Source organism: Paenibacillus sp. MY03 (assembly GCF_002165585.1).
Taxonomy (GTDB): domain Bacteria; phylum Bacillota; class Bacilli; order Paenibacillales; family Paenibacillaceae; genus Pristimantibacillus; species Pristimantibacillus agaridevorans.
In genome coordinates, this window is the sequence record NZ_MXQD01000013.1 from 1 (window position 1) to 230686 (window position 230686).

General features: G+C 50.5%; 149 protein-coding genes and 1 pseudogene (1 of these 150 cut by a window edge). 23 read left to right on the plus strand and 127 right to left on the minus strand.

Translation table 11 applies throughout. The features are described from left to right. Positions 1-261: 261 nt before the first annotated feature. The 4 genes from B1748_RS15010 to B1748_RS15025 all read right to left on the minus strand — a co-directional run bounded on the left by B1748_RS15010 (position 262) and on the right by B1748_RS15025 (position 8327). Complete coding sequence (locus B1748_RS15010; RefSeq protein ID WP_087568744.1) at positions 262-4794, minus strand: OmpL47-type beta-barrel domain-containing protein; 4533 nt, start codon at positions 4792-4794, stop codon at positions 262-264. 65 nt (positions 4795-4859) lie between these two features. Next, positions 4860-5729, minus strand: coding sequence for a carbohydrate ABC transporter permease (locus B1748_RS15015; RefSeq protein ID WP_087568745.1), 870 nt, complete (start codon positions 5727-5729; stop codon positions 4860-4862). Between the two features lie 19 nt (positions 5730-5748). Continuing rightward, positions 5749-6648 (minus strand): ABC transporter permease, encoded by a 900-nt coding sequence (locus B1748_RS15020; RefSeq protein WP_087568746.1) that lies wholly within the window; start codon positions 6646-6648, stop codon positions 5749-5751. A 95-nt stretch (positions 6649-6743) separates the two neighbouring features. Further along, complete coding sequence (locus tag B1748_RS15025; protein ID WP_143810299.1) at positions 6744-8327, minus strand: extracellular solute-binding protein; 1584 nt, start codon at positions 8325-8327, stop codon at positions 6744-6746. A gap of 335 nt (positions 8328-8662) precedes the next feature. Here B1748_RS15025 and B1748_RS15030 point away from each other — a divergent pair, with 335 nt between their 5' ends. After that, positions 8663-10999, plus strand: a complete 2337-nt coding sequence (locus tag B1748_RS15030; RefSeq protein ID WP_087568748.1) for a helix-turn-helix domain-containing protein — start codon at positions 8663-8665, stop codon at positions 10997-10999. A 106-nt stretch (positions 11000-11105) separates the two neighbouring features. Then, positions 11106-11405 carry a hypothetical protein gene (locus tag B1748_RS15035; protein WP_087568749.1) on the plus strand — a complete coding sequence of 100 codons (300 nt, stop codon included), beginning with the start codon at positions 11106-11108 and terminating at the stop codon, positions 11403-11405. Between the two features lie 163 nt (positions 11406-11568). On the opposite strand, the gene B1748_RS15040 is transcribed toward B1748_RS15035, so the two are convergent. The 7 genes from B1748_RS15040 to B1748_RS36850 form a co-directional block, all read right to left on the minus strand. Beyond that, positions 11569-13833, minus strand: a complete 2265-nt coding sequence (locus B1748_RS15040) for a helix-turn-helix domain-containing protein (RefSeq protein ID WP_087568750.1) — start codon at positions 13831-13833, stop codon at positions 11569-11571. Between the two features lie 91 nt (positions 13834-13924). Further along, positions 13925-15433, minus strand: a complete 1509-nt coding sequence (locus tag B1748_RS15045) for an extracellular solute-binding protein (RefSeq protein WP_087568751.1) — start codon at positions 15431-15433, stop codon at positions 13925-13927. 36 nt (positions 15434-15469) lie between these two features. Further along, positions 15470-16351 (minus strand): carbohydrate ABC transporter permease, encoded by an 882-nt coding sequence (locus B1748_RS15050; RefSeq protein WP_087568752.1) that lies wholly within the window; start codon positions 16349-16351, stop codon positions 15470-15472. Between the two features lie 19 nt (positions 16352-16370). Further along, positions 16371-17312, minus strand: a complete 942-nt coding sequence (locus B1748_RS15055; protein ID WP_256975699.1) for an ABC transporter permease — start codon at positions 17310-17312, stop codon at positions 16371-16373. A gap of 796 nt (positions 17313-18108) precedes the next feature. Then, positions 18109-18423 (minus strand): hypothetical protein, encoded by a 315-nt coding sequence (locus tag B1748_RS15060; RefSeq protein WP_087568754.1) that lies wholly within the window; start codon positions 18421-18423, stop codon positions 18109-18111. Between the two features lie 13 nt (positions 18424-18436). Next, on the minus strand, positions 18437-19510 hold the full coding sequence (locus B1748_RS15065) for a hypothetical protein (protein ID WP_087568755.1): 1074 nt from the start codon (positions 19508-19510) through the stop codon (positions 18437-18439). Between the two features lie 162 nt (positions 19511-19672). Continuing rightward, positions 19673-19837: a hypothetical protein gene (locus tag B1748_RS36850; RefSeq protein ID WP_179215594.1), complete on the minus strand. Its 165-nt coding sequence runs from the start codon at positions 19835-19837 to the stop codon at positions 19673-19675. A gap of 137 nt (positions 19838-19974) precedes the next feature. Between B1748_RS36850 and B1748_RS15070 the strand changes: the two genes are divergently transcribed. From B1748_RS15070 to B1748_RS15090, 5 genes are all read left to right on the plus strand, one after another. Next, on the plus strand, positions 19975-20883 hold the full coding sequence (locus tag B1748_RS15070) for an aldo/keto reductase (protein WP_087568756.1): 909 nt from the start codon (positions 19975-19977) through the stop codon (positions 20881-20883). A gap of 139 nt (positions 20884-21022) precedes the next feature. Beyond that, positions 21023-21985, plus strand: coding sequence for an alginate lyase family protein (locus B1748_RS15075; RefSeq protein WP_087568757.1), 963 nt, complete (start codon positions 21023-21025; stop codon positions 21983-21985). A 119-nt stretch (positions 21986-22104) separates the two neighbouring features. After that, a complete protein-coding gene (locus B1748_RS15080) occupies positions 22105-23004 on the plus strand; it encodes an SDR family oxidoreductase (protein WP_087568758.1) in 900 nt (299 codons plus the stop codon). Between the two features lie 201 nt (positions 23005-23205). Next, the gene (locus B1748_RS15085; RefSeq protein ID WP_087568759.1) at positions 23206-24060 is read left to right on the plus strand and encodes an alpha/beta fold hydrolase; all 855 of its coding nucleotides are present in this window, start codon (positions 23206-23208) and stop codon (positions 24058-24060) included. A 163-nt stretch (positions 24061-24223) separates the two neighbouring features. After that, a complete protein-coding gene (locus B1748_RS15090) occupies positions 24224-24673 on the plus strand; it encodes a hypothetical protein (protein WP_143810300.1) in 450 nt (149 codons plus the stop codon). An 18-nt stretch (positions 24674-24691) separates the two neighbouring features. Here the strand turns inward: B1748_RS15090 and B1748_RS15095 are convergent, their stop codons facing one another. Then, positions 24692-25885, minus strand: coding sequence for a benzoate/H(+) symporter BenE family transporter (locus B1748_RS15095; protein WP_087568761.1), 1194 nt, complete (start codon positions 25883-25885; stop codon positions 24692-24694). A 144-nt stretch (positions 25886-26029) separates the two neighbouring features. Between B1748_RS15095 and pdxR the strand changes: the two genes are divergently transcribed. Continuing rightward, positions 26030-27463: a MocR-like pyridoxine biosynthesis transcription factor PdxR gene (pdxR, locus tag B1748_RS15100; RefSeq protein ID WP_087568762.1), complete on the plus strand. Its 1434-nt coding sequence runs from the start codon at positions 26030-26032 to the stop codon at positions 27461-27463. A 30-nt stretch (positions 27464-27493) separates the two neighbouring features. Here pdxR and B1748_RS36855 read toward each other — a convergent pair whose 3' ends face one another. The 8 genes from B1748_RS36855 to B1748_RS15130 form a co-directional block, all read right to left on the minus strand. Beyond that, positions 27494-27634, minus strand: a complete 141-nt coding sequence (locus B1748_RS36855) for a hypothetical protein (RefSeq protein WP_179215595.1) — start codon at positions 27632-27634, stop codon at positions 27494-27496. Then, on the minus strand, positions 27631-27774 hold the full coding sequence (locus B1748_RS36860) for a hypothetical protein (protein ID WP_179215596.1): 144 nt from the start codon (positions 27772-27774) through the stop codon (positions 27631-27633). The genes B1748_RS36855 and B1748_RS36860 overlap by 4 nt, the downstream gene beginning before the upstream one ends. A gap of 184 nt (positions 27775-27958) precedes the next feature. After that, positions 27959-28288 (minus strand): metal-sensitive transcriptional regulator, encoded by a 330-nt coding sequence (locus tag B1748_RS15105; RefSeq protein WP_179215608.1) that lies wholly within the window; start codon positions 28286-28288, stop codon positions 27959-27961. Positions 28289-28413: 125 nt separating this feature from the next. Next, a complete protein-coding gene (locus B1748_RS15110; RefSeq protein ID WP_087568764.1) occupies positions 28414-28659 on the minus strand; it encodes a glutaredoxin family protein in 246 nt (81 codons plus the stop codon). Positions 28660-28699: 40 nt separating this feature from the next. Beyond that, positions 28700-29326: an NAD(P)/FAD-dependent oxidoreductase gene (locus tag B1748_RS15115; protein ID WP_087568765.1), complete on the minus strand. Its 627-nt coding sequence runs from the start codon at positions 29324-29326 to the stop codon at positions 28700-28702. 18 nt (positions 29327-29344) lie between these two features. Next, the gene (locus B1748_RS15120) at positions 29345-30220 is read right to left on the minus strand and encodes a hypothetical protein (RefSeq protein WP_087568766.1); all 876 of its coding nucleotides are present in this window, start codon (positions 30218-30220) and stop codon (positions 29345-29347) included. Positions 30221-30250: 30 nt separating this feature from the next. Further along, positions 30251-32683 (minus strand): heavy metal translocating P-type ATPase, encoded by a 2433-nt coding sequence (locus tag B1748_RS15125; RefSeq protein WP_087568767.1) that lies wholly within the window; start codon positions 32681-32683, stop codon positions 30251-30253. Between the two features lie 26 nt (positions 32684-32709). Next, positions 32710-32910: a copper ion binding protein gene (locus tag B1748_RS15130; RefSeq protein WP_087568768.1), complete on the minus strand. Its 201-nt coding sequence runs from the start codon at positions 32908-32910 to the stop codon at positions 32710-32712. Positions 32911-33181: 271 nt separating this feature from the next. On the opposite strand from B1748_RS15130, the gene B1748_RS15135 reads away from it, so the two are divergent. Further along, positions 33182-34147 (plus strand): cation diffusion facilitator family transporter, encoded by a 966-nt coding sequence (locus B1748_RS15135; protein ID WP_087568769.1) that lies wholly within the window; start codon positions 33182-33184, stop codon positions 34145-34147. 36 nt (positions 34148-34183) lie between these two features. Here B1748_RS15135 and B1748_RS15140 read toward each other — a convergent pair whose 3' ends face one another. From B1748_RS15140 to B1748_RS15195, 13 genes are all read right to left on the minus strand, one after another. Further along, positions 34184-35104 (minus strand): F510_1955 family glycosylhydrolase, encoded by a 921-nt coding sequence (locus B1748_RS15140; protein ID WP_087568770.1) that lies wholly within the window; start codon positions 35102-35104, stop codon positions 34184-34186. 209 nt (positions 35105-35313) lie between these two features. Continuing rightward, positions 35314-39222, minus strand: coding sequence for a lamin tail domain-containing protein (locus B1748_RS15145; RefSeq protein WP_087568771.1), 3909 nt, complete (start codon positions 39220-39222; stop codon positions 35314-35316). 158 nt (positions 39223-39380) lie between these two features. Beyond that, positions 39381-43277 carry a WG repeat-containing protein gene (locus B1748_RS15150; protein ID WP_087568772.1) on the minus strand — a complete coding sequence of 1299 codons (3897 nt, stop codon included), beginning with the start codon at positions 43275-43277 and terminating at the stop codon, positions 39381-39383. 310 nt (positions 43278-43587) lie between these two features. Further along, positions 43588-44508, minus strand: a complete 921-nt coding sequence (locus B1748_RS15155; RefSeq protein WP_087568773.1) for a hypothetical protein — start codon at positions 44506-44508, stop codon at positions 43588-43590. An 87-nt stretch (positions 44509-44595) separates the two neighbouring features. Next, positions 44596-44928 (minus strand): DUF3024 domain-containing protein, encoded by a 333-nt coding sequence (locus B1748_RS15160; RefSeq protein WP_087568774.1) that lies wholly within the window; start codon positions 44926-44928, stop codon positions 44596-44598. Between the two features lie 346 nt (positions 44929-45274). Next, complete coding sequence (comI, locus tag B1748_RS37510) at positions 45275-45370, minus strand: competence inhibitor ComI (RefSeq protein WP_219930283.1); 96 nt, start codon at positions 45368-45370, stop codon at positions 45275-45277. A gap of 121 nt (positions 45371-45491) precedes the next feature. After that, positions 45492-45782 (minus strand): histidine phosphatase family protein, encoded by a 291-nt coding sequence (locus tag B1748_RS15165; RefSeq protein WP_256975685.1) that lies wholly within the window; start codon positions 45780-45782, stop codon positions 45492-45494. 178 nt (positions 45783-45960) lie between these two features. Continuing rightward, complete coding sequence (locus B1748_RS15170; protein WP_087568775.1) at positions 45961-46851, minus strand: GIY-YIG nuclease family protein; 891 nt, start codon at positions 46849-46851, stop codon at positions 45961-45963. A gap of 216 nt (positions 46852-47067) precedes the next feature. Continuing rightward, complete coding sequence (locus tag B1748_RS15175; RefSeq protein WP_087568776.1) at positions 47068-47490, minus strand: DMP19 family protein; 423 nt, start codon at positions 47488-47490, stop codon at positions 47068-47070. A gap of 319 nt (positions 47491-47809) precedes the next feature. Further along, entirely contained in the window at positions 47810-48268 is a 459-nt protein-coding gene (locus tag B1748_RS15180) for a CDI toxin immunity protein (protein WP_087568777.1), read from the minus strand. A gap of 221 nt (positions 48269-48489) precedes the next feature. Next, on the minus strand, positions 48490-49152 hold the full coding sequence (locus B1748_RS15185; protein WP_087568778.1) for an RES family NAD+ phosphorylase: 663 nt from the start codon (positions 49150-49152) through the stop codon (positions 48490-48492). 504 nt (positions 49153-49656) lie between these two features. After that, complete coding sequence (locus B1748_RS15190) at positions 49657-50532, minus strand: nicotianamine synthase family protein (RefSeq protein WP_087568779.1); 876 nt, start codon at positions 50530-50532, stop codon at positions 49657-49659. Between the two features lie 162 nt (positions 50533-50694). Continuing rightward, positions 50695-51597, minus strand: a complete 903-nt coding sequence (locus B1748_RS15195) for a helix-turn-helix domain-containing protein (protein ID WP_087568780.1) — start codon at positions 51595-51597, stop codon at positions 50695-50697. 138 nt (positions 51598-51735) lie between these two features. Here B1748_RS15195 and B1748_RS15200 point away from each other — a divergent pair, with 138 nt between their 5' ends. Together B1748_RS15200 and B1748_RS15205 are read left to right on the plus strand one after the other, a co-directional pair. Further along, positions 51736-52722, plus strand: coding sequence for a Gfo/Idh/MocA family protein (locus B1748_RS15200; protein WP_087568781.1), 987 nt, complete (start codon positions 51736-51738; stop codon positions 52720-52722). Then, complete coding sequence (locus tag B1748_RS15205) at positions 52719-53711, plus strand: Gfo/Idh/MocA family protein (RefSeq protein WP_087568782.1); 993 nt, start codon at positions 52719-52721, stop codon at positions 53709-53711. The genes B1748_RS15200 and B1748_RS15205 overlap by 4 nt, the downstream gene beginning before the upstream one ends. 83 nt (positions 53712-53794) lie before the next feature. On the opposite strand, the gene B1748_RS15210 is transcribed toward B1748_RS15205, so the two are convergent. The 6 genes from B1748_RS15210 to hepB all read right to left on the minus strand — a co-directional run bounded on the left by B1748_RS15210 (position 53795) and on the right by hepB (position 66985). After that, positions 53795-54079, minus strand: a complete 285-nt coding sequence (locus B1748_RS15210; protein ID WP_087568783.1) for a hypothetical protein — start codon at positions 54077-54079, stop codon at positions 53795-53797. A 213-nt stretch (positions 54080-54292) separates the two neighbouring features. Further along, the gene (locus B1748_RS15215; RefSeq protein WP_087568784.1) at positions 54293-55171 is read right to left on the minus strand and encodes a carbohydrate ABC transporter permease; all 879 of its coding nucleotides are present in this window, start codon (positions 55169-55171) and stop codon (positions 54293-54295) included. Continuing rightward, positions 55165-56076, minus strand: a complete 912-nt coding sequence (locus tag B1748_RS15220; RefSeq protein WP_087568785.1) for an ABC transporter permease — start codon at positions 56074-56076, stop codon at positions 55165-55167. The genes B1748_RS15215 and B1748_RS15220 overlap by 7 nt, the downstream gene beginning before the upstream one ends. Positions 56077-56147: 71 nt before the next feature. Next, positions 56148-57686, minus strand: a complete 1539-nt coding sequence (locus B1748_RS15225; RefSeq protein WP_087568786.1) for an extracellular solute-binding protein — start codon at positions 57684-57686, stop codon at positions 56148-56150. Positions 57687-57951: 265 nt separating this feature from the next. Then, the gene (locus B1748_RS15230) at positions 57952-60168 is read right to left on the minus strand and encodes an AraC family transcriptional regulator (RefSeq protein ID WP_087568787.1); all 2217 of its coding nucleotides are present in this window, start codon (positions 60166-60168) and stop codon (positions 57952-57954) included. Positions 60169-60532: 364 nt separating this feature from the next. Continuing rightward, on the minus strand, positions 60533-66985 hold the full coding sequence (gene hepB, locus B1748_RS15235; RefSeq protein ID WP_179215597.1) for a heparin/heparin-sulfate lyase HepB: 6453 nt from the start codon (positions 66983-66985) through the stop codon (positions 60533-60535). A gap of 455 nt (positions 66986-67440) precedes the next feature. Here hepB and B1748_RS15240 point away from each other — a divergent pair, with 455 nt between their 5' ends. Continuing rightward, complete coding sequence (locus B1748_RS15240) at positions 67441-67653, plus strand: Gfo/Idh/MocA family oxidoreductase (RefSeq protein ID WP_087568789.1); 213 nt, start codon at positions 67441-67443, stop codon at positions 67651-67653. Positions 67654-67821: 168 nt separating this feature from the next. Here the strand turns inward: B1748_RS15240 and B1748_RS15245 are convergent, their stop codons facing one another. The 3 genes from B1748_RS15245 to B1748_RS15255 form a co-directional block, all read right to left on the minus strand. Then, the gene (locus B1748_RS15245; RefSeq protein WP_087568790.1) at positions 67822-68835 is read right to left on the minus strand and encodes a M14 family zinc carboxypeptidase; all 1014 of its coding nucleotides are present in this window, start codon (positions 68833-68835) and stop codon (positions 67822-67824) included. Between the two features lie 82 nt (positions 68836-68917). Beyond that, entirely contained in the window at positions 68918-69919 is a 1002-nt protein-coding gene (locus B1748_RS15250) for a hydroxyacid dehydrogenase (RefSeq protein ID WP_087568791.1), read from the minus strand. Next, complete coding sequence (locus tag B1748_RS15255) at positions 69916-70776, minus strand: sugar phosphate isomerase/epimerase family protein (protein WP_087568792.1); 861 nt, start codon at positions 70774-70776, stop codon at positions 69916-69918. The genes B1748_RS15250 and B1748_RS15255 overlap by 4 nt, the downstream gene beginning before the upstream one ends. Positions 70777-70910: 134 nt before the next feature. On the opposite strand from B1748_RS15255, the gene B1748_RS15260 reads away from it, so the two are divergent. Continuing rightward, complete coding sequence (locus tag B1748_RS15260) at positions 70911-71864, plus strand: helix-turn-helix transcriptional regulator (RefSeq protein ID WP_087568793.1); 954 nt, start codon at positions 70911-70913, stop codon at positions 71862-71864. On the opposite strand, the pseudogene B1748_RS36425 reads toward B1748_RS15260, so the two are convergent. Beyond that, a pseudogene (locus B1748_RS36425) lies at positions 71828-72034 on the minus strand (hypothetical protein); the annotation flags it as partial. The gene B1748_RS15260 and the pseudogene B1748_RS36425 overlap by 37 nt on opposite strands. A gap of 9 nt (positions 72035-72043) precedes the next feature. Here B1748_RS36425 and B1748_RS15270 point away from each other — a divergent pair. Further along, complete coding sequence (locus tag B1748_RS15270) at positions 72044-72163, plus strand: IS3 family transposase (protein ID WP_087568794.1); 120 nt, start codon at positions 72044-72046, stop codon at positions 72161-72163. 103 nt (positions 72164-72266) lie between these two features. On the opposite strand, the gene B1748_RS15275 is transcribed toward B1748_RS15270, so the two are convergent. Further along, positions 72267-73310 (minus strand): glycoside hydrolase family 88/105 protein, encoded by a 1044-nt coding sequence (locus B1748_RS15275; RefSeq protein ID WP_087568795.1) that lies wholly within the window; start codon positions 73308-73310, stop codon positions 72267-72269. Between the two features lie 44 nt (positions 73311-73354). Further along, complete coding sequence (locus B1748_RS15280; RefSeq protein WP_087568796.1) at positions 73355-75406, minus strand: beta-galactosidase; 2052 nt, start codon at positions 75404-75406, stop codon at positions 73355-73357. A 119-nt stretch (positions 75407-75525) separates the two neighbouring features. On the opposite strand from B1748_RS15280, the gene B1748_RS15285 reads away from it, so the two are divergent. Together B1748_RS15285 and B1748_RS15290 are read left to right on the plus strand one after the other, a co-directional pair. Further along, positions 75526-76365: an AraC family transcriptional regulator gene (locus B1748_RS15285; protein WP_087568797.1), complete on the plus strand. Its 840-nt coding sequence runs from the start codon at positions 75526-75528 to the stop codon at positions 76363-76365. Positions 76366-76661: 296 nt separating this feature from the next. Beyond that, positions 76662-77285: a hypothetical protein gene (locus B1748_RS15290; RefSeq protein ID WP_087568798.1), complete on the plus strand. Its 624-nt coding sequence runs from the start codon at positions 76662-76664 to the stop codon at positions 77283-77285. A 1101-nt stretch (positions 77286-78386) separates the two neighbouring features. Here the strand turns inward: B1748_RS15290 and B1748_RS15295 are convergent. After that, positions 78387-81146 carry a glycoside hydrolase family 2 protein gene (locus B1748_RS15295; RefSeq protein WP_256975688.1) on the minus strand — a complete coding sequence of 920 codons (2760 nt, stop codon included), beginning with the start codon at positions 81144-81146 and terminating at the stop codon, positions 78387-78389. Between the two features lie 196 nt (positions 81147-81342). On the opposite strand from B1748_RS15295, the gene B1748_RS15300 reads away from it, so the two are divergent. Then, complete coding sequence (locus B1748_RS15300) at positions 81343-82281, plus strand: ArsR/SmtB family transcription factor (protein ID WP_087568800.1); 939 nt, start codon at positions 81343-81345, stop codon at positions 82279-82281. Between the two features lie 135 nt (positions 82282-82416). Here B1748_RS15300 and B1748_RS15305 read toward each other — a convergent pair whose 3' ends face one another. The 10 genes from B1748_RS15305 to B1748_RS15350 all read right to left on the minus strand — a co-directional run bounded on the left by B1748_RS15305 (position 82417) and on the right by B1748_RS15350 (position 99755). After that, positions 82417-82818 (minus strand): ribbon-helix-helix protein, CopG family, encoded by a 402-nt coding sequence (locus B1748_RS15305; protein ID WP_087568801.1) that lies wholly within the window; start codon positions 82816-82818, stop codon positions 82417-82419. A gap of 155 nt (positions 82819-82973) precedes the next feature. Beyond that, positions 82974-84386, minus strand: a complete 1413-nt coding sequence (gene melA, locus B1748_RS15310; protein WP_087568802.1) for an alpha-galactosidase — start codon at positions 84384-84386, stop codon at positions 82974-82976. Positions 84387-84850: 464 nt separating this feature from the next. Beyond that, entirely contained in the window at positions 84851-85849 is a 999-nt protein-coding gene (locus B1748_RS15315) for an S-layer homology domain-containing protein (RefSeq protein WP_179215598.1), read from the minus strand. Between the two features lie 71 nt (positions 85850-85920). After that, complete coding sequence (locus tag B1748_RS37815) at positions 85921-91887, minus strand: rhamnogalacturonan lyase family protein (RefSeq protein WP_087568804.1); 5967 nt, start codon at positions 91885-91887, stop codon at positions 85921-85923. A 196-nt stretch (positions 91888-92083) separates the two neighbouring features. Further along, on the minus strand, positions 92084-93733 hold the full coding sequence (locus B1748_RS15325) for an extracellular solute-binding protein (RefSeq protein WP_087568805.1): 1650 nt from the start codon (positions 93731-93733) through the stop codon (positions 92084-92086). 54 nt (positions 93734-93787) lie between these two features. After that, positions 93788-94687: a carbohydrate ABC transporter permease gene (locus tag B1748_RS15330; RefSeq protein WP_087568806.1), complete on the minus strand. Its 900-nt coding sequence runs from the start codon at positions 94685-94687 to the stop codon at positions 93788-93790. A gap of 30 nt (positions 94688-94717) precedes the next feature. After that, a complete protein-coding gene (locus tag B1748_RS15335; protein ID WP_087568807.1) occupies positions 94718-95686 on the minus strand; it encodes an ABC transporter permease in 969 nt (322 codons plus the stop codon). 252 nt (positions 95687-95938) lie between these two features. After that, positions 95939-98209: an AraC family transcriptional regulator gene (locus B1748_RS15340; protein ID WP_087568808.1), complete on the minus strand. Its 2271-nt coding sequence runs from the start codon at positions 98207-98209 to the stop codon at positions 95939-95941. A gap of 229 nt (positions 98210-98438) precedes the next feature. Further along, positions 98439-99020 (minus strand): P-loop nucleotide/nucleoside kinase family protein, encoded by a 582-nt coding sequence (locus tag B1748_RS15345; protein ID WP_087568809.1) that lies wholly within the window; start codon positions 99018-99020, stop codon positions 98439-98441. A gap of 12 nt (positions 99021-99032) precedes the next feature. Continuing rightward, on the minus strand, positions 99033-99755 hold the full coding sequence (locus B1748_RS15350) for a metallophosphoesterase (protein WP_087568810.1): 723 nt from the start codon (positions 99753-99755) through the stop codon (positions 99033-99035). Between the two features lie 211 nt (positions 99756-99966). On the opposite strand from B1748_RS15350, the gene B1748_RS15355 reads away from it, so the two are divergent. Next, complete coding sequence (locus B1748_RS15355; protein ID WP_179215599.1) at positions 99967-101847, plus strand: S-layer homology domain-containing protein; 1881 nt, start codon at positions 99967-99969, stop codon at positions 101845-101847. An 82-nt stretch (positions 101848-101929) separates the two neighbouring features. Here the strand turns inward: B1748_RS15355 and B1748_RS15360 are convergent, their stop codons facing one another. Then, positions 101930-103678 carry a glycoside hydrolase family 35 protein gene (locus tag B1748_RS15360; RefSeq protein ID WP_087568812.1) on the minus strand — a complete coding sequence of 583 codons (1749 nt, stop codon included), beginning with the start codon at positions 103676-103678 and terminating at the stop codon, positions 101930-101932. A 176-nt stretch (positions 103679-103854) separates the two neighbouring features. Between B1748_RS15360 and B1748_RS15365 the strand changes: the two genes are divergently transcribed. Beyond that, the gene (locus B1748_RS15365; protein ID WP_087568813.1) at positions 103855-104712 is read left to right on the plus strand and encodes an AraC family transcriptional regulator; all 858 of its coding nucleotides are present in this window, start codon (positions 103855-103857) and stop codon (positions 104710-104712) included. Between the two features lie 102 nt (positions 104713-104814). Here the strand turns inward: B1748_RS15365 and B1748_RS15370 are convergent, their stop codons facing one another. The 30 genes from B1748_RS15370 to B1748_RS15515 all read right to left on the minus strand — a co-directional run bounded on the left by B1748_RS15370 (position 104815) and on the right by B1748_RS15515 (position 159623). Beyond that, positions 104815-106893 carry a family 78 glycoside hydrolase catalytic domain gene (locus B1748_RS15370; RefSeq protein ID WP_087568814.1) on the minus strand — a complete coding sequence of 693 codons (2079 nt, stop codon included), beginning with the start codon at positions 106891-106893 and terminating at the stop codon, positions 104815-104817. 31 nt (positions 106894-106924) lie between these two features. Beyond that, positions 106925-110131 carry an alpha-L-rhamnosidase gene (locus B1748_RS15375; RefSeq protein WP_087568815.1) on the minus strand — a complete coding sequence of 1069 codons (3207 nt, stop codon included), beginning with the start codon at positions 110129-110131 and terminating at the stop codon, positions 106925-106927. A 16-nt stretch (positions 110132-110147) separates the two neighbouring features. Continuing rightward, entirely contained in the window at positions 110148-111143 is a 996-nt protein-coding gene (locus tag B1748_RS15380) for a sugar phosphate isomerase/epimerase family protein (RefSeq protein WP_087568816.1), read from the minus strand. A gap of 28 nt (positions 111144-111171) precedes the next feature. After that, positions 111172-114741 (minus strand): DUF5722 domain-containing protein, encoded by a 3570-nt coding sequence (locus B1748_RS15385; protein WP_087568817.1) that lies wholly within the window; start codon positions 114739-114741, stop codon positions 111172-111174. A gap of 29 nt (positions 114742-114770) precedes the next feature. Further along, positions 114771-115658: a carbohydrate ABC transporter permease gene (locus B1748_RS15390; protein WP_087568818.1), complete on the minus strand. Its 888-nt coding sequence runs from the start codon at positions 115656-115658 to the stop codon at positions 114771-114773. A gap of 16 nt (positions 115659-115674) precedes the next feature. Beyond that, positions 115675-116529, minus strand: a complete 855-nt coding sequence (locus B1748_RS15395) for an ABC transporter permease (protein WP_087568899.1) — start codon at positions 116527-116529, stop codon at positions 115675-115677. A gap of 118 nt (positions 116530-116647) precedes the next feature. After that, on the minus strand, positions 116648-118345 hold the full coding sequence (locus B1748_RS15400; RefSeq protein WP_179215600.1) for an extracellular solute-binding protein: 1698 nt from the start codon (positions 118343-118345) through the stop codon (positions 116648-116650). A 136-nt stretch (positions 118346-118481) separates the two neighbouring features. Beyond that, positions 118482-120119 carry a response regulator gene (locus B1748_RS15405; RefSeq protein ID WP_087568820.1) on the minus strand — a complete coding sequence of 546 codons (1638 nt, stop codon included), beginning with the start codon at positions 120117-120119 and terminating at the stop codon, positions 118482-118484. Beyond that, positions 120094-121866: a sensor histidine kinase gene (locus B1748_RS15410; RefSeq protein WP_087568821.1), complete on the minus strand. Its 1773-nt coding sequence runs from the start codon at positions 121864-121866 to the stop codon at positions 120094-120096. The genes B1748_RS15405 and B1748_RS15410 overlap by 26 nt, the downstream gene beginning before the upstream one ends. A gap of 247 nt (positions 121867-122113) precedes the next feature. After that, positions 122114-124204 (minus strand): MMPL family transporter, encoded by a 2091-nt coding sequence (locus B1748_RS15415; RefSeq protein WP_087568822.1) that lies wholly within the window; start codon positions 124202-124204, stop codon positions 122114-122116. A gap of 3 nt (positions 124205-124207) precedes the next feature. After that, complete coding sequence (locus B1748_RS15420) at positions 124208-124600, minus strand: hypothetical protein (RefSeq protein WP_087568823.1); 393 nt, start codon at positions 124598-124600, stop codon at positions 124208-124210. Positions 124601-124661: 61 nt separating this feature from the next. After that, positions 124662-126056 carry a sensor histidine kinase gene (locus B1748_RS15425; protein ID WP_087568824.1) on the minus strand — a complete coding sequence of 465 codons (1395 nt, stop codon included), beginning with the start codon at positions 126054-126056 and terminating at the stop codon, positions 124662-124664. Further along, complete coding sequence (locus B1748_RS15430; protein ID WP_087568825.1) at positions 126053-126721, minus strand: response regulator transcription factor; 669 nt, start codon at positions 126719-126721, stop codon at positions 126053-126055. The genes B1748_RS15425 and B1748_RS15430 overlap by 4 nt, the downstream gene beginning before the upstream one ends. 118 nt (positions 126722-126839) lie before the next feature. Continuing rightward, positions 126840-135095 carry an immunoglobulin-like domain-containing protein gene (locus B1748_RS15435; protein ID WP_179215601.1) on the minus strand — a complete coding sequence of 2752 codons (8256 nt, stop codon included), beginning with the start codon at positions 135093-135095 and terminating at the stop codon, positions 126840-126842. Positions 135096-135139: 44 nt separating this feature from the next. Further along, positions 135140-136480, minus strand: a complete 1341-nt coding sequence (locus B1748_RS15440) for an ABC transporter substrate-binding protein (RefSeq protein WP_087568827.1) — start codon at positions 136478-136480, stop codon at positions 135140-135142. A 184-nt stretch (positions 136481-136664) separates the two neighbouring features. Continuing rightward, a complete protein-coding gene (locus tag B1748_RS15445) occupies positions 136665-138191 on the minus strand; it encodes a response regulator (RefSeq protein ID WP_087568828.1) in 1527 nt (508 codons plus the stop codon). A 13-nt stretch (positions 138192-138204) separates the two neighbouring features. After that, positions 138205-139977 carry a cache domain-containing sensor histidine kinase gene (locus B1748_RS15450; RefSeq protein ID WP_087568829.1) on the minus strand — a complete coding sequence of 591 codons (1773 nt, stop codon included), beginning with the start codon at positions 139975-139977 and terminating at the stop codon, positions 138205-138207. A gap of 20 nt (positions 139978-139997) precedes the next feature. Beyond that, on the minus strand, positions 139998-140828 hold the full coding sequence (locus tag B1748_RS15455) for a carbohydrate ABC transporter permease (protein ID WP_087568830.1): 831 nt from the start codon (positions 140826-140828) through the stop codon (positions 139998-140000). Beyond that, positions 140829-141710, minus strand: a complete 882-nt coding sequence (locus B1748_RS15460; protein WP_256975702.1) for a carbohydrate ABC transporter permease — start codon at positions 141708-141710, stop codon at positions 140829-140831. A gap of 248 nt (positions 141711-141958) precedes the next feature. Next, positions 141959-147244 (minus strand): DUF4838 domain-containing protein, encoded by a 5286-nt coding sequence (locus tag B1748_RS15465; protein WP_087568832.1) that lies wholly within the window; start codon positions 147242-147244, stop codon positions 141959-141961. A 40-nt stretch (positions 147245-147284) separates the two neighbouring features. After that, positions 147285-149363 carry a hypothetical protein gene (locus tag B1748_RS15470; protein ID WP_087568833.1) on the minus strand — a complete coding sequence of 693 codons (2079 nt, stop codon included), beginning with the start codon at positions 149361-149363 and terminating at the stop codon, positions 147285-147287. 5 nt (positions 149364-149368) lie between these two features. Continuing rightward, positions 149369-150253 carry a carbohydrate ABC transporter permease gene (locus tag B1748_RS15475; RefSeq protein ID WP_087568834.1) on the minus strand — a complete coding sequence of 295 codons (885 nt, stop codon included), beginning with the start codon at positions 150251-150253 and terminating at the stop codon, positions 149369-149371. A 17-nt stretch (positions 150254-150270) separates the two neighbouring features. After that, positions 150271-151170, minus strand: coding sequence for an ABC transporter permease (locus B1748_RS15480; RefSeq protein ID WP_087568835.1), 900 nt, complete (start codon positions 151168-151170; stop codon positions 150271-150273). Continuing rightward, a complete protein-coding gene (locus B1748_RS15485) occupies positions 151167-151547 on the minus strand; it encodes a sensory rhodopsin transducer (protein WP_087568836.1) in 381 nt (126 codons plus the stop codon). Before B1748_RS15485 ends, B1748_RS15480 begins: the two co-directional genes overlap by 4 nt. Before the next feature lies 1 nt (position 151548). Beyond that, positions 151549-152754: a M24 family metallopeptidase gene (locus B1748_RS15490; protein ID WP_087568837.1), complete on the minus strand. Its 1206-nt coding sequence runs from the start codon at positions 152752-152754 to the stop codon at positions 151549-151551. A 54-nt stretch (positions 152755-152808) separates the two neighbouring features. Continuing rightward, entirely contained in the window at positions 152809-153846 is a 1038-nt protein-coding gene (locus B1748_RS15495) for a phosphotriesterase family protein (protein WP_256975703.1), read from the minus strand. Positions 153847-153938: 92 nt separating this feature from the next. Further along, positions 153939-155615, minus strand: coding sequence for an extracellular solute-binding protein (locus B1748_RS15500; protein WP_087568839.1), 1677 nt, complete (start codon positions 155613-155615; stop codon positions 153939-153941). Positions 155616-155677: 62 nt separating this feature from the next. Next, positions 155678-157066: a response regulator transcription factor gene (locus B1748_RS15505; RefSeq protein WP_087568840.1), complete on the minus strand. Its 1389-nt coding sequence runs from the start codon at positions 157064-157066 to the stop codon at positions 155678-155680. A gap of 1 nt (position 157067) precedes the next feature. Continuing rightward, entirely contained in the window at positions 157068-158822 is a 1755-nt protein-coding gene (locus tag B1748_RS15510) for a sensor histidine kinase (protein WP_087568841.1), read from the minus strand. Positions 158823-159038: 216 nt separating this feature from the next. Further along, entirely contained in the window at positions 159039-159623 is a 585-nt protein-coding gene (locus tag B1748_RS15515) for an SGNH/GDSL hydrolase family protein (protein WP_087568842.1), read from the minus strand. Positions 159624-160087: 464 nt separating this feature from the next. Here B1748_RS15515 and B1748_RS15520 point away from each other — a divergent pair, with 464 nt between their 5' ends. After that, positions 160088-160858 carry an IclR family transcriptional regulator gene (locus B1748_RS15520; protein ID WP_087568843.1) on the plus strand — a complete coding sequence of 257 codons (771 nt, stop codon included), beginning with the start codon at positions 160088-160090 and terminating at the stop codon, positions 160856-160858. Positions 160859-160934: 76 nt separating this feature from the next. Here the strand turns inward: B1748_RS15520 and B1748_RS15525 are convergent, their stop codons facing one another. From B1748_RS15525 to B1748_RS15560, 8 genes are read right to left on the minus strand one after another with little or no spacing between them, the layout of a single operon-like run. After that, on the minus strand, positions 160935-161915 hold the full coding sequence (locus B1748_RS15525; RefSeq protein WP_087568844.1) for a carbohydrate ABC transporter permease: 981 nt from the start codon (positions 161913-161915) through the stop codon (positions 160935-160937). A gap of 9 nt (positions 161916-161924) precedes the next feature. Then, a complete protein-coding gene (locus tag B1748_RS15530; RefSeq protein WP_087568845.1) occupies positions 161925-162809 on the minus strand; it encodes a carbohydrate ABC transporter permease in 885 nt (294 codons plus the stop codon). 1 nt (position 162810) lies between these two features. Continuing rightward, complete coding sequence (locus B1748_RS15535) at positions 162811-165060, minus strand: DUF5696 domain-containing protein (protein WP_087568846.1); 2250 nt, start codon at positions 165058-165060, stop codon at positions 162811-162813. Next, the gene (locus B1748_RS15540) at positions 165053-167110 is read right to left on the minus strand and encodes a YIP1 family protein (RefSeq protein WP_087568847.1); all 2058 of its coding nucleotides are present in this window, start codon (positions 167108-167110) and stop codon (positions 165053-165055) included. Before B1748_RS15540 ends, B1748_RS15535 begins: the two co-directional genes overlap by 8 nt. A 30-nt stretch (positions 167111-167140) precedes the next feature. After that, the gene (locus B1748_RS15545) at positions 167141-168007 is read right to left on the minus strand and encodes a carbohydrate ABC transporter permease (RefSeq protein ID WP_087568848.1); all 867 of its coding nucleotides are present in this window, start codon (positions 168005-168007) and stop codon (positions 167141-167143) included. After that, entirely contained in the window at positions 168008-168997 is a 990-nt protein-coding gene (locus B1748_RS15550; protein ID WP_087568849.1) for a carbohydrate ABC transporter permease, read from the minus strand. A 3-nt stretch (positions 168998-169000) separates the two neighbouring features. Beyond that, positions 169001-171994, minus strand: a complete 2994-nt coding sequence (locus tag B1748_RS15555) for an extracellular solute-binding protein (protein WP_087568850.1) — start codon at positions 171992-171994, stop codon at positions 169001-169003. Beyond that, positions 171991-173121, minus strand: a complete 1131-nt coding sequence (locus B1748_RS15560; protein WP_087568851.1) for an ABC transporter ATP-binding protein — start codon at positions 173119-173121, stop codon at positions 171991-171993. The genes B1748_RS15555 and B1748_RS15560 overlap by 4 nt, the downstream gene beginning before the upstream one ends. A gap of 434 nt (positions 173122-173555) precedes the next feature. Between B1748_RS15560 and B1748_RS15565 the strand changes: the two genes are divergently transcribed. Continuing rightward, positions 173556-174929, plus strand: coding sequence for an ABC transporter substrate-binding protein (locus B1748_RS15565; protein ID WP_179215604.1), 1374 nt, complete (start codon positions 173556-173558; stop codon positions 174927-174929). A gap of 94 nt (positions 174930-175023) precedes the next feature. Next, positions 175024-175410 carry a RidA family protein gene (locus B1748_RS15570; RefSeq protein ID WP_087568853.1) on the plus strand — a complete coding sequence of 129 codons (387 nt, stop codon included), beginning with the start codon at positions 175024-175026 and terminating at the stop codon, positions 175408-175410. Between the two features lie 74 nt (positions 175411-175484). Here the strand turns inward: B1748_RS15570 and B1748_RS15575 are convergent, their stop codons facing one another. From B1748_RS15575 to B1748_RS15635, 13 genes are all read right to left on the minus strand, one after another. Then, positions 175485-176249, minus strand: coding sequence for a creatininase family protein (locus B1748_RS15575; protein WP_087568854.1), 765 nt, complete (start codon positions 176247-176249; stop codon positions 175485-175487). Next, a complete protein-coding gene (locus tag B1748_RS15580) occupies positions 176246-176998 on the minus strand; it encodes an SDR family NAD(P)-dependent oxidoreductase (protein WP_179215605.1) in 753 nt (250 codons plus the stop codon). The genes B1748_RS15575 and B1748_RS15580 overlap by 4 nt, the downstream gene beginning before the upstream one ends. 19 nt (positions 176999-177017) lie before the next feature. Beyond that, positions 177018-179321, minus strand: a complete 2304-nt coding sequence (locus B1748_RS15585; protein ID WP_087568856.1) for an FAD-dependent oxidoreductase — start codon at positions 179319-179321, stop codon at positions 177018-177020. A 5-nt stretch (positions 179322-179326) separates the two neighbouring features. Next, positions 179327-180082, minus strand: a complete 756-nt coding sequence (locus B1748_RS15590) for a glycerophosphodiester phosphodiesterase (RefSeq protein WP_087568857.1) — start codon at positions 180080-180082, stop codon at positions 179327-179329. Beyond that, positions 180082-182331 (minus strand): hypothetical protein, encoded by a 2250-nt coding sequence (locus B1748_RS15595; RefSeq protein ID WP_087568858.1) that lies wholly within the window; start codon positions 182329-182331, stop codon positions 180082-180084. Before B1748_RS15595 ends, B1748_RS15590 begins: the two co-directional genes overlap by 1 nt. A gap of 27 nt (positions 182332-182358) precedes the next feature. After that, positions 182359-183480, minus strand: coding sequence for a hypothetical protein (locus B1748_RS15600; protein WP_256975692.1), 1122 nt, complete (start codon positions 183478-183480; stop codon positions 182359-182361). 221 nt (positions 183481-183701) lie between these two features. Further along, on the minus strand, positions 183702-185318 hold the full coding sequence (locus B1748_RS15605; RefSeq protein ID WP_087568860.1) for an Ig-like domain-containing protein: 1617 nt from the start codon (positions 185316-185318) through the stop codon (positions 183702-183704). Between the two features lie 15 nt (positions 185319-185333). Continuing rightward, positions 185334-187436 (minus strand): hypothetical protein, encoded by a 2103-nt coding sequence (locus tag B1748_RS15610; protein ID WP_087568861.1) that lies wholly within the window; start codon positions 187434-187436, stop codon positions 185334-185336. Between the two features lie 405 nt (positions 187437-187841). Further along, positions 187842-188885, minus strand: coding sequence for an efflux RND transporter periplasmic adaptor subunit (locus B1748_RS15615; RefSeq protein WP_087568862.1), 1044 nt, complete (start codon positions 188883-188885; stop codon positions 187842-187844). A 4-nt stretch (positions 188886-188889) separates the two neighbouring features. Then, positions 188890-191742: an ABC transporter permease gene (locus B1748_RS15620; RefSeq protein ID WP_256975693.1), complete on the minus strand. Its 2853-nt coding sequence runs from the start codon at positions 191740-191742 to the stop codon at positions 188890-188892. 32 nt (positions 191743-191774) lie between these two features. Then, positions 191775-192809: an efflux RND transporter periplasmic adaptor subunit gene (locus B1748_RS15625; protein WP_087568864.1), complete on the minus strand. Its 1035-nt coding sequence runs from the start codon at positions 192807-192809 to the stop codon at positions 191775-191777. 129 nt (positions 192810-192938) lie between these two features. After that, on the minus strand, positions 192939-194048 hold the full coding sequence (locus B1748_RS15630; protein ID WP_087568865.1) for a M14 family zinc carboxypeptidase: 1110 nt from the start codon (positions 194046-194048) through the stop codon (positions 192939-192941). Between the two features lie 341 nt (positions 194049-194389). After that, the gene (locus tag B1748_RS15635; RefSeq protein ID WP_087568866.1) at positions 194390-195496 is read right to left on the minus strand and encodes an aminotransferase class V-fold PLP-dependent enzyme; all 1107 of its coding nucleotides are present in this window, start codon (positions 195494-195496) and stop codon (positions 194390-194392) included. A gap of 348 nt (positions 195497-195844) precedes the next feature. Here B1748_RS15635 and cls point away from each other — a divergent pair, with 348 nt between their 5' ends. Beyond that, on the plus strand, positions 195845-197290 hold the full coding sequence (gene cls / locus B1748_RS15640) for a cardiolipin synthase (RefSeq protein WP_373271277.1): 1446 nt from the start codon (positions 195845-195847) through the stop codon (positions 197288-197290). A 22-nt stretch (positions 197291-197312) separates the two neighbouring features. On the opposite strand, the gene B1748_RS15645 is transcribed toward cls, so the two are convergent. The 19 genes from B1748_RS15645 to B1748_RS15735 all read right to left on the minus strand — a co-directional run. Further along, entirely contained in the window at positions 197313-199169 is a 1857-nt protein-coding gene (locus tag B1748_RS15645; protein WP_087568868.1) for a DUF2264 domain-containing protein, read from the minus strand. A gap of 13 nt (positions 199170-199182) precedes the next feature. Continuing rightward, positions 199183-200313: a glycoside hydrolase family 88 protein gene (locus B1748_RS15650; RefSeq protein ID WP_087568869.1), complete on the minus strand. Its 1131-nt coding sequence runs from the start codon at positions 200311-200313 to the stop codon at positions 199183-199185. A gap of 73 nt (positions 200314-200386) precedes the next feature. Beyond that, positions 200387-202057: a type 2 periplasmic-binding domain-containing protein gene (locus B1748_RS15655; RefSeq protein WP_087568870.1), complete on the minus strand. Its 1671-nt coding sequence runs from the start codon at positions 202055-202057 to the stop codon at positions 200387-200389. Between the two features lie 39 nt (positions 202058-202096). After that, the gene (locus B1748_RS15660) at positions 202097-202966 is read right to left on the minus strand and encodes a carbohydrate ABC transporter permease (protein WP_087568871.1); all 870 of its coding nucleotides are present in this window, start codon (positions 202964-202966) and stop codon (positions 202097-202099) included. A 12-nt stretch (positions 202967-202978) separates the two neighbouring features. Then, entirely contained in the window at positions 202979-203833 is an 855-nt protein-coding gene (locus B1748_RS15665) for an ABC transporter permease (RefSeq protein ID WP_256975704.1), read from the minus strand. Between the two features lie 258 nt (positions 203834-204091). Then, positions 204092-205603 (minus strand): response regulator, encoded by a 1512-nt coding sequence (locus B1748_RS15670; RefSeq protein WP_087568873.1) that lies wholly within the window; start codon positions 205601-205603, stop codon positions 204092-204094. Then, positions 205600-207417, minus strand: a complete 1818-nt coding sequence (locus B1748_RS15675; RefSeq protein ID WP_087568874.1) for a cache domain-containing sensor histidine kinase — start codon at positions 207415-207417, stop codon at positions 205600-205602. The genes B1748_RS15670 and B1748_RS15675 overlap by 4 nt, the downstream gene beginning before the upstream one ends. Positions 207418-207617: 200 nt before the next feature. Beyond that, positions 207618-209021 (minus strand): NAD-dependent malic enzyme, encoded by a 1404-nt coding sequence (locus B1748_RS15680; protein ID WP_087568875.1) that lies wholly within the window; start codon positions 209019-209021, stop codon positions 207618-207620. A gap of 25 nt (positions 209022-209046) precedes the next feature. Beyond that, positions 209047-212322, minus strand: a complete 3276-nt coding sequence (locus B1748_RS15685; RefSeq protein ID WP_087568876.1) for a polysaccharide lyase family 8 super-sandwich domain-containing protein — start codon at positions 212320-212322, stop codon at positions 209047-209049. 93 nt (positions 212323-212415) lie between these two features. Continuing rightward, complete coding sequence (locus B1748_RS15690) at positions 212416-214722, minus strand: helix-turn-helix domain-containing protein (RefSeq protein ID WP_087568877.1); 2307 nt, start codon at positions 214720-214722, stop codon at positions 212416-212418. A 25-nt stretch (positions 214723-214747) separates the two neighbouring features. Beyond that, positions 214748-216085 (minus strand): extracellular solute-binding protein, encoded by a 1338-nt coding sequence (locus B1748_RS15695; RefSeq protein ID WP_179215607.1) that lies wholly within the window; start codon positions 216083-216085, stop codon positions 214748-214750. A 316-nt stretch (positions 216086-216401) separates the two neighbouring features. After that, positions 216402-217295 carry a carbohydrate ABC transporter permease gene (locus B1748_RS15700; protein ID WP_256975694.1) on the minus strand — a complete coding sequence of 298 codons (894 nt, stop codon included), beginning with the start codon at positions 217293-217295 and terminating at the stop codon, positions 216402-216404. Positions 217296-217300: 5 nt separating this feature from the next. Beyond that, positions 217301-218236 (minus strand): ABC transporter permease, encoded by a 936-nt coding sequence (locus B1748_RS15705; RefSeq protein WP_256975695.1) that lies wholly within the window; start codon positions 218234-218236, stop codon positions 217301-217303. Between the two features lie 416 nt (positions 218237-218652). Beyond that, positions 218653-220266: an ABC transporter substrate-binding protein gene (locus B1748_RS15710; RefSeq protein WP_087568880.1), complete on the minus strand. Its 1614-nt coding sequence runs from the start codon at positions 220264-220266 to the stop codon at positions 218653-218655. A gap of 66 nt (positions 220267-220332) precedes the next feature. Continuing rightward, complete coding sequence (locus B1748_RS15715) at positions 220333-221214, minus strand: carbohydrate ABC transporter permease (RefSeq protein ID WP_087568881.1); 882 nt, start codon at positions 221212-221214, stop codon at positions 220333-220335. A 21-nt stretch (positions 221215-221235) separates the two neighbouring features. Then, positions 221236-222213, minus strand: coding sequence for an ABC transporter permease (locus B1748_RS15720; RefSeq protein ID WP_087568882.1), 978 nt, complete (start codon positions 222211-222213; stop codon positions 221236-221238). A gap of 248 nt (positions 222214-222461) precedes the next feature. Next, positions 222462-224786, minus strand: coding sequence for an AraC family transcriptional regulator (locus B1748_RS15725; protein WP_087568883.1), 2325 nt, complete (start codon positions 224784-224786; stop codon positions 222462-222464). 191 nt (positions 224787-224977) lie between these two features. Beyond that, the gene (locus tag B1748_RS15730) at positions 224978-228388 is read right to left on the minus strand and encodes an alginate lyase family protein (protein WP_087568884.1); all 3411 of its coding nucleotides are present in this window, start codon (positions 228386-228388) and stop codon (positions 224978-224980) included. Further along, positions 228385-230686 carry the 3' portion of a heparinase II/III domain-containing protein gene (locus B1748_RS15735; RefSeq protein WP_087568885.1) on the minus strand. The gene runs 887 nt beyond the window's last position, so only the last 2302 of its 3189 coding nucleotides appear in the window; its start codon lies off the right edge, out of view; the stop codon is at positions 228385-228387. The genes B1748_RS15730 and B1748_RS15735 overlap by 4 nt, the downstream gene beginning before the upstream one ends.

The following is a 230686-nucleotide window of genomic DNA, read 5'->3' on the forward strand; positions in this document are numbered from 1 at the left end:
CTAGGTAGGCTAGCTCTTTGCAAAATTTCTGGCTGTTACGTGCTCCATAGTCGTTTTTAACGATTATGGGATGTGTTTGTTGCAGTTTCGAGCTCCATAGGCGTTATTAACGCCTATGGTATGGATTTGTTGCTGGTACGTGCTCCATCGACGTTAATAACGACGATGGGATGTAGTTGTTGCAGTGGGTCGGTCAAGGATTGGTATCCTGACCGACCATTTTCGTATCTAACAGTGTGCATTAGTTGTCTCGCTATCAATTTAAATCTTTGGGGACAGCCCTTCCTGCTGAATTGCATGGGCATCCCGCAGCAGATACGCGGCTGCTTCCGGCGTAATGTGATTGCCGCTCTGGGCTTCGACTTGATTGATAAAAGCTTGCAGTTGCCCATGCTCCAGCTTCTTGGATAACGCATTCGCTATGCCGTGATTATCGACCCACCCCATGCTGCCGAACAAGGAGACTAGCAATCTCAGCTGCTCCAGGTCCGTAGTCGTCGAGAAGGTGATCGTGTTCTCTGCCGCGTTACCGGCAAAGTCGATTCCCGACACGACAAGCGTATGGCTCCCAAGCGGAAGCGTGTAGAGCGGAATTGATACGTTCTGCTGAAGCGGCTCGCCGTTCAGCGACGCAGACAGATTTTCTAACGCGGCGCCGGACGCCGCATCTTCCGCAGACCATGATATCGTAAGCGTACCCGCATTCCCGTATGACTGCCCGGTTACTCCCGTTACCGCAATAGACGGTGCCGTAGTATCTACTTTAAACGCTGCAGTTCCCGCTTCTTCAAGATTTCCCATCCTATCGATAGACCGATAGAGGACAGAATATACCCCGTCTTGATCGAAGGTCAACATGCCTTGATAGGGCTGCCAGGTCGTGCCGCCGTCCAGACTGTATTCCGTGGCCGCAACCCCTGCGCTTGCATCGGCAGCTTGAAGCGCAAGCGTCACCGGCGTCTTGTACCAACCGTCCGCCCCATCAGGCTGGGCCGGCGTCAATGCGGCCGATGTTTCCGGAGCGATCCGGTCGATCAACGTAAACGTTACGTCGTCGAACCACATTTCGTCGAAGCCGCCTACGTAGAAGCCTACCACTCCCGACGGGTGATGGTTCGGATCGCTGCCGCTCAGCTTCAGCTCGCCGTCGACATATACTCGTATGCTGGCTCCGTCAACAATCATACGAAGCTGATACGTCTTTCCTGGCTCCAGATCCTCATGCGGCACATCGCTGGTCCCAAGCACCTTCCAGGCGGGATCGTACAGTATCCATTGCGACGTGCCGTCCGCCAGCTTGCGATATCCTACTTTGCCGGACGTGCCGGAAGCGGAGCGATCATAAATATAAAATGTTCCATTCGATGGCGTCGAAGCCGGCATCTTAAGCTTGAAAGTCAAATCGTAGGATGTAAAAAGCTTCGGATGGAGCGCGTTCGCGCCTTTGACAATACGATACTTTTTGTTGCCATCCACCGTGACAACGCTTCGGTTGGGGTCAACCGGCCAGCCGTTCGCCCCGGAATCGAAATCCGTGAAGTGCAAAATGTCCGATACCATAACCAGAATGGATGCCGAAGCCGCCGGGTTGGCGACTGACGTCGCGATAATGGTCGTCTCCCCCTTTGCCAAAGCAGTTATCTTGCCATTTTCATCCACTGCCGCAATGGCCGGGTTCGACGATTGCCATGTCAGACCGCGTTCGGCCGCATCGGAAGGATCGAACACAACAGGCAGCGTCATCTCTTCGTCAACAACCATATTAAGGCTGCTTCGATCGAAAAGGATACCGGCCACGTCCGTCGTCGGAACCTTGAACTTGATATCATCGAACAACAGATAATCGAAGCCCCCCGCGTAGAAGCCCACTTGGCCGGAAGCATTGAAGGTCGCATCAGTCGCCTTGAGCTTTAGCGCGCCGTCCCGATAGACGCTGATTTCCCCGCCTTTGACGATAATCTTGATCTCGTAGACGGTGTTCGGCTGCAGGTCGGCGGTCGGAAGCACGTTCTGCTTTACTGTCCCCCATGCCCCGTTATATAGGATCCACGAGGATGTCCCGTCGGCGAACTTCCGGTAGCCGATCCGGCCGCCGCTGCCGCTTTTGTTTAGCCGGTCGAACACGTAGAAGGTGGCAAGCTCCGGAATGACCGGCGGCGTCTGGAGCTTGAAGGTCAGCTCGTAATTGCTGTAGTCGTTTTCATTTAACGCCGTCGCGCCTTTCAGCAGTTTATACATATGATTGCCGCCGTCCGTCTCCACGATGCTCCTGTTGGGATCGCTCGGCCAGCTGTTCCTGCCGTTCTCGAAAGTCGTGAAGTCCATAATGCCATCGCCGACTTCTACCGTAACGACAACGGTATCCAGCAGCAGCGGGTTGTCGGCCGAAGTTGCCGTCACGGTCGCGGTGCCCAGATTGACGCCCTTCAGCTTGCCGGCTGCATCCACCTTTACGATGGTCGGATCGCTGGATTCGTAGATCAGCCCGCTTTTGGTAGCGTTCCATGGAAGCACGGCTCCATATAACGAATGCGACTTGCCGATCCCGATCGTCACGCTGTCGTCGTACAGTACGACATCCTCGACCGGTATCTCGTCAGGCGACAGATACGTTCCGGCTTTGCCAACGATGCCCATCTCCCCGAATGGAATGTTCGGGAATCCCGGGAGCTGGCTGAACACGGCCGCGTCTGCCTTCAGATTCAGATCTCCACCGGCAAGATTGACGAAGCCCGGATCCTGCGTCGTCACCCAGTTGTTATCGTATTGGACGAGATTCAGGTTGTCGTGCGCGCCGTTCGCGTTCGTTAAGCTGCTCCTCGTCTTCGTCGGATTGTAGATGACGTTGCTCTGGAATGTATTCGTGTCGGGATAATAACGATTCTCCGTAAAGAAATCCGCAAGCTCGGGGTATTTGGCCAAATGCGGCATGTCGACGAAGTTGTTGTACCGGTCGAACAACGCGTGCCACGGCCCCATGTAGTTCTTCGGAATTTGTTTCTCCGGCGCGTCGCCGAGATACAAATCGGCATATTCGTAAGGCACTTTGGCGTCGATAAAGAGATTGTTGCGCGTCTTGATGTGGGCGCCGCCGTTGTTAAGAATAGCGGAGTTGCCCATCCGGTAAAAAATATTTTCCTCGATCGTAATGCCCATCGTAAAGTTATCCGGGTAGACGCCTTGCACGCCGGCTTTGCCCTCGCCGATGTGGTGGAAGTAATTCCGTCGAATGACGGACCCCCGCTCCTGCGGCGCGGCTCCCAGGTTCATATAGATCGCCCCGAGATCGGAAAACGTTTTGCACACGTCGAATATATTGTTGTATTCCACGGTATGGTCGTTGCCGAAGATGAGAATGCCCGGATGAGGAGCGTCGTGGATCTCGCTGTGGGAGACGCGGTTACCGGCGCCGGTCAGAATGACCGCGGGATTGTATGCTTTGTGGTAGTAAGCGAAGTCATGGATGTGGCTGTTTTCGACGACATTGTTGCCAGGCTCCAAGGTGAGTCGGTCGCCGCCGTTTAATATGACGCCCGTTCCGCCGACGTGGCGGATGTGCGTGTTCACGACGGCATGGTTTTTGCCTGTCGCTGTAGCGAAATCGTTGTACAGCCAACGGCTTTGCGTATTGATGCGGACGCCGCCTTCGGTAAAGTTGCGAATCTCGCAATGGATGATCCGGACGTTGCTGCCGCCCATAATGACCGCCGCGGAATCCCGGCCATTCTCCAATATGAGATCCTCGAAGTTGATGTACGATGCGTTAACCGTATTGATCATCGGCGTTTTGAGCATCGTTACCGTGAGCTCGGGCGAGGTCTTGGCCTGGAAAGCCGCCGTCGGCATAAAATACAAAATGCCAGTGCTTCGATCGATATAATATTCGCCGGGCATATCGATCTCTTCCAGCAGGTTTTGCGCGAAGTGGAAGTCCGGATACCAGTTCTTGAACAAACCGCTCATCTCGCCGTAAGCAAGCGTAATCGTTTTGTTTGTCGTGTCGATGGATGCAATTCGGTTGTACGACCACTCCCAGCTATAGCCGAAGATGCCGTCCAGCCAAATATCGTCCGCCCCTGTCCACAGATCCGGCCGCTCGTATGTATATTGGAACGTGCCGCCTCTCGTCTGGAGATCGGGGTCGCGGCGCATCGGTCCGGGATCGATGATATTGCCCATCTGCACCGTGCCGGCATTTGGCCATCTCGCCAGCGTCATGCCCTCCCCTTCTACGTACAGCTCCATTGGCGGCGTTAAACTCATGTCATTGGCCAGATAATAGCCGTGCCGGCTCATTAGGCCGTAGTCCGTAATGCCGTGCGCCGACAGATCCACCTGCAGCACCTTGCTCCTCGCTTCTGTACTGATGATGCGGCCCAACACCTCTTCGTTCGTTACCGGCGCGAACCAGCTCTTTTGCAAAGAACTGCCGCCGGTCAGGCGCACCGACTCCCCGGGGTAAGCTTTGTACGTAATCGGTTTGTCCGCAGTCCCCGAATCTGCTTGCTCAAGCAGAAACGTGCCCGTCCGATTGTAGCTCCCTCCGCGCAAATACACGGTCACGCCGCCTTCCGGCAGTCCAGAGCCTTGCTTCAATGCCCGAATCGCGTCCCTCGCCTTCTCCAGCGTGAGGAACGGCTCCGCCTCCGTCCCCGTATTGGAATCGCTTCCATCTGTCGATACATAAAAGGCGGCTCCCGTTGCTTCCAGCTCATTGGCCGTCGCAGCCACCATCGGGAAACAACTCGCCATAACAAGGATAGCCAGCAAAATCAGCATCGTTTTTCTTCTCATTTTTTCATTACGCCTCCCTATCAATCGTATCCGAGGGGAACCGCAGGGGCTCCCGCTCTCGGTTTCTAGCCTTTTACCGATCCGATCATCGTCCCCTTTTCGAAGTATTTCAACAGGAACGGATAAAGGACGAGCACCGGCAAGGAGCATACGATAACGGACGCCATCTTCAGACTTTCCGGAGCTGGTGGCGTCAGATTCGTTGCCGTGGTGAACGGATCCAGCTTGTTCTCGATCAGGATTTGCCTGACGACCTGCTGCAGCACGAACTTGGTCTGATCGGTGACATACAGCAAATTATCCATGAACGCGTTAATATGATGCACGAGCGACCATAGTCCGATCGTCACCATGACGGGAGCGGACAACGGCAGCACAATGCGGAACAGAATACGCATATCCCGCGCTCCGTCGATCTTCGCCGCCTCGATTAGCGCATCGGGTATGGAGCGGAAGAAGCTCAGCATGACGAGCACCTGGAAAGCGCTGGCCGCCGATGGCAGAACGTACACCCATAATGAATTCAAGAGATGCAATTCCTTCATTAACAAATAGTTAGGCACAATGCCGCCGTCGAAAATCATCGTGAAAAGAAGCAGCAGCACAAGCACGCGCTTCATCGGAAAGTCGGGACGGGACAGCGGATAAGCGGCGCAGATCGTAACGATCAGCGTCAGGAACGTGCCAAGCGCCATCCGGAACAACGTATTGCCGTAGCCGGACCAGATGAAGGGATAGTCCAGCAATTCCTTGTACGCCCGCCATTCGAAGTCGCGCGGATAGAAGTGAAAGCCGCTTCGCAGCGCTTCGCCCCGTCCGCTAAAGGATACCGCGATCACGTGAATAAAGGGATACACGACGACCAGCGCAAGCGCGGACAACGAGGCATAGATGAGAATGGGACCGATGCGGTCCTGCCATTTGGATGAAATCATGATGCTGCACCTCCCGCTTCTACCATAATCCGTTCTCCCCCTTGCTAAGCTTTCGAATAGTCAGATTTGCGCCGAGAATAAGCAGCAACCCAACCAGCGACTTGAACAAGCCGATCGCCGCCGTATAGCTGTACTGGAATTGCTGAAGTCCGACCCGATAGACATACGTGTCGATGACGTCGCCCGTATCGACCACAACCGGGTTCAGCAGGTTAATGATCTGCTCGAAGTTCGCGCTCAGAAAACCGCCGAGGCTTAAAATGAACATAATCGCGATTGTTGGCATAATGGACGGAATGTTGATCTTCCATATCCGCTGCCAGCGGTTCGCGCCGTCGATGACGGCTGACTCCTGCAGCTCGGGATTAATGCCCGCGAGCGCCGCGAAATAAATAATGGAGCCCCAGCCCAGATCCTTCAGGATGGCGGATACGACGACTATAGGGCGGAAATATTCCTTCTTGCCCATATAGAAGACGGGTTCTTGACCGAACCAGCCTGCGATCTCGGCAACGACGCCCGAGGTCGGCGACAAGAAATAAATGACGAGCCCCGACATAATGACCCACGAAACGAAGTGGGGCAAATACATCGTCGTCTGGATGAACCGCTGAAAGTAGCGCGATCTCACCTCGTTTAACATCAGCGCCAGCACGATCGGCGCCGGAAACGCAAAGAGAAGCAAATACAAATTGAGCAGAAGCGTGTTTTTGAGCAGACGATAGAAGTCGCTGTTCTGAAACAGCTCGGCGAAGTGATGAAACCCTACCCATGGGCTCCCCCATATGCCTTCCACAACGCGGAAATCCTTGAAAGCGATCAACACGCCGTAGAGCGGGCCGTACTTGAATACGAAAAAAAATGCGAAGGCGAACAGAAACAACGCGAACAGCTCGCCGTGTTTACGTATGGTTTTCATGCTCCACTTCCTTGATGGCCGGACCTTCGGCTCCGCAGAACTTACCTATAGAGGTTGTTTAAGCATGCTTTCGCTGCGGAGCCGTAAATCCAGGTTTATTTTTGGAATTGCGCCTTGTACATCTCGTTTGCTTCTTTGGTCAGTTCATCGCCGCCCCTCGCCTTCCACTCCGCCACGAACTTGTCAAAGTCCTCGAGCGGAATTTCGCCGCTGATGATTTGGGCGAAATACTTCTGCATAAGAGACGTAAGATCGGCCTTATATTTGCCATCCGACGGCAGCGCGGAGAAAAGCAGAGCATCCGTCAGATTCGGCGCGGAGGAGTACGTTTTGATCGCTTCGTTAAGCGCCGGGTTGGAATACTTCTCGCGATACGCCTGCGTCGTAATATTGCCCATCGAGAACAGGCGGACGCCGTCTTGGTCGCGCGCTTCCTGCTTTTCGAAGCCTGTCAGAAATTTGGTCGCTCCCGAGGTCGCGCCGGCTGTCGCGAAGTCCCAGTGAACGCCCTTTTCTCCGAGCGTCGTCATATTGATCGTTTCTTCGTCGCTGCTTTGGGCGCGAAGAATTTCGAACAGCTTCTCCAGCTTCTCCGGCTGCTCTTGCACCTTGTTGCCGAAGACGATGAAGTTGCTTTTTACGCCCCAATCCCAGGAGCCGTGTCCGCCAGGCCCGACGGGATTCTTGGCGAATACAAGCTCCGAGTCCGGATTCAGGGATTTCATCTCCGTCACCGTGCCGGATTCCGGCAACGCGCCTTTGGCAATCTGTTCTTCGATGACGCCGATTCGGCCGTTATAGAGCTTTTTGCGGTAAGAGTCCTGCGTATCGGTAATAAATTCAGGGTCGATGACGCCGTCCGCGAACCACTGGCGCAGCTTCGCGAGCGCTTCCTTTGTCTCGGGAGCAACGGAGCCGTTGATAATCTCTCCATTTTTCTCATGCCACATCGTCGGTTCTACGCCGAATGCGCCAAAGAGGGAATAGAAGCCGGATGACCAGGTGGATGTTGCCGTACCTGTCAGACCATACGTATCCTTCTTGTTGTTGCCGTCCGGATCGTCTTGCGCAAAAGCGTATACCGCTTTCTCGAATTCCTCGAGCGTCTCCGGCGTCTTTGTGATGCCGACTTTGTCCAGCCAATCTTTGCGCCATAACATCGCCAGATCATAAGGCTTGAGATCAATGAACATGGGAATTGCCCATAATTGCTCATCGAATGTTACCGTCTGGAACAGCTTGGCGTTTTTTTCGATATCCGCCGAATACTCCGGCATTTTCTCCTTTAGCATGGCAGGATCGATGCTCGACAGCACGCCTTGATTCTGGTAGGCCGACACGTTAGCGGGATCTCCCAACATAAAGATGTCAGGCACTTCTCCGGAAGCGATGCTGGCGTCGGTCACCTTGACCGGCTTGATCTTGACGTTATATTTCTCTTCCAGCCACTTCTCGACCTTCGTATTCTCAACTACGCCTGCCGCCTGGAAGTGGATGCCCCAGGTAATCTCGATCGGTTCCGCCGGTTTCTCAGTTTCGCTGGGGGTTGCGCTTGCATTAACGTTCGGGCTCTCGCTTGCTTTTGTATTCGTATTGTTTGAATTAGCGCTGCAGCCGGCAATCAAGCCCGCCGCCACGGTCGCCGCCAGAATGGCAGCGGTTGCTTTCTTATGTTTCATGAGCATGAAGATTCTCCCCTTCATATGTCGGTTGTGGACCCGCATCCTGCTTGTGGCACCCGGCCGGGTTATGGGAGCGGTTACAACAATTACGATAGACTTCTCCGGCCAAAGACACAATCCTCTCTTTCGATTCTTTTTATGTTTTTGGCTTTTTGGCGTCATTTCGCTCGATTATGTTATTCGATTTTTTATACGTTTTTCGCTATATGCCTTGCCCCGTCTCGCCTCTGTGATATAATCCCTCTATTAATGGTTGTCTGAACTCTAATATATAGTGTTCAAACCCTGAGATATTTGTAAGCGCAAACATATAGATAAGGGGGCCATACAAGATGCTTAAGAACGTGTCTCTCAGACATCATACGATGTTCGTCAAGCTGCTGCTGTCCTTGACCGCCATTGCGGTCGTCACTGTCGTGCTCATCTCCACGGTGACCTACCATATATCCGTCGACAACAACGTGCAGAATGCCATCTCCTACAACAGCTCCATCCTGTCGCAGCAGCAGCAGTTGATTCATAAGGAATTGACGGCCATCAAATACGCTGCGGCCGGGATGATCGCAACCCAATCCTATCTGTATCAGACAAAAACGAATAATCAACTGACGGTCGGATCGCTAATCGATCTGTCCAGCTTCGTCGTACAGCAGAAATCGATGAGTCCTTACGTAGATTCCGTTTATCTCTATTACGATCCGATCAGCTTGGTCCTTACTTCGCGTAACGAGATCAAAACATCGCCGATCGACACGTTCGCGGATCGTTCTTGGTTAGATGATTGGAAGCAGCCTACGGCGAACCGAACACTTTGGCTGACGGGCCGCGAAAACGGCTTTAATGCCGAAAGTCCCGCTTCCAGCTTGCTGCAGAAGATGCCGCTAATCGGCCCTGTAAACGGGGCGATCGTCGTCAATCTGAAGCTGGATCTGCTATTCGACGACTATTTGAGCCATTACCATAACAAAAAAGGCACGACGCTCGTCCTGGGACCGAACTCCGAGCTTTTGTATTCGGATGCGGATGGCGATACGGGGGAATCTCTGCTTCGCAGTATCGACCTGACTCAGTTAACAAAAGGCAGCGACTCCTATATCGACAAAGAATCGGACCGAATCGTCTCGTATACAACTTCGGAGCTGACCGGCTGGCGCTTTGTCGATATGACCGAGCGGTCGGCCCTGCTGCACGGCATGAATCGAATAAAAATCATCGTCTTTTTTGTCTCCATCGTCTACCTGACGGCCGCAATCGCCCTTTCCTACTACATGTCGCGACGTCTGTACCGTCCTCTGCAAAGCGTCATCTCCTATATTGGAAGCGCGGAGCCCGATTCGAAGCAGCTCGCGAGCTTCGGTCAGCAAAATCCTCGCGACGAAGCCGGCTTCATCCGCCATCGGTTCGACCAGATGGTTCGGAGCTGGGAGACGCTCATGACGGAGAAACGTCAAGTCGATACGCTGCTCGCGGACAATCGGACCGCAATAAAGGAGAAATATTTAAACGATTTGCTTCAAGGAGGAGGGGCGGACGAGGCTGCGGCACTGCTAGGGCTCCGGCTGGACTGGCGACGTTTCGCCGTATTGACGCTGGAGTTGGAAGAAACGCCTCATTTGAGCGGACCTGACGCCCACTTCCAGTTCCACCTGTTCCGTTATGGCATGATGGAAGAGCTTGCCGCAAGTATCGACGGCGAAATATTTGCAAGAGACGATAAGCGCACGGTCATTCTGCTGTCCGTTCCGTCTGACGGTGATACTTATCCGGTGGAACAAGCGAACAAACTAATGCGTTCGTTGCAAGAAAGCTTCGGCGTAACGGTATCCATCGGCGTTAGCCGAGTATACTCCGGCGAATCGGAGGCTCGAGTCGCTTACGAGGAAACATTGGAGGCGCTCCATCTTAAGATGTACATCGGCAAGGGCGAAGTATTGCCTTACAGTATTGTCGGGGATTGGAAGACGAAGGACGAAATCTACTATTATCCTTACGAGTTGGAGGCGAAGCTGCAGCAGTCGCTGCTTCAGACGGACAAAGCAGCCAGCTTCGAGGCGATTCGCCAGATTACCCGCACCGCGATCGACAAGAAGCTGAGCAAGGCGAACATTCAGCAATTATATTTTCAACTAAGCGGCGAACTTGTCAAGACGTTGATCCAAACCCGGGGCGATATGGCGGCCGTATTTGGAGAGCGGCCCGCTTATGCGGATGCGCTCGCCCGCGCGGAGACTCTCCCGGATATGGAAGCATGCCTGCTTGATATGTGTCAGCGCATTATCGACTATCATAAGGAGAAGCGCTCCCGCATGACGGACGTCACGCTTCAGCTTGCCACCAAATATATGGATGCCAATTATAACAATAATATATCCGTGGATACTGTGGCCGAACATGTGCAGCGAAGTTCCTCCTATCTCAGCCGCGTCTTTAAGGAAGCGACGGGGATGACCGTCGGGGATTATCTGATCCAGCTTCGAATCAAACGAGCTACTGAGCTATTGGAGAGCCAACAGCACTCCATCGAAGAGATTTGCGGAGAGATCGGATATGCCAATGTCAGCTATTTCAACAAAATATTCAAAACGCGAACGGGACTGACGCCCGGGCAATACCGCCAGCGACACTCGACGGACAAACGGCTTGCCGGCAGCAACGATGAGGCCAATTAAAGCGGATTTCATTCTCCTGTGATATGCGTCACAGCAATTTGTGTTATAGTGGTCTAGAGTAGATATATACCTAGATAACAGGACAGGATGGAAAGGATGGTTTCGCATGCGCGAATGTTTGTTTTACTTTAAGTTCATTCAGGATGGGCAAACCAAAGAATACCGTACCGTCGCGATGGTTCCCGACGGCAAGACGCCGGACATCTCCGACTTCATACACTCGTTCAAGCAGCTCGGCTATACGGTTGAACTGGAGAACGAACGTGAATTGATCTTCCATTCGCTGGGCGGCGACAAGCCGTATAAGTTGGACATAACGAAGATTGAGCTCAAAGGTCAAGAGCACGAGGACGTCGCGCACGACGGCGAGCTTCGAGCGATTTTGAATCACCTTATTAAGCATTGACGGTTTTTTGTTGCCGCAGTTTTACCCTTTTTATAAAGAAGACATCGATCCTCGAATATTAGGATCGATGTCTTCTTTCGTTTTACATAAACGCAATCGCCTCTGCAATTGATCGGTAGATTCGAATGCATGAGCTTATACTGCAATGGTGCGGAATCCAGCGCTAACCTTCCTCCCGGTATTGTCCCGGCGTCATCCCCGCATACTTCCGGAAGGATCGTATAAAGTTGGCCGAGTTGTTGTATTGCAGCCTCTCCGCAATTTCGGCGATCTTCATGTCGGATTCCTTCAGCCATTTCCGTGCCATGTCCATCCGGTGCTGGGCGAGATAGTCGCTGAAATTAATGCCTGTCTCCTGCCGGAACACGCGGCTAACGTAGTGCGGATGGTAGTTGATGCGCGAAGCGCATTCCTCCAGCGTCAGTACGGAATCATATTCCAACTTGATCATGTCGATGACGGCTTCGGAGATCATCTTGAATTGGTTGTCCCTTCGTTCGCCAAGCTCTTGCAGATAAGGAAAGACGAAGAGCGACCAAAACCATTGCTCCATCTCCCCCACGTTTCGCAGCTTGAACAACGACTGAATCAAGGAGGCTTCGTTCTCCGTGATTCGATCCGGCGGAATCGATAGCTCCTGTCCGAATTTCAGCAAATCGATAAGCAACCTGAGCAAGGAGAGCTGATAGTCTCTGTGCTGGGATTGCGGCTGGAAAAGCTCCTCCAGAAACATAATCAGCGCCGCCCGCGACTGTTCTTCGTTACCGGAACGTATGGCATCCAGCAGCGCCATCTCGCCCGCGCTCGGGAACAGATGCGGACTGCTCTTCTGCGGCTGCACGTCCTCGATAAACAAAATGGATTCTTCTCCGAGTCCTACCCTGTACTTTAAGGCAGCCATCGCATCGTGAAGGGCTTGCGGAGTTTCGCGAAAGCTTCCAAATGAGCGGCTAATGCCGATGCTCACCTTTATATCCAGATATTGAGAGATCGCCTTCTGAATTTCGTCGCACAGACTAAACACCCACTCCTTAAATGCCGCGCCCTCCTGCCGGGCTCCCAATAGCGTTACTTGATAATCGCCTTGCACAAGAGGTTCCAGCCTCTGTTCCGCCAGTACAAGCTCGCCGACGATATTGTTGATCGCGAACATCAGCAGATCGCGGTTGCCCTCTTCATATCTTGTATTCGTCAACGTATCGATATGAATCGCGAACACGCACATGGAAGGCCATGGCTTCTCGAGTCCGTACAGGCTTAATTTCTCCTCGAAGTCCGAAGCATGGATTGTACCGGAGAACAGCTTCTGCGCAAAAAATTCCTTCAACTGAGATTGCTGCCCTTTAAGCTCATTCAAAATCAAGGATTGATTGCGAATCAAATAATCTACCCGTTCTCCAATAACTTGCAATTCGCCGCTTTGCGATGCACTAACGTCTGGCGAAGGGAAACTTGTCAGCGCGGAATACAGATTGCGGATCGGCCCGTACATTCTTCGGGATCCAAACCAGGCCACGATCAGCGTAAGCAGTAGAATGCCCAAGCTTACGAGCAGCGTAATCCAGCCGATAATCGCGTTCTGCCGATTCGCCTCCTCATTCGAGGATACAGAAACGTAGCTCCAGCCATTGTACGATGATCTGCGGAAGGTAACCGTGACGGCTTCGCCGTTCCGCTTGTCGGGGTACTGTCCCGATAACGCTTCCGATTCGGCGAATGTTGCCAGGTAAGAACGGGTCGGCATGCCCTCTTCCTCCGGATCGTCTGCGCGATGCACGATGGATGCGCCTTCTCGATCCAGGATGAACGCAGCTCCGTGCTGGCTCGTCAAAAACATGTCCTTCATCGTGTCCGTAGATAGCACCACGCAGATGATCCCGGTGGGATTGACGGAATTAAAGGGATACTTTTTCACGAAATACACCGCATTACGCGTACCGCTTTGCGACTCGTCTGCAAGTCTGGTCCAGAAGGAACCCCCTTCGTATTGGGAGAAGGCCTCCAGTTGCGGCTTGAACTCCGGTACGCTGTATTCGCCAACTCCGTCGCTGGATACGATCCACTTCTTTTTCAAGCTGTACAGAAACACGTCTTGAATGCCCAACTCGTAAGTCTGTATGCGCGAGATGCCTTGATACAATTCATGCACCAACTCAAAATCCGCGTTCGTGATCTCGTTATCGAAGGCTCGGGTAACGACGGAAGATTGCAGCAATTGGGTCGCCGAATTATCGATCGTCTTAAGCGTCTGCTCCGCCCGCATCTGCATTTGCTGCAGCAGTTGCTTGTTGCCTTCGTTCACCTTGTCCTGCACGGTCTGCGAGGCATTGTAGTAAGCAAAAATGCCCAACGAGATGACAGGCAACGTGCCTATGAAGATGGTTAGCAGCAAAAGCCTCAGTAAGAATGATGATGACCGTAACTTCATAGTGCCTCCCGTCCGACGTTCCCTCAAAGTCCTTCAAGTGTACCTGATAACCGCACATATCGCCATGCTTTGGAGGGTAAAACGCTCATGATCACCCGTTCAGCTTCATGTATTGCTCATTTATCTCCTCAATGACCTTGGCGCCGCCGCTCTTCGACCATTGCTCTACGGAAGCGTTCCATTCGCTCTCGCCGAAGGAGCCCATAATAAATTTAACGGTGGCATCGGCAATGATTTTCGAGATTTCCTTGCCCTTTTCCACTTCCGTATCGGAGATAAACGGCGCGGCCGGGTTCGCCACGGCGATCGTGGCGTTATCCTGGAACAGCTTCGTGCTGAGCTGCTCCAGCTCGGAGCCGTAGTTAACGACTTGATCCTGCAAAATCATGAATTGGTTGCCGTCGGTAATTTCCGCTCTGCCCTTAGGATCCTCGATCGCCTTGTACGACTCGTTTTCGATCGTAAACTGCTTGCCTTCGATGCCGTATTTCATCATGTTCTGGATATCTCCTTCGGATACACGGTCGAAGTAAGATAAAATTTGCGCAAGCTCCCCTTCCGTCTTAACGCTCGTCTTCGGAATCATGTACATCCCCAGGTAACCTGCTCCGGCGCGCGTACGTTCTCCCTCCGGACCAGCGATTCGATTGATTAAATCAATTTCCGCGCCCGGTACGACCTTTTTAATATTATCTTCGATGCCCTTGCCGTCCAGCATATTGTCGATCCACAGACCCGCTTGCCCTTTATACATGACCGCCCGACCGTCTTGCACGATGGCGAAATCCTGGTTGATCAGCTTCTCGTCGTATAGCTTCTTGTAGAACTTCATCGTCTCCATATAAGCTTCCGTCATATGTGCAGGTACCAGCTTGCCGTCCCGGAGCTCCCATTCGTTAGGACCGCCCATGTAGGTTAAAATGTCCTTGAAGCCGGCGATATTGTTTCCTTGCATGCCTACCGCAAGACCGATCGTGTCGGCTTTGCCGTTTTTGTCCGGATCTTCGGTTGCAAAGGCTTTCAGAACGGTATACAGCTCATCTAAGCTCTTAGGAGCTTCTTTCCCCACATTCGCGAGCCAATCTTTGCGGATCATAAGGCCGAAACGAGCCAAATCCCTTTCGCGGAACAGTCCGTAAACTTTGCCGTCGATCGAAATATTGTTGAGTACGAGCTCCGACATTTTGCTTAAATTCGGGTAGTCCTTCAAATAAGGCCCCAATTCCCAAAACATGCCCGATCGCGCGGCATTGACAATAAAAGATGCCTTAGGCTCCAGCGCGACGAACGTTTTAGGCAATTCGCCTGAAGCGACGGTCGCGCTGAGTTTATCCGTGTACGTTGAGGACGGCACCCAGGAAACCGACAGCTTTGTGCCCGTCAGCTCCTCCAGCTTCTTAAGGACAGAGCTGTCGGCGGGCATCTGCTCCGCATTGTATGTCGGCAGCATCATGGATAGCTGAAACGGCCCTTCGCTAGCTTCTTGGCCGGAACCTCCCTGAGGCGCATTGCTTTCTTTCTCCGCGCAGGCAGTCGCCGTCAAAGCAACGACAGTTAGTAGCGCTCCCGCTTTAATCCAGTTTGTTTTTTTGAACTTCATGTGAAATCCTCCCTTTTCCATACGTTTATTATATCTTCAACCCTTGACCGAACCCAGTAGTACCCCTTTGGCGAAATGCTTTTGCAAAAACGGGTAAACAAGCAGGATCGGCAGAGTAGAGACAACGATGACGGCCATCTTGACAGCTTGATCCGGCGGAGCAACATAATCGGCCTCCATAGCAGAAGAGTCTCCGATGCCCCCGGAAGCCAAAATGACGATCTGCCTTAACAACACTTGAATCGGCCATTTTGTATTGTCGTTAATGTAGAGAACGGCATTAAAAAACGTATTCCAATGCCCTACCGCATAAAAAAGCGAAAACGTCGCAATAGCGGGCATCGACAGCGGCAGCACGATTCTCAGGAAAATGCCCAGATCGTTGCATCCGTCAATTTTGGCGGATTCCTCCAGACCGTCGGGCAACTGCTGAAAAAAGTTTCGAATGATGATCAAGTTAAAGGCGCTGATCGCGCCGGGAATCAAAAGCGACCAGTACGTGTCGATCATGCCCAGATCTCTGACAACGAGGAAGGTCGGAATCATCCCGCCGCTGAACAGCATCGTGAATACGACCATCATCAGGATCGGCTTGCGAAAATCCATGTCTTTGCGGGCTAACGGATAGGCCATTAAGCAAGTAAACAGGAGATTGATCAGCGTGCCTGTGACGGTAATGAACACGGTAACGAACAGACTTCTGACAAGAGTCTGGGTCGAAAAAATATATTTGTACGCATCCAGGCTGAATTCCGTAGGAAACAGAATAAAACCTCTGAGCAGCAGTTCCTTCTGCGTCGCAAACGATCCTGCAAGGACGTAAATGAACGGCAGCACGGTAATTAACGCAAAACCCAGCAATAGCGTGGCGTTAACTCCATCGAAAAGCCGACTTCCCCAGCTTTGTTTGAGCGGCATGGCATGTGTTCCTCCTTTTCTAGTAAATGCCTTCTTCTCCGAATTTTTTGGCAAGACGATTGGCAGCGACGACCAGGAACAAACCTACGATCGACTTGAACAGACCGACAGCGGTACTGTAGCTGTACTGACCTTGGCTGATTCCGACGGAATAAACATAGGTATCGAAAACTTCCCCCACTTCCCGGTTCATCGCATTTAGCATAAGGAAAATCTGCTCGAAGCCCGTATCGAGAAAATGTCCGAGACGGAGAATGAGCAAAATGACGATGGTGCTGCGAATGGCGGGAAGCGTAATATGCCACATCTGGCGGAGCCGGTTAGCTCCGTCCATGCGCGCCGCTTCATACAACTGTGGATCCACGCCGGACAGCGCGGCCAGAAAAATAATCGTGCCCCAGCCCGTTTCCTTCCACATGACCTCGGCTGTAACCATAAAACGGAACCAATCGTTGCTGATAAGGAAATTGATCTTCTCTCCTCCGAACCTGGCGATAAGCTCGTTGACGATTCCTCCTTCCGTCGTGAAGAACATATAGGCGATGCCGACGACGACGACCCAGGACATAAAGTGGGGTATGTACACGAGCGTCTGCACGGTCCGTTTCACGAATTCTTGCCTGAGTTCGTTGAGCATAAGCGCAATAATGATGGGCAGAGGAAAGAAAAAAAGGATGTTGTACGTCGCCAGTATTAACGTATTGCGGAATAACACTAGAAAGTTTGGATCGCCGAACAGACGCTCGAAGTGCTTAAAACCTACGAACGGACTGTCCCAGAAGCCCAGAAACGGTTGATAGTCTTTAAACGAAATGAAGATGCCGTACATGGGCCAATACTTGAATATAAGAAAATACAATAACCCGGGGAGAACCATCATATAGAGCCACCGGTTCCGCAGCAGCCTGCCCTTCGCGCCAGAAGCCCAGGATCTGCTCGCGGTGGGAGAATGCTGTTCCATTTTGATCTGCATGACTTGATCTTCCTTTCGTTCCCCTCTTGCTTTGATTCGGCGTCAGGGATGGATTCGCAAGTTCAGCATAAGCGGGGATTCATGTTGCAGTCGATAGTCCTGGATTGATCGATTGGGTCAGAAAGGCTGAATTGGCGCGGTTTCGCGGCCGATTGTCATCAATTGCGATCGTTGTCTTGAGTTGCGAAATGGGCTTCGTGAGCGACAAACGGGCTATTGAGTTGCAAAATGGAGGGCAGAGGGCGACAAACGAGCTATTGAGTTGCAAAATGGGGGCGAAGGGCGGCAAACGAGCTCTTGAGTTGCAATATGGGGTCGGAGAGCGGCTAATCGGCGATTGTCTAAACGTTCCGAGCGAGGGATGCAGACGAGAAATCGTCGTGAATTCAAGGGGAAGGGCGGATAGCAGCTGATTTGACCGCAAGTATTCGTCTGCGGGATATTATAGTGGTTTTTCTCCACTATAATTATCGCTTCAGACTTGCGTGCGGACTTTATGGAGGATTTCTCCACTATAATTATCGCTCCAGACTTGTGCGGGTGACTTTAAGGGGGATTTCTCCACTATAATTATCGCTTCAGACTTGCGTGGGGACTTTATGGAGGATTTCTCCACTATAATTATCGATTCAGACTTGTGCGGGGACTTTATGGGGGATTTCTCCACTATAATTATCGCTTCAGACTTGTGCGGGGACTTTACGGGGGATTTCTCCGCTATAAATTGAAACTGATGTGGCGAGGTCGGTATTATCGTACTTTTTATGCGGGAACCAAACGTTTATTACGAATTCAGTTGCTCGGATTGATACGATCTGCCGCAAATCGAACAATGCAAATCATAGATTCTTTTATATTTTTTCGCGTATGAAAAAGTATTCATGATGTCGGACCATCCTTCGCCTTTGTATTCCTCTTTTGCTCTTCTTTTTAATTTATTGTTGCATGACATGCAGTAATGTTTCTTTAAGAAGTAATCCTTCAACTGTTTAAAGGTCAGTTCGATTTCATAATGCCTGCTATTTCCGAATCGGGCCAGTAGCAGGCCGGCAATAATGATGATCGCCACCAGAATCAGAATGGGTAGGAGTTGTCCCAATATTTTACCTCCTTTAATCTGAAGTCTCCCCTGTATTCCTTGTAAAATGATCTAACTCGATTTGATGTTCTATTTTCATTTCAAGCCGATCCCTTAAGTGATAATATCGATTCAACAATTCATCTTCATCTTCTAAGTTATTTGAAATAAGTCCTATTACGGAGTCGTCATGACCGTCCTTGCTCCAGCCGAACAGATCCAAATAAATGTCAGCTGTCGTTTCATTATTGTTTATCGAAAAACGTATCGGTTGTTGCTGATGATGATTGGACAGCTTGCATGCCAATAATTCGGCTAAAACTTCTAAACGGTACCTGAGTTCAGCTCTCGAAAAAACTTCACTTTGATTCATTTTGACGTCTTGAATAAGTTCCCTGAACGTTAATTCAACATGTTGCATAGCAACATAAGACCACATGAGCGTCCCCGTTGCCGTTCCGTGCGCTTCCCAATTTGGATTCCACAAAATGCCTTTGATTGTGTCTTTCTGATCCGAGCCGAACAATGCAATGCCTAAAATAATTCCAGCATTACAGTCAATTGAAGCGCTTGTGTTGCCCCATTCGAATAAACTCCGAACAATGCTGCTGCTTGAAACTTTAAAACTCAATGCCGGCACGAACTCCTGAAACAGGTTTTTACTGTAGGAACTTTCGATTAGGTCTTTGATCTTGGTCTGCGTTTCGTGATCATTACAAGGCAAATGCAACAATCCCAAACAGGCGTACTTAGCTATATGCCAATTATCCGAATGCATATGCAAAACCAGAGACTCCGTAACGCTCTCGTATCCGAGGTATCCTAGAACATGCAAAATCTCGTTGGGCATGTCTTCTAATAATTCACCCTGATAAAAGCAGTCATCAAATATACGTTGTGCTAAACGCTGATCCCCATGCTTCATGATCGGTTGTAAAAGCAACACTCTATTGTAATCCAAGGGGTCCTCCATAAATAAATCGAAAAGGTTAACGGCATCCGCTAGTCCGCCATATTTACAAATTACGTTGGTGTATGCAGAAACAATACTCGAATCTGGATTCATCGTTTTAAATAAGTCGATGAGTGTTTGCGTGGCTGGGATCAAAATAAAATGCCTCCTTTTAAGCCCTTTAATAAATCACCTATCGCCGATCAAATAACAATCATTTCTAAAATGAATATATCACCCCATTCCTCCCATGCATACAAAAAAGCAGCAAAATAGAGGCGCTGGTGTCCGTAAGATTTCGGAATATGAACGAAACGATCAAATAACATCGTTGATGTCCGTAATGCACGGCACGGCAACGCACTCGCCATCGCTTTCCCGATCCCCATGGCCGCCCCCGTCACGATCGCTCTCTTCAATCCGCAGATCCGGCGAGTTGTACGTTAATGAAGAATCGGACGAACTTGTATACCGATATTGCATTGCCCCTTTCGTTCTACGATACTTAAAGAGGACTTCCCTTTCGCTCCGTTCTACATGGCGGAGCAAATCGAGGAGCTTATGACGATGTCGACCGAAGTATTTCATGTGAAAACAAACTCTCAAGGAGGACGATAACAATGAAACAGAATCGACTTGGGTCATCGGACCTGCTGGTTAGCGAGATCGGACTTGGCTGCATGTCTCTCGGAACGGACGAGAAGCAGGCAACGGCTATTATAGACGAGGCGGTCGAGCTCGGCATCAACTTCCTGGACACGGCCGACCTCTACGATTCCGGGAGAAACGAAGAGATTGTCGGAAAGGCGATCAAGAACCGCCGTTCGGAAGTCATTGTTGGAACAAAAGTCGGCAATCGCCGAGTTCCCGGCAAGGACGGCTGGACCTGGGATGCATCCAAAGCCTACATCCTCACGGCGGTCAAAGACAGTCTACGTAGGCTTGGCACAGACTATATCGATCTGTATCAGCTTCATGGCGGGACCATCGACGATCCCATCGGCGAAACGATCGAAGCGTTCGAGGAGCTGAAGCAAGCGGGCCTTATTCGCCATTATGGCATCTCATCCATACGACCTAACGTCATAAGAGAATATGCCTCGCGTTCCGGCATAGTCAGCTTGATGAGCCAGTACAGCCTGCTGGATCGCCGTCCGGAGGAAACGACACTGCCGCTGCTCGCGGACAGCGGAATCAGCTTGATCGCGCGCGGTCCGCTTGCAAGCGGCATTCTCACGGACAATGGCAGCACGAAGGCGGAGCGCGGATATCTGGACTATTCGCCGGAGGAATTGGCCGGGGTTCGCGAAACGCTGCTCGGACTGACCAACGAAGCAAGAACGCTGGGGCAAACCGCGATTCGTTATGCGCTCTCCGCTCCCTCTGTCGCTGTCGCACTGACAGGCGCCAGCAGCGTCCAACAGCTTCGCCTCAACGTCTCCGCGGCAGCCTGCCGACCATTAAACGATGCGGAGCTAAAGGCGCTGCGTTCGGCGACGAAGCCGAATACGTATCGCGATCATCGTTAATCGGAATACATCCGCTTCCATAACCGCAATGCAACGATAGTTTATCGCAACCGGAGATTAGCGCATCGAACTATAATAAAGTCGTTATGATTTACATAAAGACGATCCCTTGGGGGCTCTCCGAAAGGATGACATTGCGATGAAAGCTAATTCTACCGCGGCAGAAAGGCTGATCGAGCTTGCGAACGAAAGTCTATCCGTATCCAGCCACGCCGTTGCAATCTGGCATATTCCAGGCTTCTACTACGACAAGGAAGGCCATCAAGCCGCCAAGCGGCTCATGGAAGCGGATGCTCAAGCCGCCTTTGCGACGGCAACGGCTTACCGATTGACCGGAGAATCCGTATACGCGGACAAGGCAGCCGAGCTTATCGACGGCTGGTCATCCCTCAATGTAGGTTTTGCCGACAACGACGGCCCGCTCGTATCGGCTTATCTTGGCACCGGCCTCATCTTGGCAGCCCAGCGAATCCGACATTGCGAGGACTGGAGCGCAGAGAGCAGAGAACGTTTCATCCAATGGATAACAACCGTCTGTCTGCCCGCCTGGGATGGTATCCCCGGACGCAATAATTGGTGGAGCTGGAGCTTGTACGCCCAGCTATGCGCTTATCGTTTTATCAATGACATTGATGCTATACAGTCGGAAGCCATCCACCTCAAGGCGCATATCGACGATTCGCTGGACTTGTCGGGTTTTATCCCGGAGGAGACGGTACGAGGAACTAACGGCATGTGGTATCATTACTTCTCTCTTGCCCCGCTGACGGCGGCCGCCAAAATCGTGCTGGAAGAGACCGGCGAGGATTTATTCCGCTGGGTTTCCCCCTCTGGCAAAAGTCTAAAAAAAGCGCTCGATACCTTGCTTTATTACATAGACGGCCGCGCGGATGAGTGGCCTTTCGAGAAAGATCAGAATGTGCCTAAGCCGCTGTCAGCCCATACTTGGCCGCTTGACATGTACGAGGGCTTAACACATCTATACGGGGATCCCGCCTACGAGAGGTTCGTTGCTCCGCATCGCCCCGTCGCGAGCCACATCAATGCCAACAGCGGCTACTTTCAGTCCTACGCCTGGTGTTTCCCGGAGCTGGATAGATAAGCTTGAATTGTTGAGTCTCTAACAAACTTCACCTTCCATAGGATCTCTGCCGCTGTTATCACCAACCAGGCGCTTATCGAATATCCTGCTAATGCGATAACAGCATGAGGAGGAAGACCATGATTCCTGTATACCCGTACTACGGTATGGAGCAGAAGTGCAGTCAGCAGCCGATTACGTTCCCGCCGCAGCATCAGAACGTGCAGCCCGGCTTGGAATATCTGATGAACCCGATCCCGATCTCCGACAACCCCGAATATAAGGGAAGCGGAAAGCTCGCCGGGAAGGTCGCGATCATTACGGGAGGAGATAGCGGGATTGGACGTGCCGTCGCGATCGGTTTTGCCAAGGAAGGCGCAGACGTCGCAATTGTCTATCTTTATGAACGAGTGGATGCGGAAGCGACACAACGGATGTTGGAGCAATATGGACGCAGTTGCCTGCTGATCGAAGGGGATTTGCGCAATCCCGCTTTTTCGGCGGAAGCCGTGCAACAAACGTTGTCGCACTTTGGACGTCTTGATATTCTGGTATTGAATCAAGGGGTGCAGTTTCCCCAGACCTCTATTACTGATATTTCGAATGAACAGTTGGAGAATACTTACCGCACGAATATTTTTCCGCTTTTTTATATGACAAGAGCAGCCCTCCCTTATTTGAAACCAGGAAGCTCGATTATATCAACAGCTTCTGTAACCGCCTACGCTGGAGCGCCTTTGCTTGTCGATTATTCCTCGACCAAGGGAGCCATCGTCTCCTTCACCCGGTCGTTGTCGCTTCAATTGGCGGAAAAAGGGGTAAGGGTCAATGCCGTTGCGCCGGGACCGATCTGGACGCCGCTTATCGTATCCAGCTACTCCGCCGAATATGTAAAGACTTTCGGTTTGGATACGCCTATGAAACGCGCCGGACAGCCGTTCGAGCTTGCTCCGACGTATATCTATTTAGCCTCGGACGATTCGTCCTACGTGACGGGACAGGTGCTGCATGTCAATGGCGGCACCATGACCGAATCCTGACCGCAGCATGCGTTCATGGAAGTGCTTACCCAAACGTCAAGCCGATCCATTCGGCTTTGGCGTTTTTTTTCTTTATAGGCCTTCTCTTAGAAAGATACCTTCCCAGCTTTAAAAGTCGCCTCCTCTCTTGCCCGAATTTAATGCATCTGCTACACTTACCCTGCGATAACCGTTATCATCCCATGACTGGAGGATCCATACATGATGTCGCAGTCCCATTCTTACGGCACCAGCTCTTACGTTACGTTACCAGACGGCCGCAAGCTTCATTACATGAGCAAAGGAACAGGCTCCCCCACCGTCGTTTTCGAATCCGGTATGGGTTGCTCGCGCTCGCAATGGGGTCTCGTACAGCCCTTAATCGGCGAACAGACCCGAGCGGTCGTCTACGACCGGGCAGGCGCGGGAAGGAGCCAGCAAGATCGCGAGCCGAGAACATTAGCACGGCTGGCGGGCGATCTCGGCAGTTTGCTGGATCATCTCGGACCGGGCCCCTTCATACTCGTCGGCCACAGCTGGGGCGGCCCCGTCATTCGTACCGTTGCCTCAAGCGACCCTTCGCGTATCCGGGCGCTGGTTCTTGTCGATCCGTCCGACGAGAATTGCGGCATTTATTTCGCTCCGTCCACGGCAAAGTCGTTCGCAGTCATGAGGGCAATTTTGCCTTTTATGGCCCGCATCGGATTATACAAGCTGACCAACGGCAAGGTCGGCCAAGTGCAGCCTGCCGACGTCGTGGAGGATCATCTTCGCGAAGACTTTACGGTTCATGCCGCGCGCGCGTCCAACGCGGAATCGCTTACCTTTATCGACGATTTAGCACGAATGCGAACGGAACCGCCGACGCTCGGACCGCTGCCGGTCAGCGTGATCTCCGGAACCTTTATCGCCCGTGCCGAGCGCAAGATGAGGCCGGCCATTATTGCAGCCCATCAGCGTACCGTTCAGTCGCTGGATAATGGTCGCTGGGTTGAGGCTCCGCATTCCGGTCATATGATCAACTTCACCGATCCCGACATCATTGTCGACGAGATCAACCGGTATTTGCATGAATAGACGAAAACGATTAATGTTAGTCGCCATGATTCTTCTAGCTGTAGCGGCATACTATTTTTTTTACTCCAACCTTTTTAAAGGAACAAACACAGTCTCTCACGCCATAGCAAATCAGGGAATCATCGAAATTCATCCTTTTGCAGTCGCAGCTGAATCTGTCGGTTTGCATTCATTTGCCTCGGGCACGGTCTTCGTAGAAGCTGCCGATGATGGCAGCTGCATTATCCGAATTGTATCTCAGCTCGAGATCGATCCCGAGGACTGGGGCGGCGTTTCATTTAGCATGCCGGGTCATCTTACCGTCAAGCAATTGACCAGCAGCTACCCCGAGGATGGAACGCTTGATGAGATTGCCGGCTGGCCGGCAACCTGGATTTCCACAGATACCGAGCAGAAGTACAAAACGTTTGTCGAAATTGGCAGAGATCGCGGCCAATTCCCTTCCCGAGGCGGCAAAGGCTCCGTGCTGATCGAGATGGTATCGGTTCCCGATATGCCGATTCCCGATTCCTTCCCTATCGGCATCAGCATTGGCGGCTACAACAAAAATGGATACGACGTGATGGGCGCGGAATATATCACGATACCCATAACGTTTAAGGAGCGCGAATAAGGGATTCGCGCTCCTACGTCATTTCATATGGATATGTGCCCTGGTCCTCATTTTCTTTATCACCCACATCGCGGCCAACCCGCCAAGCAATGCCCATACCGGCGTAGCAATCCCCAAAACATGGACATGGAGCACGGCGATCACGAAGGTGATGAAGGCCGGAATCCGCAGCTCTTTGTCCACAAAAGCGTTCTTTACGCCTCTTATAAACAACCCCAGCAAAGAAAAGCCCGTCAAAATAACGACAAACGCTTCGGGCAAGACCCCGATGACATCAACAACCTTCCAAGCTGCGGCGCCGAATCCAACAACGATCAGACTAGAGACTAGCGCGGCCTTATACCGCTCGCCATGCGCTCCGGACTCCGGGCTGCTGCAGAGAGCGCTCATCAAGCCCCCTACATTCGCCGAGCTTCCGCCAAACATACCCGCGACGACGCTGGCGACTCCCGATCCTGTAATCATCCGATTGACCGGAGGTCGAAAATCATGGCTTCGAAGCGAGGTGCTGGCTACCGCTAGATCATTGGTCAAGATCAACAAGGCAAGCGGAATAGCAAGCGACAACAGTCCATCCCATGTAAAAACCGGCACGACGATAAAGGGAGCGATGTAGGTCGATGAAGGCAGGTCCGGCAGACCGTTTTGCAGCCATACTCCCACTCCCCCGAGCAGTAAGGCCCACAATGCGGGTGGCAGCGACTTGATCAACCGTGGACCAATAAAGTAGCCGGCTCCCGCTAACAAACCGGCAATCGGCAACTCCACGGTCGCCGGCACCATTGCAGCGACATACGTTAACAAAAGCCCGGCTAACAATGCATCAATTAATGACTTGGGCAGCAGCGACAAAAACTTTCCAAACCAGCCGGAGACACCTACAAGCATCAGGAGCAGTCCTGACATCACAAACGCGCCAGCCAGCTGCGGAAAGGACATGCCGACAGCCGCCGTTCCCAGGAAGGCAGTTGCCGTAATGGAATGCGCTCCGGCAAATGGTATTTTGTAACGCAAGGTTAACAAAATGTTCAAGAAACCGCCTGCAACGTAGGCCGAGGTGAACCAGGAAATAAGCTCGGCCTTGCCGAGTCCTGCCGCCCCAGCGGCTTGCACGATCATGATGGCGCCTCCTGTACATGCCAGCAGAGCGGACACGAAGCCGGTCAACAGCCATTGCGCCCTTGGCGCCGCTCCTCCTTCTATCCTTGCCATAATTAACACCGTCCGCGTTCACAAAATTATTCCAAGATTACGATTGCCGGTCCGATTAAAGGTGCCCGATCATGATATGATAATACTCAGACAGGTCCTACTACCGGATTATCCGGGCATAATAGATTCGAAGGAGGCTCTGATATGTGGAAGCCCGATCGAGATGACGCCCGCCCGCTCTACGTACAAATTGCCGATTATCTGGAGCAGCGAATCGCATACGGAGATTTCCCTCCAGGCAGCGTTCTTCCTTCCGAACGAAAGTTGGCGGTACAGCTTCAGGTCAACCGAAGCACCGTCATTGCAGCATTCGGGGAGCTTCGCGCGATGGGAATCGTCGAGAGCCACGTTGGGAGGGGCACGCGGGTCAGCATGATGAAATGGGGCGCTGCCCCGCGGCATACGCCTAACTGGAGCCGTTACGCCGAGGGTGGCCAATTTTTGCCGAGTCTACCTTTTATGAGACGGATTCGGGAAGCATTGGCCGAACGGCCGGGGCTGATCGATATGGCAAGCGGCGAGTTGGCCGGCGATCTTGCCCCGACCGAGGAGATCGCGGCTTTATTGAAGCAGCACGATTATACAGCCTATCTGGGCTACGACAACCCGCAAGGCTCGCTCCCGCTTCGGCAGGCCGTAGCACAATATTTGCTGCGGCATCGCGGCATTCGGACAACGGAATCTTCGATTCTGATTACGTCGGGTTCGCAGCAATCCCTATATCTCATCACACAATGTCTGTTGTCTCCGGGCGATGCCGTAGCGATAGAAGATCCGTCCTATTGTTATTCGCTGCCGTTGTTCCAATCGGCGGGGCTCCGGCTATTTCGACTGCCGGTGGACGGGGAGGGCGTCAATCCCGAAGATATACTGGAGTTATACCGGAAACATCGGATAAAGGCTGTATTTCTCAATCCCAATTACCAAAATCCTACAGGTGCGGTACTGAGCGACGAACGACGCAAGCGGGTATTGGAGCTGGCCGGCGAACTGGGTCTCCCCATTATCGAGGACGATCCGTTTAGCCTGACCACATACGGCGATACGCCTCCGAGTCCGCTTAAATCTATAGATCAGGCGGGCACCGTCCTTTATATTGGTTCCTTTTCCAAAATCGCCGCTTCCGGCTTGCGAGTCGGATGGATGGTCGCCCCCCATGCCATCGTCGAACGTCTGGCGGACGCGAGGCAGCAGATGGATTTCGGCCTAAGCATACTGCCTCAGCTGGTGGCGGGGCAGTTCTTGCACTCGGAGCATTTCTCCCCCCATCTGGACCGTCTTCGGACATCGCTTCAATTTAAAAGAGATCTGCTCATCGAAGCCATGGACAAAGAACTGCGCGGCCTGGTAGAATTCGAAGCCCCGAGCGGCGGCTTGCATCTCTGGTGCAGGCTGCTTCCCGAGGTTCCGGAAGGCAAGCTGCTGGAAGAGTCCATCGCCGCCGGAACCGTGTTCGTCCCCGGCAGCGTCTACGGTTCGGACAAGGGTTACGCGCGATTTACGTTCGCCAGACCGAAGGAAGAAGACATTGCTCCGGGCGTTGCCTGTTTCGCCCGGGCTCTACGAAGCTTGATCTAAAGGACATTGGATGTTCACCATGGGTTGCGATTATTGCAGCTCATCCTTTTTGTCAACTTCGATTTCATCCCATCTTCTGGAGTAGGCTTTATTCGTAACCCAAAAGGTCATCCAGGACAACACGATAATGATAATCGCCGAAACAATCCACACGCTTGTAGGAACATTCATGATTGCATCTCCTTTTTGCCGATCGCTGCCGCAACTTGCCGATCATCTTCTCGGATAATATGGACACCTGCGAAATATAGAACCAACGGTGCCCCCACGAATGCGGCACAGAGAATAATAAAGCTGCTCGTTACTAACATGGAACGATTCCCCCTTAGTTGAGTGAGTTTGATGTCTTGTGAATCTATCGTAAGCGGGATTGGCTGAGATGTAACCAGCCAATTGACAGTTAATTGGACCATCCAATGTAAAAAGCACCTTGCCAGTGGCAAGGTGCGATGATTCTCAGAAATGGGGAGGGCCACGATCGCCTCTCCCCATTTTTTATTTCATTAATTTGGCGACGGTGGTCAACAACTCATCCAATACGTCGCGATCGCCTTCTTCGATGCGCTCCACCACGCAGCTCTTTAGATGGTCTTCCAACAACTGCTTGCCGACTCCATTGAGGGCGGATTGAATCGAGGAGATTTGATGAAGGATATCATCACAATACACATCCCTTTCGATCATCCCTTTGACTCCGCGGACCTGCCCTTCGATCCGGTTGAGTCGGCTAATTAAATTTTGTTTCGTTTTATCGGAATGATGGCTTTTTCGCTCGGTAGACGATTGATGGCTGCACGAGGCATCCTCTTGTACATGGTGATCGATGTGTACCCCCTCCTTAATATTCTTACCTTATCATGCTCCCCCATCCAAAGTAAAGCTACCCTATGGCACTAAAGGGGAGTGGAATAACAAAGCAGCCCTTTTTGGTGGGCTGCTTTGGAACAGCATTACGATTTTTGCAGCAAGCCGCTTATTTCATTCAGGTTTTCCGCAAAGCCGACAAACACCTTGTCGCCAATAACGATTGTCGGCACGATCTGTTTCCCGGTAAGATTCCAAACTTCCTCCGGATATTTTGGGTCTTCTTCGCAGTTATAATCCGCATACGGAATATCGTTTTCCTTAAAATAACGTTTGGCAAAGTTGCAATCACTGCATGTCGGAATCGTATAGATTTTTACTGTTTCGTCCATCTGCGTTCCTCCTTAATGGGTGGCCTTCGACGGCGCCATATTACGTGGATGCCGTAATTTGTTGCAGCTGCTCCAACGTCACGCGATCCACAAACTTGCTGAATTTCTCTTTGCTTTTGGCATGTTCCTTATAGAAGTCAATGATCGCCATAACCGCAGGAATTAATCGTTCTTCTTTTAATCCGGAATGCAGCTTCTTGGCAAACGTGGTTTTTAGCCCTTTGGATTCGCCGCCCACGTATAGATCGAACGTATCTCGCATTTTAATCACGCTAATGTCTTTAATAAGCGGCTCGCTTGTCCCTAACGCACAGCCGGCATATCCGATTTTAAGCGGCATCGGTGTCGGAATGCCGGCAATCGCTCCGTTTAAGGTTTGGGCTACCGCCAGCCCGGCTTCTTCTGCGCCCTTGCAAAAATTGCAGGCGATCAGGCTTTTGGTGACAAAACCAGCCGGATTGACTTCCAGTCCGCTTTGCTCCAGTTCAGCCTTTATCTTATCGCGCTTCTCTACCGCCACATCCGCATACAACTGTTTAAAGGGCGTCATTTCCAGTTTGGCATCCGGTCCTAGCAGATCACCGATGATGCCGAGCTGTTTGGATGTAAACAGGCTGCCGCCAAGCTGCAGAGCGGGGCTGATTGCAATTTTTACGATCTCTCCCATTCCCATTCGCCCCTTGCTTTATTGAATTTCCACGACATAAGGGACCGTAAATACTTTGCCTTCATGCTGGAATTGTCCCCAAATTTTATACGTGCCGGGATTCGGAAAAGCCGTCATAAATTCCGCTTCCGGCCCGGATGCTTTTTCGTCAACAGGGTGTACATGAAGGTATTGCTCCGCATCCTCCGAAAGAATGACGACGTGTCCGACAGCGCCGAGGTATTGCTCCAGATTGCTGATGCCTTCTTTCGTTTTATCGTCCTTAACGGTAAACGACAGCTTGGCTTCAGCTTTTGCTTTTGTGCTGCCAAGAGCCAGTGTGACTTCTTTTCCATCAACAACTTTTACCAGCTCCGCATCCGCTGTGACGCTTTCCTGCGGTTTGGTTTCCCCGTCTACCTTCACCCACTCGCTGAGCGTTGTGCCGGATCCGCCCTTTGGAACAAAATCCGCAAAAACTTTGTATTCTCCTCCGTTCGGAAATGAGGTATCTACCGTAAACGTCCCCTTTCCGTCCCACTCGGGATGAATATGGTTGAAGTAAGAAAGATCCTTATTTACGATGATGATGTGCATCAGTTTTTCATGGTTCCATTCAAAATCCTGGACGGTCTGGTCGTTGCTGTCGGTCACCTGAACGTTCAGCTTTGTGTTCTCGGATGCTTTAGCCGTTCCTGATGCAAACGAAAAGGAAGCTTTATAGTTGTCTGCCGAATGTTCATCTGTATCGTGACCATCGTGTTCCCCAGAGTCGTTACTGTTTATGGCTGGGTTTGCGGCTCCGTTTTGATGGGAGCCGCCGTGCCCATCGGCACTCTCCTTTGGCGTACCGCAAGCGGTCAGCAATCCAATAGTCAACACTCCGGATAAAATGATCATCATTCTTTTTTTCATTTTAGGCTCTTCTCCATTCTGACTTCCTGATTAGTGGCGTACTTTCACACGCTGCAAGCGAAGCGCATTAAGGACAACCGATACCGAACTTAACGCCATTGCTGCGCCTGCCACCCACGGAGCCAGTAAGCCAATCGCGGCAATCGGGATGCCGAGCGTGTTATAGCCCAGCGCCCAGAACAGGTTTTGTTTGATATTGGCCATTGTCTTGCGGCTCAAATAGATCGCATCGGGAATGCTCGACAGATCGCCGCGCATCAGAGTCACATCCGCTGCTTCCATCGCCACATCCGTCCCGGTGCCAATGGCCATGCCGATGTCCGCTGTCGCCAGCGCTGGCGCATCATTGATGCCATCCCCAACCATTGCCACTTTTTTGCCTTGGGCCTGCAATTTCTTAACTTCCTCGGCCTTGCCTTCTGGAAGTACCTCGGCCCGGACTTGGTCAATGCCGACTTGAGCTGCAATCGCTTTGGCGGTCCGTTCGTTGTCGCCTGTAATCATGATGACCTCGATGCCCATTTGCTTAAGACGGCTCACCGCCGCTTTCGACGTTTCCTTGATCGTATCGGCTACCGCGACCATACCGGCATAACGATTGTCGATGGCAACCAGCATGGCGGTTTTGCCTGCTTCCTCCAGACGGGACATCGGCTCATAGGCAGCCTTAGCGTCCACATCGTATTTCTCCATTAAGCGGCGTGTGCCGACAAGCAGCTCCCGGCCATCTACCACAGCTTTGATGCCGTAGCCTGGAATAGCTTCGAACGATTCGGTTCCCGGCAGTTCGATTTGTTTGGCCACAATACCGGCCACTATCGCTTCTGCCAGCGGATGCTCCGAATTTTTTTCGGCCGCGCCGACAAGTCGAAGAAACTCCGCTTCGTTGTCTTGCGTGATCACATCGGTCAGCTCCGGCTTGCCTTTTGTAACGGTGCCGGTTTTGTCCAGAATGATCGCATTGATCTTATGCGTCTGCTCCAGATGTTCGCCGCCCTTAAACAGAATGCCCATCTCAGCCGAACGGCCGGAACCGGCCATAATCGAAGTCGGCGTTGCCAAACCGAGAGCACAAGGGCAAGCAATAACGAGAATCGCAATGGCAATTTCAAGTGCATGGGCAAAATCGCCTGGCGTAATGAAAAAGTACCATACCAGGAACATTACAATGGCAATCCCTACGACAATCGGAACAAATATGCCAGAGATGACATCGGCTACCCGCTGAATCTGCGCTTTGGAGCCTTGGGCTTCTTCTACGACTTTAATGATTTGCGCAAGAGCCGTTTCTTTGCCGACTTTGGTCGCTTTGATGCGCAGGATGCCATTTTTGTTGATGGTAGCCCCGATAACGGAATCGCCGGCCTTTTTTTCGACCGGCAAGCTTTCGCCTGTCAGCATGGATTCATCCACCGATGAAACGCCTTCCAGCACTTGACCGTCCACCGGCACTTTATCGCCGGGGCGAACCAGCACGACATCCCCTACGATAACGTCTTCCACCGGGATCGTTATTTCCTGGCCATCCCGAACGACCAAAGCCGTTTTGGCTTGCAACCCCATGAGCGACTTGATTGCTTCCGAAGTGCGTCCCTTTGCCAGCGACTCGAACAATTTACCCATAATAACCAGTGTAATCAGCACCGCGCTGGTTTCGTAATAAAGCGCAGGACCATGATGCATCTGATCCCCGGCGGCGAACCAGTCAATCGTGAGATACAGGCTGTAAAAATACGCGGCCGATGTTCCGAGTGCAATTAAAACATCCATGTTTGCGCTGCGATTTCGCAGCGCCTTATACGCGCCGACATAAAACTGCTTCCCGATATAAAACTGTACCGGTGTAGCCAACAAGAGCTGAACCCAAGGATTCATCAGGAAATCCGGCATGTAAATCCATGACGTAAAGGAGAAGTGACCTACCATCGTCCACAATAGCGGAAAAGAGAGAATGGCCGAGATGAGCAATTTCAGCTTCTGCTGGCGAATCTCGCGGACGCGATGGTCAGCCGCATTCCGGTTTTCCTGTTTGACGAGTGCTTTGTAGCCCAGCTTCTTAACTTTCTCCTGCATCTCTTCGATCGAGATTTCACCTGCCGAATATTCGACGCGGGCCGTTTCCATTGCAAAGTTTACGGTAGCGCTGGTTACGCCTGGCAGCTTGCCAAGCCCTTTTTCAATTTTGTTGGCGCATGCGGCGCAGGTCATGCCTTCCAGATTAAACTGGGCCACTTCCGTCACCGTTCCGTATCCGAGCTTCTTGATCGTATCCTCCAGGTTTTTTACGTCCACTTTATTCGGATCGTAGGTGACATTTGCTTTTTCCAGTGCAAAGTTGACATTTGCATTGGCCACGCCATCTAATTTATTAAGCCCTTTTTCAATCCTGTTGGCGCAGGCGGCGCAGGTCATGCCCGTTATTTGAAAGGACGACTGTTTCGCCTTCGTTGCTGTCGTTTCCACTATGTTTCACTCCTTTTTCGTTTAGCTCAGGCCACGTCATAGCCCTGTTCTTCAATAACTTCCTTGATCTGCTCCAGAGAAACCTTCTGCTCGTCGAATGACACATCGACCGACTCGCCCTTTAAATTCACTTTTCCGCTTGCGCCGATTTCTTTCAGCGCGCCTTCAATGGAGTTCACGCAATGCTGGCAGCTCATCCCTTGTACATTCAATGTTATGTTTTTCATATTTTCATCCGTCCCTTCAGATATTGATAGTGGTTATTTTCAAATAGGAAGTTGTCGCTTTCGTAAACTTAGTATACCCCCGTACCCTATAAACGTCAACTCTTTTTTTGTCTCTTTTACATTCCCCTTGATTGACGAGCTTATTCTTGGTAATAGCAATTTAACGTTTTTCAGTTAACATTTTTCTTGACATGTAATTTTTGATACACTTATAATAATACCAACACAACATATGAGCAAGTGTTCATATATTAATAATGGAGGGATTTTAATGGCGGGACATCACCACGATCATGGCCATGACCATGGGCAAACCAACAACAACAAAAAGATTTTATTGATTTCATTTATTATCATTACGGCGTATATGGTCATCGAAGCCGTAGGCGGATTTATGACCAACAGCTTGGCCTTGTTATCGGATGCGGGCCATATGCTTTCGGACTCTTTGGCATTGGCGATTGCCTTACTCGCCTTCAAATTCGGCGAAAAAGCGGTCAGTACGGGAAAAACATACGGATACAGACGTTTCGAAATACTGGCTGCCACGCTTAATGGACTGACTCTGATCGGCGTTTCCCTTTACATCTTTTATGAAGCGATCGAACGTTTTGCCAATCCGCCGGAAGTCGCTACGGTTGGCATGCTGATCATCAGTACCATCGGGTTGCTGATCAACATTCTGGTTGCCTGGATTATGATGCGCGGCGGTGATACGGAGCATAATTTGAACATGCGCGGCGCTTTCTTGCACGTTATCAGCGACATGCTGGGTTCGGTAGGCGCCATTGCGGCCGCTCTGCTCATGATGTTCTTCGGCTGGGGCTGGGCCGACCCGTTGGCCAGCGTCATCGTGGCCGTACTCGTACTCCGCAGCGGCTATATCGTGAGCAAGTCATCCTTGCATGTATTAATGGAAGGAACTCCGCGCAATATGAAGGTAGAAGACATCGCGCAAGCCATACGGGAGGTCGACGGCGTCAAAGGTGTACATGATTTGCATATTTGGTCGATTACAAGCAATATGCATGCTCTGACTGCTCATATTGTAGTGGATGGAAACAAGACAGTTTACGAAACGGAAGCCTTATTGCACAAAGTCGAACATATGCTGGAGCATAAAGACATTCGCCACGTAACCTTGCAAGTGGAATCGGAAAATCACACGCATAAGGACGACCTTTTATGCACCATTAAAGCAAGTCTTCCCGATGCTCACGCTCATCACAATCATTAATGCAAAGAGCAGTTGGATGTCGTCCAACTGCTCTTTTTAACGATCCAAAGCTTCACCTTGGTCGGCTATCTTTATCCATGTAACCCCTTGATCATTGGAGAGGTAAACATCTTTATTAACTGTCGTAAACACCAGCTCCCGTTCATCAACGGGATTGATGGCAATATAGGATGGCGCATCGTCGATTAATTCTGGAAGCGTTAATTGATTAAGCGTATTTTCAGCCCCCATCTTGAACATAACGCCTTTGTCTTGATAACCTCCGACGTACAATTGGCCTTCCAAACTATACGCGACGGCTGTCACTGGGATATCCGCTAATTTTTCAAAACGGTTGCCATAATCGGTAGACACATATAACGCCTTCTCCGTCCCCACTGCGACAACCGCATCCTCATACGGATGCGCGGACATGGCCACCACTTCCTCCGTTACGCCATTCATTTCACTTTGCTGCCAATTTTTCGTCTCATCCAGTGTATAATATAAACCGACCTTTTTCAGCCTTGCATTCGGTTCCGGGTTGAATGCATAAATCGTTTGGCCCATATACGAAGCGCTTAACAAATGGAAGTCAATCTGTCCGTATAAATCGAGATGCTCCAAGCTTTTCCCACTGTCTGCACTCTTAACGATACCAAGCGGATTTTTTAAATCCGAATCCAGGGACGGATGCCCGCTGCTGTAAAATCCGCCATCGACCATCGAGAAACCCATGTAATCATGTTTGTATCCGGAAATTTCACCCCATTTTCCCTGAGAAAACTTTCTCAATCCGTCATGAGCCGGAATATAAATGTGTTGTCCATCGGAAGAATAGCCTAAACCGTGAATGTGGGTCAGTATAACAGGATCGCTCTCCTTCCCTTGCATGGAACATCCAGTTAAAAAAATGGCAATAAGTACGACGAGGAACGACCGCTTGCGTTTAACAAACTTATCTCTCGATTGAAACATATGCCTTTTTCAAATCCTCTCTTGATTCAACTTTCGCCTAGCCCCTAATGAAATAAATATAACCCACACTTTTGAAGAATTTGTGTAGAGAGGCTAAATATCTTTGGGCGGCATGATTATCCACATCACTGCCAACCCACCAAAAAAAACTGGGCGCACCAAAAAAATCTCCCTTTGGTTTATTTCCAAAGGGAGATTTTCCATTTCATTTACTTCATATACTCTGTTACAAAATTTTTGAATATGGTGGCCACCGCCGCTCTGTCGGCAGTTGCCTTTGGTGCGAATATGTTTCCGCCAATTCCGCTTATAATGCCATAACTTTGAATGGTTGTCACTGCATCCTTCGCCCAATCGCTCACTGCGTTTGCATCCGCAAAGGCTGGCTTGTTTGTGGCTGTTAATTTAATGCCCTTGTACTCCATATAGTTATGAAGCATCACAGCCATTTGCTCGCGAGTAATAGGCGCACCTGGATTTAATTTCCCGCTCCCTACACCTGACACAATCTTTTTATCAGCTGCCCATGCGACTGCAGCGCCATACCAAGCATCCTTATCAACATCCACAAATACGGATGTATTGTAGCTTGCAAGGTCTACTTCCTCTATATTCGCAATAACCTTGGCGAACATCGCTCTTGTCATTTCTTTATTCGGCGCAAACTCATTCTCGCTTACCCCATTGAAGAACTGGCGAGCTGCTACAAAGTTTACTGCATCTGCATACCATTGTGTGCTTAAGACATCTGCAAACTCGACTTTATTGTAGCCAATAACATAGCTGGAGAAGTGGTTAACCGTCATCTTTACTGTACCAGCTTCAGCATCATATATTCCATGGACAAGTTCAAGCTTTCCGTTCTTGTCCAGATAGTATACGACAATGGCGTCCGGGTTCTCGCCTTGTTGTAAGGTGTACGGAACGGATACGCTCACTAAACCGCCATTGAAATCAGCTATCTCCACATCACCGCTTGTTACAGTAAAATCGAATACCGGTCTGTCCGCAATCCGCTCTTTTGTAACTGTGGACACTGAAAGTGTGCTCGAATCCACAACACTTGCTGATATCTTTACATCGGCCTTAGCCGCATCGGCAATTGTTTTTAGAGCTATATCGTCAATAGTGAAGGTTGCAATTGGCGATGAAATGACAAGTGCTTCTATTCTGGCTCCGGCCAATGCTCCAATAGATTTGTTTGGAATCATCAGTTCAACTGTTTTGGCATTTGCAACAGCTTCTACATTGATTTCAACAGTGGATGCTGTACCGTTCTCAGTTTCCGCGAATGCAATTGCATCCGCTAATGCTTGTTCTGTCAGAGCTGCTGTAGCTATGCTGCCTTCAGCAGTTTGCGTTAACTTGGAAGTAACGCTGATTCTGTTCTGTTCGACTGTTGGCGCGTCTGGCGTTGGTGTTACTGCTCCATTGTTGCCGCCACCTGGGCCGCCAGTACTTCCGTCACTTTCTTTATAATCAGATGCAATTGAACCTATAGATAAAGCACCCAATTTATCTCCGTCTTTAAATCGATACACCGGTCTTTGACCATCTTTGGTGTAACTTGCCTCTGCAATTGCAAATCCTTCATTATTGGCACTAATGTCGACACCGCTTGCAGGCATGATGTGAACAACCTCCGGATTGCTCTCTCCATTGAGTGTTATTTTTGCTGCACGGTTACCATATCCATCATCCGCAACGACCCACAATACATGTTCATAAGTATCGTAGTCAAGAGCCATTGCTCCGCCAATCTTTCCGTCCATATCAGCAATTTGAACAGAGCTTCCATCTTTATTCAAAACATATGCGTATACATGACCGTTATCTTCTAACGCCACAAAGAACACGCCGCTTGAAATGGCATCTGGATACTTCGTTGCATCAAAAACGGTATTCGTATTTTGGTCATAAAGCTTACCAGCAACATTTGCGTTTGATACCCATTCTACAGCTTCAATACCCATATTGGCAGAAACCTGTGGCAATGAAGCAGTTAAATCCCACTGCTGTAATGCAACCAAATCATTGTTTTCTTTACGTGGATCAACTTTCAAAATCATATTAAAGTTAATGCCTTTAACATGATTATCACGTTCAGAAGCAATATAAACAAAACCATCTTTATCTACTGTAATTCCTTCTGCATCCGGACCTGCTGCGCCTGCATTATCTGCATCCTTTTGGAATCGAACACGTTTGCCGTTTTCAAAACCTTTTACAAAACTCAACTTTCCATCTTTTGAAACGTCTAAAATCCAGAACTTACCTGTACCGTTATCAACGGCATATAATTGGCCATTAAAGAAATCCAACCCTGAAGAATCTTCTAAAAATGTAGGTTGAGTATCAAAAATGACAACTTCACCATGACCTGGCCATGCAATCATTTCAGGGATACCTTCAAATTTATTTGCTGCACCAGGCGTTGCTTCTTTTGTATTTCTATACTCTTGTCCAGTAACATCCGGATATAATCCCCAAGTAGGATTTGTATGATCTGCCCATGTTGTGCTGGCTATTAACCTTTCATTTTCAAACAAACGTACAGAATCATTTTTTCCAAGTCCAAAACCCAATGTTTCTTCCGCCAATACCAAAAATCCAGATGCCGGAATGGTTGTGCCTTCAGGGATAACATATTGATGCGTATCATCATTGTCTTTAATGACGATTCCCGAAATATCTAAAACTTCTCCTGTTGGATTAGCAAGTTCTACCCAATCAGGTCCCCCATTCGAGTCATTTGACTGCACTTCATTTAATGCAACAGGATTTGTTACAACATTTGCTTTTCCTTTAGTCGAAGTGGGAAACTCTATTAATTCTCCTGTTCCATCCGGAATACGCGCGTATACGCCATTTGCATGTAATGCCCACGAATATTCTGCAATGGACACACCATCTTTATTAAAAATAGTAACTTTATCAGCCTTTCCTAAACCAAATGTAAAATCCTTATTTTGATCAAAAACATAAAATCCGCCTGGATTAAGAACGGTTCCCTCTACTACGGGTGTTATATCTGCAGCATGTCCTACCGGATCATCATCATATAAATGCCAACCGGATAGATCTACGGCTGTTGTTCCTACATTATAAATTTCAACCCAATCCGTAGCATCACCGTCGGACTCTACTTCATTGATTACTATCTGGGGTTTATACCATTCGTTGTTTAGTCCCTTTGTTTCTTTCATTAATCCAAACGAACCAGTCCCGTCCGGATATCTTCCGTAAGACGCCAATGCATCGTTATTTTCATAACTAGCATGCACGGTCCATGAGTATTCGTCCAGTAAATTCCCTTCTTCGTCATATAAACGAATAGAATCTCCTGAACCGATACCAATTGCTGCTTGAAATTCACCTGCAACATAAGCACCTGACTGATCATCAAATACCTGACCAACCGTACTTGCCTCAACTACAAACAATCCGCCTGCTTGCAGATTTGTTCCTTCTGGAAATTTCCAGCGATGGTCATTAGAATTATCACGAATTTCATAGCCGGAAAGATCCATCTCTTCTGTTCCTATATTAATAAACTCTACCCAATCATCCGGCGCAGAATTAATCTCATTTATTAGTAATCTATGTTTAGGCAACTCTTCTTCTTCTACAATATTTAACTCGCCTTTGGTTGGTTTCAGATCAACAAATTTTCCCGTTCCGTCTGGCACCCTTGAATATGTGCCACCTGCATGACTTGAATAAGTATACGAATCCAACAACGTATTGTTATTATCATACAAAGAAACTGTATCTTCTTTTCCCAAAGACAGATTGTTTAACACAACATCATGTTCAATAACAAAAATTTCTCCAGCTTTTAATACAGTACCCTCTTCAATACGCCATTCCTTTTTTTCTTCCACACGCTCTAAATCTTTATCATCTGTAACAAACCATCCGCTGATATCTATATCTTCATTGCCAGTATTCATTATTTCTATCCAATCGATATCGGTCACTGTATCATTAGATTCGATTTCATTAATAAAAACTGTATTTTCTACTTCTAAAGCCTCTACATGCTGCATCGGAGAAATTACCATGGATCCAATAATAAACATGTTTAACATACTCATTACTTTTTTCCTGTTTTTCATTTTCACTGCTCCCTACTCTTTTTCTTTAATAATGAGTCATCATTGTAAAATTCAAATGTACTTTATGTCATTCGTTTGTTAATTTTGCGCGCAGACGAAAAAACAAGATGCAAGCTAATAGCATGCATCTTGTTTCATTGGTTGTTCTATTCACCTATTTATTTTTCCTTTACGGTTACCCATGGACGGATCGAAACGATTTCTTTTTGCTCCACATACGTTTTGTATTCGATTGTTTCATCGAAGTCGCCGCTGAACTGGATCAACCGAACATACGGACCTGTCGCTGTCAGCGATGTACTGGTGCCATCCGCTCCAGTAACGGTTCCCATGCTGCTTCTGTAGATTTGGTCCAAATTCGTATAGTCGAGCTCTCCCGCCTTTATCTTCCGGGGCTGGCTGGAATGGTTCGCAACGACCAGCTTTCCGCCAAAATGATAATTATAGTAGTCATCTTCGAAACGGACCATAGACGTTCCTGCTGTTATATAGATGGCACTGTATGGAGGCAAAGTAAACGCCTCAATATTCCTTACGCCGTAATAGTTTACGTTTTGCCCGTTTGAATCCAGGCTTTTGCGGAGAACGTACAACTCGAACATTTGATCATGAAAAGGATACTGCTTTTCCAGCTCCTTTGCCGCTTGGCTGGCCTTATCCTTCTGCAGAAGCTCCTCATATTGATCGGTAATGACAACGCCCTTCCGGCTGTAGAAGTTTTGCGTATAATACATATTCATCGCCTTATCCATAGGATGCATGGCATTTCCGGCGTTAAAGGCAATTCCGACGCCTAATCGCTCCCAAGGGCCGAGAATCGCTCTGCGGTGGCCTTCGGAATTCATCCAGCCCTCATGGGCATAGATGATGCTGCGTTGATCGGCGGCAATATTTTCACCCACGGTACCGTAGGCTATACCTGCGTCATCAAATCGACCATCCGGCTCCTGGCCCTGCGGACTGATATGTGCAAAATACTTCTGCTCCCTCATATCCTCACTATGTTTCTCCGCCACCCGGGCGGCTGCTTCGTCCCATTGCAAGACCGGCAGGCCGTACCGGGTACGTGTCGCATTGACGAGATCGAGCGATTGCAGCGCAAATGCCTTTTTGAGCGCCGCCGTCTCAGGGGCATACAATTCTTTCATTCCGTCCTCTACAGGCTTGGCGATAATTTGAAGCGAGGTCACCCTATAGTTGTTAAACTTGTCCATAAACAGCGTCACGTAGCTTTCGTCTTGCTCGTATATTTTGGCAAGATTCACGCTCAAACCATACTCTTCCTTATAAATGCTGCTAGTACCTGTGCCATACCGCTTCGCCACATCCTCCTGTCCGGAGCCGAGCTTGATTCCTCTTGCCGACGACCAGTTGTCCGACGTGGTGTAGAAGCCGACAATTCGGCCGGACTGGATGCCAACCTGCACATAATTGGCGTAATCCTGATTGTAAATATACCACTGGAATCCATATTCGCTGACGTCCTTCCGCGCAGGTTGCCCCAGCTTCGCCAACAGCGTCTGTTCAGTATCGCCAATATTGAGTCCCCGTACCTGGAATTCGGCCGCAGCCGCCTTGACGGCAATATCAGCTTTGGACAGCTTGAAGGCGCGTTCCTTCATATTCTGGATCAGCGTGATCGCCTCCGCGCGGGTAAGCGGGTCGTTGACGGCGAAACCCTCGACTGTTCGGGACGTTTTTCCGCCCGCAATGCTTAAATCCAGTACATACTGTACGGCATCTTTCGTCTGCTCAAAGGTGAAACTTTGTGTCCCGGCAAGCAGGCGGGCAACCTGTCCTCGATTAAAGCCCTTTGCGTCCGCTTCTTGCAGCAGAGGCCAGTTGTATTGGGCTGCCGCCTTAAAATACGGTGTATGCCAAGCGGCTCCGTTCTGTGCTGCTTCAATTTTAATATCCGGAAATGCGCCGAGCAGCATTTTAAGAAATTCCGGCTCGCTTACGCTCTTGTTGGGGCGGAAGGTTGCATCCGGGTAGCCGCTGACTATCTTTTGATCCACTGCCCATTGAATCGTCAGCTTCGCCCAATGTGTCTGAGTATCGGTAAATCCGGTACCCGTATTCGAAGGCGTGCTGCCGTTTCCGCCCGATTGTGACTCGCCATTGCCATCTGAACCCGGGGCCGGTGTAACAGCAGCGTTGCCTTTGACATAGGTTTGCTTATAGTCCATCGCCGCGAGCGGGCTCATCTGCATGCCCTTGGCGACAGCAATCGCTTGTATCTTAACGGATTTGCCTACGGCAAACGGCGCTGTGTATTGTTGGGTATCCGAATTGGACAAGTTGGACAGCGGGTCGCCGCCATTTAGCGTATAATAGATAACTGCATTCGCTGTGCCGCTCGACAAGGTTACAGTAGAAGGCTTCCCGGCTCCCTGGGATGCAACCCGGATGACGACGGGCTCAACCTGAGGCAAGGGATTACGCAGAAAACCCAGTTTTCGGGATGAGCTATCCTGTACAAGCGCCGTCCCTTCGAGGAAACGCCTGCTATCTAAATAAATCATCCCCGTCACTTCGTTCCCCTGCACGTCAACGTATCCCCGCTTCCCACCTTTGGATACTTCGGCAAACCCATTATAGAAATCGCCGGCATCATCATAAATCGGCGGGATTATTTCTTGGCCGCTAGCGTTTACAAAACCATACTTCCCGTTCTGCTCCACGCGCCCCATGCCTTCGTTGAACGACCAGACGTACGTATATTTCAGCGGTGTAACTTCCACGCCTTTTGCATTTACATATCCCCAGAGGCCGCCACTATAATCAAATACGGTCCCCGTCCCGCCGTTCGACACAGGCGAGAGTCCTTCCGTAAAGCCTCTGAAGCTATCGAACATATCGCCGCCGACATAATCATACCGTAACGGAACAACCTCTCGGCCGGCAGTATCAATAAACCCAAATTTCCCTCCGTGATAATAGCTTCCCGCACCGGTGCCCCCTTTGGAAACGCGTGCGTAGCCGCGGACGAATTCCTCTGCATAGTCATACTGCAAGGAAACTACCTCTTTGCCCGCTCCATTGACAAAGCCGAACTTCTTATTCGAAAGCACGACATAATCCTTATTCCCTTCATTCCCGAAATATTCGCCTTCCGAGGATTGGGGGATATAATCTTCGCCGTTTGCCACAAGAGCAAGTCCGTTTCTGAAGCTGGTACTCACTTCATCATACTTAAGCGGCACGACCTCTTTCCCTGTGCGGTCAATATAGCCAGATTTGCCGTTTAGCGTGACATAGGACAAGCCTTGATTGAAAAACCAGGCTTCATCGTATTTGGGAGCAATGACCATCGTCCCATATGTATCTATATAACCGTATTTTCCATCGACTGATACTTTGGCCAGCCCTTCCGAAAAATCGCTATACGAGGAAGTGCCCGATGGGCGAGCATACACCAGTTTACCCGATGTGTCGACAAACCCAATTTCCTTGTCCGTATATACCAGGCCGTAACCGTCCGAAAATACGTAGGCATGATTGAAAATCAGATCGGTCAGCTTCTTGCCTGCGGCATCGAGATAGCCGTATTTGCCGTCCTTTTTGACCAGGATGGCACCGTCACTGGGGGGATTGATTTCATCATAGATGGGCGGAGCAATAATCCCTTGCGGACCGACCAGCCCGGCCTTGCCATCCACCCACACATTATCGGACTTGCCCAGCACCCGAACGACGCCGTACCCGTTGCCGACCGCAATCGCATCATCGTAGATCAAGCCGGTTAATTCTTTGCCCTGGCGATTAATAATGCCGAATTTGGCGGCCGAACCGCTTTTCACGCCTACGACAGCCAGCCCATCCTTGAAATTATGGGCAAAATCATATTTGAATGCCGTAATCGGATTCCCTTCGCGATCGATATACCCTGATTTGCCATCCTTTTTGACTGATGCCAGTCCTTCCACAAAAGGCGAACCGGAGTCATACTGGGGGGAGATTTGATACGAGATCGCCTCTGCCTGAACGATGCCGGGCATAAGACCGCCAATCATCGCTGCCATTGTTAATGCCGCAATCCATTTCCGAATCAACACAAAGCCACCTGCTTTTCATTTTTTTCGCTACTGCAAAACTACCCAAAAACAAATGCCCGTAAAGCATGATGGCTGGTTAAGGGTCGCTCCAATAGCATATTGATTTTTTATCCTGCTGTGGAACTATTTTCTGATTCTATTCTATCAAATCCCAGTGATAGAATCACTATTTCATGATATTTCTATACTATTTTCGCGCAAAGTAGTGCTAATAGAGCATGTCAGAAGTCCATTTCCATTTTCACATGAACATTCGTGCCGTTTCCCACTAGAAAATATAAAAAGAAAATAGCCCTGCTTAGCAAGGCTACAGTAGAAGAAACCGATCAAGTCCGATGCCGCTTATCAAACATCGTTCCTTTTTGTTTCCGAGCATTTGATAGATCCAGTCAACAAAACCTCCATCACCAAACTCTATCTTTTCGCCATCTCTTTCCATATAAATCTTGAAATTGACTCCTTGGTAATACTTGTTATCCACATCGTCATAGTCAAATGAAAGCGGCGTATTGGGAAGCGTAGTTTGTATAACTTCAGTCATTCTGTTAAAAAAACCGTCGCCGTCCGTATAGCCGCCTCTTTTTCGCAGAACGATAGATAGTTTTGCGTTGTATTGTTCTTGGAATAACTCTTTATAAAAAATCAAATGCTTTTCCAACAGATCTTTTTCACAGGCATACGAACCACTATCTTTGCCCGAAGATACCATACAATAAAGGCCGAAATGAGCGAAAAAGCCTTTTCCGGAAAACGCCTGCGCCCGGACAACTCTTGCAGTTGCAGCGTAGTGCAAGGGGATAATATTGCTCTCAGTTCTGCTCTTTAATTTGTCAGCGATAATAATAGCTAGCATATTAGAGGGGTCAGACAGGGTTTCCGTCCCACGCAAAGCGCTTACTACATTGTATTGGTCTACGCATCCAAAAGCGCTGCAACTGCCAAGAGGCGCAGATGGTGAAAGCAGAACAGTTTTGATCTCCATGTTCTGTGCAGCGGTTAATAGCTGTGTTTCTAAAGCGTGAAATCTAGCTGGGTCAGCATCGCTTGGGATAGGGAAACGGTTGGATTGATACGACTTTAGGACATCCGCCGGGGTAATCTCATCCGTTTGTTTTTTAAACAGCTCTAAAAGCAGCGAGTTTAAGTCCGCCTTTGACAGAGAGAGGAGTTTATCTACTATTTCTGGGTCGCCTATTTGTTTCAAAATCCTGTTTAAGATTGTATTCATGGACACCACCCTCATTGCAATGTGTATTTTAAATGCCTCACCCGATGCGTGAATATGGTGCTGTCTGAAGTCATTACCCTCGTCGAATTAGCCCCAAAATAATCCTCTGTTATCTGTATCTACGATTTTCAATTGTTTTTCAAAATCTTCATCTGGGACGATGTCATCGACAAAATGCCACTTATTTTTACTATCTCTCCAATATACTTTCCATTTATTTTGATCTAATCGAAATTGTGCTACATCTAATTCCACCCATTCATCACTCATGAAAGCCGGTCGTTCTTCGATAAGAGTAATGTTATTTCCTCTGATTTTGTAATTAAGTCTGATTTGATTTCTAATGTGCTTTGGGATTTTCTGTTCTATATAATCTGTCATTAATTTTTCAAGTCTCTTTTTTGTGAATGAGTCTAACATGCATACACCTCACCGGTAAATTGATTTTGATCTTATTGCTTTGCAATAAATGAAGGTCGATAAGGATTCATTGAGGATAAATCACTTCTATGTAACCTTCAACTTCTGTATCATTTTTTATACTTCTTTTTGTTTCTAGCCAATCATTCATGAAAGGCTCGTTTTAGTCCATAATTTTATTACACCATAGCTTTTCCTGGTTCACTTCTTTTTCCAATTGTGTTATCATACCTATAAAGAAGCCGAGTGCGGCAAACACTCGGCGAACAATCGGCTTGGATGGGGTATCCCTTCTTAGTTGAATAGGATTAAAAACCCACCTGGGCGCTAACCTAAGGGTGGGTTTTTACTTTCTCTTGTTGTTAGAGTTGATGTATGTTAGTAGTGCAAGGATAAACGATCCAAACAGAAACATGATCGTTAGGGCATCCTTAACCTCCATGGCCTCACCTCCTTTCGAAGGGAAACCATGCCCACCCAAGATTCAATTGTCTTTCCCTATTGTACCATCATGTACCAATTTAGTGAAGAACGTTCGTTCGTTACTATTGATAACAAACTCGTTAAATTCGTCTAACGTCTGTGTATTTACGAACCTTCACTGCCTTAAGTGACCGGAGGGAACGGCCGCGGAGCGATAGTGACGAAGCGTTCAATTCTGTAGCTAATGGCTGAACTGTTTGTATTGCCCTTTCATGCGGGCTTGATATTATGTAGTCGATATCTTGGTTTATTAGAATGTTTTTAACCTCATTGGCATGTAGTATTCCATTCTCAGATAATCCTCTTGATTTTTCCATGCCAGCAATATATGGCGATTCTGCATGTCTTACGAAGTATATTATGGTCTCCACTTCTTTGAGTCACCTTCTTAGTAGCTTTGCACTGGTTTCAGCTAACGTTTCATATATTTACGACGCCTAGCGAATGCAGGGTGTGTCTCTTGGAAGCCGCTTCTGGGACCGAGGGGTGAATGCCCCGATGCGTGAATATGGTGGCTCTTACTTCTTTGAAAAACAAAAACATAAGACTTCATTGTCTATTTTCAAATTCATCTAAGCTTAATCCATTTTTCAGTTTCCATTCCTTCCTCCCATTCATTGAACTATTTCTGACAATAGCTGCTGCTGCAGAAGGAGATTTAAAATCAATATCTTTACATAATTTAAAATGGCTCTCACTTTCTGAGGATTCGAAAAAACCTTCTTCTTCGAGTTGCCTTCTTAACTTTGCATAATTGTGACTTGCGAAGCTACTAACATGATCTTTTCGAATGAATGAGCCTGTTAATAATCTGTATGTTCCTTCTGTAATCATAAGCTTTGCTTCTTTAACACTCTCGCCTTTAGCTCCAGGAACACTCAAATAAAAAACTTCCCTTTCCTTCCCAGTGTTATCCATGTTTTGACTATTCGTTTGAGTCTTAGTAAAATCAATAATTCCTAAGTTGTTGAGCACGAAGATAATGTTATCATTAAAATCACTCATGTCGTCGCATTCAGAAACAGGCATTTTCGAACCTGGTGGTGTGTTTCCATTGATTGTCTCAATAGTCGTCTTGTTTTTAAGAGCAACTTCATAAAGCTCTCTTTCAAGATATCTAACATGTGACTTTGTTAGATTAGTATCTTTACTGATAAATATTACAAAATCATTCCACCAATCTTTTTGCTTGAAATGTTCTGCTATTCGTTTATTTACTTCATCCGCTTCCCCAATGTAAACCTTCTTTTGATAAGAGTCTTCTATTTCAGAAATCAGTATGTAAATACCTGGGGTGGCCAGTTCTTCTATATTTTGAAGCATTTGAACATGTTTCCTCTGACCTATGTATGCTTTACCTGTCCAATTGCTAAGCTCGGCCGTTTTTAAACTCTTATACTTTTCTCCCATAATATAAAGCTTGATTGATTTTCCTCTCATCTTTTAATCTCCTTAGCCTTCAAAAGTGTTCTATAGTTTTTAATATCTTGAGAGTTTCATCTAACGTTTCGTCGATTCACGACGTCCGAAGAATGTCGGATGTGTCCGGCTGCTACAACTCCCCTTACAATATCATCTGTCCGAACCGAGGGCGAATGCCCGATGCGTGAATATGGTGTTATATGATGCCACATGACTTCAAAGCAAGCCTAAGAATTACCTATCTCTTTTAAATATTTCAGATCGATATAAATCCATATACTCAAATAAGAGTTTAAAAATATCCCGATCTTGATATAGATATAAATTAGTTTCTTCATTCAATATCTCTTCAAAATGCAAATCAAGTACTTTTAGGCTATTCAATATTTCATATTGACTACCACTATTTACATTTTCTCTAAGTACTTTTATTTCAATACCATTCGCTGTTAATATCTCTTTTATATTTTTCATTGTTATATAATCATCTATCGCATCGATTCGTTTTAAAGTCTCTATTGTTTCATCTAACATTAATCCTGTTGAGTTCTCTAAAAAACCTAATATTCCATTCATATTCAACTCAGTGTCATAATCTATTAGTAAAATAATATCTTGCAACCAAGTTGGTAAAAAACAAAAATTCGTTCTAACCATAACTCCATGTTTCCGAATAAAGATTTAAACAAACTTCGCTAACTATATCTTCCGAAAAGCCATTTTTTAAAGTTTGGGGAGAAATCAGATTACCAATTAAATTAACTAAATCCATGTTATCACCCTCAAATATATATGTCTTTCGTGGGGTTTCATATAATGTTTCGTTTAATCACGACGCCCGGCGAACGCCGGGTGTGTCCGGCTGCATCAGCTCCCCCTTTCAATATCAACTGCCGGACCGAGGGCGAATGCCCGATACGTGTATATGGTGTTATGGGATGTTGCCGACTCCCCTGAATTGCAATCAAATGTGTATTCATTCTTTCATATTATTTGTTCTTATTATTCCATCGTGAAATATTTCAATTACATATTCATTATTCCTATATAACCAAACGTCTGGTGAAACAGCCATCACAATATCAATATGTTCTAGCACGTTATTTATTTTTGCTTTTATTACAGGATCGGATCCATGACTCCATAATATAAAACAAGTTTCATCTGTTTTAGCATATTGAGTTTTGAGTGTTGATAAATCAATCTCTTCACATTCATATAAATTCCATTCTACTCGTCCATAAAATGTAAACTTATATTCGTTCTCAAATGTCTTGTATATTTCAGTTGATTTCTCTTTACTAAAAACAAAGATACCATCACCTAGCGTGACAATGCATTCATCAAACAATTTGCTTGTATCTTTCATTTGATTTTTCAACTTTTGTCTTTCAAGTAAGGTTTGGAGTTTCGTCTTTCTTTCATTTTTGTCCATGAGTTAGCCCTCACAAGATATATTCATTTCGTCAATTTCCCATAACGTTTCGTATATTCACGACGTCCGACGAAGTCGGATGTGTCCGGCTGAATCTGCTCCCCTGCCAATATCTCCTGCCGGACCGAGGGCTTCAGCCCGATGCGTGAATATGGTGTTATCGGATGTACTCGACTTCATTGAACCTGCTCAAAAATTCGCTCTTGTCTTAGCTATAAAACTTAATCAGTACTATAATCTATTGCTTTTACGGTAACTTCTTCAATCTTTCTAACTTGTAATTTAGTAGGATCAAAAAAGGCTAAATTAATCCCTCCAAAATGTAAAGCACTTCCATACCTTATTCCATCTAATCCTTTACTTTTAAACCATTCAGCCATATATTGTGTAGGTACATAATCTAATTCTTTAGTATCAGGTCTAACAGGTTTTGAAAACTCATCACTTATAACTTTACGATAACTATGTGCTGCTACAATTTCTTGTTGTGAAGGTAATAAGTCTACTACCTTTAATGAATCTAATGCAGTACATTCAGCTATTGTAATACTTGCATTTAGCCATGGTTGCACTTCTGCAATAACAGTTTTTTTAGTTTCTGCTACATAGAGATAAGAAATGCCTCTTGGATTTACCCTACCAAAAGAAGCTTTTCCATCAGGAGGAGCATCTAGATCCTTATCATTTTCAAAAGGACTTAATCCATTAACTCTTGCTCTATAAAATTTTTGACCTTTTCTCACTTCATGTGTTTTTGTTGCAAGGCTGGAAAGATAATGCTTGATAAAATCATGATCCTGATCAATCAGAAACCTATTTTTTTCAAATAATTTAGTGAACTGTTGATACTTATTGAGAGCATCAACATTGTTAGATACATACATTTTGCTTTTCTCCTTTTATTACATTTGTATTTTTGAGTATTTCCGATAACGTTTCGTATATTCACGACGTCTGACGAAGTCGGATGTGTCCGGCTGTTTCAACTTCCCTGCCAATGTCTTCTGTCCGGGCCGAGGGCCGAATGGCTCGAAGCGCGAATATGGTGTTATCAGAAGTGATTTACTTCTGTGAATGTGCATACATAAATGTTTTATTTCTTTAAAATCTCTTGCGCGGTAAGATGTAATTCTTCTAGTTCTTCGCCTTTTGTTCATATTTACGTATTAAGCAAATTCCACTGGATAAAATTCCAATACCTTCTAATTGACTATACCATGTCATTTGACCTAAGTATACAAGACCAGCGCCTTCCACCGAGTACTGTACGCGGTCAAAAGCACTTAGATCTCTTGCTAAACAGCCGAAGAAAACCACATTCACAAACACAAAAAAGAACCGCAAAACATCACGGTTCGAGCAATTCCCCTCTGTCTATTTCCATAAATCTAGTCTCTCCGGCCCAAAAACAAAGTCGAATTAATCACCTGCCTCCCGTCCGGGGAAGTTCTGCCTATAATATCCCAGCCTAAACGATAGAGCAGCGACTCGTCGATGGCTTCGTACATAATTTGACGAATGCCCTCTGCGGTGCGGACTGCCACTAGTGCCTGAGGAGTGGTACGGCTTATCTGCTCCAGCACCTCCCTCTTGTTGCGGACAAGGCTGGCCACGAAGATTCGATCATAGGCACTATAATCGAAGTCCGCTCCCTCCATCAGCTTGACGATTACCTTCGACTCCAAGCCCATTCGCTTAAGCAAGGTGCGAGATACCTCGAAGGCACCGCGATCCTTCTCCAGAGCGACAACTTCCGTTTTCCCGAACAAATGAAGCATGACGGGACTTAGAGGCAATGGGCCGCTTCCGACGAATACGATTGGCGCTTGCTCCGTTTTGCCATGCTTGTCCAGCAGCACACGCAAGAAGGATAGCTCTTCGCCTACCAGAGCGTTATAGACCATCCATATCGGCATCGCAGTAAGCTTGTCCAGTGGAGAAACGTCGCCATGTGCAAGCTGCCGGGCATCATTTAATTCCGCAAGGAATTCTGCTTCGGATAGCTTATCTTGCAGCTTTCGCTGGTTGCTTCTAATATAATCGTCGCCAAGCACTGCCGTAATCTCCTCAGGCAAGTAGCGGGAACGCAAGCGGCTCATGAGGCGGCCGATGATCTCAGACACTTTTGCATTGTCGGGAGACAAATCCTGTTCATGTTGGAGCCGTTCATTCGTTTCCTTGAAAAGTCGAACAAAGTCTTCAATCTTATTCTCCCTCAAGTTCGAGTCCGTGTTCATTATCGTTTCTGTTGCCTGTGCATCCATTCGCGCTGCCCCTCCTTCAATCCGCGACAAGTTCTCACTTTTTGAAGTATATTCGTCCAGGCAGCAATCTAGACGAGCAATTCGGGTTATGTTAGGAGCAACCGTCAAACCTTCCTACGCTGCGCCTAGTTCCCATTTCAGTCGCAGGCTCATGATCCATAGTCAGGTTGACCGCGTCCGAACGTTCCCCCGCATTCTGCTTTTAAATTGTTTGGGGGTACAGCCGTTAAAGCGCCGGAACATCTCGTAGAAATGCGCCATATTTTCAAGACCGACCGCTGCGGCAATATCCGTTGCCTTCCGGTCGCTCATCGCAAGCATGCGGGACGCTTTGGCGATTCGTTTTCGGTTCACGTATTCCGTAAAGGAAAGTCCCATTCTGTCCTTAAAAAATTTAGAAAAATAAACGTAGCTCATCCCTGCTATACGGCTAACCTCCGTCATGCTGATCCGCTCGCCCAGCTTCTCGTCAACGTGGGCGATGACGGGTCTAAGCACCTGAGCGTCCGTCTTGTCATGCGAAGTGAGAATGCCTTCATCGTCATGCCGAATCAACGCCAGCATTAACGCTTTGATTTGCATGCTAACCGCTATTTCGTAACCATGCCTTCGCTGCATCACCTCATCATGGATCTGCCTAATGGCATTCCCAACTTCGTTGCTAGCGGTCGAGTTGCGGCGGAACATCCCGTTCAGCGCGTCGAGCGGATGCAGCACTTCGATAAAGGAGCTGGAGAAATGCATGGTCGCGGGATCGAAATAAGGCTCGAAATCAACATGAAGCACGATATAGGAGACCTTCATGCCTACATGCGAGTAGCCGCGATGAAGCTGGTTGGAACCAACAACCATAACCTCGCCAGGCTCTAGACTAATCGATTCGTCAACCGTATGCATCTCGTGAACGCCTTCAAGAACCAATATGAATTCAACTTCCTTATGGTAATGCCAGAGTGGATTGACCGACTCTGCCTGCTTCAGCTCGCTTTTCTGTTGCGTAAATGTCCACACCTTTAAACAAAGCTGCGGATTTTGATAGTGAATCGGTTCCTTAAAGATCTCCATATCGTCGCCTCGCAATGTAAAAATAGATGATGATGTTGAATTTGGATATATATTAACTAAATTATCGCATATACGCCCCGCTTCAATCCAGCTATGATTAGGACAATCATCAATTTATAACAGAAGGGACGAAATGGGATGAAAGTAGCAGTATTGGGCAGCGGGGGCATGGGAGGCGTTCATGCCGATGTTTACACAAAGCTCGAAAATGTCCGCCTGACCGGCGTTTGCGACGTGCGAATTGAGCAGGCCGAAAAGTTGGCTGCTCGTACCGGAGCAACAGCTTACAGCTCCTTCGACCGGATGCTGGAGGAAGCCGATTTTGATGTAATCAGCATTGCGCTCCCTACCTATTTGCACAAAGAATTTGCGATCAAAGCGGCAAAAGCAAAAAAGCATATTATTTGCGAGAAGCCGATCGCGCTGACTGCCGAAGACGCCAAAGAGATGATCGCCGTGTGCGAAGATAACGGAGTGCGATTGTTTGTCGGGCATGTGGTCCGCTTCTTCCCGGACTATGCCAATATGAAAGCGGCGCTGGACAGCGGGAAGCTGGGTAGACCAGGCGTCGCGCATGCCAGCCGGATCGGAGGGCATCCCGGCGGCTGGTTCGCGGATGACTCCCGCAGCGGCGGCGTTATATTGGATCTCATGATTCATGATCTTGATTTCCTCCGGTCATGCTTTGGCGAAGTCAGCAGCGTATATGCGCTGAACGCCAAAAAGGATACATTGGATTACGCGCTCGTAACGCTGCATTTCGATAACGGTACTATCGCGAACGTTGAGTCGAATTGGGGATATCCAGGGCCATTCCATACGAAAGCGGAGATTGCGGGAAGCAAGGGCATCATTAGAGCCAATAGTTTAAAGAGCAGCTCTTTGCAGATCACGAAGCAAGGATCGTCCAACGATCCAGGCGCTTCCGTCGTCATTCCGGGCAGTCCGGGATTCCGCAGTCCTTACGAGCTGCAGCTGGAGCACTTCCTGTCCTGTATCAGTGACGGCGGCAACCCGATCGTAACGGCCGATGACGCTCTCAAAGCGCTTGAAGTGGCGCTCGCCGCCAAGGAGAGCATTCGGTCTGGCAAAGTCGTTTACATGCAAGGAGGACGCAACCAATGAATCCATTAAAAATCGGCATGATTAGTTTTGCGCACGGACATGCCTTCTCCTACCTAAACTCCCTGCTCTCCATACCGGAGGTGGAGATCATCGGCATCGCCGACCCTGAACGCGGAAGAGTTGCGGACGTTATAAGCAAGCACGGCATCGCTTATTACGACGATTATCGCAGCCTTTTGGAGCAATCGATGGACGCCGTCGTCATCTGCTCGGAGAATGTATTCCATGCGGGAATAACCATTGCCGCGGCAAATAAGGGCATTCACGTATTATGCGAGAAGCCTCTTGGTGTGGGCGCAGACGAGATGAACGCCATGATCGAAGCCTGCAACAATAATAACGTCCAATTAATGACCGCCTTTCCATGTCGATACCTGCCAGCCGTAATACAGGCTAAACAAGCGGTGGAACGCGGCGAAATCGGGGATATCGTCGCCATTAAGGGGACCAACCGCGGCACGGCACCAAGCGGCTGGTTCGTCGATCCGACATTATCCGGCGGCGGCGCTCTCCTCGATCATACGGTTCATGTCATGGACTTGATGTGCTGGATCACAGGCTCCGAACCCGAAGAAGTATACGCCTATGCAGCCACCCTGTTCGATGAAAAGTTAGGCGTCGACGATGCCGGCATGATTCACGTTAAATTCGAGAACGGAACGTTCGGCGTCGTGGATACCAGCTGGTCCAGGAGGGCTCCGTTCCCGACATGGGGCGATGTCACGATGGAAATAATCGGCACCAACGGCGTATTATCCGTAGACTCTCTCGGACAAGTAAACGAACTATATAGCCAGGAAGCCGGCACCGGCCAATGGAATTATTGGGGCGACAACATGGATCTTTATCTGGTGAAGGCGTTTGTTCAAGCCATTAAGCAAGGGGAACAAGTCCCGATCAGCGGCGAAGACGGAATGCGTTCGGCAGCGGTCGCTTTGGCCGGTTATCAATCGATCGAAACGGGCCAGCCAGTAAATCTTCGAGTCTAATCGACTTACGTACTAACAACATGGAGCCATGCACAAGTTGCATGGCTCCATGTTATTAGGAAACGGCATTCTCACTCCTATATTCATATCATCTGCCCCAATAATCCCTTGAGTTCTTCTTTTGCGAATACAAGAATCTTGCTTCCATTACAACATTCACGCGCCGGCTCCTGATCGACGCCGAACTCATACAAATACGCCGCCGTTTTGGCATAAATCAACACAATATGAACTTCATCACAAAGATTCGCGATAATACGCAGTTCGAAGTGACGAGAGACTTCCGGGTTCCAAAGGCTGATCGAGGCTTCATCGTTTCGGATCGAAAGGTCATTTGCATAGTTACCATTAAAAGGAATCTGCGCCACGATTTCAGGGGTCTTCTCCTTTTTGATATAAAGGCCGAATTATGACTGTAAAATTATTCATTATTTTACTTATATATAGAGCTTTCAACCAATTCAATTCTTTATGTTAGGTTGTTAGCATGGCTAGTGCCAAGTGATGGGTAAAAAAAGCGGTTCGTAATAATGAAAGTTGTAGACGGCATGCGGATCGTCGCTTAACGTATCAAGCTTCGATTAACCCTTCACCGATCCGATCATGACGCCCTGCACAAAATGTTTCTGGATAAACGGATAAACGAGCAGAATCGGAAGGGTTCCAACCAGGATGACCGCATATTTGAGCGACTCCAGCACGACGGTACGGCCTCCGACCGAGTTGCTGACGGTCATGTCGCCGACTTGGCCGATCATCACGATGTTGCGAATCATGACCTGCAGCGGGTGCAAGTCTTCGTTCCGCAAGTAGATGAGCGCCGAGAAGAAGTTGCTCCAGATTCCCACGGCGTAGAATAGCCCGATGGTAAGCAGGACCGGCTTCGACAGCGGAAGCACAATGCGCAACATGATCATCCAATCGGACAAGCCGTCAATCTTGCCGGATTCCTCCAGCTCCCGCGGGATCCCCTGGAAGAAGGTTCGCATAATGATCAAATAATAGGGAGAAACAAGACCTGGCAATACCATAGCCCATATGGTATCAAGCAGTCCATAGCTGCGGACGACCAAATAGGTAGGGATCAGACCGCCGGAAAATAGCATGGTGAAAACGATAAGCATCATAAACGTTTTGCCGAATACAAGATTGCGGCGCGAGAGCGGATACGCGCCTAGAATGCAGAAAAATAAGGAACAAGCCGTGCCTAACACAACATAAATCAGCGTATTCTTATAACCAACCAGAACCCGATTATCATTAAATACGGCGGCAAACGCATCGAAATTCAGCCCGTTAGGCCAGAGAGAGACTTTCCCCGCGATAACAGGCTCCGGATCGCTAAGAGCTACCGCTGCCATGTGCAGGAAAGGAAACAACATTGCGCAAATCAAAAGCGCCATAAACAGAACGTTCGCGTAATCAAAGAAAAGGGATGAAACACTCCTGTTTTTTACCATAAGCTGTTCTCCCCTAATCTTCTGCTAATTTTATTGCTCCCGTAGACGAGCAGGAAACCAATGATGCCCATAAATAAATCGATTGCTGTCGCATAGCTGAAGTTGCCTTGCAAGATGCCGACGCGGTACACATAGGTCGGAATAACATCCGACGTATCGTACGTCGCGGCATTGGACAGCAGGAATACTTTCTCGAAGCCGATTTCCAACATGCCTCCGATCTGAAGGATCAGCAAGATGACGATCGTAGCAGCAATTCCGGGCAACGTCACGTGCAGGGTCTGCTTCCATCTGCCAGCTCCGTCCATGCGGGCTGCTTCGTACAATTGCGGATCGATGGTCGTTATAGCCGCCAAATACAGGATGGAACCCCAGCCGACTTGCTGCCATATTTCCGAGAGGACGTAGATCGTACGGAACCACTCCGCCTCCTGCAGGAAGCTAATGGCCGGCAATCCGAACCATCCGATGATGCGGTTGACCATGCCCGTGCTTGGAGACAGCAGCAAGAGCAGCATGCTCGCAACAACAACATTAGACAAGAAATGCGGAAGGTAGCTGATCGTCTGTACCAATCGTTTGTATACCGCATGGCGGAGCTCGTTAAGCAGCAGAGCCAGAATGATCGGCGCGGGAAAGCCGAACAGAAGCTTGTATAACCCCAGCAGAAGGGTATTTTTAATAATGACAAGAGCGTCCCGGTTATTGAAGAACTGCTGATAATATTTGAGTCCGACCCATTCGCTTTCGCCTAACCCTTTGAACAAATTGTAGTCCATAAAGGAGATGACGATGCCGAACATGGGGACATACTTGAACATGATGAAATACAACAAGACTGGCGCGAACATAAGCACGAAAGCCCGGTCCCGCTTTAGTTGCTTAAGGATTGAAGGCGATTTCATTACGGCACCCCTTTCGGTAAGAAAAAAGACAGGGCCAGATAAACCGTTATCCAGCCCTATCCGAATTCAGGTTATTTCGTAATATTGTTCAAACGATCAAGCCCAACCTGGTACGTATCGATGATCTTCTGCGCGCCGATCTTGTTGAGCTCTTCGAGGAACGCATCCCATTGCGACAATGGAGTTTCACCGATAATGAACTTCGCGACGGATGATTCATAATATTTATTGAGTTGATCTTCCGTATCGGTAATCGAATTTCTCTCCTCGTCTGTCAGAACCGGCCTCACATTCATCGTAGGGAATTGATATTTCATGGCTTCCGTATACGAATATTGTTCATTTTCATTGCTGAGCGACAGCGACGCCTCGAAGTCTGCAACCCCGTAAGCGGCCGATGTCATAAGACCAAGCTCTTTCCGCAGATCGTTCGGTTCTTTGAATTGCGGCAAAAATTTACGTTTGCCGTCTTCGATCGTATACGACTCCCCTTCTTTGCCCCAACTGAGAATATCCTTTCCTTTATCGGAATAGATGAAGTCGATATAACGCAAAGCGGCATCCAGGTTTTTCGTTTTGGAGGATACGGCAATACCGTAGGTTTCGAAATCCGCTTTCGGAATGTATGCTTTCTCTCCAGCTCCCAGCGGAGGAGCCATAAATTTCAGATGGGCGCCATTCTGAAGTTGGCTGTTCATAATTTCGATTTGGACGATATATTGAATCGTCATGAACGTTTTGTCCGTAGCGACCTGCTGAGTCCATGCCTTATAATCCATCGATAACCAGTCTTGCGGAATCAGCTTCTCCTGGTAGAACTTGTTCAAATATTCGATCATGACCTTAAAGCCAGGGTCTGTTACGCCATACTTGATTTTTCCTGTGCCCGGATCTTCGTACATGTACGGATAGACGCCGAACTGAGGTCCGAAAGAATTCAAGGTGGAAACTCCATGACGGAACGAGAACGGATAGCTGTCGGGATACAGCTCCTTCAGCGTCTTGGCCGTTTCGTATAATTCATCCCATGTGGTCGGCGGCTGCAGGTTATGCTTCGCGAAGACGTCATCGCGATAGAACCAGACCATCAGATTGCTTGCGCCTGTTCCGTCGTTCAACACATGGTACATTTCTCCGCCGGGCGACGTCATGCGCTCCGCAACATCAGGCTTCGAGTCCAGAAACTTCTTGAGGTTAGGCAACTTGTCCATATGCTCGGATAGATCGAGAAACGCCCCTTGCATCCCGTATTTTTGCGCATCTTGCGGGAACACGGTGAACAAATCAGGCATATCCCCTGAGGCAATTGCCAGAGCCAGCGACTCCGGCCCCGTCCACGTCTCTTGCTCGATAGTAATGTTGGTTTCTTCCTTTACCCATTTCCAGACCGCCCAATCGGGCTTGGGAGGGTAGGTCTCTTTCAAATCGGTTAGCAGTCTGAGCGTAGCTTCCGGCGCGCTTGCCGGTTCCGTGCTCTCAGGCGAAGCCGCTGGCGCAGCGGTTCCCGGATCGTTTACATTTACATTTGCGCCTCCGTTGTTGGAACATCCCGCAAGCATGGAAGCAACGAGAATGGCACCAATTAAGCCTAGCTTTTTTTCTCTCTTCACTTTGAATACACCGTCCTTTTTTTATTGATCCTTAAGCTCCTCGCAAATCCGATGAATTCGGTTTCAAGTCATTCGCCTTGTTTCGGATTACCGCTATCATAAGGCCATGCCCGGCCATTCGGAAATAACCGGAACTGCATGCCCTGATACTCCTTTAAGGTTTTATTAAAAAAAGTTTATCTTCCGCAAAATCGCCCAACCTTCCGTTAGTCCAGAAACGTGATTACAGGCACGACGGGAAGAAAAAAAGTTCCTTAAAGGAACTTTATGAAGAGCTGGAATCCATTTTTTTTCGGTATTCGCTTGGCGTCATTCCCGTGTATTTCTTGAACATGCGATTGAACGACGTGATGTTCTGATAACCGACAGCCTTGGCGGCATTGTTTATTTTCATATCGTTTTCTGCAAGCAGCGTGGTCGCTTTGGCGATTCGGGTTTCATTAATATAGTCCACGATGTTTTTGCCGGTTTTCACTTTAAAGTAGGAGGATAAATAGCCGCTGCTCATCTTCAGTTTCGCGGCCAGCACATCGAGATAGATATCCTCCGCCAGATGTTCGTTGATATATTCGATGACGAAGGAGGTAACCGGATGCTTCTCATCCTTTTTTTCTTTGACCAACTCTGCAGCCTTCGTGACCCATCCCAGCAGCAGCTGCTCCAGATCGCTTTCGTCCATACAGCCTTCGATCTTCTCCTCCGACCGGTCGAGAATTTCCTCCAGCTTGCCAGCTTCCAAGTGCACGGGGAGCAGAGTAGCGCGAATCTTGCCCGCCATAAATTCGGCGAATCGATAGAGGGCGATAGCCGGCAGCTCCTTCCCCTGCCACTTCGCGAACTGTCGCTCCAGGAGCGCGGCGAGCTGCGGCAGATTACCCTCCCTCAAATTCGCTTCGAATTCTTTATCCTGATCGGGGGTGAAATAGGCTGCGGAAGACGCCGGCGCGCGCTCCGTAATGATTTGCGTTTCGTTGACCAGACGGCGTTCTACGATCAACTGCTGCCCTTCCTCGTAAGCCAATGTCAGCTGTTCAGACGAAGAGTAGATAGAGGTAACCGCGATCGTCACGATTCCGTGTTCCTTGTCATGATCGAATACTTCCTTCATCTTGCCGAGCAGCCGGAACAGCTCCGGCGTTCGCGGGTCGAATACCAAACTCAAGATTTGGTTCTTTTCGATCTGGAACGTCAGAGAGTCTGGAAGTGCCTGCGTTAATTGGCTGTCGATATACGTTTTAATATAATAGATCCACTTCTCGACCGAGATTTGATTGCCCAGCCTCCCCGGATGATACTGCACTTGGAACAGGAGGAATACGAACGGCTTGTTCGAGAACTCTAGACTCCCGCTATCGACGTCATGACTGCGAATCGCTTTGAGCCTATTCATGAAGCCGAGCTGCTTTCGCACCTGTTGAATACCTACAATTTCGTCGCTAATTATGTTGAACTCGTTGATGCTCGACCGAAATGGTTGGTTCTCGTTCATGGACCGAATCGATTCGACCACCTTGCGCAGCGGATTATTGATCCGCACGGCAAATACGAGAGCAATCAGGAGACTGAGGAGAATGACCGCAGCCATCATCGCCACCAGCGTCACGTTGAGACGGGTTTCGTAAGCGATCTGTTCGGCGGGAACCCGGTAAGCATATTGGTAACCCGTCGTTTTCCCCATTTTACTGAAATAAAATTTCCCGTTCTTCACAAATTCGTTGCCCACGTATCCTTTTAATTCCTCACTGGAGAGAAACGGCTCCTTGCCTTCGCTCTGATACAATGTTTCCCCTTGGTCTCCGTACACGATAAAATCGTCATGGATGCTTTGCTGGAAGGCGCCGTACATCGCGTCGGCGTCCAGGAAAACGATCATATACAAATTATTGTGCCACTCATTCTTGAACACAAGCGGCATAAGTCTACCGTTTTCCTTCGGATTCTCGCGATTGATATGGCTGAACATTGTCGCGGTCGGCAAGAGACGATTGGAGTAGCGTTCATCGAACTGTTGCCTCCAGAATTCGAGAGGGTACTCCGCACTCCTGTAGAACACGTCGAACATCAACTCCGCGCTCGTACTGGTGCCCTTCTCGATCACCAGTTCTTCATTCCTCAAATAAAGCACGATGTTATCGATAAAGAGATACGGATTGTTTGTATAGGTGGCGATTTCACGGATGATAACCGGAAAGCTGGAATAACTCGTACTGCTCTGCAGCTTCTGAACGTCCACGCTCAAAAAAAACTGGGACATTTGTTTTTTTACGAGATCCAAATGTTTTTCGTAGCTGTTCATGGTGTTCTCGAGCATGAGGGTATTATATTTGACGATGCCTTGTCTCACGTTCCGCTTTGACTCGGCAAGCGTGTACAAGGTGAAGGAACCCAGCAGAATTATAATGCATAGGAATCCGGCGATAAGTCTCAGGAAGAGGGAATTGGATCTGTGTCTGAAGAAAAAAAGCGATTGTAATGGTTTCATGCGCCCCCCACGTTTTCTCTGCCATATCTTTCTCTGTCTCTCTCATATCTTAACAAGTATAATCGCGATTAGGAAGAATCAGCTGGGCTGCCCGATTCATGAATCCGCTTTCACAATAGGATGTTTCACATCTACCATGGTAGTGGCGCCGATGCGCAATGTATATGGTCAAAACCGCCCCAGGCTCAACTTTTTTTCATTTTTATAAAAAAAGTATCATTATCCGCAAAAGAGACCAGCCGGCACGGCCAAAAACCCGGCGCAGTTGAGGGGCGCTAGGCTTAAGGCGTGCATCGTTAAAAAGAATTGTTTCAGCAATTCCCCGGCGAAAAGTTGGCGACATTCGCCGGGTCACGCACGATTGTTATTCGTTAATAAATTTCACATATTGCAAGAAACGTTTGATCAGAACGGCTGATTGTGCGCGAGTAGCCTGTTCGGCAGGAGCAAAGCTGTTCTCCGGCTTCCCTTGCAGCAAGCCCAAATCTACAGCTTGTCGTACGGATTCAAGCGCCCAAATGGAGATGGACGATTGGTCGTTAAAAGCCGTTTCCTTCGCTTGCTTCTTTCCTGAAGCTTCATCGCCGGCCTTCACTGCCCTCGCGATCATAACCGCCATTTGCTCCCTCGTGATAGAGGCATTAGGATCGAAGCGGCCATCCTCGTATCCTTCTGTTAAGCCTACCTGAGCTGCTGCTCCGATCGCCCCGGCATACCAATCGCTTGCGGATACATCCGAAAAGGAGGCTCCGGAGCTATCCTCCGTCAACCCGAGAGAACGTACGAGCATTGCCGTGAACTCGGCTCTTGTCACATGTTGCTCTGGCTCGTAAGCCTGCTCGGCTCGGCCTTGCAAGACTAATCTGGAGGCTAGCAGCTCAATATCAGCCTTTGCCCAATGTCCTTCCAAATCATCAAAGGTTTTATCGTGAGTTATGATGGCGTAAGTGCTGTTGCCTTTATGCTTCATGACCGCCGCCCACTTGCCATCCGCCTGCTGAAGAACCATCGGCACAAAGATCAGCCGGCCGGCCTCGTCAAGCATGACGGCCGTTGCGCCTTCAGGCTTGACGTCGTCGGCAAGAGTCAGACTTCTTTCCACATAATCGTTGAATTGCCGGATCGGAATCGACTTATCGCCAGCTACGGCTTGAATCGAAAAGGCAATGAAGTCCGATACGGGATTAGCGCCAAGGGTGTTTATGCTCTTCGCGGCCACTTCGGCCGCGGCGCCGCCGGCTTTGGCAATCGAGACCATGATTTTGACATCCTTGGCATCGACTCCTAGCGACTCCGCAAGTCCGTCCACATCAATTAACCCTATCGGCAAGTGATAGGATGCCGTTTCGGTTTTCATGATGATTATCGCATTTGGCACCGAATCGGAGCTTTCCTTCAGGACGGAAGCCGGCCATTCGATTCGGTTTACGGCTTCCGAGCCGCTAATGTCTACGATTATATTCTGTGCAGCCGTCTCTTTGCCGACCAGCTTGTGGAAGGCTTGTTTGACGGCTTCCGCTGACATCGTCACATGCTGGCCGCTTTGACCGTCTGCCGATGTCTCCTTTCGGACGACCGCTCCGCCTCCGGTAATTTCAATGCCTCGCTCCGTCTCAATCAGCATAGGTCCGCCCGATGGGTTCGGGATATACGACCCCGTATCCAATTGCAGGCCGGATCCTATCTTGAAGCTGATGGATTTGGCCGCTTCCACGTTACCCGCAAGATCCGAAGAACGGTAATGTAGCGTGTATTGTCCTTTCTTCTCGAAGACAACTTGAGTCGTGTACGGCAGCCAGGTCGCGCCGCCATCCAGGCTATATTCCGTCCGGTCCACGGCCACGTTATCGGCAGCGGTTAATGTAACGGTCACCTGATTATACTCGCCGTTCAGGCCGTCCGGTGCAACCGGCGACAGGGACGCGGTCGTCACCGGCGCGACAATATCGGCATCGCCCAGATAGGTAAGCGTATATGCTCCTGCAGCCCCCTCAAAGTAGAGCACGCCGCCCTCTTCGCCGACGGAACCGAATGTATCCGCGCCGCCCTCGGATATTTTCCAGGATCCCGCTTCCAGATCCGTAACCACGAATTGCAGGTTCGTATCGTCGCCGGGAACCGTCAGCGTCACAGCTCCGTCAAGACGATTGCCGTCTTTGCTGAACCATACCGCATTGCCTGCAACCTTCGCCCCGACCATCCGCTCCGAATCCAGCTTCTGCGTGACGAGCGGAGTCGTGCCAGTGTCCATGACCTGCATGACGTTCAGGAAATAATCGGTCTCCGCAGGAGCATCCGGCGAGATTTGCACGCGCCATGCTCCCGGTTCAGCCGTGGTTTCATTCGGCAGCCTGTTGACGAAGTTCGGAAAATTCGTGCCAAATACTTCGAATTCTCGCCCTGGTCCTCCTACCTTCTCAATTGTCGTATTGTCGGCCGCAGGCAGCAGCGTCTCATTGACCAGCTTGCCGTTATATCCGTCTTCACTGCGTTTAATCGTTGTTGTATTTCCGCTTACCGTAGGCTCCTCGATACTGTGCAGCAACCAATATTTCTTGAAGTTCGGATCGGCAGCCGCGACTTTGTCGTATACGATCATCGCCGCCGGGTGCTGCTCATTCTTCAGGTTCAGGAACACGAAGGAACGCATGGACTGCTTCACCTTCGATGTATAGGCAGTCGTCAGATCGCCTTTAATATAGCTGAAGTTAGGCTCTGTCGCATCCGGGCCGAACTGTTGTCCGACCACCCTGCCCATGTAAGTATCTTCTCCGACCAGCTCTTCCAGCGTAACGGCATCGAAGCCATTGTTTGACATGCGTTGGCCGCCGTCGTTGATGATCTGTCTGCCCATCCAGGTTTTGACTTCATTTGGGTCGTAGACCAGCATCGTGTTGCTGGAGATCGACTGTTTATGGTAATTGACGTCATGATCGCTGCCGTAACCTCCGTTACCGCCCTCGTAAATACCCGAATTTTGGGCTAACGATCCTTTGTAGTAGATGGCAAAGTGACCAAAATCACGGTGCTGATGATTGGCGAAAAAGTGGCCGCCGACCTTCATTTCGGCAATAACCGCCGGCGCCGTTCGACTGACCGTTTCGGTATCCCATCCTGTCCTTGCGATCATCGTCCCGATCGGGTAGCCGAAATATTTGGTAAGCGGCAAGCTGTTATCCGATTGCGTCGGCAGACTCATATCGACGAACAGAATCTCGTTGATCGGATCGATCATGCCCGGTTTGTATTGACGCAAAAACTCATTTTGGAGATACGGATCTGCATAATACGAAGCTCCAAGCAGCAGCGTGCTCGGGTACCCCAAATACGAATCGCGCATTGCATAGATTGGCAAATGCGAATCGCCTGAACGCAAGAGCTGACCGTTCGGGAAGCGTTCATAAAGCGAACGGTAAAGTCTCGCCCCGGCTAGCTGCTCATCATAGATAGGGCCTAACCCCATCCGCCTGAAAATCCACGCTGCCCACAGCTCCGAGCTTATCTTGTTGGGGCCGTAAGAGTCCCCTTGGGAATGCATCTCGGCCAAAGCGGCGAAGTTGCTGGCAGGTATCAGTTCCTTGAACATCCGCAGTGCCGCAGTATTATACATGTACGGCTTCTCGTCGTAGATGGCTACTCCGCCGGCCAGCAAATTTTTCAGCAGCTGATCGCCGGTGCCGTGGCTGACAACCGAACCTTGATTGATCGGGGGATACCCGATTTCCATTTGCCCTGCGATAAATTCCATTTTGTTAATTATCGTTGTTTGCTCAGCTTCGGTTAACAACGGGTAACACCAGTCGTATACCATAGCAGCGGCGTTGATCGTCGGTCCTATTAGCCCATACTGATCCGCCCTTGTGAATTGAATCGTGTTCAAATTATTCAAGAGCATATTGATCGCTCTGCGCCCTCGCTCGGGATCGCCTTCAAGCAAATAGATCATGGCGTTCGCTTCAATCGCTTGCCGGACAGCCAGCAAGTAGTTGGTCTTATCCGTCGTTCCCGGCGGCAACGGCTCCAATGCGCCTTCGGGCAATGTCAATCCCAGATTAAGTCTCTCCCAGGTTACGCCGTCTACGGAAACATCGATGTCGAAGTAAGACTTTCGGGTTTCCCCCGCCAGCCAAGCGATGCCGACGGAGCCGACAGGCTGTACGGAGCCGAGATCGTAACTGATCCACTCGCCGTCGCCTTCGGCCGACCACCTCGACGCCGGATCCAGACTGCCGTCCAACGTCCAAGTTCCGGATGAGCCGCTGCTTACGGATACATTTTGCACTGTCACTTTGTTCGAAGCACCGGATACGGAGTCATAAATTTCCGTTTCGACAATGGAATTCCACAAGCTGCCCGAGCTGCTGCCGTGACCGACGATTCTCACATGCCGGGTGTTCTGCAGCTCCGGCAAGCTGTACCTCTCGATCGCCGATGTCGTTCCGCTCGATTTGCCGCTGAAGGCTGCGCTTTCGCTCGTTGCCAGCACTTTATTCCATACGGCGTTCAGCGGTCCTCCCGGCGCAACCTTCGCCTTCAGCACCGGAATGTCGCCCGCTCTTACATATAAGCGGGGATGCTCGGCGGGAGGCTTCGGGATCGTCTCCAAAGTCGCCGTAACCGCTGCCGGCATTCGAATGTCTGCGCGTTTCAGGTCCGCATCGAACAAGGTGGCCGGATAATTGCTCGTTATATAGCTGCTGTGCGTAGCCCGGATCATATAACGGTCCGCCACCAGCGGTGCCGGGAACGTAAAGCTGCCGTCCGCCGCCGTAACCGTATTCCCCAGAGATACGCTGTAATTCGTATCCCCCTCCTCATACACGTTCAGCGTAACACCGGAAAGCTTGACGCCTGTCGCCGCGTCCGATGCCGTTCCGCTAATGCTGTATTTGTTAAAGGCCGTGTCGGCAGACAATTGAATATTCACATCCGAAGCATCGCTGTCCGTCAAAGTAACGGAAGCCGTCCCGCTTAGGTATCCGGCCTTGACAGCTCTGACTACATAGTCCCCGCTGGCCGGTGCGATTAAGCTATAGGTACCGTTCGCCGATGTTTGCGCGGTCGCCAGCGGTGTTGCAAAGGCAGAATCCGCAGCAGCGTATAAGCTTACCGGTACTAACCCGAGCGGCTCCCCCACCGTGTTTTCCACTATACCGTTAACAGCCAATACCTGCTTAATCGTCACATCGTCGATATGGAAGGAGCCCGAATTCGAACCAGTCGCGATTACAATCTGATCGATGCTCGTCATGCCTTCCGTCATGAGTGGCTTGCCCTGCATGGCAATCGTCTTGGGACCGATCCTTGTAATGCCCGGGACCAGTCCGGGAGCATGGGTAACTTCCAGCATATCGCTAGTTAAATAGGCATCGAAGCTGCCCGCATCCAGGTTAAGCTCCAGCCTCATCGTATACCAGACGTTCTCGGAGATGGCATATGACGAATTGGGAATGAACTGTCCGACAAAAGGATCCGGATTGTCCTTAATGCTGAAGCGGGTCGCACCGTTCGGCAACAGAAGGAATTGAACGGCCGGCTTCACTGCCGTATCGCTTCCCGCCTTGCCGTTCAACTTGAAATTGAGCACGGGAAAGGCATTCGTCGCATCCTTCTTCAGCATGTACTTTGTTTCCACGACAAGCTTGCCGCTTGTTTTGGGCGTGAACGTTTTCGTTACCGCAACGCCGTCATTGCCGGAGTTGGTGTCTTTCAGCTCCAGCGTCTTATTCCCGGTTCCTGCCGGGTCGCTGACCAGAGCGGTGCCTCCCGTCCCGGTAACTACATAGCCTGCGGGCGCTGCTCCCGTCTGCTCCGCATCGAATCCATCAAATATGGGAAACGCCTTGTTGGCCGGGTTTGCTTGCAATTGAATATCCACATTGACGGCATCATTCACCGTCAACGTAACAGAAGCCGTGCCGCTTAAGTATCCTTTTTTGACGGCCCTGACCACATAAACTCCGCTGGCCGGCGCTGCCAGGCTATAAGTACCATCCGCCAATGTTTGCGCGGTTGCCAGCGGTGTTGCGAAGGCTGTATCCGCAGCGGCATACAAGCTTACCGGAACTAAACCCCAAGCTTCTCCATCCGTATTATCCACTTTTCCTTTAACAGCCAATATCGGTTCGATCTTCACATCGTCGATGTGGAAGGAGCCCGAATTCGAACCTGTTGCGATTACAAGCTGATCGATGCTCGTAAGGCCTGTCGTCATGAGCGGCTTGCCGAGCATGGCAATCGTCTTCGGACCAACCCTTGTAGTCCCTCCCACTAACGTGGCAACATGGGTGGCTTCCAGCATATCGCTTGTTAAATAGGCATCGAAGCTGCCCGCGTCCAGATCCAGCTCCAGCCTCATCGTATACCAGGCGTTCTCGGAGATACCGTATGACGAATTGGGAATGAATTGACTGGTGAAATTAGGATTATCCGTAATCGTGAACCGGGTTGATCCGTTGGGTAACAGGAGGAAATTAACTACCGGCTTCGCCGTCGCTCCCGCCTTGCCATTCAGTTTGAAGTTGAGCACGGGAAACAGGTTTGTCGCATCTTTCTTCAGCATGTACTTCGTTTCTACAAGAAGCTTGCCGCCTGTTTTAGGCGCGAACGTTTTCGTTGCCGTTACGCCGTCATTGCCCGGGTCAATGTCCTTCAGCTCCATCGACTTGTTCCCGGTCCCAGCCGGGTCGCTGACAAAAGCGGTGCCTCCCGATCCGGTAATCACATAGCCAGCAGGAGCCGCTCCCGTCTGCTCCACATCGAACGCATCAGACACAGGCAGCTCCGAAACAGCGGCTTCAGCTCTTCGCGGAACCAAACCGAACAATAGGCTCCCTACCAGAACCAAACATAACATCAATGAAATCCGACTTCTGCCGCGTTTGCTTAAAAAAACATGCATGATTTTCACCCTTTCTTCAGGAGCGAAGCTCCCCTCTTTCTGATAACCGCCCAAATCGCTCGAATGCTCTTATGATTCGCAAAGTCGATTCACCTGTTTGGTCAAAGCTTCGCGCACGGTCCTGCTACCCCCTTTCATCAGAAGCTGTTTCAAAAAGGTATTCGCTTTTTAGCCAGGTTCTATGTATGCGTTTTCATTTTGTTGTTGCCGGCTATCGCCATCGTAATGCCGCTCACGGGCAGGAGTAAATCAACAGTACTTAACGATCTTCAACTAACTTCAGGTTTTCTGATAAAAATACCAGCTTTCGCAAAAACGACTATGCGGAAAAATGAGAAAAAGCGATACCCGGGGGATAATCCCTGGGACAAGTGAATGAACTATATAGCCAAGAGGCCGGCACCGGCCAGTGGAATTATTGGGGCGACAACATGGACCTTTATCTGGTGAAGGCATTCGTTCAAGCCATTAGGCAAGGAGAACAAGTCCCGAGCAGCGGAGAAGACGGAATGCGTTCGGCAGCCGTCGCTTTGGCTGGTTATCAGTCGATCGAAACGGGCCATCCCGTTAAACTTTTTAATTAGGTCCCCCTTCAAAGGCGCGACCACCGTTATGGGAGCATTGGGACGGGATCAAGAAGGACACGGCCTTCCGGAATGGACATGACGGTGGTTATGCCGCCGAATACGGTTTACGTACTAATTTCGAAAAAATGGGCCATGCGCACGGCGCATGGCTCCATATGTCCTTCGTTATTTCAAGCTGTAACGGAACATCTCCTCGAACAACACGAAGTGACTGTCCAATATCTCATCCGGCGTCAGCTTCACGCCAGGACCGTCCAGTCCCATGTTCGACTCGAAGGTCAAGCTCATTCCCCCGCAGACATGATGAATCGCGGATGTCAAATTAAATGAAGGAACAGGATAATGACCTTCGTCCTCTTGTACCAGATTCCGTTCCGCGAACGGAATTCCATTCTCCGCATAAGTCTTTGCCAGCATGCCGTTAAATTCCTGATGTTTGTTCGCGATGTACAGCGGCAAATAAGGGATCGTCGTGAAATGAACCTCGCTGTTGGCGCCGCCATGCAGCAGAACGGAGAAATCGATGGCCTCGCGATCCGCGAGCGCAAGCAACGCGCTTGTTTCCTTTGCCATGGGGGCAAAAAAATTGTCATGCATGATGTTCACGCCGTCATCGTTAAAGTAGGAGCCCAAAAACTCCGAAGCGTCTTTAATGGGATGAACCGCCTTGCATTCCGGCCACTTGCATAACGTGCCGTCCTTCCATGACCCTTGCATATAATAGACAAATTTCTCGTAGGGGACATCGATCAAAGTGTCGACAGGCAGCCTCGCTCGCCCGTCGGGATTCATGCACGGAACGAGAAGAAGACGGAATCGATGGGCATTCTCCATCAAATAATCATAACGTTTGCCCCGATAATCAGCCCCCGTTTCGAGAACGCGAATGAGGTTCATAACGGCCGCGATCCCTTCCAGCTCACCTCCATGGATGCCGCCGACGATCAACAGGACGGGCTTCGCATCCTTCTCCTTCCTGGCATAGAACGCCGGATTGCCGGCCCCGCACGCGGAGCTGTAATTCGCTTGTCTCTGAAAATCTTCTTTCATACCGTATTCGACGATCGGTATGTCTCTTCCGCCAGCCGATGTTGCGAGTGTACGGACAGCGCCCCGCATGACTTGGTCCATTCCTTCCTCGATATCCTGCAGCCTGCTTTTCCAAAATGGCGTTGCCACCTGCAACTCTCCCTTCGAATCTTCCTGGTTTCATCGTTTTCGTCCGGCCGCAACCTGCATTTCCTTAACTCACGACCATGGATTATCTCGGCGTCAGCCTGTGGTAATGCTCTAGCGAGACCTGACCCTGCAGCGTCTCTCCCGCCGCGAACCGTCCCAGCTCATCGACGATGAACTCGCAGAGCTCGCGCTTGAGCAATCCATGATAGCCGCCGATATGCGGCAGGCACAGTACGTTAGGCATGGTCAGAAACTCGTGGTCTGCCGGAAGCGGCTCCTGATCGTACACATCCAGCGCGGCCGAGATCCGGCCCGTCCGCAGTTCGGCCGCAAGAGCCTCCTCGCTCACGATCGGACCGCGCGCCGTGTTGACGAAGAGCCCGCCGTCACGCAGACGACGCAGTTGCTCCGCGCCGATCATCCCCTGCGTACGCGGCGTCCAGGTGTTGTGCAGCGAGACGATGTCGCTTCGTTCGAACAGTTCATTCAACCCGCAAAGCTCCACGCCAAGCGCTTCTGCTTCCGGAGTCGGGCAATAGCCGGAGTATAACAGAATTGTCGTACCGAAAGGTTTAAGCATCCGAATAACCTGCTTGGAAATCTCGCCATAACCAACCAAACCTATAACTCTTCGAGACACGCCGAGCACCGTTTCTCTATTGTTGACGCTCCACTGTCCTTGCTTAAGTCTTGCGGTGTAGCCTGCATGGTTCCAGGCCCCCGCGAACATCAGGGAAACCGTACACTCCGCAGTGGAGTGCGCCAGCACTTTATTGGCCGACGTTACCTTAATGGGGGTCGCGAACATATCCTCGCCAACAATGGATGCCACGCTGCCGGCTCCGTGACCGATGAACTTCAGCTTGTGGGCTCCGGCCAGAACCTCCGGCGTAAAATATGGCGAGCCCCACGAAGTGATGCACGCATCGTAGTCGCCAATCCGCTCGGCCAGTTGCTCGCTGGCAAACCTTTCATCCATCGGAACAAAATCCACCTTGGAAATACGTTTCAGCTTGTCCAGCACCCGATCTTGCCAGAACATCTCGCGGAGACCGGCATCGGCGATCGTCACTAAAGTTTTCATTCTGCAGCACCTCGATTCCCTTCCATTAGGAGAAATCTATTCATATAAGCCGTATAGCTCGGAAAAATAACCTCGGGCTCCATGCCGGGGACTTGCAGTTCGCTCCGCCATTTTGTCTCCCATTCCAGCGAATAATAGCCGGCATATCCGGCTTGCTCCAGCAGCCGAATGATGGACGAAAGCGGAATGCGTCCCTCGCCGACCTTCGTATACTTCCAATTCGTCATCATGGGGTCATCTTCGGGAATTCCGTCCTTGATATGAACATGAACGCACTGCGCTCCGAGCAGCGCGATCGTGTCGGCAGGTTTCTCCCCTTCTTCGAGAGGATGGATGACATCATAGATAACCTTGCAATTCCGCCGGCTTACATGATCCAGCAGCTTGCGCAGGCTTCGGCCCGTAGCGTATTCATTATGTGTTTCAATCCATACTTGAACGCCGTAGTCGGCCGAATAATCGCATGCTTGCTGAAGCCGGCTAACCAGATTCTCGTAAGGAATATCCGGAACCGCCTGGTCTCTCCGAGTGGTGAAATATCCCAGGAAAACGCGAACTCCCTGCGCTCCCAAATCACGAGCCAGCTCCACAACTTCCTTAAAATGACGGAATTGCTCCTCATCGCCGTCCCTGCCCGTGAAGCATACGCTGGAGCCGATATTGGTAATGGTCAGCCCCGCCGTCTTCACGGCTTGAAGAGCTTGCAGCCGTTCATGCGGCGCAAGCCCCGTATGGATGGACCAGGCTTCGCCTTCCCTGAGCTCCAGACCTTGAAATCCGAGCTCTTTCGCCACACCGACGATTTCTTCCATCGTCCAGCCCTCGCAAGGGATCGTACTGAAAGCCAGGCGTTGCATATTGCTCCCTCCTATTGCTGCTCGAATATGGAATGCTTATCTTCATTATGGCATTCGTGGTTCGAGGTCGCTTTCCTTTTTCCGCGAATTCTTTGAACAATTACGCGATTCCGTGTATCTTAGGGTAAGAGAGAATGACAGGATGGATTCCGTTCGGGGAGGAAACGATGCAAGAGGACCTGGATTATCCGATTTATGCGTATAAGGAAATGCTGGATGAACAATTTCCGTTCAAAATAGAACGACGCAACCGTGCAAATATGAATACAATTCTGCATGCGCATGAGCATTTGCAGCTCTGTTACATGATGTCCGGCAGCTGTCTGCACTTCGCGGCTGGTCGACACTTTGTGCTGACCAAGGGCGATCTCTTCTCGATCCCCCCTTATCAGGAGCATCGGCTGGACCCGAGGGATGACATGGACTTTGTGATGATCCAGGTCGATTTCATGCCTCATGCTGTCAATGAGAACCTGCGAGATATGACGGGGATGCAGACATTCGTAGACTTCGCTTATATTCGTCCGCTCATCTCGGAATCGGATCTTATGCCCAAGCTTTCGTTGCCTCCGGCTACCCAAACCATCGTGGAAAGCCTCCTGGACACGCTTCTGACCGAATGGGAGGAACGCGAGGAAGGTTACCGCTTGGCCATTAAGGCAGAGCTATTAAGACTGCTTGTCATTACCGGCAGGCAATACAAACGATATGTCGGGACTGAGGGACAGCAGGAGCGCCAGAAGGTTGTCCAGCACCGGGAAGCCTTCTATGAGGCCATCGCCTATATGCAAACTCATTACCATGAGGATCTTCACCTGGAGGATGTCGCCGCCAAAGCGTTAATGGCCCCTTCGTACTTCAGTTACATGCTGAAGCTGATTCGCGGCAAGTCTTATATCGAGCTGCTTTCGTCCATCCGCATGCAGGCTTCCCTGGTGCTGTTAACCGAGACCGGTCTGAGCATATCCGAAATCGCCATGCGAGTGGGCTATAACCATATCAGCCACTTCAATCGCACCTTCAAGAAGCATACAGGCATTACGCCGGGCGACTATCGCAAGTCGGGATCCGGCTCGTTGACGCCTTGACCGCGAAAGTTTCGTCGACCGCATCGTTTCCTGAAAAACATCCTTTTGGGAATGCCTCCGTCACTTAATCGCGTAAGCATCGATAATTTGGGGGATTGCAAGTGATATCGTGCATGATTTATCTTTTGCAATGAAACAGAAGAACGAACCATTTGAGGTATGGATCCTGCAACTTCTAAATGAGAGTGAGGAAACTAAAGAAGAATATCGACGATTACATTCGCTTTTACAATTACGAACGGTTACAGGCAAAACTAAACGGCCTCAGTCCCATGGAATTCAGGACGAAGGCCGCTTAACTAACTTTTATTTTTTGTACTTTCAACTTGACGGGGGTCAGTTCAGGACTATCCCCGCACCGCCATTTTTTGAACTATAACCCCTCAAATGTTCTATCGATTGTTAGTTCCTTTCCGACTCCCGCTTCACCTTCTCGATCGTCGAAGCCAGAAACGCGAGGGCGAGGCCTTGGCCCCAGCCCTGAGCCCACTTGCGGTCGATGCCGAGGTAGCCGGCAATGTCGTTCATGACGGCGGTGCCGCCGGATACATTGCGAACGCGGCCGTTGTCAGAGATGTTGTCGAGAACGCCTTCCAGCGCCTTCTGAACGTATTTGCCATGCAACGTATTGCCTTGAGTAATCATTGCCGCCGCAATTCCTGCCGTAGCCGATACTTCGCCGTAAGCTTCCGAATAGTCTAAAACGGTGCCCCAGAGACCGTCATCCTTCTGCAGCTTCTTGATTGCCGCCAGCTGATCGCGGAGCGCGCTCCAGATATGCATCATCGGAGGATAGAGATATGCCTCCGGCAATATTTTCGCCGCTCTGGACATCGTGTAGGCCGCCCATGCATTCGCCCGCGCCCAATAGATGCCGGACATATGGTCCTGCTTGATATTGTTGTACCCGTGATACCAGAGGGCATCGTTCTCGTCTTGCAAGTAGTTGATGTGCCAATAGAACTGGTGCAGCGCGTCGTCTACGAGATGTTTTTTGTCGAACATGATACCCGCGCGCAGCATAAAGTACGCCGCCATAAACAACGTGTCTGCCCAGCATTGCTCGGGAAAATCGTTGTTGGCCGATACCGTGTGCTGAAGAACCCGGTCGCCGAAACGAAGCGCCTTGTTCTCCAGGTAATCCAGCTTGCTGTTAATCAGCTCCAGGTATCGGTCGTCCTTCGTCTGCTCGTACAGCGTGAGCAGCATATGTCCGATCGCGCAAGAATTGACCGTCCAGACGGGAAGACCCGCTTCGATGTATTCGTCCACCCAAGCGATCATCCGGTCCAGATAAGCCTGGTCGCCCGTCACCTCGTAGAGACGGCTGACGCCATAGTAGGCAACGCCGCCCGGCCAATCCCAAGTGAGGTCCATATTAAACGTATACTCTGCAACCTTTGCGGCTACCTGCTTTAATTCGCTTTCTTTGGCGTTAATTCTCATCTCCGTCATCCCCCTCAAATAATAACATTGCCACATGACGTCCGTTATCCTTGAAGCTTTATGATCCAGACATCTCTTCCGCCAAGCTCGGCCGAGCCGCCCAGCTCGCGACCAGACAACAGCTCGACGCCGGAACGGTTGCCCAGATTCACTTGAGCCGCATCAGCGTTATGGTTCAGCACAAACAGATAGGACTGCCCGTCTTTGGAACGTACCGTCGTCTCCACGCCATCCGGCACGGACGGGATAGGCGGCGCTATACCGCGGTCTGTGCACAACTGGGTCAACCAATCCTGCAGGAACAAAGCCTCCGGGCTTGTTGCCATATACCAGGCTTCGCCCGCTCCGAACTTGTTGACCGTAAGCGCCGGCATGCCTGCATAGAAGTCATCGCCATAGACAGCCTTCACCTCCGCACCTTCGGAGTGAATGAGGTCGCAGATCAAAGCGCATTCGTATTCCTGCTTCAAGCCAGCAGCGCCGTCTGCTGGTATTATCCTGTTGCTCTGACTTGGCAGCAACGCGTCGATCTCTTCGGCCCAGATGCCCAGCAGCTTTCTCAATTCGCCCGGATAACCGCCCGTTTTCACCCGGTCGTTTTCATCGACAATGCCGCTAAAGAAGGTCGTGATTAACGTACCGCCATTCTGAGTAAATTGCTCCAGCTTGGCGGCAACGCCTTGCTTCACCATATACAGGACAGGAGCAATGACCAGATCGTATCCGCTTAGATCGGCTTCCACGCTGACGACATCCACTGCGATACCTGCGCGATACAGCGCATCGTAAAATTTATGCGCTTCATCTACATAACGCAGCGCGATCGTCGGACCGCTGGACATCTCGACCGCCCACCAGTTCTCCCAATCGAACAGAATGGCGACCTTCGCTTCCACGCGGGCATCCAGCAAAGTTTCGCCGAGCTCACCAAGCTCCGCGCCAAGCTGCGCGCATTCGCGGAATACGCGTGTATGCTCGTGGCCGACATGTTCGATGACGGCACCATGATACTTCTCGCAGGCGCCGATGGAGCGGCGAAGCTGGAAAAACAAAATCGTATCCGCGCCTCTCGCTACTGCTTGGTAGCTCCACAGACGCATGACGCCAGGACGCTTTAACGAGTTGTAAGGCTGCCAGTTCTGCTGGCTTGGCGTCTGCTCCATAAGCATAAAAGGCTGGCCGTCCTTCAGTCCGCGCATGAGATCATGCATCATGCCCGTGTAGCTGTGCGGCGTATCGAATCTTGGATAGTTGTCCCAAGACACCACGTCCATATGCTTCGCCCATTTGTGATAATCGAGTTTTTTGAACGCACCCATCAGGTTGGTCGTGACGGGGATATCCGGCGTATGTTTCTTGACGGCGTCGTACTCCAGCTTGTAGCAATCCAGCAGGCTGTCTGAATGGAAGCGAATATAGTCCAGCGAGATGCCTTGGAAATTCGTCTCCGTTCGTCCGTTAGCTCCCTGCCATTCCTCGCTGCGTCCGCTAGGCAAAACAATGTCTTCCCAGTCGTGGAAAGTATGACCCCAGAATCCGGTATTCCAAGCGCGATTTAATGCTTCTAGCGTGCCGTAGCGCGCCTTCGCCCATTCGCGGAACGCTGCTTCGCAGTTATCGCAATAACAATTGCCGGCGCCGCCGTATTCGTTGTTTATATGCCAAATCAGAAGTGCCGGATGATCCTTGTAGCGCTCCGCCAGCTTCTCCGCCATGCGGGCCGAATATTTGCGGAAGGTCGGACTGTTCGGGCAAGAGTTATGGCGGCCGCCGAACTTCCGCTTGTTGCCGTTAAAGTCGACTTGCAGCACATCCGGATATTTGCGCGCCATCCACGCTGGATGCGCGGCTGTGCTCGTTGCGAGGCAGACGCCTACTCCATTCGCATGGAGCTTGTCCATCATCTCGTCGAGCCAGCCGAAATCGTAAGTATCTTCATCGGGCTGATTTTTCGCCCAAGCGAATACGTTAAGTGTCGAAACATCTATGCCTGCAAGTTTGAACAGACGCAAGTCCTCGTCCCAAACTTCTTTTTCCCATTGATCGGGATTATAATCGCCGCCATACCAAATTTTCGGTTTTTTCGCGCTGATCATCTTGTCACTCCTCGAAATATATGATAAAACCGCAGTATACATCTCCATTGTAAAACTTTCATATTTATGATCCCATATAAAAAAATCGAATATTCATATAAGAATATGGAGGTTTGATCATGAAACGACGCATCGTTCCCGCATCTCCGGCGGAATTGCTGCCTCTGCAGATTGAATCTATTGGAGCAAGCCCCGAGCAAGAAGCCATTGACAGGCCGAACGGCTATCCTTATTTCCACTGGCTGCTGACGATTGAGGGAGAAGGAGAGCTTTCGGTGAACGGTCACACGTGGAAAATGACGCGGCGCACCGGCGTGCTGATGACTCCCGGAACGCCACATCGGTACGAAGCGAAAAACGGGGCCTGGCATTCGGGGTTCGTCACCTTTCATGGAAGCATGGCGGCAAGCTTCATTCAATCGTTCGGATGGAGCAGCGCGGAACGTTTTCAATGGGATGACGGCGACGACCGGATCTCGCAGTTTTTGGCGGATATGCTGGCCCTAGCCGAAACTGGGGGCGATCCCTCCGGCTTGCAGCTGTCTTCGGATTTGTACCGATTTCTCACGCTGCTCAAGACGGATGCGCGTACCGATAACCGTCCATCCATCACAAAGCGGCTGGAGCGAATCCAACTGCTGCTGGATTGGCTCGAGACGGAGTTCCCGGATCCCGGCATCGGATTGACGGAGATGGCAGCCATGCTGGATATCGGTGAGCGCCAGCTGAACGAAAAGTTCCGGGAGCTGTTCGGCCAGACGGCGTATGCTTATCTGATTCAATTGCGAATTCGTAAAGCGAAAGAATGGCTGCCCTCCCGAACAGACTGGACCATTCGCAGAATCGGGGAAGCCGTGGGCTTCCGCGATGCGAGCCACTTCGTGGCGACGTTTCGCAGGAAGGAAGGCATGACGCCGGAAACGTACCGCAGGCTGTATGGCACTTGGCCGGTGACGTGAGTAATGTAGGCTTTATTGGGCTCGTGGCGTGAGCAATGTAGGCTATACGAAACTTGGCCCGTGACGTGAGCAAAGTAGGCTCTACGAAACTCGGCTCGTGCCGTGAGCATTATAGGCTCTGCGAAATTTGAACGGTGACGTGAGTAAGATTAGTCTCCAACGCTGATTCAAAGCAGCCAACGAAGCTGCACCCCTTTGTTGGCCAGAAATAAAATCCGCCACCGCAACATTACCGGCTTCCACACGTTATTAGTATTGCGGGTGGAATTTTTTTCTATAGGAGGGAGACTGCTTCATTGAACAGACCTATTTATTCGCTCATGGCTGCAATCATCGTCCTTGTTAGTGTCACAGCCTGTACGGTACAAAATAACGTTCAAGAACAGGCCGTTGAAATGACTGATAATAGTGGAAATGAGAAAGACATCGTCAAGTTCGAGGTTGAAAAAGAGATTAATGACATGTCGGGTCAGGATATAAATCGCGAAAACATTTTAGGACAGACGGGCGTGTTAAAGGAAACGAACGAAAGTTCGCCAAAAGGGGCCCAATTTACCTATTTGTATACAGACGAAGCAGGCGAAGAAGAAATACTGCTTGAGCTTTACGCAAGATATATCGATGAGATTGATCTGGATGAGGATGGCATAACAGAGCTAGTCGTTCTTATGCCGGGGCCGCTCATGTCTGCAAGAATATACGATCTTGTAAATGGAAAGATATCGTATATTGATGTTAATGAGGTACTGGGGAGCAATTGGTCATCCAGCTTAAACGGCGTGGGTAATGTCAAACGCGAATATCTTAAAGATATACAAGCCGGTTTCGAAAATGAGGATGGAAGCTCAAGAATAGAGGTTTATTCATTCAAAGATTTGCAGCCTATTTATATCGCCCCTCTCTCCGATGTAAAAATGTAACGGTTGAGCAATCTTACAGACATCAGGAAGCTGTCGATTAACAGTGCATAGGTGAAACTGCTGGCAACTGTCCTTTAAGAAATGAACTGGAACTACTTCTACTTTTACGGAAATGAAAAGCGTTATTTCAGCAAAAAGCAAAGTTTCGCGATTCTAATGGAACTGACAGCCCTTATGATGGCCCAAAGTCCGCGTTTTGCCTAGATTTCTCACGAATAAAGTCGCAGGGTTCCGTTAGATTTTAAAATCACGCCAAACGATCAAAATAAGAGCTCTCACTTCCGTTTGCAGGGTGGCGATGTTCAATTGTAGCTCCATCTCCAGCTTTGCACACATTGGATCGACAGTCTCATCAGATAATCATGCAATATAGTGATTCGCAGATATCAATACAGTCGTGTATGTCCGCACCGAAAAACATTCCTCATCGCCCACCTATCTGCTTGCATTGACCGCTATCTCAGTCGTGTCCCTCCAACAAACATTGCATCGCATGTTTGGATCCTTATCTCCATTACTCTGTTGATTCGTTCAAGAGCTAACTATCGGCGCTCCTCCACTGATGAATATCCCCCTAACTCAGAAGATTCGTTCTAAAGCTAACTATCGGCGCTCCACCTTTGATCAATATCCCCTCTATTCAGGACAAGTTAATACGCAATCTATTCTGAATAGAGGTGGATACCGTTCAGAGGGAAGTGCGGACGATCGATTTAAATCGGGTACCAGCATAGTTAGAAGAATTTCCTGAGTAGATGGGATATCGTTCAAAGGGAAATGCGGACGCTCGCTTTAATTCGGGCACCTGCAAAGTTAGGGGACTTTCCCTGAGTAGGTGGGATACCGTTCAAAGGAAAGCTAGGATGACTACTTCAACTCGGGTATCAGCAACGTTTGGGAGTTTCCCTGAATAAAGGGGATACCGTTCAAAGGGAATTGAGGACGACGGCTTCAACTCGGGTACCAGCCTGGCTAAGGGATTTACCTGAGCAGAGGGGATATCGTTCCGAGGGATGCGTTTGGCCGGCCAAAGCCGCTCGGCCTAACAAAAACAAAACTGCCACAAGGCATAATAATAGCCTCGGGGCAGTCCTGCTGCGTTTAACGATAAGTAACCAGCATATCGATCGGATAACGACCGGCATTTCTGCCGTACAATGCAAGTCCGCCTTCCTTCGCCTCCAGCTCCAAAGTAAAGCTGCGGCTCCGGTTCAGCTTTGCAGCCAAAGCGCTCGGCACTTCTATTCTGCACAAATAACCATACGACCCTGCTTCATCCAGTTTGTTCGATTCCGACTGATAATGCCACGATAACACGCCTCTGCTGTCCGCAGGATCGTCAGGCAAGTAAATACTGTCTACTTTCACTCCGTCTATGATAACGTTGACCGTTGAGTCGTGCCTTACCGCATCCGTCATGTAATACGTATTGGGGTTGCGCTCCGTATTGGCATCCGCGCCAAGCATAAAGGACAGGTCGGGGCGTTTGTATTCTCCGCCTTCGATATTCCGTGCCAACAATCGCTTTGCACTGGCTTCGAACAGGATCTCCATGTGGCCGATGACGGACTGCTCGTTATGGTCAGGCAACTGAACGTTATAGACGAAACGTCCTGTCGGACCGCCATTTGCCTTCTGTCCTTGAATCGCATTCCATTGATAAGCCCAGTCGTGTTCTGTAAATGCAGGAACCGGCACGTTTACAACCCCGCCTTCTAAGCCGTACGATTGCCCGTCAGCGCTGCCGCTCCGAACGTCGAACGTCGTAAAGTTGCGCATAACAGTCTCACCGCTCGCGGTTTGAAGCCGGAAGGCAAGCACCGCAACCGCATCCTGCTTAGGAAGCGTGAGCTGCAACGATTGCAGTGGAGACACGCCGTAGCCGTTCCATTCCAGCAACATTTTTCCTTGATCCGCAACGACTCTGGTTCCCAATTGGTCGTACCAGAGCTCCCAATTCAACTGCAGCTCCTGTCCGAAATACCGATCGGAGTAACTGGAGCGAAGCAAAGGAACTGCGACGGTTGCTCCGGCATTGACGGTTTGGCAAGGCGGCGCATCGATGACGATGAAATCCGGGGCATGCAGGTCGGCGATCGTCATGCCGGGCACGAACCATTCGTAGCCGAATTTTTTGTCCGTTCCGTCCAGCCGGTAGTAGCCGTTGAATTCGTTGGTAACATCCCGGAATTCAGTAAATACAAAGCCGCAAAGTTTGTCGTGCCTGCGGAATTCATTCATCATATAACGATAATGCCAAGCCAGGTCGCTGTCACCCGCTCCTCCTTCGATCCCCCACACATTACCGCATTCGCTGTTCATTAATGGTGCGTCGGTCTGCACATTGCCGCCAATATAATTGAAAGGGGAGCCGGGGAATGTCTTGTCCACAACGTCCTGAAGATGTTCTCGCAATTCCTTGTAACCATTAATATAGAAGTGCCAAGTATTAATATCCGACTCCACATGGTCAAAAAGCGTCGCCGAATTGTCCTCGATAATGCGGGTTGGGTCAAGCTTTTTTGCCCATTGATAGATTTCCCGAACCCAGTTTTGCGTCTCCGGCAAGTAGTTGCTTGGATGCAACTGATCGCTGGACAGACCGACTTGATCGCTATTGGTCTTGAGCCCCCATGTTTCGTTAAACATAACCCAGGAGAAGATCGAAGGGTGATTGTAATCCCGCTCGATGACCTCCCTTGCTTCGCTTACATAGGACGCGCGAGCACTCTCGTCCGGATTCCCCCAGAAGCAAGGCATATCCTCCATCACGAGAATACCGAGCTTGTCGGCCCAGTACAGCTTGCGCGGCTCCTCCGGCTTAATATGAATGCGTACGAAATTAAGACCGAGACGCTTCATCATATAAATCTCGTTCTCCATCTCTTCGTCGGTAGGATACGTAAAATATCCCGTCGGGTGGTATGATTGATCCAATGTCCCGTTTAAGTAAATAGGTTTGCCGTTGAGCGTGATCCAGCGATATTGCCGCTCGCCGACAAGCGCCGTACCGATTTCCCGAATGCCGAAGTACGTGCTTACGATATCACGACCGCCGGAACCAGCCTCCAACACAATCTCGCCCTCGTACAGATTCGGTTCTTCCGGAGACCACAATCTTGGCTGATCGACGTTGAAGGAAGTCACAATCTCGTTTACGCCTTCGACCAATTGCATGGGGATGACATGCCGGACTTCGCCTTCGGCAAATGAAAACGATAACGTCGCAGGACCAGCTTGCCGGGCATGGACAGTTGCGGCCACCTCGATGGTTCCGTCAATCCCCGTTGCGAACCTGGCGTGATGAATAAAGTCCGACGGACGGGCCTCCAGCCAGACCGGCTGCCAGATTCCTCGAATTTCTCCGTAGCCCTGCTTCCCCCGCGCTTGATAATCGCGGTCGTTATCCTCCGCCCTTACGACGATTCGGTTTGCCGCATCCCGCTTCCAGACATCCGTTACATCGAATTCGAAGGTGCCGTATCCTCCTTCGTGCGAGCCGACCAACGACTCATTGATCCATACATCGCAGGAATAATCCACCGCGCCGAAACGAAGAAACACACGGTCGTTGGCATAGGCCGGCGACCAGCTTGCGTCTCGGCAATACCAGCCAATTCCCTTCTCCTGGCTGCCAATGCCGGAGAGCGGACTTGCCCACGAGAAAGGCACCGTGATCGTCGATGTATAGGGATCCGCAGACCAGCGATACCACTGCTCGGTCTTGCCGGCATTTTCCCGGTCGAATTGAAATTGCCAGGCTCCGTTCAAATTCAACCAGTCTCGGCGCTGCCAGTCGGGACGCGGATATTCCGGGCGAGGCATAGCTGCATTTTTCGTAGTTGCTAGTGACGTAGACAAACGGCACACAACCTTTCAATAGTTTTTGGAGGCGCTTTCGTCAATCATATTAGCATCAATATAGCATAATCACAATATACATTGCAATAATATAATACTTGCAAAAATCATGTGCAATCGTTTATTATCCATGTACAATCTTTTAGAAGAATCCGAGATCACTTTAGATAAACGGTTGTCGGGAGGGGAGATCGATATGGTAGATATAAGGCAAGAGGTTCTGCGGTATCCTGCCTCGAGGATTACGGATGTTGCGAAGGCATTATCCGGGGATTTGCGCGTTCGCATTCTCGAAGCCATAGGTTCCGATCAGATGAGCGTGACGCAACTGGCTCAAGCATTAGGCGTCGCTCAGCCGACCGTTTCCATTAATATTCAAATTCTGGAGCAAGCCGGGCTGATCGTTACCTCGCAAGGCTCCAACCGCGAAAAGTTATGCTCCGTCTCCGGCCGCTCGATTCTGCTTGAGCTTCCCGAGAAGCCAGGCGACGGTTTGCACAAGGCCGAAGAAATCCATATGCCGATCGGCATGTATTCCAGTTGCTCCGTGCAACCGACTTGCGGAATGGCCAATAAGGAAGGCACCCTTATCGGCTCGACGGATGATCCGCGCGTGTTTTACATGCCCGATCGGATAGAGGCTGCTTTGCTATGGTTTTCGGGAACCGGATTTGTCGAATACTACTTCCCCAATCCCATGCCTCCTGGCGTGGCGATTGACGAATTGAAGCTTAGCGCGGAGCTTTGCTCGGAGGCGCCGTCTTTCGCAATGGACTGCCGTTCCGATATCACCTTGTTGATTAACGGCAAAACAGTAGGAACATGGATTAGCCCCAGCGATTTCGGCGATCGTAAAGGCAAATTAACCTCTGATCGGTGGAGAAGCGGAACGGAATACGGCCGATTGACAGAATGGAGCGTGACCGGGAACGGCGGATTTGTTAACGGCGAAAGGTTGACGGATACGACGCTGGCTACGCTTGGCCTGCAATACAGCGAGCCCATTATCGTAAGGCTCGAGGTCAGCGACAACGCGGTGAACCAGCGCGGGATGAACCTCTTCGGCTCCACGTTCGGCGATCATCCCCAGGATATCGTGCTTTCATTCGTCCGATATACAGCTCCGTCGGAATAAAGCCTGGGCACAGTCCTATTAAGAGGTTTGCTTCCATGCAAAAAAGTCGCCAATTGGGCGACTTTTTTTATGACCTGCTGGCTTTTGGCAGATGGTTGGCTGGATTCGCAGACAAAACAGAAGTTTGAGGTCTTCTCAATCCTTCGGCTTGTCTCCGATCAACCCAAGCAAAAACATTTGAGAGAAGGCGTAACCCTTGTACATACGGGACACGCACGCCGGAATCGTTAGATCATGTTCGATGTAGACAGCTAGAATCCGCTGCGTAAATTTCCTTTGATCCGTTAAGGAAAGCTCCTGCAATTGTTTGGCGAACTCTTTGTCGACGTTCTCTCTCCCGCCCAGCGATTGTTGCAACCCATAACCCGCTCTGTACAGATCAGCCGCAAGCTCCTCGTCCGTCCGTCGATGTTCGGCAATGTAGTTCGAGATCCAGTCGCGTACAAGAGACGAAGTATCCTTGTTGTTTTCCTTGGCGATTTGTTGAAAGGTTTCTTTGAGATCCTTTGTTATGCGAATTTGCAGATTTGTATCCATGGAGCGTTCCCTCCTTTGTTTGTTATATTTATTGTAATAGAAATGTGATTACATTGTCAATACAACGTAATTACAAAAAAGCCAATCCTGAGGTCCGGTATTGGCTCTTGTTTTTGTATGTTATGATTTCTTGCACTATTTCGGCATAATGCCGGTTACTTTGCCAGCTCACCGAATCGCGAGAAAATCGCCAGCGCGGGATCGATGGGCACCTCCGCCCTTTCGACATTCTCCGGAATAGGAATCGTCGGAGTCGGGCGTGGGCGCCTGTTCCCGAATTGGGGCAGCCATTCGCTCTCCGCGTCCAGCATCTCCGTCACCATCTCGCGGATTTCCTTTAGCGTGAGCACGGAAGACGTAAGCGGATCCATCGCGATAGCCTGCACGACCGTCTCAGGATCTCCGCTCTTCGCTGCTAACACGGTTAGCCGCTGTACATTAATGTTCGTCAGGTTAAGCGCCGCGCATTGCGGAGGCAGCTCGCCGACGACCGTGCGGTGGATGCCGGTCCGGTCGGCGAAAACCGGACCTTCTGCACAGCAATCCTCCGGCAGGTTTGCGATCATGCCATTGTTGCGAAGGTTGCCGCTGAACTTAAACGGCTCGCCTGTCTCCAGCGCTTCGATAATATAAGCGCAATATTCGATGCTTCTTGGCGGTAGGTCCGTCGACTCTTCCGCGAGCATATCCGTCCGCTGGAATTTATCAGCCACGTAGGTGCTCCACTTATACGCCGCACCGGACTCGCCTCCAAACGCCGGCTCATCGCAATACAGCTCCAGCGCCTTCGCGCTATGGCGGAACCACGGCACGTACTCCGACAAATGACCCGTGGATTCCGTCATAAAGTAGCCGAAGTGACGGAACACCTCGCCGCGTACTTTCTCGTTGACGTAATACTCCGGCAGCTCGAACTTCTCTCGCAACAAGGGGTATAGATCTTTTCCCTTATGTTCGATTTTCAAAAACCAGCCCATATGATTGATGCCGCCTGTGGAGAAGTCGATCTCTTCCTTAGGAACGCCCGTATAACCTGCGATCAGGTCAAGCGTCGTCTGCACGCCGTGGCACAAGCCGACGTATTGGATATTTGTCTCTCCGAGCGCCCAGCAGATCATCGCCATGGGATTGACGTAATTGAGGAGAATCGCTTTCGGGCATAGCTCCTCCATGTCCTTTGCCACATCCAGCATGACGGGTATGCTGCGCAGCGCGCGGAATACGCCGCCAGGACCGAGCGTATCGCCTATACATTGATCGACGCCGTATTTCAGCGGGATTTTATAATCGAGCTCGAACGCTCCGAGGCCCCCGATCTGAAAGGAGCAGATAACGTAATTGGCGCCGGCCAACGCTTCCCTGCGGTCGGTCGTGATCGTTATCTTCGAACGAAGTCCGTTATCCGCGACGACGCGATCGAGATAATTTTTAACACGAGAAGTATTAGTCGTTGATGGAGCCATTAACACGAATTCCGTTTCCTCCAGCCCTTCCGTCGCCATGATATCCATGATTAGCGTTTTGCAGAAAACGACGCTTCCCGCCCCGATAATTGCAACTCTTCTCATCTTCCTATCTGCCTCCTTTGTAAATGTCTTGGATCAGTATAGCATGCCTTTAATAGAGTTGGGATGCAATTACTTCATCCTGCATGGGCCGAAAACGGCTCTCTTTCACTTACTCTTTCTTTATCTCGTGCTCCTTCTGCAAATTTGTGCATTTCTCCCCAATTACTTATCAAATGGGGCCCTCTGCCTAGGGAATTGTACGAAAATACACAAATTCTCGCTTCAAATCGTCATTCGGACCTCTCAGAGCCAAATGTACGATTGAATGGCTATTAACCTCATCTTAATTGTGTATTTTCGCCCAATTGTTGTACTTTTTGTAAAAAGCGTCGCACACCAGCATTAGCATCCGCAACATCAACATCAACATCGGGAGCGCCGTAAACAAGCCGTCGCGATCAGGATGCTAAAAAAAGGCTGCGCCTATGCACAGCCTCTTCCACGTGATTGTAGCGGAATCTTCTCTAGTTAAAAATAGCAAGAATCAAATGCGCCGATTCGGCGCGGGTCGCATTTTTGAGCGGCGCGAACCGGTTGTCACCGACGCCCTTGATCCATCCGCGTTCTGCCGCAACGGCGATGTAAGGTTGTGCCCAGACAGGAGCAGCGCCTGTATCGGCAAAGCTCGGACGCGCACCGTCCTCGGGCACGATGCCCTGGGATCTGACGATGATAGCCGCCATTTCGGCGCGTGAGATAAGCTTGCCGGCCTCGAAAGTGCCATCCCCATAGCCTTGGATCATTCCAGCTTCTACAGCAGCGGATATATATCCCCGCGCCCATACCGGAATTCCGTCTATATCCGCAAAAGCGAGCTCCGGCACATCCGGAATGTCGAGCTCCAAGGCTCGCGCAAGCATCGTAACGAACTCCGCGCGCGTTACTTGCTTCTGCGGGCGGAACGTACCGTCGCTGTAACCGGCTACCCAGCCCAGCTCGGTCGCTTGCAGAATGGACTTCTCCGCCCAGTGTCCGGCAATGTCCTTGAACTGCGCCCAAGCCGAGACCAGCCTTACCTTTGCTTCCAGCTCGGCCATCTCCAGCCCGGAATCAACAAGCTTAATGTCATGCAGAGTAAAGCTCGCTCCTTCTCCAGCTATCCGCTCGAACGTGAAGGTAGCCAGCGCAGCCTCGCCATCTGTTCCTTTTACCTTGCCCACCTTGGAATGCGCGAACAGAATGTTCCCGCCCTTGACGATGGGTTCTACTGTAAAGCCGGTTATCGGACTTGAAGCCCCGACGAAACGCACCAGCTTGGGGTCGTATTCGAGACTGAACTGGTAGGCGTACAGGTCCTTCAGTCTGCTTCCCGTTACTTCAACCGTCACCTTGGACTCCCGGCTGCTTGCCTTCATGCTTATTACGGGATCGTCAGCCGCTCCCGCCAACCCGGGAGACCAAAACGACAACAACATTAGCGCAGTTAAGAGGATAATCCCCGTTTTCGTCCATTTGTGCTTCATCGATGTCTCTTCCTTCCCATGTAGGAAGAGGAAGGGGCCTGCATCCCCTTCCCCACTTTCCTTTACATAAATTACTCTTCCGCACTCCATCCCGACAGAATCATCTGCGCCACGGCTGCCAGTACGCGAATGTTGATCTTGCCTTCGCCCAGCAGATCCGCCTTCTCGATCTCGCTCCAGTTGTCGTCTTCGGAGGTCACTCCGAAGTACTTGGCGATCATGGACAGATCGCGAATCGTAATTTGCGTCTGACCGTCCACCAGGCTGATAAACTTCGCTTGGAACTGCTGCACCGCGCCGTTAAGGGCGCCAGTCGCCGCATCGACTTGACCTTGCGTCGCCCACGCATTGCCGCGAACCGCAGAGGCCGCATCGATGGCTCCTTGAAGCAACGTTTTCGCGCCGACTTCGTATTGCCCGATTTTTGTGCCTTCCACCGCTTTCGAGAGATGATTCTGCGCAGCCGCGATTGCTGCGATCAAAGCCGATTTGTCAGAATCGATCGGAGGCTCCTGCCCAATGCTAAACGAGTGGTATGCCTCGGCGATATCAGCTACTCCGGCCGAGCCATTGCGGGACACCTCGAACTTCGTCACAGAGGTGCTGACATTGCCAGCCGCGAGGCCTGCCTTCACCTTCCCTCGAAGGTTGAACAACTCTCCGCCTTCCGAGACGGCATGCGATTCTCCGCCGCTCAGCAGAATGACGCGAATCAGTCCTTCTTCCGGTCGAACGGCCGTCGCAAGAATATGCACATGCTCGCGGCTTTGCGAGATGGCGCCATCTGCCAGGGCGAGCTCGCCATCTTCTCCTGCGATCGTCTCAAACGACACTTTCCCCGGATCGAATTGGACGATAACGTCCATGGCGGTGAAGCCTTCTTCCACTTCGGATACGCCGATCTTGAAATCAACCGATTGACCGGCATAAGCGCTGGATGGTCCCGTCAGATACGCCTTGGCCCAGACTTCGCCGGGCGGAACCTCGGTATCCTCCAATGTCACGAATGCGGAGAGCGGGATGTTTAGCTCCTTCACTAGCCCTGCAACCAGCTTGGATACGACAATGGCGCCGTTCATTTGCAAATGCGTGTTGTCTTCCTTGCCGTCTACCCACAAGAAAATTCCTTTAGTACCTTCCGGGCCAAGCTCCTGGAAGTGCTCCCAGCTGGCTTGGTTCAAATCAACCAGCAGCGTGCCGGTTTCTTGCGCAACCACTTTCATCGCCTGTACGTACTCGGGGAAGCTCTTGTTCAGCGTTTCGCCAGTGTAATCGCGCCTGTTTACAGGCGTGACCAATACCGGAATCGCGCCACGTTGCTCCGCGCCGTCGATATAGGTTTTCAGATACTCTTTGAACTGCTCCGGCGTGAGATAACGCTCCGGACGCGAAGGCGTCGAATCGTTATGGGACCACTGCATAAACAGATAATCTCCCTCGCGGATGTCCAGCAGCAGTTCATTGAGATGGCCGCCGACCAGAAACGTCTTGCTGCTTAGCCCGCCGATGGCCCGGTTGTCGATGGTTATTTTGCCGGAATCGAAGTAACCTCCCAGCGTCTCGCCCCATCCCGCCTGCGGACGGTAGCCTTCCGCGTAATTAGCCACGGTAGAGTCGCTTGCCAGATAGATGACAGGCTTGTCGCCGGTATCGTTGTCGGGCAGTCGTTCAATCTTCAAGGCGTTGATCTTTGGCGTGTTGCCCGAAAATTCGAAGTTGAATACGCCGTCGATAAGCGCGATGTCAAAGACGATTTCCCGATGCTCGCCTGCCGGTATCGTTGCGTCAGGCACTTTGCCCATCTGCTCAACCGTAATTCCTGCATGGGTGGACTCCGCCGTGTCGCCCATGGTCATGGTCACTCGGTAGTTGGCAGGCTCCATCTCCACAAGGAATGAAGTGCCGTTCAAGCGGACGAAATCTTCCGATAACGCATTGCCTGTATTTCGGTTCTCGTTTTGAGTCAGAGCCGTATCGGCAAAACCGTAGCCGTTGCCTTCCACATAGGCCCACTTGGCGTCGACTTGCGCGTAGCCTTCCGCCGCGGCACCCGGGCCAAAGTCGAACCGGTAATCGCTCACGGGCAACGCAGGCTGAGTCGTCAGAGATGCCTTGGCCACCGCCAGCATGTTAAAGACATGGTCGACTTGCGCTTGAGTCGCTTCCGTGCCGATAATGGTTTCGGCTGCTGCCAGCGCTTTGTTCAAGACCGATATAGAAGCTTCCGTGTAGGCGGACAGTTCCAGCGCCTTAACTTCCTCGTGCAGCGTTATTAGCGCGGTCTGATCTCCTGCCGCCGGAGGAAGCTTTATCCCTTCGATCCGGACATTGTCGATCTGAGTCGTCCAGCTTAAAGTGCCGCCGCCGCCTTTCCTCGTCCCCAGAAAACGCATCGCCCTTACGCTGTCCGTATAGGCGGTTCCGGCGCTCATCGCAATATCGCCAATCGTCTGTGTGCTGCCGTTCGCCAGGCTGGTCAGCGTCAGATCGATCGTTTTGTCTGCGAAGTTGATCTTGGCGTTTACGTTCACCCACTGGTTTTTCGCAATGGTCGTGAAGGCGCCGCCCTCCGGAATGGCGGTAGTGCCGGCTCCGTAATCCGCCGGGTACTGGCCGGCGAAATAACCGATCGTCGAGTTCGAACTGCTTGTTGTATACAGAGTGAGAATCATATTCTCATTGGCGTCCTGCAGCGTAAGATGTCCTTCCGAAGGGAAAGCCCCTACGTTGCCAGTGTGCCAGTCGAAATTCACGTCAACAATGTCGCCGCCGACGGCGTCGAACAAGCGGAACACTTTGGAGCGATGTCCCGATCCGGAGCCGACGACGTTAAGCACCTTGTTGCCGTTCTGCTCCACGACTGTGCCCGTCATCGTTCCTCCAATGCCGGTAGCGTTAACCATCGCGTATTGAATCGCGCCTGGATCGCCTTCGAAGTCCTCGCTGTAGACCTGGTTTTCGGGTTCGGGCTCCGGCTCGACAACATCCGGATCGATGACTAACGGCGCGAGTCCGCCGAGCTCCTGCTCCTTGACCGCTTTCGCCACCAGCCCCGCTATGACGGTCGCTCCGTAGCCACTAAAATGTGTATTATCGTTAACCCCGTTCGGATACTTCGGATATTGGCCCGGATAAGCATACAGGAACAGCTTCTCCGATGCCGCAAGTCCGATCTGGTTATAACGCGCTATGCTTAACGCGCTAAGATCAATGAGCGGAACTTGTTTCTCCGCCGCCACTTCCTTGGCCGCATTTACGTATTCCGGGAAGCTTACATTAAATTCCTGGGTCATCGTATTAAAGTCTCTGCGTCCTACAGGCGTAAGAAGGACAGGATTCGCCCCGCGCTGTTTCGCGCCATCGATATATCGGCCCAAGTATGTTTTATAATCCGCAGGAGAAGCGTACCGCTCCGGAATGCCGGCGCTGGCATCGTTGTGGCCGAAGGAGATAAAGAAGTAATCCCCCGGCTTGATCGCACGCAATATCGTATCCAATCGACCGTCCACCATAAAGGATTTGCTGCTTCTGCCGCCGATGGAGTGGTTGTCGACTACGACGCCGCTTGCGAAGTAGCGCCCGAATTGCTGCCCCCAGCCCTCTTGCGGAGCCTGCATCGCGCTATACGACTGCATCGTGGAGTCTCCGGCCATATAGACGGTAGTCGCGGCGCCAGCCGTCTTGGCCGGATACTGATCAATCGCAAGCTCCTGAACGTCGATCGCCGTTCCTGTAAAGTCGAAGTCCAGCTGGCCGTCTACTAGCGCGATGTCGAAGGAGTAGACCAGCGATTCGCCCGCGGCCACGCTCGTCGCCGCCAGCTTCTGCACGAATTCGGACTTCACGCCGACGTTTCCGGCGCGGTCCGCCGAGCCCAACTTAAGTGTCACCTTGTAATTCGCGTTCGGCAGGTCGACGATGAACTTGGCGTTCTCCGGCAAGGCCACGTGACCGGCTTCTACCCCGATCCCGCCGCTGCTGGCGAATCCGTATCCCGTGCCCGGAGCATAGGTTGTATCGCCCACGCCGATGGCATCCGGGCTGGTCGAAGCGCCGAAGTCAAAGTGCCGAATGCGCGTAAGCGCCTCGGGGCCTCCTGCGAGCGCCAGCTCCGCCTGCGGGAAGTCCGTCGTGCCGTACCCCAAATAGAAGCTGGTATGCGGAGGCTGGTTGTAGCCTACATTTTGCCAAGCCACACCTAAGCGGTAGACGGGATCCTGCATCAGCGCGGGGACCCGGTGACCCGTCGGAATCGTCGTCGTGTACAGTCTGTATTCCGTGCTGTCTCCGTTCGGCAGCAGCAGCTCCTCGCGCCAGTCGCCCAGAATATCGGCTTGCAGCGCGGGATTGCCCTTGGTATGGTTGTTCGTGAGCGCGCCAGTCGCCCGGAAGATCTCGTTCAACTTCTTGTTCTCGTAGTCCCACTTGTAGATGACGGGAATGCCCTTGGCGGCGCTGTTGTCCCATACGTGATCGAACAGCTCGCGCCCCAGGTCGCCGTCCCACCAGATCCCGAAGTTGACGCTCTTCGGCGTTTCGTTCGGCGCGTAGATCGCCTCGCCGGATGCCGAATAGCCGCTTGTCTCCGGCATAACTTGCCCGTCCGTAATGCCGGAGCCCCAAGATTCGTAGCCGGGATAAGTCGGGTCAATATCCGCAGACATGCCGCGTCCGGTGTCTTTGCCCGTGTACTGGCCCCACAAAATTTCGCCCGTGGCGGCATCCCTCATCTCGATGCCGTAAGGCGAGGAAGTATGCTCATGCACGCTCATAATTTGATAGCCGTCGCGGCCGGGATCCAGCTTGCCGGCATGCATGGCGTCGCCATGGCCAAGCCCCGTGCTGTATAATACCGTACCGTCGTCGTCAATGACCAATGCGCCATATATAATTTCGTCCTTGCCGTCGGAGTCTACATCCAGCACGCTGATGCCATGATTGCCTTGCCCCTCGTACTGGCTGCCCGCTACCTTGGAGTCGAAGGTCCACCGCTTCACCAGCTCGCCGCCGACATAATCATAAGCCGCCAGCACCGTCCGAGTGTAATAGCCGCGAGTCATGACGACGCTGGGCGTCGAACCGTCCAGATAGGCGATTGCAGCGAGGAACCGGTCCACGCGGTTGCCGTAGTTGTCGCCCCAATCGCTGACATTGCCTCTCGGCGGGTCGTAATCGACGGTGGAAACGGCTGCTCCGGTCTCACCATCGAACAGAGTGAGATATTCGGGACCGGACAGAATATATCCGCCTTCATTGCGATAATCCTTGGAGCCGTCGCCGATAATGGTTCCTTGGCCGTCCTTCGTGCCATCCGCCGTTTTTACGACGACCTCGGCTTTGCCATCCCCGTCGAGATCATAGACCATAAACGGCGAATAATGCGCGCCTGCCCGGATATTGGCGCCAAGGTCGATCCGCCACAGCCTGCTTCCGTCCAGCTTGACGGCGTCCATGTAGACGTTGCCCGTATAGCCGGCGTGGGAATTATCCTTCTGGTTCGTCGGATTCCATAAGTGAACGATTTCGTATTCGCCGTCGCCGTCCAGGTCGCCGACGGAGGCATCGCTGGCGATGTAGGAATAGCTGCCGCCGTCCTTCGTCCGCCCGTCGGCCGGCTTATCGAGATGGATCGGCAAATATTCGTTGTGCCATACCGGCACCGTCCCCGCCTGCATCTCTTCTTTGCCGCCGACGACGGTCGAAATTTGATAGCGGGAACTATCCGCGCCCGTGGCGTCCACGTAGTTCGTTACGTCGAGAATCGGGGACGCATTGACTTTGTTGCCGTTCTTGTAGACGTTAAAGGCGATGTCCTCCGGATCCGTAACCAGGTAACGCCAGCTCAGGAAGACGCCGCCGTCGACCAGCACGGCAACTAACCCTCGGTCCAAATAATCGCCCTGACGCGCCGGCGCGCCAGGGGCCGACGAAGCCTGTGTGGGAGCCGGCAGGGAGATCAGCGAGAAAACCATCATGCAGGACAGCAGCAAGGCTGTCAGCGACCTCGGAAGAGAGGCGCGTTTCATACCCTTTGACATGAACTCAACTCCTTATTGTTTGTCCGTTGCCTGCTTGCTCAATCTGCATCATCGAAAAATTGATACATTATGTATCCGTCATGATGTCGATATACCGGCTCCGGAGCGGAGCCGGTCGTTCTTCCGCGCATCTTGCCTAGCGTTCGGCCGGAGAGCCTTGCCCAAGGCAGGGCCCTTCGGCCGGCCAAGTCGGTTCTTACCGGAATTGACCGGCGTCGATCGCTTTCTGTTTTTCGTCCAGAATTTCCTGGTAGCCGGCTTCGAGGTAACGTTTCTTGGCCGCCTCGTATTTTGCGTCGAATTCGGCTTCCGGCGCGAGTACGATATTCAGGTACAGCTCTTGAAAGAGCGCGTTCAGATCGGCCTTGTATTCGTTTACCTTCTCCAGCACGACGGTGAACAAGGCATCAGGCGTCCGGTATTGAGCCGTCTCGTCGCGGTATCTGAGCAGATCCTCGGCCAGATATTCGTAGCCTACCGGCGCCCAGTTCCGCAGGTTCGCCTTGCGCGTCAGCTCCGGAGTCGCGTAAACCGGCGTTTCCGTCACCAGCGCCCAGTAGTCCTTGTTGTTATTCTGCGAAAGCACGGATTCGCCCTTGAAATCCGGCGTCTTCACCGGCAGGCCGTCCGCGTCGAGCGTGTAGTTCTGGCCTTCCACGCCATTCTGGAACACGAACAGGTTCTCCGGCTGGCTCATCCATTCGAGGTACATCCAGACGGCCGCCCGCTCCTCCGGCGTAGACAAGTAGTTGATGCCCATAATGAAACCGAACGGCCAGTATGCCCTGGCTTGCGGCACTCCGCCTTCCGGTATGCCCGCGAACGGCGGCACGACGGCGAATTCGGCGCCCGGATTGTTTTTTAACGTCGCTTCGAAAACGTCGGTATTGCTGGCGAGATAAAGCCCGTACGTGCCTGTTCTGCCTGCTACGAACTCGGACTTGATCTTGTTGTCGTCATCACGAAGATAAAATTCCTTGTCAATGAGGCCATTGTTGAATTGGTAGTTGAGATTGCGCAGCCATTCCTCGGAATCCTTCGTCGTCAAGTCCGCTGCGGCGAGGTCGGAGTAGAGCGCGCGGTATTTCGGATCAATCGGCCAGTCGCGGAAAGCATAGCTATAATTGTAGTTGTTGCGCGTGAGCGAGCCGCCAAGCACGCCGAGTCCCGCTTCCTTCCACTTCACGAGCATGTCGTTGTATTTCTCCAGCGATGTCAGATCCTCCACCTTCATGCCGACCTTTTCCACCCAGTCTTTGCGGATAAGGGAAACGAAGTTGTCCGTATCCGGACGGGCCGCGAAAAAGAACGTATTTTTGCCGTCGACGACGCCGTATTGCTGGATGGTCTCGCTCAAATTGCCCCAATAAGTAGGCGCATAGTTGGCGATCTCTTCCCAATCGAGCTCCTGCATGACGTCTTCGCCGTAATACGCAAGCGCCTGCGGCATATCGTAATGGAAAATGATATCAGGCGCCTTTTGAGCGGCCAGGAGCTGCTCGAAATCCGTTACTTCGTTGTTGCGCGTAATCGGCACGTACTTGACGTTAATGTTGTATTTGTCCCCGAATTCCTTCTGAACCCAGCGCGTGTAGTAATTGTCGGTAACGTTCCAGCCTTCGAAGGCCCGCTCGTAGACCGGAATTTCCAGATTAACCTTCTGCGGGAAGCCTTTCGAATAATCCGGGAAACCTTCGCTTGGCTGCTCCGTGCTGCCGCTTGTCGCGGTCGGAGCCGGACTGCTCGTCGCTGCGCCGCCTCCGTTGTTATTGTTGGAGCAGGCGGCCAGCAGCCCCGTGCTCATGATAACGGCCATGGACATGGCCAGCAATCTTTTTTTGCTCATCGTAATACCCCCATATTGTCGTATTCGCGAAGCTCGGGACGGCAGATTAACCTTTTAACCCTTGACGGACCCCAGCATGACGCCTTGCACAAAATATTTCTGGATAAACGGATACACGCATACAATCGGCAGCGTCGCGAACACCACGACGGACGCCTTAAGCACTTCCGGATTGCTGAGCTGCACGGTCGTCGCCTCCAATTGGAAGCTCTCGCTCGCTTGGATAACGAGATAATACAGCTTCAGCTGCAAGGGACGCAGATCGATATTGTACTTGATGTAGAACAAGGCATCCTGATAGGCGTTCCAGCGTCCCACCGCGTAGAAAAGGGACAAGGTCGCCAAAATCGGCTTGGAGAGCGGCAGCACGACGCTAAACAGAATACGGAAGTGTCCCGCGCCGTCGATTCTCGCCGATTCCTCCAGGCTGACGGGAATGTTGCTGGCGATGGAGCTCCTTAGAATCAAGAGATTAAAGGCGCTGAACGACAGCGGCAGCACCAGCGACCAGATGGTGTCCAGCATCCCCAGGCTGTTGATCAGCATGTAGTCGGGTATGATGCCCCCGCTAAACAGCAGGGTGAACACGCAAAGGAAGGTCAACACCGCGCGTCCCTTCAGCTGCGGACGGGACAGCGGGTAAGCCGCGCAAATCGTGACGATCATGCCGAGTATCGTAAACAAGACGGTCACGAGAACGCTTACATATAGCGAACGCAAAATGCTCGCATCCGCAAAAATTTTGCCGTATGCCTCCAGCGTAAAGCCTTGCGGAACGAGAAATACCTTCTGGGCGATGACATAGGCATCGTCGCTAAGCGACTTGGCAACAACGTGAACGAACGGCAGCAGGCAAGCCAGCGATGCCATCAGCACGAACAGGCGAATCAGCCATTCCCAGACGTCGATGCGATGGCGCCGGGATGCCGCGGCCGGTTTCCCCCTTGCTTTCATGCTTTTCCTCCTTTCTTGAACATCCTCTTCCTAGAACAGTCCGTCTTCGCCAAGCTTCTTGGCGATCCGGTCGGCGATGACGACGAGGATAAGTCCGATGACCGCCTGGAACAAGCCAAGCGCCGTCGCGCGGCTGAAGTCGCCGCCTTCGATGCCCCAGCGGTAGACCAACACCGGGATCGTTGTGGTGAACTCGGTCGTCGCTTTGTTCGCCAGACCGATTATTCTCTCGAACGAGCCGCCCATGACGTTGCCGAGACTCAGAATAAGAAGCGTGATGATCGTCATGCGGATGGATGGAATCGTCACGTTCCACATTTTGCGCAGCCGCCCCGCTCCGTCCATCGTTGCCGCTTCGTAAAGCTCGGGATTGACGCCGGTAATGGCCGCGAGATAAATAATCGTGCCCCAGCCCATGCTGTACCACACGCCGATCGCCAGATAACTGAACAGCCAGTTGGTATCCTTCTGCAAGAACGGAATCCGGTCCCCGCCCATCTGCTCGATCAGATTATTGATCATGCCGCTGCCTTCTCCGAGCAGCTGGTAGGCGATGGCGCCGATAATGACCCAGGACAGGAAGTGCGGCAGGTAGAGCAGCGTCTGGTTCACGCGCTTAAAAAGCGTGCCCCTAATCTCGTTGAGCAATAACGCAAGCACGATCGGCATCGTGAAGCTAAAGAGCAAATCCAGCACATTGAGCAGCAGGGTGTTGCGCACGGCCTTGAAAAACTCGGGCTTGGCAAACAGCTCCTGGAACACTTCGAGCCCGACCCACTCGCTTCCCCAAAATCCTTTTGCGATTTTGTACTCTTTAAATGCCAGCATCAGTCCCGACATCGGCGCATACTTGAAGAGAAGGACGAACGACAGCGGGATCAGCAATAACGCATAGAGCTGCCAATCCCGGCGAAGATAATAGAAAAGACCCCGTTTTGTGCCTGCGTACCGTATGGAAGCGGTTGTTGGTTCCACCTCCGCAGTTCCTCCAGCTTTCAAAGTTTCACCTCCTTTTGACCCGACTTATCCGCTCGCATTCCGACTGTGGTCCGCTTCGGGATTGCCCTAATCATAGCGCTTACATTTCGCGGCGGTAAATCATGAGGTTTGATTATCGCCCTTCACTTTTGATCTTTTCCTTGATTCTGCGAGCTTCTTGGGGTGCCTTATGATCAATTCTGATAGGCCATGAGCAAAAGTTAAGCTGCCTTCCCTGGCCATGACGGCTTAGGAGGCAGCTTCGGATGGGCTTTAGGAAGTCCGGCACTTCGAAGCCTTGTAGCCGCTCGGCGGCATTCCCTCGAACTTTCGGAAAAATCGGTTGAAGCTCTGCACGTTATAATAGCCGACCTCGGCGGCGATGCCCGCGATCGTAAGCCCGGGATCCAGCAGCAGCTCCTTCGCCTTCTCGATACGGAGCTGATTGAGGTAGTCGATCAGGCTCTGGCCCGTCATCTCGTAGACGATCTTGCGCATATAGGAATAGCTGATGCCGATCTCCTTCGCCATCTCCTGGAAGACGATATCCTCGCGATAGCGTTCCTGGAGATAGTTGATGATCCGCTCGCCATGCTGATTCGTTTCTCCCGGCGTGCGCGCCAGGTATTGCACGATTTCCCTGCAAAATTCGTAGACGTACTCTTCGAGCTCGTCAAGCGTGTCGATGGAGGCGAGCGCCGCGTAAATATTGCCTCTGCCCGCAAAAATTTTGGCCGTGCTGACGTTGTTTTCTCTCAAATGCTTGATCGTGACGCCCGTCAATTGATGATAGACGAAGAGAATATTATCGTAAGAGACGTATTCGGCGGAGCGAATCTCGTCGCCGATCCCTTTTAATTCCTTCGCGATGCTGTCAAGGTCTCCCTGGTCCAAATAATTGAGCATGCGCCTCTCGCTGTTGGAGGGGTAAATATACTTTTTATCGCGTCCGCTCTCCTCCTGCCAATACTGGATGCTTCCGCTTCCGACAAGCATGCGCTGCTTGATGGCCTCCGACGCTTCCGCGACGCGGTCCATCACTTCGCGACTCTCCTCCGCCGGACTGCTCACGCCGATCGTGACGGAATGATCCAGCAGCTCGGCCGCCTTGTCGCGGATCGCGGAGAGCGCGTCATTGATGTCCGCGCTGACGCTGTTTCGCTCCGATTCGCCGTAGTTGATCACGATGACGAAGCAGCCGTCCCCCCGATAGACGCTGCGTGCCCGAATGCCATCCTGGAACAGGCTGTCGCAGTGCGTAGTCAGCAGATAGCGGTGGTAGCTCCTCGTCTCGGGATTCGTCTTGCCGACGTACACCCGATACCGGTCGATGGAGACGACGGCCGCCAGATAATAAGGGGAAGGGAACAGCTCCGCAGCCTGCGGCGTCGGCTCTCCCCGGATCAAACGCTGCACCGCCATGCTGCGGGCATCCTGCTCCCGCATCTGCAACAGCTCGTTAAGCCCTGCCTCTTCTTCTCTCATCCGCTTGAAAGCGGCATCCAGAAAAGCCAGTTCGTTCCGCCCCTTGACCACGACGCCGTCGCGCGACCGCATCGAACGGACCAGCTCTCTCGCCGGCTTGGATACCCAGGTAGCCAGCAAGACGCTGAATACGGTACCCGCCAAAATGATGGCGGCGGTCAGCAGCATAATATTGCGCTGCATCCCATGCGAGCTGACCATCAATTCTTCGACGGAGTGAATGTTCAGGCTGGTCCAGCCGTACCGGCTCGACTTGGACCACGTATACAGCATCCGCTCGCCGGCGTTTCCCCGGATGACATAACCTTCCCTCTCGTTCTGCGCGAGTATACCTGAGACAACCGTATTCTCGCCGACATTTCGAAGCAGCATGCCCTTGTCGCTGTGCGAGATGACCGTACCATCCCCGTTCAGCAGCATGTAACCGCGCTGAGCGGTGCCGAAGGAGCGAAATACGTTGTCGATCTGGTTCTCCTTCATGTTAACGACGATCGTTCCCCGCGTCGTCGTCGACAGCCGATTAAGCGGAAGCACGTACGAGATGACGTACTCGCCCGAATCCAGTTTCCGCGGATACCACACGCCGCTAATTCCCCTCTGCCCTTCCAGCGCGTCCTCCAGCCAGTCGATGGATTCGAACGAGTCCAGCTTCTTGATCCCCTTGTCCGTCGAGACGACGTAGTCGGCATCCCCCAGATGGAAGAAGGAAGAGTGCACGCCTTCGCCATTCCGGTTCAAGTTCAGCAATTGCTGCAGAACGGCTCTCGCGTTGGTGACCGTATCGAAGCTGGAGTTCAGTTCCTGGAACGTCTCGTACGGCCGGATTCGGTCGAAGATGTGGGTGGCCGTCAGCCGCACCGTATTCTGTGCCAGATTGTTAAGCGCATTCTCGTTCAGCTTGCGGCTGGCATCCAGACCCTCCAGGGTCGATTTCGCGATAGCCTGCTCGGAATTGCGCAAAATCTGTTCACCGCTGTACCAGGTCAAGATTGCCGTCGGCACGGCCATAACGCAAAATAAGATGACAATGAGCTGCAACATCATAGGTGTACGTTTCATACAGACCCCCCCATGAAATTTTTTGCCAATGCCCGATAATGGTAAACGCTTTCATAACTGCGTATGATCCTCTCTCTTCTGGTAAATGAAATCTCTCTGCATGGCTACCATTATCTTACAACCTATCCTTCGCTTCGGACAATATAAGATTAGTGTCCAATCATATAATAAAATCGCTATTTATCTATGAACTTGCCTGCATCGAGCCGATTGCTGGATCGTTAATAACTCAACCAATAAACCGCTCTAAATGCGCCAGCTTGTCCGCCGACAATTCTCCGGAGTTATCGAAATAGAGGATCGACGACTCTGGCAGCGGCCATCGTATGGCGCGCTGAACGAGCGACTTGCTGAAAACTTCCCAGTTCTCCAGCTTCCAGGCGTCCAGCTCGGACCCTCTTGTCCGGATCCTTTCGCGATAGAGACCGGCGTCGGATAGAGCGACGAAGACGACCTTGACGGACACGTCGCTTAACGAAGCGCCGATCCGGGCCAACTCGCTAGCCAGCCAGTCGGGGTCCTCCGTCTCTCTGGTAAACGGACCGATGACGAACGCATCGTTGCCAAGCTCCACGTTCTCGAGGGCGGCATCCATCGTCAGCCGATAACCCAGGTCTCTGCATCTCGATTTGTAGTGCTCGGAATCGCGGTCGTTCGGGTCCAGTCCCGCTTGCGTCATGATGGCTTCGGCCGCCGGCCGTAGCAGCGTATCCATGTCGAACAGCGCGGTACGGCTTCTTTTGGCCAACTCCTTTGCCAACGTCGTCTTGCCCGCTCCCGCCCCTCCCAGGAAAAAAACAAGCTTGCGCATCCAGTCTCCTCCTTAATCCACGCTCTTTAGGCTTGCGTACGTGTAGTCCAATCCATCGCTAATGATCAAGGCGTTAAGCTGGTAGCCGAATTTAATGCCTCCGTCGATGCCGATCATTTGTTTCCCGAACCAGGGATGGAACACCTTCTCCCCATGAAGCCTCGCCGTCACTTCATGACCGAACACGATTTTTTTGGAGATAGGCAGAATTCCGTCATAAGCATGGAACACCCCTCTTATCCAACGAAAGTCCTTCGTTGACGTTTGGCGCCAATGCCTGATCTGGGGGTTAATGCCCGCGTGTACGTAGATATGATGTTCGTCTTCTAAGAAATACTTCAAATTTCTGAGGAAATGGATCTCCGGTGCATAATTCCGCTTAATGAAGACTCGCGCTTTCTCATCGTCATCTTCGTCTATATACCATGGACAGAAGGAACGTATGGTTTGGGTGCCGCCGTTGCGGGCTGTCGTATAAGGCGAAAGGATATAATCCTGGTTATCCAGCCAATTCAGGAACATATCGTCGTGATTGCCGCCAATGACCTTCACCCCGTTCAGATTGGACAACGCCTTGACGTGCTGCACGACCTTGAGCGAGGACGGCCCGCCATCCACATAGTCTCCAAGCAGAACAAGCCGGTCATGAATCGCGTTATACTGAATTTGATTCAGAAGCGCCAGGAACGTCTCATAATAGCCATGAATATCAGATATGACGATGGTTCTTCTCATAGATTTTGTCTGACCTCCCGATCCGCTCAAACTTCCACCGTTCTTCAAGCTACTCTGATTGTATAACGTCGCTCCCCGTTAGACAATTCGCTCTGCACGTAAGCCTGTTATTTCTTTTCCACATATCGCCATAATAGGACATCTGGTGTATGATAGGATAGGTATAAGGACTTACTAGCTTTGCCTAAAATATGCTTGTTGGAGGTACATGATGAAAAAATGGAGCACCATCTTTCTAGCAGCGATACTAGTCTTGACGATTCTCAATCCGACGGGCGCTAACGCAGAACTGGGAGGGACCGGTTTCAAAGACGTCAGCGAAACCTACTGGGCCGCTGACGAAATCAACAATCTCGTTTCCATTGGCGTGCTTAGAGGATTCGAAGACAATACGTTCAAACCGGAAGCTCCCGTCACCCGGGAGCAATTCGCCCAAATTATAACGCTTGCTTTCCAATTGGACCTGCCAACGGATCAAACGCAATCCTTTACGGACGTCTCGACCACAAGATGGTCGCATAAGCCCGTCGAAGCAGCGAAACCTTTTTTAACGGGCTACACATCTCCGAATGGCAAAGCATTCTTCCTTCCCGCGGCCAAAGCGACGCGCGAAGACGTTGCTGTCGCCTTAGTGAAAACCATGAATTATTTGCCGGACGATCTGGAAAATCCAAATATTCTAAACCGATTCTACGATGGAGACCTCATCTCTCCGAATCTGCGAACCTATCTGGCTCTCGCGGTGGAGAAAAAGTTGCTGACGGGATATACGGATAATACGATTCGGCCTGAAGATCCCGTTACTCGCGCGCAAGCCGCCGCGCTTGTTTACCGCGTGATTAAAGGAGCCGCCGCGGACAATCAGACGGCCCTGCAGCTCAACGTCGATGCGCCAGAGACTGTGTCTTCGCCAACTGTCTACATTTCCGGGGACGTTAATAAAGGCGCCCAGGTTTTCATCAATAACAAGGAAGTGGAAGTCGTGCAAGGACAGTTCCGGGTCGGCATTCAATTGGAAGCGGAAGGGGTATACACGTATACGATTTCCGCGAGAATTCCCGGAGGGAAAACCGAAACGGTCACTAAACAGGTGAAATACGAAAAAGGGGCTCCTACCTTGGAGGTAAAGGGAGTACCGGAGTCAACGGACAAACAAACAATTACCGTGTCCTGGACCGTCAAGGACGCCAATGATCATTCTCCTGCCGTCTATATCAACGGGGAGAAACAATCCAGCTACTCTTCTTCCGCAACCATCAAGCTCGAGGAAGGCGAAAATACCCTTACTTTTCGGGCGGAGAACTCCGCGGGCAAATATACGCTGGTAACCAAGCGCGTTGCGTTCCTTACCGGAGGTCCCGAATTAATCGTGCCTGATCTGCCTGCATCCACAGACCAAGAGAGCGTTACGGTAACTTGGACGGTCAAAGACAAAAACGACTATTCGCCCCAAGTTTACGTTAACGAAATCCAACAATCCAGCTACAGCAATTCAACAAAAGTTCAGTTAAAAGAAGGCCAGAATACGATCACGGTAAGAGCCACGAATAACTTGGGCAAAACAACCCTGGTCACAAAAACGATTACCTTCAACGTTGGATCCGCCACCCTCTCGGTCGGCGCCTTGCCGGAAACAACCGACAAAGAGACGGTAACCGTCAATTGGACAGTCAAGGATCCCAATGATTCAAGCCCGCAAATCTTCGTGAATGATACTGCACAAGGCTCTTATTATTCGTATACCACGATAAATCTTCAACCTGGCGACAACACCATAACGGTAAGAGCGGTCAATAAGCTTGGCAAGAGCTCGGAGGTTACCAAAGTCATCACTTTTAATCCGCCTGCTCCAACGCTGACCCTGTTGCGCGCGCCTGAAGCAAGCAGCTCGTCTTCCGTTACGATCAGCTGGTCGACCGCGGACAAAAACGATTATTCGCCTATCGTTTATATCGGAGAAGAACGGCAATATTCGAGTTCCAAATCCCTGAGCTTGAAAGAAGGGCCCAATACTTTTATCATCTCGTCGACGAATAAATACGGCAAAACGGTTACCGTTACTTACAACGTTACTTATACGCCTGTATCGTAGTTAACAATAACAAAGGAGGACGGCTGATTGCCGCCCTCCTTCTTCGATTTATTCCTTCTCCCTTTTTGGTTGAGTGTATGGCTTAACCGAGATCCGGGGCGTCTGTCAGCTCGATATCCGGCTTGTCCGTACCATGCAGCTCCAAAACAACGATTTCGTTGGCGCCTTGGCGAAGCAGCGGACCCGGGACATACAACGTCTTTTGCGGACCCTGCTCCCAATAGCGGCCAATATTGAAGCCATTGATCCAGACGACTCCTTTCGTCCAACCATCGAGGCGTATAAATGTATCCGCAATATCGTCGACGAGCAGCTCCCCTCTAAAGAACATCGGATTCTCGGCAGTCTTCGACTGTTGGAAAGGCGCGTACGACAAGGCGCTCAAGTCGGCAAGCGGCAGAGGATAAATTTCCCAATCGAACAGAAATTGATTGTCGAGGCGCACGCCTTCGGTAATGCCCTTGGCATCCTTAAGACGCGGTCCGTAGTTTACCCTCCCCATATTCTCAACGAGAATGTCAAGAGTTGCGCCTTCCTTCGGAATATCCACAACAAGCGGCTTAGGATCCCAGCGTTCGACCGTACCGGTCCAGCGCCCACCCAGGAATACTTGCGCACGGTCGTGAACATTCTGAAGGTGGAGCTCCTGAGAATTGCGAGGGCCAGATATCCGCGTGCTGTACAAAATAAAACCGTAGTTCTGACCGAGCTTCTCCATAGGCTCAGGACAGCGGCGACGAACAGGGACAGACAACGTATCGAGATTCGCAAATAATCCGGCCGCTTCCACCATTGCAACTGTTCCATAGTTTTTTTTGCGAGACGGCTCCGGAAGATCCTCCTGAACCTTGGCGCCGTGTTTGCGCATCACCTCGCGAACCGCCTTATACTTTGCTGTAATATCACCGCATTCCGACAGCGGCGCATCGTAATCGTAGCTAGTAACGGTAGGCTCATAATTATCATGGTAATTCGCTCCGTTATAAAAGCCGAAGTTTGTCCCGCCATGGAACATATAAAAGTTGACGGAAGAGCCCGCGGCAAGCATCCTATCGAGCACATCCGCAACGTCGTCCCCGTCACGCGTGTGATGAGGCTTTAGCCAATGATCGAACCAGCCATTCCAATATTCCATGCAGAACAGCGGATCCTCGGGACGGTATTCCCTAAACTTTTTAAACTCCTCCTCAGGGCGGGAACCGAAATTCACTGTCGCCAAAACACCGGGCACCGTACCTCCCTGCAGCATTTGGTCCGTCGAACCATCCGAGGTAAAGAGCAGAACATCGATTCCTCTTTCGTGAAGCCCGTTCTTCAAATACAGCAAATAGTCCTGATCATTGCCGTAGCTCCCATATTCATTTTCGATCTGCACGGCAATAATCGGTCCGCCGTTTGTGTTAAGAAGCGGCGCCAGCTTTGGTATAAGGACATCGTAATAAGAGTCTACCTTCCGCAAGTAACGTTCGTCCAGGCAGCGCAGCCGAATATCCGTATCGCTCAGCAGCCAGGCAGGCAACCCTCCGAATTCCCATTCCGCGCAAATGTACGGGCTTGGCCTTACGATAACGTGCAAACCGAGCTCTCCTGCGAGAGCGATAAATCGTTCGACGTCAGCCAATCCGTCGAAGTTGAATACACCTTCCGTTGGTTCGTGCAAATTCCACGGAATGTACGTTTCCACTGTATTGAAACCGCAAGCCTTAAGCTTTAACAGTCGATCCTCCCAATACTCGGGAACGACACGGAAATAATGAATGGCGCCGGATAAAATCCGGATCGATTCTCCATCCAGCAAAAATTGCGAGCCTTTTACTTCAAGTTTAGCCACAAAAACCCCTCCAAACAGATCATGTTGTCTCCATTATCCGAGTTAGCGGCTTCATCCTCAATCGCCAAATGGTGCATTTTCTAAACCATTTGTAACTATCCATACAACCATACGGAAGTAACATGTGATACTATAATGGCAACACTCTAGCGAAAAAAGCGAGGCGCCATGCAAACATGATCGAATTTCCAAACATGACCTCTACGTTGCAGTTAACCGGCTTTCAAATCGGCAGCTTTCCTTCCGGTTGGGAATACCCCCGGCATCATCATCATTCATTCGAGCTTCTTTGCTGTCTCGGCGGTGAGGTACAGCAAGAGATTAATCGAAAAACGATCACGCTTCGACCGGGAGATTGGCTGCTCATTAAAGCCGGGGAGAGACACAAAACGACGAATGTTTCCCCCATGGATTACGAGTTTTTTAATATTCATTTCGACCTGGATGATCTGGACATTCGCAGCCTGCTCGGCACAGCCCCTTACCGTCTTGTATCCGCCGCTGAAGCCGCACGATCCGGCAGACTAAGCAGGTACGTCATGGAGCTTCGGGAAATGAAGGTGCGTGGCGACTCAGAGAAAAACGACAATACACGGACACAACTGGAAGACAAGCTGCTGCTGCAAGCGAACATCCTGCTCATTATCCGTGAGATGCTGATGCTCATTCGCGAACAGGGAGAGAACAAGACAGATGCGGGCTCCGTGACTCCGTTCGCCGTCGATGCGGCTCATGCGATCGAGGAGAAGCTTTCGCACGGCCTTTTCGATAACCTCTCGATCGCAAGCGTTGCGAAAGAATTGAACATGAGCCGCAGCCAATGCACCAAACTGTTCATTAAAACATATGGCCTATCGCCGCGCCAATATGTTAGCCGACGCAAACTGATGTTGGCCAAAGAATTGCTTGTCGCATCGTATATGCCCATCTCCGAAATAGCCGAGCGGCTCGGATTTCAGTCGGCCAGCCACTTCTCCCGGCAGTTCCGGCGCTGGACCGGCCTTTCTCCAACAGCGTTCAGGCCTAAGCATTAACGGTTTCTTCCGGCAAACGCAAGTATCGTTGCAGACAAAGCCGGCAATCCCCAAGGATTGCCGGCCTGATCCGCTTATTTGTTCGGCTTAAGTGGTTCGACTTTAATGGTTCAGCTTAATTTCGTACGTATAATCCGGCTTCTCCAGCAGAAGCTCGTATCGGTTGTCTCCCAGCGGCGTCAGCTTGCCTTCGCTAGCTTCGGGCAGCCCTTCACTGCCGAATACTAACGTACCGACACCCGACGAACAGGTCGTTACGACAATTCGGTCGCTATCCATATAGAGGGCAATATCTCCTCTCGGCGTAGGCACCTTTCCTTCCATCCATTCCAGGACGCCTTGCTTCGGCTCAACTTTGTATCGGCTGTAGCCAGCCTCGACCGGCTGCACGCCGAGAATGTACTTTCCGATCAAATAGATCGGAGCGGCGCCCCAAGCATGGGCCAAACTCTTGCGGTACTTATCCCCGTACATGTCGTACTGAAGCTCGGGCGGCAGGTTCGGGTCGTACTCCTCCCAAAAGGATGTGGCGCCCAGCTCGATCATTCCGCCCCAGTAATTGCGTATTTCGCTCAACACATGCTCTTGTTCCCCAAGCTCGCATAAAGCTTCCAACTCGAAGAAGCGCATAAACGGCGTGATGATCTTCTGCACGGATTCGTTCATCAGGACACCCGTTTTGACCGCATCCCGCTGATCAGTATTTAAATAACCGAACCGTACGCCGAACATGCTCGGATATTTGAGAATATCCCGTTGCAGCTCTTCGTTCCTTTCGCCATGCAGAAATGCGCCGCGTTCCTCGTCCCAGAACGATTGAAAGATACGCTCCCGCAACTCCCCTGCCAGAGCGGCAAACTTCCGTTCATTCCGGTCGTCCTCCAGCTCCCCGGCAAAATAAGCGACCGTCTCCATGCTTCTGCAAAGCAGAAGTTGTTCCGCGGTTAGGGCTCCGCGGCGCTCCATCGGAGCCCAATCGACGAATACCCAATCCTCGGGATAACCTTCCATCATCCCTTTATCGTTGCGGCGATTCAGGCAAAACTCCATCAAGCTCAGCATGTTCGCATAGTTGGAGCGGATAAAGGTCAAGTCGCCGGTATACAAATAATAATCGTAGCAGCTGAGGAACCAGTAGAACGTGTAATCCATGATGGTATTAATATGAATGTCAACCGGGTTTTTGCCCCGCAAAGCGATAAGCGTTCGTTTGGTTACGTCCTGCTCGAAAAAAACGTAATTGTTGATCAGAAAGCCGAGGTTGGCATCCCCGCTCCATACCCATCGGTCGCGCTTCATCCCGTCGTATAGAAACTCCCGCATATTCAGCTGCAACGTATGCGCGGACAGCTCCCAGATGTCGTTTAACCTTCCATCGGATGAGCGGAAGCTGCCTCTCTGGTCCATGGGTAAAAACTCGTAGCGATGTTTCACACTGCCCCATTCAACGTCATCGTTGGTTTTGATGTGTATATATCGGAAAGCTCTGGTAACTGGCGTTCGCCATACTTGCTCAACACTGCCGTCCACATCGAGCACATCGAACGTCTCCGCCAGCTGCCCGGCAAGCGCTTCTTCCCGCGATTCGCCGTAATACAGTTGAATACCGCCATTCCCCTTGACGTCATGAAATTCCACATACCCGAACGTTTCACGGCCAAAGTCGATCAATTCTCCCCCATCCCGTTGCTCGGCGGACACCGGATCGCGCTCTTGATAGGAAAACGGGAAGGCTTGCGGAGGTTGTTCGATTTCGTCAAAATTCCAATGGGCGGCAGGCAGCCACGAACCGTTAAGAGCCGTCACTTCCCAGCCGTTACCTGAGTCGATGCCAGCACCGGCTGCGTACAATGCAGGAATTTCCCGGTCGTTGTAAACGTTGATGGACAAAGTATGCTCGCCCGCCGGCAACCGGATCGACGTAACCGGGTTGCGTTTGTACGGAATCGGCGTCATATCGCTGTCCAGCAACGCCACGAATTCCCCTTGAGCGGACAAGATCAGCTCGGCGGGTTCGGCCAACACGTACTTTCTGCGGAATTTTACGCTCGTATAGGCAGCATCCAATCGCCACGAAGGCGGACAAATATAGCCGCGATATTGCCTTAATACGGACGCCTTCTGATGAAGCCATATCTCATAATCGCCCGGATACCATATCCATTGCGAATGTTTGGTCATTGCGAATTCCTCCTCGATAAAGCTTGAATCATCATGTGGTCACCGCTTGCCCGCTTACACGGAAGACGTAGCGGCCCGAGCCTGCCGTAAAGCGGGCAGTCTGTTCGTCCCGACTAACGAAGCTCCATCCGTCTCCATCCCTTTTTAACGCGTCTTCACCGACACGATCGCCATCCAACCGGATCGTCATGCCGGGCGATGCCGGAACCGCAATTTCCGCTGTCGTATTAGCAGGGATGGTTGCGGCAAGCGTTAAACCGTGTTCGTCCGCTTCCCATTCGACCCCGATCATCCCGTACAACGTGTCGTGTTTGCACCGCAGCCATTCGAATCCTGGAGCCGGGAGCGGGCTGATGATAAATCTTTGACTGCCGTATTCCCCTTCGGGAATCTGGATGCCGGCAAGATAGCGGTACAGCCATTCGCCGACGGAACCAAGCGCGAAATGATTGAACGAATTCATCTCCGGATCCTGAAATCCCTTTTCCTCCGTCCAGCCGTCCCATCGCTCCCAGATCGTCGTCGCTCCTTGCAGTACCGGGTATAACCAAGAGGGAAACGATTCTTGAAGCAGCAGTCGAGACGCCGCGTCATGCTCGCCATTGTCGGACAGTACCGGCAATACATAGCTGGCTCCCATGAAACCGGTCGTCAAATGCCATCCGCGCTCTTCGATATCCCGGAGCAAGTGGCGCATGGCGGCTTGTCTGCCCTCGTTTGTCAACAGGCCGATCTTCAACGCAAGCACATAAGCCGTCTGAGATTCACCCTCTATGCGCCTATCCTCATCCACATGCAATGTCTCGAATGTCATTCGCAGCCTGGCGAACAACGCCCTATAGCGCGTTTCCCCCGTCTCGTCCCCGACTACCCGCGCCATGTCGGCCATCAGGGAGACGCTGTATGCGAACAAGAATAAGTTCATTAACGGTCTTGGCGTCTCCGCTCCGTAAGCCAGGTGGTCGCCGAAGCTTTCCGTCCGTCTGACGAGCCGCTCGTCGCTGTCTTGCACCAGATAATCCATATAACGCTGCATCGCCTCGTAATTGTCTTCGATAAATCTTCGATCGCCGTATACTTTGTACATTGTCCAAGGAAGAATAACGCCCCCGTCGGCAAAAAACACATGTCCTCTGCCGAAATGCTCTACGAACGGGGCGACATCGGGGAACGCGCCATCCGCTCCTTGCGCGTCCCGAATATCCGTCAGCCACTTGCGGTAAAAAGCCGCGCTGTTCATGTTGAATGTCGCCGTTCTCGCAAACATATGAGCGTCTCCCATCCAGCCAAGCCGCTCATCCCGCTGCGGACAATCCAGCGGAATGCCAATGAAGTTGCCTCTTTGACTCCAGCGAATGTTGTCCATCAATCGATTTACAAGCGGATGCGACGTCGTCAGTTCGCCCGCGTCGCGAAGCTCGGAGTGAACAACGATGCCTGTAATTGCGGACAACTCCAGTTCGCCCGGATACCCTTCGATCTCGACATATTGAAATCCGTGATAGGTGAACAACGGTTCATAGCTTTCTTCTCTGTCCCCCCTGGCAATATAGACATCCGTTTGTTTGGCCGTCCTCAGGTTAGCCCGGTACAAACGTCCATCCGTTCCAAGACGTTCCGCGTAGCGAATGCGAATGCGGGCGCCTTCCGTTCCTTTTAACCGCAGGCGTATCCATCCGGTTATATTTTGGCCCATGTCGATGAGAAAGGTCGACTCGTCCGCGCGCCTGACCGATTGCGGCTTGATCTCGAGCATGGGACGTATGGGCGGTCCTTCGCTCGCGGCCATGCGGCCGCTTGGCACATAGTCGGATCGGACGGCTTTTCTCCACGGGGACTCCAGCAGTCCGTTACGCGCATCGCAAGTTTCTCCCATATAGAAATCCGAGGACACGACAGGACTGTCCGTTACTCGCCAATTCGGGTCCGTTCGGACAATTTCCGTCGTGCCGTCGGCGAATAGAACATGAAGCTCCGCACGGAACGCCACGGAATGGCCGTAATGATACGGACCGCAAATGCCGAGATGCCCGGCATACCAGCCCGGGCCGACGATGGCTTCGATCCGGTTGTCTCCCGCTTGCAATAATGAGGTGACATCGTACGTTTGATACGGTATGCGGATACGGTAATCCGTCCAACCGGGAGCCAGCGCATCCGTTGATACCGGGCGATCGTTTAATGCCGCGCGGTACACACCCAATGCGGATGCGTAGAGGCGAGCTTGTTTCACCTGCTTAGCCACATGGAAGGTTCTGCCGAATTGCGGGCAGATTCCGTATCCCGCGTTTACCGGGTACAAAATTCGTTTATAGACCTCCCAGTCGCCTTCGCCGAATACGCCGATCGGACTTGCGGGCCTCCACGCGCCGTCGTTGTATTCGGGCAGCATCCAGCCCGGTTCTTCCATGCCCGTTGTTTTCCATCCTGCGTCCGTTCCATACGTTATGGTTCGTCCGTCCGCATAGATGACGGCGAGAACGGCGACAAATCCCTTCCGCTCCCCGTCCGAGCAGCCGGCTATAATCCGGCGGCCCGGGCCTAGCAGAGCCGTGACGTCCAACGTGACCGACTGCATGTAAGGGTAATACAGCCCTTCGTCTTGACCGTCCACATAGATGTGCAGCGCGTCTGCCGCAAATATTTCCAGCTTCGCCGACAACGGCTCTTCCTCCGGCAGCGTCACGCTGAGACGAAAGTATCGTCTAGCCGACTCCTCAGGCATTGCCCGATCCGACTGATTCGCCTGATCCGCCTGATTCGTTTGGTCCACTGGATCCCACAGCACTGCGACGCCGCGCAGACGATCCGGCTCGGGCTCGGGCGCAACCCGCTCCGGATCGGCGATCCAGTCCGCCGTCCATTCCTCTTGGGACAGATAACCCGTCTCGAACAGGCTTGCCCCGCTCCACCCGCAGTCCTCGCCCGACTTGTTCCATACTTTGACTTTCCAATAATAAATTCGACGGGCTTGCAGCGGCGGACCGCCGTACGTAATATGCTGCGACAAGCCGCTCTCCACGGTGCCCGTGTCCCAGATCAAACCATCGACGCGATCCAGCGCTACCGAATCTTCCGCAACGACGAGCCTGTAAGCGGATTGTTCGATTCCGCGTTCCGCATCAGAGCCATCCTCAAGCCGAGCGGCTGCGATCCGCCAGCCGAACGCGGGACGCAAGTTATCCGTCCCGAGCGGCCGGTCGGCGTAATCTACCGTTAATCCATCAATTGTAAGCATGCGCCGTTAATCCTCCTTATCGAGCAGAATTCGGAACGGATAACAGCAATCGGCGAAGATAAGCCGTAATTTCCGGCGAACGGCCGTTCCTGATCAACGCTTCGACTTCGGCTTGGTCCATGGAATCGACAAGGGCGGCGAAAGTCTCCATCGCGTTAACCCCTTCCCGCACCGCCGCAAGCCCATCCTCCCGGTAAGGGTATTGATCGATGGACAACCAGCCGTTATATCCCGTCCGCTTAAGCCAGTAGAAAAATTCCAGCGTTTCGATCGTATGCACGCTGCCAACGATCATATCGTCGTCCCAGTGGCGGAAATTATCGTTCATATGCACATGAAATAACCGATTGCCGTATCTCTTGAGCAAAGCGACCGATTCGGCCGGCGTTTCGTAAGCGTTAAGCGCGTGTCCGAAGTCGATCGTCACTCCGATATTGTCCGTGCCGGTCTCCTGGGCCATTAAGACGGACATGGCCGCCGTGCTCAAGTAGCTGTGCGTTCGTGGCTCCTTCGGCTTGTATTCCAGACTTATCCTTACATCGGGGCGATAGCGGCATACCTCCCGCAATCCTTCCGCGAACCAGTCGCGTTCTTGCATATAATCCGCCTGAAACAAATAATCGTAGCCGTCCTGACCTGGCCACAACGAGATGAGATCGCCTCCCAACTCGATAGCCGCGTCGATCATTTCTTTTGTATGGGCGACCGCTTCCTTGCGAATGGCCGGATCTTTGGCCGCGAAGCTGCCGTACTTCCACTTCATCTGTCCGAAGTGATCGGGAATAATCGATACCAGCTCAAGTCCGTGCTCATCCATATGCCCTTTCAGTTCTTTAACGTTTTTATCCGTGACATGCCATGTGCCGACCAGCTCCACGCCGGTAACTTGTGGAATCTGAGCGACGCGCCCGAACAGCTCGGCGATGGAGAACGGCTCCGCGTATCCCCCGGTCACATATCGGTCCGAGCAGCTCCCTACATTCGATAATATAACGGAATAGCGATGACTCATTGCGGATACCTCCAATAATGTTGTAATGTCATTCGTTGCTGACAAGAATCGTTTCCTGCGCTATGCTCCTATATTTGAATCGAATGCCGACATCGCCGCCCGCGCTCGGATCATAATCGGATACCTGAAGCGTCATCGACTGGGTTTCCCCGGTTTTCAATCCGTTCAGTTTCAGCATCTTGGGATGGAACGACAGATTGCCGATCGGTTCGATTCGAATCTGACCTGACATTTTTTTGTCATCGTAATTAGTCACTTTTACTGTAATGGTTGAGCCCGGGGCCAGCTCGTCAAGATCAGACGTCGCGACCATATCGATATTGGGCAACCCGCCGATCGCAGTGTTTTTGCTCGAAAAGCCAACCTCGTCGATCAACAGCGACCCGCTCCAGCTTTCGTTGGTCGTCTTGCGCGTCCAAACCTTGATTCTATCGATCGCATCAAGACCTTCCCACCCTTTAAGATCTAGAGACAAGGCATGCCAGCCTTTGCTAGCGTCGATTCTTGCTAAACCTTCTGCCGCAAGATCCCCGCTGTACACTTTCACTTTCGCGTAATAGGTATGAGACTCCTCAGGTTCGGTCAGCTTGACGGCCAGATTGAGGTGAGGCTTGCCGGTTGCGTCGATCGGTTCGGCAAATTTTTTCTCCGCGCCTTTCCACAGCCGTTCGAGTCCTACAAAGGTCATTCTTACCAGGTCCACGAAGTCGACTTTCAACGAACCGGTGCCTCCATAAGCATCTGCGGTCGTTCTGCTGACCCCGTAAGAATGATCCGCAAACTCCCATCCGTCTTTGCCCGTTTCGAACTTATCGCCGCCGACGATATGCGGCGCTTGCTTGTTAATCGATACGGGAACCAGCTGCGGCGGCATGCGCTGGGCAAGCTTGGCTGCGTCGAAGTTTGGAACAACCTCGCTCCAGTTCTCGATACCGATGATCGGCTTGGCGAATTCGGCGACTTCAAGCGAGCGATCCGTATCGATATATTTGAACACGTCGTAAATAAATTTGCGGTCCTTCGCGACGAATCCCGGCAGCTCCGTGTTCGCTGTCCATAACCCCATATTGAGACCCGCAGCCGGAATATCGAGCTGATTGAACATAATGAAAGCGTCGATGCCGTCCAGGAATCGCGACTTGTAATAAGCATAAACGTAAGCCGCGGCTTGGAGCCGCTGTGCTTCCGGCGTATCGTTTTCCGTGTGGAAGCCCTGTTCGGATAAAATAATCCGTCTGCGCTCATTTCCATATTTCAGCGTTTCCTGCCCCATGTATCGGTCGATAACCTGGAGGTTTTTGAACGTAATTTTGGGAGAATCGAAGCTGTCGCTCACATATTCCTGATCTTCCCACGTTCGCGGATCCAGCATGTTCTCCGGATACGGATGATGCGCGAGATGCCAAGGGTAATCGCCGCCCAACTTGGATAGAGCGTTCATCTTGTCGACGACATCTTTGCTCCCGTAGAAACGGGTCGGCTGATTGGGCATGTAGGGTTCGTTCCAAGCATTATCGACCGAGATATAGACCCTTGCGCTGTCGGAATGTTTGCGGACGGCCTGATAGGCGAGCCGAACGGATCTTTCGTAATGCTCCATGAATTGATCGACGGACTTGTCGCCCATGTTCTGCCAGATCCAGGCGGAATCGACCTCGTTGCCCACGATGTAGCCCATCGCTCTACCATATCGCTGATCCTCTCTCGTATATCGATCGGCAAGAAACTCCATGGCGGCCTTGTAGTAGCGGACGCCTTCGGCGTTCGTAGTGTTGAATGCATAGACGGTCCCCTGGCCGCGTGCGGCATCTGGGTGAATCAGCACATTCGTCGATCCGTCCGGGTCGTCCGCGTCATACAGGATAAGAACCAGGTTCACGATTGTGCCGTTGTCGGACATCGCCTTTATCTCGCGATCCAGCTCTTCGACGGCGTCCTTATGAAAGTGGTAGGCCGTGCCTTCCGAATCGAACGCGATCGCATTGTTCGGATCCGTATCGTCCTTATACATAAGGCCGTTTACGACGACGGTCAACGTTGCGTGGCTGACGCCGAGCTCCTCGGCATCGTCCGTCATCTGCACATTCAGGCCTTTCTTGGATAGAGCGTCCGGGTACGCAAAGGAATGTTTCGCCGGAAACGCAATATCGGTCACGGACTTCGGAGCGTCGACGTAGCGTACAGAGCCGTCTTCTCCGGCCTCTCGAACAACGACCAGAAATTTGGAGTAATAGCGATCCCTGTCCCCGTCGAACCGATCCAGATGAAACGAAAACGTATCGTTGCCGCTTGGAACCGCGCTCGTCGATATCGGAGTCAGAGCATCAATATCCGGCTCGTACTGGTAAGGAGCCAGCTCGTAAAGCTGCAATTGGGCTGTCGACGTATTGCCAACGCCAACGCCATTACCGATATTCGCATCGTCACCGATCCTTCCGGTCACCGTCACGGCGTTTGCATCGACGCGAATCTCCGATACCTCCCCGATATAATCGTAGATCGGGCGATCCTGCTTGGCGAAGTCAATGCCGTCTATTGCAATCGTATTCGTCCCTGATCCGACTCCCGCCAATTGAAGCCGCAGGCCGGTCACTTGCCCCGTCCACCTCGGATGCCCGATAAGCCTGGCCGAGTAGACGTTCTCTCCGTCAATCGCTTCCGCGGACTCCAGCGCCTGCGACTTGGCTTCGTCAAATTCAGGGTCTGTCTCCGTCGTCCAATACAATCGGCCGGAAGCAATTTCGGCGCCGTTGCCGAGCTTGAGCCGCACTAAGTTGTAAACGGCCGGGTCCAGCTTGAGCGGAGCCGACGTCATCGCGGAATTCCCTCCCGCCAAGCCCAGCGACAGCCTGCCGTCCGACACCGATGGAGACTCAATCGAATCATTGAACGACCATCCTTCGGTGTCCCCTTCATACGAAAATTGCCAGTCGAGCATATTCGCCGCATGTACGTAATCGATATAAAACTCCGTATTCGGCCAATAGGGCAAAGGGTCATCGGGATGTTCGGCGCGATCGAAGTCATGCTGAAAGCTGACCTCCAGCTTATCGATCGCACTTCGTCCGGCCCATCCGCTAAGATCGATGCCGATCTTGTTCCAATTGTTGTTGTAGACCCTTACGATGCCCTCTAACGAAGTGTCGCCGCTGTATGCGACAAGGCGAGCGTAATAAGGTTCATCATTCGGCAAATAGCCAAAATGATTGTAAGCCATCATCAGGTAGCGCGAATTCGAAAGATCAAGCGGTTGGTCGAACGTTCGGCTAGCCGTTCTCCAAACATTGTTCTGCAAGTTCGGTTCGCTTTTCAATGCCAGAAATTTGCTGCCCTCGTAAGGAAAAAACACATTCCACGCTTGCGTGGCCAGGCTGGCTTCGGACACGTTGTCCCCCGCTTGCCAGTTCGCCAGCGATTCGTCCGACTCGAAATCGTCAATGACTGTGTAAGGTGCAAACTGTCCGACCGTTCTCATATTCGAAGTGGGAGACACAGACGCGTCTGAAGCATGTATCCAAGTAGTTCGGTTCCCCGCGTTGACCGACAGGAGCAGAATCAGAGCCAAGCAGAAGGCCAATAGCTTCTTCCAAGTTCTCATCCAATCTAACCTCCAGTAGAAGTAAAGGATTATTCCTTAACGCTGCCAAGTACAATGCCATGGATAAAGTAACGCTGCAAAAACGGGTACACGAGCAAAATCGGCAGCATGCCGACGAATACCTGCGCGGCACGTGTCGTTCGATCGGATATTAGATTGTATACCCGCGCCATCTCCGGATCGGTGAACTTGGACAGGTCCGGCATCGTAATGACCGTCTGCAAGTAGCTGGACAACGGATAACGGTCCGGACTATTCATCAGCAGCAAGCCGTCAAACCACGAGTTCCAATGTCCAACGACCGTAAACAGCGTAATCGTCGCAAGCGCAGGCGTTGACAAGGGGATGTAAATGCTAAGCAGAATCCGCCAGTCGCCCGCGCCGTCGATTCGCGCCGACTCGTTCATCTCCTTCGGCAGGCGGCGAAAGAAATTAAGCAGCAGAATGATATTGAATACCGGTACAGCGCCAGGAAGCACGAGCGCCCAGATCGAATTAAGCAAATCAAGGTTTTTGATCGTTAAGTACCAGGGAATCAGCCCTCCGCCGAACAGGATCGTGATCACGAAATACCAGACGTATACCGATCGCAATCGGAAATCCCCGCGTTCCTTCGATAGAGGGTACGCGCACAGCAGCGTCAAGGCGAGATTAATAACGGTGCCCAGCACGACCCGCTGCACCGTAATGCCCATCGACTTGAAAAATTGCCCTTGAGAGGCGACATATTCGTAAGAAGCCCAGGTAAACTCGCGCGGCCAGAACAATACATTGCCTGCCGTCACCTGGATTTTGGAACTAAGAGACAGCGCCAACACATGCACGATAGGCAGAAAACAAAGCGCAGACAACAAGATCAAAATAGCGTAATTGACCAGATTGAAGCTTCTTCTGCTCCAGGACGTTCTCGTTATCATCCGACAGCAACCCCAATCAGAAAATTCTGTAGTTGGCGAATCGATACGCCAGTCCGTACGATACGGACACAAGAACAAAGGAAACAAGTGATTTAAATAATCCCAGCGCGGCGGACACGCTGAATTGATAGTCTTGAAGTCCGATCCGATAGATCATCGTATCGAGAATATCCCCGCTTTCAAGCACCGGAGCGCTGTACAGATTAAACACTTGATCGAAGCCGGCGTTCAGCACGTTGCCGAGACTTAACGTCATCATCAGCACGATGATCGGAGCCATGCCGGGAAGCGTAATATGAAGCGTCTGCTTCCATCGGTTCGCTCCGTCGATGACTGCCGCCTCATACAGCGTCGGATTGATGCCCGTGAGCGCGGCTAAATAAATGATCGTATCGAACCCGAACTGCTTCCACGTATCGGATATAATCAGCGTCCACGGGAACCAGTTATTGTCGCCGAGGAAAAAGACGGACTGCATGCCGAGCGCCTCAATCATTTGATTAACAATCCCTTTTAAGGATAAAATATCCATTAAAATGCCAGCAAGAATGACCCACGACAGAAAATAGGGCAAATAAATGAGCGTCTGCACCGAACGTTTAAACAAAGCGCTGCGAATTTCGTTTAACAGCAGAGCCGTTACAATCGGAACAATTAGATGCAAAATGATTTTCATCGTCGCTATAAAAACGGTATTCCACAGCACCCGGCTAAAATCGGGCAAGTCGAAGATGTACTGAAAGTTTTCCAATCCGACCCATTCGGAGTCGAAGAACCCTTTTGTCGGATAATACTTCTGGAAGGAAATGATAATGCCAAACATTGGAACATAGCTGAACAAGAAGAGAAACACCACTCCCGGAAGCAGCATGATATGGTTGGAGCGTTCCTGTCTCCATTTTTGTTTGAACACGGTTGCCTTCACCTCCCGCCGCCGCAAGGGATCGAACGCGTATACGTCCGTTCCCCGCTTCCGGCATCAGCCTTCCTTAGCGATTCGCCTCGTACCATTCATTGACTTCTTGCGTAATTTGATCCCCGCCAAGCTTTTTCCAATTGGACACATAGTTGTCGAACTCGTCGATCGGAGCCGCGCCCATTATGATTTTGACGAATGTTTCATTCTGCATCGTGAGCAGCGTCGACATCTTCTCTTCCATCGTTTTGGTCGCGCCGCCAAAATATTTGTCAATGACGACTCCGTCCGGCTGCTCCTGGTACTTGACGCGAATCTCGAACGGGCTCACTTCCGGTTGATGGATCCACCATTGCTGCCATGTATCTGGATCGCTTCCATCGGTTCCCGAGACCACGTCATACGTTTTCTTAAGCGCTTCGTTTAATCCGGAGGGATCTCCCGCCGCCAAAGCGTCGCGCACCAAATTATAGTTGTAGTCCTTGATGTAGCCTTGAACAGGCGACAGCACATGCATCGCGTATTTGGCGTTTTCCGCCCAGGCATATACTTGCAAGTCGTTGTTGGTTCCTTCCTTGTCTTCGCCATACACCTTCTGAAGGAACAGGTTCATCATCTTTACGGCCGCTTCCGGATTAGAGAAACCTTTTTTTACGACATAGAAGCCGCCTACGGTTACGCCTACGTTTGGTTTGGCCGGATTGCCGTCAACGGAAGGGAGTGGAAGCGCCTTCCATGACGCGTCGGGATCGTTTTTGATCAAGTCGGCTGCAATCAGCGCCGATTCCGATATCGTGCCGTAGAACATGCCGAGCTTGCCGGATACGACATCTTCTTTTAACCGATTGTAATCTTTTGTTCCGAATTCCCGATCGATCAACCCGTCCTTGTACATTTGCTGCAGTTTTCCGAGCGCCGACTTCATCTCCGGCGTCGTACTGCCGTAAATCAAACCTTCATTTCCGTTCTCGATCCAAATGTCGGGATACGCATGATAGCCGTTCAGAAAACCGCCCATCGCACCTCCGCCCATCGTAGCGCTCAAAATGCCGAGACCAAGCGTATCATCCTTTCCGTTCTCGTCGGGATCCTGCTTTACGAACGCTTCCGCTACCTGAATCAACTCGTCGATCGTTGTCGGCTCCTTCAAGTTCAGCTTCTTGAGCCAATCGGCGCGGATGTACAAAGTGACCAGCGAATCGCGTGGATCGCCGCCGTAATGCGGAATCGCCATCAGCTTGCCGTCATAGGTCGCCATCTTCTGAGCGGACGCCAGCGCATCCTGAACTTGCTCCTTCAAATAAGGCATGGCATATTGATCGAACACTCCGGTCAAATCTTCCACCATATCCGCTTCCACGAGTTGAGTCAGTTGTTTCTTGGTCACGCGCATAATATCCGGAATGTCGCCCGAAGCGATCGATACATTCATCTTATTCTCGTATTGCGTGGAATCCACCATCCAATCCCACTTCAGATTGATCCCTAGCGCTTCCCGGTAGAGCTTCGTCCAGCGATTATCGTTGTCCCACGTTTCCCCTTCCGGGAATGTCGCCCATCCTTCCGTGCTAAGCACGGACTTTACCGTAAGCGGCGGATCGAACTTGCCGAACGGATTGCCGTCTCCCTGCTCCCCGGTCGGACTTTCATTACCGCCTGTCACAACCGGCTTCTTGCCTTCATTGCCGCCATTGTTGTCGCTGCAAGCGCTTAACAAGCTCGACGCGAGCACTACGGCCAGCAATGACATCCATCCTTTTTTACCGAACATTTGTTTACCCCCTCGATTGGATTTGACAAACGATTTCATTGCGCAAACCGATTATAACAACGCCCGCGAGTGCAGCTCTATTCCAATGATTTTACTTTCCGTTGCATCTTTTTGTTTGCACTTTTTCGAGATCCGGCTAAACGCTCGCTTCTCTCCACTCCTGCGGCGTCTTCCCCGTTACTTTCTTAAACACGCGGTAGAAGTATTGGACGGAAGTAAAGCCTATCGCCGCGGGGATATCCTGGATGCGGTTGCCGGGGTCCTCCAACAATTCCTTGGCTAGCCGAATCCGGCAATCCGTAATATATTCGGCAATGCCCACACCGTTGTTCTGCTTGAACAGACGGGACAAATAAGACGAATTGTGGCTGACAGTCTCCGCGATAATCGTCAGGGACAGGTCATTCGTCAGATGATCGGCAATATACGTTTTCACTTTCATCATCAGTTCGTTTTCGCTCTCGCCGCGGGAACGCTCCCTGAAGTCGAATATCGATTCCGCGCATTTGCGCAAATAATCGGCGGCTTCGTAAGGTGCCGTCTTCAAGTCGGGAAAAATAAGACGGCCGATGTCCCATCGCTCATCAGAGCTGCGAAGCTTTAATTCCTTTGTATGAAAAGACAAAATAACCGAAGCGGCCATAAAATAATATTTCTCCTGATTTTCAGAATCCCGCTGCAACAGCAGCTCGTCCAACAGATTGAAAAACAACTCCCGACGATTGTTTTCGAGCATCGAGGCGAGATTGCCGATAAAAGAAGCCGCATCCATGGGCAAGGGATTCTCTGTTATGCCGTTGCCTGCAAACTGTTGATCGATCATCAGCACTTTTCTTCCCGAACCGAGCCCCCGCGCCAGGTTGCCTCGGAGCAAAGCGAATTTGCCGCTAACCTCGGACCAGCCCACGGGCGTATCGGCAATCAATACCGACAGGTCGAGCTTGATCAGATCCTTGCATGCCGCCTGAATCATTTCGAACGTTCCTTGCACGAACCGGATGATCATGCTCCACGTATCTTCCTGCACCCGGACCGAGCTGCTGGGTTGAAGACTTTTGGGCTGAATCATCCATACGATATTGAACCTGTCGATCGGGAGCGATATTTGCGTGACCATGGTGTCCAGATATTCTCCTGCAATGTTTCGAATGGAATACAGGAGCAAATAACGGTCATAATGGGACACATTTTCCATCCATTCGTCCACGCGTCCGATTATCGCAAGCACGGGCATCGAAGGTTGCAGCGGAATGTGCAAGTCGGCGAACTGTTTGGAGAGCTCCCGCTCCTCCAGGCGCTCCCCTTGTAGTAGCTGGCGAATAAAGTCCTGCTGCAGCGTTTCAAATGCCATTCTCATTTGATTTTTCGATTTGACGATCAAGGATTCGATTTCGATTTCGTCCCGAAGCTTGGCGACAGCCTTCTCTACCGCTTCAATCAGACGTTCGTCGCCGTCCGTCTTTAATACGTAGTCCAGCGCCCCTCCTCTAATCGCGTTCTGAACGTAATCGAAGTCGTTGAAGCCGGATAAAAAAATCACTTTGCATTTCGGCCAGTACCTCATGATTTCCTGTTGAAGCGTAATCCCGTCCATGCCGGGCATTCGAATGTCGGATACGACGATATCGATTTTGGTCCTCTTAAGCCAATCCAGCGCTTCTCTCGCCGAATAGGCGCCAATGACCTCCAATTCGAGATGGGACAGCTGAGAGATCACCTCGATTAAACCATTTACCACATAATCCTCATTATCGACGATCAGCAATCGATTCATGTTCTTCCTCCTCTGCGTCAGGCAGATTGATTTCTACGCGCATACCCCCAAGCTCGCTGCGGGAAATGCGCAAACCGTATGACGGCCCGAACTTCAGGATAAGGCGTCTGTGCACGTTGAGCATACCGGTCGTCTCGATATCGTCCGACAACGAATTCCCTGGCCGATTTAACTCTTCCAGTCGTTCATCGGTCAACCGATCGCCGTTATCCTCGATGATAAGCGAGATCATGTGCGCGGACGCCATTACGGAAAACTTCAGTATTCCGCCTTCATCCAATTCTTCCACTCCATGAATAAACGCGTTCTCGACAATGGGTTGCACAATGAGTCTTGGAACGAGGCGGTTTTCCCATTCGGCAGGCAGCTCCTCCCAGTGGATCGTAAGTTTGTCGCCGAACCGCATCTTCAAAATATCGGCGTATGTTCTGGCATGGTCGACTTCCATCCGGAGAATCGCCTCTTCTTGGGCATTGCGCGTAATGTACTTCAAGTAATCGCCGAGCAGTCGAGTATACGGCTTGATATTAACCGTATCCTCGTCTTGAGCCATCCGGTGCAGCCGGTAATAAGCGTTATACAAAAAGTGGGGATTGATTTGAGCCTGAAGATGTTTTAGCTCGGCTCTCTGCGAACGGATATCCTGCTCGTATACATCATGGATAAGCGATTGAATCGTACCCACCATTTGATTGAACTGCTCGTAGAAATAATCGATCTCATCCCGGCTTTTTGATTGCAGCTGCACATCAAACGATCCTTCGCTCACTTTGCGAAATGCCCTGACAAGTCTTTGCAGCGGCCGTTGCAAAAATAGATAGATCCAATAGGCATAAAGCAGAATAATGACGATGGCCGTCGCAATGAGAATGCGAAACCACATTTGGTAACCCGCCAACGGTTTCAGAACCACTTCCTCGGGCATATAAAGCGTCAAAGCGATACCAAGCTCCGGCAATCGCTCATATGCCGCCATATATTGGCGATTGTCAGCAGCAGTCATTACCTGCTGTCCGGATACCTCGGCATACGATTGATTAAGCTGGGCCATCTGACGTTGAAGCGGATCATTGCTGTCATCCCCGGAAATAAGCCAATTTCCTTCCAAATCGGATAATATGGCGTTTCCGCCGCTTTCCGTCAGCATTTGCGATAGAATGGACTGAATTTTCCCCCGATTCAGCGAAATCTCGATCCAATAAGCAGGCAAACTATTTTCGTAAGTCCCGGTAGGGAAACGTTCCGCCAACATCAATTGGTTTTGCCAAACGAAAATCGGCAACGAGCTGCGGTTCAGAAGTTCATGGACCGATGTCATTTCTTCATCAATGCTATACGTTATTCGATTCGGATAAATAATTTTGTGCTCGGAAACCATAAATAATCCCACATCGTGAATGTAGGGGCTGGACGACTTCAGCGTCTTCATCTTTTTTTGCATCAAAAGCACTTCCAACCGCCGTTCGTAATCGGTCATGATCGGAGACATCGTGCTGAATCTCTGAATATCCGGATCAAAAACATATTCCCGCTTCAGGCTGATGATATGCTCCAGCGCCGAATTCAGTTCGTTTACATAGAAGTGAACTCTGGATGACAACGAATTGGTTATTTCCCGGCGGATCGCCGCTTCCCCTTTGATGACGATGAGCGAGCCGATGAACAGAATCGGGATGATGGCCGCCATAAAAATCAAAACGATTTTAGGGTACAATCCGATCGAGAGCAGATTGCGCCGAATGCTCATAACTATTCACTTCCCTTATTGTAAAATAGCTTCCTCCGGGCGATTAATGAAGCAGTTCCGCGACGAAATGGGCATACCGGCCCCTGATCTCATTGTAACAAGTCCGCTTCCCCTTTAAATGTTGTAATCATTTTACTTTTTATTATACTTTTTTGATCTGCGCTGACGGAATCGTCGGGAGACGAAAAAAAGATGACCCCTGTTTCGTACCAGGAATCATCTCTTGAGTGTAGCAAACCCTATTTATCTAAAGGTGCTTTTCCCGTTGACGTATTAACATCATCAACGCCGGCAAGGCGATTGGCCGAACAAGAAAGGTATCAAGCAATACGCCTATTGCTACAGCAAATCCAAAGGCCCGCAATTCCACGACCGGCTGCGTCATTAATACGGCAAACGTTGCCGCCAAAATAAATCCAGCTGAGGAAATAACGCCGCCGGTTTTCGCGAGTCCCATTCTTACCGCTTCTGTATAGGAACGCGTCTTCTGCTCCTCGCGGATCCGCGCGACCAGCATGATCGAATAATCGACGCCGAGCGCTACGATAAATAAAAACGTATATAATGGAATGCGGTAGCTTAGCCCCTCGTATCCGAGCATATTCTGGAATACGAAAACGGTTATTCCCAGCGCGGCGCTATAGGATAAAAGAATGGTAACCAGCATATAGATCGGCATGATCCAGGATCGTGTTTGCAGCAGCAGCATAAACAGAATAATCAAAGCGACTATGATCATAACGATTTGTTCGTCGAATGCGTTAACCGCTTTTATATCCGAGTTGACAGCCGTGTCTCCTGCAATCCATAACTTCGCGTCCTCGATGCCGCTATCCTGAAGCAGCGAACTTTGATCGGCCAGAATGGTATCGGTCGTCAAAAACGCTTTATCGGTAAATGGATTATGAACAGGCACAAGGGTAAGCTTGGCCACCTTTTCCGATTGATCCGATAGCTGCGCGGTATGAACGGAAGCAACGCCTTCCCTATCTTTCAAAACTTCCGCCAGCCGGCGAATCTGCTCCGCCGAAAGGTTCTCGGAGCTCTCCACGATGATCGTGCTGGGCGACACATCGCCAGCCGAAAACGCATCGCTCAATTTTTGATAGCCTTTGACGGAAGACATCTCTTGCGGGAATGAGTCCAGCAGATTAAACGTATATTTGATGGGCGATATCATAGCGATGCCGATCGCGAGCACGAGCATAACCGCCGCGAGCGATTTCTTCGGATTGGATGTTACGAAGAGGCTAAATCGGCCCCAATAGGTTTGCTCCACCGGTTTCAAGCGACGCTTGTCGATTCGGAAAGGCCAGAAAGCCTTTGTGCCTGCCAGCGCAAACAAAGCCGGCATTAAGGTCAACCCCGCAGCAATCATCACCGCAACCGCCACGGCAAAGACGGGAGCGAAATTACGATACGATTCGAAGCTCGCCAAAAATAACGTCAACATGCTCATAAGCACGGTGCCGCCGCTGAACAAAATCGGCTCCGTCACGTTTCTGACAGCCCGCATCATCGCATCCTGGGCAGAAAAACCTTCCAGCAGATTTTCTTTGAACCGCGAGAATAATAACAACGAATAATCCGTAATAACCGCGAACAACAAAACCATCATAATGGACAAAGCTTGTTTCTCGATTACAAATATGTCTAACTGTCCCGCCAAGCCAAGCAGACGATCAACGATGGCATACGCGATGCCTGCTCCGATCAGCGGAAGAATTGCGAGCAATAAGGAACGATAGATAACGATGAGGATCAAAAAAATAATCGCAACGGTCGATAGGATCAATACGACATCCGCGCTTGAGAAAACCCTGGTGGTATCCGCCATGATTCCGGCCGGACCCGTGTAATCGAGCTGCACATCGGAGGGAAGCCCCGCCAACGTCTCCTCTTTCATGACATCAAGAAGCTCCATCACGGCGTCGTTTTCCAGATCGGCTGTCAAAAAGCCGGGCACAAAAAACGTTTTGGCGTCCTCCGCCACGAACGATTGACGCGCGCTTGCCGGCAACTCGGCAACATGTATGGCCTTCAATTCCCGCGACTCCAGAACTTTTTCTACGAAGACCGAATACTCCATAATCTCTTGTTCCGTAAATGCTGTGTCCCTGGACAATACAACAAACAATGGGATTCCCTCATCCGACGGAAAATACCGATCGACCAGCTTCTGGGCCTGAACGGATTGTCTATGCTCCGGCAATCCATGGTTCGTAATCGGAGAGGTTTGCTCCTTGGAGGAATCCGCCACGACAGACAATAGACCGGCTAGCAGCAGCCAAGCCATTACGATCAACAGCCATACCCGGTTCGCACTCCACCAACGCATGTTTTAGTCCTCCTTCTGTATCGAGAAGGTGACCGCTATGAACAGAATAAAACTAAACAATAACACCGTACCGCCGACAATAAACGTAATAAGCGTGATCGTTTCGTTCATATTAAAAGGGTTGACGTTATAGAAAAGCATGCCGACCGACAAGCCGATCGATCCGATGACGGACAGCCACCCATGCAGGGATACGAGCTTCTTCGCTTTCACCTTGAAAACCTGATAGAACAACCCCCAGACGAACACCGACAGCCAGCCTACTACAAGTATGTGCGCATGAACGGCGCGCAGCTGATAATTTCCGCTCCCCGCCATATCGGCCCCAAGGATCGCGCCGACCAGACCAAAAACGGCTGCCAAACGTATAAGACGCAAGCTCCATATTTTCTCCATAAAAAAACCTCCATACTTTTATTTGTACAGAGGTAGTATAAAAGCTGATTCTAAACTGTATCTAAACTGCTGTTGGCCTAAGAGGCAACGTTACCGTGATGCATGTGCCTTCGCCCGTTTCACTCGAGATTCGGATGTCGCCTTGATGCAGGGTGATCGTTTCCTTGACGATGGCCAGACCGAGACCCGTCCCCTTCGTCGACCGAGAGGCATCCGCGCGGTAAAACCGCTCAAATACGTGCGGCAAATCATCCTCGGCTATTCCTATGCCGGTATCCTCGAAGATCACGCTCACATGATCCTTCTCCGATTCTGTGCGGATCCGAATCTCTCCCCCGGGTTTATTGTATTTGATCGCATTCGTCAGCAGGTTCTCCCATACATTGTCCAACAAAGCCTCATTGCCTGTCAGGAGTAGAGGAGCTGCGTCCAGGCTGATCGAAATCCCTTCTTTTTCGAGAAGCCAGCGATATTTCATAACGGTTCGTTCGATTTGTTCATGCAAGGGATAGGTTTGCATGGCAACGGTCTTGTTTCGCTGATCCAGAGAGGTCAACACCAACAACTGTTTCGTTAAATTCGATAGCCGCATGGCCTCGCTTTCGATCACCGACGCATATTGCAGACGTGGCTCTTGGTCAAGCTCCGCTTGCTTCAAGAGGGCGGCATACCCGCCAATATTGAGCAGCGGGGACTGGAAATCATGCGACACGTTGCGAATAAAGCTTTTCCGCTCCTCTTCGTTGGCAAGGAGCTGCTTGGCCATCCGGTTAAAGCTGGCTGCCAGCGTGCCAAGCTCGTCCGAACGGTTAACCTGCAAGCTGATCTCGAAATTTTCCGCGGCTATTTGTTTCGTGGCCGCCGTCAGCGCTTTGATCGGATGAACCAGGTACCAAGCCGAGACGATGATGGCCAGCAAACTAATAACAAGCATCAGTAGCGCCATCCCGCCCATGATGGAATGAACCTCGCTGAACAGCATCCGAATATCCGGACGAACGAACATCGCATAGCGCTGCCCTTCGTGCACGAATGGAACGCCGATCGAATTCCGAATGTCATTGGCAAAAAAACCGGTCACAAACAGCTGTTTCGGAAAGTCGCGCATACCATGGTAGATGTCCCCGGCAATGACCTCTTCAACAATCGAATTGTCGAGCTCCTTCAGCCGGTATTCTCCGCCATAGTATCCGGAAGCTCCATTTTCGTTCACCACATAAAACTGGTAACCGATTTCGCCAAGCATCGCGAAGTGTTCCTGCAAATCAAGCTCCGCATGCTCGGAAATGTAAGCTGCCATACGACTCGCGATCATCGTATTTTTGGCGTCGTTCTGCTCCTTGAGCACTTGATGATAATACATATTCGTAGCGAGAAAAGCCAGCACAGTGCTGAGAAGCATGATACACAGCGCAACAATGAGATATTTTACATATAGAGACGATTGCACTTTCATGGCGATACCTCTATTCGATAACCAACGCCGCGAACCGTATGGATGCGTACGCATGAGCCCAGCGAAGCGAGCCGTTCCCGGACCCGATTCATATGGGTATTGAGCGTATGATCGCTTTCGTATTCCAGTCCCCATACCTGCTCCATCAAATATTCACGTTCGAACACTTGTCCAGGCCTTGATGCGAGTATGGCCAGCAGCTCGAACTCCTTGAGAGGAAGGAGCAGCTTTTTTTGTCCTTGAACGACCTGGAGCGTCTGCCGGCGTATCTCCAAATCCCCTAATGCAATCGTCGTATCCGTCGGCTTGTCGTATCTCCTTAATATAGCCTGTATGCGAAAGAGAAGCTCTTCGGGCTCAAAGGGTTTGACCAAATAATCGTCGACTCCAGCCATATACCCTTCGCGTTTATCCTCCAGCTCGCCCCTGGCCGTCAGCATAAGCACCGGCAAGTCCCATTCTTTTTTCAGCTTGTCGGTTAGAGCCAGGCCGTCCAGCCCCGGCATCATCACATCTACGATAGCCAAATCCACTTTATCATCCATCAGCGCCAAGGCCGTATCTCCCGAAATCGCAGTCCGAACCTGATAGCGCCACGAGACTAAATGCAGCCGCACAAGCTCAAGTATGTGCAGGTCATCATCTGCCACCAATATCGTTCGCATGATCTCCCTCATTCCAAAAAGAAACATCTACTTCTTGTTCATTATAGCCGATGGGCATGTGAAAAAGGGATACCCCCTGCCACGAACTCGTGCTCAGGGGATATCCCTTTGATTTTACTTATTCAACCTCTGTGTCCTTTCCGGAATGCTCAAGCATCGTCATTATGAATTTGACGGCTTCCGCTCTTGTGGTTTGCGCCAAAGGATCGAATGTATTGTTCCCTTTGCCCTGGAACAATCCGGCCTGAACGCCGACAGCGACATGCGCTCTGCCCCATTGCGGAATCTGATCGGCGTCCGCGAATTCCGGTCTTGCATTCGGATCAACTTTGAGCTGCAAGGCACGAACAATCAGGTTCGCGACCTGAACGCGACTGGCTCCGTCCTCAGCCCCGAATCGTCCATCGGAATAACCTTGAAGCCATCCCAATTCCACTAATGCCCGAATAGATCCGCGAGCCCATAGCGGAATTTTCGCGTTGTCTGCGAATAGGGTTCCTTCACCCGACTCTGTAACGGTCAAATTCAATGCTCTGCTTAGCATAACCGCCAATTCTGCGCGCGTGACAATGGCATTGGGTCTGAACGTGTCATCCTCGAAGCCCAACACGATTCCTTTCGCGACAGCTTTCTTTACCAAATCCTCTGCCCAGTGTCCCGCAATATCCGACAAGTTGGATGGAAGTGGCGGTTGTTCCTCTTCCCCCTCTTCGCCTGGCATTGGTTCTTCCGCTTTGACGATGATGGTAAACGTTTTGGTCTCCTTGACGATGCCTTTGCTGATCGTTGCGGTCATACTGACCGTCACGTCCGCTTCGCCGGCTGCAGGCCTCGCAACCAATCGTCCGTTATCTCCAATAAAGTCGGTATTGGAGCTCTTCCAGGCAATTGTCGTTCCGTTAAGACCGGCTGTCGGCAATTTCAGATCCGATATAACGGAAGAAGTACTGCCCAGTTCCAATGCATCTTTGGCTTGTTTTACAAACGCGATATCGGGATTAATCCATACATTGCCCGAACCGTCGCCTGGCCCCCCGCTTGTCGTTTGCGCTTTAATCGTCACCTGGAACGTCTTCGTTCCGCTTTCCGTTCCTTTAGTGACCGTCGCGGTTAACGTCAACGCGAGATCCGCTGCGCCGACGACAGGACGTTGCAGCAAGCTGCCGTTAGCCGTCATATAAGCCGGGTTCGAGCTTTCCCATGTGATTTGCGTGTCTTGCAGACCGCTTGTCGGCAAGCTCAAGCTGGATGTAATCGCACTTGTGTCTCCCAGCGTCAACGCCGCCAGAGCTTCGGCAACCGCCTGCTCATCCGGATTCGTCGGCACGTCCTCTTCCGCCTTGACCCTTACGGCAAAGGACTTGCTTGTGCTCCCCTCTTCCTTGGTCACCGTCGCGGACAATACGATCGTTGTATCGCCTTCTTCGACGCTTGGTCTGCCGATCAGCGTACCGTCATGTCCGACAATAGCCGGGTTAGAGCTCGCCCAAACGATCCTGGAGTCATGCAATCCTGTTGTCGGCAATATCAAATTATTCTCCACGGCATCAATCGCCGTGAGCACCAAGGCATTAGCGGCCAATTGCGCTTCCGCTTCGCCCTTCGGCATGACATCGATCGTAATGTTATCGAATGTCGCGGTCGAGTGGAACACTCTTACGCCTACGCGGCCTTGGCTAAACGTATTGTCCGTAGCAGTAACCGTGACTACTTGTTTGCCATCATCAAGGGAAAATGTCATTTGGTTGCCCTTAACGATCAAGGTTTGTTTGACGGGCTGATTCATCGTCACCTGATAAGGCAACTCTGTACCTATCCTCACGAAATTTCCGTTTACATTTTTGTACAGGCAGATTTTAGCCGCAGTATGATGCGTACTAATATTCGTTTGATAGAAATTGTTCGCATCTTGCATTCGAAACAGCATGCTGGTGTCCGAACCGCTCTTGATCGTCGCGGTTCCTTCATAGATAAAATCCGTCAGCGTTTCGTTGTAATACGCAATGCCGTTGCCGGATGGAGCAGCCAGCTTAAGCTCGCCATTTTCCACGCTCATCGCGCCTTCGGGATTGCTCCAGCCTGTAGTCGTGCCGTCCGCAAAATCTTCGGTATAGACGCGGTTTTTGGACTCGCGCGCCACGACCGGCAAAATGCCGCTCTGGCTTGCCAGTTCCCGTCCGTTCGGCAATTTCGCCAGCACTTGCAAGTGGTAATGCTTAAATGTTTCTTTGGGCAATACATACTCCGTGCCCGTAATTACTTCTTCGTGCACGACATGCTGCAGCTCCTTGTCTTGCGCGATGACGACGCGGTAGGAATCCACGCCGTTGCCGGCAGGGTCTTCCGGTGATTTCCAGCTTGCCCGGATAAGCTCACCGTTTGCTCCCGCTTCCTCAAGGTCGACAAAAAACGGCGTGTACATCTTGTAATCGGCCGGGAAAGCGAATAACCTTCCTTCGCCCGGCAGAAGCTCAGTCGTCAATTGTCCGGCTGCGGCATCATAATTGGCGGGTACCTCCAGACCGCTTTGTTTGGATACCTCCAGCACGTTCGAAACATCCGCATGAATATCAAAGGTAAAGCTCCCGCTATTCGTTAACGACTTGTTGACGACCATCATATACGATCTGCCGTTGCGCTCATCTGCAAACAACGTAAGCAGCACATCGTCCGTCGCCTTGGTCGGCTTCCAGATAAAGTCCGCCGGAACCTTGCTTGCATTTGCCGGGATGGTGCCATTGTGATAAATGTCTTTGGCCTTCAGATTGATCAGCGTCCGGCCGATAGCCTTGACTTCGGCATTGATCTTTTGGATCCATTCGAAAGCCTCCGTTTTCTTGCCTTCCGCATCGATGATGGCTTCGAAAAAGCTTTCGCTGCGGCCCGTAGGCGTCCACCAGGTAAACCAATGCATCGCCTTGTAGTCGTAAGCAAGCGTCGCGAAGGCATCCAGACGCATGTCGTTTTCGGTCGGCTTGCGATATTCGTTCGGCTGCCCGACGTTCCACCCGATGGATTGCAGGAACCGGGATACCGGCACGTCATTTGCCTCGCCTACCTTGCGGAAATTGTCCAGCACAGGGAAATATACCGCTCTGTAGTCGGAAGGCCCGTAGAAAGGATAATCCGCATAATTCAAATACTTAAGTTGATCCGCGCCTACCGTGCTAACCCAGAGGTTTGCATTTGCCCCGCCGGCCAAGCTCACATAAGGTACGGCATCGGGATCGTATTTCAGGAATTTCTGATAGACGGCCGCAAAATCCGTCATTTCCGCATCCGTTGGCTCATCTTTGACATAATAGCCGTACAAGCCCGGTCTGCCGTCATAGTCTCGTACAATTTCCTGTACGAGCTTATCCGTAAATCCGGCAGTCGATGGCACGAAGCGAGAGTCGGATACCTGCACCCTCATATCTCTTTCCGCAGCCAGACGAAGCATTTTTTTGTTCGTTTCGATCTCCTGCAAGTCGCCCGAATTGACATTAAGGATCAAATCCACATGAGCTTGCTGCAAGTAATCGTATTGCTCTTCATTGACATAATCTTTGGTTGGCGGCCAGAACACGCCGATTTGAATATTCTCTTTGTCCCGATCCGGCAAGGCTTGTTTCTCGTATACTTTGACGTGTTCGACCCAAACGACCGAATTAAACGCCTTGATGCCGACATAGCCGCTGGAGAAAGTCGCGTCTTTAGCCGTAACGGTTAATGGCCCATCGCCATCGTCGACCGAGAACCGCAGCAGATCTCCATCCGCCACCAGCGTCATATTCATCTTGACGCCGGCTTGCGCCGTAAAGGCTACTGGCTCGCCAATTGGAGTGTATTCGCCATTAACGTTTTTGTATAACCGGATCTGGCCATTGTTCCAGCCGTCCGTGCTCACATTCGTCTGATAGAAGTTGTTGGCATCTTGCGCTCGGAAAATCAAGCTTGTATCGCTTCCGCTATCGATCGTCACTTCGGTCGTATATTTAAAATCATCGAACGTACGGCCCGAATAGTAGGCCATTCCGTTCTTCAAACGATAACCATCGTTCACGATCGAGCTTTCGGCAGACTCTTCTACAGCCCATTTATCTCCGAGCTCCGACATTTCAAAGTCCTCGCGATAATTCAGGTACCGGAATACGGGATCGTAATCGTCGTCCTGACTCGCCGGCGCTTGACCGAACACCTCGATCTCGGCAAACTGCATCGCATAACTTCCGTTATTGTCCTGGTGCAGCTTGTTTCCTTCGACCTTCACATAACGAACATCCTGCAACGGACCTACATCGAATTTTTGCGCCGATCCGCTGGCGGGGTTCGTAAAGCTCTGTTTGTCATGAACCGTTGTCCAGTTCACTTTATCCGTGGATACGCTGATCGCAAAGTCGACCGGGAAACCAACTCCCTTGTTCAGACCCGAATCGTTGCGCGGCCACAACACCACTTGGTCGACGGTAAACAACGAGCCCAGATCGACCATAATGGAGCCCGTTTCGGCAGCATTCGAGGTTGGAAGCGTTGTAAAACCCAACGAGCCCGCTTGGCCAACCGTCAGCCCGTCCACGGCTTTTTCTTTGCCCCAGCCGTCCTGCGCATATTCGCTAGATACCGTTACCGTCCTGGATCTCGCCAGGTTTTTCCTTTCGGCCGATTCCGGCCGGTCCGCCATCAATACCGCCGTAAACGTCCTCTCGGCGACGTCCTGGCCGACTTGCACGGTCGCTGTCAGCGGAATCAGGACATTGCCGGTTCCCGCGGAAGGCCTTTTCAACACCTCGCCGCTGCCCAGCAAATATTCCTCATTGCCGCTCGACCAAGTGACCGTACTGCCCATTGGACCTGCCGAAGGCAGCGTAATATTGGCGACAATGCCGGATAATCCGTCGATCTCCAGAGCCGCCGCCGCCGCATGCGCCTGATTGTTGGCAACCAGCTCAAGGTCGGCAAACGCCACATGATTGCTGCGGTTCGCGACGCCGGAATAAGTGACCAAACCCGCTTCCCAGCCAGCCGGACTGACGCCCGACAAAGCAATGCGGGATTGCTGCTCCTTGCCGGCTATCGGATACCACTGACCGTTATGGCCGTAAAATCCGGTAAACGTCTCTCCGTTCTGCACCAATTTCAGCGAGACCGGCAAAGTCGCATAATTGCCCTGCACCGCGCTGAGCATTTGGCCGTTCAGATCGCGCGCTTGCAATTCCATTCTGCCCTCCGGCGATATCGCGAGCGAGACATGGGCGGCCGTATCTGTGTCTCCCGCCGCTCGAATCAGCAAGCCCGCCCGGCCGCTCTGTCCGTTTGCCGGAATCGCGTGCTCGGTTATATCAACGGACAACTGCTGCTGATGTCCGCTAACTGGCTGATACACGAAAGCATAATCGTTGCTTCCTGCAGCAATCCCTTTCGCGGCAACGCCTAACGTCAGCCCTTGCTGATCAGGGATGATCTCTCCGCTCGCCGCCCCTGCAAAGTTGTATACCCAAGGTTCCGGCAAGGCGCGTACTTCAATATCAAGGTCCTTGGACTCGGCGCCTGACGATACATGGATCGTAGCCGTTCCCGGCGCCAGGGCTCTCAGGGTCATGCCTTCGATTTCAATAACTTGATCATCGCTAGTCGTTAAGTCAGGCTGCGGCACGGGCAGCAAGGACCCATCTTCCTGCCACAGTCCTGCATGAATTTGCGTCGTCTGACCGACCAGCAAATTTGTCGCCTCGGCGCTGGCTTCCAGCAGCGAAGCCGCTTCCCCTTGGTAAATCTCCAGCTCCGAAAACTGGAACGCATACTCTGCATTGTTGTCCGGTCTCATCGAGCTTGTCTCTACCCGAACGTATTTCGCCATTTCGGCAGCAGGCAATACCAGCTCCACCGTTTGGCCAGCTGTAGGCCGAGCGATCTCGCTGCGTATCAATACGCTATTCCAGACCACGCCGTCCATCGAAGTTTTGACTTCGATCTGCTCCGGAATGCCGAAGCCGGCGGAGGCTCCGTCATTTCTTGGCCAGAGCACAATACGTTTCACGGGATAAGCCGCTCCCAGATCCACTTTGAACCAAGCCGGCGAAGTCGGGGCGGTCTTGGACGGATAGCTGCTCCATCCGTTGCTGCCGTCATTTACACCGCGAACACCGTCTACTGCATAGTTTTTGGCCCAGCCCCAATTGCCGATATCGCTGGAAACGTCGACGCTTTTATTAAGCGCCAAATTGAGATCGGGATGCTGTGGCTCTGCGGGCGCCGGTAAAACGGTTGGCGTCTGCGGTCCCGTATAGCTCGGGAAATCGCCTTGCAGGGCGAATAGTCTGCCTTCGCCCGGAGGCAGAGTCGTTGTCATGCGCCCTGTGGCTGCATCAAAATTGGTCGCCGACAACGCGCCCGTTTCTCTCGATATTTCCTGAACGGACAACACGCGATCATCCGCTTGCAGGTTAAACGTCTGGCTTTGCGTGCTTCCAAACGCTTTGTTGACCACCATCACGTACGATTGTCCCGTTTCCTTGTGCTTCATATAGGAAACGATCAATTCGTCGTTCGATTGTACGGGACGCAGCAGGAAATCGGACGGTACGGACTTCGTGCTGCCCGTAGGCATCGTCGCGCCGGAATGATACACCTCATGGGCGTCCAGCTTGATCAACGTTTTGCCCAGTTGGCTCATTTGGCCATTGATGCGTTGGAAGGGTTCGTACAAATCCGTTTTGTTGCCTGCAGGATCGATAATGGCATTGGTAAAAAACTCGGATCGCTCGCTTGGCGTCCAATACGTGAACCATGTGACGTATTTGAAGCCATACGCAAGATAGGAATAGGCGCTAAACGCCAGCTCGCGGCTATTTGGCCTGCGATTGTTCAAGCTTTGCGCGCTGCTGCCGAATCCAATCGACTGCAGGTATGCTCCCGTTTTGACCCCATAATCCAGTCCCACCTGACGATAGAGGTTCATCGTATCGTAATAGCTGTTGTCGAAAGAATTGGTACGGAACGGATAATGATCGTACATGAGATAACGCAAATTCGATTGACCCGCATCGTCTTTACCGACGGCTTCCATCCAGGCGCGTACATAATCCTTTTCGTACGTCCCGCCGTAAATGTTGGGCAGCAGATTTACATACGGATTTTTTTGATCGTCATGCTTGAGCACTTCCCGATAAATATGCGCTTCGCGAGCCAGCTCTCCCATGCCGGGTTCATCCCGAATGTAATAACCGCCCGCGCCCCAATAATCTTTGTACGTGGCTACGACCTGCGCGATATCCGCATCCGTTCCCCGAATTCTGGGATCCGCTACATTGACCTTCAGATCCGTTTTTTCGGCAAGCTCCAAAATTTTCATGTTTTTTTCTTCGGTATCGAGACCGGAGCCCAATACGTTCTGGACGATGTCGACATGCGCGTCGCTGATCGCCTGGTATTGCTCCAGATTGGTATGCTCCCAGGTCGGCGGCCAGAAAATACCGATCTGGAATTGATCCTCGCCGCTTTCTATACGCTCCCTATGCGCTTTGACGATGACGTTAAACACCTTTTCACGCACTACGCTTCCCTTGTGGACCGTCGCGGTCAGCGTCACCGGCACATCCGGCCCACCCGCGGCCGGACGCTGGACTTTGCCGGCAGGCGAGATGACGGACGGTTCGGTGCTCTGCCACGTGATCTCCGATTCATACAGCCCTATTGCCGGCAGCGGCAAGCTGGCGTACAACTCGTTCAAGCCTTCCGGAAACAGCCTCCCGTAATCGTTATCCACCGCTTCCTCGTCGCTAATGTCGAGAGAAGCCCGGAACACTTCCATCTCCCGGAACTGCAGCGTTAAAGCTCCCCGATCGTCCGGGCGCAGCTTGGTAGCTTCCAGTCGGACGTAACGCCCCTCCAGCATCGACACCGTTGCCGTATGCGGCGTAACGGTCGTTGGCTGCTCAAATCCGGTTTCCTCGGCAACCGTCGTCCATGTCTCATTGTCCGCGGATATTTTCAGCTTAAAATCGATCGGGAAACCTGCACCGATATTCCCCGTGCCATTGTCGTTCCTCGGCCATAAAGCAATCTCGCCGACCGGATACGCCATACCCAGGTCGATCTGAACCCACGCCGGCTTGCTTTCGGAAGCCTGGGTTTGCGTCGGCAATGTCGTGAAACCGTTTTCCATCGCGCCTGGAAGACGGGGGCCGCTTTTGGCCCCGTCTACTAAATTACTCCTTGTCCAGCCTTCTCCCGAATTTTCGTAGCTGCTGGAGGATGTTACCGATTTGCCTAATGCTACATTTACGCGTTCGCCTTCCGCGGCTTGAGCAATCTGAGCTGTCGGCAACAGGCTTACGATTAAACTCGCAATGAGCAGATACGCCATATAGATACGTCTAGACTTGATTCCCACGCCAATTCTGCCTCCTTTTGACATGATTTGATGGTCTGGCGGCATCAACGATTTTTAACTGCAGCTTCCCAGGCTTTATCCATGTTTTTCAGCATCTCGTCGGAATTAATCGCTTTCAGGTACACGCCTTGCGCGGACGTCATCAATTCCGCGGTTCCGGCGCCGCCGAACTCCCAGCCTTGATCCAGGAACGGATAGCTGTTGCCGCTTGCCACCACTTCCGCAATATGCTGCAGCGAAGGATCCACGTCTCCCGTTTCGCCATTGATCGTCATAAACGCTTGTTGGCTCTTTGCCCACTCCTTTTGAGTCTCCGTTTTGCTCCAGAACTCCAGATAACGTTTGGCAGCGTCGACCACTTTGGAATTTTTGTTGATGGCAAATGTGGTTCCGACTGCGGCAGAGGCGATTACGGGTTGCCCATCCGCGTTGGAAGGCATCGGAATCATGCCCACCTCCAGCTCCGGATTCGACGCTTTAATGCCCGGCAACGACCAGTTGCCGTCAATGTACATCGCCGCTTTTCCGGTAGCAAAGGCTTGCTGCGCTTGATCCAGACTGACGCCGGTGCTTTTTTCGGTCAAGTAGCCCTTCTCGTCGAGGCTGTACCATTGCGCGTTCATATCCTTCCAGCCTTCCAGGAAGGTGGTTTCTCCGGCATTAAGCTGCGCGTCGAAGTCCGGATTTTGAGCATATACCGTGCTCGGAGCCATCGTATACAGCGCGGCTAGCGTCATCCAGCCGTCGTTGTTGCCGATGGAGATGGGCAAAATTCCGGCCTGTTTGATTTTTTCGGCCGCCGCCAGGAACTGAGTCCAGTTTGTCGGGATCTCGATCGACAAGTCCGTAAAAATTTGTTTGTTGTAATAGACGCCAAGCACGTTCATATCATTGGGAATCGCATAAATCTGTCCATCGTTGGAAGTCGCCTTGAGCGAAGCATCCGTGAAGTTTTTAATCCACGACTCGCCCGACAAGTCCAGCAAATATCCAGCTTTGCCATACGCGATAACATCGGACAAGCCCGGATGAATCATAATGACGTCGGAAGCGTCGTTGGCGGAGAAACGCGCTTTCAGAAACTCTTTGAATTGCGAGCCCGGCATGCCCTCGTAAACGACTTTAATATCCTGGTTTTCTTGCATGAATTTTTCGTTCAGGTCGGGAAGAGCGCCAAGCTCCGCGCCTGATTTGAATCCGGTCACTTTGAGTTCGACCACCGATGCCGCAGGAGTTGGCTTGTTGGAATCGTTTCCATCGGTCTGCGGCTGATTGCCGCCGTTGCTGCTTCCGTTGCCTCCGTTATTGCCCGAACAAGCCGCGATTACGAGCAACATAGCCAACATGGCCAATAGCCCTGCCAACCCTCTTGATTTTCCGTTCATTGTTGAAGCCTCCCTATTTGTTTTGAATATGGTGTTTTATCACACATTAAGCGTATAAGATCGCCACAAATATGAACATTGCGTAAAATCATTATTTAGTCCGTTTTATTCGGATGTTGGTTCGCCAATCGGCCGTCTCGCACGAAAAAAAAAGAAGAAGCGCGGCAAGCGCTCCCCCGGATCGTTATTGAGCTTTCTCCCTGTAGCTCAACGGTGTCAGCTTGTAATGCTTGCGGAATAACGTGCTGAAATATTTGGGACTGGTGTAGCCTACCGCCTCCGATACCTCATACACCTTCATATCGGTTTCTCTCAGGATCCGTTTGGCCTCTTTCATGCGGACTTCCGTCAAATAGTCGATAAACTTCTGGCCGGTAGATTCCTTAAACAGCTCGCTCAAATAGGTAGGGTGCAAATAGACATGCTGGGCCAACAGCTCCAGGTTCAAATCCGCATTGGCATATTGCTCGCGTATCATATCCTGCACCCGAGCGATGATTTTTCGCTGCCCCTGATGTTCCTCGAAGCTCAGTCCTTCGACAAACTCCGAGATGGCTCGCAAAACAACGGATGGAGTAAGCGCGACAGGCAATCGCTGCACAAGCTGAGTGATGGAGGTGCGCAAAGCTCCGGCCAACCGGGACTGGATCGCGCTGATTAACGGCGATGACATATGGGACAAAAACAAGAAGCAACGAGCGGTAATTTGCGACGGGTGCGTAAAGCTCATTCGAACAATATCTTCCTTCCATTGCCTAAGGAGCGCCAACGTTTTGTCGCCTTCGTTGGTTTCCAGCGCCTGCGCCAACGTGACAATGCGCTGCCGGTCTTCCTCCGCCTGCTGGGCAAAATCCCCGCCGCTATCGGCAAACATATGATTCAGCGCCAGCTGATAGGCATCCTGCAGCTGCTCTATATGGGCAAAGGAATCCGAGCAGCCGATCGCCTGCAGCCTTGCCCCTTGCTGGTAACTGCCCCTTCGATCCCAACCTAGTTTGGTCAAACGACTCTTCCATTCTCCCTGGGAGGGCATATCATTGCCTACAATGACAAACAAGGTACAGGATTGCGCGGCCACGATGCCGATTACCTGCTCGATACCGTCAGCCATCGTACGCAAATGACCGGCTACCAGTTCGACGTGCAGGCGGTCGATATTCGTATAACCATCCTCCCAAAGCAGAAAAATGACGGAAAATTGCCGCGCTTTGCCGACTTCGCGCTCCCCCTCTCCCAAGGCGAATTGCAGCTCTTTCAAACGGTCCGTATTTTGCGTAACGAACCATTCCAACAGCAGCTTCTCGAGCTGCATCGTGGTCTGCACGTCTCTTTCCTTAATGCGGAGCTCCGTTCTTCGCACGGCCTGCACAAGCTCGTCGCGTTGCACCGGCTTTAACAAATAATCCGATACCCCGTATCGCATCGCGGTCTGGATCATATGAAACTTCTCGTAGCCGGTCAAAATAATTTTGTGCATTTGCGGGTAGCGGGCATCCAGCTCCTTGGCAAGCTCCAGACCATTCATCCCGGGCATTTGAATATCGATAATCGCCAAATCCAATGCATGCTGTCTGGAAGCGCACAATGCGGCCTGCGCATCTTCGCAGGTGTCCACCACCTTCCACTCCGGCAACAAGCGACGAATCATTTGGGACAACCCGTTCCGGATCATCTCTTCGTCGTCGATGATGATCATTTGCAGTTCTGACATATTGATCCCCCCGTTACCAATACTTCATTTTTAAAGTGACAACCGTTCCGCCGGAATCTCCCTTTCTAATATCAAGACCATACTCCTTGCCCCAATACGCTTGAATTCTTCGATGTACATTTTGCAGGCCGATATGCTGCTCCCTTTCGTGACTGTTTTCTTGCGTGCTGTCATAAAGCAATTCTCGTATTTCCGCCAAACGCCGCTCGCTGATCCCCTCTCCTGTATCCAAAACTTCAATGACTAACTGCCCAGCTTCTCGCCTTCCTTGCACGGTTACCTTTCCAACGCCGCCTAACGGCGCAATGGCATGAATGATGGCATTCTCCACCAACGGCTGCAGCATCCACGGCAATGTAAACGCATCCAATAATTCCTCGGGAAAATCGATCACAAACTCCATTTTCGGGAAACGAATCTGCTGCAGCTGCATATAAACGCGGGTATATTCGAGCTCCCGGGAAACCGATGTTAATTCTTCATTTTGCTGCAAAGAAAGACGAAACAGTTTTCCCAGCTTCGTAACCATGTCGGCCACCTCGTAATCCTCATTCAGCTCGGCTTTCATGTTAATGGACTCCAGCGTATTGAACAGAAAATGCGGATTGACCTGGCTTCGCAGCAATTTAAATTCCGCCTGCTGCTTGTAGATCCGCATCGCCAGCTCCCGGTTTACCAGGGAGTGGATTTGCTCCACCATCATGTTAAAGCTTCTGCCCAGCTGCCCGATCTCATCTTGCGCCTTGACCTGCACGCGCACGTCGTAATCGCCAAGCTCCACGCGCAGCATGGAACGTTTCATACGTTTCAAAGGTTCGATAATCCAGCGGGTTAATACGGATGACAACGACAGCGCGAGCAGCACCGCCACCACCGTAAACGTCCACAGCAGATTGCGCATCAAGCGCAGCTCATCCGACAATTGTTTGACGGGAACCGTATTGACGACGGACCAGCCCGTCGTGTCCGAACGCACGAACTGCACCATGGTTTCTTCCCCATGTATATAGTCGACAAATCGTCCGTATGGTCCTGTGAGCTGCGGCTCGAACGGTTGATTCATTTGACCCTCGTCCTCATGATAAATAATTTCGCCGTTCTGATCGACGATAAACAGATTCGGTGAGGACGGCATTCTCGTTTCCGTCAGCAGCTCATGCAAAAATTCCATCGACACGTCAATCAACAAAATGCCATGCGGATTTCGTGTCGATACGTTGACGATACTGCGTGCGTAGGAAAAAATGTAATCTCCTTTTTCTTTTTTCCCCGTTAACGGCCGATAAGGCGGGATAATTACCCCGCCTCCATCCGCTGCAATGACACGATCGAACCAGCCGTCGGCCGCAAAATCATCATGATTGACTTGTTGGCCGGAGCCGTATTGCGAATACTGCACCTCTTTGTCCCGAATCCAATAAATGCCTTCGATATCCTGAAACGGGATAATCAGCATCATATTTCGCAGCGCCTTGTCGACCGCTATTTTTTCCGTATAAACATGCATGGGATCTTTATTTTCCGTCAATCCGTCTATGCCGTCCAAATAAAAGGTCATGGAGAGCCGATCGATTTGGCGAATATAGTTGTCCAGATTGAGGCCAATCTGATCCGTCAGGTTCAGGCCGTATTCGCCTACCCGCTCCGTCAAATTTTCATGATAACGCTGGAATCCCAAAATCGTGACCACAATGACCGGAATGATAATCATCAGCGCATATACAGAAAACAATTTTTTGTCCAGATTCCAGTCTCTGAATTGTATAACGTCCCTCCAGTGTCTCATTCCGCAGCCCCCGAATCCCGTTATCCTTTTAATGACCCCGCTGCAATTCCTTTAATAATATATTTTTGCAAAAATACATAAACGAGCAGCAGTGGAAGCACGGACAACACCATGCCGGGAAACAACAACGCCCAATTGGTCACATGCTCTCCGACAAACATATACAGCTCGATCGTAATGGTACGGTAGCTTTGGTCTTGCAAAAATAACAACGGAACGATAAAGTCGTTCCAGGTATTTAACGAACATAATACGACTACAGTCGCGGTTACCGGCTTAATAATCGGAAATACGGCCAGCCAAAAGGCACGAAACAAGGAACAGCCGTCTATTTTGGCCGCTTCCTCCAGTTCCTTGGGCGACGTTCGCAGAAATCCCGCATACAGGAAAATGGCAAGCGGCAGGTTCAACGCCGTATAAATCAGCATCGCGCCATAGTAGGTGTTTACCATGCCCATCGAATTAATGAGTTTATACAAAGGAACCATGGCAAGTTGGAACGGCAGCATAATGCCCGCCAAAAAGTACATATAGATGACGGAATACGCCTTTTCGGCGCGTCTGGCAAGCGGATATGCAGCCATGGAGCCCAGCAATACGAGCAGCGTCACGGATCCCGCGGTAATAAGCACGGTATTGCCGAGCACAAGCGGAAACCTCATTTGCAGCCAAGTAGCCGCATAGTTGGAGAAATTGATGGAGCTTGGCAACGAAAGCGGCGATAAAGCCATTTCTTGCGATGATTTAAATGTCATGGATACGATAAATAACAGAGGATATAAAGCAATTAAGGCAAGTATAATCATCTTTATTTCTAAAATCCATATCCTTTTTTTATTCGTTGATAACATTTAATGCACCTCTCTTCGACGCAACAGCAATATTTGTGCTAACGAGATGATAAATACAAAAAAGAACATGACAACGCCCATGGCCGTGCCGTAACCGAAACTGCTTTTCGTAAACGCGGTGGAAAACAGCAGCGTTGTCATCGTTTCCGTTGCGTAGTAGGGGCCGCCCTTGGTCGTGACATAAATAATATCAAACGCCTTCAGCGTGCCGATGCTGGAAAGCACGATATTAATAGTGATGGACGGCGCCAGCAGCGGAAAGGTAATCGACTTGAACTGCTGCCATTTGCCTGCGCCGTCGATATCGGCGGCTTCATACAAGTCTCCCGGAATCGTCTGCAGATTGGCCAAATAGATCACCATCGAATATCCCGAAAACTGCCATACCGCCATAACCACGATGCTGTATAACGCGAACTGCGGATCGCCGAGCCAGCTTTGCTCCCATCCGGTTAAGCCGACAGAGCGCAGGATCGTATTCAACACGCCGTTTTGCGGCTCATAGATGTACGTCCACGTATAACCAACCACAAGCGGGCTCAAAATAGCCGGCACAAAAAACAGCGTTTTCAAAACTTGCTTGCTGCGGATTCTGGAATCCATCGCCAGTGCGAGCGGCACCCCGATCGCATTTTGAATCAAGACGACAAACACCGTAAATATCATGGTGTTGCGAATCGCTTTGGCGAATACGCCGTCCTCCATCAAATTAACAAAGTTGCGCAAGCCTACAAAATCCATCGTTTGATACAGGCCGTTCCAATTCGTTAAGCTGTAGAAAAAACTGCCCAATACGGGACCCAATAAAAATGTCGTATACACGATAATGGCAGGTGCAAGGAAACCGGCCAATATAAAATGCTCCTTGCGACTCATCGTCATCTTCAGCAACTTCTCTCATCCCCCTCCGTATACCTTAATCCTATCGAATATGGGCCTCCGATTATATTGCCTAGAATTCATGTTTAATCTCTTTTTTTCGGATGTTTACGCGACCTTATTGGCATCTTCATCGGACAAATACAAAAATAAAAGAACCTTGCCAACGCAAGGTTCTTTCAATTTCATTCGTTATTTCCGGCCAAGGGAAGGCAGTTAATTGCCTTTCCGAGCACGATCAACCGCTCTACTTACCGTTCTGCATCCGGAAGCTCCGTCAACGTCACGTCATCCAGCCACATCGCATCCGTTCCGGACATAAAGAAGTAGATCCAGTTATGGTCATAGGCGGCATTGATATCCGGCGAATATTCCAGCTCGAGCAGCTGCCATTCGCCGTTCAGCGTGATGTCCGCGTTAGCCGTGACCGGATTGCTGCCCCCGCCTGCCAGCATCTCGTGGACAGAGACGCTGGCAGTCCCGGCTGTAAGCCCCTTGACCCAGGCGCTCAGCTTGTAGCGTTTGCCGGGTTCGAGCAGGAAATCCTGCAATGATCTCGCCAAAGCGTATTCGCCTCCCTGCCGCTCTATCCGCAGAGAACGCCCGCCGCCGTGCGAGACCTCGTGGTCCCATACTCCCGTCGGCGAATGCCATCGGTCCGGGAAGCTGTTCGGCGTAGCCGTTTCAAATCCGGGATTATCCAGCAAATTACCGGCTTCAGGCGTTCCTGGCGATGCCGTCAGGTCCACAAGCGCCGCGTCATCGATCCACAGCTTATCGGTTCCGGACATAAAGATATAGACCCAATAATGTTCATATGTCGCATTGGCGGCGGGCTCATACTCCAATTCCATCGACTGCCACTGATGATTGGCGGCGGCATCCGCATTCGCCACCATGGTCACTCCGCCATCCGCGGCGACTCCATAGAGGGACATGCTTATCGAGCCCGTCGACGCGCCTTTAACCCGGGCGCTCAGCTTGTAGTGATTGCCGGCTTCCAGCTCGATATTCTGATCAGCGCGGACGAACACATACGAAGCGCCGTTAAGGTCCAGCCTGAGCGAGTAATTACCGCTGTAATACTCCTCATGATCCCATGCTGCCGAGGTTGATATCCAACCATCCGCGAAGCTGCCTTCTTCGCCGCGCTCAAAACCAGGATTTTCTACCAAATTAGCCTGATTGCCAGACTGCTCCAGATGGATCGGGTAGAAATCCCCCGGATTCCAGACCATGCCTCCGCCCCAGGTGATAAAACGTTCCTTGCCATGGAAGTTGCGGAAGAAGAAGCCGTATAACGTGCTGGTTTGCGCCGGATCAACGCCAATGCTGGCGAACGGAATGGCTTGAATCGCATTCCAGCGGTCTGTGCCCACATGGGCCTCGGCGTACCACTCGCCGTTATAGGTCGGGTCCTGGAATGATTTGTATTCGAATTTCACTGCAAGCGGGTTCGAGAAAAAGCCGTAATACGTACCATCCCGATTGCCGGTTACATACGTCTCTACCGAGTCGTCCGCGCCGCTTTTCCACCATTCGCCCGGCGCGCTTTCGCTGACCACCATGCTTGCCAGATCATCGTCCATATTTTCATAACCTACGTACAGGTTTTCATCATCCCATAACAGGTAGACATTGGTTTCTTCCGGCACCTGCTGCTTCGTGCCCATCTCCCTGAAGTCGCTCATCGCCACCGCGTCCGCCCAAGGCCCGGATTGAAAATCGGTTGCGTTCATGATTTCGGCTTGGCTGGAGGATGTTTTAATGGCTTTCGCCGACAAATTCGGCAGTTGTCCAACGGTGAATACCATCGTCTCGAACGTCGATTTGATCGGTGCAATCCGCAGCTTCTCTTCCGCATTAGCCAAAACCCACGCCTCGTCCAAAGCAGCTTGAGCGGCATCCGCTATACCCGCCTGAATCACGTATCGTCCGATGTATTGGCTTTCGCGCGAATAGACGTTGACGGATTGTTGGTCATAGTTGTAGCCTTGTTTGATCAGATCATAATAAGTTTCCATCGCTTCGGCAGCCGCACCATAAGCTTTAGTCAAAAACTTGTCGGTCAATGCTTCAAGATCGGCATCGGGATTCCAATATAGTTGATGGATAAGCCAGTATTGCAAGGCGTTAATCCCCCATATATCCCCGTTGTCGACTTGGCCCTCGGGCATCACGCCGAGAATGCCCAGATCGCGATAATATTGCATATCGGCCTGCACCTTATCGGCAATCGGACGTTCGTACACATGGGTCGCGCAGCAGCCGTAGTAGTTATACATCAGAATATTATCCGTCGCGTCCGCCCAGGCTTCAAGCTTTAACTTATAGCCGTAGTTGGCATTGTTTTGATCCGTTGTGTTAAACGGCTCCCTCACATCCTCCGCAGCCGGTGCCATTACGATAACGATATTGTCTTCCAGCTCCACCTTGGGCGGGATATCCGTAAAGAAATACGCGAAGGTCGTTACTTTGACATCCGGATGCGTCAGTTTGAGCTCGGCCGCTACTTTATTGAGAAATGTAAAGAAAACCGTTGATTTATAAGCCGGATCTTCCGGCTGGACAACAAGTCCGTCGGGGGTCGTAAACGGCAAATTGCTTAGCTCCCCTTGGCTGAATACCTGATTATCCATAATGCCTACGCCGACGTATTCCAGCGGCTGGACGGCAAGCAGCGCTCGAATCTCGCTGGCGACTACGCCGGGAACATCCGGGTGATAGAAATTAATTTGGGAGTCATTCGACACTGGGACGTATTGCCCGTTAATCTCGTTATAGTACTCGGGATGCGCGGCAAAATATTTGTCATTCGGCAGCCAGGAATCCAGATTATGGCCAAGCAGGAGCGGCGTAATGCCGACGCTGTTATGACGGTTCCAATACTGCACATTGCCCATTTCCGCCAACTTGACGTTTAGTTTGTTGCGGGCGAGCATCTTCTCCGTATCCAGATCCGAGTGGAACTCCCCGTATTTGCCAGAACCGGTCGTATGCCAACCGCGCAGCAGGAACGGCGATTTCTCGGCATAATTCACTTTGTTTGCTAAAATGGTGGATTGAGGCTCATATAACATGCCGGAATCAACGGAGCGAGTCCATAGAATATCCGCGTTTTCTTCGAGAAAATCATACACGCCGTTAAGTACGCCTCGCGAATCATCACCAAGGATGTAAATGCGATTGCCCGCGGCGCGAACGGCGAAACCGTCGGAGCCGGCAACAAAGCTGTAATCATCCGCGTACTGGCTGGCAAGCTGCGGTTCGGTCTCCGGCGTGGCAAGCACGATCTCCGTTTTGCCCACGGCATTGCCCGAGGAGATCGTCGTAATCTCCGGAGCCGGTCCTTGCTCGGCATCCACTTCGATCAACCTGACTTCATCCACCCACATCGAGTCCGTACCGGACATGAAGAAATAGACATTATTGAAATTGTACACGGCAGCCGCGTCAGGAGCGTAGTCCAGCTCCACCAATGTCCATTCCGTCGTTAAAGCGCTTTCGGCCCGGGCAGTTACCGGATTGCTGCCGCCGCTGGCTTGCCGCTCGTGAATTTCCATATTCATCGTCCCGGCGCCAGTCGCCTTTACCCAAGCGGTCAGCTTGTAGGTTTTGCCCGGCGTCAAATGCAGCTCCTGTTCGCTTCTGGCATACATGTAGGGATTGCCTTCCAGATCGATCCGCATCGAATGTTCGCCGGATTTCGTTTCCGCGGCATCTCTGACGCCGGCTGGCGAATGCCAGCCTTGCGGCAGCGTGCCGCTTAACTGCTCGAATCCCGGATTGATCAACAGGTTCGATGCATATTGTACGGCAAGCTCGGCTGTATGGAGCGCCGTGCCGCCCATGCTTGCTTGCACTTCGACGCCATAACTGCCGTCGGCCAAAGCGGCCGTAATTTCGAACGAACCTCGAATGATCTTTCGTTCATTTGCGCCTACGCTTACCTGTGTCGGCAAGTTAACGGGTAAGCTGCCGATTGGCGTCAAGGCTATTGTTGCCGGGCTGGACTGGTTATTAACGATGTGCACTTCAAGCGGGTAGTGTCCGCTTTTGGTCAACGTTAATTCGCGATTGGCAAACAAGACGCTTACCGTCGCCGACAAATCCCGTTTGAAGATCGGCAGCTCGGCTCCGCTGACCCGTTTAATCGTCTCCTGCAATTCCTGCGCCGCGTAAAGCATCATGTCATCCGCTTCCGCGCCGATCGCAATATCCGCGTTCGCTGTCCCCGCGCTAACGATGGCGGGGAGCGTATCGGGATCCGGAGGATTCGTTCCCCCGTTTCCGTTGCCGGAGCCCGCGCCGGAAATGGGTACAACCGCTGGTTTTTTGCGTGTATCGCCGGCAACCAGCTCGTCTTCAATCGTAGCCGTGCTATCGGAGGCAAATTCAACTTCGACAGGCCATTTTTCCAATTTCGAGCCGCTAACCAGGAAGAGAGCGGATGCGATGGTTCCCTCTCCGGTCACAATCGCCGGAGCATGAATGATCAGCTTGCCTATCTTGGCCGATGCCGCCAGCTGTACATTCCCGCCCGCATTCATTTGCAGCTCTCGAATCTCGGAACCTTCGCCGACTTGAATGTTGATTTGCCCATTCCATTTGTCAGCTCTGACCGGTCCTGCCAAAGTCGAATTCAACAACGTGATGCCAGGGTCTCCCCCGCCAAGGATAAACGTCGAGCCCAGCACAGTGACGCCTTCAAGCGTGACTTCGCCGTCATTGACCCCTTGCGTAATATACAAATCCCCTGCTATTGTCAGCTGGCTTAATTTCACCCCCGAGCGATTGATGACCAGGTTTCCGGCCACGTCGGACGAATAAGTCCCCGGCTGCTGGATTAACGTTCCCATCACATTTTGAATCATTTGCACGACTTCGGCGCGAGTCGTGGATTTTCGCGGCTGAAACAGATTTCCTCCGTTCCCCCGCACGTATTGCTGCGCTTGCAGCGCAGCCACTGACGCCACTGCATAATCCGCTATGCTCTCGCGATCCTCGAAGGTTGGAACGGTTTTACCATCCGCACTTACGTGAAAAGCGCGGGCCATAATAACCGCGGCGTCCTGGCGGGATATCGCGTTGCCGGGAGAAAATTTACCGTTACCCGTCCCTTGAACAATTCCAAACGCGTCCAATTTGGCTACGTCCCGCGCGTACCAGGCATTTTCCGCTACATCGGAAAATGAATGGCCCTTGCCGGATCTATCGGGAAAATAAAAGACCCGATTGATAAACGCCGCAAATTCGGCTCTCGTGACGGGACTGTCCGGACGGTAAATCTGATCGCCAAAACCGTTTAATAAAGCGCTTTCAACCCATGACTCCATAACCTCCTTCGCCCAATGCTGCGAGAGATCGGAGGTTGGCTGTCCAGCTTGCTCGGCTTGCTCAGCTTTCACTGCTTGCACAGCTTGCACGGCTTGCGTCGCTTCGCTTGCCGCTCCAGCCTGCTGCGGCGGCAACCCAATAAGCATCATACAGACAATAATAACTATTGATATCCAACGATTGCGCTTGTCCCCGTTCATCGTACCCGCTCCTTTATTGTCATTAATTTGACCGGCTAATTTACAGGCTAACGTCTACAATAACCGCCCCTCTCCCTGGTACATACAGACTAAATGCAGAACCGCGAGGTTTGACGGGAACGCCGGGAAATTCCGTCAACACTTCAATCCGCTGAATGGGCTTGCCCATATCTACATGCGCGGATTTATAATTGATATGCGTATTGGTAAGCAGAAGCCGTTGGCGGTTAACAGCCACCTCAATAGCGGCAACGCCAATAAAAGCTTCGTTCTTGCACACTTTGGGCGCTTGGACGACCTCGATGATCTCAAGCGCTGCCCGGGTAAGAAACGACTCGGCTACCGGACGGAAGTCCAAGCTCTTGGTCCAGGCGATCGCATCGACAACCGGCGCCGGTCCCGTTGTCCATTTCTGCGCTTCCGGTTGATGTTCTTCCATAAAGTAAATGCTGCCGGTATCCATGTCAGCAGAACGAACGACGCAAATCTGCTTGCCCGCATCATGCTCTTCATGAACATCGAATTGTCTTAGCGCCGCAGCGACACGCTCCGTAAGACGACCGATCAAAATGGCTGCCCCGCCTCGATAAGCAAGTACGGTTTGCAGTTCCCCTTCTGGCAGCAAATGCAAATTCGTTACGAGAATCGGACCATCGAAGGCCGGTACGTTATGGATGCCGATGGCCGAATGTACCGGCGCGCCGCGAGACAGGAGCTCATTTGCATACTTATGCGCAGGCCATGTCCGCAGCTCCGCATACTCCTGCAAGGAAGCTTGCAACATGGCGTCCGACCAGACCAACGCGGCTCCGACGATACGCTGCGGCCGCGCTGCGAACCCCAAATTCCAGCGAGCGGTAATCCATCTCCAGTTTTCCCGGCTGATGCCGTCCCCGAGGCAAGCCATAAAGCCCGCCGTGCATCGTGTCGGTTCCCCACTCTCGATGACATACATGCTCGTTAACGTATGGATATCCCGCTCCAGCACGGTTGGCGCATGGCTGATCGCATCCCATTGCTCGTGGGTATCCGCCAGCGCATTCAGGCAAATCAGCTTCGTATGGGGTACATACGCTTTGATCATCAGCAGCATGGACATAAACTCGGTACCCGGTTCGTATTCGGTTTCGCCGGCCCCCGCAGACAGCGATGCGCCCACGGTCTCGACGATAAAGCCGTCAATGCCCGTTTCCGCCAGCATCTTGTAATCGACGCCGTATCGATACAGAGCTTCGAACGGTTCTCTCGTCCACGCCGTATTCACGAACGCCTTTTTCCCGGCTTGACGTATCCCTGCCATAATTTTGCGCCAGAGCTGCGCCCATCTGCTGCCATGGAATTCGATCCATTGCAACCGTTGGTTGTTCCAGATCCAGTCCGCGCGCCGTTCCATGTCGCCGGGGTCGCGATCGCAGACGGCCGGCAAATCGCCGGGCAGCGCCGCGCCGCTCCATTGGAGAAACTGCTCGACCATATCATCGGAATAGTCGGTTTCCGCGAGAGTCAGCCTGGGGCTGGTATAACCGTCTGCGCCGTGATAGCCATCGAATCCGTAGTCTTCCAGCACCTCCATTAATTCAGGAACAAACCGATCCTCGTAATAGCTGCCGTCCTTCATGCGCCTCAGCGGATTAATGCCCGGGAAAGGCTCGCCCGTCTTGCGCATTTCGTACAGCTCGGGATGGTCGGCGCACCAAACGCTTTTGGCCAACTCCTCGCTGCCGTCCTCTCCGTCGAACTGAAAAATATCAAAAAACGCGCAGTATACCTCGATCCCATGCTTCTGCAGCTCTTGCACGAGACTCCGCAGTTCATAATTGGTCCATGCCTGCCTGGCCCTATCCCTGCTATAAGGACGCGCGCCATAGGAGCAGATCTCCATCGGCAGCCGCCACTCCGCCTCCATCCCCTTATGCGCATGGACAAAATCCGGCGTATAGAACAATAGGGAGACGCTGTCCGGTATAAATCCCGTTTTGTCCAGATAAGCCTGGACGGCATAATCCGGCTGCCCGTTGTCGAAGCCGATGAGTTCGATCCAAACCCAGCGCTCATAAGAAACTGCAACGGCACCGCCGGCCTCACTGCTGCTTGCATTCGTCTTGCTTATTACGCTCATTCTGCTCATCCCTTCACACTGCCAAGTACAATGCCTTTGACAAAAAATCGCTGAAGAAACGGATACACGATCAAAATCGGCAACGCGCCGAGAAAAATTTGGGCGGAACGGGTCGTTCGCTCGGATATTTCCAAGATGCCGCTCAAATGATTGGGATCCGTCTTCATTGGATTGCTGTTAATAACCATTAACTGCAAATAGGTAGACAAAGGATAGTTTTGGGGAAAGTTCATATAGATCAGTCCGTCGAACCAGCTATTCCAATGAAATACCATCGTAAACAGGGCGACGGTTGCCAGAACCGGCATGGACATCGGCAGAATCATTCTGCACAATACCGTCCAATGACCGGCCCCGTCCATAAACGCCGATTCTTCCACTTCCTTGGGCAAACCCCGAAAAAAATTCAGCAGCAAGATGACATTAAATACGGAAACCGCGCCCGGAATGACCAACGCCCAGATCGTATCTACCAACCCGGTTTGACTGACTACCATATAAGTGGGAATCAGCCCGCCGCTAAATAAAATCGTAAACACGAAAAACCAGGCGTACACGCTGCGTCCCTTTAAATCCTTTTGCTCCTTGGACAACGGATAGGCGGACAAAACGGCTAAGCTCATACTGATCAGGAAGCCAAGTCCGAATCGCTGCAGCGTCACTAGAAAAGAAGCGATAAACTCCTTTTTTTGCATGATGTATGCATAAGAGGAAAACGTGAAATCGACCGGCAGCAATTGGACCAAGCCGGCAGATGCCGCCGAACTGGAGCTGAACGAAATGGATAACACTTGCACTAAAGGAAGCAGGCATAGCAGAGAAAGCGAGATGAGGAAGAAATAGTTTCCCACAACAAACGCTTTTCTTGCGAAAGAAGCTTGGTGCAGCATCGCGGTTCTTCCCTTCATCAAAAAATTCTGTAGTTGACCAGTCGGTAAGCCAGGAAATAAGACAACGCGATCAAAACAAACGATACGACCGATTTGAATAAGCCGATTGCCGTGGCAACCCCGAACTGGGCATCCAGCAGCCCGATCCGATAGATCAGCGTGTCGAGGATATCACCGCTCTGATAGACGCTCGGACTATACAGATTAAACACTTGATCGAATCCGGCGTTTAGCACGTTGCCGAGGCTTAACGTTGCCATAAGGACGATAATCGGGACCATGCCGGGAAGCGTGACATGCCACATTTGACGCATATGGTTCGCTCCGTCGACGATGGCCGCTTCGTACAAGGCGGGATTAATCCCGGTTATCGCCGCGAGAAAGACGATGGTGCTGAAGCCGAACTCCTTCCATACATCCGAAACAATCAGAACGGAAGGAAACCAATTGTTGCTCCCCAGAAAAAAGACGGTGTCCAGTCCCAATGCCTGCATCAGTTGGTTCACGATCCCCTCCGAAGGAGATAGGACATCAACCAATATCCCGCCAAGAATGACCCAGGACATAAAATGAGGCAAATAGATCAATGTCTGCACTCCGCGTTTGATAAACATGATTCTTAATTCATTTAGCAGGATGGCGATGATAATCGGAACGATCATGCCCAGCACGATTTTCATCGACGCGATAAAAACCGTATTATAAAGGACCTGCCAAATATCGGGCATCTTCAAAACATAACGAAAATTGCCGAAACCGATCCAATCCGATCCGAACAACCCTTTAATAGGAATAAATTTTTGAAAGGCGATTACGATCCCCGCCATGGGATAGTAGCAGAACACAAGCAATACAAGGATGCCGGGAACCAGCATCAGGTGGAGAGGAACCTGTTGCTTCAGCTTCTGCATGCTCATGCTTCCGCATATCCCATCATGCCGATATAGGCGAGGTTCGGCTGCGCAATGTCCATGCGGCCGTATTGAATGACGACTTCTATATTGCTTCTGAAACGCAGCGAATATTGGAGCTGCCGATCCAGGCGGATGCCGCCGATATCCTGCGGGCGGTCCATGCGTAGGCATTTCACCCGCTTCGCCGGGACTATAATCGGGATCCCCTCATCCGGATCGCGGTCTTCGTAATAAATATCCATGAACACTTCGGCGGCTGCATCCTGACAATTCAGAATCATGACTGCTTCATGGCCCTCGAAAGGCTCGCCTTCTACTTTGCCCGCATAGGGCAAGTAGCCGTCTACGATAAACCAGTTTTTCGCGCCCTGTTTACTCATGTCAGCCTCCCATTGCGATAGAGATGATCCGTTGTTCTTTCCACGTTTTGCTCAGATGCCGGACAAGCGGCGACATGGATTCGTAGCCTTCCTCCGTCACCAAAAGACTTTCCTCGATGCGATTAGAGCCATGCGGATGCCCGAACAGGCTGACGTCCGTGTTGACGGTCATCCCAGCTTCGAAAAGCGCTTCGGCATGTTCGTCCGGATACGGCGATTCCGCTTCCGCCAGTCCGCAGCCATGCATCGGAGGGTACAGGTCGTATGGCGTCACCCCTTGTTCCCGAAAGTAGTCTTTGACGGCCCGGACGACCGCGCCTTGCTTCTCTCCGGCCTTGATCTTGGACAGAGCTATATCCTCCGCTTCAACAAGGATGTCGATAAAGGCCTTCTGTTCCTCGCTGATCGCGCCGGCGACAAACGGGAAGTTCAGCGTGGCGACATAACCCTCAACCTGAACGGCGATGGCCGCCATAATCATATCCCCGTCTTCGATCACCTTGCGCGATGCACGCCCGATAATCGTGTCGACGCGTTTGCCGCTCGTCAGCAAGCAGAACGGGATGCTCTCCGCCCCTTGGCGAGTACATTCTCCGTAGGCGAGCGCGGCTAGCTCCAGTTCGGTCATGCCTGGCCGCACCTGCTCGATCATCAGCCGATAGCCGGCATCGGCAATACGCGCCGCCTCTTGCAGGCAAGCCACCTCATAAGGCGATTTGGCCATCCGCAGCCGGAACAGCAAGTCTGATGCATCGACGATTTCAATCCCGTCGAAGCCCCGCTCGATCGCCTGCATAAGAGGGACAGGGATCGCATCCAGTCCGACAAGGCCCAGCCTGCGCAATGCCGTACCGGCTTGCAGTTCCTTGCAGATCGCGGCCAGGCTGGTGTAATTCGCATGCGGATATTCAATCTGATCCGGCACCGTGACGCAGTTGAATTCGGGCAACAGCCGCACATCCGGCCAAGCGCTCATCTCGCGGCAGAACATCTCTCCCTCGGGAGCCGCAATAATGATCGGTTCGCCTTCCAGAGGCACGATCGCCGCCCCGCGCTCGAACAGCGGCCAATAATTGCCGACATATCGCAAGTTCTCTTTCCTGTACTCATCACCGTAAACGAGGCAAGCCTGCAAATTTTGCTCGCGCATCAATGTCCGCAGCTTGTCGGTCCTTTGCGCAAATTCTTCTTGCGGAATGACTGGCATTCATTCCATCCTCCTTCGTGTTTTTCAGCTCTGTTGTTGGTCGATTAAAAGATATTAGGACTCTCCATTATCCATAAATTGCGCAGGATTATGGCACATCAGCGTCTCGATCTGCCGGGGGGTTATGCCCGCATCTTCCATCATCGGAATAATATTGGTCAGCATATGGTCGAAGCCCCAACCGCCATAACGATGCAGGCAAGTTTTCAGGCAAACGTCGGTCGAGACAAGGATTTGCGACAGGAAACCCCAATCGATCAATTGCTTGATCGCCTTGACCCGCTCGATATCCCGGGCGAATAGGCCGCGCAGCACGCTTCGATCCCGTTTATCCGCATAAAACTCCTTGCCGAAATTATCAAATTCTACATATACGCCGAGGTTCAACAAATCTTTGATATAGGGCATTCGGATATCGACATCGATATGGTTGATGCATATTTTTTCGGCTGCGGCTCCATGTTTGGTTAATAGATCCACGATTTCGTAGCCGTTTTCCGTGTACAGATCGGTATGCACATGCAAGCCGAGTCCCGTTTCCTTCTGGGCAAGAGCGGCGGCAATAAGCGTTTTTCGTTCGTTTGGATAGATGATTTCGCTCGTTCCGATTTCTCCGATGACCCCTGCTTTAATGGCGGTTCCGTCTATTCCGACGGTAATTTCCCGCAGCAGCTCTTCCGTTATGCTTTCGACCGTTTTGTCATCCATATCCGGCGGATGCGATCCCCGCACATAGTAGCCGCAGCCTGCGATTATGTGCAAATCCAACTCTCTGGCCAATCCTGCCAATAGAACCGGATCTCTCCCGATATCGCGCAAGGTAAGGTCGACGAACGTCTTCCCTCCCGCTTTCTTAAACTGCAACAGCTCGTCGCGGACGACGTCTTCTTCGTCAATAACCGCATTATCCAGCACGGCATACGGATTGCGCATCAGCTTTCCGAAATTGCGCAGCTCCACTTGTTCCCCAGCCAGCTTCTGCTGGGCGATGCCGACGGGCGCCGGCACCAATCGCCTTAGATCAATGAAAGCATGCTCATGGGGCAGAACCCATCCGAGAGCATCCTTGCCCACCTTTCCCGTTACCGTCATAATCGACAATCGATTCATCTCCTAGCGTAGGATTCTCGGGAGAAGCAGGCGGATACGCGCCTGCCCCCCCGAGTCTCCATCCAATCTGTTCCCTACTTGCTTGCCTTCCAATTAGCGACTTCCGAAGTAATCGTATCCCCGCCAAGATTTTTCCAATTGACGACAAATTCATCGAAGGCGTCGATAGAGGATTCGCCCATAACGATTTTTGTGAACGTTTCCAGCTCCATTTTCAACAAGGTCGCTTCTTTCTCCACCATGGTCTGCGTAGGTCCAGAGATAAAGGACGTCATCTTAAATTGATCCTTCGTATGGTAGTCGTACAATACGGTAATCGCGTCAAAAAATCTCGTAAAACCCCAACCGTTCAAATCGCCATTATTGAATTCATTAATACCCTTGTAGAAATTCGCCTGTCCCGGATTGCTTGTCAAATTAAGCAGCGACTCATCTTGTTGCTCCACTGCTTTGGAAACATATTCGTAGGTCTCCACGTTTTGAATCGGATTAGCCGCTTGCAACAACGCGTATTGCCATTTCTCCACATCGCCGTTCATGTTCATATCCGTTAACGGATACTTTTCCCGATCCCAGTCGTGGCTAGCCGCATTAAGCAGCTTGACCGCCGCTTCGGGATTTTTCATGCCTTTGCGCACCACATAATATTGGTCTATATTGTATTCCGTTTGCGGCCGGGCAGCCGTATCGTCGATGGAGGGCAAATGAAACGGTTTCCATTCCATCTCGGGATCAAGCGTCTTGCCATCCAGGAACAACAGCGGAGACCAATCGGCGCCGTAGAACATGCCTAACTTTCCTGCATTTACGGTTTGAATAAATTTTTCTTTATCCTTCACGCCGAACTCGCGGTCGATATAACCATTGGCATACATCTCTTGCAGCTTGGCAAGCGCTTGCTTCATTTCCGGCTGGATGCTGCCGTAGACAAGCTGTCCGGATTCATCCTCCACCCAGCTTTTCGGATAGGCATGGTAGCCATTAAAGAACCCTTCTAGCCCTGGCTCCAGACCATAAAAATCTTTGGCCGCCCCCAGCCCGTGCGTATCGTTTTTGTCGTTGCCATCCGGGTCCTGAGTGACGAACGCTTCCGCGATTTTGAACACGTCGTCCATCGTTTTCGGTTCAGGCAAACCCACCTTTTCCAGCCAGTCCGTACGTACCCACAGGAGCGGCGCGGTATCAAATGAGCCGGGGTTCACCGGCAGCCCCAGCAGCTTCCCGTCGAAGGTCGCCGATTCGATCCCGAGCCCGCCGTCCTTCATAAGCAGCTCTTTCATTTTCGGCGTCCCGTAATTTTCCAATGCTTCGGTCAAATCCTCTAACTGCCCGGCTTCCACCAATTGATTGAATTGAATGCCGTTGACCGGCATAATGTCCGCGAGTTTGTTGGAAGCCATCGCGATGTTGAATTTCTGGTCGTACTGGGACGGATCGGACACCCACAAATATTTGATTTTAATGCCAAACTCATCTTCATACAGCTTTGTCCATGCATTATTCTCGATGGTTTCTCCGTTTTCGAACTTCAAATTGGAATTTACCGTTCGGATGGCAGTCACTTCAATCGGAGGATCGATTTTGCCAAGCGGTTCCATGCTCGCGGCTTCTCCCGCTCCGCCGTTCCCCGCGACTTCCGTGTTCTCAGGCTTCGTACTGTTTCCATTGCCTTGATTGGTGCAGGCCGCGGTCAACACGAGCACGCTAACTAATGTGGATCGCAGTAATAAATTTGCCGTCTTGCCTTTCATATCCCAGCCCCCTGTTCCTATTTGCTTGCATCTCCAATTATAAAATACGCCTCTCCCCCGTTCTATCGACGATCCTTGTCTTTCTTGACCTTTGTTGCCTTCTTGAATTCCTTCTCCATGATCGAGCGCTCCCGATACTCTTGCGGAGTCATTCCGTTGAGCCGCTTGAACGAACGGTTGAACTGGGACGCGCCTTCATAACCTGCCGTTGCGGCTATCTCCTGAATCTTCATCCCTGTTTCCTCCAATAGAATCCTCGCCTTCTTCATCCGTTCCTGCGTAATATAGTCCGATAACATCATGCCGGTCGTCCGCCTGTACAATCGGGACAGATAGGTCGGGCTATGATGGACCAAGGTGGCCAGCGCGGTTAAACTTAAATCCCCGCCCAGATGGGCTGTGACATAATGCTGTATAAACAGGATGAGCTGCTCGGCATGTTCCCCGTCGGCCGGTTCGTAGGCCGAAGACGGTTTGTCCGAATCCTGGATCAGCATCTCCTGCCCGTTGCCTGCATACCGGCCCAGCAAATCCGTCAATGCTTTCATTCGGGACCCGATTTGTTCCCAGCCGTATGGCTCTCGCGCGATAACAAAAGATACGGGATGCTTTAACAGCTTCGTACAGGTTTGCTGGACGGTTTCCATAATCGAATAAACTCTTGTCTTCAAATGCTGCCACGCGCGCTGCTCCTGCCCGTCATCTTCCGCTGCCTCGGCCATCCATGCTCCAGGTTGAATAAACCATACGATTTTATAAGCCTCCAGGGTAAAGGAGAGTTGAATGCAAGTCGGCATTAAATATTCGGCGGCAATATTTTGACAGGCGTAAAGAAGCAGCATTCTCTCGGATTCGCTCATTCCTTCTTCCCAGCCGTCCATGCTTCCTACGACAAGGAACACGGGTTTGTCCGGCAAAATAGGGATATCGGATTCGGCAAACTTCCTCGCGCGTACTTTTGGAGCAGGAACGGGTTCCGCTATCATTTCCAGCAAGGTGTTTTTTTGCAACGCAGGGATCGCCAGCTGCAGCTTTGTTTTTGCATGCAAATCCTGATTCATCTGTTCCTCAAGCTTGTCCAACTCGGCAAAAGCTTTCTCAACCGCCTCGAGCAACACATGGTCATCTTCGTTTTTGAGCACATAGTCTACTACCCCTCCCATGCGTATGGCCTTGCGGGCATAGTCGAATTCGTTGAAACCCGTAAGAAAAATCACTTTGCACATTGGCCAGCTGTGTATAATCCGCTCATGCAATTCAATGCCGCTCATTCCGGGCATTCGAATATCCGAAATAACAACATCGATGCGATTATGGGCCAAGCAGTCTAGCGCTTCATAAACATTAAATGCACGGTAAGCCTCCAGCTCCCTTTGCGAACCTTCGGCGAGCAACTGAAAGATATTGTTTACAATAAACGGCTCATCATCGACGATCAGTATACGGTACATATTAGTCTCCTTTGTGATTGGGATCGGCGGGGATATAGATTCGGACAATAAGCCCCTTCTCTTCTCCAGGCGACACTTCCAGCCCGCCGCGGTCGCCGTATCGCAGCTTCAAGCGGCGCTGGATATTAACGAGCCCGGTCGTTTCTCCTTCTTCCAAGCCCTCCAACTGGCGGGATAGCAGCTCGAATTCCGTCTCTGTCATGCCGGCTCCGTTATCCTGAACGAAAAACCACAGTTGACCGGCCTCATGCCGGAACCAGATTTGCAAACGCCCGCCCGCAATCGTGTCGCCAAGCCCATGTTCGTAAACGTTCTCGACCAACGGCTGCAGGATTAAGCGAGGGACCTTTATGTCTTCGCAATCCGGAGGCAAGTCGCCGAACGCGACTTCGATTCGATTGGAAAAACGCACATTTTGAATCTCTACATAGGAACGAACGTGGTTCACTTCATCCTTAAGCGCAACTTCCTCCAATCCGTTTCTCGTAATGAATTGAAAATAATCGCCCAAGTTTTTGGAGACCAATTCGGCCGTTTGATTGTCGCTATGTTTAATCAACCGATGCAAAATATAAAAGCTATTGTACAGAAAATGCGGCGTAATCTGCATCTGCAATTGCTTGAGCTCCGATTGCTGAAGTCTGATCTTCTGTACATAAAGCTCATCAATCAACGTTCGCAGCCGCTTGACGGCATGGTCAAAGCGATTAAACAAGTAACCGAACTCATCCGCGCGCAAGGGCATCTGGATTGTATTTAAATTGCCTTCCTCCACACTTCTAAACCGGCGAACCAGCATTTGCAAAGGTCGTTGAATCAAAAGATAGATCCCATACGAGAACAGGACAACGATAATCAGGGAACTGCCTACAAGCAGCCAAAACCAGGTACCGTAAGTTTTAAGCTGGCCGACTAATAGATTCTCGGGAAAATAAAAGACCAGAGTCGCATCGAGAAAAGCGGAAGAATCAATAACAACCACATAATTTTCTTTGCCGACCCTCACTTGCTCCGTCGATAAGGACAGCCCTTCGCGCTGTTCTACATAGGCCCTCACCGTTTCAATCGCTTCCGGATAATGATCATTAGAAAGGCTCCAATTCGAGTTAAAAAGCAAGGCTCCCCCTTCTTGAGGAAAAGACGCCAACGCGCCTGCCAATGCTTCTTGCGATAGTTCAATATTGTGAATAAACGCCGGCGGCTTCCAATCGTTATCCTTGTTCAACAAAAAGGTAGGATAAGTTAAATTTAGATGCAGTCGATGATCCCAGGCGGTTATAGGGACGCCATTGGTATAGGTAGCAAGCGCTACTGCCTCCATCTCTTCCTTGATGCCCGGTTGGTCCATCAGGTGAGAAGTGGATACGACGCCCCCCATCGAATCGATGTATACGGTAATATCCTTGATGTAGCTGCTAGAGTCCTTGAGGGCAACAAGCTTGTCCGTCAAATCATTAATCGCTTTGCTTCGCTGATAAGCGGACAGAATGGAACTGGCACTGCTCAGCTTCAGCAGATCTTCATCATTTACGAAAGTTTGCTGTGCCCGGATAACACGTTCCAGCTCCTTCTCCAGATTGGCGAAATAATAATGAATCGTTGTCGAGATCGAGTGCGAGATTTGGCTTTTCACCTCTCGTTTGCCAAGCTCGTTTAACACGAGGCTTAATGTAAACAAAGGCAAGACGATAATCATAAATGTAACAATAATTTTGGTAAAAATAGGTATGTTATCAAATTTAAGCTTTGACCACACTTTATCAACTCCCCCGATTTATATATACCTCATATTTTAACTTGAATGACTACAGTATCACCTTATAAAAATTTAAAAAAATGCCCTTATCTTTGGCCACAAAGATAAGGGCACTTTGCCTCCTTTTAGCACCCGGTTCGGTAAAATACAAATCGCACTTACGTTTGTTCCGCACCGGACGCGATTTTAAAGTCCGCTCGACCGATGCCACTCCCTCTACAGTTTCTCCAGGATCAGTTTTGCTGCTTGCTCGGCGCATAACCTATAACCTTCTTCGGTGAGGTGAAGGCCATCTTCGCACTTGTAATAGCTTTTATCTTGCAGCATTAGCTCATATAAATCGTTGACCGTTATGCTTTCTTCGGCCGCCACCCGTTTAGCCGTTTCATTATAATGGACAACCCAATCATTGTTGAATTGGATATGTACGGCTGTCCCTGTGTTATCCAGCGAATAGCCGCTACTAAGCACAGGGGTGGTTGTCGCGAATATAATCGCCGCGCCATTGTTGCGAATTTCGCCAATAATTCTTTTAAAAAAATGAATATATTCAACGATTGGATGTATCGCTTCCGTCATGGGCGCTTCGATGTTCATATCCCAGTAACCGTTATTCCAGTGGACAACATCAAATTTGCCATGTTTTCTAAAAAGCTGGTTGGCCTGCCAGAGCGTATACGCCGCAAAACGGCCATTGTCTTTATCGTCGTAATAAACCTCGCATTTATCTTTCAAAAGATCCCTGACATATTCGTCATATCCCATACGAATGGAATCACCTAATAAAAGAACCTTTTTCATCGAACTCTCCTCCGCATCTAGCTGACCTGCAAGGTCAACGCGATTATTCTAACTCTTCTTCAGTGTACTCTCGGTCATATGAATATTATTTATCAAAAAGACCATGAATCGTGTCAAAAAGTCCACTCATGTCTTCCATCGGCGTTTTTAACGCCTACAGTCGCTCGTTCGCCTATTTTTTGGTGCCATAGGCGGTACTAACGCCTATGGACACTAATCAGAGTTACTTTCCGGTCCATCGGCGTTTTTAACGCCTACAGTTGCTCGTTCGCCTACTTTTTGCAGGTATAAGCGTTAATAACGCCTATGGACGCTTTTCGCCTTAAGAGACGCTTGCGGAAAAATCGCCTTACCCGCCTATACTCGAAGTAATTAGGCATATCGACAATTCGCGGCAAATAAGGTAGAATCATATTAGGTTTCATATTTATGAAATCTTTTCTATGAAGGGTGGAGTTGGAAATATGAGTCAACAGGCACCAAAGGTTAAATCAGCAGATCGTGTGCTTGACATACTTGAGCTTTTTACAGGTGAACAGGAATCTTATAATCTGACCGAAATCGCCAAAAGCTTGAATATGCCGCCAAGCAGCACGTATCTCATTCTTCAAAATATGTTAAACAGAGGGTATCTGGAGACGGATCGGTCGAAAAAACAGTTCCGCATCGGCTACAAGCTGTTTACCATTCGATCCGGCTACATGCGAAATACGAGCTTAACCGGAGAGTACTATCAAATAGCGGAACGAATTATCGATGATGTCAACGAAACCGTCAGCTTGGCCATTCGGGTGGGAAATCAAATTCAATACATTGGCGAGAAAGTAAGCTCGCATGCGCTTCGTTTTAATCATAGCTTGGGAACAACATTGCCTCTCCATGCTACGGCATCCGGAAAAATTATACTTGCCGATCTGTCCATGGAGGAGCTGCGGGACTTGTATCCGACCGATCAACTAGAAAAGGTTACAGACAAGACGATCTCCACCTTTCCCGACCTCTTGAAGGAGCTGGAGAAAGTAAGAACTCAGGGGTTCGGCTATAACATGGGGGAAACGGTCGACGGCGTACATTGCATTGCAGGCGCTGTCTTGGATGCAGAGGGCAAGGTGGTTGCTTCCATCAGCATCTCTATACCAGTCGTTCGTATTACTGGCGAGTTGTGGGGCAGGGTGCATGATTGGATCAAACGATCCTGCGAAGAACTTAGCAGCAAGGTCTATCAGCAGCACTAACGCCAATCGTACAGCAAAAAGCCGTCAGGGGAGCCTGACGGCCTTTTTTTGGCGAACGTCTCGCCGCGCATGACTGTTATTCTACAAGCCCCGTACGTTCAATTCCTTCTGTAAACCAGCGTTGGGCAATCAAGTACACAATTAGCGGCGGCATAATGATTAGAAACGCGGCTGCCATCTTCGGTCCCTCAGAGACGGGATCCTTGCCGTAAGCGCCGACGTTAACCACTTCATTGCCCATCAACTCCGCTGTGAGCGAGTTCAATCTCATCGACAACGGGGTGAAGTCATTGCTAAGAAACATAGCCGCATCGCTGTTCATATTCCAATACCAGACGAACGAAAATAAGAACACAACAAGGCTTGCCGCGCCGGCAAGCGGCAGCATAATGCGGAAGAACAGGCGGAAGATCGATGCTCCATCCATCTTGGCCGCTTCCTCCAGCGCTTTCGGCTGAGCCAGGAAAAACTGCCTGAAAATAATAATAAACAAAGCGCCGCGCAAACCCTGGCCGAACAACGCAGGTATAAATACAACAAGCGGCGTGTCTAGCCAATTAAGCTGATCATAAATCATATAGAGGGGAATAACGGTTATTTGCGGCGGAACAAGAAAAGTAACAATAATGAGAACAAAAAATATATTTTTCCCCGGAAAGCGCAGCCGTGCTAGCGCATAGCCGGTAATCGAGCAGGACAGCACTTGCAGCAGCGATCCCAAAGAGGAAATAAAGATCGTATCCAAAAAAGCTTCGACATAGCGCAACCCATCCCACGCATCGATATAATTTTGCCAATACAGCTCTCGCGGTATTAATTGTACGAGCGGGTCGATAAGATCCGGAACGCTCTTGAGGCTGGTTGAAATCATTTCGAGAATAGGCTGCAAGTAGAGGAACGCAATAACCGTCAGCAATACAAAAATGATCAATTTCGCGACCAGTCCATCGTTTACATTTTGACCGAGCAAAACCCGCTTAACCTGCTGCGATCTGCGGCTCGATAAAGTTTTTGTCACTTCCAGCCTGATCTGCTTAATGGAGTCTTCCATTTTCATCGTGTACACTCACCTTCCTTTTGTCGCACGGTAGGTCAAGCCCAACGTTACAGACAGCAGCAATAAGACTAAGGCGAAATACAACCATGCCATTGCGCTTGCATAACCGTAGCCTGTCGTTGGAGAAAACATATTGCTCGTAATAATGCCCAAGATGCTGTTAAACGGAAAGGTGAACAAATCGACAATGGTGTAGACGGCGTTCAACCCTATAAAGGGGACCATGGCGGGAAAGGTGATTTTCCAAAAGCTCTCCCAGGGCGACGCGCCGTCTACGCGAATGGCCTCATAGATCGTTTTCGGTATCGTCTGGAATCCGGCGATAAAGATTAAGATCTGCACGCCGGAATACCACAAAATAATAACGGCTTGGCTTAGAATGCCAACAAGCGATGCCGCTGTCCGTTCATCAAAATTTTTATGGATGATGGCCTCAATATTATATTGCTCGATAAAGGGCAGCTCGCCTGCTCCCTGCGTAAATAGCTCCATCACCACTTGCCCGGTGGCAAAAATGACCGGCAGGAAGAAGATGGCGCGCATCGCTCCGCGGCCGGGAAACCTTTGATTGAGCAACAGAGCTACGAAAAACGAAAAAATGAGGATTAAAGGAATGATAATGACCAATTCCTGCAATAACGTTATCAACTCGATGCGGTAATTGCTATTTTCAAACCATACCCGTTTATAGTTTTCAAGACCTACCCATGTGTATGAGAACCCCCCCGCCCGAAAATAAAGCGTATTAAAGCTGTTGTATAATGACCAGCCAACAGGAAAAGCAACGAAAGCCGCAAAACCGATCATCCAGGGAAGCATAAACAAGTATCCGACGCCGTATTCTTGCATTCGGAATACGAATAACCCTTTGCGCCGTGCTTTCTCGTTGTTCATCTTATTTGGCTCCCCCCTTCGTCACTTCGAATTGGTTCCTGTTGTAATCCACTTGTACGGTTGTGCCGTCCTCGTAAGTCGTTGCGTATACCCCTTCCGCCAGCTTCTCATGATCGCGGATTCGTTGATGATACACGGAGGCGAGCTGGTTGAACTTCCCATACTCTTCTATGATCCGATCCTTCCAGATGTCATATTCGCTGCTAAAAATAAATACATAATCCGTATCCTTTAGCACCCGATTCTCCTCGTAAGTAAGCCCGAAAAACGGGATAGCGCCGTATTCAATCGCTCTCAAAAGCTCCTTATCATAAACGTTGCGTTCATTAGCAGGCGCCGCCGTATATTCAATCATTCCGTGAACGACGATTGGATAAAAAGGAACCATCTCGTCGATGATCATATCGTAACTCCAATCGTATGGAAGCGATTGGACGAAATCGACATGCTGGAGCGAATAGCTGAAGCCTTTATATACGCCGGCTCCACCCAGCTCCTTGCGGGTGTAATCGAGCAACGCCTCGTAATAGTAGGCCGTCTCCTTTCTTGTAAGCGGAGCATCTTCGTTGTGATCGCTAAACAATTCATCGCCTGGCCCGTCGATATAATGGATGCCGTCCACCCCAAGCTCCTTCAGTTGATCAATCACTTCTTTTTGCGCTTGGACGATTTTGATCGGATTGACAATGAATTCAGTGTATGGTCGTATGCCTCCCTGTTTAAATTGCAGTACTGTCGAGTCGATCGAGCGAATGCCATCTGATTTGATATCGAAAGAAGAAGCGCTCGAATTTCTCCATGCTGCATAATCTTCGAAATAAACCGTAAAACCTTTTTCATGCATGGACTGAATAAATCGCTTCGCTCCTTCGTTGCCGCCAATCTCGCTGACAACGGGGAATCGTTCATCCGTATCATATCGGCCGCTGTTTTGCCAGCCTTGATAACTCAGCCTCATATTGGTCACGCCCTGCTGCATCAATTCTTCGACGATTTGTTCCGCTTGGTCGAAAGTGGTTGCCGGCTCATAATCGCTGCCGCCGAATTTCGGCTTTGTCCCTCCCCCTAAAAAAGACAACTGGATCGGCACATTGTCTGTCTGCGGCAACGGGCTGCCCAGCATGCCGTTTTCCTCCAGATAATCGCGATAGCTATGCGCCATGCCGACGTAATCCGCGGCCTCTCCGGACAACAATCGATACTCCACGCTGCGGTCGTGCTGCGTCCTTTCCTTTTGAATGGTTATGACGAGTTGATCCGTAACTCCGCTTACTCTCCGACCATATTCTTCGCGATAGCTGAAGTTTGCGCTCGCCGTATGATAGCTGGATACTTGGCCGGGAAGCGCAGCTTTGATTGAAGCTGAGAATTGTCCTTCTTTTACGATGGCGGCAAATGCATGCTCTCCCCGTTTTAGGCCAAACACGGGATAGCCGATTTCTTCGCGTCTTCCCCTATTTTCATTGCTTACCTTCAAGCTTGCCATATCGGTTCCATAGATAGGGAATTCGTAGCTATTAATATTGGCTGGCCGCTTTCGATCATAATAGATCAACCCGCCCGGCCCATCCGGCACGAACAAGTATCCCGGCTCCTCCGCCTTTGACACCCCGCCAAAAAAAGGCAACAGATTAATGGCAAATACTTTGTTGTCGCCCGATTCTACAATGCCCTCGCTTGGTATGCGCGCTTCCAGCCCGTGCTCGGTCAAAACATATTGGATAACAAAGGACAGATGCAGTTCCGGATAGGTATAGCTGGCTTGAATCCCTTTGTCTCCCATTAACGTATAACTGATCTCGATTTTCGAATCTATCGAATTTTTCACCAAGCGTCTCGGCTGACTGCCAGATACGTATTCCAATATATAGGGAGATTCGAGATTGGCCAGCAGGGCTCCTTGAACGGTTTCTTTGCCAAGTTGCTCCTTTGACGGATTGCTTCGCCACAAGTAGCCGCTCTTCTTATCGAGTACGGTAATTTGGCTTGTGCGAGGGTCAATCTTTAGTGCAAACGAGCCATTGTCCGCCACATCAACAAAGCCATCCCCCCCGGCAGCGGGAGGCTGCCATTGTTCACCCTCCACAACCGCCATTAAGTCAATGGAATGCGGACGAATGCCCATGGACTGCAGGGACGGCTGCCGATCCCACCCCAAAATAATGATGGCGGCAGCAAGGATGACCACTGCGGAAGAGGCTGCTGCAATGCGTTGCCATCGTTTGCTGTTTGGCCATAGCCTTCTAGCCATAGTTAATCACCTCCCGATACACTTGGTTAAAGAAATCAAGCAGGTTGCCGCTAAGCGCAACAAAAATAATAATAAAGATCCACATCACTCCAATGGTGAACAATGTAATTCCCGCATTTTTAAAGGATTCGAGAAAATCGAAGTTATGGATGACCTGCGTCATCACAAAAAGCAATAAAATGATCCACAGCCACTTGAGTTGATGGATGAGATCAATGACAATCCATTCTTCAAGCACCAACACATTGGAAAGGAGTGTAGCCGGTATCGTCATCACGATAAATGGAACAATCGCAAAGGTGCTTGCTTGAAGCACTTCCCGGAAACGGCCCTCGCCGCCCTTAACGGAGCTGACCAAATAATTGGCGATGATCCACGTTAACCAAGGCGCAATCAGCATAAGGAGAGAGAGTCTAACATTGAACCAGGCTAAATTGAAAGGATGGGCGATAAATCCGGAGCCAAATATCGACCAGATATGAACGCCGATTGCAAGCAATACGATTAAAATAATGACGAACCACGATATATTTCTTTCTTTCAGCCGGTAAAATCCATTATAAGGATGAAAGATTAAATAAAATGCATCCCCTAATTCGCTTCCGTATTGCTTTACTTTAGGATGCCACGTCCGACTGCGAACGAATGTTTTCGCCCGTTTAAACAAGAAGACAAGCGCCGCTGTCAAAACGATCAATGAAACTAGAGAAACGAAGAAATATCGCTGGAGCCAGTCGTATCGAAGACTCCAGAAAGCATCCGAGTAACCCTCCGCATCATAAGACTGCTTAAAATAATCAATCGCAAGCTCATAGTCTCGATCATGAAGCGCAATTTTGCCAAGCCCGTTAAACGAAATATTCAGCATGCCATTATGCCGAATAACCTCTTCCCAATAAGGCTTGCTCTTGGCATAATCGCCTTCGTAATAATAATGGGCTGCGTTCAGAAATGTGTCGCCGAAGCTCGTTCGCTTAAAGATATGAATCAGATTCGTGCCGCTGTCCGCTACCCATATGTCATTATTGGCATTGACGGCAAGGCTCGAAGCAAAGCTGACCATCCCAAGCTGACGAGCGTTTTTATCCGCTCCGCCCAGATAAAATAAAAGATCGCCTGTTGGATCATAGATGGCTATATTTCCGCTGACCCGATCCATCCCATACAAAAAGCCTTGGGAGTCGTAAGCGGTATCAACCAAATCATATTCGAAAAACGGTTTATTCTGAAAAGCGTCAAACCCGCCGGCATTCAGCTTCTTGATTTGCCCGTCGTTCGTTTTGCCCGTGCTTGTCGTAAATAGGAAGCCGTCCCCCGTGAGCGTCACATTTTGAATCGAGTTCGGCCGTTTGGCTATTTCTTTAGCCAGCATTTCTTTCGAGAGGATCGACCTTTTCAACTGATCAAGCCACGTCAGCTTCGTTTTGTTCGCCCCGAAAAATCCGGTAAACTCGCCTTCCGGATTCATGCGAAGCAAGCCTTGATGCGTATCTTTAACGACGATATACATCACGCCGCGAGCATCCACGACCACCTTTGTCGGCAGAAAATGATAGTCGTCGCCCAACACATTCGACACCGGCTTGGCATACGTTTGCTCAACCTGACCATCCGCATCGAACTTGACGATGGTCCCGGCTGCCGTATTCGCCGCATAGATCGCGCCATCTTCGGCAACAAACACCCCTTCCGGCTGATTAAGAGTGCCCGGACCTTCTTCGTCGCCAATACTCCGAATGTATTGGCCCTGATCATTAAATTGGACGATCCGATTATTGCCTGTATCTGCGACATAAACATCCCCATTGCCTGTGACAAACAGGTCGCTCGGCGTGCTCAGCGGCACTGCCATATCATTGCCGTCAATCACCTTCTCCGGGAGATAAATCGGTTGAACATAATACTGCATTCCGCCAACGGAATGATCGATATACACCGTTCTATAAGGCGGACCGGCGGAAATAAGGGACGGAAAGAGCAAACAAAGCAGGCACAATAAGGCAATCACTTTTACTTTTAAATGTCTAAAGCCATTTCGCATAAGGCTCATTGTCGACAGCCCCCCCTCTGTAGCCACATCTTATTTCACACCTGAGTGCAGCATCGTTTGAATCATTTTTCGCTGGAATAATAGAAACATAATCAAGTTAGGCAGAAACATGATCAGACCTATGGCGGCGGCAAGGCTTGTCGCGGCAACGCCCGGCACGTTTACCACGAGCGCCGTAGCGTAATAGGCGAGCGTCTTCATCGTTTCCTTTGTCATGAAAAACGTGGAGGTTTCCACATCCAGATAGACGGCCTGGAACGTAATAATGGACACGGTAGCTACAGCCGGAGCCGTTAACGGAATAATGATTTTGGTAAAGATGTACATATCGGACGCTCCGTCGAGCTTGGCCGCTTCAGTTAGAGAAGCGGGGATCTGGTCGATGAATTGCCTCATTAAAAAAACCGCAAGCGGTGAAGCAAGAAACGGCAATATATGAGCGAAATAAGTGTCCTTAAGCCCTAAACCGCTAATGACCAGATAGCGGGGGATCGCTACCGTCTCTGGAGCAAACATAAGCGAGATTAAAATGAGCCCCATAATCATCGTTTTAAAGTGGAAGCGATGCTTGGACAGCACATACCCGGCCATTGTGCTCACCAGGATGACGGCCCCCGTGGCGATGGCCGAAATAACCGCGCTATTGAACAAATAACGCGTAAATGGCACTAACCCCGCCGTAGAACTCAGCAGAAGCTGCTCGAAGTTGCGCCAGGTAGGCTGCTTTACCAAAATCGTCGGCGGATATGCAAATAATTCATTAAGCGGCTTAAATGCATGATTAAATAAAAAGATGATGGGGATTAGCATAAATACGCCTACCGCTGTGAGAAATACGATCAGTACAATTCGAGGGAACGATATTTGCTTCCGCAGCTTTCGCACCGCATTTAACATCTACTGCTCCCCCTTTGAACCGAATAGGACAAAACAAATCCTCCATAATACGTAGCTCAATAGAAGCAGTACAACGGATAAGGCGGATGCATAACCCCATTCGTACCGGATAAAAGCATAATCATCGATATGGTTCGTGATGAGATGGCCGGTATAGTTCGGCGTAATTGTGACTCCCGTCAATTGCGTGGAAATGGCACCCGCCTTAAGAGTGCCGACAATGGCCATCACGGCGCTAAACAGCATCTGCGGTTTCATGGAAGGGATGGTAATGTAATAAACTTCCTGCAGACTGTTTTTAATTCCGTCGATTCGACCCGCTTCATAGAGCTCCGTATTAACGGTTTGCAGGCCGCCGAGCATCGCCAGAAAACCGACCCCCATACTGGTCCACAAGGTCACAATAATCATAACGATCATCAAATATTTTGGATCCTGCAGCCATAATTGCGGGGACTCGATCATGCCAAACCGCAGCAATAAATTGTTTAAGTAACCGACCTGATCGCCGCTAAAGGTGGCCGCCCATACAACGGATAGGGCTACTCCGCCCACCATGGCTGGCGCATATAAGGCAAGCGTAAAATAATCACGAATCGATTTGGGCAATTGATGAATCAGCCAAGCGAACACAAATGCCAGCAAATATCCTCCCGGCCCCACAATAATCGCGAATTTCAACGTATTAGGCAGCGTGTATTTCATAAACACAACATCTTGCGTCAGCATGTAAATAAACTGACTGAAGCCAACAAACCTCGGAAATTCGATCCCGTTAAAATTTGTTACACTGAGCAGAGCTGCAATAAAGACCGGAATAATAATAAAAAAAGCAAAGCAAAGCATAAAGGGCGCCAAAAACAAATAGGACATCCGATCACGCCAAACTTCCCGCATAAACGTTTTGACTCGGCGCGTATATAGAGGGGAAGTCTTTTTTGGGCCGGCTGCTGGCGGCTTAACCAATTCGGTATGTTGTGCGGACTCCATCGCTTACTCCCTTCTATATGGCTCGTCATATGGCGTAATGTGCAAATCGTAGTCATCAAGCATCCCGAATTCTTTTTGTTTCCTCTCCATCTCTCGCAGCAGGGAAAGCTGAGCTCTCTCCAGCGCCTCTCTTGGCGGATCGCCGCTGACGATCGTATCGTTCCATGCAAAATCCATCGCTCTTGCCAAGAAGTAATAACCCGGGACGTACGGAAGATTTTTTACCCACCGGTTTTGCTCATTCAACCTGTTTAGCTCTTCTTCCGTCCATAACAAATTTTGAAGCGCGTTCGAGTTAGCCGTGTTCCATCGATAGGCGATGCCGGCAAACGACTCGATATCCAATCCATATTGGACTTGGGTTTCGTCAGAAGTCCACCACTCCAGAAACTTCCAGGCCTCTTCTTTTTTGTCGCTGGCTTCCATCATAAAAGCCGAGGTCGTTAATTGGGACGCCCAACGCTCTACCGATCCGTCGTCCTGCCGCACGCCTGGCAAAGGCAGCATGCCCCAACGGCCGGTTAACTCCGGTGCCGCAGTCATCAACTGAACATACATCGTAAGATCGCCTACACCGACCGGAATGTCACCATCACGGAAGTGGTTAAAAAATACAGGTACATCCTTCGGGAGATTATATTTGCTAAACCACGCCGTCCATTGCTTGAAAGCAGCCAGGCCTTCCTCGCTCGTTAACTGCGGCTGCATGCCGTCCGCCGTAAAAAACTCGGTTCCTTGCTGATAATACGGCATGACAAAATCCGGCTTGGAAGTAAGAACATTGTCTTGCATCAAAGTGATTTTGGGGTACATAAAGTTCATGCCGTTCTCCTGAAGCGTAGGCAATATCGCCTCGACGTCTTCCCACGTATTCGGCGGCTCAAGTTTCAACTGCTCAAAAATATCGGTTCGATAAAACAGCATGTTGTACATCTGGGTTTCCGGCAAGCCGTATACGCCTCCATCATATTGATACGAGCGCATAAGCCCGGAATTAAATCGATTGTTGACGTCGTCGAAGCCCGGATACTTCGACAAGTCTTCTGCCGCTCCGCGCATGGCGAATTCTACAGGCGTTTCCATCGCTATGCCCAACGCCAAATCCGGCTGATCGCCTGCCGCAGTGCTCATCATGAGCACGTTCTGATTCGGGATCAGATTAACATTAACCTCAATGCCGGTATTTGGAGTAAACTCGCGCTCGATCATAACCTCCAGCAAATCCACGTAATCCCTTCCGCGCATGACCCAAATCGTTAACGCATCCTCATCATTGACCTCATTTGTGTCATACTGCTGAACAAACGTCCGCATAAAATTGGAGGCCGTATATTTGATATTGTCCCATGTATTCGGCACCTTTAATTTCGGGTCTGTCCGAGGATTGCGCACGACGATATAATCCAACCTGAGCGACTGATTTTCGATCGTTGTGATCCAGGTGTTTATGCTCGTTTTTATTTCTGCAAATGCAGCGATTTGATTTGGTATATTGTCAACGTCTTCAACAAGCTTTTCAATTCGATTAACCGCCGCGTCAAGCGCTGACGACGGATCGGTTGCCGCCTGGTTTAAACCTAGCAAATAGTCTCGAACGCGGCCTATATCTTGCTGCACCGACCGCAGCTTCGATTCCATCTCCGGATCATACCTCGTTACTTCCCAGACCCGTGCCGTATCGAGATTCTGATCCGCCCCGAATCCGTAATTTCCCGAGATCAGACGTATATCTCGCTCTATCGCAGTCAGACTTGCATTAATCTCGCCAAGCGCTGCCACGACCGGATAGATGGGAGAGTTATCCGCAATCATCGACAAACGATGTTTTCCTTCCGTTAAGTAGAATAAATAAGGTTCTTCGTTTTCGTCCGCAAGCGATTTAATCTCGTAGGCTCGATTTGGACGGAACGGGTAGTGCAGCATTTCCTGGAAAGGCACCTTCCCGTCGATCATAATCGTTCGGTACACGACGGCGTCCCCGACATAACCTTGAAAATACTTCAGATCGATTGCATAATGACCCGATTCGGGCACCGATATTTCCCATTCCAGTTCGTCGCCTGCCGTCTTCCAGGTCTCTCCGCCAACTCCGTTATAAATAAGCTTTCCTTTTGGATCCGGTGAAGTAAAGGATTGCGAAACGCTTAGCGTTCGGACGTTTACCGCCGATTTCCGATTAAATCGCTCCGCTTCGAACATCTGAAACCACTTATCGGATTCTGTTAGGGGAGGTCCTTCGCTGATATACGACTCATAGGAAGGTATTTCTTCCGGCGTTGTTAATGTAAGCGAATACAAGGACACCGTTCCGGCTACACCGACCATGCGAATCGTATGCTCTCCTTTTGTCAGCGCAAAACACAGCGGTTCAGAGGATACCGAATAGTCCGTTGCTTTCCCGGCGTTCCAGCCCATCAGCTCCTCGGATACCGGGCGAATTTCATTGCCGATCGAGTTTCGTTCATAGGGAAACTGTCCATCCTTCCAGTAGCGGGACAATCCGATACTCTTTGCTTCAAGAAATGGATATGTACCGTCTATCTGGATCCCGCGAATGATCCGCGCGAAACTTTCGTCGGTCGGCGCATAATCAATGACAAGATTAAATAAACCGTCCTGAGGGACATCCACGATCCATTCGATCCAGCCTTTCCCATTACGCCAATCGATTACGTTCGCGAGCTTCTCGTCGTCCCTGCGCCGCGAAAGCTTTGCCTCCTCCGATGATGAGCTGAATTCGGTCGCCAGCACGGTTATACTTGCATGGTTAGACGGCTGCTGCAACTTATAGGTGTCGCTGAGCAATTGTTGGACATAAGGTACCAGCCCCTGATCGCCTTGCACCGCTCCTTTACTCTTCAATTGAATCTCTTCCTCCGAAAGCACGGGATATACTTCCGGCTTCCCCTCCAACGCACGCCATGCGATGAATAATAGAATACATAGAGCGATAACTGCGATCATGACGATCCTGCGCGGCAAACCCCGGACCCTCATGCATATTCCCCCTTCGCCGCGAGCGACACTCCGCTTTCCTGATCAAAGAAATGAGCTTTGTCCATACGCAGCGCAATGGTAATTGCATCTCCCGCTTGAACGGCTGTATGCGCTTCCGTGCGAACAATCAACGTATCCTTTCCGAACGATGTATATAAGAACGTATTAGAACCCATTGGCTCGCGCATATCGACAACTGCGGACACTTTCCAATCCGAATAGCTTTCTAGCGCCCAATCTTCGCATAAAATGTATTCCGGTCGAATTCCCATCACAATCTGGCGCAGGTTTGCCTTTGCCGACCGAATATGAGGGTAATAAAATGGTGGAATTTTTAATCTAACCCGCTTGGAATCGAAATAATACTCATCATCGATGGACACGATCGATCCATTCATAAAATTCATCTGCGGCGTTCCAATAAACCCGGCAACAAATAAGTTATTCGGATAGTCATACAGCGTCTGCGGGGCGGCAACCTGTTGGATCTTTCCATCCTTCATAACGACGATTCGGGTTCCCATGGTCATCGCTTCCGTCTGGTCATGCGTAACGTATACCATCGTCGTTTTTAATTGATTGTGCAGCTTGCTTATTTCCATCCGTGTCTGTGTCCGCAACTTGGCATCCAGATTCGACAAAGGCTCATCCATTAGAAAGACTTGAGGTTCGCGAACAAGAGCGCGTCCCAGTGCAACGCGTTGCTTCTGGCCGCCGGATAATTGGCTTGGTTTCTTTGTTAGAAAGTGCGAAATTTCCAGCATCTTGGCTGCCCGATTTACACGCAGATCAATATCGCTCTTCGCCACTTTATGAAGCTGCAAGCCAAGCGCCATATTCTCGTAAACGGACAAGTTTGGATAAAGGGCATAGTTCTGAAACACCATGGCAATATCTCGATTTTTGGGAGAAACATAATTCATATATTTATCATCTATATAGATATCGCCCTGGGAAACCTCCTCCAAGCCGGCAAGCATTCGGAGAGTGGTAGACTTGCCGCAGCCAGAAGGACCGACCATGACCAGAAACTCTCCGTCAGCCACCTCCAAATGAAAATCGTTGACCGATGGTTCCGGCTCCCCCTTGTAGTATTTGTAAACATGATTAAAGGTTACGCTCCCCATACTAGGTCACCCCCAATTTCTAATTTGTGAAATTTTTTCAAATACATAAATCAATAATAACAAATGGCTTTCATCTCGTAAACAACAATTTTGCTCTTTGTTTGATCATTGGTGCACTCAATCCAATCAACAATTACGCTTATGAATAAAATTCCTTGACATGAAATAGGTTCATGTTAAAATCAAAACATAAACGGCTTCCAAACTTTTCTTAATCGGGAGACGTAAGCGTTATCATGAGAAAACCTCTATCGAAGTCATTCGAAGATGGGCGACCGCGTTCAGAGGAAGGTTTTATCGCCAAATAGAATTTGTACTTCCGATATCTCGGAAAACTTATAAATTCTATTGTGGTAAAAAGGGGGGAGACTGCAAGCTACTTCTAGAAGCGGCAGCAGTGTCAGTTTGGCAATAAAAAAATGGAGGCGATGTCAATGAAAGCATTTTGGAAGCAGTTGCGCAACAGAAACACCCTGCTTGGACTATCATTAATCATCCTCATACTTCCAATTTTAGCAGCTTGCTCAAAAAACGGAAGCAACAATCCTGCTCCAACCGCGACCGCAACGCAAACTGCTCAATCAACCGAGCAAACAAAAACGCCAACGCCAGAGACGCCAAAGGATCCCGTAACCTTAACGATGATGGGCTGGAATATCGGCACCTTCGGGCCTGTCATTGAAAAGTTCGAGGAAATGTATCCATGGATCACAATTGAAACGACAAACAAAATCAACGGCTATATTATCAAAAACGTTATAGCTGGCGAGAAGGTTGATCTTATCCTTGTCGACAACGGTTTGTCCGAATGGATGGCCGGCGATCTGCTGGTCGATATGAAACCATTTGTAGAGAAGGATCAACGCATTCAAAGCGCAAAGACAGTAGACAATTTGCTGAAATCATTCGAAACCGGCGGCAAGCAGTATGCCATGCCTTATTCCGATATTCCGATGTGGATTGTTGTTAACAAAGAGCTGATGACGAAATACGGCATTACGATGCCAAGCAATGACTGGACTTATGACGAATTTCTCGAAGTGGCTAAACAAGCTACGAATTCCGCCAATGGCGACTGGGGCGGGCATGGACTTCAGCAATTGGCCGAATTCAGGGCGATGGCTAACGGCAATGCCGCCGGCTGGCGTTATATGAATGAAGATTCTACTCAGAGCGTGGCTCATACGCCGGGCGTGATGGCGGACCTGCAATGGATTCAAGAGCTGACAACCAAGTGGCATATCCAGCCAAATGCCGAAGAAATGGCTTCGCTTGGCATATCAGCAAATCCGGCAGAAGCGTTCTTGAACGGCAATATTCTGTTTTTCGTCGGCGCGGATTGGGAGCTGGAAGGTTTGAAGCAAGCTTCCTTCGAATGGGATGTGCTTCCAATGCCGAAAGGTACGGTGAAGCAAGCTACCGTTCATCAATCCGGTTCGATCTCGATTCCATCAAACTCCGAGCATATCGAGGAAGCTTTCCTGTTTATCAGCTTCTTGTTTGATATTGAAGCCCAGAAAAAATTTATCGAAACGGGTTCCGCCGCTTTCGTAAAAGACCCCGCACTCGATAATTATTATGATGAAGTGCCAATCTGGCAGGGCAAAAATGTTGAAGCGATTAAACTGTCCGCGGATATGTGCTGCTTCTCCAGCGATCCGAATACGGTAGATCTCGGCTCGCTGGCCGGAATCAATAACGAAATCTCCACCATGCTGTTAAATGGCGGCAATTTGAGTGAATTGATACCTAAGATCGAGGCCTATAATACAAAAGCAATTGAAACCCGCGGAAGACTAGCCTGGTAAACGATGACGGATATGCCTGTGAGGCTGACAGAGCTTAACTCTTCAGCCTCACCCTGACTGTAAAGACTGGCGAACGGCAGAGAGGAACATAACATTGAACATAAAGAGACAAAGCTATGGAACGGAAGAGATCCCCTTTTCGCCATTCTCCGAGTCGGATTCTCATCTATTTGTATCCGGACAAGGCGGAAGCGACCCGTTAACAGGCGAAATTAAAATCGGCGACCTTGAAAGCCAAACCATCAATACGGTAAAAAATATCGAGATCATTCTTGGGCAGCGTGGTTTAACGCTGAAGGATGTGGTGAAGGTCAATATATTCTTGACTAATCGCCAGCATTACGAACAATTTAATCAAATATACTCGCTTCTATTTTCACGACCCTATCCTGCGCGCACGCTCGTCTATTGCGACTTGAATTTTGATCTGCTTGTCGAGATTGATGTGATAGCCAAGCTCAAACCTTATGAGAAGATGTAATCCCGTTCCCCGAATTCGTAATCACTTCCGTCCTATGACCGTCGAAACTCCAAAGGGAGCCGCGACGGTCATTATCATTCCATAGATTTAATCGTGCGAATCAACCATAACGAAACGCTGTCAATAATGGCATCGAGGTAAATCCTCCCCTTTTCTTCGGTTGCGTGTACGGCTGCATCGGTATAACCATCAACGCCTGTCAGCTCTTGATGTCTGCCTATAAAAGCGCCAAGGGGACCTGAGTTGATCCATGGCCGGCCAATATGCTCTGATGCGATGCAATCCGTGCGCACCAAGTCCGGTCTGATTGCCATCACAGCCGAAGTCTCGAACCCTCCGGCATGACCGGGCACCATGCCGACTTCGCTTGCATTTACAGCCTGAAGCGCTTCACGCGCCACGCTCCAATAGGAAGCCGAAGCTGTCCAGATGGGATATTGCACGGCAAGATCATTGGCGGTTTGATGCATAATCGGCTCGTTTCCTCCATGCCCGTTTAGAAATATAATTTTGCCGAAGCCGTCTTTTACCAGACTTTCCCCGATATCGCGCAGGACATGCATATACGTCGTTGATGTAAAAGACAGAGTGCCGCCAAATGCCAGATGATGCTGGGAGCAGCCGATCGGAAGTAGCGGAGCCAGAAGAAGCGGTACGGCGTTTAATGCTTGCTCCGCCGCTTTTACCGCGATATAATCGCCAATTATGCTGTCCGTAAATACCGGGAGATGCGGACCATGCTGCTCCGTAGCGGCAAGAGGGATGACGACCGCATAACCTTGCCGCGCCATCGTTGTGATTTCTTCGCGCGTATAATCGCTAAACGATACTCGTTTCATTGATGGAACCCCCCGTCTACCGCATACAGAGAGCCTGTTACGTAAGAGGCGGCGTCAGACAGCAGGAAGGCGGCAACCTCGTTTACCTCGTCCGCTCTGGCGCTTCGGCCGAGCCAGACATTGCGGACAATCGCCTCCTTCTCCTTCTCCGATTGTCTGGCCAGCCCTTCGTCCGAACTGAAGTCGCCGGGAACAAGCACGTTGGCCCTAATGCCGTCACGCGCATAATCTTGTGCCAGCACGCGAGTGAAATGATTGAGGCCCGCCTTGGCCGTTCCGTAAGGGGAGCATTCCGGCGACGGAATTTGTCCCAAAATGGAAGAGGTGTTGACGATCGAGCCGCCGCCGGACCTTATCATTAACGGCAGCCCGTACTTGCTTACCAGGAACGTACTTGTCATGGTTCCTCTTATCGTGTCCTCCCATTCCTGCAGCGACAACTCGGTCGCGCGCTTCCATACACTCGTATATACATTATGATAAATGCCATCCAGCCTGCCGAAACACCGCTCAAGCTCGGCGAACATACCGATCATCTGATCCTCCGAGCTAGCATCCGCCTGGTGAAATACGATTCGTTGAACGCCATATTCATCGCGAATCCGCTCCATCTCGGGAAACTGGGTAATTGGCGTTCGATCACAGCAGAACAAAACTGCCCCCCGCTCCAGAAACATCGATATTGCCGATCGCCCCAATGCGCCCAAGCTCCCGGTTATCAGCACGACTTTATTTTGCAATGTTGTCATAGAGTACTCACCGCTTTCGCTAGTAATCGACCAAACCTTCATAACAACGAACCTCGTAAATTGCCGCAGACGGATCTCCGTTAGTAGACAGAACGCTCAGTCGCAGCCGTTCTGTCCGGACAGGCTTCTCAAGCACAAGCGCGTGCTGGCGCTGGTAATTGCCGCGCATGACTCCGACCTCCGTCCACACTCCTTCGACAAGCGCCTCCGCAATTAGGTCCTTCGGAGACTGAGGATCCCGATACAGACCCGGATATTGCCGATAATCGCGAATGAGATGACCGGGAAATGTCAGCTCGATACGGTCAAGCACGATCGGCTGTTCCCAGACAAGCTCCAACTGCTGCGGCAGCGGCAAAGCAGGGTCGGAGCGCCATAGATTGGTGCTGCGGTAAGGACGAGTTACACCGCTCACCACATGCTTCGCCCCATAACATGCCTGCGGCGGATCAATCTTAAAGCTCATCATCGCCCCCGAGCCGTACCTTCTCATTATTCCGTTTCCAAGCTCATACGCGCTGACATGTCCCGGCTCGATCGTTGCCGCCGAGGACCAGCGAACGAGCGGATTTTCCATTAAATCCAGCCTCACATACCCGCCTCGAAGAGCAGACGAGTCAAGACCTACCGCCCACTCGACCCATCCCTCCCCGCCAGGTTGAACGGTCAATACGGCGGTGGCAAGCGGCGCCCCGGGATCAACCCGATAATCCCACAGATGCTCAACAACGTACAAGCGAGCCTCGACGGATTGACTGGTCTTATCCGACAGATTGTCGAGCCATACCGATATCCGTTCGATTCGATCCGATCCGACAGCCATCCATTGTCCGCGTCTTCGCTCCAATACATCTCTTGGAGCAAGTCCCGCGCTTGCGTCATTCGGCGCCGGACCGCAGCCTGAGAGTTTAGCTTCGCTGCTCGCCTTAACAACCGCCTGCCGCGCCAAGTCATGATCATCCGCCGTTTGGACATTCGGAAGAAAGCAGCCTGCCCGAAGCAGCGCTTGCTGCACCTCGTGAATCGCCTGCTCCGGCACATCGCGTACAGCAATCCCGTTGCGGACAGCAACAGCGGCAGCCGTCCCCGCAGCTTGCCCCATGATCGCGGTCGTTCCCATCACGCGTACCGTCCCAAGCGCAGCATGCGTAACACTGACATTGCGGCCGGCCATCATCAGATTATTCATACCCTTGGCAATCAAAATGCGAAGAGGAATGCCGTAAGGACCAACATAGCTTTTGGCCATGTAATTCCCGCCCGTTTGCGACTCGACGGCAGCCTTTTCGCTAAATTCCGCAAGCAGGCCTCCCGGCTCATGCAGATCGATAAACCACCCGCCATAGGCGACTTCGTCAGGAAATACCGTTTTTTGCAACGGATCATGTTCGGTCATCAAATATTCGCCGATAATTCGACGGCTCTCGCGCTTGCCCGGCACCTGGCCGACCCAATCAAGCGCATAGTTCTGCGCTTCGTCCTTCAGTCGCGGATCCCGATTTTTGATCCAATCCCAAATGCCAAGAACATGCCGGGTCAGCTCGTGCCGCAGTGTCTCATTGTCATAAATCGTATGCCAAGGCACGGATAATTCGATCCACCAGAAGCCGCTTCGCTGGTCGGATGGCCATCTTCCTTGTTTGTAAAAGAAATCGGGATCATCATAACGCACTGCCCAATCCGGCGCCGAGAAGGGCACAGGGTAGCCCATGTCCTTCGCTTTGAAATGAATCGAGTTGCCCATAACCGCATCGCTCGCTTGCTCGGGAGCATGCGGTTCGCCGAATTCATCACGGCTCTCTGTTCCAAACCGCCACTCGCAGCCGGCAAGCGATGCCACTATGCCATCCCCTGTACAATCGATGAACGTGTTCGCTCGAAGCGTCAACTCGGTTTCGGCATGGCTGACGCGCGCGATGACAGCTTCCACTGTCCGATCATCCCGCATCCGCACCTGCGTAACGCTGGAGTTTAGATGGAACGTGAGGCCAGGCGTCTTAACCGCCATATCGTACATGATTAAATCCCACACACTGTTGATATAACCGTTATCAAAGGTCGGATTCTCGTGATTGTGCGCCCGCTCCTCGATCAGCAGCTCCGAGATGACGCCCGTCTCTCTCGCATAGGCATGAAAACTGGCCGCCCCTTGAGGGGGGACGCGTATTTCCGACGAACTGTTGCCTCCGAACACGGGCCGGTCCTGTACGAGGCATACGGTTGCTCCTTGCCTTGCCGCAGCGACGGCGGCGCTGAATCCTGCCAGCCCACCTCCGCAAACAACGACATCGTAATTTTCCTCCACTGCGCGGTAACCGTTCATTCGAATCACCCTCTTTTTTCAAAATCGACTGCCTTCGCCATTCGTCCGATATCATTACCTAAGATAAAATCAACCCCGAGGCCCAGCAATCGCTTCATATTTCTTTCATAATCCTCTGATAAAAAAGAGCAATGAACCAGTTTGCCGCTATCTCTTATTTCGTTGACCATCTCTTGTGTCACAGCCTCGGCACTGACGCTAACCGCCGGATGTCCGTATTCGACCGCATTGCGCAGGATCGGCCCATAACCGTCAGGTCCCGGAGCTCCGTCATTTTGCGTAAATGCCAAGGGTTGAGTCTGCTTCACTTGATTGATCACAGCAGGCCTTCCGAAAAACACAACCTGATCAAGCATGCTCCGGTTTTCGATTTGCCGTAACAGTGCCAAGCAATCCGATGCCGGCAATTGTTTGACATGCAAGATTAGAACAACCCCGCATTGCTGAAATTCATCCAGCACTTGTCTCAGCGTCGGGATTCTTGTCTCTTTCCTGCCTGCGAATGGAGGTTCCTTCCGATATCCCGCATCAAGCGTATTTAAATATCCGGCATAACTTAATTGCTCAATAAACCCTGTTCCATTGGTCGTACGATCTACTGTAGGATCATGCATCATCACGTACTCGCCATCGGCAGACTTGTGGACGTCCATCTCGATGCCGTCAGCACCTGCCTTGATCGCTTCACGAAATGCGAGCATCGTATTTTCCGGGAAACAGTCCGAGTAACCTCTATGTGCTTGCAACTGCAGGGTTCGCATTAAGCGTTACCGAATTGAACACCTTGATAGCGGACAACGCACCCGTATTGTTTCTCGCCGGAAGCAACGCACAGCAAGTCGTCCTCGTTCGAATAAGCCAGGCCAGAAATGTAATGAATATCGGCCCATTCCGTATCCTGCTCGGCGACCTCGTTATTATCCTTGATAACCCTTGGCCTTCCCAGATCAACAAATCCGCCGGCCTTCGAGAAATGAAAGACATGCCCTGCATCCCTGACGCCGCCGTAAACGCCGATGACCTCATCATCGTTTACCTTGATGAACTGGCGAAGCTCCCCGCTGGAATAAAGTCTTCCATAGGTCGTCGAAGCCCCGTGATCCGGCGATAACGTAAATAACATGCCATCCTCTGTACCCGCCACTACGGTACCATCGGCAAGCACGGCGCCACCCGTCACGGTCGCTTTAAACGATCTGCCCCGAATCGAAGGGGTTCGAACGTTCAGCTTGTCGGATCTCTCTTCGGCAACCGCATAGATCAGCAGCTCGTCATTCGGACCGGACAGCAAGAGACGATTGTCATCCAGTTGAATTAAACAAGCGAGCTCCGTCTCGACTCGTAAACCGTTTAATCTGCGTATGATACCGCCGCCTAAATTGCAAATATGGATGCTGCCGTCCCGATCGCTCGCAAGCAAATTGTCTTTTCCTAGCCTGCCTTGCAGTTTGACGAGTTCTAGCTCGCGCGGGACGGCTAACGTTTCCCTGCAATTGCCTGATTCCAGATCGATTTCGACGATAAAGCCGTTCGCAGTCAGTACGGCAACCGATCGATCATCCAGATCGATACAGGAAACAGGGGCTCCGCCGTCATATACGCGTTCGATTCGCCGCGGTGCATGAGCGGTATAGTCGGACTCGGTTAGATAGATGCACCCTTGGCCGCTAACGGTATACACGTTCCCGGCCGCTGTCCGCACATGACTCACAACGGTATGCTTCCAATCCATATGCTGATGAAGGGGCAAGGTTACGGTTCTGTCTGCAACGATATGCATAAATGCCGGACTGCCCACGCCGTTGTAAGCGGGCTCCCAATAAGGGTGGAGCTCCGCCGCAAGCGCATCCTCTCCTGGCGGCTGCAGCTGCTTTACGTCTACCGCCAATATATAGGGAGAGAACTCGCCGCATACATCCACCATATGAAGAATGCCGCGATCATCAAAAATCATTTCGCAAATATATTGCGAATCCAGCCCATTAGGAACGACAAGTCCTAAATTTTCAGGCTGGCCTCCGTTCAATAGATCCCATCTGACCAGTCGAATCGGACAATAGTCGTCATTTGCTTTCAATCCGTAGTAAAGGACAAAATTTTCGTCAGCGGCAAATCCGCCAATTCCATAAGGATTGCTCGGCACTTCGCCGGGCAGATGGATATAACCGTGCCTTGTCACTTCGAGCGTCTCCGGATGGAGCTCGATAATTTCGCTGTCCACGTTGTCGACCATCAGCAACGTGTTGCGCGGGGTATGGAGCGCAAATATAAACTGTCTGCGATGTTTCGTTCCGTTCGGGGATTGGAATTGTATTTTTAAATCTTCTATGTCATCCCGTTCGGGATCATATCGCCAGATGCCCCCCGTATAGGAGCTGCCATAGAAGCGCCCCCTTTCATCCTTAACCAGCCTGCAGGAGGAAAATTCGGACACCTTGCCGTAATCCGTGACCTCGTTCGTCTCCAAGTCGATCCTGTAGAAATGTCCTCTCATATAACCCAAAAAATAATAATAGCGAGCATCGTTGCCAAGCATTCCGCCATAAATGCTTTCTCTCGGCACCGGAATGCCTTTGACCCCAACCTCGTTCGTGTCGGGATCGACGATCATCAGGATCGAACCAGGATAGCCTTCCCACGGATGCTCGTAAAACTGCTCGAACATCCATTGTTTATGCCCCGGAGCCGGAGCCGTGTTGTGCGTTGCCATGATTAGTTTCCCGTCGGGCAGAAAGTCAATGCTCGTATGGATCTTGCTTGGCGGCATTTGCTGATGGTCGACAACCCATATTTTTGCAACATCGAACATGAGCCGCAGCTCTCCCGATTCCGGATAATATTCGTAAAGCAAGGCCGTTAATGGCTTTTCGTTTTCACCGCATACGCTTACAAAAAATCGACCGTCAGGCGATCGCACAAAATCCCAGACTGCATTATGCCCTTCGCTATTGGGCAGCTGGACAAATGATGTATACTGCTCGGGGATAGCCGCATTTAAATGATGCTTCATAAAATTTCCCTCCAGAAATGATCTTCTTCAATACGTTTCAAACGGCGAATATGTAATCTCAAGCGCTGGCGTATCCATCTTTCTTCTATTATAAAGGGACTCCATTGCAAGACAGATCATCCCTGTCGAAAGCAGCGTTCGTTCCATCGGGAACGGCGGCTCTCCTGTCATGATGAATGCTTCGATGATTTGCGTTAACCGTTCAAAATGCTTGAAGGGCCGATCGAGATCGCTGTCGCACACGGCAGCCGCCACTTGATTCTCCCCATAGCGATAAGCATAACCCCACAGTTCCGTCAGTCTCTTGAACTGAATAATATAGCCCTTCGTCCCATCCTTATATTCGATGATAAATAAGGCCGGCTCCGGCTCGCTTTCTCTTGGAATCACATTCGGCAAATCGGGATATGCCTGCAACGCATGCAAAAGCAGTTCCTCGGGCCATTCCCCCCGATCCATCATCGCCCACACTTCTCCGCCGACTCCATCGATCAGCTGGACAGAGCGAACCCCTGTCTCGCCGCCCGTTCTTCGTTCTGCAAGCGATTGCATAATATCCATGGCGTGAAAGCCGTAAGCTTCAAGCCCTCCATTACTAATCATCAATATTTCGGATAATGTTTTCAGGTTATCCGGATCGAATGCAGGCACCGGGTCGGCATGCGGAATCGAGGAACCGCCCAGAAACGGAATGTTCCGTACTTTCATCCCATTGTACATCCATAAAGCATCGTTATAATCGTACGCCAAATGTTTATCGGAAAAAATAGGAACCGCCAGTCCGAGCTCGTCGAGAGCCGCAATCGTTTCCTCCAGAAAACGCCTCCTCGGGTACATATGCATTCCCTTTTCGTTGAACGGATAGTCTCCATGCTCCCCAATAATAACGACGCCATCGACCGGGCCCTCGGAATGGGCGGCACGAATGGCTTCGCCGATTGTAGCGCAAATCGGTATACGATGCTTCTTTGCCTCTTCCCTGCTCATATCCCCCTTCGGAACTTGATCGGTATAGATGGAGACAACCTCGATCTGCGGCTCATATTGAAAGCTGCCCAAAAGCCGTCCCAAAATGACCTCCGCATGGGAGTTGTAGCGGTATTCTGTAACGATAGCCGCCACCTTCTTCTTCTTCGCGTTGTCTTTCATCCTTCCCCCTCCTTTTTCCATATACCAAAATTTTATATCTGCAGCTAGAGGTAGTCAATCATTATTTTCACCATTGTGAATCTTTTTTCAGGTTTTAGAAAAACAATACCTCAAACCAAATTGTCGCAAGATTGACCACAAACGTGGCCGATCCTGCGACAACCGTTATGATAAACTACGATTCAGTTCCTCTCAAAGCCGATGACTCTAAATTCCGATACTCATGAATTCCCTTTCCCTTTCGGGACCTTTACCTCGGCAGAAACCGTAGTCTTATACCCCTCATGATCGACTACGGAATAGATTACCGTATAAATACGGCCGTTTCCGCTGCCCGATCGCTCAGCCCGCAAGCTAAATGAAGTATCGGCCGTTCCAAAATCGGCATCCTGTATATCATCCGAAGTATTCCCGTCCCCAGAACCATTGTCCTCCTCGTTGCTGGTAATCGAGACTAGCTCGAATGAGGCAATGGCAGATTGACCGTCACTATGCGTAATCGTCGCTTCGATCGGCACCATCTTATGATTAGGCGGCGACAATTCCGTTTTATCCAAGACAACGCTTATTACCGGAGCAGCCTTAACGATCAGATCAATCGTCGACGTCGCCGTATCGCCGGATGGATCCGTTACGATGACCGTGAATTGGTCGCCGCCTATATAGTCCTCATTCGGCGTATACGTCCAATTGCCATCCGCGTCCACCGTTGTCGTACCTTGAGCAGGAGCGGCTCCGAGCGCATACGTTAAAGCATCTCCGTCCGCGTCCGTTCCGGCAACGATTCCGCTAACTGGCGTATTCACGTAAGTGGTGTGCGTCGAATTCTCTACTGTTGGCGCCTCGTTTTCGCTCATCAACAGCTTCTTCAAATACGCTTTCCGTTCATCCTCAACGTCGTACCGGAGCTCCGTCAACGATTCGACATGATCCCACAGCTCGTCAATCTCCGAAGGGCTCAAGCTATCCAAATTCGGAATGGGACTTCCATTCGCCTCGCCTGCCGCAATCAACGGCTGAACATGCGCATTAAAAAATTGCCGGTCAGCCGCATCTCCGTTCGTTTGCCATACAGCGGTCACTTCTGCCGCAGTCGAGCCGAACTTCTCCCACGCCTTTACAATCATATTTTTCTGGATCAAAGTACGTTGTTCCGACGTCGGTACCGCGAATTTCAGCTCATGGAACCTGCCCGGCTGATGCACGTTTCCTCCCCATGTCGGTGAGTTAGAAGGGGACCAGCGGATCATGCTGAACTCCCACTTTTCGCCATCCAGCGGCACATAATCGTAGACGGCTTCCCACGGAATAAACAACACGGTTCCCCATCCTGTAGGAATTTCTTCGTTTGTCACGGAAACGAAATCCTTAAAAGGACGATTGTCACGATTTTCGGTCTGCCATTCGTAATACTCATGAGAGCTGCCATCCATATGGATAATCATCTGATGATAAGGAAGGTCTCCTTGACCGGTCTGCATAAAAAGCTCGATCGCGCTGCTCTTTAATGCACCGTCCTCGGTTCTCTCCGACTCGTTTGACTGGAAGAAAATATTTAGTCCTTCCTCGTTATAAACCATATAGAAGCCTGTATCGCGCGGGCCGCCGGGTGCAATTGGCGTTTGCACCCAGTACTGGACGAATCGGTTCTCTTTGTACAAAGGATTGTCGAAGTAATCGCTGTTGTACCAATCCATCGGCGTGGATAGATCCTCCGAAGAATAGGTGACCTCATAAACATTTTTGGTTTCCCCTGCAGCAACAATCCCTTGCGGCAGGCTCAGCAGCAGAACAAGCGCGAACATCAGCAAAACGCTTCTTTTCGTTTTTCTCCTCATGGATATCCCCCCTCCTTATTCCGCAAGCTCAAGCATGCGAAGGATATGGTAGATCATTTCAAGCCTGATCAAATCGGCGGACATCGAGCGCTCATCGCTGACTTCCAGCCAATTCAGCGCTTTATTGGCGGCTTCGACACGATCCGCCTGACCGGAGGCGATTGCATCCTGCGCAACCTGCTGCAGCTTCGTCGCATAGCGGATATCGTCGATGCCTTCGCGGAATCCTTCCCATGCGAGGGTGTCAATGATATCGGTTCGCGTCGGATAAACCAAGGCGAGCTGGCGGTACGTAGCATCCACATCATCGTTCCAGGTGTTAAGGAAGTTCTCGTAATAGATATAGTTATAAGTAGCGTCATAATTCGCTTTGTACAGCCACATGCCGTGGCGTTGACGCATCAAATCCGGGTTTTCCGGGCCAGTATGCGGATACGCGTAGCTGGTAATCAATTTATCTTCGCCCAAAGCATGCCAATTAGCGGCCTGTTCCCTCGTCATCTCTCCTGCCCAGTTTAAAAATTGTTCCTTCGTTTCCAACTCCAAGTGAGAGCCATGTCCTGAGGCGAATACCTTTCCGCCAAGCTCATCCTGGATATACCTCCAAAGCTCTTGCTGGAATTGCAGCATCGACCAGCCCGCCTCGTCCCAACCGTCGAAATAAATGTTCGTATGCCCGACATAGTTGCTAATGGTCGCAAAAGCTTCATCGAGGACCGGTTTAAAATCCTCTATCCCTTGGCGCCATAATGTGTAATATTGATCCATCTTGGCTTGATTCTCCGGCGTTGGATCCGCTTCATATTTCGCTTTCCAATTGAGATAGTTGCTGTAATGGGTAAAAATCGTATACTCGGGAAAGGTTTGTTTCGCGCCAAACAACGGATTCAGTTCAAGTCCGGCCCCCTCCATTAACTCCAGTTGGCGGAAGAAGTATTGACTGTCTGATGTGTTATAGATCGGCGCCGGAATATTAACAGCGTTATGCTCTGCCATATTCCGGTATTCGTTCGCCAGCTTCTCGTCAACAAGTGCCGCGTTTCCGCCCGTCTCCTTCATATACTCCCGCACGCGACTCTCGTGATACAACATGACATAGAAGTCCTTGTCCACATCGTAGTACGTCTTCGGGTCCGGCAGATCAAACGGCAGCACTCGGATCTTTAAAGTGATTTGTCCGGCAGGGACGCCGTCTGCGGTAATATCAATCGTTCCGGTGTAGAAGCCCTCCGGGGTTCCCGCATCCACTTTCGTTGTTATCCACATCTGCTTCGACTCGCCTTGCTTCAGCTCGATTGGCAGCAGCACCGGACTGTCCTCGACCGGTTCGGCCAAATGATCGAATTTTTTATTCGGCTTCGTAAAGACGTCTACATACTGCGAGCCTTCAGGATAATCAACGCGAATATAGTTTTTCTCCAGTTCATGGTCCACGCGCACCAGGTTTTCGTCATGCAGCAGCAGCTCAGGCACAAGGACATTTTTTGAGCCATCAAAGAAATAGCTCTGCCAAGCCGTTCCGCCTTGGTACCATGTTTTGATGACGTGCATATCAATGGCGCTGGCAGGAATTACGCTATCCGTTCCTTGCAAATCAGATATTGCAAACGTTACGGAGTCTACGTCGCTAAGCGGAGCGAGTACGAACGAAGCCGCTTCATATTCGTCTTGCGCCGAAATAACGTTCAGCTGATCCGTAATGGCTCCATCTGTCGGAAGCGTGTTTGGCAGACGCTTTTCCGGACTGAGCGCCGCGGCTTCGTACACGATAAACGGCGTGTCCGTCCATAATTCGGAAGCGCTGCCCGTCGTGGCATCCTTCGCCAGCTTAAGTGCATACTTCATTGCCTTCTTCGCCTTCAAGCCTTCTTTAAACGAAATGTCCGAGGATCCTACTACTGCAGTTGCTTCATCCCTCACGGTTTCAAGAAACGGCACCAGCTGCGGTCGGCTTGTCGCAGCAATGACGGCGTTAAGTTCGTTTAATTGTTCGCTCAACTCGTTCTCCGTCCATGTTTCGTCGGAAGCGTAGATCGCCGACGGCGCCATCCCGGGCGTTGTATTTAACAGCAAAAGCATGCAGACCGTGATGGCGGCAATGATTAGTCGTTTGCGCATTTCATAATCCCTCCTGTTTTCATCGAATTTCCGCTCGGCTGGTTGCCGGAACTGGCCGTCTTATGATAGAGGTGGACTTGTCCCTTTCCTTGCCGAAACCCCGCTATGTAAACGCATACATTTTGTAATTGATAGGGCTTCTTTTCTATCAGACGTTCACGCTGGCCTTCTGGATCACTCCTTCTTTTATTTCCTTCATTGCGACAATAAGCTTGAGCGGCCATCCCAATCGTTCGCCGCAGTGCAGGAAATACCCGTATTGTTTTGTGCCTGCATCCATATTATAAATCAAATTTTATGTATGTAAATAGTTTTTTAAATTTAATAAAATAACATCGGATTTTAGCTGATTTTTCGGGCGTTATTTTGAAATGTGTTCACAAATATAAACTATCTTGCGATCAATCAATTTGTGACAACGACCTGTTGACCTTCCGCAAGGCCCGCTACGATTTCAACCTCTGTCGGCGTTACGAGCCCCCGCTCCACATCCAATTCGCGACTTGTTTCCCCGTCGACAACCAGCACAAAATCTCTGCCTTGATAATTGCGCAGCGCACCGCGCGGGATGATCAAGGCATTCTCTTTGCGCACAAGTTCCAAAGCAAATTCGAGGTTATCTCCAAGCCGGATAGAGTCGGGAGGTTCATTTTCGAAATCGAATAGTAACGTTCTCTCAAGGATGGCGGCTCGCGACGAGTTAGAAGCATTGGCGGTTCCCATCGGCAATGAAGCTACAATCCCTTTAATCTTTAGAGAGCTATCTGGATCGGTCAGCACTACCGACATCCCCAGCTTCAAATGGGATAAGCGGGACGACAGGTCGCCGATATATCGAAGCTGCAGCTTATCCGTCCGGGCAATGCCTGCCACCGGCTGATAGGACGCGACTGGATCGCCCGCTCTGATACTGTCCGCAAACGTCACGATCCCATCCGTTAACGCCTTTAATTCCCGCTTGCTTTGACGGTCCAGCAGCAAGTCGAGCTTCATCTGCTCGATCCTCAGATTCGTTCGAAGCAGCCAAAGATTGTCCGTATTCACCTCGTCTAATCCTGCTTCTAGCTCTTGATTTAGTGCCCTTTGCCTATTTTCGACCGCCAACTGCTGCTGAACGAGCTGCATGTCGAAATTGCCGGAATCCAGTCGAACGAGTACATCGCCTTTATGGACAATATCTCCGGGCCGGACGAACCATTGCCCCAGCTCCCCATCAATTTCGAAGGAATAATAGTCCGTTGCGGAAGGAACGATGATCCCGGTCCCTCTCATTTCTAAAGCAAGCGTACCCCGTTTGACCTCGAACAAATCCAGCTCGACGCTGGCCGGCTCTATGAGCTCCGGAACTGCCGCTTTGCGTTCTAGAGCCCGTGTACAGCCCGAGAGGAGCGCAAGAAGGAATAACAAAATAAGGATGTAAAAAAACGCAATTTTATCGTACCTGTTCATGGAGTCAATCCTCCCCCAGCTTGAGCGCCTGATGAATGTTGATCCTCGACAGCCGCCAGCCCAAAATAAGCAGGCCCATAACGATCATGACCATCACAACGAAGTACAGCCGCGTCGTATCGCTTGAATCGAACATGACTTGAAACGGCGGCACCTGTGCGGATGGGTTAAAGGAAATCTGAAACAAGCTTACAAACCATGTGCTCGTTACGCTCCCTACCAACCCGCCGATCAGAACCGCAGCCCCTGAAATCAGAATCTGCTCCGTGATCAGCATGCCAATCATTTGCGCAAAGGACATGCCCATTGCCCGAAAAATCCCGAATTGCAGCACTCTACCCGTAAGCGACAGCAGCCAGTACAGCAGAAAGCCAAAAAAGCTGATGATGACCGAGATCAAAAAGCCTAACGTCATCACTCCGTTAAGCGCCAATTGAAACGGATCGTTGCCCATACGTTGCAGTTCTTCCCGCGTATCCGTCATGAACGCCAAGCTTAGCTTTTTCTCCGCTATCGCATCGTAAAAGGGCTGTCTGGCCGCATTCTCATCCAGCTTAATCCACACTTCATAAGGCTCGAGCGCCATCGCCTTCTGCATATACTCGAGATGACCTACGACCAAAGAAGGCCGGCCGGCATTCGATTGTTCTTCGGTCATGCTCATCGTATTTGGATTGAACGTCGGCCAATAATCAATAATGCCATACACCGTAAAAGTCTTGGGCTCTACGCCGCTCCAACCGACGTTAATCACATCGCCCGGTCGGATCCCCTTGTCCGCAATGGAACGAGAGATCAGAACCGCCTTCGGATCCAATGCGATTAAATTCAAATATTCATAAAAATGATTGCCCAGCAGGCCGTCTCGCATCCATGCGGTGCGGCCAAAATCCGCCGTATGAATCCCCATCACCTTAGTCAAGCCGCGCTCGTTGCCAACCAAGGTGTATGCATTGTTCTGAACGAATACCTTCGCTGCCGTCTTAACGCCAGGAAGCTCAGTGAACGCTTGATACGGCGGTTCGACATATTGAATGCGCTGCGTTCCGCCGGAAGAAGCCAGAGAGGATTCACTGAGCCAGTGCGATTTCAGTACGATGTCCGCTCCGTTTTTATACCTGATTTTTTGTTCTAAATTGTCATTCAATGTCCGTGCCGCACTAGCGCTAAATAATCCCGTTGCAATCGTTAGGATGAGAAACATCATGACCATTTGGTACTGCGTGCCGGATCTCCCGACCTGAATGAGCGTAGAATAAAGATAAGGCGGCCAGACCTCTCTTCCAATCCGGAATATAAACCTTATGATTAATGGATACAGCCTCAGCGCCAGCAAACCAAAACCAAGTATAAAAAGGGCGGGCACGAGAAATAGCAGCGGATCGACAGAAAAAGCCGAAACGTCCGCACCTAACTGCAGCATATCCTCCCGCTGCCTGTTAAACGCAAAAAGTCCATATATGGCTATGGCAACCGCTATAATGTCAAAAAAGTACCGATGCCAGAACAAACGGTTCGTACGTCGTCCCATCTGCTGCTTTTGGCCCACAATCGATAAACGAGTCGCCTGAAAAACCGGAAAAAGCATCATAAGGATGGAGCTGATAACAGCGTATAGACCATACAAATACGAATCATCGGTCACCTTTACAGGAAGCGCCGTACGATCGACAAACGCCAGAAAGCCGCTTGAGGCGCCAAGCGCTTTGGCCAGCAGCATGCCGATCGGGGGGCCTGCCGCATAAGCAATGACGCCGAGAAGCATCCCTTCGATTAAATAACCGGTTAAAACCTGGAGTCGGCTTGCGCCTCGACTGCGCAGCACGGAAATTTCCGTTTTCTGCCGCTCGGTCATGAGATTCGAAACCATGTATAAATAAAAAGCCAATAGAATGATTAATGGCACATACAGGGACCAAACCAGCAGCCTCAAATCCGCTTCTCTTTGAAAGTAAGTTTCTACCGTTTGTACGGCAGGCGAATCAAGAGAATAGGTACTAAACCGATTCATGAGATGCGTATCGATTCGTTCGGTCGTTTGCATATATTGATGTACCGAATTCAAATCCATACCCGAATAATCAAGCACGAACAGCCAGCTTGCGCTAGCGGCGGGAAGCGCCTTGCTCGATGAGAACTGAGCTTTAAACAGTTCATAATCAATAAAAAACGTCTTTCTGTATTCGTCGAGATGATTGTGCCAATAGGGTTCGGAATGATCGAGCTTATCCATAACACCTACGGGCTTCACCTTAATTTTCGTCTTTGCATCCCCGTTCTCAATCTCGAAAACATGACCGAGCACCATGTTCAATGCTTTAAGGGATTGCTGAACGACCAACGCTTCATAGATGCCGTCCACGGGCTCGCTTGCCGGAAGCCGCCCATCAATCAAGGTAATATGATCATAAAGATCTGATCTTGCCGCAATTTCGGCTAAACGCTCCGTCTCTGATTCGACTTTGGTTTTATCCGTCGGGATAAAGGAATACAACTCTGTTGCGGCTTCCATCACTAGATGTTTCACTGGAAGTCCAAAGCGTTCAGCCGCATCCTCTTGCATAAACGCATTTGTATCTTTTAGCACCTGCGGCCTTTGCTCGGGCTCATAATCGCCGGAATCCCAATATGAAGTCGACCCCATAAAAACCTTGGCATATACCGTCCCCGGATACCTGCCGGACGAAGCCTGAAGGTTCTCCAGATCCTTCAGGAGAACCCGCTGCAGGATCGCTTCCGTATAAATCGGAATGCTGCTAATGAGTGCGACAGAGAGGATAAGTCCACTCAGCAAGCTGAGCTCCAACCATTTGTTTTTGACCATCTTGCGCATAATCATCATGAGAAGAGCCATCATTCGATCCTCCTTCCCGCGAAATTCCCCCTATGCTATTGGAGGATAACCATTTGACCCTCTTCCAGACCCTCGATGATCTCAACGCCGGACAAGGTGTTGATACCTAGCTCGACATCGATCTCCTTCACGCTATCGCCATCCAATATTTTGACGTAATTGCGGCCGATCAGCGTAAGTACGGCGCTTCTTGGAATCAGGATCACATTTTCTTTTTCCAGGAGAATAATGACGATGTCCGCAGTTGTATGGAGCTCTGGTTTAATCCCCGTATCTGCCAGCTCAAAGTAAATCGTTCTGGCGTATTTCTCTGCCAGCTGTTCATCATCCGTCTCGGGAGCCGAAGATGGACTTTGGGTAACAATCCCGCGGAGCGTCTGTCCGCCGTATGCAATTTCAGCCTCCATTCCGACCTCCACCTCTTCAAGCTCGGCGGACGGCGCTCCCGAATAAGCAAGACGTATTTGAGCCGGGTCGGCGATAACAACGTAAACCTTTCCCAATTCGATCGTATCGCCAATCTCCACCTCCTCCATAAAGGTAACGATTCCATCGATTTGCGCCACCATGGCCTTGCCTTCTTGCTGTTTACGCGCTTCGTCCAATTTTTTCCGCGCGATGTCGAGCTCCAGCAGCCGAATCTTCATCATCTGCGGATCGCGCGTTTCCTTTGATTGCTCCAGTGCCAGCTTCGCTAATTCGAAGTCCCTCTCTCTCTCCAATAAAACGATTTCAAGCCCTTCGGTGTTAAGTTCCATGAGCGGGTCGCCCCGCCTGACCTCATCGCCAACCTTTGCGGAAATCATCGCAATCTTCCCCGCGGCCCCTTCGAACGCCTGGTAGACGGTGTTGGTCGATTCAAAAGTTCCCGTTCCCTTTACTTGCTTGACAGCGCTTCCGCGCTTAACCTCAAGCAAATTGTAGCTCTCTTGCTTCGGTACAAGGAGAGGCGGCTTAAGCACCTCCTCCTCCTTCGGAAGCAAGGTGCAGCCGGATAGAAACAGCAGCAAGCATGCGATACACAGCAACATTGCCTTATTTACGTTTCGACGGTCTGACCATTCATTCACTCCCCAGCGCTCCTTTCCGGGCTTGCCGTTCTGCGGCCAATGCTATACCAAAAGTTTCCTGTTATTTATGTATAACATATTTATAAAAATAATTCACCTATGAAAAATAGGAAGCGAAAAGTCGCTTCCTTATTCGTGACTTAACAAATATAATTCAAGCGATTTTGCAATGGCTGCCCCAAACTTCTTGCAATTGACAGGTGAAACCATCGATTCTTCTAACCCGAAATAAGGGATTTCAAAGCTAAAAGCGAGCTTGGCTCCTTGTCTGGCAAAAAAATCGCTGCCGCTCGTACCATGCGGTTGATTCCAGTCCTCGCCCATTTCAATATCATGAACCGAATTGTACGTGATTTGACCGTCATAATCCTGTCTGCTGGTCGTCGACTCCAGCAAAGCGCCAAAACGTTCGATTTCTTGTTTGACAGGCGGCCCTTTCTTGACGATAAAGGGAACATCGTTTCTTCCCCCCCATTTGTAGGGACAGTGAAAATCAATTCCTGCCTTAATGGCCCCTAAAGCAGTTATCTCTCGGATAATCGCATCGCTCGCCCGATAGATGGGGGATTCGATATAATCCCGATTGTGATCATGGGGCGCCCTGGCTTTACCCTGGTCTCCGTTTTCCACGCCGTCAATATCCACCATTGGAATTACGTGTATGCAATAATCGTTAAAAATAAGGGAGGAAGACGGTTCGAGCAATGCCTCCAACAGACCTTCCAGCACATACGACGATGTCGATTCGCAAGCATGATGCCTGGCAGTTAAATAAAGATGTTCGGAAGCTTGCGGATTTCCCAACAGGAGCTTGGGTATCGGCCTCAGCTGTTCGGATAAGGTTAAAACCTCTCGTTTGACAAGCGGATGGTTATCGATTGTTGCATAAAAAGACTCGAAATGATGCATTTGATAGGGAATGCTGAAGCAAAAATAGCAAGTCTCATCCGCTGCAAACGTATATCGATATCGATTGGGTGAAATAACTGCCTCACTTCCTAACCAACGCCACGAAATTCCGTCTCGGCTGACGGCCGGTCCCCATGGCCCAATGACTTCGCCATTTTGAAAAACAAATTCGATCGTCTCCGCAAGGCTGGAGTCAGCGCGAAAGCTCCAATAAAACCACCATTGCGCCGTATCTCGCAGCTCCTGTTCAAGATGGATTTCTTTTCCCATATGATCCAATAGACGAATATTTCCACCGGCATAACGGCTGCTAATACGGATGTTCGCCATCTATCATCCTCCATATCCTATTCCAACGTATAACGCAGATCCTATTATTTGATAATATCCAATTCCTTCAGGCTCTTCTCAGACGCATCCAACATCAATTGATAGTTGAATGTTGCGAATCCCGGGAAGAAATACGCCTAGCCGCAACAGTTGTTGTTGGGTCTGTCAATGTCTATCACTCCCACTTTATCACAATGGTTTGATTTGAATATAACAAATTTAAGTTTTCCGATGCCCATCAGTCGTGCTTCGATAAACGTTGCTAAATGAAAAAACAGACGCTCTTATTCGAACGCCTGCTCTAGTTAAACTACTTCTTATCCAAATATGGTTTCCTTCCGTTACTCTAATAACGCCATAATTGCCTCGATCACTTGAGCTACTTCATCATCTTCCAGACATTGCGGATTAATGACAAGCTCATCCTCTTGTATATTAGTATAGATAATCGGTACCATCATCATCAATCGATTTTGAAGCTCTTGCGCAGTGGATGCGGTGGGTTTAAGAAATACTCTAGGTATATGTGCTGGCTGCACGCCAGGCTCCTTCGAAAACCCTCGTCGCACGTGTGTACCCAGTATTGGAGATAGTGACTCAACGATATTGGATACCATGGCTTCCCAGCGTCTCATTTCTTGAACATAATCTTTCCTTATGAATAACTCCACTGCCTTAACAAGGCCCGCAATGGTTTCTTTATCTGTTTTCATAGAACGACCAATACTAAAGTTGGGACTGCTGTTCGCTATGCAAGCTTCTATTAGATCTCTTCTACCTAGAATAAGACCCGAAGATTGCGGACCGCGAATTTCTTTACCACCGCTAATAATGACAAGGTCTGCTCCCTGCTCTAGATACTTCGACACATTGTTAACCGGAGGCAGTTCTGCAGCTGCGTCTACTACAATGGGGATTTGATTTCTCCTCATAACACGAATAATATCAGCGAGAGACAAGGAGCCTTTTACCTGTTCTGCAGCTGCTATGTAAAAAAATAGAGCAGTATTATCAGAGACGGCTTCTTCAATCTGTCGGATAGAAACTTTAGATATTTCACCGATCTCTCTTATCTTTGCACCGGATACCCTTAGTGCCTGATCATAAAGAATCCTGTGGCTTTTGAGCATCAAAGCTTCATCAGGAATGCCTGTTGTATCAGGCAGCTGGATAATCTTCTTAGCATTTCCCCTAGTCATACAAGCTGCGGCCGATATGGCGATTCCCGCGGAGGCGCCTGAAGTAATGCATGCAGCTTCAACTCCAAACAATTCGGCTATTCTCTCCCCTGATTTGGCATGAAACTTATGAATGTCCACAAAAGCACCTGCAGCCTCGTTCATTGCCGCAAGCACCTCTGCAGCCATTTTAGAGCCGCCTATCTTCGTTATCGTGCCGCAAGCATTAATGATCTTAGTTATTCCCATCCGATCATAGATATCCGCCATCTCATAATCACCTACGCATCAGCTTGTTAAAAAGGTTTAGTCTGAACATACAAGATCGCTGATGTTAATTCACCTGTCCATGTGATGTTCAGCGTGTCAGAGTTTTGGGTCCATTCGGTGCTATTAATTGATTTCCAATTTGTATTCAACCAACCAGACAAATGGTACATCCCTCGGTTATTTGATTTTAATATAGATGCGACATCTTGAGAAGGGCTGCTAAACAATTGAGTTCTTCCGACAATTTCACAACTTTCTTCTCGCGGTCCCGTTCGGCGACATTTTCATTGAAAATGAACATCTGGATTGCTAAGATGGTTGGAGACATAGATGAAGAGGTGGAACGTCTTGGAAATCGGGAGCATCACTACACTTATCCTATCCCTCGTAACCGTTATCAACATTATTTTCGCCTGTATCGTGGTCTTTATCGAACGTAGGGATATCGGCTCAACGTGGGCTTGGTTGATGATCTTATTTTTTATACCGGTTCTCGGATTCTTGGTTTACGTTTTCTTGGGCCGACAATTAAAACAAAATAACTTCTTTCAACTTACGGCAGAGGAGCTTGCGTTCTTCCATGATACGGCGGACAAACAATTTCAAGACATACATAAGCACGGCGAGCTTCTACAAAAGTATTCGAAACTAGTAAAAATGAATTTGAAATCGTCCAACGCGCTGGTGACGACCGATAACGAAGTGAAGATTTACCATGACGGACAGGCTAAATTCGAAGCGTTATTCGCAGATATTCGCAAAGCGACCGACGAAATCAATATAGAATATTACATTATCAAACCGGACAACCTTGGCAAAAAGCTGCGCGATCTATTAACCGAGAAGGCGAAGGAAGGCGTTAAAGTTCGCGTGCTCTACGATGAGGTCGGTTCGAGACGCATGTCGCGCTCGTTCTTCCGCGATTTGATCGTTCACGGTGGGGAAGTCGCTGCATTTTTCCCGTCCTGGAGCCGTCTGATCAATCTTCGGATCAACAATCGCAATCACCGCAAACTGTGCATTATTGACGGTGAAGTGGGATATGTAGGTGGTTTTAATGTCGGTGATGAATACTTGGGATTATCCGAACGGATGGGGTATTGGCGGGATACGCATTTTCGGATTAAAGGCGGGGCGGTTGCCTTGATTCAAGGCCGTTTCATCATGGACTGGAGCAAAGCAACCAATTATGAGCGCCAAAATATCGAAAAACATTTCTCCTTCCGTCCCGATCATCATCCCGGCAACAGCGCCATCCAGATTATATCGAGCGGGCCGAATTCCCAAACGGAACATCTGAAGATCATGTATTTGAAGCTAATTACGAAAGCGAAGCGCAGCATTTTCATTCAATCGCCGTATTTTATTCCGGACGCAAGCTTCATGGACGCCTGCAAAATGGCGTTGTTGTCCGGTGTGGATGTACGCATCATGATTCCGAACAAACCGGATCATCCTTTTGTGTATTCGGCGACGCTGGTGCACGTTGGAGAACTGCTGCCGTACGGGGTAAAGATTTTGCAATACGAAAAAGGCTTCATGCACGCCAAAACGATCGTCGTGGATGAAGAGGTCGCTTCTGTCGGCACGATGAACATTGATCCGCGCAGCTTCCGTTTGAACTTTGAAGTGAACGCGCTTGTCTATGACGCCAACGTCGCCAAGGAATTGCATGAGTTGTTTCTACAAGATAGTGAATCTTGCACGGAATTGACGAAGGAGCGCTACGGCGAGCGCTCGAACGTGGCGAAATTCAAACAGGCAGTTGCGAGGCTGCTCTCGCCGATTTTATAAGGGTTTCTAGCACCATGCGGCCTTAACAATTAATGGGAATCGATAATTTTTCCTCGTCGCATGTCACGATGCGAATCTCCTCATTCGTGATCGTAACCCCAAGTTCCGAAAGCCTCTCCCGATAAGAACCGACCGTACAACGACCTGATCGGCCAAAGATCATGGCAGCCAACAGATGGCTACCTGGCCCCAGCTGCGCCTGCAGCACTGGAAGCACGGTACGGGGATGCAGCACGTTCGAGTTCGCGTTAAGATAAGCGAGCTGCGCCGAGGCATAACCCATCAATCCTTGCGCGCCGCTCGTCCCATATCGATTGCTCGCATAGATCCCGGTTTCATGCTCGCTTCGATTCAGCTCCTTGTGGAAACCAAGCGCGAAGCCACCTTCCGCAGCATGCAGCTCCCTGCCGGTATGGATGCGATGAATGCGCATATGCCAAGGCGATCCCGAGACCAGCCATGTTTCAACCTCAACATCATGCCAAGGCCGCCATTTCGCGTACAATACATGGCCGCGAATCCATGTTTCCTCGTTCTTTCGGCGGACCCGGTAGAGGTTATCTCCTTCGCTTAAGGCCAACATGGAATCCGGCGCTGACTGGGTAATCCCCCATTCCGCTCGGGGAACGCAAAATCCGAACGAGGTCGAATACGCGAACTTCTCGTATTTGGCGGAGGTATGCGTATGTTCATTGGAAAAAAGATGTCCGCTGTTAAAAGCCGCGACATGTCCCGTCTCTTGGTCGCGGCATACGACGAAATGCGGCTCGGGCTGAATCGTAATGGATGGAGCTTCCGAAGGAAACGCCATTTCTTCCGCCGTCCAAAATACAGAGTCATCCGGAAGCGCTAGCACCAGCAACGATTTGAGCGCCCAATACGGCGATCCCGGCGCATTGTAGTTTTCGGCCATGATTAGATTCGGATAGGCGTAACCCACGGTCAGTATACCAGCCGAGTCGAATATCGGCTGCTTGAACCACCAGCGAAGATTCCGAAGCAGCAGTCCCTTCACAACGCCTGGAGTCAGCACTTTCGATTCAAGTCCGGCATAGGCGAACGCGCTCCAGAACGCGGATTGCGCAAATCGGTAAGCCAAGCTCCGTCCGTACGGCAAGGCGGCGCCGTCCGAAGAGAACCAATGCAGAAATTGATGCGCGAACTTTAAACCTCTCTCTTTATACCTTGCGCATCGATCCGGATCTTCTTTCTCCATAAGCTTGCTGTAGATCAACCCATAGTAATGAAAGGCAAACGGCACATAGTAATCGCTATGACCATTGACCCCATCGCTGTACCAGCCGTTATCCAAATAAAACTCGTCGATGCGCCTCAGGTTTCGTTCGACCTGCTCCGAATCGTAAGGCCGGCCAATCCCCCGAAACCCTAGATTGACCATGACTTGAAAGAACAGCCAATTGCAGTCATGGCACGGGTGTAAGTTAATTTGATTCAGCCATTGATACAGATTGCCTCGCTCCCGCTCGCCCAGCGGCTCCCAGAAGTGCTGAGGCGCAAGACATAAGGCCAGCCCCATAGCGGCCATCTCGACCAGACGTTGATCGTAATCGGATACCTCTCCCCAATATTCAGGATGATCGGGATCGGTTCCGTTGATAATGCCCTTAAGATTCATCTCCGCAATTTCCGTTTTCTCGCCGCCGCCAACCAAATGAGGAACAAGCCCCCACCATATTCTGGAGAAGCTCTCCAGATCGGCAACCTCTTCGGTATGTCCGGCGCCGGCGCCTCTAATTTGAAGTCGTGCCCCGCCCTCGCTATACAGTCCCTTCAGAGGTTGCGATAATTGTATAAAAGCTTCACGCAAATCAGCCTTGGTGGTTAATGGATTGTGACTTACCGGATTGTTCATGAACATGATTCCCCCTCTCTTATTCCCAATAAAAGGGTCCATAATCTTTTAACCGCGCCAAACCCTCGACAAAATAATAATCGCCGTAGATGAGCGGAACGTCGATATTGGAGCCTTGAGGATAATGGCTTGTACCGTGGAGCAACAGACCTTCTTCGTCAGGAATGTCCCACGCGCCATAATTCTCGAATAGCGACTGCAGGATCGCTTCGGCGCGCATCCGATAGAACGCCGAATCCTCCCCGCCCGTTTTCTCTGCCAGGAGCAGCAAGCCGCTGGCCGCGCAGGCTCCCGCCGAGGTGTCGCGCAGCTCCCTTAACGGCTTCGGAGCACGGAAATCCCATGCGGGAACGGAATCCTCTCCCAATCTGCTCAGGAAGAAATTCGCCGTTAGATTTGCGGCGGTCAAGTACTCCTTTTTGCCCGTATGATGGTAAGCCAGCGTCAGCCCATAGATCGCCCATGCCGAGCCGCGGGACCATGCGGATTCGGTAGCGAAGCCTTGCCCGCCTACCCCTTCTATTTTTTCTCCCGTCTCCGGATCGAAGCGAACGATATGATAGACGGAGCCGTCCGACCGAATAAAGTGCTCCAGCACGGTATCGAGATGAGCCGTGGCGATGTGCGCATATCTGGGGTCGCCGCTCGTTCGCGTTGCCCAGTACAACAGAGGCATGTTCATGCAGCAATCGATGATAGCCTCGCCTTCATTGCGTTCGCCTTCCTTCCAGGGATTCCAGGCTCGAATATATCGTCCCTTAAGGTTAAAGCGCCCCGCGAGATAATTGGCCGCCTTCATGGCTCTCACCTCGGAGACGTTGCTGCCGGTTAACGTATAGTTTGCCACGCTCGTCAGCGTCCACATAAAACCGAGATCGTGATCCAACCGTTCATAGCCGTCAAGAACGGCGTCCATTCTGCTCTCGCACTTCTCGGCAAGCTCTCTCAATTCCCCTCTTTCGCTTTGGTTATAGAGCAGCCATAACATACCGGGCCAAAATCCTGCCGTCCACCAGCCCGGATCCGCCAGCTCATAAACACCGTTTTTGCTTGCATGAGGAAATCCGTCGCCGATCCGCTTCGTGTTTCTGATCGTTTTGCGCAACGCTTGATCCCAGGCCTTATCGATCCAATTCTCTCCCGTTTCCATTGCCGCTCATCCTTTCTTCTATCCGTTAACAACGGAACGGCCCCCCCCATAAGGAGAAGACCGTCCGCCATCCTTATTTTGCAGCTTGCTGCTGCTTGTAGATCTCGTAGACGTCGCTCCAGGTCAGAACGTTGTCCTTCTCCTTGCTCCACCACTCCTGGTACCAGGCCTCGATTTCCGGCCCTCCGCCTTGCTCCCATTGCTTCTGAACGTCGATCTCGGCTTGTTCGAGCGTATAATTGCTTCCGCCAATGATGGCTCTAGTGTAGATATCGTCGATAGCCGTCGTCACGTTCGTATACTTCAGCTGGAGATCCTTGGGCAGCTGCGGCATATGCTCGGAATGCGTCAAACCTTCGCCCACCGGCAACTCCGACATGTAGACTTCCACCGTGTCCCGGAACAGGCGAAGCGCTTCCTTCTGGGTCGGAATTTCCTCGTTGAATTGCGTTTCGTTGTAGCCGTATTTGCCTTCTTCCAGGCGGCTGTACAGCATGGCGAAATCGGCGGCCCAGCTGACTTCGTTCGTAAATTTGTCCGCGTCGATCGTGACCGGCTTGCCGTCGGTGTCCAAATTGTAGTGTACGCCCTCGAAGCCGTTTCTGAACGTGCGGCCCGTTTCGGGCTTGACCAGGAAATCGATGTATTTGATGATGGCTTCGGGATCTTTGGCCCGCGCATTGACAACGGCCGTCATTTGGACGGGATTATTCCATGCGGTCGTGAATTGGCCAACCGACGTCTTCGGCAGCGGAATGACCTTTAACTTGGCTTCCGGCACGTTCTGCATCAGCGTGTCCAATTCCCTTGCGGAGAAGCCCAAGTAATCGGAAGTCATGGTGGAATAGATGCCGATCTTGCCGTTCAAGAAATCCTGCTTCGACTTGGAGCCGTCTTTATCGGTCAAGAAATCCTTGTCGACGACGCCTGCTTCGAACATGCTCCGTTTCAGCGCGGTGGATTCCTTCATGTTGTTCGGGCCGACGACAAGATCCCCGTTATCTCCGGGATTGACCCAGTTGGCGTTATACATATAACGGAACAAACCAGGCGTATCGCCGAATTTCAAGCCGCCCAAGCCATACGTATCTTTGACGCCGTTGCCGTCGGGGTCCTGCTCGGTAAACGCCTTGGCGACCGCCAGCATTTCCTCCTCCGTCGTCGGCGCTTCAAGCCCCAGCTTATCCAGCCAGTCCTCGCGGATAAACAAGGAGACCAGCGGATAAACCTCGTTCATCCGGCCTACTTCGTAGAGCTTGCCGTCCGACTTGATGCCGGCTTTCTTTAACTGCGGGTATTTTTCGATCAATGCCTTATACTCGACGCTGTTTTGCTCGATCAGGTCATCCAGCGGCATCAATTGCTTTTGATCGAACAATTGGTTCCGAATGCCTGTGCCGAATTCGAAGATGACGTCCGGCGCGCTTCCCGAGGCAAGCAGCACATTCAATTTCGACTGCGATTCCCAGCGCGGAACGGCTACGAATTTCACGTCGGCAGGTCCGTTTTCGTTAATCCATTTGGTCCACATATTATCTTCGATCGTTCCCATGCCGTTAGGCACCGATCCCCGGTCATAGATGGTGGAGGTAATGCTTCCCCGTTTTTCCTCCCCCTCGCCGTTTCCTGCAGTGCCGCTTCCTGTTCCTTGATTTCCGCCGTTGTCGGAGCAGCCCGCCAGCAAGCTGGCGCCCAAACCGACGGCCACCACCGATTTCGACCATTTGCCTAATACATTTGCCATTCTTGAAGCCCCTCTTTCTTTCAAATGTATGGAGTAAGCTCAGCCCTTGATGGAGCCGAGCATGACGCCCTTGACGAAATACTTTTGCAGCAAAGGATACACGGCCAAAATCGGGATAATCATGACGATAACCGCCGCCGATCGAATGCCTTCCGCCGTGATGTTTGCGATCATAGTGGGATCATTGAAGTCCTGAATCATGGATGTCGATTTGATCATATTTTGCACAAGTACGGTCATATTGAATTTGGCCGTATCATTGATATAAATCAAGACGTTCATGAATGCGTTCCAATAGCCGACTCCGTAGAACAACGCCAACGTCGCCAGCATGGGCTTCGACAGGGGCAGGACGATTCTAAACAATACCCCTAACTCGCCGCAACCGTCGATTTTGGCCGCTTCGTCCACCTCTCTCGGCAGTTGCTCGAATGACGAACGCATTAATAACATGTTATAAGTACTTACCAAAGCAGGCAGCCATAATGCCGCATAGCTGTTTACGAGACCCAAATTTTGTACAACGAGGTAGGTGGGAATAAGTCCTCCGTTAAAGATCATCGTAAATACCATGGCCATCGTAAAAAAGCGCCGACCGTAAAACTGTCTTCTGGAAAGCGGGTAAGCTGCCATAATCGTGGTCAGCATGCTAAGAGCCGTTCCGATCAAAGTAATTTGAACGCTGTTCCAGAAGGCGCGAATAATGGGAGTGCCTTTAAACAAGCTGTCGTAGGAGAAAAAGCTGAAATCTACCGGCCATATCGTCACCTTGCCGGCCGCAACGGCAGTTGCTCCGCTTAGCGACAACGAAGCGACGTTAAGCAGCGGAAATATGCAGCTTAGAGCAATCAACGCCAAGATTAAATAATTCGTTAAATAAAATAGTTTTTCGCCTTTGCTGTCTCGCAAGTTGCATCCTCCTTACCACAAACCCTCATTGAATTTGCGCGCGATATAATTCGCGCTGAACACCAGTATGAACGCAACTACCGATTCGAACATCCCCATGGCCGTCGTCAAGCTAAACTGCGCTCCTTGCAGACCGATCCGGTAAATGTACGTGCTGATCACGTCCGCGATTTGATTGACGTTGGAGTTTTGCAGCATAAACACCTGATCGAAGCCGACCTCCATAACCCGTCCCATCGACAGCACCAGCAACAAAATAATCGTGGAACGAATGCCTGGAATCGTAATATGCCAGATCTGCCGCAATTTGCTTGCCCCGTCCATGGCGGCCGCTTCGTACAGGCTGGGATTGATCGTTGTCAAAGCCGCCAAGAAGATGATGGCGTTAAAGCCCATGTCCTTCCAAATGCCGGAGCCGACGAAGATGGCGACCCATGACGCCTTTTCGTACATGAACGGATAGGCTTCGCCCGTTATCGCCTCTATCACTCGGTTGACAATGCCGTTTTCCATGGCGAATATGGTGGAAACAAGCATCCCGATAATGACCCAAGATAAAAAATGGGGCATGTAGACGATCGTTTGAATCGTTTTCTTATACCCGATATTCCGCACTTCGTTCAGCATGATCGCCAAAATGATGGGAACGGGGAACCCTACCACGATACTGAGCAGACTTAAAAGCAAGGTGTTGCGTATGATCTCCAGCGTCCTGGCGTCCTGGAACAAGAGCTCGAAATAATGAAAGCCTACCCACGGACTGTGCCAGATGCCGTCAAAAAAATTATAATCCTTGAAGGCGATCACTAGCCCTCCAATGGGAGCATACCGAAAGATGAGATAAAACAAAATCACGGGAATAAACATGACCAATAACGGAATATTGGTTCTGAATCTTCGCCATCCGGGACTATTCGTTCCTTTGTTTCCCGTCTGACCTTCCGGTTCCGTAACCGCGGCCGAATTAAACATCGCCATCTGCGAACTCCTTCCTTCATCTAGCTGCTGCATTTTTGTTCGTAAATTCATTGTAGAGCTATCCGCTTGCGGGAACATTTGAATATCTCCGAGGTTTTTTTGAATATCTACACAAAAACAACCGGCATGGCTGCCGGTCGTCGTTCATTATTCTCCCGTATGATCGAATTGCTTGCGAAACTCCCGCGGGGATTGTCCCGTCGCTTGTTTAAACACGACAGTGAAATAACTGGAATTATCGAATCCCGCTTCCTCCGCGATTTCCGTCATTCGCATCTTCGTGCTTTGCAACAATGCTTTGGCTTTCTCGACTCGCAATTGGCTGACGTAATGCGTAAAACTGACGCCCGTCTCTTTCTTGAACAAATTGCTCAGGTAATTGGGCGAAACGTGCACGTGGGCCGCGGCCGATTGCAAGGAACAGGCTTCCCGGTAATGCTCCTGAATATATTGCTCGGCGCGGTAAACCACGTTGTTCTGGCGCTCGTCCAACCACCGCTGGAACATGCCCAGAAATTCGGCGCACTTCTCTCTAGCCCAGTCCAGCAGCGCCGGCACCGATTCGAAATCAAGAATATGTCTGGGATTCAACTCGTCGTTGGCGACTGCCGCTTTCAGCTGTTTGAAGTCCGAGAGCAGAATGGCCGAGAATACGGTCACCAGCGTGTAGACATTCGTTTTGCAGCGCTGCAATTCCAGTCTCGACGTTTGGTCGATATAATTCGTCAATAGACGCTCCGCGGCCGTCAAATCGTTGACGACGAGCAGCGCCAGCAGCTCTTCCTTCAGCCTGCGTTCGCCGCCGGCCGTCTCCACCTCCGGGGATGGACCCAATTGTTGCTCCTGCAACCGTTCGAATCGGACATGCAGTTCATCGAAGCGATGTACGACGCCCATAGGGATCCATTCGCCTTGCAATCCGATATAGGAGCGCAAAGCCGTTTCTACCTCGATCCGATACCGATCTTCTTGGGAACCCGCTTCCAGAAGAAACGCGAAGACGTCTTTGTTCAACGGAAGGACGAGGGCATGCGGCTGGTGGACTTGCAATAATTCCTGCACGATATTCGTTACCGCGTAATGCAGGAGGTTGACGTCGTTCGCCTGGTAACCCTTTCCCGCCGGATAATACGACCGGATGTGAAGGATGCCGAACGAGAATCCGGCCCAGCGTGTTTCCCAATCGTCCTTTGTTTCCCGTTCCGAAGGCAATCCCGAGATGGCGGCGCGGAACAATTCCGCTTGGCGCTCTTGCTCCCTCACGCGTTTGGCCAATTCCTTCAACCTGAACTCCTCGTGCGTCTTGCGAAGCACCCGGGAAGCCTCGTCCAGCGCGAAGGGCTTCAGCATAAATTCCACCGCGCCGTAGCGCAGCGCCCGTCTGGCATATTCGAAATCGCGGTAGCCGGTCAAGATGATGACCATGATCTCCGGATAAACACGGGACAACCATGCAGTCAGATCGAGACCGTCCATCACCGGCATGTTGATATCCGTAATGACCAGATCCGGTAGAAGCCGATGCACGGCTTCCATCGCTTCTTCGCCGTCTGAGGCCTCTCCCACGACGTCCCATCCCAGGGCGTTGCCGCCGATAAACGCCACAAGTCCTTCGCGAAACCAAACCTCGTCGTCCACCACAAGCAATTTGCCTATCATTGCTCCTTCTCCACCTCCGTTACGGAGAAAGGCAGCTTAAGCCGAACCATCGTGCCCTCCCCTAGTTGCGAATGAAGCTCGACGCCGTAAGGAGCGCCGTACAACAATTCAATTCTCCGAATGACGCTTCGCGTGCCGATAAATCTTCGTTTATCGTTGCCGTTCGCCGGTTCGGATTCGCTCGTAATTTGAGCGATCATCTCCCGGGACATCCCGCTTCCGTTGTCGCTAATCTCGAGAATGAGGAACTTGACGCCATCCTCTTGCCCGGATGGGAGCGCGTAGCCGTGTATACGTACGCGACGGTCCGACTTTTTGTTGCGGAAGGCATGGATCATCGAGTTCTCCACAATAGGCTGCATGACCAATCTAAATACGCGGCAGTCCAGCAGCTCGTCCGCGATCTCGATCTCCGTGCTCAACGCCTCCCGATACCTGGCCTTCTGAATGTCCAGGTAATTGCGTATTTGATGCAGCTCGTCCCTCAACGTCGTTTGTTGCTTGACGGGCTCCAACGTATATTGCAGCATCTCGGACATGCTGTTTACCAATCCGGCCGATTTCTCGTCGCCGAGCATATAGAATTTCCAAAAAAACATGCCTAACGTATTGTACAAAAAATGCGGATTCAGCTGCGCCTGTATGGCCTTTAATTCCGCTTCCTTCTCATTGAGCTTTCGCTCGTAAACCTCGAAGATCAGCTTCTCGATTTGACCGGTCATCGCATTAAAGCTATCGCCCAGGAAACCAAGCTCGTCCTTCGTCCGAATTTGCACGCGGGCATCGAATTTGCCTTCCCTCACATGCCTCATCCCGCGCACCAGGCTGCCGAGCGGACGAAGCAGCAAGCGGCTAACGATGGCAATAATAACGCCCAGCAAGATCAGACTGGCGAACGCCGATGCTACGGCTACTTGCATGATGACTTTGCTTTTGCTTTGAATCTGGGCAAGCGACACCTTACTGACAAGCGTAAATCCAACCTTCTCCGAGCGCTGCTTCGTGTACATATAGGAGATGCCCTGCTCCTCGCGCACTAGATTGCTGTTATTCGGGATGAAAGAAAAATCCAAAGGAGGAAGATCCGCCGAACCGTTTAATGCATACAACAAACGGCCGGATTGATCGAACAAATAGGCGTCTGCTTTCTCATGTACGCGCAGATCCTTCAGATGGGACTCGAACAGCGAGTTATGAAATAAGATCAACATCATTCCGTACGTATCCAGTTCGATCGAGCGCATGAGCCGGCCTGCCATCACCATGTTAGTACTGTTTGTTTGCCCATAATCGTCCGCAGCCGGCCAGTCCCAGACATATTCTCCTCCGGTCCCTTCCAGCTTCTTAAGCATTGTATCCAAATAGCCGGGCTTAAAGTTGTTGAACGAACCCGAGTATGTCCCGAGATTGATCCTATTTTCGTTCAGATCGTAAATGCGAATTCCCATCATTTCCGGGGCGTCCAATCGAACCTGAATTAACTGCTTGTCGAGCAGCTGCTCCAATTTCATTTGTTCATAATCGCTGTTTTGTTGATTCTGGCTTACGATCGCCTGGTGGACACCGGGATTTAAGGTAATGTAATCGGTAATTTTGTACATATCGTTCACTCTGGAATCCAGTCGGGCCAGCACTTGCTCCGTGGTCAAAAAATATTGACGGCTCACTTCATCGTTGAAGAGCGACAAATGGATCCGGTATGTTATAAAACCGGTGATGCAAGCAATGACAAGGTTGGCCAATGACAATGCTATAATCAGCTTGGTACTGAACTTGAATATTTTATGAAACGGGCGCCGTCTTTCGTGCTCCATACGTCCCCTCCCTTCCACCCGACAATACTAATATACAAATAGATGGATTGCAATGGCCATCCTGTAATAATTGGATGAACGGTAAAATCCCCGCAAGCTCCTGATTTCACCGGGCTCGCGGGGATTTAAATTACCGAACTACTTATTTAGCTACGGGCTGATCGGCCCTTCATCAATTGAAATACGACCACCTCGAACGGTTAGTCCCGGTATTCCGGAGGCACGCGTCTTGCTGTACCCGTTCGGATCGCCGCTCTGATCACCCCGTCTTGAACACGCTCGGACACAAGCTCGTTAAATACGCTAGGAATAATGTATTGCTCGTTTAGCTCCTCGGACTGAACGACAGACGCAATGGCGTAGGCAGCGGCCAGCTTCATGTCTTCATTAATGCTCGTTGCGCGGCAATCGAGCACGCCTCTGAATAGTCCCGGGAAGCAGAGCACATTATTCACTTGGTTCGGATAATCGCTTCTGCCGGTAGCGAGCACTCTAACAAAAGGCTCTGCTACCTCCGGAGATACTTCGGGGTCGGGATTTGCCATTGCGAATACGATTGGATCGCTCTCCATCCGCTTCAGATGCTCGGCGTTCAGCAGATTGGCCCGGGATACGCCGATGAAGACATCCGCGCCGGACATGAGCTCCTCCAAAGTGCCATCTCTGCTCTCCAATTGCGGCTGCTGGGCAAGCCAGTTCCATACGGGATGCTCGTATTGCACGCCGGGCTTTAACGGTCCATCTTGATCGACGGCCGTCAATCGAGAGACTCCTGCGGTGAGCAGCATGCGGCATATCGCCGAGCCCGCTGCGCCGATGCCATTCACAACGATTCGGATATCCTCCAGACGTTTGCCCGTTAACTGACAGGCGTTAATTAATCCCGCCAGGACGACGACAGCCGTACCGTGTTGATCGTCATGAAATACCGGAATATCCAACTCGTCGGCCAGCCGCGCTTCAATCTCGAAGCAGCGAGGTGAGCTGATGTCCTCCAGATTAATCCCTCCGAATACAGGAGAGATCGCTTTGACGGCGGCAATAATTTCTTCCGTATCCTGCGTGTTCAGACAGATCGGAAACGCGTCTACATGGCCTAGCTGCTTGAACAGCATCGCTTTGCCTTCCATGACGGGGATCGCCGCCTCCGGTCCGATATTGCCCAGTCCCAGAACGGCGGACCCGTCGGAAACCACGGCTACCGCATTGCGTTTGATCGTGAGCGAATAAGCTTTGACCGGATTCTCTGCGATCGCTTGGCATACACGTGCGACACCGGGAGTGTACACACGGGACAGATCCTCTCTGTTCTTGATCGGCAGCTTGGGCTGCACCTCGATTTTCCCGCCTAGATGGACCAGGAAAGTACGATCGGATACGTTGACGACCTCAACCCCGGGCAAATAACTGACCGCGTTAACGATATCGCGATATGTCGGCTCCGTGTAGTTAATCGTTACGTCGCGAATGGTCGTATGTTTGGAGGATTTGATCATGTCGATTGCGACTACATCTCCCCCTGACCTGCCTATCGCGGCAGCCACCTCGCCAAACGATGTCCGGTTTTCTAATTCCAATCTCATAATCATGCTGCTGGCAGCCATAACAAGAACTCCTTCATTGCTAATCTTATTCGCTATAGATGGCCATTCCCATTAATATAGGCTCGCGAGTCAATTTCACGAGATCCATCGTGAGCGCGCCGTCGCTGACCGTTGCGGTATAGGGGCCGTATTTGGTCCAGCCGCCGACTGCAGCTGGCGAAATGGTGCCCTTCACGGTCCCCTCAAGCTGGACATCGAAGCTGCGATAGTTGTTCTGATAATCCTCCATGACCCAGAGATAGACCGAATAAGTGCCGTTCGGAAGCGTCTGGGCAATGGTAATGTTGGACCCCTTCCAAATATGTGAATTCAGCATGGACGCCGTATCCGTATCGACTGCCGGAGTTGGCGCGACCGTATTGGTTGCCTGATTAGAAGAACTGATGGTCATGCCCGAGGCCAGCGCCGCGCTCTGCGACACCCAACTGTTACCCTCGATTGTAACGGCACCGCCGCCCATGTTGACGCCTTTGACAAACACTTCCGTCGGTTCAAGCTTGATATAATCCAGCCTAATCTTGCTTATCACGGTTCCCACCATCGTAAGTCTGAATATACGATCCCCTGGAGAATTGAAGGTATGTACCCCCATATCCAAATCGTAATAGTTGGCTGCCGTAGAATACGTATCGAACGGAGCACCGTAATCCGCATCTCCGATTTTGAGTTGATAGAGCGCGTGAGCATACTGTCTATATAGTCGGAACGTCATTTTGTAGGTTCCTGCCTTAGGCACATTCACCTTGTAATCGATATAATCATTGATCTGATTGCCATTAAACAGACTGTCTTTGCCGCCGCTTGCAATTGCAACGTTATTAATCGTGCGGCTATCCGAAGTGGCGACTACGTCGAGGTTCTCCGCTTCGATAATGAATGGATTAGCAATCGTAGGCGTCGGCAGCGGAATGACCGTCCCCGTCGTCGCGAACTTCGCCTTGAAGGACTTGCCGAATGCTCCAACTACGCTGACCGACAGCTTGATCGTCGGCGACAGCTGCGTGACGACGACGCCGGGGTCGGCGGAGATCAGGCTCGTCGCGCTCTTGTTGATCTCGATGTCGATCGTATCTCTGCCGGCTTTCGTCGGATCCGATACGGACACCTCGAAGTCGCCCGCCGTCTCCTTCGTCATGACGGATGCTTTGCGATTGGAGGTCACGAGACCAACCGTCTTGACGGTATCGTTCCAGAAGTTGATGCCTACCATATTCAGGCCATTCTCCTTCACGGCCTGCGCATCGGTCGAATTCTCCAGGATCGTAATATTCGGATTGCTCGCATAGGCGCTTACCTGCGAACTCGTCTTGTTCGGCAGCGTCACGTAGGCATATGTCGCATTCGTCGGGTTGACGCCATGGTTCAAGCCCAAGCTCAAGTAATTGCGCGTATGGTTCGTATTAGGCCCAACTCCTATCTGATCCCAGTTCCCGGTTCTAGCTTCACGCAATCCCGCAACATTCGCGGATCCAGGGAAGTAATAGCCGATATCCGAGCCCGCTACGTTGCCTGCCAGATGAATGGAGTTAACGCCCGTCATATTCTCCGTCCAGCCGAGCGTCGTCGGCTTGGCAGTGCCGTTCACGGTCAGCGCATTGTCTCCGCTGCTATTGATCTTCCGATTCTCCGCGATCGTCTCTACGGCAATGTTATCGGTGCTCGTGATCCCCGAGCCCAAAGCCACGATCTCGTCGTCGAACATGAACCAGGACTTCTTGGCCGTAAGGGTCTGACCGTATGGATGCAACTCCATTCCCGTCACCCCGTATAACCCGGACATATCTGTTCCTCCGACCCAATTCTTATCCGATACTTTCTCGGGCGTGAGAGTGGACGGCTGCAGAACCGTCGTTCCAGGAAGTCTGTAGGAATTGACCGTAGGCCAGTAATTATCGCTATACTGCGACAGATCGTTGTTATATAGATAAGTCATGCCATCTCCGGTATGCCAACCTCTGCCGTTCTCGCTATTAATGGATTCAAACGCCGCAATACGAGTAGAGTGCATGCTGATGCCGAACCCGTAGCCAGGTCTGAGCTGCACCGCGCGATCCATGCCGGGGTACTGTTTGTACTTCAGCAATTCGCCTCTTGGCGCGATGGCCGTATTGTTCATCAATGCTGTCATCTCCTCGAACATGAAGAGCGATGAAGTCGATAATAGATCCGTTAACCTGTCTCCCTGCATCATCCAATCCTTCACCATACGCTTGTATGCTAATCCATCTGTCGGGGAAGCGACTTCGGACAATAGCAGGATCGCACGAATGACATCTTGGGCTGACACATAGTCCTCCTCGTAGTGTCTCGAGATCTCTCTGCCTCTGACCATATCCATCATGGCGCCTTTATAGATGAGCGGCTCATAGGACTCATACACCCATCGATAGACATTCGCTTTGTCCGGATCCGTAATATCGAACGAAGACCCTCCGACGAGATAGATGAGATTGCTCATTGCTTTGAGGAGGGATGCCCCGTAGCCACCCGTATAGGCGTAGAAGTTATGCTGCACGAAGGAGCCATCCTCGTAGAAGCCGTCTCTGCTTTTGACGTAGTCAAATATGTTGCTTAGCCCTGCCGTACCTCTCGCGATTGTAACGCTATCTTTAATCACTATCCCTCTAAGCGCAACGATCTCGGATTGCCAAGCCCGATTAGCGCCTGATCCATCTATGACATCAGCCATCCATTGAATGGCAGCCATGTAATTGGCAATTTGCGTCGGCGTCAGATCGTCATACATGAGAACCGTTACCGCAAGAAGCTGTTGCGGAGCCCCGATTTCCTTATGCCACCAGTTCCCCGAATACGTAGCCCCGGCAAAGAATTTGTTCGTATTCATCCAATCTAAACCGCTAATAATATCATCTCTTAACGTTGTATTTCCTTCTAAGCTCGAGCCTCTCGTCGAATAGGCAAGAGCCATATGTTTGAGATTCGCGTAAATGGGCGTTAGATTATCCCCACTACTCCCCGTATTGGGTGCACCAAGCCCATATTCCGCCCACAGCTGCGCCCGACCAGGTGTTTTGATCATGGAGTCCCATACTTCCTGAGCTTTATCGGTTATTTCAGTAATTCTTGCAGCAATATCGGGATCAGACGTGTTGTAGGACGCGCTTCCTGTTAACGTTTCCTTATATTTCTCCCTAATCGTGTCGTATTCGTCCGCGGCTGCTACCGGGGATGGATTAACGATCATTAAACTTAAAGCCATCACATAAGACATCATGACGCAAATCGCAATGGAAGACCTTTTCCTCAACTTGCTCGCGGTGCTGATTTTTGAAATGTTCAAAACCAACTTCCTCCTTTGTTTTCATGATAAAATGATAGCGCTTACAAAATTACCTGGTTTCGTATTCTTTCGCCTCACCTCCTTTTTGGGAGCTTAATCCAGCTCGTTTACCGTTTTTCTAAATTGTGTCGGGGTCACGCCGTATGTCTTCTTGAATAGCGCGGTAAAATAAGCCGCATTGTTATAGCCAATGCTCTCGTAAATTTGTTTCACGCCCATATCGGGATGAGAGATCAGCAATTCACGTGCTTTGGTTAACCTTAAATTATTAATGTAATCCGGGAAGCTCATCCCGAGTGCCTCTTTAATCACTTTACTAAAATATTGGGGTGTAATTTGAAGCTCATCTGCTAACCCGTTTGCGGAAATCCCCGAGTTTGCATAGTTCTCCGCCGTCAGTTCCACAATTTTCCGTACAATGTCTGAAGTACCAGAGTTGTTGATCGCAATGATTTCCCCGCTGATCAACTCATAGACTTCCTCATACCATTTGCTCAGATCTGCTAATGACTCCATAGTCTGAACACGATCATAGATGGACGGGTAGTCATATTCAGGCTTTGCGGATTGCTGGAAAATGACATCTTCAAAAATGAGGAATAGCAAATGAATCATCTGGGCATGCAGCTTTACTGTGGTCCGATAAGGAAGAGCGCATAATAATTCCAGATATTCCTTCACATGCTCATCGAATTCGGATTTCGCCAGCTGTTTAACATCCTTCATCAGTTGCTTCTCTACTTTTCGAATGGCTTCGTCCATATTATCCGATTCAATAAATACGGCTGATGTGTACAGCACGGTCTCCTTGCCATAATAAAGACGATAATTCGTAGCCTCGTAAGCCTGTTTATAGCTGCTTGTTATGTTCTTGTAATGTTCTTCCTTATCGCTAACGCCGACTGTGAAGCCAATATTCCAAATACTCTGCGAGGTATCTCTTAGCTGTAATAGAATTTGGTCTAAACCAGCCGGTTTGAATCTTTCATCTTGTTCATCCACTTGAAGCAAGAAAACGAGATGCTCGTCATCTACTACCAAATAGGTGCTATTGGTATCGCAGCCTAACATCTCGAGCGTTAAATTTCCTAACGAATTCAGCTTTAAGGAAGCCGAGACCTTCGTATTCTGTTCATTAAAGCTGGCGTAATCATTGATTCGAATCACTAGAATCACATAAGGATGATGCAGATTGCTCACCACTTTTAATTCCAAGAGCTGCTCTCTAATCTCCCCTTCATTCAACTCGTCGCTATGCTGCAATAAGGTATGAATGTAGCGTGACTGCATCGCAAATATACTCTTTTCTTCTTGATGCTCCAGCTGATTCATCCGTTCAAACAGCGATTTCGTCGAATTAACGATTACTTTCAGATTGATCGCTTCCTTGGATTCAGGAACGCCGGTCTTCCTTGCAGATCGAACGATTTGGCTGAAAATCACCGTCATTGGCAAATAATAGCGTTTGGATACGATAATCGAAATGAACAGCAGCAGCACTAAAATAGCGGATATGACTACAATAATCGTATTCATAGCCGTGGATTGCTCCCGAATAATATCATTCTCCCGAATGAGCGAAAGCACGGTCCAATTCGGATTTTCGTAAACGATATAGTTGGCAATGAGACCCTGCTCATCCTTCACACGCTTAGAACCGCTGCCGGACAATGGCTCGTTTTGATTCAGTTGCTCATATGCGTTGTGGTATAAGTCTAGATAGCCGGGCTCTTCATTACTGCTTAGCAGAATTTGACCTTTGGAGTCGAATATGGCAGCAGCAGCCGTATTCTTTTCATCCTGATTGAATACCTCTTTCTTCACCTGTTCCGAATCCAAAGTGACCAGTACAGCCCCCGTCTCCTCGTCTTTGAACATAACAGAGATGACATGAGCAGACTCCCCGGTAATGTAAGAGACGGATCGCACCACAGGTGTAAGATTGCCCATGGATTCAGCCAGCTCAAGAAGCGTGGACTCCTTCTCTACAATGCCTCTTCCTGTCTTCTCCATCATCATTTGCTTGTTCTTGATAATGTAGATCGAAGCTACTTCCTCATTCGTCAGCAGAATCGTATCGATGAATTTAGAGGTATTGAGCAAATCGGGAACACTTGGCTTCTCATCCCTCATAAGGCCTTGATATTCGCTATGCTTGAATATTTGATAAGCGATTTGTTCGGCGTTGGATATCGCGCTGTTGCCTTTGGCCTGAACACTGCTCAAATTTAAACGGTTCATCGACAGAATATCCTCGGTACTCTTATTGCCGAACCAATAATACATAATAATAGCCAGAACAAGTACGGACATCACAGCCGTTCCCAAATAAATAAGCAATAATTTAATGAAAAACGTATTTGCGATGAATTTTTCCTTACTTGCTCTGGCCTTGGTCATGTAGTCCACTCTTTCCGTAGAAAAATTACTTGTTGCTTAGATATTCTGATAGCTGCTTTTCATATTCTTTAAGGATCTTGTCAACTCCTGCGTCCTTAAGCGCTTTTTGAGCTGCCGGGAAATTCTCTTCATAATCAAGGAAGCCCCAGAGAATCGGATAGATCTTCTCAACCGTAACTTGTTTGACTTTCGCTTCTTCATCCTTCACGCTGGCGTTATCGAATACAAATCCTGCCGTTTTCGAAAGGACGGCACCTTCATCCCAATTCCTGTAGCTATTGGCTGTCTTGTCCGGGATAATGGTACTGAATTTGGCATAGGTCTTGTTATATAGCATCCAAGCCGGCCAAAGCTCATCATTGTTGATCTTCTCGATTTTATCGCCAACCTCTTTAAAATCCTTGTCCTTCACGCCATTGATCATAAAGTCGTAATTGCTTTGGTTTTCATATACCCAGTTTAAGAATTGTACGGCACGATCCGCATGCTTGGATTGCGCGGCTACATAGAACACATCCGTGACAACCATCTGCTTGTACCTAGGCTTCTCCGGATTTAATAAATATTCGTTGAGCTCGCCTGTAGGCACATTCTTCGTTAATGAACCTATGAAATTCACCGCCCGGTCGCCAGCTGCTCCTGTCGTCATGGCATAATTGCCCGAATTAAACTCACTCAACCCGTTGCCGGCATTGGTTAACTGATTATCCTTGATATAACCTTTACTTCTCCAATCAGCGCGCATTTCGCTGATTTGTTTGACGATGTCCACATTATCGAATAAGGAATAGACTTTTCCGCCCGGTTCATCCTCATTCACATAATATTGAGGAGCATTCCCCATAGGCGTGAGAGACACATCTGGCGGCGCGAATGCCCTGTAGTAAGGAGTAATGGGATCCACCTCGAATATCGGCGTCATCTCCGGATGCAACTGCTGCACTTTAGCTGCGAAGTCATTAATATCCTGAACGGATGTAATAGCATCCATTCCGGCCTCCTTCAGTAGGTCCTCTCTCACTAGCAAGGAGTGGAATTTCACTGCAGTAGGAGCTTTAGCAACTGGAAGCGCGTACATTTGACCGTTTAATTTGACCGCTTCAAAATTCTCTTCCGGGAAATGTTTGAGTATGTTAGGACCGTTTTCAGGCAGGATATCATCTACAGCCATAATATTTTTCTTGTTTGCGAATTCCGCCAGCTTGCTTGGACTTCCCCAGAATATATCCAAAGCCTCGCCGGAAGAAAACATAAGATTCAATTTATCATAATACTGCGCCCAAGGTATATAGTTAATATTGAATTCCAGGTTTAACTCCTCTTTCATCTTTTCAGCGAACTCGGTTTCTAAAAACGCCTTCATGCGAGCGCTCTGATCCCCTGGCATAACCATATTAATGGTTGCCAATTTTTGTTCGCTGGCCTGATCCGCTGGCTGTTTAGTGTCGTTTCCCTCAGCCGGCTTGTTCGTCGCGCTCGCCGCTGGCGTATTGTTGTTGCCCGAACAAGCCGTAATCGCTAACGCGGCCGTCAATGTAGTGAGTAATACGGGCAATCCCTTTTTCCAATTCTTTTTCATATTCGTTTTAACCCCTTCTCCGATTATTTACGTTCAGACTTCTTTTATGTCAAGCCGAAAATGTCCATGAATCACTCCCTCCAATGGAATTCGCCGCTTACTAGCCTTTAACCGCGCCAATCATTAGCCCTTTAACAAAGAACCGCTGAATGAACGGGAATACGAGAAGAATCGGCGCGATCGTAATCATCGTAATCGCCGCTTTGACGGTTACGGTTGGTACGGCGATTTTGTCGGCTGCGCTTTCCGACATGTTGCTTGCCAGCGCTTGCGTGTTCGATAGCAGATTATATAACCGATATTGCAGCGGATATAAGGAGTCGTCACGAATAAACAACAAGGACAGCCACCAATCATTCCAGTATTGTATGGCGTAGAACAAAGAGATCGTCGCAATGCCCGGCATTGCAATCGGAATCATGATCCTTGCGAATATATAGATTTCGGTAGCTCCGTCGATTCTTGCGGATTCCAGCAAAGGCTCGGGAATGGTATCGAAGTAGCTCCTCATGACGAATAAAAAGAAAACATTCAGTAAATAAGGAACAATCAGTGCGGCGAGCGAATTGGTCAACTGATAATAATTGACGATGAGGATGTACCAGGGTACAAGCCCGCCGTTAAACAGCATCGTAAAATAACAATACATCGAAATGGAATTTCGGTATTTCAGCTTTTTCGAAGACAAGGCATACGCTAACATCGCCGTGATGAGCATGCTGCCTATCGTGCCGGCAACCGTAACGAATATACTGACCATATAGGAGGACATAATCCACTCGCCTCCGCTTTGGAACAGATAGGAATAGGTGTCCAGCGTAAATCCTCTCGGCCATACCGAATATCCTAATTTAATGATTTCCTTTTCCGTTGAGAAGGAGCTGGAAATCATAAGAATTAAAGGATATAAACAAATCATCATAAAGACGGATACTGTCCCGTACACAATCCAATTAAACGTGCGATCCACCAGAGATAGTTTGATTGTTTTCACCCTCCTTAATAAAGCGATGTGCCATCTCCGATTTTTCGTGCAAGCCGATTGCTTGCGTAAACAAGGATAAAGCCCATAATCGATTGAACAAAACCTACCGCAGTCGACATTCCGATATCATTATAGACGCGTAGAGAACGATAGACATACGTATCCAGAATATCTGTTGTAGGCATTAAAATCCCATTTTCCTTCACGATTCCGAATATCATTCCGAAATCGCCGTAACAGATTCTTCCTATGGCCAACAGAGTAAGGATGATCGTTGTCGGCATTAGCAACGGCAACGTTATATGTTTCACTTGCTGCCATCGGTTTGCTCCATCCACTGTAGCAGCTTCATAATAGGTGGTATCTATGCTTGTCAAAGCAGCTATATATATAATGGCCCCGTACCCCGTCCATTTCCATATATAAACAAACACCAATATAGCTCTCCAATACTGAGGTTCAGTATACCAATCAATTTGCGGCAATCCCAACTGAGTCAGTATTTTGTCGAGCGAACCAAAATCCTTGGATAATATACTATATACAAGTTCACCTACAACAACCCAGGATACAAAGTAAGGAAAGAAAAGCAACGATTGCGCCACTTTTTTGAACCATTTTTTTGCAGCTTCATGTAACAGGATAGCAATCACAATTTGCACTAGCGTGCCGAATACAATGAATAAAGCATTTAAATACAACGTGTTGAAGGCTACCCTCAAGACATCAGGTGATGTGATAAACGATTCGAAATTACGCATTCCGATCCAGGGGCTTCCAAAAATTCCGTCCACGCGATTGTAATCCTTAAATGCAAGAACAAGGCCGCTCATGGGCAAATAGGAAAACATAAGGAGAAACACGATGCCTGGAAGCGCCATCAAATATCCCCATCTGTTTTTATTGAGCTCTCTCCAAACGCCTTGTTTTCTAGCTGACTTTACATTCACATAACTTCTCCTTTCGATCGACATGTTGTTAACTCAAGCAGGATCCCGCTCCATCAAACTAGCACGGTTCCTGGAAAATTCAAATATCAAAGAATGAAACTGGTATTGAAATATGAATCAATTCTGAATATAGCCAATAAAAAACCGGAGGATCTATGAGTATAGACCATCCGGTTTCTTCTCCATGTATGAGCCCAAACCTTTCAATAACAATCACTCTCCGGCATTTCCTCCAGGCCGATTGACGATCCAATGATATCCATACGGTTATTCAGCAGAATAAAGATAGGCCGCGTGACATTCCTCATAACGGGACCTAGTGCCACGATGTCCGTCATGCTGCGATTCATGCATTTTTTTAACAGCAGAGAACCGGGTGCGGAACTTGCTCCACAGCCCGGCTCTTCTCCATGAATTTATTTGCCGCCAGCATCCAGATAGGTCTGAACTTGCGCTTTGATCTCTTCACGAATCGTATCCAAACCAAGCGCCTTCAGTTCCTTGTTAAGCGCCACTGCTTCGGCTTCCCAATCCTTCACTTGGCCGGCCTTCAGCGTTTGGACAAACGGATCTGCCTTCGATTGAACGTTGGCAAATTCGCCTTTTACATTAGAGGTGTCAAATGTGAACTTTGCGAGCACCGGGGCATAATACGTGTCCTCTTTGGCCGAATATTCGAAGTAACTCTTCGCCGTTTCATCCAAGTCCGCTGGCAGGCGGATCATATTGGGGTTCCAGCTGAATTCGTAGCCAGGGAACACATAATTATCAGATTCGCCCAGAAGCTTCAGTTGGTTTTCTCCGACAGGCTCCCAATGCTTGCCCTCAATTCCATATTCGAATAAGTCATGATTTTCGCGGCTTTGGAATAACCAGTCAAAAAACTTCATCGTTCTGTCGATGTTTTTGGAGGACACCGGAATCGCGATTGAGTTATTCGATTTGTAAGAGGTCGAGATGGCTTGCGGCTCCATGTTGCGTATCTTATCCTTCAAGACAAAAAACTCAAGGTCTGCATCTGCAATCGTTTCCTGCAGTTTTTTCTTATCCGCAGCATACGACGAAATCGTACCATAATAAGATGCTGCTTTACCGGACATGAAGTAAGCCTTGTGATCCTTCTGGCTGAGTACGTCCTTCTCCAAATATTTGCTCCACTCCGCCCATTTGTCGTATTGTGCGAATGCTGTTTTCATCGTATCAAGCGGAGCAGGCAGTTTCGCCCATGCGGAGGCATCATCGCCAAATGCGACAACATCCTGTACTTGCTTCAAGTCATCGGACAGATGAACATAATAGATAACTCCGCCTAGATTCAGAGGACGGACCGTATCAAGCTCCTCTCTCTCCGGAGCAAGCATTTCCTGGAAACCGCCATTGCCTCTAACAGCCAACGGAGTGATACCCTTTTCGGATTCGAGAACTTTTTCATAATATTGTTGAAGCTCTTCGTAGCTGGAGATCGGCTCGCTAAAACCAAGCTTCTCTCGCAAATCCTTGCGAATATATACAACCGGAATATCAAAGAAATATTGCGTGAATGGAATCGTATACAAATGATCGTCATAACGTTTGTTCATCTCGATGAACTCTGGAGAAAACGCCGCTTTCAAGCCCGGGTACTCATCATTGTTAAAATATTTATCCAATTGAGCGTAAGCGCCTTGAGGAATAAGCTCTCTCAAATTTTGAAAGTCTGCATCAAACACAAAATCGACTTCTTCGCCTGCGGCCATCATCAGCTTAACCTTCTGCTTATGATCCGATGGCGGATTCCATTGAATCACCAGCTTTGTATTCAGCGTATCCTTTGTCCGGCTTTCGAACTCCTCCAAAACTATCGGCAGGTCCTTTGGCTCGTCGCCAAAAAGCATGCCTTTTAGCGTCACTGCCTTAGGCGGCTGCGGTGTAGACACCGCATTTGTTCCTGTGGAAGGCGTACCTTGTTCAACCTTGTTGCTGCTGCAAGCTGCCGCAGAAACGACAAGCGCAACGGATAATAATGAAACCGTCAAAACTTTCCTCTTCATGTTGCTAATTCCTCCCTTTTTCTACTTACATGTTATTGCTTTATACTAAACCGCCAAAGGGCGGATCTAGCCTTTTACGGCGCCTACCATAAGGCCTTTGACAAAATACTTCTGCAAGAACGGATACAAGAAAATAATGGGGCCAATGGTTACGACCGTTGTAGCAAGGCGCACTGTCATAGCTGGCGGAATAAAGTTCGGAATGCTGATATCCGCAGAGATTTGATTGACATAGTCCAAATTGTTCATGATACGTTGAATTAAATATTGAAGCGGATACAAATTTTTATCATTAATGTACAGGACAGCGTCAAACCATTTGTTCCAATATCCTAAGGCATAAAATAGTCCGATTGTCGCCAAAGCCGGCAGCGATATTGGCAATATGATGCGGAACAAAATGTAGGCATCGTTTGCTCCGTCAATCTTTGCAGATTCGGCAATCGAATCGTCAATAGAAGCGAAGAAATTGCGAAGCAGAAACATATTCCATGCACTCAGCATGCTGGGAATGATAAGTACCCAAATCGTATCTTTCATGTCCAGATATTTTGAAATCAGTAGATACGAGGCGACAAGGCCGCCATGGAAAAGCATCGTAAAGTAAATATAAAAAGCCATATGATTACGATATTTCACGGATTTTACCGAAAGCGTGTACGCCATCGCACTGGTCAAAATCATGGACATCGCCGTTCCGACCACTGTAACGAAGGTCGTGACGCCGTAAGAGCGATAAATCGTATTGTCCCTGAAAATCATTTTGTAGGCTTCCAAGCTGAAATCTGTTGGCCAAAACATATATCCGTTTTTCAAGATGGATGCTTCCGAGGTAAAGGAACTGGCCACGACGGACCAGAAGGGCAATAAACAATAAAGGGAGAATAGTCCCATCAAGACATAAAATAATCCTTTGAGCAGTCGATCCGGGAAGCTTTCCTTTATCATGGTTTCATATCGACTCCTTATCTAGAAAATAGCAGATTCTGGTGCGGTTTTTTTGGCGATATAGTTGACGGTCAATACGAGGATGAATCCAATCAACGATTGCATGAAGCCGATCGCAGCCGACATGCTCATATCGCCAAGATCCATCATTGCACGAAATAGATACGTATCGATGACATCCGTCGTTGGATAGAGCAATGGATTGCGTCCGATAATCGCGTAAATCATACCGAAGTCCCCGTTAAAGATGCCGCCAACCGCCAGTATGGTTAGCAAAATAACAGTAGGCTTGATCAGCGGCAATGTAATATAACGAATCTTTTGGAAGCGGCTAGCTCCATCCATCGAAGCAGATTCGTAAATATCCGGATTAATTCCCGAGATCGTAGCCATATAAATAATTGAGCCAAAGCCAGCTCCATGCCATATCTTAAGCAATACAAGAATAAGAGGCCAATAGCCCGGCGACGACAAAAATTGAATAGGGCCGATTCCGAACACTGACAAGATCTGATTGATAAAGCCGCCATCCGTTGCAACGAATGCCATCACGAACATCGCTACGACTGTCCAGGACAGAAAATGCGGAAAGATCATGACGGATTGAGTAATCTTCTTGTACCACTTGCCACCCATTTCCGTAACCATTATGGCAATGACCACGGCTGCAAGCGTATTAAAAACGATAAATAAAATGTTCAAAAACAGCGTATTGGTCACTATTTGAATCCAGTCGCTCGATCGGAAGAAAAACTGAAAGTTTTTGAGTCCGATGAATTCACTGCCGGTGATTCCCTTCATTGCCTTAAAATCTTGGAACGCGATGACAATCCCGCCCATTGGCAAGTAAGCAAAAACAAAAAACCAAATCATTGCCGGCAAAGCGAGAAGATATAAAAATTTGTTTTTTAATAGTTCAAAAAAGAATGCTCCGAGCTTCCCTCGATTCCTGCTTTTCGGGAAAGGGTGCTCGGTTAGGCTTGCAGTGGTGTGGCCCATGTAGATCCTCCTTCAATCTCTTTGCTGTTGTCATGTCATCACTCTACCCTTGTCTTAGTCATTCGCTAAACCTCAAAAATCGATGAAAAAGCATAAAATCAAAGAAAGGATAGGGTTTAAAATACGATGATCCGTTTAAAAAATGCCAGAATGACAAGGTGAAACGGCTGTCGCCGTCCTTTATACTTTCCTATAGCTGAACAAACAACCCCCTTTCATCAGAAGAAGGGGGTTAGTTCATTCTCTATTTACTTCAGATCATCCCGATCATCACTGCTTTTTCGGAAGTGATCCGGTGTTTTTCCACTGTACTTTTTAAACGAGATGTAAAAATACTTTGTATTGTCGATCCCGACCATCTCCCCTATTCGGTTTGCCGGTAAATCCGTTGTCAGCAACAGCACTTTTGCTTTTTCGAATCGATAATCGCTCAGGTATTGGTTTAAAGAAACACATGCGATATCTTTAAAAATCTTTCTTGTATAGTTGACGGATAGACCTGCCACTTCCGCTAGCTTCTCGATCGTCAGATTCGGATCCATATACGATTGATGAATGTTTTCTCTTAGCTTCTCCACGATCATGACGTTTTTTTGCGAGGACTGCTTATCCCGCATGCTGATCGCCATTTCACTGAGTCCAACGAACCATTCCTCCGCTTGATCGAGCGTCTCGCACCTGTACAATTGCTGTCCCAAAGCGCCGATATCCGTACTAAGGCCGCTGCGGTCTCCAGTCGCCATCGCTTTAGCGGTACGGGTCACGGTAAACAACAGCTGGTTCAACAAAATCATCATTTCGTCAAAAGGAGCCTTGCGTAGCAGTGCAAAATACTCCTGGAGTGAATAGATGGTTTTCGATAAGTCTCCAACCTTCATGCTTTCGGACACTTGCTTCTCCATCGTGGCGGACAGCGTATCGGAGATCGGCTCACGGCTATGCTCGATTTCAGTGGCGATTAAACATCCGGGACCAAATGCCAGGCGATATCGCGACACATTATAAGCCGACTGCCAGGATAGGGGTATGCTTCGCAGATCGCCCCCATGTGAGCCTATAAAAGCGGAAACAGACATCTTCAAAAATTTTTCCGTATTGTCTTGTATATCCATAAGAATCTGTTTGACCAGCTCCTCCGAGCCTTGTGGCTTCAAGATCAAAATGACGATCCGATCTTCCTCTCCATCAAAGCTGAAAGCTGGAAAATGTGCAGAGCAAATTTCATCGGCTACGTTGGAAATAGCGTATTTTAACAAGGATAAATCGTTAGGACTGTATGTCTCTTCAAGCTCCCCGAAAGCATCCAGACGCAGCATACACACCTGGAAGCCCTCGGCTGGAAGCGACATGCCTATCTTTGACAGCCTCCTTTCTATATCCGAATCGCTGGTCCAGCCTCCTATCGTTAACAACCGCAAAACTTCCCTTTGTTCCGTATGCCTGTAAGCCGTCATGTTGCTCTGTAATTCTTGAATCTCTCGTTCCAAGTAGCGGAAAGCTCCTGTAAGCATGTCGAATTCGCTGATCGGCTCGTTGTTTGCTTCAGAGCCCCGCATTCCCGCAACATTCTTGATGAGTCGATGAATCGGACCGTAGATCATGCGAGTGAAAAAAAATCCGCTTATCCCCACGACAATCAAGATCACGGCCGTAACGGCAAGGATGTACTGTCTCATTGTATTCACCTTGCTTAGCAAGGACTGATAGTTAATATCGCCGATGAATACCCAGCCCAGACTTTCTGATTTGATATAGAACAGCCGATGTTCGGTGCCGTCCAGCTCCGTCTCGACGACGCCTCGCGGCGATTCGGATTGCAAAATCCGCCGAACGACATCCAGCTCTGACAAATTCGAGTTGATCCTCGAGAGGTCCGAATGGGAGATGACGACTCCTTGCCTGTTGAGAATCATCGATTGGAACGAGTTGCTTCCCGCGCCATTCATCATCATATGCTGCAGCACTTGCTGATCCAGATTAAGAATCATGGACCCATTTGTCGCTTTTTCATCTCTCGCGCTTGAATAAGCGACGCTAATTAAATTCCCGCTAAATGATTTCGTATCCGAGACAAAGGAAGTATGTCGCGGGATGAAAATGCTTCCGCGCATAGCACCGGAATTTTCAAGCAGTTGCAGGATTTGCTGGTCATAAAATTCGTCAAAAGTTCTTACCGTCGTGAGAGAAGAAAACACCAGCTCATGCCGCGTATTCACCACATATACCGAATGCACCATCGGATTGGTATTAGCGAGTTCAGTCAATTTGTTCCCGATTCGCCCCATCAATCCCGTATCGAACTCGTTAGCGTAAAAGCCGGCTTGAATGTCCGCGGAATCGAAAGCGTTTCCAAATTGTTGATATGTCGAATTCAATAATATGTTTGCGGTGTTGTAGGATTGCTCCAACGAACGATCCGTTGATTCCGTCCATTCATTCTTCAAGCTTTCAGATACTTTGGACGTAATCGCAAGCGTTAACGCCGCAATGATTAAAATACCTATGATTAAATAAGATAAAATAATTCGGATCAGCAGACTCTTTTTCAACACAAAATAACGCAGCGTGCTCATGTGACCTTTCCTCATTTCAAAGTTGTAATCTACTGTTGTCTATGTGAGTTTGTAACTTAAATTATAGGGATAGACTCTAACGGCTTGGTATGCGCTTTTTTAAGTTTTAAGTACGCTTTTTTAAGAAGTCATTTACATGACAGCAAAAAAGGCATGAAACGGATATTCATACCTCTTTGCTTGCCTTTGTATTATGAATTTGCAGCCCGTTCCTCACGAATGAAGCTGCCGTTGCGATATTCGCGTAAGCATAATGACGCGCTATCGGAATCGATGTCGTTCACAACTATTTCTTGCAGTCTGCCATCTATGAGCTCGACTCGAACCGTATTCGCGTCCAAAGCTTGCACGGAGCGGATCACGCGATCTCCCTCGTAAGGCTCTACGATTGTAACGAACCGTCCAACCATGCCTTGCGTCCGAATACCGTATGTCATACGTCTCTGGGCTTCATCGCCCGGGAACGCATCCGCTCCGATCAATCCTATGAAGCGAACGGCCTGCAGACCTTCCAAATTGACGCTTATTACCGCTTCTTGATCATGATCGATCGGGCTTGTCGGTATCGCTCCCGGATATTCGTTGCTCACGATCGTTACACGTCCATTCTCGTAATCCTTGCCGATGCCGAAGCCACTGTCCACATTGTTATATACAGGCGACAATTCACTCAGTGTCAGTCTCTTTCCGTCCGCCGTTACGATGTAAGCCTCGCCCCAGAACAAACCTTGCTTTGTCCGCAGCGGATATTTTTGCTCGGTATAAATCGGATCATTTTTCACGCGTAAGGTCAAGGTTTGGACGCCTTCGGCGATTGCCAGATCGACCTTGCCTTCTCCTAACAGCCATGCACCAAAAGCGCCTTCCGAAAGGACTTCTCCGTCCGCCTCGACCTTGTACGCCATTGGTATCGTAATGCCGTGATACTCCGCCGCCCGCCCAATAAATTGTTCGGTATGCTGTGGCCATGCCGCATGAACATCCATTTTGAGCAGGCCGGGACGATTGTATGACGTTCTTGTTCCACGCAGATCCTCTCCTTCGCCGTATAGGGTCTTGAAGCTGGCAATGCTTGCTCCATCGACCTCATACCAATGGCAATCCGTAATAAACTGCGCATCCGACATGGGATTATCCGTCAGCTGGCTCGTATGTTTCGTTTTAGTTAAGCTCTCGGCCTGCAGAGCGTGGAAACCTTTGATTTGGAACAGGCAATCGAACTGATGCTCACGCTCTCCTTCCACATAATCGAACATAACGATAAAATCATCCGTTATCCCCATCACCCGCTTCTGACGAACAGGCTCCGTATAATCCGACAGCTCCCCGTATATCGCCTCGGCCGGCGCTTCGGGCAATGTGCTGGCATTCATCGCGCAGCGCTCCTCCAGCGTCTCGTCGTCTCGATAGATCATGCCGCCATATGGGGGATAAGCCCACTTTGCGGTCGTCTCCACCGCCACTGCTTGTATGGCGTTTCCGCTATAGAACAACGTACGTCTGGAATCGGCTGGCACCTGCACTTTCCCGTCGACGACGACCATGTTTTTGGTCATCGAGTTTTGCACGTAAAATTTGTACATGAAATGATGATAACCCCACCAAACATGTTCAGGATTAAAGAAGCTTCGGCCGTAACGCATGACGGATAACAGCCCTGTCCGGTCAAAATGACCGTGCGCGTAGCCATGGGAGCCGTATCGGAGCACCGCTTGGATTCGATCCTGCTGCTCCCTTCCCTCCGTCTGGCTTCGCAGCATTGCGACGCCTACATTATCGGAATAGGCGTTGCTTGTCCCATAAGAAGAACGAACGTCGGGCAATTCCGCATGGCCAAAGATGGGGTCGACTACGTTATTCATTTTGATAACCGGTACGTATTCGGGATCTTTGTAATAGAAATAAGCCAAATCGTAGGTTGACCCAAAATGTACGCCCTCCAGCTTCCGCTCCTCCGAATCGCTGATGCCGAACAGTACTCCCCGGTAGTCCAAAAACGGGATCGTAGCATCAAACATATCCTTAATGCGGATATAGCTTTTACTATTGCCGCCCCAACGTTTGTTGTACATCCCAAAACGGAAACGGGCATCCTCCCCGTTGTACGTGCTGTTCACCTCGTCGTTAAACGGCGCAGGGAAATGCGTATGGACGATATTGATGCCAAACGGCAGGAGCGCATGGGCCGTATGGATATACATCGACGATACCCAGGTATTGTAGCTGACCGAGCACTCATGCCACCAGCCATCATTGAACAGACCGTATCGCAGCTGCTCGATTGATCCTCCGGGCCCGAATACAAAGCGAAGCGCTCTCTCCATGTCCTGAATGGCTAATGCGCAATAAAACGCGCCGGTTATTTCGGATAGCAGCCAGTTGGATATATGACCGCTATGGATATGATGGTCTAGAATATCCATATACATCCGGAAGCATTTCTCGATCCCTTGGTGCTCCCCCGGCGTCAACACGCCAGCATCGAAGATGATGTCATACGGAATCGCGAGATGCTGAAAAAAATGTCCTTCCTGGACATAGCTTTGACTGCAGCCCTTTTTTTTCTTCGGATATCCGTTTTCTTCGTTGATGAAGTAACGGAAAAATTGCGCCACTTTCTCCGCATATTGTTTCTCGCCGGTCAGCGCGTAAGCGTACGCAGCGGACATGATGAAATGCTCTTCTTGCGTGTCGTAGCAATAGTCCCGCTCATCGACTGGCACTGGCGGTTTTACTTCCCATGCCGCAGCATCTTGAAGGAGGCGCTCATATCCCGGCTGGAAGCAATCGTGACGATCAATCAGCCTCTTGCGCTCCGCCCACTGCTCCTTCGACCAGTAAATATACGGATGAGCAAGTCTTCGCATCGTTTTGAGCTCGATCTCGGCAGCGCTTGTACCGTCCCCGTTGCCTATAAAACGCAGCACTGTACTTTCGTGACCTCCAGGCACCACGGATTCATGCATTTTAAAGACGGCCGTTACCTCCTGACTGGCGTACGGCGCGAGGTCGAATTCCTTCGGCGACAGCTCCGCTAAGAGCGACTCCCAGCCTTCAAACCGCTGCTTTACCGACACGCGCTGCCGACTGTCCGTGCAGTTGTACACCGACATCGTGTAGGAAACCACCTCTCCGGCTTCGCCGGATTTGCCCCTCACGTCGGCCTGTACATACAGTCTCTCTCCCCGTACGAGCTTCGCGGTAAGAAGCTCGGCATTGCCTTGCAGCTCGAAGCTTTGCAGAAACCGCCAGATGTTAGCCTTTGCGGTCTCGATTTCGAAGTCCTCCAATCTTACCCTCGCCTCGTGTATGCCAGCTCCGGCGACTGCGATTCCAGCTTTCACCGGAATATGATCCGCAAAATTGGCTTGAACACTCACTTCGGTCGAATCGTCAACGCAATAAAGCTTCAGAATTAAGCCATGCCAGCCCATCGCATCCTGCGCCGCATGATGCCCCCGTTCGAACCCGATCGGATACCACCCTCCCGCATCGTCCGCGGCAGGATAAGAGATGACGAATTTTTCTGTCAAGCTATATTTTTCATCCGCCGGTCTTCCCGAAAGCTTCCATTCCTTGAGCAAATCAATCTGTGCATTCATCGTTGTTCCGCTCCTTCGCGTTCAGTTTGGCTTACTACGACACCGTATTGTTCTGGTGCAGCTTTCAGCTCGTAACTCAACTTCCCGGCATGCAAAATGATCGTTCCGTCTTGATCCGTCTTCGTCCGCAGCTTTTGTTGCCCGCGTTCCTTCGGATACAGCACCGTCAAAAATCCCTCGCTCGCATCCGCAACGGCACGAATATACTCCATCATGGTGACCCCATCGTCTCCGCTGTCAAAGAACGGCGTTGACCGTCCCTTCTCCACCTTGATCGACTGCAACGGGCGAATAAACACCGTTTCGAGATCAACTCCGTATACGCCTTCCGAAAGCAAGGCGCTGCCCTCCACTTTGGTTTGTTTGGATGCTACAGGAATCGTAAATTGAACCAATCCCGTGAAATCCTCGACCGTATCCCGGATGACGTACAGATCCGCTTGCTTCACATACGTGACATGACGAAAATGCCGGCCCTGTCCTTCGGGATTAGCTATTTCGATCGTAATCCTTTCCAGATCCTCGCCTAATTGCACTTCCAGCACTTTACTCGTTCTCGGTACATCCACCCAGCCTCGCTCCAAACTGTACGTTCCCGCCGACAGATTTATCGCGCCGGAGTTATGGCTTGGGATAACGGTTTGACGGGTCGCAAATTGCAGACAGGCATGGGAGTAGGAGCTAATATGCCAGCTTGTGCCGCTGTCGAAGTAACCTTCGATTCCCGAATCCATCACAAGCGGGATATTGTTTTTGTAGATGACAAAGGCACCTTGATCCAAATGCCCGTGCGCGATCGGCTCTGGACTGGACATGATCCCAAAGTAGCTTTGCTTCGAATCACCGGTTTCATTGCGGAAAATATAAATGCCGGCATCCGGAAAGCTAGCTGTCGAGCTCAGCTCAAGCGGCGTTGAAGGCACATAATTATCGCCTTGGCCAAGCAGGTTTTCCAGCACGATGCCTTCTCCCCATAGCTTCTTAAACGGCTTGCCGGCTGCCGTCCACGTATGGTACATCCGATCCGCCAGCTTGCGATCGACCTTGGCGACATCCGCCAAATAAGTAGCAAAACTGCCAAATTCGCTGCCATCCCCCAGCGCATGATCGCCGAATGGCGGCGTGCCGATCCTTCCGCCGAAGTATTCGTAGCCCGGCGTTTGCATCTCGATACTAAATCCGAACATACGTGCGAGCGGCGTTGTCTCGAACCAATCATCTCCGAGCACATTGCGCGCCGCCTTCGCATATCCAGCAAACCGCTCCAATGCCGCATGATGGTAACGAATCGACTCTGGCCAAGATGAATCCGGATTCACGTTCAACTCCAGCTGCGCCTTTAGTATGGCGTCCGCATTATATAGCCAGGTGTGGCGATTCGGGAAATCGGTCAGCGCCATCATCATGAGGCCGGTACCCGCGCACATGTCTGTTTGCCAATTGCTGCAGCCTTCCTGCGCCTCTCTCGGCGTCCACTCTGTTCGATCCCTCAAATCCAGCATGTATCGGAGCAAATATTCAACCAGTGCATAAAATTGTCGCTTCTCTTCGCCCGAAAATACATGCGCCTGCTTAATCATCGAGTAGCTGACAGCGGCACTGCTGAGCAGCCTTCCGCCTTGTACCGCACCGTAGCTGTCGCTGCCTTCGGGACGCAGATTGGTGACCATCCAATGCTCTGCTCCTTGGCTGAAATCATGAAGAATGTATAGTAGCGCATATTTGACTTTCATGGCATACTCGATCTCGCCCGTCAGGGCATATTGTATGGCGTCGCACTGCATCGCAAGCTGGAAACGTCCTCCCGGGATAGACGATTTACGATTAAACAGATACGTATATTCACCGATCGGCGCTCCAAATTCGTTATAGTACGTAACAACCGTCTTTAAACCCGCTTTCAGCTTGCCATCCAATTTGGCTTGGAAGGTTAACGTGTACCCGACTCCGCTTTCGACATCAAACGGTTCGATGCAGGTCCAGGCTGCCTCGTCCTCACGGGTTGGATTGCAGAGATAGAGCGAATGGTTACGAACGCCTTCTTGGTGTTTCGTCGCAACCTGCGATGATGGATTAGCCGGCTCCAGCCGTTTCCGATCGCCACCGCCGCAATAGGGATATTCGCTTTCCCATCGCATGCGAGGATTTCCCTTGCGCGCTTCCGGAATCCAGAAGTCGGGACTGTCTGAGCCCTCGTCGAAACCGGCATTCCGGATCTTAAGACTGCCCCCGCTTGCTGATAAAATTTCCAATTGATCGATCCATACATGTCCGAGACCTTCTTCTTCATTCTCCTCG

Bases quoted from the DNA above. Each gene is read 5' to 3' on its own strand.
- B1748_RS15135 (WP_087568769.1), top strand. From the start codon at position 33,182: ATGGCGGGACATCACCACGATCATGGCCATGACCATGGGCAAACCAAC.
- B1748_RS15185 (WP_087568778.1), bottom strand. From the start codon at position 49,152: ATGTATGTATCTAACAATGTTGATGCTCTCAATAAGTATCAACAGTTC.
- B1748_RS15395 (WP_087568899.1), bottom strand. From the start codon at position 116,529: ATGCTGCTTCCGGGAGTGGTGTTTCTCTTCTTGTTCAGCTATGTTCCA.
- B1748_RS15095 (WP_087568761.1), bottom strand. From the start codon at position 25,885: ATGGCAAGGATAGAAGGAGGAGCGGCGCCAAGGGCGCAATGGCTGTTG.
- B1748_RS15130 (WP_087568768.1), bottom strand. From the start codon at position 32,910: ATGAAAAACATAACATTGAATGTACAAGGGATGAGCTGCCAGCATTGC.
- B1748_RS15375 (WP_087568815.1), bottom strand. From the start codon at position 110,131: ATGCTTACAATTGATGGATTAACGGTAGATTACGCCGACCGGCCGCTC.
- B1748_RS15545 (WP_087568848.1), bottom strand. From the start codon at position 168,007: ATGTTAAATGCGGTGCGAAAGCTGCGGAAGCAAATATCGTTCCCTCGA.
- B1748_RS15110 (WP_087568764.1), bottom strand. From the start codon at position 28,659: ATGGACGAAACAGTAAAAATCTATACGATTCCGACATGCAGTGATTGC.
- B1748_RS15255 (WP_087568792.1), bottom strand. From the start codon at position 70,776: ATGCAACGCCTGGCTTTCAGTACGATCCCTTGCGAGGGCTGGACGATG.
- B1748_RS15020 (WP_087568746.1), bottom strand. From the start codon at position 6,648: ATGAAAACCATACGTAAACACGGCGAGCTGTTCGCGTTGTTTCTGTTC.
- B1748_RS15410 (WP_087568821.1), bottom strand. From the start codon at position 121,866: ATGAGCATTCGGCGCAATCTGCTCTCGATCGGATTGTACCCTAAAATC.
- B1748_RS15055 (WP_256975699.1), bottom strand. From the start codon at position 17,312: ATGGAACAGCATTCTCCCACCGCGAGCAGATCCTGGGCTTCTGGCGCG.
- B1748_RS15430 (WP_087568825.1), bottom strand. From the start codon at position 126,721: ATGCGAACGATATTGGTGGCAGATGATGACCTGCACATACTTGAGCTT.
- B1748_RS15605 (WP_087568860.1), bottom strand. From the start codon at position 185,318: ATGAGGAGAAAAACGAAAAGAAGCGTTTTGCTGATGTTCGCGCTTGTT.
- B1748_RS15555 (WP_087568850.1), bottom strand. From the start codon at position 171,994: ATGAGGGTCCGGGGTTTGCCGCGCAGGATCGTCATGATCGCAGTTATC.
- B1748_RS15665 (WP_256975704.1), bottom strand. From the start codon at position 203,833: ATGTTTATTCCCGTGATTTTGTTTTATCTCATCTTTCGGTATGCTCCC.
- B1748_RS15040 (WP_087568750.1), bottom strand. From the start codon at position 13,833: ATGAAGTTACGGTCATCATCATTCTTACTGAGGCTTTTGCTGCTAACC.
- B1748_RS15015 (WP_087568745.1), bottom strand. From the start codon at position 5,729: ATGATTTCATCCAAATGGCAGGACCGCATCGGTCCCATTCTCATCTAT.
- B1748_RS15415 (WP_087568822.1), bottom strand. From the start codon at position 124,204: ATGCGTTGGTGGAGTGCGAACCGGGTATGGCTGTTGATCGTAATGGCT.
- B1748_RS15205 (WP_087568782.1), top strand. From the start codon at position 52,719: ATGAATCCATTAAAAATCGGCATGATTAGTTTTGCGCACGGACATGCC.
- B1748_RS15480 (WP_087568835.1), bottom strand. From the start codon at position 151,170: ATGAGCATGCAGAAGCTGAAGCAACAGGTTCCTCTCCACCTGATGCTG.
- B1748_RS15460 (WP_256975702.1), bottom strand. From the start codon at position 141,710: ATGACGATGAGTCGCAAGGAGCATTTTATATTGGCCGGTTTCCTTGCA.
- B1748_RS15680 (WP_087568875.1), bottom strand. From the start codon at position 209,021: ATGGCTGCCAGCAGCATGATTATGAGATTGGAATTAGAAAACCGGACA.
- B1748_RS15690 (WP_087568877.1), bottom strand. From the start codon at position 214,722: ATGACCAAGGCCAGAGCAAGTAAGGAAAAATTCATCGCAAATACGTTT.
- B1748_RS15050 (WP_087568752.1), bottom strand. From the start codon at position 16,351: ATGCCGCTCAAACAAAGCTGGGGAAGTCGGCTTTTCGATGGAGTTAAC.
- B1748_RS15315 (WP_179215598.1), bottom strand. From the start codon at position 85,849: ATGAAGCACAAATGGACGAAAACGGGGATTATCCTCTTAACTGCGCTA.
- B1748_RS36860 (WP_179215596.1), bottom strand. From the start codon at position 27,774: ATGTTAGTAACGAGCAGCTTTATTATTCTCTGTGCCGCATTCGTGGGG.
- B1748_RS15645 (WP_087568868.1), bottom strand. From the start codon at position 199,169: ATGTTCATGAACAATCCGGTAAGTCACAATCCATTAACCACCAAGGCT.
- B1748_RS15620 (WP_256975693.1), bottom strand. From the start codon at position 191,742: ATGATGGCTCTTCTCATGATGATTATGCGCAAGATGGTCAAAAACAAA.
- B1748_RS15300 (WP_087568800.1), top strand. From the start codon at position 81,343: ATGGTAGATATAAGGCAAGAGGTTCTGCGGTATCCTGCCTCGAGGATT.
- B1748_RS15380 (WP_087568816.1), bottom strand. From the start codon at position 111,143: ATGAGTCATCGCTATTCCGTTATATTATCGAATGTAGGGAGCTGCTCG.
- B1748_RS15275 (WP_087568795.1), bottom strand. From the start codon at position 73,310: ATGAGAATTAACGCCAAAGAAAGCGAATTAAAGCAGGTAGCCGCAAAG.
- B1748_RS15285 (WP_087568797.1), top strand. From the start codon at position 75,526: ATGAAACGACGCATCGTTCCCGCATCTCCGGCGGAATTGCTGCCTCTG.
- B1748_RS15170 (WP_087568775.1), bottom strand. From the start codon at position 46,851: ATGAGAGGAAAATCAATCAAGCTTTATATTATGGGAGAAAAGTATAAG.
- B1748_RS15115 (WP_087568765.1), bottom strand. From the start codon at position 29,326: ATGGGAGAGATCGTAAAAATTGCAATCAGCCCCGCTCTGCAGCTTGGC.
- B1748_RS15505 (WP_087568840.1), bottom strand. From the start codon at position 157,066: ATGTACCGTATACTGATCGTCGATGATGAGCCGTTTATTGTAAACAAT.
- B1748_RS15175 (WP_087568776.1), bottom strand. From the start codon at position 47,490: ATGGTTAGAACGAATTTTTGTTTTTTACCAACTTGGTTGCAAGATATT.
- B1748_RS15145 (WP_087568771.1), bottom strand. From the start codon at position 39,222: ATGAAAAACAGGAAAAAAGTAATGAGTATGTTAAACATGTTTATTATT.
- B1748_RS15045 (WP_087568751.1), bottom strand. From the start codon at position 15,433: ATGAAGTTCAAAAAAACAAACTGGATTAAAGCGGGAGCGCTACTAACT.
- B1748_RS15085 (WP_087568759.1), top strand. From the start codon at position 23,206: ATGATGTCGCAGTCCCATTCTTACGGCACCAGCTCTTACGTTACGTTA.
- B1748_RS15475 (WP_087568834.1), bottom strand. From the start codon at position 150,253: ATGCTGCACCAAGCTTCTTTCGCAAGAAAAGCGTTTGTTGTGGGAAAC.
- B1748_RS15675 (WP_087568874.1), bottom strand. From the start codon at position 207,417: ATGGAGCACGAAAGACGGCGCCCGTTTCATAAAATATTCAAGTTCAGT.
- B1748_RS15400 (WP_179215600.1), bottom strand. From the start codon at position 118,345: ATGTTCGGTAAAAAAGGATGGATGTCATTGCTGGCCGTAGTGCTCGCG.
- B1748_RS15385 (WP_087568817.1), bottom strand. From the start codon at position 114,741: ATGAGAACTTGGAAGAAGCTATTGGCCTTCTGCTTGGCTCTGATTCTG.
- B1748_RS37815 (WP_087568804.1), bottom strand. From the start codon at position 91,887: ATGTCAAAGGGTATGAAACGCGCCTCTCTTCCGAGGTCGCTGACAGCC.
- B1748_RS15340 (WP_087568808.1), bottom strand. From the start codon at position 98,209: ATGAAACGTACACCTATGATGTTGCAGCTCATTGTCATCTTATTTTGC.
- B1748_RS36850 (WP_179215594.1), bottom strand. From the start codon at position 19,837: ATGCAATATCGGTATACAAGTTCGTCCGATTCTTCATTAACGTACAAC.
- B1748_RS15520 (WP_087568843.1), top strand. From the start codon at position 160,088: ATGAGTCAACAGGCACCAAAGGTTAAATCAGCAGATCGTGTGCTTGAC.
- B1748_RS15725 (WP_087568883.1), bottom strand. From the start codon at position 224,786: ATGAGCACGCTGCGTTATTTTGTGTTGAAAAAGAGTCTGCTGATCCGA.
- B1748_RS15655 (WP_087568870.1), bottom strand. From the start codon at position 202,057: ATGGCAAATGTATTAGGCAAATGGTCGAAATCGGTGGTGGCCGTCGGT.
- B1748_RS15530 (WP_087568845.1), bottom strand. From the start codon at position 162,809: ATGAACAACGAGAAAGCACGGCGCAAAGGGTTATTCGTATTCCGAATG.
- B1748_RS15715 (WP_087568881.1), bottom strand. From the start codon at position 221,214: ATGATAAAGGAAAGCTTCCCGGATCGACTGCTCAAAGGATTATTTTAT.
- B1748_RS15670 (WP_087568873.1), bottom strand. From the start codon at position 205,603: ATGATAGGCAAATTGCTTGTGGTGGACGACGAGGTTTGGTTTCGCGAA.
- B1748_RS15155 (WP_087568773.1), bottom strand. From the start codon at position 44,508: ATGAATACAATCTTAAACAGGATTTTGAAACAAATAGGCGACCCAGAA.
- B1748_RS15200 (WP_087568781.1), top strand. From the start codon at position 51,736: ATGAAAGTAGCAGTATTGGGCAGCGGGGGCATGGGAGGCGTTCATGCC.
- B1748_RS15575 (WP_087568854.1), bottom strand. From the start codon at position 176,249: ATGAAACGAGTATCGTTTAGCGATTATACGCGCGAAGAAATCACAACG.
- B1748_RS15490 (WP_087568837.1), bottom strand. From the start codon at position 152,754: ATGCCAGTCATTCCGCAAGAAGAATTTGCGCAAAGGACCGACAAGCTG.
- B1748_RS15560 (WP_087568851.1), bottom strand. From the start codon at position 173,121: ATGGGGAGCGTAACCTTTAATCATGTTTACAAATACTACAAGGGGGAG.
- B1748_RS15600 (WP_256975692.1), bottom strand. From the start codon at position 183,480: ATGAAAGACAACGCGAAGAAGAAGAAGGTGGCGGCTATCGTTACAGAA.
- B1748_RS15425 (WP_087568824.1), bottom strand. From the start codon at position 126,056: ATGAAAGTGCAATCGTCTCTATATGTAAAATATCTCATTGTTGCGCTG.
- B1748_RS15195 (WP_087568780.1), bottom strand. From the start codon at position 51,597: ATGGAGATCTTTAAGGAACCGATTCACTATCAAAATCCGCAGCTTTGT.
- B1748_RS15630 (WP_087568865.1), bottom strand. From the start codon at position 194,048: ATGGCGAACATCCGTATTAGCAGCCGTTATGCCGGTGGAAATATTCGT.
- B1748_RS15730 (WP_087568884.1), bottom strand. From the start codon at position 228,388: ATGAATGCACAGATTGATTTGCTCAAGGAATGGAAGCTTTCGGGAAGA.
- B1748_RS15025 (WP_143810299.1), bottom strand. From the start codon at position 8,327: ATGAAACATAAGAAAGCAACCGCTGCCATTCTGGCGGCGACCGTGGCG.
- B1748_RS15455 (WP_087568830.1), bottom strand. From the start codon at position 140,828: ATGTTATCAACGAATAAAAAAAGGATATGGATTTTAGAAATAAAGATG.
- B1748_RS15695 (WP_179215607.1), bottom strand. From the start codon at position 216,085: ATGAAGGCGTTTTTAGAAACCGAGTTCGCTGAAAAGATGAAAGAGGAG.
- pdxR (WP_087568762.1), top strand. From the start codon at position 26,030: ATGTGGAAGCCCGATCGAGATGACGCCCGCCCGCTCTACGTACAAATT.
- B1748_RS15390 (WP_087568818.1), bottom strand. From the start codon at position 115,658: ATGATAACGAGAACGTCCTGGAGCAGAAGAAGCTTCAATCTGGTCAAT.
- B1748_RS15450 (WP_087568829.1), bottom strand. From the start codon at position 139,977: ATGAGACACTGGAGGGACGTTATACAATTCAGAGACTGGAATCTGGAC.
- B1748_RS15650 (WP_087568869.1), bottom strand. From the start codon at position 200,313: ATGGAAACGGGAGAGAATTGGATCGATAAGGCCTGGGATCAAGCGTTG.
- B1748_RS15365 (WP_087568813.1), top strand. From the start codon at position 103,855: ATGATCGAATTTCCAAACATGACCTCTACGTTGCAGTTAACCGGCTTT.
- B1748_RS36855 (WP_179215595.1), bottom strand. From the start codon at position 27,634: ATGAATGTTCCTACAAGCGTGTGGATTGTTTCGGCGATTATCATTATC.
- B1748_RS15305 (WP_087568801.1), bottom strand. From the start codon at position 82,818: ATGGATACAAATCTGCAAATTCGCATAACAAAGGATCTCAAAGAAACC.
- B1748_RS15270 (WP_087568794.1), top strand. From the start codon at position 72,044: ATGAGAGTGAGGAAACTAAAGAAGAATATCGACGATTACATTCGCTTT.
- B1748_RS15075 (WP_087568757.1), top strand. From the start codon at position 21,023: ATGAAAGCTAATTCTACCGCGGCAGAAAGGCTGATCGAGCTTGCGAAC.
- B1748_RS15120 (WP_087568766.1), bottom strand. From the start codon at position 30,220: ATGAAAAAAAGAATGATGATCATTTTATCCGGAGTGTTGACTATTGGA.
- B1748_RS15230 (WP_087568787.1), bottom strand. From the start codon at position 60,168: ATGAAACCATTACAATCGCTTTTTTTCTTCAGACACAGATCCAATTCC.
- B1748_RS15350 (WP_087568810.1), bottom strand. From the start codon at position 99,755: ATGAGAAGAACCATCGTCATATCTGATATTCATGGCTATTATGAGACG.
- B1748_RS15540 (WP_087568847.1), bottom strand. From the start codon at position 167,110: ATGAGCCTTATGCGAAATGGCTTTAGACATTTAAAAGTAAAAGTGATT.
- B1748_RS15535 (WP_087568846.1), bottom strand. From the start codon at position 165,060: ATGGCTAGAAGGCTATGGCCAAACAGCAAACGATGGCAACGCATTGCA.
- B1748_RS15580 (WP_179215605.1), bottom strand. From the start codon at position 176,998: ATGACAACATTGCAAAATAAAGTCGTGCTGATAACCGGGAGCTTGGGC.
- B1748_RS15355 (WP_179215599.1), top strand. From the start codon at position 99,967: ATGAAAAAATGGAGCACCATCTTTCTAGCAGCGATACTAGTCTTGACG.
- B1748_RS15345 (WP_087568809.1), bottom strand. From the start codon at position 99,020: ATGCGCAAGCTTGTTTTTTTCCTGGGAGGGGCGGGAGCGGGCAAGACG.
- B1748_RS15160 (WP_087568774.1), bottom strand. From the start codon at position 44,928: ATGTTAGACTCATTCACAAAAAAGAGACTTGAAAAATTAATGACAGAT.
- B1748_RS15500 (WP_087568839.1), bottom strand. From the start codon at position 155,615: ATGAAAGGCAAGACGGCAAATTTATTACTGCGATCCACATTAGTTAGC.
- B1748_RS15370 (WP_087568814.1), bottom strand. From the start codon at position 106,893: ATGACCAAACATTCGCAATGGATATGGTATCCGGGCGATTATGAGATA.
- B1748_RS15525 (WP_087568844.1), bottom strand. From the start codon at position 161,915: ATGAAAATGGAAGACTCCATTAAGCAGATCAGGCTGGAAGTGACAAAA.
- B1748_RS15710 (WP_087568880.1), bottom strand. From the start codon at position 220,266: ATGAAGAGGAAAGTTTTGACGGTTTCATTATTATCCGTTGCGCTTGTC.
- B1748_RS15220 (WP_087568785.1), bottom strand. From the start codon at position 56,076: ATGAAATCGCCTTCAATCCTTAAGCAACTAAAGCGGGACCGGGCTTTC.
- B1748_RS15250 (WP_087568791.1), bottom strand. From the start codon at position 69,919: ATGAAAACTTTAGTGACGATCGCCGATGCCGGTCTCCGCGAGATGTTC.
- B1748_RS15190 (WP_087568779.1), bottom strand. From the start codon at position 50,532: ATGGATGCACAGGCAACAGAAACGATAATGAACACGGACTCGAACTTG.
- B1748_RS15010 (WP_087568744.1), bottom strand. From the start codon at position 4,794: ATGAGAAGAAAAACGATGCTGATTTTGCTGGCTATCCTTGTTATGGCG.
- B1748_RS15590 (WP_087568857.1), bottom strand. From the start codon at position 180,082: ATGCGAACCCTGCAGTTGCAAGCACATAGAGGTTACTCGGACTGTTTC.
- comI (WP_219930283.1), bottom strand. From the start codon at position 45,370: ATGGAGGTTAAGGATGCCCTAACGATCATGTTTCTGTTTGGATCGTTT.
- B1748_RS15180 (WP_087568777.1), bottom strand. From the start codon at position 48,268: ATGGACAAAAATGAAAGAAAGACGAAACTCCAAACCTTACTTGAAAGA.
- B1748_RS15035 (WP_087568749.1), top strand. From the start codon at position 11,106: ATGCGCGAATGTTTGTTTTACTTTAAGTTCATTCAGGATGGGCAAACC.
- B1748_RS15615 (WP_087568862.1), bottom strand. From the start codon at position 188,885: ATGAACAGGTACGATAAAATTGCGTTTTTTTACATCCTTATTTTGTTA.
- B1748_RS15470 (WP_087568833.1), bottom strand. From the start codon at position 149,363: ATGAGCGTAATAAGCAAGACGAATGCAAGCAGCAGTGAGGCCGGCGGT.
- B1748_RS15720 (WP_087568882.1), bottom strand. From the start codon at position 222,213: ATGGGCCACACCACTGCAAGCCTAACCGAGCACCCTTTCCCGAAAAGC.
- B1748_RS15330 (WP_087568806.1), bottom strand. From the start codon at position 94,687: ATGAAAGCAAGGGGGAAACCGGCCGCGGCATCCCGGCGCCATCGCATC.
- B1748_RS15635 (WP_087568866.1), bottom strand. From the start codon at position 195,496: ATGGCGGATATCTATGATCGGATGGGAATAACTAAGATCATTAATGCT.
- B1748_RS15495 (WP_256975703.1), bottom strand. From the start codon at position 153,846: ATGACGGTAACGGGAAAGGTGGGCAAGGATGCTCTCGGATGGGTTCTG.
- B1748_RS15260 (WP_087568793.1), top strand. From the start codon at position 70,911: ATGACAGGATGGATTCCGTTCGGGGAGGAAACGATGCAAGAGGACCTG.
- B1748_RS15585 (WP_087568856.1), bottom strand. From the start codon at position 179,321: ATGAACGGTTACCGCGCAGTGGAGGAAAATTACGATGTCGTTGTTTGC.
- B1748_RS15465 (WP_087568832.1), bottom strand. From the start codon at position 147,244: ATGAACGGGGACAAGCGCAATCGTTGGATATCAATAGTTATTATTGTC.
- B1748_RS15445 (WP_087568828.1), bottom strand. From the start codon at position 138,191: ATGTCAGAACTGCAAATGATCATCATCGACGACGAAGAGATGATCCGG.
- B1748_RS15550 (WP_087568849.1), bottom strand. From the start codon at position 168,997: ATGGAGTCCGCACAACATACCGAATTGGTTAAGCCGCCAGCAGCCGGC.
- B1748_RS15515 (WP_087568842.1), bottom strand. From the start codon at position 159,623: ATGAAAAAGGTTCTTTTATTAGGTGATTCCATTCGTATGGGATATGAC.
- B1748_RS15030 (WP_087568748.1), top strand. From the start codon at position 8,663: ATGCTTAAGAACGTGTCTCTCAGACATCATACGATGTTCGTCAAGCTG.
- B1748_RS15140 (WP_087568770.1), bottom strand. From the start codon at position 35,104: ATGTTTCAATCGAGAGATAAGTTTGTTAAACGCAAGCGGTCGTTCCTC.
- B1748_RS15070 (WP_087568756.1), top strand. From the start codon at position 19,975: ATGAAACAGAATCGACTTGGGTCATCGGACCTGCTGGTTAGCGAGATC.
- B1748_RS15280 (WP_087568796.1), bottom strand. From the start codon at position 75,406: ATGATCAGCGCGAAAAAACCGAAAATTTGGTATGGCGGCGATTATAAT.
- B1748_RS15215 (WP_087568784.1), bottom strand. From the start codon at position 55,171: ATGGTAAAAAACAGGAGTGTTTCATCCCTTTTCTTTGATTACGCGAAC.
- B1748_RS15080 (WP_087568758.1), top strand. From the start codon at position 22,105: ATGATTCCTGTATACCCGTACTACGGTATGGAGCAGAAGTGCAGTCAG.
- B1748_RS15610 (WP_087568861.1), bottom strand. From the start codon at position 187,436: ATGCGCAAACGACTAATCATTGCCGCCATCACGGTCTGCATGCTTTTG.
- B1748_RS15405 (WP_087568820.1), bottom strand. From the start codon at position 120,119: ATGAATCGATTGCTGATCGTCGATAATGAGGATTATGTGGTAAATGGT.
- B1748_RS15325 (WP_087568805.1), bottom strand. From the start codon at position 93,733: ATGAGCAAAAAAAGATTGCTGGCCATGTCCATGGCCGTTATCATGAGC.
- B1748_RS15420 (WP_087568823.1), bottom strand. From the start codon at position 124,600: ATGGAGAAAATATGGAGCTTGCGTCTTATACGTTTGGCAGCCGTTTTT.
- B1748_RS15440 (WP_087568827.1), bottom strand. From the start codon at position 136,480: ATGAACGGAAAATCAAGAGGGTTGGCAGGGCTATTGGCCATGTTGGCT.
- B1748_RS15595 (WP_087568858.1), bottom strand. From the start codon at position 182,331: ATGAAGCATCATTTAAATGCGGCTATCCCCGAGCAGTATACATCATTT.
- B1748_RS15565 (WP_179215604.1), top strand. From the start codon at position 173,556: ATGAAAGCATTTTGGAAGCAGTTGCGCAACAGAAACACCCTGCTTGGA.
- melA (WP_087568802.1), bottom strand. From the start codon at position 84,386: ATGAGAAGAGTTGCAATTATCGGGGCGGGAAGCGTCGTTTTCTGCAAA.
- B1748_RS15485 (WP_087568836.1), bottom strand. From the start codon at position 151,547: ATGAGTAAACAGGGCGCGAAAAACTGGTTTATCGTAGACGGCTACTTG.